The following is a 230,686-nucleotide window of genomic DNA, read 5'->3' as shown; positions in this document are numbered from 1 at the left end:
GGTGGGCTGGTAGGCGTCGTCCGCCATGTTCTCGTCGCTCATGCTCGCCTCCGGGGGTGTTCGACCGGTTGGTGGTCTCCGTGCGGAGTACCGAGTTCCGTGGGGTGTAACACCTCTGTGCCGCGACCGCCCTCTCGTCGGGGGCGCGACCGTCCCCTCGTCGGGGTCGCACGAGCCCCTTGTCACGACGGTCCGCGGCGCGCCAGTCATCGCTGCCCCGGAGAGGACGTCACCGTCGCGCTGCTGCGGGCCCTGGGGCCGCGGCTGGCCCGGCTGGAGTACGAGGTGCCCGCGCAGGACCTGCGGATCCCGCTGACCCGGATGCCGGCGCGGGTGCGCAGCGGCTTCGTCATGGAGTCCGTCCGGGTACCGGCGCGGCAACGCGCGTCGCGATAGGTCGCGCGGCGCCCGCCGAAGTGGAACCGCCGCACTGAAGTCCGCGTGGGTGCGGGCCGTTCACCCGCACCCACGTCCCGTCCGGTCAGCCGGGCCGAGCAGCCCGGTCGGGTCCGGTCAGGTGGTCAGCCCGTCGGTCAGTCCGGTCAGGCGGCCATCTCACGGCTGATCCGGCGTCCCGCGGCGGCCGCGCCCGCGCCCAGCACCGCGACGACCGCCGTCCGGCGCAGCGCCGTGCGGCGCCGACCGCCCCAGCCGCCGTGCACCGCTCCCTCGCCGGGGGCGGGGACGTGCAGCGTTCCGTGCGTGGTCGGTGCCGTCTCGTCGTGGGACAGATGGGTCCTGTCGGTCTGCTTGGCCATCACACGCTCCGCCGGCGCCGGGTTCTTCCGGGCCCTGCGCACCAGGGCCCGACCGGCCGGGCCGACCACCACTTCCCGGTGCGGATGCCGTACCAGGTCGACGACGGCCTTGGCGACCCGCTCGGGGCTGTAGACGGGCGGCATGGCGACGACCTTGCGCCCGGTGTAGTTGGCCGACTGTTCGAAGTGCGGGGTGTCGATGGTCGCGGGTATCACCGTGCACACCCGCACGCCCTTCACCCCTTCCACCCGCAGCTGCTGCCGCAGGCTGGATCCGAAGCCCTGCACGGCGTGTCTGGACATGCTGTACGGGTGGCTGTAGGGCTGGGCGACGGCTCCCACGATCGAGGAGATGTTGACGAGCGTCCCCCGCCCCTGCGCGCGCATCACCGGCAGAGCCGCGCGCGCCCCGTGGACGTAGCCCATCACGTTGACGTCCAGGACCCGCCGGAAGTCCTCCAGCGGTACGTCCTCGAACCGGCCGAAGGCGTTGACGGCCGCGTTGTTGACCCAGACGTCGATCCGGCCGAACTCCTCCACCGCGCGCCTCGCCAGGTCCTCGACCGCCTTGGCGTCGGTCATGTCGGTCGGCACGGCCAGCGTCCGCGCCCCGCGGTACGTCTCGCACTCCCGGGCGGTCGCCTCCAGCGCCTCCTCACGGCGGGCCGCCAGTACCACGGCACACCCCTTGCCGGCGAAGGCCTCGGCCGTGGCCCGGCCGATCCCGCTGGACGCTCCCGTCAGCACCACGACGTGGTCCCCCAGTCGCATCGCGTACCTCCTCAGGTCCGACGTCCCGGACGCGTCGGGTCCGGCTCCGGGCCCCGAGTACCCGAAACCGCCGATTCACCTCGGCGGTGGCGGAATACGACCTTCCGGTAGGCGCCCGGCCGCGGGGATGGCGCCGGAGCGGTCGCGCGGTGACGATGCTCCCCTCGCGCCACGCATCCCGCGGTGGGACGAAGGGGGCTGTCCAATGGGTTCGCACGCGGCACCGAAACGTCGTGGACGCGCGGTGTGGCCCTCCGTGGGTCTCCTGCTGCTGGTGGCGCTCGTCGGCGTTCCCCGTGCCGAGGGAGCGCCGGTGTCGGCCGACGCCTGCCGTGTCGCCGACACCGACCTGCCCCGGGGCGATTGCGGGCCGTTCTGGCAGGTCCTGGCGGAGGACTTCGACGGCGACCGGGTGCCGCTGGGCGGGTTCAGCGACTGCGAGCACCGGGTCGACACCTCCGCCGCCCACTGCGGGGGCCTCACCGGCGCATACCGCGACAACTGGTGGGCGTACCCCACGGGTTGGCGTGACACGGCCAACGACCGGGGCCGGGACGTCGTGGGTGTCTACCACCCGGAGGACACCGTGAGCGTGGGCCCTGCGGAGAACGGCGACGGCCGGATGTTCATCCGGATGTGGCGGCCCGCCGACGGGGGTCCCGTGCACGCTGCGGCGGTGGTACCCCGTGCGGTCATGCAGATGAAGTACGGCAAGTACAGCGCCCGTATCAAGGTGACGAAGCTCGCCCCGGGATACAAGTCGGCCTGGCTGCACTACGGCGGGGGCTGCGAGATGGACCATCCCGAAGGTGAGTGGACCGGCGACCTCACCGCTTTCCACCATCCCTGCGGCGGCGGTGAACAGGGGTACTTCCCGGGGAGCGACGACTGGACCCGGTGGCACACCGTGTCGACGGAGTGGACGCCGGGTCATGTGCGGTTCTTCGTGGACGGGCGGCAGGTGGGCCACGACACCCGGGACGTGCCGGACCGGCCGCTGTCGTGGGTGCTGCAGAACGAGAGCGCCCTGGAGGGACCGGGCGCGGCACCGGGCAGCAGTGCCCAGCTCGACATCACCTGGGTCGCGGCCTACGCGTACGGGTGGAAGTGATCGTCCCGGGTCGAGGAGCCCCCCGGCCCAGTTGCCCGGCCCGGGCGAGCTTGCCCGGGCGGAGCTTGCCCGGGCGGAGCTTGCCCAGGTCGCGTGCCCGGCGCACGCTGGTCGTATGGCTGCGCACGAAGGCCCCGGCCCCACCCTCATCACCTCCGTGCAGCGGGCCTTCCGCCTGCTGGAGGCGGTGAGCGCCCACGAGAACGGCGCGCCCGCGAAACAGCTGGCACGGGAGACCGGGCTGCCCCTGGCCACCGCATACCACCTGCTGCGGACCCTGGTCCACGACGGCTATCTGCGGAAACTGGCCGACGGCGGTTTCGTCCTGGGCGACAAGGTGACGGCCCTGCACAGCACCGGCCGGGGGCAGGCCCTGCTCAGCCGGGTCCGGCCGACGCTCGCCGCGCTGCGGGACGAGCTCACCACCGCCGCGTACCTCACCTTCTACGAGGACGGTGAGATCAGGGTCGCCGAGATCGTCGACAGCGCCCGGGCGCCCCGGGTGGACCTCTGGGTGGGGTTCGAGGACGCCGGGCACGCCACCGCGCTGGGCAAGTCGGTACTGCGTGAGCTGGACGAGGAGTCCCGCCGGGACTATCTCTCCCGGCACCACCTGGCGGACCTCACCCCGCGGACCATCACCGACGCCCCGGAACTGCTCCGCCGACTGGACTCCTCCCCCATCGCACCAGCCGTCACGGATCTGGAGGAGTACTCCCTCGGCACGGTCTGTGTCGCGGTGCCCGTGTACAGCGGGGACACGCTCGGTTCGCTCGGGGTCTCGCTGCGGGCGGACCGGCTCTCCCGGCTCGACGAGGTCCGGGCCAGGCTGCTCCCGACCGCGAGCCGGGTCACCAGGGGCCTGTCGCTCACTATCTGAAAATCGGCTCCTTGTGGCGCCCGCGCCCATCCTTTTTCCTGGATCAAACGGACAATTCTGGAGCGCATGCTCCACGCACAGGTGAGGACTGCGGGCGAAACATGAGTCACACCCGAGAGCTCGGCGGCAACCAGGAGCCCATCCGGCCGCCCCGGGGACGAGCGGCCGCCCCGGGGGCGGCGGCCCGGAACCGGGTCGCCGCGCAGCTCGCCTCCGGTACGCCCGTCCTGCCCGTCGTGCTCGTGCTGATCGTGTCCGTCATCGTGGTCGTCGGTCTGTTCGGCGGGGCCGGGCACACCTGGCTGCCGCTGCTTGCGGCCGGGCCGGCGCTGGCCGCCACTACCAGCGGGCCGGGCGGCGTCCTCTGTGTCGGGCTGCTCGCCGGAGTGCTGGGCACGATGCTCGGCGTCCGGGACGGCGCGCGGGGACACGAGCTGGCCGCGGTGCTGTCCGCGCTGGCGGCCGTCACCGTGGCGAGCGGACTGGCCGGTGCGCTGCGCGGGCACCGCGAGCGGGTCCTGGCGGCCGTCCGCTCGGTCGCCGAGGCCGCCCAGCACGCGCTGCTGCAGCCGGTGCCGGCGGTCGTCGGCCCGTTCCAGGTGGCCGTCCGGTACAGCGCGGCCGCCGCCGAGGCCCGTATCGGCGGGGACCTGTACGCGCTCGTGCCCACCCCCTACGGGGTGCGGCTGATCGTGGGCGACGTGCGCGGCAAGGGGCTGCCCGCGGTGGGGGTCGCCGCCCTGGTGGTCGGGGTGTTCCGGGAGGCGGCGTACGAGGAGCCCGACCTGCTCGCCGTGGTCGACCGGATCGAGCGGAGCCTGGCCCGCAATCTGCGCAGCGACGACTTCGTCACCGCCGTGGTCGCCGGGCACCCCGAGCCGGATCGGCTGGAGCTGGTCAACTGCGGACACGCGCCGCCGCTGCTGGTGCGCGGCGCCGACGTGGTCCCCGTGGAGCCGGCCCTGCCGGCGCCGCCCCTCGGGCTGCGCGCTCTCACCGGCGAGACCCCCGCGCTGCAGACGCTGCCCTTCGCCGACGGTGATCAGCTGCTGCTCTACACCGACGGCGTCACGGAGGCCCGGGACCGCGACCGCGAGTTCTACCCGCTCCCGGAGCGACTGGCGCACCATCTCTCCGAGGAGCCGGCCCACACCCTCACGGCCCTGCACGACGAACTGCTGAAACACGTGGGAGGCCGCCTGCACGACGACGCGGCCCTCCTGCTGCTCCGCAAACCGACGGCGGCTGCCCCGGGGCCGGGCCAACGCCTCCCGGGGGTTCCTGGTCACAGCGGTTCCGGCGAGAAGTCGTACCCGGCGAAGTCGCCGACCGGGACATGACCGAGCCGCAGGTGGAGCGCGTTGCTCGTGGCGTTGTCGAGGTTGGTGAACAGCAGGACCTGCCGGGCGCAGCCGGTCGCGATCATCACCGGCCCGGGCTCGCCCAGCAGTTCGCGCAACGCCTCGCGCGACTCCAGTTCGCCCCTCCCTCCCCGCGCGTGCTGGTCTCGATCGTGCGCGGCAAGGCCGACCCCAGGGTGTACGCCAGAAGACAGGTGCACCCCACGCGACGCCCGCGAGGCGTACGACGGAGGGCGCCCGGCGCCCCCTTCAGAACCGCACCGGCAGTTCGAGCAGACCGCGGGCCCGCATGGACGGCCGCCAACGCACCTCGTCCGGCGCGATGTCGAGGGCCAGACCGGGGAACCGGTCGAGGAGCGCGGCGAGGGCGATCTCGGTCTCCATCCGGGCCAGCGGCGCGCCGAGGCAGTAGTGGATGCCGTGGCCGAGGGCGAGATGCCCGGTGGCGTCGCGGCCGATGTCCAGCCGGTCGGGGTCGGTGAAGCGGTGCGGGTCCCGGTGCGCGGCGGCCAGGGACAGCAGGACGGTCTCACCGGCCGGGACGACCACTCCGCCGATGGTGAGGTCCTCGACGGGGAAGCGCCGGATGGCCAGGGGCACGGGACCGTCGTAGCGGGCCAACTCCTCGATCGCGCCGCTCAGTCGGCCGGGGTCGGCACGCACGGCGCGCAGTTGCCCGGGGTGGCGGAGCAGGGCCAGGGCGGAGTTGCCGATGAGGTGGACCGTGTTCTCGTATCCCGCGAACAGGATCAGGAAGGCGAGGGACATGAGTTCGTCCTCGCTGAGCCGGTCCTCGTCGTCGCGTACGGCGATCAGCGCGGAGAGCAGGTCGTCGGACGGCTCGGCGCGCTTGCCCGCGATGAGCAGGGTGAAGAAGCCCAGCATGTCGCGGACGGCCTCCTTCGCACGTTCCGGTCGTGTCGGGTCCGGGGCGATCAGGACGTCGGTCCAGGACCGGAAGTCGTGCCGGTCGTGCGGGGCCACGCCGAGCAGGTCGCAGATCACGCTGATCGGCAGGGGTGCGGCGTACGAGGCGATGAGGTCGGCCCGGCCGTGCGGTTCGACGGCGTCGAGCAGCGCGTCGGCGGTCCGCCTGATGGGGTCGCGCAGGCCGGCGACACGGCGCGGGGTGAACGCCTGGGACACCAGGCGCCGGATGCGGGTGTGGTCCGGCGGGTCCATGTTCAGCAGGTTCGCGTCCAGCGCCGGCGGAAGCGCGAGCCCGTGGTAGCCGCCGGGGGTCGCGTTGCGCTTGTCGAGGGAGAGCCGGGGGTCGGCGAGGGCCTGGCGCACGTCGTCGTACCGCGTGACAAGCCAGGCGGGAAGCCCGTCCGTCCCGGCGATCCGGTGCACCGGCCCGGCCTCCCGCAGCCGCGTGTACACCGCGTAGGGGTCCGCGACGAGTTCGGCGGGATCGACGAGGGGCGGCTGCTCGGGCGTTGTGGTCGGCATGGGGCTCCACCCTAGTCAAGATCGCCTCCCTGGACGGCGCTCCGACGGCAGAACGCGACGGCGGACAAGTCTGACGGATTGCTCGAAACCCGCCGAGCGCGGCCGTCCCGGCGAGCCCGGCCGCATGGAGTCCCGCACCCCAAACGAGCGACGCCACCACGGCGCCTCCCAGCCCAGCCCACAGCCATGCCTTGCCCTGGGACGTGCCAGGCACAGGCACAGGCCCCGACGGGACTTCGTCGCCTGCGGCGTCGGGAACCTCCGACTCGACGAAACCCGCGATGATCTCGGGCTCGCCGATGGCGTCCCGCTGGGAGCTCTGCATGGCTGTGAACCTATGCTGACCAGTGCATGCCCGCCGCCCCCTCCGGAGAGTTTCGACGGCGCGTCCCAGGCCGACCGAGAGTGCGGGTGGGGTCTTGCCGGCCGGCGGGACGACCCGTGATGCCGCCCGGGGAAGCCGGCACGACCGACCGTTCCGATCCGCTTTCAGTCAGAGAAACGTCGCCCTGCCGGGGCCCTCTTCGACGAAGCTGCGCATCCCCCGCTCGCGGTCCTCCGTCGCGAACAGGCCCGCGAACCAGTTGCGCTCGATGGTGAGACCGGTGTCGAGGTCGGTCTCCAGGCCCCGGTCGATCGACTCCTTGGCGGCCCGCAGCGCGAGTGCGGGGCCCTTCGCCAGCCGGGCGGCCCAGTCCCGCGCGTGCGCGTACACCTCGGCGGCCGGAACCACGAGGTCCACCAGGCCGATCCGAACGGCCTCGTCAGCCTTGATCGTCCGGCCGGTGAGGATGAGGTCCTTGGCCTTGGAGGGGCCCACGAGCCGGGACAGGCGCTGGGTACCGCCCGCGCCGGGGATCAGTCCGAGCAGGATCTCGGGCTGGCCGAGCTTGGCGTTGTCGGCAGCGATCCGATAGTCGGCGCAGAGGGCCAGCTCGCAGCCACCTCCGAGTGCGTAACCGGTGACCGCGGCGACGACCGGCTTGGGTATGCGAGCGACAGCGGTGAAGGCATCCTGGAGCGGCCGCGAGCGCCTGACCATTCCCGCGTGGTCGAGGAGCTTCATCTCCTTGATGTCCGCGCCGGCCGCGAACACTTTCTCGCCGCCGTAAAGGATCACCGCCCTGACGTCGTCTCGCTCGGTCACCTCCGCGGCGAGCTCGCCGAGCCGGTCCTGGGTGGCGATGTCGAGGGCGTTCATCGGTGGGCGGTCGAGGCGGATCGTGCCGACACCTTCGGCGACTTCCAGGTGGACGGACATGGGCTTCCTCAGCTGTCGAAGTCGACGGTCAGCGTCTCGGAGACGGGGAAGGTCTGGCAGGTCAGCACATAGCCGGCCTCGACCTCTGCGGCTTCGAGGGCGAAGTTGCGGCGCATGTCGCCCTCCCCTTCGGTGACCAGGGCGCGGCAGGTGCCGCACACGCCGCCCTTGCAGGCGAAGGGCAGGTCGGGGCGCGTCTTCTGGGCACCGTCCAGCACCGTCGCCGCGCGGGGCAGCGCGGCGGTGGTGGACCGGCCGTCGAGCGTGACGGTGACCAGGCTGACGGGGCCCTCGGCGACGGCTTCCTCGTGCCGTGTCTGCCGTACCGGTGCGTCGTCCGCGTGGAACAGCTCCTGGTGGATACGGGTGTCGGGCACCCCCAGGTCGGCCAGGACCCGTTGCGCGTCGCGGACCATGCCGTGGGGTCCGCACAGCCACCAGTGGTCCGCCGCGATGACGTCGACGAGGCCGCCGATGAGGGCGGAGAGGCGATCGGCGTCCAGGCGGCCGGAGAGCACCTCGGCCTCGCGCGGCTCGCGGGAGAGGACGTGGGCGAGCTGGAAGCGGGCCGGGTGGAGGTCCTTCAGGTCGGCGAGTTCGTCGGCGAACATGACCGATCCGGTGCGGCGGTTGCCGTAGAACAGCGTGACCCGCGAGCGGTCGTCGGCGGCGAGAACCGACTCGGCGATGGAGAGCATGGGTGTGATGCCGGACCCCGCCGCGACGAGGACGTGGTGGCCGGGCGCGGTGAGTTCGGGGGTGAAGGCACCGGTCGGGGCCATCACCTCCAGGGTGTCGCCGGGCCGTACGTCGTGGACCAGCCAGGAGGAGAACAGCCCGCCGGGCACTTCGCGCACCCCGATGCGCGGCCGTGCGCCCACCGGCGAACAGATCGAGTAGGAGCGACGCTCGTCCCGCCCGTCGACCTCGCGGCGCAGGGTGAGCGACTGGCCCGGGGCGAAGGCGAACTCCTCCGCCAGGTCGTCCGGGATGTCGAAGCCGACCGCGACGGCGTCCTCGCACAGCCGCTGCACGGCGGCCACGCGTAGGGGATGGAAGGCCGGGCGGCGTCGCCGCACGGGCGCGGGGGCGGAGGTGCCGGGTGGCAGTAGGTCCTCCATCAGATCTCCTTGACGTACTCGAAGGGTTCGCGGCAGGCGCGGCAGCGCCACAGTGCCTTGCAGGAAGTGGCGCCGAAGCGCGAGGCCTCCTGCGTGTCGGCCGAGCCGCACAAGGGGCACCGCACTGCCGGGCGGATGGGTGACAGCGTCAGCGGCACCGGGCCGGAGGAGGATCGCGGCGCCGGTCCGGGGGGCGCGATGCCGTGCTCGGCGAGGGTGCGGCGGCCGCTCGGCGTGATCCAGTCCGTGGTCCAGGGCGGATCGAGCACCGTGCGCACCTGGACGTGCGCGTATCCGGCGGCTGTGAGGCGCGCGGCCACGTCGGCGCGCATCTCGGCCATGGCCGGGCAGCCGGAGTAGGTCGGGGTGAGGCTGACGACGACCGTCCCGTCCTCACCGGCCTCGACGCCCCGCAGCACGCCGAGGTCGGCCAGGGTCAGCATCGGCAGCTCGGGGTCCGGCACGGACGCGGCGATGTGCCGGGCACGGCGCACATCCGTCAGTACGGTCACCATGTCGCGTCCGGGTGGGCGCGGGCCACGCTCTGCAACTCGGCCAGCAGCGGGGCGAGGTGCGCGCCGTGCTTGCCGTCGCGGCCGGCGCCGGACAGCGGCCGGTAGACCGGCATCGACAGTCCGGCCGCCTCCGTGACCTGCTTCAGCACCGCTCCGACTTCGTCCCGGACGTCATACGCGGTGAACAGCTCTTCCATGTACGGCGCGACCTGCTCCAGCGCGTCCCGCATCCGGTGACGCGACTCGGCGGTGCCGTCGCCGAGCCGTACGGCCCATTCGGCGGCGTACTGCCGGTGGTAGCTCAGCTCCTTGACACCCTTGGCGGCGATCGCGGCGAGCACCGGATCGTCGGAGGCGGTGAGCCGCTCGAAGTGCGCGAGGCGCCAGGCGGAGAGCACCAGCAGCCGGGCGATCGAGAACGCGAAGTCTCCGCAGGGGAGTTCGGCGAGGCGCACGTTGCGGAAGTCGTCGGGGCCGCGGAAGTAGGCGTAGGCGTCCTCCCCGCGTCCGGTGCCGTCGACCTGCCCGGCACGGGAGTACAGCAGACGGGCCTGGCCGAGCAGGTCGAGCCCGATGTTCGCCAGGGCCACCTCCTCCTCCAGCTCGGGCGCGCGCGTGGTCCATTCGGCGAGCCGCTGAGCACTGACGAGGGCGTCGTCGGCCAACGCGACACAGACAGCGGCCAGTTCGCCGCTGTCGACGCCGTCGGGCACCGTGGTGTCCACACCGTGCAGGGGGTCCTCGAAGCCGGTGCCGTACGCCCAGCGGGTGTCGTCCTCGTGTCCCTCGGCCAGGGTCAGGTAGACGTGGTCGTCACTCATACCCTGCTCCTCAGATGTGCGGGACGTCGTCGGGGATGTCGTAGAACGTGGGATGGCGGTACACCTTGTCGGCGCTCGGCTCGAAGAAGGGGTCCTTCTCGTCACGGGTGGAAGCGGCGATGTGCTCGGAGCGCACGACCCAGACCGACACGCCCTCGTTACGGCGGGTGTACAGGTCACGGGCGTGCGTGAGCGCCATCTGGTCGTCGGCGGCGTGCAACGAGCCCACGTGGACGTGGTTCAGACCGCGCTTGCCGCGCACGAACACCTCGTACAGCGGCCAGTCGTTCTTCTCGGTGATCATGCCACCGCTCCCTTCTGCGTACGGGCCGCCTGCTTGGCGGCGTGGGCGGTGGCCGCCTCCCTGACCCAGGCGCCCTCCTCATGGGCAGCCCGGCGCCGGGCGACGCGCTCGGCGTTGCAGGGCCCGTCGCCGGAGATCACCCTGGCCAACTCGGCCCAGTCGGGGGTGCCGAAGTCGTGGTGGCCGCGCTCGGCGTTCCAGCGCAACTCGGCGTCGGGCAGGGCGACGCCGAGCTTCTCCGCCTGCGGGACCGTCATGTCGACGAACCGCTGCCGCAACTCGTCGTTGGAGTGCCGCTTGATCTTCCACGCCATCGACTGCGCCGAGTTCGGCGAGGCGTCATCGGGTGGACCGAACATCATCAGCGACGGCCACCACCAGCGGTCCACCGCGTCCTGCACCATCGCCCGCTGCTCGCCGGTACCGCGCATCATCGTCAGCAACAGCTCATAGCCCTGCCGCTGGTGGAACGACTCCTCCTTGCAGATCCGCACCATGGCGCGCGCGTACGGCCCGTAGGAACTGCGGCACAGCGGCACCTGGTTGCAGATCGCGGCCCCGTCCACGAACCAGCCGATCACCCCCACGTCGGCGAAGCTCAGGGTCGGGTAGTTGAAGATCGACGAGTACTTCTGGCGGCCCTCGATGAGCCGGTTCGTCAGGTCGGCGCGATCGGCACCCAGCGTCTCCGCCGCCGAGTACAGATACAACCCGTGCCCCGCCTCGTCCTGCACCTTGGCGAAGAGGATCGCCTTGCGGCGCAGCGACGGCGCACGCGTGATCCACTCCCCCTCCGGCTGCATGCCGATGATCTCCGAATGCGCATGCTGCGCGATCTGCCGCACCAACGTCTTCCGATAACCGTCGGGCATCCAGTCACGCGGCTCGATCCGCTGGTCCCGCGCGATCGTCGCCTCGAAGTGCTGCTGGAGCTCCGGCTCTGCGCGGCCCGCCGACGCGTCGGCGTATGTCGCGGACATCTCCCCTACCTCCCCTACCGAACATTCATTCGGCCTGTGTCATGGTTGAGTTCTCCGTGCTACGGCAGGTGCCGCAGTCGGGTCAGCGTCCGGCGAAGGACGGCTGCCGGCCTTCGAGGAAGGCCCGTACGGCAGCCCGGTGGTCCTCGGTGGAACCCAGTCGCTCCTGGGCCGCCGCTTCGCGTTCCAGGACGACGGGCAAGGGCGCTCCGTCGGCCCGGAGGAGCGCCTTGACCTCGGCGTACGCGGCGGTGGGACCGGCGGCGAGGCGCTTGGCCAGAGCCAGGCCCTCCGCAGCGGCGCCGCCGTCCGGCACGACGCTGTGGATCAGGCCCCACCGCTGCGCCGCTTCCGCGTCGAAGCGGTCGCCGAGCAGCATCAGTGCGGCGGCCCGCGACGGACCGACCGTCTGCGCCAGGGCCCCGCTCAGACCGCTGTCGGCGGCCAGGCCGATCCCGGTGAATGCGGTCGCGAAGCGGGCGCCGGCTCCGGCGACCCGTAGGTCGGCACAGAGCGCGAGCCCCAGTCCCGCTCCGACGCAGGCACCCTCGACGGCCGCGACCACGGGCTGCGGCAGCGTGCGCAGTTCCTCGACGAGCGGGTTGTACTCGTCCCGGACGATGGCGAAGGCGGAGGCGGGTGCGCTTTCCAGCGCCCGTGCGTGCTCCTTGAGGTCCTGTCCGACGCAGAAGTGCCGGCCCTCGGCGGTGAGCAGCACCGCCCGGACGAGGTCGCCGTCCTGGCGCACCCGGCGTACCGCGGCGATCAGTCCGGCGCGCAACGACACGTCCAGGGCGTTTCCCGCGGAGGGCCTTCGGAGTTCGATGACGGCGACGCCGCCGTCCAGGGTGTAGCCGATGCCGTGCCCGGTCTCGTCGGCCGAAGGCCGGTTCGTGGCGCTCATTGCCATGTGTAGAACCCCTTTCCGGTCTTGCGGCCGAGCTCGCCAAGGGCGACCTTCTCCCGCAGCAGCCGGGGCGGGGCGAAGCGTTCGCCGAGCGTGGCGTGCAGGTGCTCGGCGATGGCGAGGCGTACGTCGAGTCCGACCAGGTCGGTCAGGCGCAGCGGCCCCATGGGGTGCTTGTAGCCGAGCCGCATGGCGTCGTCGATGGCGTCCGGTTCCGCGACGCCCTCTTCGACCATGCGGATCGCCTCCAGACCCAGGGCCAGGCCGAGGCGGCTGCTGGCGAAGCCGGGCGAGTCCCGGACGACGACGTCCTTCTTGCCGAGGCAGCGCGTCCAACCCAGGGCCGCCTCCACGGTGTCGGTCCCGGTGTCGGGCGTGACGACGATCTCGACCAGTTCCGAGGCGGGCACCGGATTGAAGAAGTGCATGCCCAGGAAGCGGTCGGGCCGGGTGAGGGCGGCGGCGAGATCGGTGACCGAGAGGGAACTGGTGTTGCTGGCCAGTACGGTGCCGGGGCTCACCGCCCGCTCGGCGGCGGCCAGGAGCCGGGCCTTGAGCGCTGCGTCCTCGGGGACGGCCTCGACGACCAGATCGGCGTGCGAGGGCAGGGCGTCGACGGACGGCACCGTCGTCACCCGGGCCAGCACCTCCTCCGCAGGCTCGTCCAGTGCGCCGCGTTCGGCTGCTCTCCTCAGTCCGGCGGCGACACGGTCCAGTGCCGCGGCCGCGGCCTGTTCGCCACTCTCCACGACGGTCACGGCCGAACCGGCCGTCGCGAAGGACTGTGCGATACCGGCGCCCATACGGCCGCCGCCGATGGCCCCGACGACTGCGGGTACTGAGATCATGCCCGGCTCCTCTTCTCCAGGAAGCGTGTCATGCGGTCCTTCTTGTCCTCTCCCTCGAACAGCACGGCCTGCGCCAGGTCGTCGACGACCGGATGGGCGCCGGGTGCGTCGACGACGAGCTTCGTCAGCCGCAGCGCGGTGGCGGAGGAGCAGGCCATCCGGTCGAGCAGGGCGTGCGCCCCGTCCAGCAGCTTCTCCGCCGGTACGACGTCGATGACCAGCCCCGCCGCCAGTGCCGCGGCCGCGTCGAGGTTCCGCCCCGCCAGCAGCATCTGTTTGGCGACGGACTCGCCGACCAGCTCGGGCAGCCACCGGCAGGCCCCGGCCGCGGCGAGGATGCCGAGCCCCGGCTCGGGATTGCCGAAGACGGCGTCCGGACCCGCGATGCGCAGGTCGCAGGCGTACGCCAGTTCGGCGCCGCCGCCCAGGGCCCAGCCGTCGACGGCCGCGAGCGTGGGCATGGGGAGTCGGCGCACGCGCTCGAACAGGCGGCTGTTGATGCCCTGGAGGGCTTCGTCGCGGCCGCGTCGCAGCAGTTCGGCGATGTCGGCGCCGCCCGCGAAGACACCGCCGTGCCCGGTGAGCAGCAGCAGCTTCGGATCGGCTTCCAGCAGAGCGCACACCTCGTGCAGTTCGGCGATCATGCGGCCGCTGATGGCGTTGCGGGCCTCGGGCCGGTGCAGGGTGACGACGACCCGGTCTTCTCGCTCCTTGACGAGCAGCGTCTCGTAGGCGGTGCTCACACCCGCTCCACGAGCATGGCGACGCCCTGGCCGACTCCCACGCACAGGGTCGCCAGGCCCCGGCGGGCGTCCTCGCGCTCCAGTCGGCCGAGCAGGGTCAGCATGATGCGGGCGCCGGAGCAGCCGAGGGGATGGCCGAGCGCGATGGCGCCGCCGTCGGCGTTGACCCTCTCCTCGTCGAGCCCGAGACGGCGCACGACGACCAGCGCCTGGGCGGCGAAGGCCTCGTTCAGCTCGACCGCGTCCACGTCGCCGGCCTGCCATCCGGCGCGGGCCAGTGCCTTCTGCGTGGCGGGCACCGGGCCGAGGCCCATGAGGTGGGGCTGGACGCCCGCCGACGCGGACGTGACGATCCGCGCCCGCGGGGTGAGCCCGTACCGCCGTACGGCTTCGGCGCTCGCGACCACCAGCGCGGCGGCGCCGTCCGACAGCGGCGAGGAGGAGCCGGCGGTGACGACGCCGTCCTCGCGGAAGACGGTCCGCAGCGCGCCGAGCTTCGCCAGCGTCGTGCCGGGGCGCGGCCCCTCGTCACGGGTGACCTCGCCGTCCTTCGTCGGGACCGGCACGATCTCACGGTCGAAGCGCCCCGCCTCCCGCGCCGCCACGGCCCGCTGGTGACTGCGCAGCGCGAACGCGTCGGACTCGGCTCGGGTGATGCCGTCGAGAGCCGCGACCTCCTCGGCGGTCTCCCCCATCGTGAGGGTCACCCTGACCGTGTCGGGACCTGCCCCCGCGGGCACGGCCCGGTCGGCGGCGGCGAAGCGCGGGTTGGTGAAGCGCCAGCCCAGTGAGGTGTCGTGCACCTCCCCCGGCTTGGCCCAGGGGGTGCCGGGTTTGGCCATCACCCAGGGGGCGCGGGTCATGGACTCCACCCCGCCCGCGACCACCAGGTCCGCTTCCCCGGAGCGGATCGCCTGGGCGGCGCTCGCGAGAGCGGTCAGCCCGGAGGCGCAGAGCCGGTTGACCGTGTAGCCGGGGACTGTGTGCGGCAGCCCCGCCAGCAGTACGGCCATGCGCGCCACGTCCCGGTTGTCCTCGCCCGCCTGGTTGGCGGCCCCCAGGACCACCTCGTCCACGGCCTCGGACGGGATCCCCGCGCGGCGCACGGCCTCACCCACCACCAGGGCGGCCAGGTCGTCGGGACGTACGTTGGCCAGTGCGCCGCCGTAGCGGCCCTGGGGGGTGCGCGCGCCGTCGATCAGGAAGACGTCGTCAGACATGGGCGGGCTCCTCGGCGGGGGCGTGGCGGCGGGACTGGACCACCGAGAAGCGGCCGGTGACGAAGGCCGGGTCGGTGAGGGCGGCGTTGGCGGCGGGGTTGGCCGCGGTGCCGTGGAAGTCACTGAAGGCGGCGGACTGGTTGACGAAGACGGCGCCGGTCAGGTTCTCCGACAGGTGCACGCCCGCGTCCAGCGCGGCCTCGCGGGCCCCCTCCAGCACCTCGGTGTCGGTGGTGTACACCGAGGCGGTCAGCGCGCCGTGGCGCCGGACGGTGTCGCGCAGAAGCCGCAGGCCGTGCGCGGTGGAGTCGGTACCGATGACGAACGAGACCGGTCCGAACCACTCGCTGGTGTACGTCTTCTCGTCGGCCCCGGCCCCGGCGTCGAGCCGGGCCACCAGCGGGGTGCGGACGACGGCTTCGGGGTGCTCGGGGTACACCAGCGTCCGGGAGGGGTGCGCGATACGGCCGTCGAGGACCGTCGCCGCCTCCTCCAGGCCGTTCAGGACGCCCTCGTTCACGATCGCGCCCAGGGTGCCCGCGGCGCGCGCGGGGTCGCCGAGCAGGTTGTCCAGCGCCGTGCCCAGGTCGCCGGCGAACTCGTCGGCCGTGCGCGGCCCCTGGTCGGTGGTGAAGCCCTCGCGCGGGACCAGGATGTTCTGCGGGGTGGTGCACATCTGACCGCTGTAGAGGGCGAGCGAGAAGGCCAGGTTGCGCAGCAGTCCGGCGTAGTCGTCGGTGGAGTCGACGAGGACGGTGTTCAGTCCGGCCTTCTCGGTGTGCACGGCGGCCTGGCGGGCGTTGGTCTCCAGCCAGTCGCCGAACTCGCTGGACCCGGTGAAGTCCACGATGCGCACGTCGGGGTGCGTGGCCAGGGCGGGGGCGGTGCGTTCGCCGGGGCGCTGGGCGGCGAGCAGCACCACGTCGGGGTCGAATCCGGCCTCCGCCAGGACCTCGCGGGCGATGCGCACCGTGATGGCCAGCGGCAGTACGGCCCGCCGGTGCGGCTTGACGATGACCGGGTTGCCGGTGACCAGGCTCGCGAACAGGCCCGGGTAGCCGTTCCAGGTGGGGAAGGTGTTGCAGGCGATCAGCACGGCGACGCCGCGTCCGACCGGGGTGTAGGTCTTGTCCATGGCGAGCGGGCCGCCCCGGCGCTGCGGCTTGCTCCAGCGGGTGGTGGCCGGGTGACGCTTCTGCTCGTACCAGGCGTACGCCACCGCTTCGAGCCCGCGGTCCTGGGCGTGCGGGCCGCCTGCCTGGAAGGCCATCACGAACGGCTGGCCGGTGGTGTGCTGGACGGCGTGCGCGATCTCGAAGCTCGCCGCGTTCAGCCGGGCAAGGATCTCGGCCGCGACCCCGGCCCGGGTGTCGGGGCTCGCGGCGCGCCATGCCGTGGCGGCGGCCTTGGCCGTGGTGACGGCCGTGTCGGGTGCGAGGTAGGGGTAGCTGACGCCGAGCGGGAAGCCGTAGGGCGAGAACTCGGTGGCGGGGACGGTGCCCGCGCCGGGGTGTCCTTCGAGGGGGAAGGGGTTGCCGAGGAGGGCGCGGAAGGCGGCCTCGCCCTGGTGGGGCGCCTCGGTTCCGTAGGCGGAGGTGCTGGGTGTCTCCGGGTACGGCGTCCAGTAGCCGCGGGCGGCGGCGTGCTCCGCGGCCTGCTGGAGCAGGTCCGCGTGGCGGGCGTGGAAATCGGTGGGCATCGAGTACTCCTGGCCGAACGTTCGGTAGGTCGGTGGGTGCGGTCCGCCAGGGGGCGGAGGCAGGGCGGGGCTGGGAGGAAGGGGCTGCGAGGCGACGGGCCCGGAGCCGGCGACGGACCGGGGTGGGCACCTACGGGTGAGGCCGGCGGATCAGACGTCCGCGAGCAGGATCGCCGGTCGCTCGACGCAGTCGGCCACGAAGCGCAGGAAGCCACCGGCCACGCCGCCGTCACAGACCCTGTGGTCGAAGCTGAAGGAGAGCTGTGTGACCCTGCGGACCGTCAACCGGCCGTCCACGACCCATGGTTTGTCGACGAGGCGGCCGACGCCGAGCAGGGCGGCCTCCGGGTGGTTGATGATCGGTGTGGATCCGTCGACGCCGAACACCCCGTAGTTGTTGAGGGTGAAGGTGCCTCCGGTCAGCGCGTACGGCGGCAGGTTCCCGCCGCGGGCGAGCTCGGTCAACCGGGCGAGTTCGGCGGCCAGTTGGACGGTCGTCATGAGGTGGGCGTCGCGGACGACCGGGACGACCAGCCCGCGTTCGGTCTGGGCGGCGAAACCCAGGTGCACCTGGTCGTGGCGGAGGATCTCCCGGCGCTCGGTGTCGACCGTGGAATTCAGCTCGGGAAAGCGGCGCAGCCCCGCGACACAGATGCGGGCGAACAGCGCCAGCAGCCCGATGCGCGTGCCGGAACCGGCGGATTCCAGCGCCTTCTTGGCCTCCAACAGCCCGGTCGCGTCCACGTCGACCCAGGTGGTGGCGTCGGGGATCTCGGTCCGGCTGCGGGAGAGCTTGTCGGCGACGGCGCGGCGGACTCCGCGCAGGGGGATGCGCTCGGGACCGGCCGCCGTGGTCGGCTCCTGCGGTGCGGGGACGGGGGCCGCGGCCTCGTGGGCCGGGCTCGGGCTCGTGGCCTGCCCGGCAGCCCGGGCGACGGCCTGCTCGACGTCCCTTCTGAGGACGACTCCCGCCGGCCCGGACGGTGACAAGCCGCCGAGGTCGACGCCGTGGTCCCGGGCCATCCTCCGCACGAGGGGCGAGATCACCCGGGGGGCATGCGCTGGGGCGGCGGTGGGGGTGGCTGTGGCTGTGGCTGTGGCCGAGGTGTCCGGTGCGACACTGTCGACCGCTCCGGATCGCTGCGCGGCACCGGCAGCACTCCCGGCGGCTCCGGCAGGCGCGGCGCCCACGGACGGGCCCGCCGCCGCGGCGGCGCGGCGACGGCGGCGCGAGGTCGTCGGGCCGTGGCCGGTGCCGTAGCCGATCAGCACATTGCCGGATCCGGCCTGTTCCTCCTCCCGGTAACGCTCGGCCGCCGCGTCGGCCGCCCTCAACGGCTCCGGTGCGCCACCCGCCTCCTCGGGCCGGGGCCCGCCCGCGGACCCGTCGGCCACGGCGGGGACTCCCTCCCCCACGGTGATCAGCGGCTCCCCCACCGGCAGCGCCGTACCCGCCTCCGCGTGCAGCCGGAGCACCGTGCCCGCGTACGGGACCGGCACCTCGACCGCGGCCTTGGCGGTCTCGACCTCGACCACGACCTGGTCGACGGTCACGGTGTCGCCGACGGCGACCTTCCACTCGACGATCTCCGCCTCGGTCAGCCCTTCGCCGAGGTCGGGCAGCCGGAACAGCTGCTCCGGACGCGTTGCGGTGGTCATGCGACCGCTCCCTTCACAAGATGCCGGGTGTCCGGTTCGTCGCCGAATTGAAGGCGGTCGACGGCGTCGAGGATCCGGTCGACGCCGGGCAGATGTGCGTGCTCCAGCTTCGGCGGCGGATAGGGGATGTCGAAGCCGGCCACGCGCAGGACGGGTGCGGCGAGCGAGTGGAAGCAGCGTTCCTGGACGCGCGCGGCGATCTCCGCCCCGACCCCGGCGAAACCCTGGGCCTCCTGCACGACCAGACAGCGCCCGGTCCGCCGTACGGAGGCCGTCACCGTCTCGTCGTCGAAGGGGACGATCGTGCGCAGGTCGACCACCTCCAGCTCGATGCCCTCGGCCGCCGCGGCCTCGGCCGCGGCCAGGGCCACCGGAACCGACGGCCCGTACGCGACGACCGTGGCGTCACGGCCCTCCCGTCGTACGGCCGCCCGCCCGAACGGCAGCGCGCCGCGCCGGGCCAGGTCGGTGTCCTCGCGCGACCAGTAGAGCTTCTTCGGCTCCAGGAAGACCACCGGGTCGGGGTCGGCGATGGCGTCCCTCAGCAGCCAGTACGCGTCCTCGGCCGTCGCCGGGGTGACGACCTTCAGGCCGGGGGTGTGGGCGTAGTACGCCTCGCTGGAGTCGCAGTGGTGCTCGACCCCGCCGATGCCGCCCGCGTACGGGATGCGGATCACCAGCGGCAGCGAGAGCCGTCCCCGGGTTCGGTTGCGCAGCTTGGCGACGTGGGAGGCTATCTGCTCGAACGCCGGGTAGGCGAAGGCGTCGAACTGCATCTCCACCACGGGCCGGAAGCCGCCCATCGCCATGCCGACGGCGAGCCCCACGATGCCGGCCTCGGCGAGCGGGGTGTCGAAACACCTCTCCTCGCCGAAGTCGCGGGTCAGTCCGTCGGTGATGCGGAAGACGCCGCCCAGCGGGCCGACGTCCTCGCCGAAGACGAGCACACGGTCGTCCTCGCGCAGGGCGTCGCGCAGGGCGGTGTTGAGCGCCTGCGCCATGGTGACCTTGGTGGGCTCGGTGGTGGCGGTGAGCCCGGTGGCCTCGGTGGTCTCGGTGGTCTCGGTGGTCTCGGCCATGGGTCAGTCCTCCTGGGTCAGGGCGGTCTCGGCGAGCTCGGCCGCCAACTGGGCGCGCTGCTCGCGCAGTTGCGGGGTGGGCTCGGCGTAGACGTGGTCGAACAGCTCCAGCGGGTCGGCGGTGGTGTCCGTGTTCATGCGGGTACGCAGGTCCGCGGCCAGGGCTTCCGCCTCCTCCCGTGCGGCCGTCGTGTCGGCGTCGGTGAGGGCGCCACGGGCCCGCAGGTGCGCCTCCAGTCGGCTGAGGGGGTCCGCGGCGCCCCAGCGCTCGACCTCCTCGGCGTCGCGGTAGCGGGTCGCGTCGTCGGCGTTGGTGTGCGCGTCCATGCGGTAGGTGTGCGCCTCGACCAGGACGGGGCCGTGCCCGGCGCGGGCGTGCGCGACGGCGTCGGTGAGCACCGCGAGCACGGCGACCAGGTCGTTGCCGTCGACCTGCTCGGAGCGCACCCCGTAGCCGATGCCCTTGTAGGCGAGGGCGGGTGCCGCGGTCTGCCGGGCCAGGGGGACGGAGATCGCGTACTTGTTGTTCTGGACGAAGAAGACGACCGGCGCGCGGAGGACGGCCGCGAAGTTCAGTGCCTCGTGGAAGTCGCCCTCGCTGGTGGCGCCGTCACCGATCAGGGCCATCGCCACGCCGTCCTCGCCCTTGCGGCGCTGCGCCTCGGCCATGCCGGTGGCGTGCAGCACCTGGGTGGCCAGCGGGGTGCACTGGGGGGCGACGCGGGTGGCGGCCGGGTCGTAGCCGCAGTGCCAGTCGCCGCGCAGCAGGGTGAGCACCTCGACCGGGTCGATGCCACGGGTGACCAGGGCGACGGAGTCCCGGTAGGTCGGGAACACCCAGTCGTCCGGGCGCAGCGCGAGCACGGCACCGACCTGGCAGGCCTCCTGGCCCCGGCTGGAGGGGTAGACGGCGAGGCGCCCCTGCTTGGTGAGCGCGGTGGCCTGGGTGTCGAAGCGGCGCCCCAGGACCATCCGCCGGTAGGCCTCGCGCAGGACCTCCACCGAGGGCTCGCTGTAGCCGGCCGGGGGCTTGGACACGGCGGTGCCGTCCTCGGCCACGAACCGCACCGGCGTGAGGGACGGCAGGAGACCCTGGACCGTCTGTCGGAGGCTCTTCACGGACATGGAGGGCACTCGCTTTCTCTGGACACTTGACAGGAGAATGGTGACGACGAGGGAATATGTGTTCAAGGTTTCGCGTGAACCGCAGATGAAGTGTCGAATCCTCAGGTCCTGGAGAGCAATGTGTCTGAGATGGACTCGCCGGCGGGGCCCGTGCCCGGACGAACTGCCGTCCCGCTCGACGACACCGACCGCCAGATCCTGGCCCGGCTGCTGAAGGACGCCCGCCAGTCGGTCCGCGCGCTGGCCGAACAGGTGCACATCTCGCGTGCCAACGCCTACACACGCATCGGCAGGCTGCTGTCCGAGGGGGTGATCACCGGCTTCACCGCGCAGCTGAACCCCAAGCGGGCCGGCCTCGGCACGAGCGCCTATGTCACCCTGAGCACCGAGCAGGCCGCCTGGCGGGACATCTCGCGTGAGCTGCGCGACATCCCGTACGTGGAGCATGTCTCCCTGGTCACGGGCGACTTCGACGTCCTGGTACTGGTGCGCGCACCGGACAACGAGGCGCTGCGCTCGGTCGTGCTGGAGAGGATCCAGGGGGTTCCCGGGGTGCGTTCGACGCGGACCTGGCTGGTGTTCGACGAAGTGCGGGGGCGCGGGGCGGACTGGACGGGCTGACCGGGGTACCGGCCGGCCCCGACCACACCGACCGGTACCCGGGCCGCCCCGACCGTGCCCCCAGGTGTCCCGACCGGGCCGACGGAGTGCGGTCGGCCCGTCAGGCGCCGACGAGTTGCCCGGGGTCGCGCCCGGGCGGGCCCACGGCGGCGGCGCTGCGGCCGCGCGAGCGCACCACCCGGAAGCGCCCGGTGACAAAGTGCGCCCCGCCGCCCGGCGGCTCGGGCGCGGCCGAGGAGGGATCGGCGGGCAGGTCGTCGGCGAGGTTCTCCACCAGGTGGACGCCGACGTCGAGCGCCGCCGCCTCGGCGGCCGCCAGGACCAGCGGATCGGTCGAGTGCACCACGGCGAACTACGCACCGTGGCGGCCGACCGTGCGGCGGAAGATCTCCAGGCTGTGCGAGGTCGAATCGGTGCCCACGAGGAAGGCAACCGGCCCGGGCCACTCCCGGGCGTAGACCCGCTCGTCCCGCGCCCCCAGCCGCACCACGAGCGGGCTGCGCAGGTCGGCGCCGGGATGGTCCGGGTGGTGCAGCGCCCCGGAGGCGTGCACCACCGCGCCGTACCGCGCGGCCTGTGCCAGTCCCGTGCGCACCTCATTGTCGACGATCGCGCCCAGCAGCCTGGCCACGCGGACCGGGTGCCCGAGCAGCCGGTCGACGGCGTCGCCGAGGTCGGCGCCGAGGTCGCGGAGGGTCTTGTGGCCCTCGTCGGTCGCGATACCCGCCGTCGGCACCAGGATGTTCTGCGGTGTCGTACGGACCGTTCCGCCGCACAGGCACAGGGAGAGCGCGAGGCCGCGCACCAGGCCGCGGTAGTCCTCGGTGGAGTCGACGACCACGGTGTTCAGTCCGGTCCGGTGGGCGAACACGGCGGCCTGTCGGGCGTGTTGCTCCAGCCAGTCGGCGAACCGGGCAGGACCGGTGAAGTCGACGATGCGCACCGCCGGGTCCGTGGCCAGCCGCTGCCACAGGGGTTCCCCGGGTGCCGCGACGGCCAGGGCGACGAGGTCGGGGTCGTGCCCGGCCTCCGCCAGCACCTGCCGCGCGACGCGCACGGTGATCGCCAGCGGCAGTACGGATCGGGGATGCGGGGCCACGATCACCGGGTTGCCGGTCACCAGGCTGGCGAACAGGGCCGGCCAGCCGTTCCAGGTGGGATGCTCGGGGCAGCCGACGAGGAGGGACACACCGCGCGGCGCCAGGGCGCAGGTGCCCGCCATCGCCAGCGGTTCCTTCCGGCCGCGCGGACTCTCCCAGCGCAGGTCCGCGGGAACGCGCTCCGACTCGGCGAACGCGCGGGCCACCACCTCCAGTGCGCGGTCCTGGGCGGGCGGCCCGGCGGCCCGGAACGCGGCCGAGAGGGACCGGCCCGTGGTGTGGTGCACCGCGAGCGCCAGCTCGTGGCTGCGGGTGTTCAGCCGGCGCAGTATCTCCACCGCCACCCCGGCCCGCTGGTACGGCCCGGCGGCCCGCCAGCCGGCCATCGCCCGGCCGGCCGCCGCCACCAGCGCCGCGGGGTCGCACCGCGGATAGCCGATGTCCATGACGACCCCGTACGGCGAGGACTCGCTGCACACCCGGCCGAGTTCACCGGGCTGGCCGAGTTCGAAGGCGCGGCCCGCCAGCGAGCCGAACACCTTCTCCGCGGTCCGTGCCGACCTCATGCCCGCGTCGGCGCCGCCCCGCCCCGCGCGCGTGAACGGTGCGCAGCACTCACCGGCCGCCACGGCCCGTACAGCCTGCTGCAGCAGCTCGCGATGCCGCTCGTAGGGCCCCACACGCACGGCCGTCAGCCTCTCCAGCTCGCGGCGAGCGCGAGCAGGGCGTCGTTCTCCGCCCGCAGCCCGATCGTGGCCCGGACGCCCTCGCCGACGAACGGGCGCACGACGACATCGCCGCCGAGGCAGTGCAGGGCGAAGTCCGCGCTGTCACCGGCGAGCGGCAGCCAGACGAAGTTGGACTGGGAGTCGGGGACTTCGAAGCCGAGGTCGCGCAACCGCAGTGTCACCCGCTGTCGTTCGGCGGTCGTGAGGGCGGCCCTCCGGACGACCTCGGCATGCTCGCCGAGGGCGACCACCGCCGCCTCCTGGGCGAGCGCGCTGACGCTGAACGGGATCTGGGTCTTGCGGACGTGCTCCGCGATGCCGGACGGGCCGACGCAGTAGCCGACCCGCAGCCCGGCCAGGCCGTACGCCTTGGAGAAGGTCCGCAGCACCACCACGTTCGGCCGGTCGCCGAGCAGCGCGAGCGCGTCGGGGACCAGCTCCGGGTCGGCGTACTCCCGGTACGCCTCGTCGACGACGATCAGTACGTCCTGCGGCACCCTGTCCGCGAAGTCGCGCAGCGCCTGCTCGCCGACCGCGGTGGAGGTGGGGTTGTTGGGGTTGCAGACGAACACCAGCCGGGTCCGGTCGCCGACCGCCTCGGCCATGGCGTCGAGGTCCAGCCCGTGCGCACGCAGGGGGACCCGCACCGCCGTGCCGCCCGCCACCGCCGTGAGGATCGGGTACGCCTCGAAGGACCGCCAGCCGAAGACGACCTCGTCGCCGGGCCCGACGACCGAGTGCAGCAGCTGTGCGCAGACCTCCGAGGAACCGGCGCCCACCGCGATCCGCTCGGGGTCGACGTCGTGGTGCTCGGCGAGGGCACGGACGAGCGCGGCGGCGCTCATGTCGGGATACCGCGACACCCCCCCGGCCAGTTCCGCGAGCCGCGCCGCGACACCGGGCAGCAGCCCGTACGGGGACTCGTTGCTCGCCAGCGCGACCGCGCCGGGCAATTTGCGGCCGGGGACGTAGGCGGGCAGTTGGGCCAGGGACGAACGGACGCGCACCATGCTCGACTCGCTTCTGCAGCGACGGGGCCGGAAGTCGTGCCTCCGGGCACTGGACAGGAGAATCGTGGACAGCGATCGACAACTGTTCAACCAAATGGGAAATCAGGCGACAAACTGCCGATCGGCCGCACCTGTACCAGCAAGTAGTCCCGCCGGACCCCCGCCAGAACCGCTCCCGCGAGACGGACGGCCCGGTCCCGCGAGAACCTGTTGATCACAAGTCGGCCACATGCCCCTTTCCGGCCCCCCGGCCCTCACCGCGCTCCGCGAAGACTGCCTCCACCGAGCGAGGCCGCCGGCGCCTCGCCCCCGCCGATCGAGGGAGACCATGTCCAGGCCCCAGCTCGCCCACGGGTCGTTGGCGTCACTGATGGCGGTTCTTACGCTGCTGACCACCGGCTGCGCAGAGAAGGCCGAAAAGGCCGACGGAGTACAGGCGGGCGCCGGCGCCTGCCGGGCGGCCGGCGGCTGGTCGGCCGAGAAGCGGGCGGAGTGGCTGCGGGTGTCGTTCCCCGACGAGGCGGCGGCCGAGGATGCGGCGGTGGTGATCGGTCCGCACGCCGGCGCGCCCCTGTGCGAACCGATCACGGTGCAGGTCCAGTTCTGGGAGGCCACCGCCACGACGGCGGGGACGAACCTGAGGTCCGTCCTGCGCTTCCGCCTGACCACCGACGGGAGCAGCCCCCGGACCATCGGCTTCCCCGCGGGCCTCGCACCGAGGGAACGCGACGACTGCACCGGCCTCCTCATGGCGGCGTACCCGGGGAGACCACTGACGCGGACCGAACTCCCGTCCACCACAAGTCGCTTGACGCCCGCCTCCACAACGGGGGACACGGCGTTCCGCACCACCCGAATCGCCGCCCAGCGCCTCCTCCCACCGAAGACCGCGTGCGGCACACCCGGGGACCCCACCCCGAACCCATGGGGCATCGACCATCCGTGACCGCCAGCACGGGCGATCACGCCGACGGCAGATTGCCGATCCGATGCGCAGACGCTCCGCGCTCATCGACGCATGGACGTGCGCACCCACCTACGCCGGTTCGGTGAACTGGTCGAACACCACCACCGCGGCCCGGGTCGCGAGGGACCAGCGGTCCCGTCCTTCCGGGTCCTCCAGATTGGGATGTCCGGCGATCCAGCGCATGTGGAAGCCGTCGAGCAGTGCGGCGATGGTGGTGGCGAGGTGTTCGATCTTGTAGGGCGCGCGCATGCGCAGCCCGTAGGCGTCCAGCAGCGCCTGGTACGCCTCGCAGGCGACCTCGGTGAACGACTCGCCGTAGTGCCCCAGGGCATCGCGGACGCGTGGGTTCGCGGCACTGGCGTAGAAGCCGAGCAGCACACGGTAGACCGGGTCCACGCGGTGGTTCTCGTGGTTGTCCGTCAGGACGTCGTTGAGAGCCTCCTGCCAGGTCGTACCGCTGTCGACCGCCTCCTTGAAACGCCGGATGCTCTCCGGCAGCCCCGGGACCAGTTCGGCCTGCCGACTGGTGAGGTGGAAGAGGAGATCCGCCTGGAAGTCGGCCTGGGCGGGCCAGATCTGGTAGATGGAGCCGGTCGTGATCGCCGGTGCCGTGTCGTCGCCCAGCCTCTCCCGCATGATGCGGGTGGCTTCCTCGGTGACCCGCTTGACGCGGATGTGCGCAAGGGCTGCGGAGACAGCCTCCTCGCTCGTGTCGGAGGCACCGGCGCAGACGAGCTTGGTGGCCGCTTCCAGCATGAGGGCCCGGGTCTCCTCGGGTGAGCGCCGAGGGAGCCTGCGTCTCACGGCGTGCTCCGTCATGTCCTTCCCCTCCCATTGCATGATCGTTAATTCGGTGTGAACCGGGGCGTTGACAGGGCGCCAGCGTACACCTAGATTCCCGATCCGTAAGAAAGTTACGGAACTCGAAAGCGCCGATCACCTGGCCTTTCGAAGTTCCTCGGGCTGGTCCGAGGCACTGGTCATCCCGGTGCACCCGCCTGCCTTCCTCTGCCTTCCTCTGCTTTCCCGCATGCCGTGCCGGGCAACGCCGCCCCGCCGTTTTCCGATCCAGGAGGATCCCGCATGCCCTCACTCTCACGCCCCCTGAGACTCGGCCTCGTCTCCGCCGCCATGGCGCCCCTGCTGGGCGTCGCCGCATGCAGCGGATCGGGCACCGACGCATCCTCGTCGTCCGGCGCCTCCGGAGGTGGCTCCTCCGCGACTTCGGACTCCCGCTCGGCAAGTGACGTCGTGACGGACTACCTCGACTACGTCGGCGGAAAGGCGGGCAAGGCCGACGCCGGCCTCGACCCGGTCACCCTGGGCTGGGTGAACGTCGAAGGCGGCCCCGGCGGCAACCCCGAAGCCACCCTGGGTGCCCGTACCGCCGTGAAGTACGTCAACGACGAGCTGGGCGGCATCGGCGGGCACCCGCTGAAGCTGAACGTCTGCACGGTGGTGTCCGCCGAGGAGGAGGGACAGAAGTGCGGCCAGCAACTGCTGGGCGACAAGGAGGTCTCCGCCATCGGCGTCGGCAATCTCTACCTCGGTGACGCGTCCTTCAACTCCGTGATCGCGGGGAAGAAGCCCGTGCTGGTCGGAGTGGCGACGGGCCCGACCATGCCCACCGCGAAGAACACCTTCAGCACGTTCGGCGACCTGCCGCACATCTTCGGCACCTGGGGCACGTACGCCCGTGACGTGCTGAAGGCGAAGACCGCGGCGGTGATCCACACGAGCACCCCCGGCGACAAGATCGCCTCCGGGGCGGCGGTGAAGGGCCTGAAGGCCGCTGGTCTGAAGGTGAAGTCCGTCGGATTCGACGCGCAGTCCACCGACCTGATCGGCCCGGTCACCGCGGCCGGGGCGAACACCGCGGATGTCGTGGTCCCCATCTCCATCGGTGGCGGATGCGTCGGAATCGCCAAGGCACTGAAGCAGCTCAATGTCACCAAGCCGGTGGTCTCCACGCCGCTGTGCATGTCCCCCGATGTCGCCCAAGGGCTCGGAGGGGACCTGCCCACCTGGACGTACGGCGTCGCCCAGACACTGCCGATGGACTCTTCGGCCGCCGACTCCAAGGCGTACCTGAAGGCCTCGGCGCAGGCCGGGCTGAGCAAGGACGACCAGTCCAAGGTCTTCGCGCCGCTGGGCTGGAGCACGATCCTGACGTACGCGAAGGTGCTCAACGCCATCGGCCCGGACAAGATCACCCCCGCGTCGGTGACCGAGCAGCTCAAGAAGTTCCCCGGGCCGGTCGTCATGGGCGCCGCAGAGGTCGAGTGCGGCAAGTACCCGGACGCCCTCGCCGTCTGCAACGACCAGGCGAGGTTCTACCAGTACGAGGGCAAGGGCCAGTTCAAGCCCCTGACCGACTGGATCCGCCCGCCCCAGTGAGACCCGCCCTCCCCCGCCACCGCTGAGGCTGCACGCCTCCCCGGACGCAGCCTCAGCGGTGGCCACTCGCGGACTCACGGACTCATGACAGGAGTCATGACTTGGAACAGATCCTGCTCTTCGCCGTGCTCGGCCTCGGCCAGGGGGCACTGATCGCCGGCATCGCGCTCGGCGTGGTGGTCACCTACCGGGGCTCGGGCATCATCAACCTGTCCACCGGCGCGGTCGCCATGGCCTCGGCCTATGCCTTCTGGGCCCTGACCACCGGTTTCTTCGGCCTCACGCTGCCCGTGGGACCCGCTCTCGCCGGGGCGCTCGCAGTCGCGCTGGCCGTCGGAGTCCTGACAGAGGTGGCGGTCTTCAAGCCGCTGCGCACCGTCTCGCCCCTGGCCAAGCTCGCGGCCTCCCTCGGAGTCCTGCTCACCCTGCAGGCCACCGTGCTCCTGGTCTTCGGGGTGCAGCCGCAACAGGCACCGAGCATCCTTCCGACCGGCACTGTCACCATGCTGGGCATCACCACACCCTCCGACCGCTTCGTCCTGGCCGGACTGGTCGTCGTGATCGCCCTGGCCCTCGGGGCCCTGTACCGGTGGAGCCGCTTGGGCCTCGCCACCCGCGCGGCCTCGGAGAACGAACAGGCCGCGCTGCTGGCAGGCCTGTCGCCCAACAGCGTCTCGATGGCCAACACCCTCCTGGCCGCCCTGGTCGCCGGGCTGCTCGGTGTCCTGGCCGCGCCCATCGTGCAGGTCGACTCCATGACGCTCCCCCTGCAGGTGGTCCCGGCCCTGGCCGCCGCCCTCTTCGCCGGGTTCACCTCGCTGTGGATCGCCTGCACCGCGGGGATCCTCATCGGAGTGCTCCAGTCGATCGTGTACTACCTGTCCACACAGAGCTGGTTCCCGACCGACAACGGCAACGCCATGCCCGGCCTTCAGCAGCTCCTCGTCTTCGCCCTGATGGTCGTCGCCCTGTACGTGCGGGGTGCCGGTCTGCCGCGCCGCGGTGAACTCGTCGAACAGCGACTGCCCGCGGTGCCCTTGCCGGAGCGGCTGCTGCGTCCCGCTCTGATATCCGCCACGGTCGCCGCCGCCGCACTGATAGTGCTCCCGTTCGACTTCCGCCAGGCACTCACGAACTCCTTGATCGGCATGGTCATCGTCCTGTCCTACGTCGTCATCACCGGCTACGTCGGACAGATCTCCGTGATGCAGCTCGCGCTCTCCGGAACCGCGGGCTTCGTCCTCTCCCACCTCTCGGTCGGGTGGGGGATCCCGTTCCCGTTCTCCGCCATCGGCGCGATGGTGCTGGCCACCCTGCTCGGAGTGGCCGCGGGCGTCTCCGCCCTGCGGGTGCGGGGTGTGAGCCTGGCCGTCGTCACCCTGGCCGCGGCCCTGGCCATGGAACAGGCGCTGTTCAACAACACCTCGTTCGGCGGAACGGCCGGAGTCTCCGTCCCCCCGCCGAGCCTGTTCGGGATCGACCTCGGTCCCAAAGCGGACTTCCGCGGCCTGGACGGCAACGAACCCAGCCCCATGTTCGGCTTCCTCGTCCTGGCCGTCACCGTAGCCCTCGGACTGTACGTCGCCCACCTCAGGCGCACCGGACTCGGCCGGCGGATGCTCGCCGTCCGCTCCAACGAGCGCGCCGCAGCGGCAGCCGGTGTCGACGTCCGGGCCGTGAAGATCGCCGCGTTCACCATCAGCTCCTTCATCGCCAGCGCCGCCGGCACCCTCTACGGCTACAACTTCGGCTCGGTCAGCGCCGCCCGGTTCACCGCGCTGGCCGCACTCGGCCTGATCGGTTTCGCCTACATCGGCGGCATCACCATGGTCTCCGGAGCCGTGATCGCGGGGCTGATGTCCACCGAGGCACTGTTGCCCCATGCGCTGGACAAGTGGTTCGGGATCAAGGGGACCTGGGCCCTGCTCTTCGGCGGCGTCTCCCTGATCGTGACGCTGATCGCCAACCCCGACGGCATCGCGGGCGCCGCCCACCGCCGGAGGGCGGCGAAGAGGGCGAGACGCGCGGCGGCCACGACGGGACCACCGGCCGACCACGCATCCGCCGTCGGCTCCCCGGAGATCCACCTCGGCCGTACCACTGCCGAGGCCAAGGAGGTCGCACCGTGAACGTGCTCTCTGTCCAGCAGTTGGGCGTCAGCTACGGCGGCGTCCACGCGCTCAGCGATGTCTCCCTGGAGGTCGGCGAGGGCCAACTCGTGGGGCTCATCGGCCCCAACGGGGCCGGCAAGACCACCTTCGTGGACGCGGTCACCGGTCTCGTCGCCGCCCGGGGAAGGGTGGAACTGGACGGCAAGGACCTGACCGGACGGCCGCCCCATGTACGGGCCCGACGAGGGCTCGCCCGCACCTTCCAGAGCAGCGAACTCTTCGAGGACCTCACGGTCGCGGAGAACCTCCAGGTCACGGCGGACCCTTCGACGTGGTGGACCACGCTCGGCGAGACCTTCGGGCGCCGCCCGTCCCCGAACCCCGCTGTCCCTCAGGCCCTCGCGGCCCTGGGACTCGAGGACCTGGCCGACGCCTCGGCACACGAGCTGTCCCAGGGCAGACGCAAACTCGTCGGTGTGGCACGGGCCTTGGCAGCCCGCCCCCACGTCATCTGTCTCGACGAACCCGCGGCCGGCCTGGACACCACGGAGAGCGCCGAACTCGGACGCAGACTGCGCGCGGTCGCCGACGCCGGTACCGCGCTGCTCCTCATCGACCACGACATGAGCCTCGTGATGGGCATCTGCGACCACGTCGTCGTCCTGGAGTTCGGCAAGGTGATCGCCTCCGGGACACCGGCACAGGTGCGGACCGACCCAGCCGTCATCGCCGCCTACCTCGGGGCGTCCGCCGCCCAGCCCGCCACCGCGTCCGCCGCTTCGGGCGACCGTTCCGCCTCCGCCACTTCGGGCGACGGCTCCGCCAAGGCCCTCACCAGCACACCGGAGACACCATGAGCACCCCAGTCCTGGAGGTGGCCGGCCTCACCGCCGGTTACGACGGAGCCGCCGTCATCCGCGGGATCGACCTCGAAGTGGGCGCGGGAGAGGTCGTCGCCCTCCTCGGGGCCAACGGAGCGGGGAAGACCACCACGCTCAAGACCGTCTCCGCGCTGCTGCGCCCCCTTGCCGGCACGATCACTTTCGACGGGACGGACCTCGCCAGGATCCCGGCAGCGACCCGCGCCCGCCTCGGCATCGCCCACGTTCCGGAAGGACGAGGCATCTTCTCCGGCCTCACGGTGGCGGAACACCTGCGCCTCGGGCACCGGGGCGAGCGCCTGGACCAGGCGGCCGCCCAGCGTTACTTCCCCGCCCTGTCCCGCCTCCAGGACCGCAAGGCAGGACTGCTCTCCGGCGGCGAGCAACAGATGCTCGCCATGGGGCGAGCGCTGGCCCGCGGCCCCAAGCTGCTCCTGCTCGACGAGCTCAGCCTGGGCCTTGCACCCATCATCGTCGAGGAGCTGCTGCCCATCGTCAGGCGCTACGCCGACGACACCGGCTGCGGGGTGCTGCTCGTCGAACAGCACGTCGGTCTCGCCCTCGACATAGCCGACCGCGGCTACGTCCTCTCCCACGGCGAGATCACCACGCACGCCTCGGCCCGGGAACTCCGCGCCGACCAGTCCCGCATCATCGCCGGCTACCTCGGCGAGCAGCACGCCTGAACCGGCCGGCGGCCACAACCGCCTACACCACACCCGCCGTGAGCCTGAACCACTCGGGCCGGCCCACCCTCTGCCACTCGGCCGGGCTCTCAGGGCTGCCCGCGTACCCAAGACAAGGAACCCGATGTTCACCTTCGAAAGCGAAGACGGCGTCCAGATCCACGTGCACGAATGGAAGCCGGACACGCCCCCGCGAGCCGTCGTCCAGATCGCCCACGGTATGGGAGAGCACGCCGGCCGTTACGCCCCCCTCGCGGCGGCACTGACCGCCCAGGGGTACGCCGTCTATGCCAACGATCACCGCGGACACGGGCTGAGCAGGCACGCCGAGCCCGGTCAGCTCGGGGACGACGGCTGGAACCGGCTCGTCGGTGACATGGTCACCCTGTCGCAGACCATCCGCGAGCAGCACCCCGGCCTGCCCCTGGTCCTGCTCGGACACAGCCTCGGTTCCTTCGCCTCGCAGCAGTACGTCCTGGACCACGCCCACCTGATCGACGCACTCGCCCTCGCCGGTACCACCGCGGTCGACGTCCTGCTCGCGTCGCAGGCGCAGGAGGCCGCGGAGGGAAGTGACCCGCTGCTCGCGCTCAACGGGGCGTTCGAGCCCAGCCGCACGCCGTTCGACTGGCTCAGCCGGGACGAACCGGCCGTCGACGCCTACCTCGCCGACCCCATGTGCGGCTTCAGCCTCGACGCCCAGGGCATGGCCGACATCACCGTCGCCTCGGCGTCACTCGCCCAGCCCAAGGGCATCCCGGCGGATCTGCCCATCTGCGTCCTGGTCGGGGATCACGACCCGCTGAACGCCGAGCTCTCACGCAGCAACCTGCTCGTCGAACGCTACGGCGAGGCCGGCGTCACCGACGTGACCTACCTCATCTATCCCGCAGCCCGCCACGAGCTGTTCCACGAGACCAACAAGAAGGAGATCGTCAGCGACCTGCTGGCCTGGCTGGACCGCGTCCTCGCCCGCTGATCCGGCGCCGGCAGCGAACCTCCCGGCGTCCCCGCCGTCGCGAGGAGACGCGTCCGCGCCCCCGAGGCCCACCGCGAGGCGATTCCGGAGGCGGCATGGGCCGCGTTCGCCGCTGTTCCTCGCGGCCGTGCCCGGCCCCCGCGACCTGCCCGAACTACGGCCCGGCCCGCCCGAGACCATGCCGAACCGGATCGCACGGGCCTTCGTCGAACGCATGGAACACGCCGACGGCAACGATCCGTCCCTCGCGCTGATCCGCAGCGCCGCTTCCGACGGGCAGGCCGCGACCGACCTGTACACGGCGATGCGGCGCAGCAGCATGGAGGCATATCGCACGGTGCCGTGCGGGCCCGACACGGACGAGCGCGTCGACCTGCTCGCCTCCCAGCTCATCGGCGTCGTCCTCAGCCGGTACGTGCTGCGCGGCGGCCCGGTGGCCGAGATGCCGCCGGACCGGCTCGTCGCGTACCTGACGCGCGCCCTCCGGTACCTTGTTTCCTCTGACCCTGCACTGGGTGACGCGGGACGCCCCAGCGAGGCCGTCGCGCGCTTGCGGCGCATCGCGGATCGGCCTGGCGTGGCACCCCTGTTCGCCCTCGGGGCCCGGCGCCAAGCGGCCTTCTCCACCGGGGAAGTCGGCCGGACACAACAGGCTGTTCGCATGTTCCGCAGCGTGGTCAGCGAGGCACAGGAGCCGTTGCCCGATGCGCACCCCGATCTGCTCGACGCACGCGGTCAGCTGGCGTACTGCACCGGGGAGACGGGCAGCTGATCGCAGCCAAGTAGCAGATCGTCGGGTTCCGCCAGCTGCACCCGCCGCTCGACCGTCCATGTCAGCGCTCCCACGATGAAGAACGGCACCGGACCCGCCGACCAACAAGAACCAGGATGGCGGAGCCTCCCTGACCGGACCGCGCCTGCACCAGGCCGGAGTCCCAACGCCGGGTCGGCAAGGGCGTGCGCCCCGTCTGCCCGCAGCCCGAACAGGACCAGGCGATTGATCACTGGCATGATTCATGTCGCCAATCAATTCTCGGCTGCCTGACAATTGAGTCGACTCATTTCCACAGAGGGCTCGGCACTTCGATCAAAGGCCGACGGGTCGCGTAATGGCTCTGTGACTGGTTACAACGCGACAACGTCCTTTGCATCGGGGTTGTGAGATATGCCACGCAGGACTGCCACTGCCGCTGCCGCCTCTGTCGGTGTGAGGTCAAGGTGGGGGTGGGCTCCACACGGCTTGCGGACGGGACCATGCTTGTTCACACGGTAGAAACCTGCCTCGTAAATCCTGGGCCTTCCAAGTTCTTCAATACGGCCAACCATGGGTCGACCGTAAGAAATTGGTAAGAATTCCAGGAAATTTTCGAACAAGGCACGGGGAGACGGGGAAAGCATGCCCAAGGTGATCGCGGAGTGTGGGAATCTGCCCGCGCCGTTCACGAGTTTTGTGGGTCGGCTGCAGGAGACCGCTGAGATCCGACGCCTTCTGTGCGTACGGCGGTTGGTGACGCTCACGGGCATGGGCGGTGCGGGTAAGACGCGGCTGGCGCTGGAGGTGGCCGCCGCGTCCCGGGAGGCGTTCGCGGACGGGGTGTGGCTGGTGGACCTGGCCCTGGTGTCCGACCCGTCGGCGGTGGCGGCCGCGGCGGCGGGCGCGCTGGGGGTGCCCGACCTCGGGGCGCTGCCCTTGCTGGACCAGCTCACGGGTTATCTGGCCGGGCGGCGCGCGCTGCTGGTGCTGGACAACTGCGAGCACCTGATCGACGCGTGCGCCGAACTGGCCGGAACCCTTCTGTCAGCCGCTCCCGAGCTGCGCATCCTCGCCACGAGCCGTCATACCCTGGGTGTCACGGGCGAGCAGGTCTTCGCCGTCGCGCCGCTCGTGCAGGACGATGCGGTGGAACTGCTGCGGGACCGGGCCGTCGCGGTGTGGGAGCGGTTCCACGGAGACGAGGCCGGCCACGCCGAGATCGCGCGCCTGTGCGCCGATCTGGACGGGCTCCCGCTGGCGATCGAGCTGGCCGCCTCCCGGCTGCGCACGCTCACCGTCGGCCAGCTGACGGACCGGCTGAAGAACCGCTTCGCGCTGCTCACCGGCGGCAGCCGGACGGCACCGGCCCATCAGCGCACCCTGCGCGGGATGATCGACTGGAGCTACGAGCTGTGCACCCCGGCCGAGCGGCTGCTGTGGAACCGCCTGACCGTCTTCGCCGGGGGGTTCAGCCTGGAGGCCGCCGAGGGTGTCTGCTCCGGGGAGGGGATCGACGAGGCCGAGGTGCTGGACCTCCTGGACCGGCTGGTCGCCCAGTCGGTCGTCCTGACCTGCGAGGCGGGTGGTCAGAGGCGTTACCGGCTGCTGGCGAGCATCCGGGAGTACGGCCGGGAGCGGCTCGCGGACTCCGGTGAGCAGGACGAACCGCGCCGACGCCACCGCGACTTCTACCTCGCGCTCGCTCACCGCATCGACCGGAACTGGTACGGCCCCGGCCAGGAGGAGAGCCTGGCCCTGCTGCGCGCGGAGCACGCCAACCTGCTGGCCGCCCTGGACTACGAGGGTGAGCCCCGGCCCCGTCTCGCGCTGGTCGCGGCGCTGTCCTGGCACTGGTGCGTAGGCGGTTTCCTCAGTGAGGGGCGCCGCCAGTTCGAGCGGGCGCTCGCCGCCGCGCCCGAGCCCAGCGCGGAGCGCGCCCGCGCACTGGTGGCCGCTGTCTGGGTGGCGCAGACCCAGGGCGACCTGACCACGGCCGACCGCTGGCTGGAGGAGGCCGAGTCGCTGGGCGAACGGCTGGGCGATGCGTGGGTGCGGATCCAGGCGGACGGCCTGCACGGGGTGTCGGCGCAGTACCGGGGGCGGCCGACTGAGGCCATTGGCCGTTACGAGGCGGCCCTGGCCGCCATGACCGCGCTGGGCGACGAGCGCACGGCGGCCTGCTGGCGGCTGTCGCTGGCCTGCGTCCAGGCGTACGCCGGCGATCCCCGGGCGGCAGACACCGGCAGCCGGTACGCCGCCGTCGCCGAGGCGAGCGGGGATCGGTGGGGTCGCGCTCAGGTGCTGATGGGCATGGGCCACTACGCCTGGGCCCGTGGTGACCGTGACACCACCGAGGCCCTGGTCAGGGCCGCGCTGGAAGGCATGCGCGGCTTCAACGACCACGCGATGGTCGCGAGGATGGTGGAACTGCTCGCCTGGGCCACCGCCGCCGGCGGCGCCCATGAACGGGCCACCCGGCTGCTGGGTCTGGCGGACGCCCTGTGGCACGACGCAGGCACCTCGGTCTGTGCGTTGGGACCGCAGATGGCCGAGTGGCACGCCCGCTGCGAGCAAGCCGCGATCGCCGCGCTGGGCGAGGCGTCGTACCGGCAGGCGTTCGCCGAAGGCGGTCGGCACCACACCCCCGGCGGAGCCGTCGACTTCGCCCTCGCCCTCGACACCGATTCCGATTCCGGTGCCGGGCCCGAATGCGGCAGGGACACCGCGTACGACACCGGCACCGAACGCGCCAGTGGCGCCGACGGTGACGGTAACGGTGACATCGACGTCAAGGAGACCGCGCCGAGCACTGTGCGCCGCCGACACGCGCCTGCCGCCACGGACACCGAGCCCGCGTCACCCGCCGAGGGACCCCGCGTATGCGACGTACTGCTGGTCGACGGCGACCCGACGGTCAGGGAGAGCGCCCGGCGCATCCTGGAGGCGAGCGGTCACCGGGTACACAGCGCCGCCGACGGCCTGAAGGGGCTCACCCTGTTCCGTCAGCAGACCCCGGACGTCGCCGTGCTCGCGGGCCGGCTGCCCGGCCTGGACGGGATGAGCCTGGCCAGGCGTATCCACGAGGAGTCCGCGGTGCCCGTTCTGCTCCTCGTGGACCGCGACGACCCGGCGGACGTGGTCAGGGGCCTGGAAGCGGGCGCCGACGACTGCCTCGCCAAGCCCTTCGACGGAACGGTCCTGCTCGCCCGCGTGCGCGCCCTGCTGCGACGCACGGCCCCCGCGGGCCGACGGCGCGACACTCGTACGAGCCGGTTCGGGGATCTGGTGTACTGCCCGGTGTCACTGGAGGTGTACAAGGACGGGGCACCCATCCACCTGACCACCACCGAGCTGAAGCTGCTGCGGGAGTTCGCGGCTTCGCCCGGCACGGTCCTCACCCGCGACATCCTCCTGGAGCGGGTCTGGGGCTGCACCTGGTCCGGCGACACACACGTCGTGGACGTCCAGGTGATGCGGCTGCGTACCAAGATCGGCCGCGACCGTATCGAAACGGTCCGCGGTTTCGGCTACAAGCTGCGCGCCTGAGCCGAGGGAGCGACCGTCATCACCCTGCTGCCGCCATGCGCCGGCCCAGGTGGGACAGCCGTACAGGCGTGTCGCCCAGGGCGAGCAGCAGGCGTGGTTCGTCGCCGCAGTCACCGGCGAAGTTGCCGAGGATGGACACGAGGGGGCCAGGGCGTTGTCCGGCTCGTCGGCGAGGAGGTCGCCGGCCTCCCGAACGATGACCGGTCCCTGGTGTACCGGTGTGGGGCGAACGGGCCGCCGAACTCGGCGTGAGGGACTTCGGCCGACGCCGCCCGCGCAATCTCGTCGGCCGGCAGCGTGGCGATGTTGCTGCCGGTGGCCACGACGACGGCGTGCAGCTTGGCGCGTTGGGGTGTTGGGAGACCTTGGGCAGTGGAGTGAGGCGTGCTCGGCGATACGGTTGGTGCCAAGTCGCACGTGGTGCTGTTCGTGGTCGCTCCCGTTCCTGGTACCCGGCTGAAGGCTGCCACCGACGGAGACCGGCGACCAAGGTCGCCGGCCTGTCCGACCCGGCACGACCGACCGGGTCGACGACGTCACACGTCGGTGTGTCTTCATGCGATCGAGGCATCCAGCTTGGTGGTACGCCGGGTGGCGGCTCGCGCGTTGGTCTCTGCCGACACCGCGCGCCGCAGCGGACGGTGGACTCCCCGACACCGTTGCCGCCGGCCATGTCGGCCAGGCGCTGGTCGTGACGCAGGACGGCGAGCACGATGACGGCCTGCTTACCGGGTTCGGCCTTGCGCCAGACAGAGCGCATCCGGTTGCGGCGCCGGCGTATCAGGCCGGCGACGAGATCGATGGTCCGCTTCGACAGCGGGAGGCGGACCTGGTAGACAACATCCTGAGCGCCCTCGGCGGGCTGGTCTTTCGTCACACATCAACCAACTCCCGCCGGGGGCCCTCGCGTTACGGCCGGAATCGGCCCGTCCGGCCGCCAACACCGCTGGTCAGCATGGCCGGTAGCGGCCCGATGCGGTGCGGACGAGCCAGCCCCGGTCGGAGAGTTTGCGCAGCTGACCCCGGACCGGCTCGATCTTCCCCGGCGTCGTCTCCCGGCCCAGTCCGACGGCAACGTCCTTGGCCATCACCGGACCGTCCGACCCGGCCACGATCTCCATGATCCGACGGTATTCCGAGGTCAGGGCCTGAAGCCCCATCCCCTCGACACGATCGGGGACCACCCGCATCCCGCCCGCACCCGGGCCCACCGTCACAGCGACCGGCTCCGGCTCCAGCTCCAGCTCCAGCTCCAGCTCCAGCTCCAGCTCCAGCTCCAGCTCCAGCTCCAGCTCCAGCTCCAGCTCCAGCTCCAGCGACACGATGCCCGACGGCCGCCGTCCACCGTCGGTGGCCTCGGCCCACTGCCCGAACACCACCTCGGCGGCCTCCAACCGGGCCACCTCCAGCTCGAGTTCGCCCAGCTCCTTACGCAGGAGCTCAGCACGTTTCGCCAGCTCAAGCCGCCGCCCGATCGTCCACGTCAGCACGTCTGTCATGAACATCCCTCCCGACGCGGAACCTACGCGGCAGCCCCGAACCTCACGCCAGAACCCGCGAGAACGCCCGCGCCGGACGATCTCGTGCTAACGATCACGCCACCTGTCAGCGTGAGGACCTCACCGCGCATCACACCAGCCCCACTGAACTGCGGAAACGAACTTGGCGGAGTCTCAGTGCGTGCCGCGTCAGACAGGAACGATGGGGATCGCATGTGAATGGGTGTCCCCATTCCTGCTCGGCGACTGGTTCGGGTGTTTCGCCCGGGGGCCGTTCGCCCCGCTGGCATCAAGAAACCGGTCGTGCATAGCAGTGGCCTCTCAGTCGGCTCACAGCTGTCCGACAGACGGAAATGACACCCGGCTGTGAGAAAGCCCCCCACGTGGCCACCGGTGAACGCACGGCCTGGACCGCTCCCTCTCTGCCAAAGTAGATCGAGCCAAGTCCGCGGCCAGGCTGACGTGCAGGTGGAGCACGGTGGCCAGGACCTGGTCAGGGAAGGCGAGCCGGGACGGGCGGCCGCGTCGGGTGTCTCCTTCTGAGGCCAGGGCCCGGACGAGGTGGTCCAGCTGATGGCGGGACATTCCGGTCAGCTCGGGGTCGGACAGCAGTGCCGGATCCCACTGAGGCACCGGTGACCTGCTGCTCCGGGGTGCCGGGGCGGCAGGGGCCGGCCGGGGATGCAGGGCATAGTTCCAGTCGCCGTGGAAGGTGTGGCGGGTCAGCGGCAGGGCCGCCATCTCGGCGTCGCCGACGTCGAGATGGCGGTGGGGTAGGTGTTGGTGTCGAGCTCGGCCTTCACGCGCAGTCCGGTGCGGGTGGTGGTCGCGGCGATCGCATCGAGGATGACTTCGTGGCTGGTCAGCGGGCAGCCACGCCAGTTCATCGTGATGTGGGAGAAGAGAATCTTGTTCCTCTTCGGCGAGCCCGTCGGCAGATGACAGACCGTGACGGCCAGGCCGGTTTCGGTGGCCAGGCGGGCGAGACGGAGTTTCCAGGCTTGAGTGCGGTAACCGTTGGATCCGCCCGCATCCGCTGTGATCAGCAGCCGGGAAGCCTGCGGGTAGGCGTCGTGGCCCTGGTCGTGCGACGAGCGGCGGATCGATTCCACCGCGAACGCGGCGGTGTCGTGGTCGGTGCCGATGTTCACCCAGCCGGTGTCCGCCGCCAGGTCGTGGATTCCCCGTCCGCTCGGTTCCAGTGGTCCCGGTGCCCACTTGAGGTTCGAAGACTCGATCTGGCACGGTCTTGAGCTCAGATCAGGTCTTTCCAGAATTCGACGGTGGCCTGCGGGTTCCAGGACGCTCCGTCCGGGGGCCGGTCGGCGCCGGCGAATTCGCGGTCGATGTAGTCGGCGATGTCGAGACCGTAGTAGATGATGTCGGTCTGCCATATGGACAGCACGGGATGGCCACAGGTTCCGGCGCCTGCCGGAAGGTACCGGTGCCGGTAGATCGGAATCATGGCCGGCGCCCGTGTCAGGGCCCGTCGCGCGATCTCGGTCGCCTGGTCGACTCGGTCGGGGCGTTTCCCCCACGACTCGACCCAGAATTGGTTCTTCTCCACGTCGAACAGGACGCCGTCGACCGGCCACTCGAGGCGGCGACGGAGTTCGTCGTGATCATGGTGCCGCCAGTCGGGCCAGGGCTGCGAGCCGGCGGCGGCGATGCCGGGTTCAGGGGGCGTGGCAGGGGAATTCACGGGCAGCCCGGCGGCCAGGAATGCTCGATGGTCGTCAGCGAAACGGAAGCCGAAGGTCTCCTCGATGCGAGCGAACTCATCGTCGCTGAGTCCGTCTTCGATGACGGCGGCCGACTTTCCGCGCAGCCTGCTCATCGCTTCCGCGCCGAGGCGGCGTCCGTCCCCGCCGAGGTGATTCGGTCGAAAGCTCACCTTCGGCACGCTATCCCACGAGGGCCGGGCGCGCCCAGGCGAACGAAGCAGGTGGTGAAGCCGTCTGGGCAGAAGGGCGCTTGCCCTGGCGTCGCTCTGCCTTGAGCCTGGCCGATCGGGCTCACGGCCATCCTCGCAAACGGGGAGGGACAGGCAGACGCGGGGCAGCGCGAAGGGGCCCCAGGGGAAACTGTGCTCCCCTGGGGCCCCGATCCGGTCGGCCGTGACGGGCCTGGCGGTGGTCGCTTCGCGGCCTTGCGGCTACTACGTGGTTCCGTAGTTGAAACCGGTGAATTGCCTGCAGATTTGGCTGGGGTCCCTGTGGAACCAGAGAGCCTGCTGCACAGGGAAGCTCATGCCCTGGCGGTAATTGTTTGCACGGTCATCATGGTAGTACCTCCGGTCGCCGGAGTGCCACCATTCCCAGTCCCGCATGTATTCTACGGACATTGCCTCCCCAGGAGTGTCGCCACCAATCTCGTAAGAGTACTGGCGTACCTGGTGGAGGACGATCCGCCTGTTGTTACCCTGCCAACTGGGGTTCTCGTAGCAGAACACGTGGTCGGGGAAATAGGCGGGGCCGTCGGTTCCCCAGTTGATCAGGGTGAAGTTGCCGTAGTGGTCGTCAGTGCGGAAGACGAGGCCGTATTCCACGTTGAGGATATATCGCATCGCACCCCGGTTGTCCCACGAGTTGTGCCTGGCCGCGGCGTCGTACTCCCGGAAATTCATTGCCCCCCAGTTGCCGGTCTCGTGCCCGATCCAGGTGCGCAGTTGCTGGTCGCGGTCCTGGTAGACCCCGCCCCCGTTGATGACATCCCCGTTGGGCGTGTGGTACATGGCGTTTTGGGGGCCGGTGGCGGGCCAGTGCGCCCTGTCCCGCCAGAAGGCGAGAGCCGCCACCGCGGCCGCGTTGCGGACCCAGCCGTATCGGTCGTCGACGGCAGCGTGGGCCTTGGGCGCGGCGGCGGTCTGGACGGCGGCCGACATCGGCACGGCTGCCAGGAAGGCGGCCAGGGCGAGGGCCATCATCCTGCGCGGGCTCCGCTTGGCCGCGACGGCGCCGATCTCGGGGGACGTGCGGCCCCGGCTCTGTGTGGATCCGAGACGGGAGCGAACCGCCTGGACCACGTTTCTTATTTGCATGCCTTCCCTTTCATTTCAGTGTTGCGGGCACGTCCGGTTGGACGGCCGCGAATGGTGCGCCGGGTAATTTGATCCGGCGAGAGAGAAACGCTCCCGAACGGCGGACTTCGCTTTGTTTTCGGCACTCAGGAGCGCACGACCCTGCTGGAGTCCAACGGGCCGCTCAGGTTCACGGATTGCTCCCGCGGGGGAAAGCCCACGGTGCGGGGCTGTCGGCGGTGGAAGTGCACTGGGTGCGGTGCGAAACCGTCCGGAGGGCAGGGCGCGGGCGGTGTTCAGCCTTCCGGCATCGGTGGCGGGGTGAAGCCTGCCGCCGTCATGCGCCGGGCCAGCTGGTCCAGGTCGTCGGCGGAGTCGTCCAGGAGGAGCAGGCCGAAGTCGCTGCCGCCCAGGATGTCCAGGAGGATGCCGAGTTGCCCCGGGTCCTCGTCCTCCAGGAGCAGGGCAGCGTTGCGGAGCACGAGCGTCACCGGGCCGGACTCGTCGGCCTCGGCCAGGGTGCGCAGGCAGTCCTCGAACGCGCTCCAGTCGCGGCCGAACCAGGTCGGGAAGCCGAACACCGAGGCCCACTCGGCGAACAGGTCGATGTTGGTGCGACAGCGGGTGCCGAGGATCTCCTTGGCACCCGCGGGGACCGTCTCCGACCCGGACAGGGGGCGGATGCAGTGCGCGGTGGTGTTCATGTCGTTCTTCCGGGCTGGGAGGAGGGGAGCGGAGGCGCGCGCCCGGCGGGCGCGCCCGCTGCTACCAGCGGCCGAGGTAGTGGAAGGTTTCGTAGTGGTCGGGGGAGCACTTCACGCTCGGGGTCTCCAACGCCTCGGTCGAGGACATGGTGGTCTTTTTGGGATGGTGTCGGTTTCATCTGCGTCTTTCCTGGGTGCTAGGTGGACCGGCAGAGGTGCCTGTGGTGGCACTGCTGGTGCCTCGGGCTGACTGAACAGTGCGTGCCGCGTCAGACAGGAACGATGGGGATCGCATGTGAATGGGTGTCCCCATTCCTGCTCGGCGACTGGTTCGGGTGTTTCGCCCGGGGGCCGTTCGCCCCGGTGGCATCAAGAAACCGGTCGTGCATAGCAGTGGCCTCTCAGTCGGCTCACAGCTGTCCGACAGACGGAAATGACACCCGGCTGTGAGAAAGCCCCCCACGTGGCCACCGGTGAACGCACGGATGACAGTCGAGGCATGTCGAATGTTTCGCGATGAACCTCCGCCGCCTTGGCCCCAGCGGGCCGAGAGTCGATCGACCAGCCGGAGGCGCCCACCCGCCCAGGGCCGTCCACCGGGGGATGGAGATCACCTCGGTGCCGGGTCGAACGCGGTCCAGCACGCAGAAGGTCTCGGCATAGTTCTCCAAGTAGCGTTGCGTGTCCGCCGCGCTGGCGAAGTGCAAACGGTTGGGCAGGTCCGCGAACTCGAAGATGCGGAGCGCGGACTGGTTGGCCAGCCCGTCGTAGCAGCCTCCTGATGACCAAACTCCGCCGACCTGCCGGTACTTGTCGAAGACCGTGACGTCGAAGCCGTTCTCCAGCAGTACCACGATCGACGCAGCCAGCTCACTCATCATCCCGGTCGCGGACCCCTGTGCCCAACGCATGACCAGGTGGACCACGACCCCATCACTCGGGGCTCGGGGTGCCGCGCCGGCTTCTGCAAGGCGGGGCGGGGCGGAAGTCGAAGATCCTCCGGTCCGGAGCCGCACGACCTACCGAGGAACCGATTGCCCGCGTCTCGCCGTAATCATCCCGGCCCGATGGATCTCACAGAAGCGGCACAGGAGCCGCGTGAAGTCGGTTTCGTGATTCTCCCTGGCTTCATTCCTCCGGACGAGTTGAAGCCTGCGGCCGACGAGCTGAACCTGCTCTTCCCGTCCGCCAAGGGCTTCCATGACGAGACCGATCCGCGGCGCGGGCGGTCGTCGAGCAGACCGACGCACTCAGGACAGGGCGCCACCGGACAGCGGCCGAACGGGCTCGCTCGACGAGAACCGAGCACGCCGACCAGACCAGTCTTCTCCGCCTCGATGAACGCGTACACCTCGCTCGTCGTTCGCTCTCCTTCGCGAAGAAGACCGCCGCTTTGCGCAGCGCCTGGTTCGTCTCCGCCTGCCCGGCGGCCGGCCTCCGCAGCCGGCGCAGCTCTTCCCGTTCGGCTGTCGGCAGCTCCCGGTGCCCCTGACTACGGTCGATCTCATCCTGTTGACCCAGTTCCGCAGGCCCTCGGCGCTGACCCCAGGCTGCCGGGCCACCTCGGTGACGGTCTTCCCGGAGGAGCGCTCGCGCACGACTGCGTCGAGTTTGCCAAGACCGTCGCTGCGCTCCCGTCCATGACAGCGGATCAGAACGCAGGCATGGGGTGGATGCCAGTGCGCCAATCCCGTCACTGAGCGAGCCCGAGAGCCCTCTTGCAGTCGGCGACGGCGAGCAGCTGTCGGGGCAGGGCAGATCGGCGTCCCCATCCACCTCCCCCTCGACGCGGGCAATCCGCTCACCAACCAGCGACGACGAACATCAGGAATCGAGTGGGCAACATCCCACTCGATCAACATGTGGCGTTACACACGCTGCACGCGAGGTTCCTGTCGACTGCCCGTACGGAAGCTGTCGATGTGCTTTCAGTCCAGTCATGTGACTTGTTTTCCCAGTGACGCAGCCCACGTTGAACGTTGAAGCTATTGGAGCCGCCACCGCACTCCGGTGTTGCGGCCCTGCACCTCCGCACGATGCTCGACATACCGACGCACGTCAGCGTTCAGTCGCCCGAGGCGTCTTCTCCCCACACAGCCAGGAGGTCTGTGAAGCATGCCCCTGAGCCATCTGTCCCTCCGAGACAGGGCCCTGTTCTGGCAGTTCGGCCAAGGTCCTGAAGTCCGCGTCCCCGACCCCCTCGTCCACCACGCCGTCGAACGGCGGGCCACCGCCGCGCCGCACGCAGTCGCCGCCGAGCACCAGGGCACGACGATCACGTACGGCGAGCTGAACCGTCGTGCCGACCGGCTCGCGGCCAGACTCGTACGGGAGGGCGTACGGCCCGGCGATCACGTCGGCCTCTTCGTACGCCGCTCCATCCCGATGCTCGTCGGACTGCTCGGCACGCTGAAGGCCGGCGCCGCGTACGTCCCGCAGGACATCGGCCTCACGCCCGCCGGTCAACTGCGGCACGTCATCCGCACCGCCGGAACCCGGGTCGTCCTCACTCAGTCGGAGCACATGCTGCGGGTGCCTCCGGCTGACGCCGGACACCGCCTGATCACGCTCGACGACGACGATCTCGCCAACCTCCCCGCGGAAGGGCCGGTCCGTCTCGAGCGGCCCGTGCGCCCCGATGACGGGTGCTATGTCCTGTTCACCTCCGGCACGACCGGCAAGCCCAACGGGGTGAAGGTCACCCACCGCAACGTCGCTAACATCCTCCTCACCGAGCCCGGTGACCTGGGCATCCGCCCCGGCGACCGGGTCGCCCAGCTCCTCAACATCGCCTTCGACATGGCCGCCTGGGAGATCCTCGGCTGTCTGGCCCACGGCGGCACGCTCGTCGTCCGCGGCAAGGACGTCGCGGCGGCGGCCCGTACGGCGGACGTGCTGATCGCGACGCCGACGGTGCTGTCCGGGATCGACCCGGCGGACTGCCCCCGTGTGCGGACGGTGGCGGTCGCGGGCGAACCGTGCCCGCGCCCGCTCGCGGACGCCTGGGCCCGGCGGTCCGCCTTCCACAACTCCTGCGGGCCCACGGAAACGACGATCGTCAACACGATGCGCCACCACCACGTGGACGACACACTGCTCACGATCGGCCGCCCCACCCCCAACAACACGGTGTACGTTCTCGATGAGCACCGGCGTGCGCTGCCCATCGGGGAGGTCGGCGAGATGTGGGCCGGAGGCGACTGCGTATCGGCGGGCTACTTGAACAACGAGGCGCTGAACGCCGAGCGGTACGCCCCCGACCCCTTCCTCGGCGGCGGGCACCGCATGTTCCGTACCCGCGACCTCGGCCGCTGGACGCCCGACGGCGAACTCGAACATCTGGGCCGTACCGACGACCAGGTCAAGGTCCGCGGCTTCCGCGTGGAACTCGACTCCGTCTCCTCGGTGCTGGAGTCGGTGGCGGGCTGCTCCCGCGCCGTCACGCTCAGGCGGGACGCCCGCAGCCTGATCTCCTTCGTCTGCCCGGCCGACGTCGACCCGGACGCGGCCCGGCGCGCGGTGGCCGATGTACTGCCGTACTACTGCGTGCCGGCCACGGTCCTCCCCGTGGCCGCTCTGCCGGAGACGGACCGGGGCAAGGTCGACCGGGCGGCACTGCTTCGGCTGGCGGCAGAGCGGGAGGAGGCCGCACGGCACTCCGCGCCGGCGGTGACGGTTCATGGCGAGGGAGCACCCCTGCTGCCGGTGCCGGCGGTGCGAGAGGGGGCAGCCTGATGACGTCGTCCGTTGAGACCTCGTCCGCTGAGGCCTCAACCGTGGAGGCGGGAGGCGCCACGCGCGCAGCGCCTCCCGCCCCTCCCGCGGCTCTCGCCGAACTCCCTCCGCTCACGTCCGCGCCCCGTCGCCTCCTCAAGCACCCCCGCCTGATGCACTACAACCGCCTGGCAGCCCTGGTGATACTGGCCAACATCGGCTTGCTGGCGACGAGTTGGACGCCGAACGCCGAATCCATCGGCTACGCGTCCCTCGTGAACCTCGCGCTCGCCGTGGTTGTACGGCAGCAGTACGTCATCAACCTCTTCTTCCGGCTCGCGACTTGGGCTCCGAACAGCTGGCCGCTGAAGGCGCGGTGGACGCTCGGGAAGGTGTACCACTTCGGCGGACTGCACGTGGGCGGGGCACTGGCCGGAGCCGTGTGGTTCCTCGCGGGGGCGGTCGTGGTGACCGTCGATGGCGCCCCCCTGCCACTCATCACGGTGAGTTGGGTCCTCGTCGTCCTGCTCGTCGTCATCGTCGTCACCGCGCTGCCACCCTTCCGCTCCCGCTTCCACGACCACTTCGAGAAGATCCACCGCTTCGGCGGCTGGAGCGCCCTCGCACTGTTCTGGACGCACACGCTGCTGGGCGCGCAGGGGCCGGTCGCCCTCGGGGTGCTGGCCGTGGTCACCTTCAGCGTCGCCCTGCCCTGGCTGCGGCTGCGCAAGGTGGACGTACGGATCGAACGGCCCTCCACGCACGTCGCGTTGGCCCGATTCGACCACGGCGTGACCCCCTTCGCGGGGTCCTCCACCGCCATCAGCCGCAGCCCGCTCACCGAGTGGCACTCCTTCGCCAACGTGCCCTCACCCGGCGAACCCGGCTTCCGGCTGACCATCTCCCGTGCGGGCGACTGGACGGGCTCGTTCATCGACGACGCGCCCCCGAAGGTCTGGGTCAAGGGCATCACCACGGCAGGGGTCGCCAATATCGAGACCCTGTTCAGCAAGGTGATCTACGTCGCCACCGGCAGCGGTATCGGTCCCTGCCTGCCGCATCTGCTGGCCGCCGAGGTGCCTTCACGGCTCGTGTGGGCGACGCGTGATCCCCGCAGGACCTATGGCGACGGCCTGGTCGACGAGATCCTCGCCGTCCAGCCGAACGCGCTGGTCTGGGACACCTCGCAGCACGGCAAACCGGACATGGTGCGGCTCGCGTACACCGCGTACCGCGACTTCGGTGCCGAAGCTGTCATCTGCATCTCCAACAAGAAGCTGACCTGGCAGGTCGTTCACGGTCTCGAGCAGCGCGGCATTCCCGCGTACGGCGCGATCTGGGATTCGTAACAGACCGTCAGGAGAGAAGGAGAGAGGGAGAGTCGATGAATACCCTCAAGGTCGAACGTCATGACCGCGTCGTCACGGTACGACTCCACCGGCCGCACGTCCTGAACGCCCTCAGCAGCGAGCTGCTGGCCGAACTCCTCGACGCACTGCGTCCGTTGGACCGCGACCCGGATGTCGGCTGCTTCGTCGTCACCGGTTCGGACAAGGTATTCGCGGCCGGTGCCGACATCAAGGAGATGGCCGGGAAGTCTGCCGTGGACATGGCCGCGGAGGACTACTTCGCGGGCTGGGAGGAGTTCGCCGGATTCCGGACGCCGAAGATCGCGGCGGTCAACGGCTACGCGCTGGGCGGCGGTTGCGAACTCGCGATGATGTGTGACCTGATCATCGCGGGCGAGTCAGCGGTCTTCGGCCAGCCGGAGATCAAGCTCGGCGTGATCCCCGGCATCGGCGGCACCCAGCGGCTCACCCGCCTGGTCGGCCGTGCCAAGGCCATGGACCTGATCCTCACAGGCCGCACGATGAACGCCCGCGAGGCGGAGGCCTCGGGCCTGGTGTCGCGGGTGGTCCCAGACGACCGCGTCCTCGCCGAGGGCACGGAAGCCGCCGCGACAGTTGCCTCCTACGGCAGCCACGCCGTCACGGCCGCCCGCGAGTCGGTCGACCGGGCCCTGGAGACCGGTCTGCGCGACGGGCTTCTTTTCGAACGGCGCGTGTTCCATGCGCTGTTCGCGACGGAGGACCAGAGGGAGGGGATGAGCGCGTTCATGGAGAAGAGGGCGCCTGTTTTCAAGGGGCACTGACGGGGTGAGTTGACCCGGTGAGCGGGGCGGCGGACGGGGTCCCGGTCCGCCGCCCCTCGTCATGTACGGGTTGTGAGTCCAGGTCCCGTAAGGGGAAGGCCGGGGTCGGATCAGGGCGGTGCCCGGATGTCCGGGGCGCCTTCGGACCGAGATCGTCGAGACATGATGAAATCGAGGACGAGCACGACAGGAGCGGCAGGAACGGTTCCCCTGGGGTACATCGCGGCCGCATGGAGCCGCCACATCCTCCGGCTCGGCCCCGAGAACGCTCACCTCGGCGATCAGCCGGATCACCCCCAGCGGCACGTGCCACCCGTCCACCTGCGGGCCTCCGACAGAGACAAGCCAGGAGGACCGCGACATCCTCATCGTCTTCGACGCCGGTTACGACGCCGAAGAGTTGCGGGTCACGCGGCCCGCCGGGGCGAATCGAGCCCGCGATCCGCACAACAGCGTCCGGCTTCAACTCCGGGGTCTCGACCGGCAGTACGGCTTGGTAGTCAGTTGTCGGCGGTTCGTTGATGACCACGCCGTCGATGGGCTTGGTGATCGCTGGGTAGCCCAGCGGCATCACCGCGCCGAGTCCGTCCCAGATCAGGACCTCATCCGGCGTCCGCGGAATCACCTTCCCGTTGGTCTCGTCGAGTACGTCGTCCGCGTGGCCTGCACTGTCGCGCCACACTTCCAGCTTGTCGTCGAGCATGCGGCTGACGACACGACGTACGCCGTCCACGTCAAACGCCCTCGTCCCGGAGGGCGGCAGTCCGGGCCCGCCTTCCTTCTCAGGGGTGCGCCGGCGCAGGTGTCCCGCGGCGTCACGGTGGTAGTTCTGCACCATGATCTGGCGCAGAGCCTGGACGCGAGGACCGGACGTGCGGTGAGCTCCGTGCCGGTAGAGGTGTTCCAGGAGCCGGACGGCGTCGTTTCCGGTGGCGAGGATTCTGGTCTTGGGCCTGGAGGTCGAGGAGGCGGTCGGCGCGGCCGTCCTCGGCGAGACGGTCCCGGAAGTCGGCCAGCACGCTGTGGTGGAAGCCGGGATCGTCCAGTTCCATGGCCATCGCATATGTGAAGTCGATGCGGCAGCGGACCGACTCGGCGGCCTGCCGGTCCGACAGGCCGAGCAGGAACTGCAGCACACAGACGGTGGCCAGCTGAGTAGGCGACAGACCCGGACGTCCGTCCCGCGGGTACCAGTCGGCGAAGTCTTCGTCGCGCCACAGCCCGTCCTGCCGGTCCCGCACCCATATCGCCGTCGTGCCGCCCGGGTTGCTCGCCCGCGCGACCCGCGCAGTCAGAGACGGGACCTGCTCACCGGAACGAGGGCGAAGAGACAACGGACACCTCGACAGCTTCATCGGCCTGAACTGTCCCGAGCATGCCCGTTGACCATGCCGTCGCACCGGGAAACTCCAAGATCCCCGACAGAGTCAAGCCTGTGTCGGAGATCGGACCCTCGTCCGGGGCCGTGAATCCGGGTACAGGTACTCGTCCGTGACGTGCCGGTCGTCACCGAGAGATTACGTGCTGTGAGCAGTGGACACCGATCACTTTGACGATCAGCCGGGCGCCGGGCCGGTGAGGTAGACCATCGGCGGGGTCGTGGTCCGGCCCGGGCAGCACACTCGCCCCGCACCACTACGAGCGATGTCTGCACGGGGTCCAAGTATGGACAGACCTGGCAAAGGATGGCGCCATCCGAAACTCCGCTTGGCATGTGAGCAGAGGCGATGGACCGACACGTCCCTGTCGTGTGCCTGCACGGCTCGTTGTCGAGCGAGAGGACGCGAGGCAACAGGAGCGGGCGCTGCCGGGGATGATGTTGCTGCGGAACGTCCTTTCGCTTCAGTCCCGGCTGACCGGTCTGGCTGCTTCACTGCGGGATGGTCATCGTCGGCCTGGGACGCACTGCCTGCCTAGTGTCCTGAGTCTTTATTTCGCTAAAGAAGTAGGCTGGGCTCATGGCGCGTATGGGTCGGCCGACGGTCGAAGTGGTCCTGACGGATGAGGAGCGAGAGACGCTGCTGCGCTGGTCGCGGCGAGCAACGTCCTCGCAGGCTCTGGCGTTGCGGTGCCGGATCGTGCTTGCGTGTGCTGAGGGTGGTTCGAACACCGCGGTGGGAGCGGAGCTTGGGGTCCACCCGGTCACGGTGGCCAAGTGGCGCAGGCGGTTCGCGGCCGACCGGCTCCAGGGCCTGTCCGACGAGCCGCGGCCCGGCCCGCCCCGCACGGTGAGCGACGAAAAGGTCGAGGAGGTGGTCGTGCGGACCCTGGAGACCACCCCGAAGAACGCCACGCACTGGTCGACGCGGGGAATGGCCGCGGCCAGCGGCCTGAGCCAGTCCACCATCTCGCGGATCTGGCGGACCTTCGGCCTCAAACCGCATCTGGTGGACACCTTCAAGCTGTCCAAGGACCCGCAGTTCATCGAGAAGGTCCGCGACGTCGTCGGCCTGTACCTGGACCCGCCCGAGCGGGCCATCGTCCTCTGTGTGGACGAGAAGTCGCAGATCCAGGCACTGGACCGGTCGGCACCGGTGCTGCCGATGATGCCGGGCATGCCCGAGCGCCGCACCCACGACTACCTGCGCGGCGGCGTGACGACCCTGTTCGCCGCCCTGAACGCGGCCACCGGCGAGGTCATCAGCTCGCTCCACCGCCGGCACCGCGCGGTGGAGTTCAAGAAGTTCCTGGCCAAGCTGGACAAGGAGGTCCCCGACCATCTCGACGTCCACCTGATCTGCGACAACTACGCCACCCACAAGACGCCCGCGATCCAGAAGTGGCTGCTGGCCCATCCGCGGTTCCACATGCACTTCACCCCGACCAGCGCCTCCTGGCTCAACCAAGTGGAGCGCTGGTTCGCCCTGCTGACGGACAAGCAGATACGGCGTGGCGTCCACAGGAACGTCCAAGCCCTGGAGAAGGACATCCGGACCTGGATCGCCGACTGGAACGACAACCCCAAGCCCTTCGTCTGGACGAAGACCGCTGACGAGATCTTCGAACGCCTCACCGGATATCTGAACCGAATCAAAGACTCAGGACACTAGGAGACCGCTGAAGATCTTGCTCTGGCCGCCCGACTCACCCTGGATTGCCGGTAAATGTCAATCGCCATCAAGTAGGGCAAGCCGGGCGCATTTTCAAGATCTTCAGGACGCTTCTAGGCCCTGTCGACCGGTTCACAGGTCATTGCCGGCGTAGGAGAGGTTGAAGCTTTTGTTGGTCAGCGGAAAGTCCGGGACGATCGTGTCGTTCAGGGCGACCGGCAGTGCGGGCCAGTTGAAGAAGGACGGGTCGACCGGCTTGACCCGCTTCAGGGTGCCGTCGGCGGCGAGTTCGGCGCGGGTGGCGATGGTGCCGCGCCAGCCCTCGACAAGGCCCACGCCGCTGCGCGGTCCCTGCCCGGGGACGGCCGTGGGCCCGAGGACCGCGCCGGTGGCGACACAGTCGGTCAGTTCTCGGATCAGTGCGAGGGAGGCGTCGATCTCCTCGGCGCGGACCAGGAAGCGGGCCAGGACGTCACAGGTGGTGTGGACGGGGACGTGGGTCGGCCGGCCGTGCGGGGCGAGGGGGTGGGCGATGCGGGCGTCCAGGTTCAGGCCGCTGGCGCGGGCGATGTAGCCGAGACAGCCGAGGTCACGGGCGGCCTCGGAGGGGAGAACCGCGGTGCCGGTGAAGCGGTCGTGGACGGTGGAGTGGCCCAGCGCCAGCCGTACGATCTCGCGGATGTCGGCGCCGACGGCGTCCATCTGATGACGGCTGGGCAGGTGGTGCAGGGCGCTGCCACCGAGAACGACGCCGCCGCGCAGCAGACGGTGCCCGGTCACCGTGTGGTTGAGGCGCAGGAGTTGTTCGCGCACGCGCTGGGCGTGAGCGTTGAGGATGCCGTATCCGACGTCGTTGCAGAGCATGCCGAGGTCGGCGACGTGGTTGTGGAGGCGCTCCAGTTCGAGCAGCAGGGCGCGGGCGCACTGGGCCTGTTCGGGGACGGATGTGCCGGTGGCCTCCTCCACGGCCAGGCAGTACGCGAGGGCGTGGCCGACGGCGGTGTCGCCGCTGATGCGCTCTGCCAGCGGCAGCCCAGCGGCCACCGAGCGGCCCTGGAAGAGCTTCTCGATGCCCTTGTGGACGAACCAGAGGCGTGCCTTGAGTTTGAGGATGGTCTCGCCTACGACGGAGAAGCGGAAGTGGCCGGGTTCGATGATCCCGGCGTGCACGGGGCCCACGGGGATCTCGTAGACGCCGTCACCCGTGACCTCCAGGAAGGGGTAGGGGCCTTCCTGCTCGCCGAAGGCGGGTGCCTCCCCGGCGTCGGGGTGCATCGGGTACCAGCCGCGCGGCCAGTGGAAGTGGCGGACCAGGCGGCGGGGCAGCGGGTGGTCGAGGGGCACGATGCCGTGCAGGTCGTGCATCTCGCGCTCGAACCGGCCGGCGGGGAAGGAGAGATGGGCCAGGCTGGGCACCTCGGGCCGGGCGGGGTCGAGGCGCATGTGCAGTTCGATGCGGGTGTCGGGCGGCCCGGAGACGAAGAGATACACGACCCGGACGGCGTCTGCGTCGTGGTGGGCGGCGACCAGGGCCAGGCGCCTCCCCTCGCGCAGCAGCGCCTCGGCCCGCTTGGGCAGTTCGGCGGCGGCGACGTCGTGCACGGTGCGCATCGGTCAGGGCCTTTCCAGGACGGCGGCGGCCTGAGTGAGCAGGTCGCCCAGCGGGCCGACGGCGATACCGAGGGCGGCGCAGGCCACCAGACCCAGGGTGAGCGGCCACAGAGCGGAGGGGTTTTCCCCGGTCGGCTCCCCGGGTCCGAGCAGCATGCGTGCGGTGCGGGTGGCCAGTGCCGCGAAGGCGATCAGGACCAGAGCCAAGGCGGTGGCCGTGGCCCAGCCCAGGCCCGCGCCGGCCGCGAATCCGGCGCGGGCGATGCCGAGTTCGGAGGCGAAGAGGCTGAACGGCGGGAAGCCCAGCAGTGCCACCACCGCGAGCCCGAACAGCGCGCCCAGCCAGGGTGATTGGGTGAGCAGTCCGCGCACCCGCCCGATCCGTGAGGTGCCGCGCAACTGCAGGATCTGCCCGGAGCCGCAGAACGCGGTGGCCTTGGCCAGCCCGTGCCCGGCGATGTGCAGCAGGGCGGCGGCCAGGGCGAGCGGGCTGCCGATCGCCGTGGCCAGGGCGACCAGGCTCATGTGTTCCATGCTGGAGTAGGCCAGCATCCGCTTGTAGTCCCGCTGGGCCAGCAGCAGGCCGGCCGCGAGGGCGAGGGTGAGCAGCGCGATGCCGGCAAGCAGGACGCGGGTGAAGTCCGGGCCGAGGGCGGCGTCGGCGATGACGCGGTAGCGCAGGATCGCGGCGAAGGCGACCGACAGCAGCACCCCGGACATCAGCGCCGAGACCGGGGCGGGGGCCTGGCTGTGGGCGTCGGGCAGCCAGGCGTGCAGCGGCACCAGGCCCGCCTTGGCGCCGTAGCCGAGGACGACGAGGGTGATGCCGAGCCGGGTGACCGCCGGGTCGAGGCGGTCGGCGCGGGCGAGCAGCGTGGGCCAGTCCAGGGCCCATGCCTCGGCGATGCCGGCCTGGCGGGCGGCGTAGTAGAGGAGCACGGTGCCGAGGAAGGCGAGCGCAATGCCGGCCGAGCAGATCACCACGTACTTCCACGCGGCCTCGACGGAGGTACGGGTACGGCGGTGGCCCACCAGGAACGCCGTAACGACGGTGGTCGCCTCGATCGCCACCCACAGCACGCCCAGGTTCGCGCTCACCACGGCCAGGCACATCGTGCCGAGGAACGCCTGTACCAGCATGTGGTAGCGCCACACGGTCCATGCCGTCGCGCTGCCGGCGGCCCGTTCCCCCGCCAGATGGGCGGGCGCCGAGGCGCAGGCGATGAGGGCGACGGCGCCGACGACCAGCAGCATCCAGACCGTCAGGGCGTCGGCACGCAGCAGCCCGGAGTACGCGGACACGGACCCGCCGCCGACGCGGTCCGCGGCCAGCAGCGCCGCGCAGGTGAGAATCACCGCCGGGGAGGCGAGTGCGGCCCAGTCGGCGGTGTGGCGTCTCGGTGCCGGGGACTCGACAAGCGGCTCCCCGGCATCTGCTGCTTTCCCCGTGGGCGACGGGCCCGTAGCCACCCCCACAGCGACAGCCTTCTTGGCAAGCCGCGGTTTCTCCACGAGCTGTGGCTGAGGCACTTCATGCCTGACGAACGCGGTCAGTCCGTACGCGGCGGACATCACCAGCGGTACGGCGGCGGGCGCGGTGAGCAGGAGCGCGGTCGTTGCAGGGGTCATCAGTCGTGCAGCTCCCGCAGGTCGTCGATGTCGGTGGTGCCGAACGCCTCCCGCACCCGCAGGGTGAGCACCTGCAGGACCAGGACGGCGAGCAGCACGTCGAAGGAGACGCCGAGTTCGACGATCAGCGGCACCCCCGAGGCGGCCAGGAACGCGGTCGCGGTGATGCCGTTGTCCAGCAGCAGGAACCCGACCACCTGGGCCAGCGCGCGGCGCCGGGTGACCAGGACGAAGAAACCGATCAGCACGACGGCCAGGCCGACCGGAAGGGCACGGGTGGCCGGGGTCGGATCGAGCTCGACGAGGGGGCTGGCGACGGCGTAGGCGAGCAGGGTCAGCGCGGCGGCGGTGAGCAAGGACGCGGCGACGTTGACCAGCGGCTGGGTCTCGCGCGCCTCCTCGCTCCCGCCGTGCCTGCCGAGCCCGCCATCCCCGCCGTTCTGCTCCGCGACGAACGCTCTCAGGGCACGGCGGATCAGGTACGGCAGCAGGCCGGCCCGCAGGGCGCCGATCCCCACGGCCACCACGATCAGGCCCCACCGGTCCTCGTGCAGCCCGAGCACCAGGGCGATGACCGCGAGCGCGACCCCTTGGAGGGCGAAGATCCGGACGATCGCGGCGAGTTCGCGCCGCCACAGCACCACCACCGCGGCCAGCAGAAACGCCCCGCAGGCCAGATCCAGCAACTGGGTGAACAGACCCTCGCTCATCACTGTCCCCCCTCTCCGCCCAGGAAGTACGAAACGGTCACCGCCAGCAGCGCCAGCAGGAAGGAGCCGGCCAGGAGTTCGGGTACGCGGAAGAGCCGCACCTTGGCCCAGAACACCTCCGCCGCCGCCAGCGCCATGCCCAGGACCATCACCTTGAGCACCACCAGCAGCAGGGCCAGCAGCACGGCCGTGAGGGAGGCGCCGGTGGCGATCCCCCACGGCGCGAACAACGAGGCCAACAGCCCCAGCAGCACGGTCAGCCGCAGCTGGGCACCGAACTCGACCAGCGCCAGGTCCGGGCCCGCGTACTCCAGCACCATGGCCTCGTGGACCATGGTCAGCTCCAGGTGGGTGGCGGGGTTGTCCACCGGCAGCCGGCCGCTCTCGGCCAGCACCGCCACGGCGAGCGCGGCGATCGCCAGCAGCCCGGCCGGGGAAGCCAGCCGGGCCGGCTGGCCCGCGGCCCCGGCGACGATGACCGGCAGGTTGGTCGACCCGGCCGGAATCGACAGCGCGAACACCGCCATCAAGATGGTCGGCTCCACCAGCGCGGCGATGGTCATCTCCCGGGAGGCGCCCATGCCGCCGAACGCGGTGCCGGTGTCCAGCCCCCCGAGCGCCAGCGCCAGCGTGCCCAGCGCCAGCAGCGCCACCACCACGATCAGATCCGCCCGTGCACGCACCGGCGTGTTGGTGGAGATCAGCGGCACCAGGACGGCCAGCACCAGCGAGGTGGCGACCAGGAGCAGCGGCGCCCAGCGGAAAGCGGGTCCGGTGCCGACGGGGGTGATCGGTTCCTTGCGCAGCAGCTTGCGCACGTCCCGCCACGGCTGCAGCACCCCGGCCCCGACCCGCCCCTCCAGGCGCGCCCTCGTCTGCCGCATCAATCCGGTCAGCAGGGGCGCACCGGCCACCACCGCGCCCACCTGCAGGGCGATCGCCGTGTATCCGACCGTGTTCACCAGCCCACCACCAACACCAGAAGCAGGGCGACCAGCACGAAGAAGCCGTAGCCGAGGTAGGCGTGCACACTGCCGCCCGCCAGCCGCCGCGCCCACTGCCCGGCCGCGGCCAGCAGGCCGAGGACCGGCCGGTACAGGCGGTGCTCGATGCGGTCGGGCACCCGGTTGCGGAACTTCACCCGTTCCACCAGGTACGCCGACTCGCGCACCGGAGTGACGTCCACGTCCTGCTCGGGGGCGAGCACATCGTCGAAGACCCGCTGCAGCGGCTCGGCGAACGAGGTGGCCGTATAAGCCATGCGTGGGGTCGGCGCCCCGCCCCCGCAGTCCCACAACCGGTCCTGCGTGCGCCGCTGCCGGCGCCGCGCCGCCCACCCCGCCGTCGCCATGACCGCGCCCAGCGCGACCACCAGCGCCGCCACCACCCACAGCGGGGAAAGCGTGGCGGACACCTCCTCCAGCCGCACCCGCAGCCCGCCACCGGACACCGGCCCCGTCCCCGCGAACCCGACCGCCGCGACCGCGCGGTGCAGGCCCTCGCCCAGCAGGCCCGGCACCAGGGCCAGCACCGCGCACAGGGCCGCGAGCAGCCCCATCCCGGCCAGCATCAGCACGGGCGATTCCTTGGCCGCGGCGGCTCCTTCGCCGCGCGGCCGGGCGAAAAAGCCCACGCCAAGCGCCTTGACGAACACCGACGCCGCAAGGCCCGCCGACAAGGCGATCACCGCCACCGCCAGCGGCATCACGATCGCCGTGGTCACCCCGGGCACGGCCAGCCCGTGGATCATCGACTGCAGCAGCAGCCACTCACTGATGAAGCCGTTGCCGGGCGGCAGCGCCACCGCGCCCAGCGCGCCGACCGTCAGCAGTCCGGCCGTCACGGGCATCTTGGCGCGCAGCCCGCCCAGGAGATCCAGGTTCCGCTGGCCGGTGGCCCGCAGCACCGACCCCGCGCCCGTGAACAGCAGGGCCTTGAACGCGGCGTGGTTGACGACATGCAGCAGCGCCGCCGCCAGCGCCAGCCCGGCCAGCGCCCTGTTCCCGGCGTGGGCGTACAGGCCGGCCGCGCCGACGCCGAGCACGACCAGCCCCATGTTCTCGCAGGTGGAGTAGGCCAGCAGCCGTTTGAGGTCGGAGGCCATGGCGGCCTGCAGGATTCCGTACACCGCCGAGAGGCCGCCCATGGCCATCACCAGCAGCCACCACCAGGCCGGTCCCCCGCCCAGCAGATCGAACCCGACGCGGACGAGGCCGTAGACCCCGAGGTTGACCATGGCCGCGCTCATCAACGCCGACACCGCGCTGGGCGCCTCGGGATGCGCCCGCGGCAGCCAGGCGTGCAGCGGCACCAGACCCGCCTTCGACGTGAATGCCACGGCGGTGAGCACGAACACCAGACCACGGACGGTCGGCGACATGCCGCCGGTCCCCAAGCGCAGGGCGGCGAAGGTCTCGCCGCCCGCCTGGGCGACGTACACCATGAAGCCCACCAGGAGCAGGACGAGCCCCAGGTGGGTCATGACCGCGTACCAGAGGGCCGCCTCCCGCACGGCGGGCCGGGCCCGGTGCTCGGCCAGGACAAGCAGCAGCGAGGTGAGCGCCATCAGCTCCCACAGCAGCAGGAACGTCGACACCGAGGCCGCCGCCGGCACCAGGACCAGGCTCAGTGAGAACAGCGGCAGCAGTGCCTGCGCGCCGCGTGAGCCGAGGCCGTGCGCGCCGTGCCCGGCCACATAGCCGACGCCGTAGACCGCCACCGCCGCCACCACGGCTCCGGCCACCGCCATGAACAGCCCGGACAGGGCGTCCACCGCGAAGTGCGCACCGGCCAGCGGCAGCAGCCCGGGTACCTGGTCCGACCAGCGGCTCCCGCCCAGTGCAGCCACACCCGACGCACCACCGGCCACCCCCACGCCCGCCGTCAGCACCCCCACCACTGCGCCGCGCACCCGCTGTGGCAGGACCGGCCCGGCCGCAGCGCCCGCCCCGCCCAGTGCGGTGGCCGTCGCGAGGGCGGCCGGGATCATGCTCACCGCCCGGTCACCCTCCGCAGCGCAGCGATGATCTTCTCCGGCTCCGGCGGGCAGCCAGGCACGGTCAGATCCACCGGTACGACGTCGCAGACGGCGCCCTCGACGCCGTACCCGCCCGCGAACTCCCCGCAGTTGATCGCGCAGTCGCCGACAGCGACCACCAGGCGCGGCTCGCCCATCGCGGCGACCGTGCGGCGCAGCGGCTCGGCCATGTTCTTGGTCACCGGCCCTGTCACCAGGGCCACGTCCGCGTGCCGGGGGGAGGCCACCAGCCGGGCGCCGTAGCGTTCGGCGTCGTAGACCGGGTTGAAGGCACCCACGATCTCGATCTCGCAGCCGTTGCAGGAGCCCGCGTCCACGCAGCGCACCTGCACCGAGCCGGCGAACTCCTCGGCCGCGGGCGGCCGTTCGCCCTCCGGCCTGGGCGGGGCGGGTTCGGCCACCCGCCCGGTATCGCGAATCTTGCGCAGCAGACTCATGACCGCCCCTCTCCCGTCGCTGGTGAGGACTTGCTTCGCAGGTGGCTAACAGGCTTTCCCCAAGCCGGAGTTACGTCACTTTTCTCACTTTTTGCCGATTTTGCGTCGTTTGCTCAAGCGAGAACGTATCCCATGGACCGGGATCCATGGGACGAAGGTGGCCGCCTCCCGCGCCACGGAGCGCTGTCAACTCCCAGAAGGCGGCCACCGATCGAGGGCCGTCGCTACGACGGCGGTTTCGCCTCCGTCTGGGCGGCCTGCAGGTCGGCCAGCAGTTCGGCCTGCCCCGTGAGCACGCCGGACAGGATCGTGCGGGCGACCCGAAGCAGTTCGGCGATGTGCGGGCTGGTCAGCGAGTAGTACACGGTCGAGCCCTCCTTGCGGGTCACCACCAGATTCGCCCGCCGCAGCACCGCGAGCTGCTGCGACAGGTGCGCCGGCTCGATCCCCACCACGGGCAGCATCTCCGCCACCGCGTGCTCGCGCTCGCTCAGCAGCTCCAGCACCCGGATGCGCGCCGGATGCCCCAGCGTCTTGAAGAACTCGGCCTTCAGTTGGTACAGCGGCGTGCTCATCGTGCCGTCGCCTCCCCGGTACAGCAGCACGGCCGCACCGGCCGGCCCTCGGTGCATCGCATCCACCTACAGGTCAAACACATGGACCCCATCCTCGCGTGCGGCGACGGCCACACCGAATCCGCGTACGAGAACGGAGCCGCCCGAAACCAGCGGTGACGACCTCAACAATTGCTAAGATTAGCAAGTCCATACGTTGCATGAGGAGGGTTGCGTGAGAATCATTCCGCTGCGCGGCGCGAGCGTCGCCTGGTACAAGTGCCCCGCATGCCGCCTCAAGTGCCGGCCCACCGCCGTCGGCCCGGACGGTTCCTGCCCCCGGTGCGGGCACTCCCACATGATGCGGCTGTCCTTCGGCGGCCGGTCCACCGCGTCCACGCCGGACGGCGACAACCGGAGCTGACCCGCGCACGGCACACGGATCCGCGAAAAGGGGAGGGGCATGGGTGACTGAGCCGTCCAGTCCGGCAACGGGACCCGCTTCGAGTGGGGACCTGCCGCAGCGGGCCGCCTCGCCCGGGAGGCCGCCTGCCTGGTCATCGTCGACGTACTGTCCTTCACCACGGCGGTGAGCGTCGCCGTCGCGCAGGGCAGCCAGGTCCTCCCGTTCTGGCTGCCGGAGGGTCCCGCCGCCCCGTCCGAGCGGACCGCTGCGCAGAAGGCCGCGGCCGTCTACGCCCGGCAGTCCGGTGCGCGGCCGGCCGTCGCGCGCAGCGCCGTCACGCCCGACACTCCCTGGTCTCTGTCTCCGGCCCAACTGCGCCGCGCCCCGTGCGTCGCGCGTCTGGTGCTGCCGTCCCCGAACGGCGCTGCCATCGCGGCCGCCGCACCACCGGCGGTGCAGGTGGTCGCCGCCTGTCTGCGCAACATCTCCGTGGTCGGCAGCCGACTCATCACCCGCGGCTACGGCACCCCCGAGCGTCCCGTTGCCGTGATCGCGGCGGGCGAGCGATGGCCGGACGGCAGCCTGCGCCCCGCGCTGGAAAACTCGGCGTCGGCGCCCTCATCTGCGACCTGCACTCCCAGGGCGCGGGACCGCTGTCCGCCGAGTCGGCCGCGGCGAAAGCGGCCTACGAGGGCACCGCCGACCTCACGCGCGCGGTCGCCGTCAGTACGTCCGGCCGGGAGCCGGCCGCGACGGGCTTCGCCGACGACGTGGCCATCGCCACGGAGTAGGACATCTGCACCGTCGTACCCGTACGGGGCGGCGACGGCGCCTTCGCCCCCGGCTGAACCCGGCGGGCTCACTCTGCCGCATGGTCTGCCGTCGGCCACCCGGTCGTGCGCCCCTCGTGCCGGCCCTGAAGCGGCTCACCGTGCCGGGTGCTGTGGGCCGCGTACGCGCCGGCCAGGTCGGCGTGCACGGGAATGGGCGGGCAGTCCCCCACGGGCACGAGAGAGCCGTCGGCGGGAATCGCGGTCAGTTCCAGGCTCCGGCCCGCCGCCGCGAGACGGCGCGCGGCCTCGGTGATCGCCACCTGCCCCTCGGCCGACCAGCTGCGGAGTTCGGTGAGGTCGACGATGACCGGACCACTCCCCCGTCCCACTACCCAGCCGATGGCACCGGCAAAGCGATGGACGGCGTCCGGGCCCAGGTATCCGGAGACGGACAGGACGCCGAGGTCCTCCTCGACGGTGTAGCGCCACTCGATGGTCATCGTCGTCAACTTCCTTGCGCGGTCAGCCTGTGTGCTTCAGAGGGGGAGGGTGATCCAGATGCTCTTGCCCTTGCCGTCGGCGTCGCCGCGGACGATCGCGGTGCCGCTCAGGCCGAGGGTGAGCTCCATGACGGTGGCCAGGCCGCCGCCACCACCGACATCGGTGACCGCCCCGTACAGTGCCGGCTGGTAGGGGTGGCGGTCGTGCACGGCGAAGGCAAGGCAGTCCTTGCCCGCCGCGTAGATGACGGTCACCTGCGGGGAGAGGACCGCGGCGTGCCGGACGCTGTTGGTGACCAGCTCGCTGAGGATCAGCAGAGCAGGGCCGATGGTGGGGTGGCGCGGGTTGACGCCCCACTCGACCAGGGCCTGCTCGGCGGTCTCACGGGCCGTGCGGACCGCGGACGGCATGGTCGGCAGGGTCAGCACGTGCCGGTGGGGCAGGGCTTCCAGCCGGGTGCTCATCACGTCTCCGCGCGGGCGAGGCGGAACCCGGTCACGGTCTTGGGGTGCAGGCGCAGCAGCGTGTCGTGCGGGCCGTGGCTCCAGCCGGCCAGGGTGCGCTGGTAGTGGGCGGCCTCGTCGGGGTCGGTGATCACGTCGACGGGTCCGGCGACGGTGACCGTCCAGCCGGTGCCGGTCGCCGTGCGGAGCTCGTCCACGTGGTACGTCGCGGTGGACGGCACCGCGGCGGCCGGCGCGGGCGTGCGCACCACCAGGCGGCCGTACTCCCAGGTGTGCCGACCCGGCCGGATGACCGTCTGGTCCCGCTGCGTGTACACCAGCCGCCCCAGCGTGCTGCCCTCCAGCAGCCACAGGGCCTCAGCCCCGGAGACCTCGACCATGCGCAACGATGCGGGCGCAGTGCTCATCCGACGGTTTCCTCGCTGACGGGCCGGGACTTCTGGGCGGGCAGCGGCGGCATCACACCGGCGCACTCCAGGTGGGTGCGGGCGCCCTGGATCGCGTCCGGCGTGGTGGCGAACTCGCGCCCCTCCAGGCGCAGCAGCTCCAGCGCGCCGACGGAATCCAGGACCTGGCGCTGGCCGGCCCGTATCCCGGAGGTCATCACGACGACGCCGCGCCGGTTCAGCTTCTCCACCACGTCCTTGAGGACCAGGGCGCCGGTGGCGTCGATGGTCGTCACCCTCGACATGCGCAGGATGATCACGCGGACGTCGGCCACCTCGGCCAGCTCCAGCAGGAAGCGGTGAGCGGCGGCGAAGAACAGCGGACCGTCGATCCGGTACGCCACGATGTGCTCGGCCAGCAGCGCGTGCTCCTCGGCGCTGTGGTCACCGCGGTCGAGGGGGACCTCTTCGAGGCGGGCCTGCTTGGCGACCGCGCGCAGGGCGAGGGCGCCCGCGACCACCAGGCCGATGATCACCGCGTACACGAGGTCGAGGGCGAGCGTCGCGACGGCGGTCAGCACGAGGATCAGCGCATCGGAACGGGTCGCCTTCGCCATCGCCTTGAGCGAGCCGACCTCGACCATGCGGATCGCGGTGGCCAGCAGCACGCCCGCCAGCGCCGCCAGCGGAATCCTGGAGACAAGCGGTGCCGCCGCGAAGACGATCACCGCGAGGACCGCGGCGTGGACGAGGGAGGCCAGCCGCGAGCTCCCGCCGGTGCGTACGTTGACCGCGGTCCGGGCGATCGCGCCGGTCGCGGGCACGCCTCCGAACAGCGGGGAGGCGATGTTGGCCAGCCCCTGGCCGAAGAGTTCCCGGTCCGGGTCGTGCTTCTGCCCGACCGTCATGCCATCGGCCACCGAGGCCGACAGCAGCGACTCCAGCGCGGCCAGCGCCGCCACCGCGACCGCCGGGGCCAGCAGCGAACCGAGCGAACCGAGGTCGAGGAAGGCCAGCGACGGGGCGGGCAGGCCGGACGGCAGGTCACCGATCGGCTTGGCCGCATCCAGGCCGGCGACCTGGGCCACGATCGTCGCCGCGATCACGGCGAGGATGGAGAAGGGGATTGTGGGCCGCAGGCGGGCCCCGATGAGCATGACGGCGGCGACCGCCAGGGCGAAGGCGGCGGCGGTCCAGTTCGGATTCTGCGCGGACTCCTCCAGCGCGTGCCAGGTCACCACGAGGACGCGGTCCCCCTCGGGCTTGGGTACACCGAGGGCGTTCGGGATCTGCTGCAGTCCGATGACGCAGGCGATGCCGAGCGTGAAACCCTCCACGACCGGGGCGGGCACGTACTGCATGTACTTGCCGGCCTTGAGCACCGCGAGCATGACGAGCATGACGCCGGCCATCAGCCCGACGGTCAGCACCCCGCCCGGCCCGTACGCGGCGACGATCGGTACCAGGACTACCGTCATCGCGCCGGTCGGCCCGGACACCTGCAGATTCGAACCGCCGAAGATCGCGGCGAGCGCACCGGCGACGACGGCGGTCGCCAGCCCCGCCTCGGCGCCGAGCCCGGAGGAGACGCCGAAGCCGAGCGCGAGCGGCAGCGCGACGATCGCCACAGTGAGGCCGGCCAGCAGGTCCCGGCGCGGATCCCGGCGTATCTCCGCCAGATCGGTGCGGCTGGGCAGCAGTGAAGTGAACCGGGCAGCGACCCGGCCAAAGGAGATCCTCATCGCGCGACGGCCTCGGTTTCCCGCAGCTCGGCCAGCAGTTCGTTCTGCCCGGTGAGCAACTCGGTCAGGATCCGGCGCGCGGCCCCCATCAGGTCCGCGACGTCCCCGCTCGCCAGCGCGTACACCACCGTCGAGCCGTCACGCTTGGAGCTGACGATGCCCGAGCGGCGCAACACCGCCAGCTGCTGCGAGAGGCTGGAGGGCTCCACCTCGATCTCCGCGAGCAGGTCCCGTACCGGCATCGGCCCGTCCTGCAGCAGCTCCAGCACCCGTATCCGTACGGGATGCCCCAGCATCCGGAAGAACTCTGCCTTGGCCTGATACAGCGGAACGGACACGGATTCCTCGACTTCCCGACAGCGCCACCCGAAGCAGACATAAAGGCTGTGCCCGCGGCTACCGGCGACGGACACAGCCATCACAGCATCTAATGAATTGCAGAATTTTGCAATTCAGCATCCTGTTACGGCCTGGGTGATTGCCCTATGGGCACACTGCATGCCAGGCGGCGGGGGCGGCTGTCGGTCGGCGAGTGGGGCCGACCCCCTCGCCAGTCAGAGTTCAGGCTTTCTTGACCACGCTGGACTTGAGCTGCATCGCGCCGAACCCGTCGATCTTGCAGTCGATGTCGTGGCCGTCGACCCCGTCGACCAGCCGGATGCTGCGCACCTTGGTGCCGGCCTTGATCCCCGAAGGACTCCCCTTGACCTTGAGCGCCTTGACGACGACCACGCTGTCGCCGTCCTGCAGCACATTGCCCACAGCGTCCTTCACGACCCGCACCCCGGCGGCGCCGTCCTCGATGCTGCCGTCGGCGGGATCCCATTCGTGGGCGCACTCCGGGCACACCACGAGGGCGTTCATCTCGTAGGTGTACTCGCAGGAGCACTTGGGGCAGGGAGGAAGATTCTCGATCACCCCGTCAGAATATCCGGCCCCGGCGTCTGTCCCGACGGTCGTCGCCGAGGCCGTTCGCCCGGCTCATCCAGCTCTTGTTCTGCCTCAGTGACCAGGTGCACACCCCCGCTGGAAGGCGCGGTCCCGCGTCGCCCGCTGGACGGGCCTGACGTGGCCCCGTGCGTCCACGCGGTGGCGCACGGGAGAGGTGGGACACGCGGATCCGATCACGTCCCACCCTGGACCTGCCGTCGGCCGAGCCGCCCGCGACAGGGGGAGCGGATCGCGCCTGGCCATGCGGTGGGCGCAGCCGGAGCGGGTAATGGGCTGCCCGTCGCGTTCGGACGGGCGCGGTGTGCCACAGCAGCCGAGTCGCCGCCGCAGGGCGACCATGCGGCGCCAGGAGAGCCGTCGAAGGCACGCGTCCACGGGTCCGCGATCGTGGCACCGCCGAGCGGTCCAAGTCGGCCCCGTGGGATTTCGTCCGGTCAAGCGGAGGTCAGGGCGGCCAGCGCGGATTCGACATCGCGACAGGTCCCGACGCAGGCCGCGCAGCCGGTCACCAGCGGGGCTTCGCGACCCCGCAGACCGAACACGGCGATCGAGGCACGCACGGCATGCGATGCTGCGGCCTCGCCCTCCTTGCTCCAGCCGAGCAAGCCGGACAGGTCCAGCACGATGGCGCCAGCCGCCTGGGAGCTGACCCAGTCCAGTGCGCCTTCGAAACGGTGAGCGCCCTCGCGGGCCAGGTAGCCGGTCAGACGCATCACGCTCACACCATCTCGCTCCGCGCGTTCCCACTGCGTGGTCACGACCGTCCCGACGCGCGCCCGGCACTCCAGCGCCGGGGTCGGCTGCGGGCACCGGGATGAAGAGGGCGTGGATGCCCGCAGCGCGAGCAGCACCCCTGACCGTCGAGCGCGGAGGGTCGGCACCGCAAGTGAAGTTTCCCCAAGGCCGGGTAGTTAGCGCGTTTCCGCTGGTGGCAAGGTGGTAAAGGCGTCGAGTCAGAACGCGGGCAACGAAGTTGCGTTGGTCAGGTAGTCCGCCAAGACTGCTGATCATCGAGGTGCTCCGTTGCCCGCACATCATTGTCCCCTGTCGCCGTTCCTTGAACCGTGGTTCTGGATCACTTTCCGTGCTGGAGCCACGGAGGGTTACCACGACCGCGATCATGGACGGCCTCACGCCGCGAGGAGGACGCGTTTGCGGAGCAGGTCGAAGTTGGCGCGGCCGAACATCTGCCGCTTGAGCATCTTGATCTTGTTGTTATGGCCTTCGACTGCGCCAGAGCTGTAGGGCAGGCTGAGCCCGGCGACGACGGCGTCGAGGTCCTGGCCGAGGCCGGTGACGAAGGCATGCAGGGCGGGCAGGTCATCGGCCTGGACACACTCGATCCATTGGTCCAGCTGCTTTCCTTGGCGGTTGTTCATCAACTCGGCGAAGGAACGTACGTGTTCGGCGGTGCGGCCGAGTTCGGGGCAGCGGGCGAGGATCGCCTTGAGCCGCTGGACCTGGTCGCTGTCGAGGCGGTCGGGGCGGCGGGTGATCCAGCTGGTCACGTCTCGCACGGACGGGTGCTTGCGGGGCGGATCGTCGTGCGGGAACGCTTCACGGAGCTGCTGCACGTACCTCTTCACGACGCTCTCGCCGCCGGGGTAGCCGCGCTCACGCAGTTCCTCGAACAGACGGCGGGCGACGGTGCAGCCCTCGGCCCACCGCTGATGCAGATAAGGCTTGTAGGGATCGAGGATGCTGCTGCGGCCGGTCCACTGTCCTACCAGCAGTTCGTCCGCGGTGGCCGCGCGGGCCAGGCGGCGCACGGTGTTGCGGGCCAGGCCGAGCCGGCGAGCGATCGGCCGGAGGCCGAGCCCGTCGTCGAGCAGGGCGTGGACGGCTGTGTGCTGTTCGCGGACCCGGTCCGACAGGCGGCCGGAGTGTCGCGGTTCGCCTGAGGGACGCGGCGGGAACCCCGTGGTGTTCACGGGTGTGTTGGTGCGGACCGGGCTGGTCTCCTCTGGCTCGCGCAGCAGGGCGCGGTGCTGGATGACCGTCTTCTCGACGGCCTCGACGAGGTTTTTCCAGATGTGCCACCGGTCCGCGACGTGGACCGCGTCCGGGGCGCCGAGCCGTCCGGCCTCGGCGTATGCGGTCGACCGGTCACGGCAGATCACCTCGACGCCGGGGTGGTCGGCGAGCCAGGCGGACACCGTGGCCGTGGTGCGGTCGGGCAGCAGATCAACCGGGCGGCGGGTGTCGATGTCCACCAGGATCGTGCCGTAATTGTGTCCCTTGCGCAGGGCGAACTCGTCCACTCCGAGCACCCGCGGCGTGTGCACCTCGGGCTCCGGGAGGCGGCGTATCAGCCGCAGGAGAGTCGACCGGCTCGCCCGGACCGCGAGTGTGTCCGCCAGGCGGGCGCCGGCCCGGCCCGCCAGCATCACGGCCACCCGTTGCAGCACCGTCTGCAGCCCGGTGCTTCGCCTCCCGTACCGGAAGGTCAGCCCTTCGACCTGCTCTGCGAACGTGGCCTGCGTGCAGGCGCGTTCACGGCAGCGGAACCGCCGGACCTGTAACTCGATCACCACAGGACGCCCGGCGACCGCGGTGTCGGTGAGGCGGCGTACGTATCGGCTGTGCACCCGGCCCGACGTCGTCCCGCAGGCATGACACGCGGCCTGCTCTGCCGACGCACGGGCCCGCACGAGCACCAACTCGCCATCCACTACTGCCTTTTCGATCACAACGCCTTCGGCCTTGTGGAACCACAGGCCCTGGAGGAACACATCACCCACGGCCGTCCATGATCGCGGTCGTGGTAACCCTCCGTGGCTCCAGCACGGAAAGTGATCCAGAACCTGAACCGTGACCCCCTATCGGTCGATGAAAAGTGACCCCTTCCGTGATCAAGTGATCAGTCTGGCTCCATGGGAGTCAGGTGGAAGAGGTGATCGGTGTGGAGGACTGGGCTGAGATCCGGCGGCTCCACCGTGCGGAGGGCATGTCGATCAAGGGGATCGCGCGGCATCTGGGGATCGCCCGGAACACCGTGCGACGGGCTGTGGCCAGCGACGATCCGCCGAAGTACCGGCGGGCGCCGAGGGGCTCGATCGTGGACGCGGTGGAGCCGGCGATCCGCGAACTGCTGGCGGAGTACCCGCGGATGCCCGCCACGGTGATCGCCGAGCGGATCGGCTGGGAACGGTCGTTGTCGGTGCTGAAGCGGCGGGTGCGGGAACTGCGGCCGGTCTACCTTCCGGCGGATCCGGTCTCCCGGACGGCGTATCAGCCCGGCGAGCTGGCCCAGTGTGACCTGTGGTTCCCTCCGGTGGACATCCCGCTGGGCTTCGGGCAGACCGGCCGCCCGCCGGTGCTGGTGATCGTGTCCGGGTACTCGCGGGTGATCACCGCGCGGATGCTGCCGTCGAGGCAGGCCGCCGATCTCGTGAGCGGGCACTGGGACCTGCTGTCCGGCTGGAGCGCGGTGCCGAGGGCGCTGGTCTGGGACAACGAGGCGGCCATCGGACGCCGCCGCGAGGGGCGGGTCGTGCTCGGTCATGAGTTCGCCGCCCTGGCCGGGCTGCTGGCCTGCAAGGTGATCCTGTGCCGGCCCCGCGACCCGGAGGCCAAGGGTCTGGTCGAGCGGGCCAACGGTTATCTGGAGACGTCGTTCCTGCCCGGCAGGGTGTTCACTTCCCCGGCCGACTTCAACACGCAGCTGAACGCGTGGCTTGAGGTCGCCAACCGGCGGGTGCACCGCACCCTGGATGCCCGTCCGGTGGAGCGGTGGGAGGCTGACCGGGCCGCGATGCTGCCGCTGCCGCCGACCGCGCCGCCGCGCTGGTGGCAGACCTCGGTACGGATCGGCCGGGACCACTACATCCGCCTGGACACCTGCGACTACTCCGTCCACCCGGCCGCGATCGGACGGATCGTGCGGATCGAGGCGGACACCGAAACGGTGCGGGCTCATCTGGACGGTCGGCTGGTCGCCGAGCACGCGCGCTGCTGGGCCCGCCACCAGACGCTCACCGACCCGGACCACGCCGATGCCGCCACGGCGATGCGCAGCCAGTACCGCCAGGCCGTGGCCGGTGCCGCGGCGGTGGAGGTCGCACAGCCGGATCTGCCGGCCTACGACCGCGTGTTCCAGCTGATCGAAGGCGGCGGAGGACAGGAGTGACGTCATGGCCACCCGCACCACCACGTCCCGGGACGTCGCCGCCGAACTGGCCTTTCTCAGCCGTGCGTTGAAGGCACCGGCCCTGCTGGATGCTGCCGACCGGCTCGCCGAACGCGCCAGGGCCGAGTCCTGGACACATCAGGAGTATCTGGCCGCCTGCCTGCAGCGCGAGGTGGCTGCCCGCGAGGCCCACGGCGGCGAAGGCCGCATCCGCGCGGCCCGTTTCCCCGCCCGCAAGACCTTGGAGGAGTTCGACTTCGCTCACCTGCGCGGGCTGAAACGGGAGGCGGTGGCACATCTGGGCACCCTGGACTTCATCACCGGCAAGGAGAACGTGGTCTTCCTCGGGCCGCCCGGCACCGGCAAGACCCACCTGGCCATCGCCCTGGGCATACGCGCCTGCCAGGCCGGACACCGCGTCGCGTTCGCCACCGCCTCGCAGTGGGTCGACCGCCTGGCCGCCGCCCACGCCACCGGCAAGCTCCAGGAGGAGCTCCTCCGGCTGGCGCGCGTCCCGGTTCTGGTGATCGATGAGGTCGGCTACACGTTCTTCCAGCTGATCTCGGGTCGCTACGAACGCGCCTCCGTGATCGTGACCAGCAACAAGCCGTTCGGACGCTGGGGAGAGGTCTTCGGGGACGACACCGTCGCCGCCGCCATGATCGACCGTCTCGTCCATCACGCCGATGTGCTCTCCTTGAAGGGAGACTCCTACCGGCTCAAAGACCGTGACATCGGCCGCACACCGAGCGCGGCAACCGGGTGAACAACTACACACGGGGTCAAAACTCACCGACCCCAAAGGGGTCCAGGTTCAGGTTCTGGATCACTTTCCGTGCTGGAGCCACGGAGGGTTACCACGACCGCGATCATGGACGGCCGTGGGTGATGTGTTCCTCCAGGGCCTGTGGTTCCACAAGGCCGAAGGCGTTGTGATCGAAAAGGCAGTAGTGGATGGCGAGTTGGTGCTCGTGCGGGCCCGTGCGTCGGCAGAGCAGGCCGCGTGTCATGCCTGCGGGACGACGTCGGGCCGGGTGCACAGCCGATACGTACGCCGCCTCACCGACACCGCGGTCGCCGGGCGTCCTGTGGTGATCGAGTTACAGGTCCGGCGGTTCCGCTGCCGTGAACGCGCCTGCACGCAGGCCACGTTCGCAGAGCAGGTCGAAGGGCTGACCTTCCGGTACGGGAGGCGAAGCACCGGGCTGCAGACGGTGCTGCAACGGGTGGCCGTGATGCTGGCGGGCCGGGCCGGCGCCCGCCTGGCGGACACACTCGCGGTCCGGGCGAGCCGGTCGACTCTCCTGCGGCTGATACGCCGCCTCCCGGAGCCCGAGGTGCACACGCCGCGGGTGCTCGGAGTGGACGAGTTCGCCCTGCGCAAGGGACACAATTACGGCACGATCCTGGTGGACATCGACACCCGCCGCCCGGTTGATCTGCTGCCCGACCGCACCACGGCCACGGTGTCCGCCTGGCTCGCCGACCACCCCGGCGTCGAGGTGATCTGCCGTGACCGGTCGACCGCATACGCCGAGGCCGGACGGCTCGGCGCCCCGGACGCGGTCCACGTCGCGGACCGGTGGCACATCTGGAAAAACCTCGTCGAGGCCGTCGAGAAGACGGTCATCCAGCACCGCGCCCTGCTGCGCGAGCCAGAGGAGACCAGCCCGGTCCGCACCAACACACCCGTGAACACCACGGGGTTCCCGCCGCGTCCCTCAGGCGAACCGCGACACTCCGGCCGCCTGTCGGACCGGGTCCGCGAACAGCACACAGCCGTCCACGCCCTGCTCGACGACGGGCTCGGCCTCCGGCCGATCGCTCGCCGGCTCGGCCTGGCCCGCAACACCGTGCGCCGCCTGGCCCGCGCGGCCACCGCGGACGAACTGCTGGTAGGACAGTGGACCGGCCGCAGCAGCATCCTCGATCCCTACAAGCCTTATCTGCATCAGCGGTGGGCCGAGGGCTGCACCGTCGCCCGCCGTCTGTTCGAGGAACTGCGTGAGCGCGGCTACCCCGGCGGCGAGAGCGTCGTGAAGAGGTACGTGCAGCAGCTCCGTGAAGCGTTCCCGCACGACGATCCGCCCCGCAAGCACCCGTCCGTGCGAGACGTGACCAGCTGGATCACCCGCCGCCCCGACCGCCTCGACAGCGACCAGGTCCAGCGGCTCAAGGCGATCCTCGCCCGCTGCCCCGAACTCGGCCGCACCGCCGAACACGTACGTTCCTTCGCCGAGTTGATGAACAACCGCCAAGGAAAGCAGCTGGACCAATGGATCGAGTGTGTCCAGGCCGATGACCTGCCCGCCCTGCATGCCTTCGTCACCGGCCTCGGCCAGGACCTCGACGCCGTCGTCGCCGGGCTCAGCCTGCCCTACAGCTCTGGCGCAGTCGAAGGCCATAACAACAAGATCAAGATGCTCAAGCGGCAGATGTTCGGCCGCGCCAACTTCGACCTGCTCCGCAAACGCGTCCTCCTCGCGGCGTGAGGCCGTCCATGATCGCGGTCGTGGTAACCCTCCGTGGCTCCAGCACGGAAAGTGATCCAGAACCCAGGTTCAGAGACCGCCGACAGTCCCCTGCCGCCTGGCCTGGTGACCGTCTCACGCGAGTTCACCGTGGCCTCGGGCCGCTTCGCTCCGGGCCATCTGGGCGAGTTGACCCAGGTCATACCGTTTGATCTCGTCGATGCTCTCCTGGACGAAACCCGCTGTGTTCAGCGCCGTTTACGGGATCTGCCTTCTCGGGTGGGGGTCTACTTCCTGCTCGCGATGTGCCTGTTCCCCGAGGTCGGCTACCGGCTGGTCTGGAGCAAGCTGACCGTGGCCCTGACGTGTGGCGGGCTCGAGGTCGCAGAGCCGACTGCGAAGGCCCTGCGCGACCTGCGTCGTCGCATTGGCACCGAACCGATGCGGCGCTTGTTCGGGGTCCTGGCCGGCCCGCTCGCCCGGCCGACGACTACCGGAGTGCGATTCGGGCCGTTCCGGATGGTTTCCTTCGACGGCTGCAGCTCGATCAAGATCCCCGACAGTGAGCGGAACGTCGAGTGGTTCGGAGCCGGCAGCCGCGGCGGCTACCCGATGCTGGAGCTGATGACCCTGGTGGAGACCGGCACCCGCGCCCTGATCGGCGCCGTGTTCGGCCCCACCAGCGACGGCGAGACCGCCTACGCAAGGCAGCTTCTGCACCATCTGGGCCCCGACATGCTGGTCCTGTGGGACAAGGGCTTCGACGCCAACGCCTTCCTCGCCGCCGTGGACGGCACCGGCGCCAAGTTCCTGGGCCGACTGCGTGCCAACCGCCGCACCCCGGTCCTGACCCGTCTCCACGACGGCTCCTACCTGTCCGTCATCGGCACCGTCCCGGTGCGTGTCGTGGAAGCACAGATCACCGTGAGCTGGGGCGATGAATCGTTCACCGGCTCCTACCGGCTAGTCACGACCCTGACCGACGCACGCCGCTACCCCGCTCCGACGCTCGTCGCCCTCTACCACCAAAGATGGGAGCACGAGTCGGCGTACTACGCACTCCGCCATACGCTCATGGACGGCCGAGTACTGCGCTCGGGCGACCCCACAGGAATCGAGCAGGAGATGTGGTCTCTGCTCGCCGTCTACCAGGCGTTGCGGACGGTGATGGTGGAAGCCGCCGAGTCCAGGCCCGGCACCGATCCAGACCGCTGCGGCTTCACCATCGCCATGGAGACCGCCCGTGACCTCGTCGTCCAGGCCGCCGGCATCATCACGCTCGCCAGCACCACCACCGACATCGTGGGTGTCATAGGCAACCGCGTCCTGGCCCAGCTCCTCCCGCCCAGGCGCCCCCGCATCAGCACCCGAAAAGTCAGGTCCCCGATCTCACGGTATGCCGAACGCCAAGACGACGGCCGTCCCAGTGCCAGCAGTTCGGTCACCCGCCTCGACGTCACCATCCTCGAACCCGAGCCCGACCTTCCCACCGTCTCCCACGACGACCGGTACGCCCCACCAGCCGACCGCCGCAGACAGCAGGTCCTGGACCTCCTCCACGCCGACCCCGGCCGCCACTGGCGCACCCGCGAACTCGCACGCCACCTCGGCAATATCACCCTCAGCACGATGTATCGCCAGCTCGACAGATGGGCCGCAAACGGACTCATCACCAAGACGGGACCCGCCACCTACGCCAGCCCGGAAACCGCATCAAGCACCTTGCCACCAGCGGAAACGCGCTAACTACCCGGCCTTGGAAGTTTCCCCGTGATCTTGGACACTGGATGGATATGCGGCGAGGGCGTGCTGTTGCCGCTGCCTGGTCTCGGTTGGGGTGAGGTAGCCGAAGATCCTGTGCTTGCGCAGGCGGCGGCGGTTGTAGAAGGTCTCCATGAAGTTGAAGACCTCGGCGCGGGCGGTGGCCCGGTCGGGCCAGGTCCGGGTGCCGGTCTCCTCCTTGAGCAGGGCCCAGAGGCTTTCAGCGGCGGCGTTGTCGAAGCATGATCCGGTGCGTCCGCAGCTCTGCCGCAGTCCCAACTCCCCTATTCGGTCCTGGAATTGGGTCGATGTGTACTCGCTTCCGCGATCACTGTGGATCACGCAGCCGGGCTGCAGGTGGCCCCGGCCGTGGGCCATGTCCAGGGCGTCGACGACGAGTTCGGCGCGGTGGTGGTCAGCCATGGCATAGCCGACTACCTCGCGGGTGGCCAGGTCCAGCCGGCAGGCGAGGTAGAGCCAGCCCTCGGCGGTGGGCAGGTAGGTGATGTCGCCGACCAGTTTGGGTTCCGGGCGTATCGGCGTGAAAGTCGCGGCCGATCAGGTCCGGGGCCGGCTTCGCCTTCTTGTCCGGCCGGGTCAGTGAGCGGTGCTTGCGGCGGGTGACGTCGCGGATGTCGCGCTCGCGCATCACCCGGGCTATGCGCTTGCGGTTCACCCGCCGCCCGAGGCGGCGCAGCTCGGCGTGGATGCACGGGACACCGTAGGTACGGCGGGAGGCGAGGTGCAGCACGGTGATCTCGTGCGCGAGTGCGTCGTCGGCGGCTTGGCGCCTGCGACGGGCAGCTTTGCCCTCGCACCAGGCGTAGCAGGAGGAGCGGGCCACACGCAGCACCCGGCACAGCAGGGCGATCGGGTAGTTCGCCTTCTCCGCATGGATCAACCGGGGCAACTCGCTCACCGGTCGTTCTCCTTCACGAAGAAGGCGGTCGCTCTTTTCAGGATCTCGATCGTCTGCTGCTGTTCGCGGTTCTCCTTGCGCAGCCGCCGCAGTTCCTCGCGCTCGGCGCCGGTCAGATCGCCGCTCCGACCCTCGCCCCGGTCGGCCTTGGCCTTGCGGTACCAGCCGCGCAGGGACTCCGAGCTGATGCCGAGTTCCCGGGCCACCGCGGTGACCGTCTTGCCCGAGGAGTCGACGAGCGCGATCGCGTCCCGCTTGAACTCCTCGGTGTACCGCTTCGTGTACTTGCTTCCCACCTGGTGCTACTTCCCCTCGAACCTCAGGTCCCAGTCTCCAGGTGTCCACGATCAAGGGGGGTGCGCCACGAGGCGTCGGGAGATCGAGCGGAGGTGAAAGGACTCCGCCGCCCGCCTGTCGTAGCAGGCGGGTGAAGCTGACGACAGCCTGACCTGGAGGAACGCCGGGAAGGGCGGCAAGCAGTCGTGACGAAGTCGGGTCGGCTCAGCACTGCCGGATGGGTCGGGCCCGGTGAGCGAGAGAGGAAGGTGCACGCGAGGAACCGGTGTTGTTACGCCTCTCGATAGCGTGCCAGCTCACTCAATCCGGTGGATATGGGCTGGTTGGCGGTGCGCAGCCGAGAGTCTTCCGCCCTGCCAGGGTGGTGACTGTCGGTGAACTCCTAGGCCGGTCTTCCCCTCCTGGGCCTGGGAGGCCACGGCGAAAGACTACGGCGTAACCGTGGCGATGCCGCAGGGGTATAGCCGGGCGCCTCACCTCTCGATCGATCAACGGTGAACGTGGGAACCGCCCGTGTGCCGTTCCTCCTCCAACGCCGCGTCCAGTGGCGGGAGTCGGGATAGACGCGTTGCCCGTCGAAGGGCGCGGGCGGGGCGGAGCCGCCGTAGTACTCCGAGGCCGGGAAAGCCGGTCGCACGGGGAAGGGCGGCAGCATGTCAGACAAGGAGAAGACTGCAATGACCGGAGATGCCCCGGTGAATACCGGGGCCGGGCCGACTGCGCCGTGGAGGCCAGGAGTCCCGGTACGGAGGATGCAGCTCAAGTTGCACCAGTGGGCGCAGGCGGATGCCCTGCACCGATTCGATGATCTGTACAACCTGGTCTTCGACCCGGCGTTCCTGATCGATGCCTGGCATCGAGTTGCGGGCAACGCCGGGGCGAAGACGGCCGGGATCGACGGGCTCACCGTGGCTGCGGTCGAAACCCGGCTGGGAGTGCAGCCGTTCCTGATGCAGATCCGGGACGAGCTCAAGGGGCGGACCTACCGCCCTGCACCGGTGCGGCGCACACAGATCCCCAAGTCCAACGGGAAGATGCGTGATCTTGGCATTCCGACCGTGAAGGACAGGGTCGTGCAGGCCGCGCTCAAGGCGGTGCTGGAGCCCGTCTTCGAGGCCGACTTCCTGCCGGTCTCCTACGGGTTCCGGCCCAACCGCCGGGCTCAGGACGCGATCGAGGAGATCATCTGCCTGACCCGCCGGGGCTACCACGTAGTCCTGGAGGCCGACATCGAGGCGTGTTTCGACAACATCGATCACGTTGCCCTGATGAACCGGCTGCGGACCAGGATCTCCGACAAGCACGTCCTGGCGTTGGTGAAAGCGTTCTTGAAGGCCGGGGTCATGCACCACGGCATCGCCAAGGACACCGCCACTGGCACTCCCCAGGGCGGGATTCTCACGCCCCCAACGCAATGGGCAACTTCTGCTTCGAGGTGACGCTCGGCTACCGCCGGCTGGAACTCCTTCCTCGCGCGGAGGGTAAGGGGCGTCACAATGGGTAGTAGGTTTGTGACATGGTGCGTGGTGATCGTGTCGATAGCGTCGAGTACGCCCGGCGGGTCAACGCCGCCGCGGATCTGGCCGGAGCGGGGGTGCCCGCGGCCGCAGCCGCCCGCACGTTGGCGAGTAGGTACGGGGTGTCGGTGCGTCAGGCACGCCGGTATCTGGAGCAGGCCATGGCTGCTGGCCGAGTCGAAGTCCCCGAGTCGAGCGTGGTGTTCACCGTCAAGCTGCCGGGGTCGCTGGCCGCGCAGATCCGCAGCCGTGCCCGCGAGAGTGACCAGGCGATCTCTGCGGTGGTGGCCCAGGCCCTGGCCGAGTTCCTTGAGCGGGGTGCCCCGGAGGGCCGGCCGCGGAGGTGAGCGGCCGGCGGGTTCAGGTGGAGGCGGTCTTCGACCGCCATGCGGCGGCGGACTTGGCCGCGGCCTACGCGGTGTTGGTTCCGCAGCGGCGGGTCCGGATGCAGGACCGCCTGGAGCAGGCAGGAGTGAGCGATGACAACCAGTGTGGCGATCTACGCCCGGGTGTCCTCGGCCCGGCAGAAGAAGGACCAGACGATCGGCTCGCAGACCGCGGCCCTGCGCGCGCACGCCGCCGAAAAGCGTCTTGAGCTGCCCGAGGAGTGGGTGTTCGAGGACGAGGGCCACTCCGGGGCGACCCTGGTGCGGCCCGCACTGGAGCGACTGCGCGATCTGGTCGCCCAGGTCGGCGTGGATGTGGTGCTGTGTTATGCACCCGACCGACTCGCCCGCAAGTTCGCCTACCAGGCTCTGCTGATCGAGGAGTTCGCCCGCGCCGGCACCCGGGTGGAGTTCGTACGCGGCCCGCGTGGTGACAGCCCCGAGGACCAGCTGATGGTCCAGTTCCAGGGCATGTTCGCCGAGTACGAGAAGGCCCAGCTGATGGAGCGCTACCGGCGCGGGAAGACCTACCGGGCCCGCTCGGGGTCCATCAACGTGCTGGGCGGTGCCCCGTTCGGCTACCGCTACCTGCGCAAAACCCCTGAGTGCGGGGCCACCTACGAGATCATCGAGTCCGAGGCGGTGCTGGTGGTGGAGCTGTTTCGCCGCTACACCGACGACGGGGCCTCCATCGCGGACCTGACCCGCTGGCTCACCAGCAGCAACATCCCCACCCGCACCGGCAAGACCCGCTGGGACCGCAGCGTGGTCTGGGGCATGCTCCGCAACCCCGCCTATAAAGGCCAGGCCGCCTTCGGCAAGACCCAGACCCTCCACGAGTCCCCGGGCCTCAACCGCCGGGCCCGTCTGGAGGGCCGCAGCACCCCCCGCGCAGTCAAGGCCGCCGACCGACCCCACGAGGAGTGGATCACCATTCCCGTTCCCGCGCTCATCACCCCGGCGACCTTCGAACGCGCCGCCCAGCGGCTCGCCGACAACAAACGCTTCGCCTCGCGCAACAGCAAGATCCCTTCCCTCCTTCAGGGCCTGTCGGCCTGTGTGAGCTGCGGATATGGCTACTACCGGACCTCGACCACCACATCGTCCGGCAAGAAGATCTACTACTACCGGTGCCTGGGCTCGGACGACTACCGCTACGAGGGTGGCCGGGTCTGCGCCAACAAGCCCGTCCGCGCCGACTACCTCGACACCGTCGTCTGGGACCACATCATCGGCATGATCGCCGACCCGCACCTGATCCGGACCGAGATCGACAAGCGGCTGGAACGCGCCCGCACCTCCGATCCCGCCACGCGGCAGCGCGGCCGGCTCGAACTGGCCCTGACCAAGGCCACCACAGCGATCACCCGCATGATCGAAGCGTTCCAGGAACAGCTGGTCACCCTCGACGAACTCCGCTCCCGGATGCCCGATCTGCGCGCCCGCGAGAGCAACCTGCGCGGCCAGCTCGCCGCTCTGGACGCATCGATCGCCGACCGGGACGCCTACCTCAAGCTCGCCGACGACCTCGAGGGCTTCCTCGCCCAGCTCCGCGACAACGCCGAAAGCGCCGAGGTCCCCGAACGTCAGCGCGTCCTGCGACTTCTCGTCAAGGACGTGCTCATCGGCCCCGAGAAGATCACCATCCGGCACCGCATCCCCGTCCCCGAACACGCCACCGACGACGGCCAACATCAAGATCAAGACGCTACGGAGGGTGACTCACGCCCGAGTTACCCATTGCGTTGGGGGCGTGCTCTCCCCGCTGCTGGCGAACATCGCCCTGACGGCACTGGACGAGCACTTTCACGGCCAGTGGAACTCCCGGATGGGCACCAGCTGGCAACGGGAGAAGCGCCGCAAGACCGGAGAAGGGAACTGGAGGCTGGTGCGCTACGCGGACGACTTTGTCGTCCTCGTCAGCGGTCCGGTCCACCGGGCCGAGGCCCTGCGCGAGCAGACAGCCAAGGTCCTGGCCCCGCTCGGACTGCGGTTGTCCGATGAGAAGACCCGCGTGGTTCACATCGACGACGGCTTCGACTTCCTCGGCCACCACATCCGCCGCCAGCGGAAACGTGGCACGAACAAGCAGGTCGTCTACACCCGGCCCTCGAAGAAGGCCATGCAGGCCATCGGAGACCGAGTGTCGGCGCGGACCTACAGACACACCCAGAACCAGAGCTTGGCAGCTCTCCTCACGAGCATGAACCGGGCCCTGGCCGGGTGGGCGACCTACTTCAGGCACGGTGCCTCGAAGAGGACCTTCAACGCGATCGACCACCACGCGTGGAACCGCATCGCCCGATGGCTCCTCCGAAAACACGGCATCCGCCGAAGCCAGCTGCGGCGCTTCTGCGACCACGGCTGGAGGTTCGCCGACGGAGAGGTGACGTTCACCGGCGCATCCAGCGTCGCGATCGTGCGCTACCGCTACCGCGGAGCACGTATCCCGACTCCGTGGACCATCGAACCCGCAGCCCGCAGAGGCTGACCACCGGGAAAGACATGTGGAGAGCCGGATGCGGTGAAAGTCGCACGTCCGGTTCGGGCCGGCGGCTCGGGGAAACGGAACAGCGGCAACGCAGTCACCGCGTCCCGAGCCGACCGCACAGGGACAGCGGTGGACGGTGCCCTGCAGGAGGCCAGGGAACAGTTCGAGGTCAACGTGTTCGGCGCAGCGCGCCTGACCCAGCTGGTCCTGCCGCACATGCGGGCGCAGCGCTCGGGAACCATCGTCAACATCACCTCGGTGGGTGGCCGCATGTGCACCTCACTGGGAGCCTGGTACCACGCCACGAAGTACGCGCTGGAAGCGCTCAGCGACTGCCTGCGCATGGAGCTCAAGCCCTTCGGGATCGACGTCGTGGTGATCGAACCGGGCGGGGTCAAGTCCGAGTGGGGCGGCATCGCCGCGCAGAAGGCCCGCGCCGTCTCCGGCACGGGCCCGTACACCCCGCAGGCATGACCAGATGGCAGTTGTCGCCAACATCTATCGCGCCGCCTCGGCGGTGCGGCAGCACCTGGAGAACTCCGTGCTGCGCGGAGTCGACCTGACCTGGACCGCCTTTGTGGTGCTCTCGATACTGCCGCTCGCCCGGCTGAGCAAGGCGAGACGCCGGCGCGCCACATAGCGGTCGGTGATGTCGAGGCTGGCCTCACAGACTCCGAGCGGCCGGCCGTCCTCGTCCTGAAGCCGGAAGTGGGAACACGACCAGACGCGTTCGTGAGCGGGGTCGAGGTGAGTGGGGCTGCGGTAGCGGACGTCGATCACGGGTGTGCCGGTGCGGGCCACGCGCTGGACGATCTCCTCGACGCTTGCTCCTCATCGCCGCCCCTGAGATGGGCGCAGGAGAGCTCCGGCTCATTCAATGCACCGGCCGCCCCCCTTGGTGACGTCTGCGCGCGATGGACCGCGAGGAGCCGGCGCAAGGCCTCGACACCCTCCGCGGTGCGGTTCGGTGCGCTGGACGTGACCTGGTGGAAGACCAGGCCGTCCAAGGCCGCGAAGACGATCTCCGTCATCTCCTGCGGCACGTCGAAGCAGGCCAGTGCCTCGCGGACGGCATCGCGGTAGGCGTCGTAGAGCAGGTCGACGTGGTGGCGCAGCTCCGGCCGCCGGCTGGATTCGAGCTTGAGCTCGAACTGGAAGGCCTGGAGGTCGGGGTCGGCCGCGATGAAGTCGGCCAGGGTGGCGGCGAAGTCCTCCAGCCTTCCGCTGGCGGGCACCAGCGAGGACGTCTCGATACTGCGGGTGACGCACCATCGCAGCGCCTCTTCGAGCAGCGTGTCGCGCGAGCCGAAGTGGTGGGCGACCAGTCCGTGCGTGACACCGGCCTCGGCTGCGACGGCACGATAGGTCAGTTTCCGCAGGCCGCCACGGGCCACCACCCTGACCGCCGCTTCCAGGAGAGCCCCCCGCCCTTCGCCGTAACCGGGCCGGGCCTCCTGGCCGACTTCTCCGTCTGTTTCCGCCTCGGCAGTCACTCGCCCTCCGCTCCCCCTGTCTGACCGTTCCCCGAGGGTCAATCTATCCTATTGACAAGTTATCCAGATGGATAGATTCTCGCTGCAGCGCACGTCTCCCCTCTCCACTGGAGTTCCCATGGCCATCCCCGAAGGACTGAGCACCACCCCGTTCGCTCCCCGCTACGCGGACCATGTCGAGGAGTGGATCGACGTCTATGGCAACGCCGTACCGCTGGCCATCGGTGATCCGGCTGAGGAGTACGAGGCCATCCGCACCGCTGTCGGGGCCTCCGAGTACTCGATGCTCTACAAGTGGCACGTCGAGGGAGAGGATGCGGTCGCCGCCGTCGACGCCGTCTTCTCGCGCAGCGTCAAGGGGTTGGGTGCCGGACGCATCGCCTACGGGGTCGTGGTGGATACCGACGGGATGATGCTGGACGACGTGACCGTGGCCGTCCTCGCGCCCGACCACGTCGTCGTCACCGGCGGCAACCCGGCCACCCAGCAGTCGCTGGCCGCGCACGCCCCCGCCGGGACCACGGTCACCGAGCGCCGCGACGAGTCCGCCGTCCTGACTCTGCAGGGCCCGCGCAGCCGCGACGTCCTACAAGGCCTCACCCCCGTGGATGTGTCCAACGCCGCGTTCCCCTACTACACCTTCCTGCACGACGCCCTCATCGCGGGCATTCCCGCACAGGTCAGCCGGCTCGGGTTCACCGCCGAGCTCGGCTACGAGATCCAGGTCCCGCGGGATCGCGCGCTGAAGCTGTGGGACGCGGTCTTCGAGGCCGGAGCGGACCTGGGGATCAAGGCCTTCGGCGCCATCGCCCTGCTGACCTGCCGCACCGAGGCCGGAATGATCATGGGAGAGCTGGAGTACGACCGCACGGTCACGCCGTTCGAGTGCCGGATGGGCTGGGCGCTGGACTTCGACAAGGGCCCCTTCCAGGGCCGGGACGCACTGCTGGCCAAGAAGGACAGCGCCAGCGGCCGTGTGGTCAGCGTCGTCGTGGACACCGCGCCGGAGGCCGCCGAGGGCGCCCGGCTGGAGCTGGACGGCCGGGACATCGGCTACGTGACGATGGCGCTGCCCTCCCCCGTCCTCGACAGCGCCACTCTCGGCCTGGCCCGGGTCCACCGCGACGCCGTGAAGTCCGGCACCGCGCTGACCGCCGTCGCCGCCGACGGCTCCAAGGCCGACGCCACGGTCCGGCCCACACCCGTGTACGACCCCGAGCGCGCCCGCGTGCAGGCCTGACCCGACGGAGATCCTGACGTGCAACGCTACATTCTCACCCTCCGCTGCCCCGACCAGCCGGGCATTGTCCACGCACTCGCCGCGGGCGTCGCGCAGGCCAAGGGCAACATCCTGGAGAGCGCCCAGTTCTCCGATCCCGGCACCGGCATCTTCACCATCCGTGTGAACCTGGAGACACCCGAGGCCGACACCGAGAGCCTGCGGGACGAACTCGCGCTGCGGCTGGCCCGCTTCGACCCGGTCCTGACGGTCCGGCCCGAGGAGCAGCGCCGCCGGGTGTTGCTGATGGTGTCGAAGTTCGACCACTGTCTGGTCGACCTGCTCTACCGCTGGGACCTGGGCGAACTGCCCGTCGACATCCCGTTGATCGTCTCCAACCACCCCGACCTGGAGCCCGTCGCGAAGCGGTACGGCATCCCCTTCGTCCACCTCCCCGTCACTCGCGACACCAAGCCGGAGGCGGAGGCCGAGCTGCTGCGGCTGGTGGCCGAACACCAGGTCGACTTCGTGGTGCTCGCCCGCTACATGCAGGTCCTCTCCGACGACCTGTGCCGCAAGCTGTCCGGGAGGGTCATCAACATCCACCACTCGTTCCTGCCGGGCTTCAAGGGCGCGAAGCCCTACCACCAGGCCCACGACCGGGGCGTCAAACTCATCGGCGCCACCGCCCACTTCGTCACCGCCGACCTGGACGAGGGCCCGATCATCGAGCAGGACGTCGCCCGCGTCGGACACCGTCACTCCGCGCCCGAACTCGTCGCGATCGGCAGGGACGTCGAGCGAATAGTGCTGGCCCGGGCGGTCCGGCTGCACGCGGAGGACCGCGTCGTCCTCACCGGCTCCCGCACCGTCGTCTTCTCCTGACAGCATCGAGAGGCTCGTACGACATGACCACCGCAACGCTGCTCGACGGGAAGGCCGCGGCAGCCGACACCAAACGTGAACTCGCCGAACGGGTGGAGATACTGAAGAGCCGGGGCATCGCTCCCGGCCTTGGCACCATCCTGGTCGGTGACGACCCCGCCAGCCACTCCTACGTCGGCGGCAAGCACCGCGACTGCGCCCAGGTCGGCATCGCGTCGATCCGGGTGGAGCTGCCCGGCACGGCGACCCAGGCAGACGTCGAGGCCGCCGTGCTCAAGCTCAACGCCGACCCGGCCTGCACCGGTTTCATCGTCCAACTGCCGCTGCCGGCCCACATCGACACCCACGCCGTGCTGGAGCTCATCGACCCGGCCAAGGACGCCGACGGGCTCCACCCCGCCAACCTGGGCCGACTCGTGCTGGGTGTGCCGGGGCCACTGCCCTGCACCCCACGCGGCATCATCGACCTGCTGCGGCGCAACCGGGTGCCCATCACCGGACAGCAGTTCTGTGTCATCGGCTGCGGGCTCACCGTGGGCCGCCCGCTCGGCCTGATGCTGACCCGCAGCACCGAGCACGCCACGGTGACCCTGTGCCACGAGGCCACTCAGGACATCGCTGCCCACACCCGCGTCGCCGACGTGGTCGTGGCCGCGGCCGGCGTGGCCCATCTGGTCAAGCCCGACTGGATCAAGCCGGGCGCCACCGTCCTGTCCGTGGGCATCACCCGGACCGTCGAAGGCATCCTCGGAGACGTCCACCCGGACGTCGACCAGATCGCCGGCTCCTTCGCGCCGCCGGTCGGCGGAGTGGGGCCGATGACCCGGGCCATGTTGCTGACCAACATCGTCGAGGCGGCGGAGCGCAGCGCCTGACGTCGGCACAGTGCGTGGGGGCAGGACCATGCGGTCCTGCCCCCACGCCGTCTGCGTCACCGTGCGGCCGGAGGGCCGCACGTACACCTACCCGCGACCGGAGTAGTCGGTGTAGCACTCCACCGGGTCCCCCTCGTAGTTCCAGGGCCACGGCGTCACCAGCCCGCCGACCGCGGAGAAGACCGGGTCCGCATCGCCGCTGCGGCCCGCGCGGACCAGGGCGTAGGCGAGCGTTCCCAGGTCCGCGACGGCGGCCGCGTGACGCAGGTGACCAGGTTGCAGCCAGTGGGCCATGCCGTGGTCCAGCAGTCGTGCGGTGTGCGGCTGCGACCAGTACCGGCTCACCCCCAGCGCCTGGACACCGCCGCTGCTTCTTTCGCGGTGGTACTGCCGCACAGCCGCCGTCAGGGGCAGGCATGCCGTCGGCGCGTCCCAGGGCATGACCGCGATGGCATCGTCGAGAAAGTCCCGCAGCGCGGCCTGGCTGCCCTGCTCCTCCGGGGAGAGGTAGTTCAGGATCTGCAGGTGCGCCTCCCGGTGCCATGGATCACGCGCGCGGATCTCCTCCCAGACGGGAGAAAGCTCAGCGCTCGGCCGGCCCAGAAGTCGCAGCGCCGCCAGCGCGGCCACCCACGGGGTCGGATCTGCCGGGGCGGCCTCGATGGCAACACGGCAGATCGCCAGGGCACCCCGCGGATCGGTCGCCAGTTCGGACCAGGTGGCCAGTACCAGGGCGTCCGGGTCGCGGGGCCGGCGTTCGCGCCAGGTCCGGGCCAGCGCGGGCGCGGCCTGCGCGAGGACCCCGACCCGGTGGCAGCGGCGGTCCCAGTCGTCACCGGTGTTCCGCAGGAGCCGCTCCATCTGGGCGACGGCGAGGTCCTGCGGTCCCGGTCCGCGGGCGGCGACGATGCCTCTCAGCACGCGGCCCAGCGGAACGTCGTCGAGTTCGGGGGCGAGGCGGGGTGCCTCTCGCTTGGGGCCGAAGAGAGCCATGTCCTTTGTCAGTGTCTGTGGTGGGCGGCGTCAACCAGTGCGTCGAACAGGGCCTGCTGGGCCGGGTCCCGGTCCGCGGTGTCCTCGGGGTGCCACTGCACCGCCGCGAACCACCCCGGGTGTCCGGGCAGTTCGAGTCCCTCCACCGTGCCGTCGGCGGCCCGCGCGGTGACCGTGAGCCCGACACCGAGGCGGTCGACGCGCTGGTGGTGGTAGCAGGAGGCCTCCGTCTTCTGGGCACCGGTGGCCTGTTCGAGCAGGGTGCCGCGCTCGATCGCGACCGGGTGCACGATGTGCCGGTGTTCGCGGTCCGCGCCGCCCATGTCCTGTTCCAGGCTGCCGCCGAGGGCGACGTTCACCACCTGCAGGCCGCGGCAGATCGCGAGCAGGGGCAGTCCCAGGTCCAGTGTCCGGCGGGCGACTTCGAGGTCGAACACGTCCTGGAGGTCGTCGACGTCGTAGACGCTGTCATGAGTGTCGATGGCGCCGTAGCGGTGCGGGGCCAGGTCTCCGCCGCCGGGGAGGAGCACGCCGTCGAAGCGGGCGAGCCGTTCGGCCACGTCGGCTGCGGCCGGGTCGGCGGGGTGGATGCTCACCGGCTCGCCCCCGGCCCGCCACACGGCCTCGACCAGCGCACGGGCGTTGACCTCGGCGGCGTAGCGGAGCGCGGACGTGGTGGCGGCGAACCGGGCCGGAATCGCGATCAGGGGTCGCGGGTGCGTACGGGTCACAGCTGGATCCAGGTGGTCTTCAGTTCGGTGTACTTCTCGATGGCGTGGGCGGACTTGTCGCGGCCGTTGCCCGACTGCTTCATGCCGCCGAAGGGGACGGTCAGGTCGCCCTCCTCGTAGCAGTTGACCCAGACCGTCCCGGCCTTGAGTGCGCACGCAACCTTGTGGGCGGTGGACAGGTCGGAGGTCCACAGGCCGGCGGCGAGGCCGTACTCGGTGGCGTTGGCGAGCCGTACTGCCTCGTCGAGGTCGTCGAAGGCGAGGACGGACAGGACGGGGCCGAAGATCTCCTCGCGGGCCAGCCGCATGCCGGGGTCGACCCGGTCGAACACGGTGGGCCGCAGGTAGCTGCCGCCGGTCTCGGCCAGGGCCCGGTCCCCGCCCACGCGCAGCCGGGCGCCCTCGTCCAGACCGGAGGCGACATGCTCCAGGACCCTGCCGAGGTGGCTGTCGCCGACCAGCGCGCCCATCTCGGTGGCCGGATCGAGCGGGTCGCCCACCCGCAGCTCGCGCGCCCGCGCCACGACGGCCTCGGTGACCTGTTCGGCGATGGAGGAGTGGACCAGCAGCCGGGAGGGGGCGGTGCACATCTCGCCCTGGTTGAAGAAGATCCCCCAGGCCGCGGTGGCGGCGGCCTTCTCCAGGTCGGGGGCGTCGGGCAGCAAGATGTTCGGTGATTTGCCGCCGAGTTCGAGCCAGACGCGCTTGAGGTTGGAGTCGGCGGCGTAGCGCAGGAAGTGGCGGCCGACGGCCGTGGATCCGGTGAACGCCAGGACATCGACGTCCGGGTGGAGGCCGAGCGCCCGGCCGGCCACCGGCCCGTCACCGGTCACGACGTTGAGGACACCCGGCGGCAGTCCGGCGTCGGTGGCGGCGCGGCCGAGCAGGAGGGCGGACAGCGGGGAGGACTCCGACGGCTTCAGGACGACCGTGCAGCCGGCGGCGAGCGCGGGCGCGACTTTCCAACTCGCCAACGTGAGCGGGAAGTTCCACGGCACGACGGCGCCGACGACACCGGTCGGCTCCCGGGTGACCAGGGCGAGCGCGTCCGGGGCGGTGTGGGGGGACTCGTCGGTGAGCTTGTCGGCGAGCTGCCCGTACCAGCGGAAGGTGTTGATCGCGGCGCGCAGCTCGATGGCGTAGGCGTCCGTGATGGGTTTGCCCATCTCCAGGCTCACGGTCAGTGCCAGTTCCTCGCGCCGCTCCTCCAGCAGCTCGGCGATCCGCAGCAGGACCCGGCCCCGCTCGGCGGGCGGCAGATGCGGCCACGGCCCGGTGTCGAAGGCGCGGCGCGCCGCCGCGACCGCGACATCGACCTCCGCCTCCCGTGCGTCGGCGACCTGGACCAGGCTCTGGCCGTCGCGCGGGGAGATCACGGCGAACGATCCACCGTCACCGGCTTCGCTCCTGCCGTCGATGTGGTGCTGCGTGGGCAGGTCGAGTTCCTTGGCGCGGCGCAGCAGTTCCTCGTGGGTGGCGTTCAGCACGCGCTCTCCCTCTCCGTCTCATCCGTTTCGTTTGGCGAAAACAACTCACGCGGTCCGGCAGAAGGCCGGATACGGCCGGGGCGCAGGCTCCGGCCGTATCGGTGAGGCAAAGCGGTGTTCAGTCGGCGGTCTGTGTCCGGGACCGCGTCAGCCGGGCGGCGACGACGCCGAGGATCAGCACCACCGGAACGGTGAGCTGGAGCCATATGGCCGTCGTCTGGTCACCGCCGATCAGCGTCGTGAAGTTGGCGATGATGAGCCAGATGGCACCCGCGATGCCGAGCGCGCCCAGGACGGGGGCGATCAGCGTGTTCCAGGGGCGGGTGTCGGCGCGTGAGCGGCGGAAGAACACGACGACCGAGACCGAGGTCAGGAAGTACAGCAGCATGATGCCGAGGACCGCGACCCCGCTGAACCAGGAGAAGAGGGTCAGCACCGGGTCCTTGCCCAGGATGGCGAAGGGCACCACGAGCAGCACCGCGATCGCGGTCTGCACGGCGCCAGCCACCCAGGGCGAGTGACGCCGGTTGACGGCGGTCAGTCCATGCGGCAGGAGCCCTTCGCGGCCGAGCGAGAACAGGTAGCGGTTGGCGGAGTTGTGGAAGGCCAGGAGGCCGGCGAACAGGGAAGTGGCCAGCAGGATCGGCAGCACGTCGCCCACCCAGCCGCCGAACAGGCCGGCGATCGGCGCGAAGACGAACGCCGCGCCGTCACCTCCCTCCAGCGCCTTGCCCGCCTCGGCCGCGGCCTGGGAGGCGCCGTGCGCGGAGACCAGCATCCATGAGGTGAAGGCGAAGAAGCCGGTGATCACCGCGACAGACACGTAGGTGGCCCGGGGGACGGTCTTGCGGGGTTCGCGGGCCTCCTCGCCATAGATGGCGGTGGCCTCGAAGCCGAACATCGACGCCACGGCGAACATCAGCGCCACGCCGGGAGCGCCCTGCAGCGCGGCGGACGGCGAGAAGCTCTCCGTGAGACCGAGCCCCTCGGGGCCGCCACCCGTGAAGAGGGTCACGAGGGCGAAGACGATCAGGATGCTGAACTCGGCGAGCACGAAGACGGCGAGGATCCTGGCGCCCATCTCGATGCCCGAGGCGCCGAGCACCTGCACGATCACCATGGTGACCAGCGCCCAGACCCACCACGCCACATGGGCCCCGGTGTACTGCTCGACAAGGCCGCTCATGATGCTTCCGTACAACCCGTACATGCACGCCTGGACGGCGCAGTAGGCGAAGAGCGCGACGGCGGCGCTGCCGGAGCCGGCCGAGCGGCCGAGCCCCTTGCCGATGTAGGTGTAGAAGGCTCCGGCGTCCACGACGTGGCGGCCCATGGCGACGAATCCGACGGAGAACAGCAGGATGATGACGCCGGCCGCGAGGTAGGCGGCCGGAGCGCCGGCGCCGTTGCCGATGGCGATGGCGATGGGCACGGCCCCGGCGATGCCGGTCAGCGGCGCCTGGGCGGAGAGAACGAAGAAGAGGATGCCGAGGACACCGAGAGAGTTGGGCTTGAGTCTGCCTGCTATGGATGCGTCATGAGCGGTCTGCGTGGCGACCGCGGTCTGACTGTCCACTCGAATCACCTGCCGGGGGACGGGGAGGGCGGATTTTTGTTTTAGGCCAAACGAGTTGCCTCATGGTGGGCTGGAACTATCCGTTTGGCAAGGGGTTGCGGTGAGATCCTTCTGCGGACGCGGAGGTCTTTACAGGACCGTGATTCAGGCGGCGGGCCGGTCGGCCGCGCCCCGGCGTACGAGTCGCACGACGACCGACTTCGAGGTCGGGGTGTTGCTGAGGTCGGCGGTGCTGTCCAGGGGTACCGGGACGTTGGTCTCGGGGAAGTACGCGGCGCAGCAGCCGCGGGCGGTCGGGTAGGACACGACCCGGAGGTCGGGTGCCACACGTTCGGCGCCGTCGGGGTACTCGCCGACCAGGTCGACCCGGTCGGCATCGGCCAGCTGGAGAGCGGCCAGGTCGTCGGGGTGGACGAAGACCACCCGGCGCCCTCCGTGGATGCCGCGGTAGCGGTCGTCGAGGCCGTAGAGGGTGGTGTTGTAGTGGTCGTGGGAGCGGATCGTCTGCAGAAGGAGCCGTCCCTCAGGCACGCGCATCACGGTCATCGGATTGACGGTGAAGCGGGCCTTGCCGGTCGCGGTCGGGAAGTGCCGGTCGTCCCGTGGCCCGTGCGGCAGGACGAACCCGCCCGGATGGCACGCGCCGGTTGAAGTCCTCGAAGCCGGGGACGACCCGGGCGATGCGGTCACGGATCAGGTCGTAGTCCTCCGCCATGGCTCGCCAGGGGACGCTTGGCGGCTCACCGCGAGCGGCGAGCACCCGCTGGCCAGTTCGCAGACGATCGCCGTCCCCGAGCGCAGCTCGGGCGAGGCGGGCGCCAGCGTGCCCCGGGAGGCGTGCACCGAGCTCATCGAGTCCTCGACGGTGACGCACTGCGGTCCGCCGCCGCGCAGGTCGGCCTCGGTGCAGCCGAGCGTGGGAAGGATCAGCGCCCGGCGGCCCGTGACCAGATGGGAGCGGTTGAGCTTGGTGGAGACCTGCACCGTCAGGGCCGTACGGCGCAGGGCCTGCTCGGTGACGGCGGTGTCCGGGGTGGCCGAGACGAAGTTGCCGCCCATGGCGAAGAAGACCTTCACCCTTCCGTCCCGCATGGCGCGGATGGTGTCGACCACGTCAAGCCCGTGGTGACGCGGCATGGGCAGGCCGAACTCCTTCTCCAGCGCGTCCAGGAAGTCGTCCGCGGGCTTCTCGTAGATCCCCATGGTGCGGTCGCCCTGGACGTTGGAGTGGCCGCGCACCGGGCAGACCCCGACACCGGGGCGGCCGATGTTGCCGCGCAGGAGGAGGAAGTTGACCACCTCGCGGATGGTCGGTACGGAGTGCTTGTGCTGGGTCAGGCCCATCGCCCAGCACACCACTATCTTCCGGGCCTTCAGCACGCGCTGGTGGATCCGCTCGATCTGCTCGCGCTCCAGGCCCGTGGCCTGAAGGACTTCCGCCCAGGGCGTGGCGCGCACGTCGGCCGCGAACTCCTCGAACCCGTCGGTGTGCTCCTCGACGAACGCACGGTCCACCACCGTACCCGGGGCCCGGTCCTCTGCCTCCAGTAGAAGCCGGTTCAGGGCCCGGAACAGAGCGAGGTCGCCGCCGAGGCGGATCTGTGCGAACTCGTCCGCCAGCGCGGTGCCCCGGCCGATCATCCCTGAGGGCCGCTGAGGGTTCCTGAAGCGCAGCAGGCCGGCCTCGGGCAGCGGGTTGACCGCCACGACGTGCCCCCCGCCCCGCTTCGTCCGCTCCAGGGCGGAGAGCATGCGGGGATGGTTCGTCCCCGGGTTCTGGCCCACGACAAGGACCAGGTCCGCCTGGTGCAGGTCGTCGAGCGAGACGCTTCCCTTGCCGATCCCGATGGTCTCGGACAGGGCCACGCCGGAGGACTCGTGGCACATGTTCGAGCAGTCGGGCAGGTTGTTGGTGCCCAGTGTGCGGACGAACAGCTGGTAGACGAACGCCGCCTCGTTGCTGGTGCGCCCCGAGGTGTAGAAGGACGCCTCGTCCGGTGAGTCCAGCGCGGCCAGTTCCCCTGCCACGATGTCGTACGCCTGCTCCCAGCTCACCGGCGTGTAGTGCCGCGCCCCGGGCGCCAGGTACATGGGGTGGGTGAGCCTGCCCTGCTGGCCCAGCCAGTAGTCGCTGCGCTCCAGCAGCTCCGCCACGCTGTGCTCGGCGAAGAAGGCCAGGATGACGCGGCGCAGTGTGGCCTCCTCGGCCACCGCCTTGGCGCCGTTCTCGCAGAACTCGGCGGCGTGCCGGTGGTCGCCCTCCGGCCAGGCGCAGCCGGGGCAGTCGAACCCGGTCTTCTGGTTGACGCTCAGCAGGGTCAGCAGGGTCCGCTTGGCGCCCATCTGGCGGCCGCCGTGTCGCAGCGACTGGACGACGGCCGGGATGCCTGCCGCGTACTCCTTGGGCGGACCGACGGTCAGACCGCTGTCGCCGGGGTCGTTCTCCGGTCGCCCGGACGCCATCGGTGACATGCCGCGTTCCCGTCTACTCGTGCACCGTGATGGCCTGGAGCGGACAGACCTCGGCGGCCTCGTACAGCTCCTCGGCGCTTGCCTCGTCCACGTCGGCCACGTAGACGTCCGTCGCCTGGGATCGCAGGGACAGGCGTCCCTCGTCGTCCAGCGCGAACAGGTCGGGGGCCGCGTACACGCACTGGCCGTGGTCCTGGCACTTCTTGAGATCGACTTCGATCTTCATGACGGCTCCTGTCTCTCGGAGGGGTCGGGGGATCAGAGGAAACGGACGGGGAGGTGGGTGATGGTGCGCAGGAACTCGGTGTGGGCGTAGGCGGGCTCTCCCGCCGGCTCGACACCGGAGAACCGGTCGACGATCGAGCTGAAGACGATGTCGGCCTCGGCGCGGGCCAGGACCTGGCCGGCGCAGCCGTGCATGCCGGAGCCGAAGGCCAGGTGCTGGCTGGCGGCGAGGGGGCGGGTGTGGTCGAAGGTGTCGGGGTCGGTGAAGACCTCGGGGTCGCGGTTGGCGGAGGCGATGAGCAGGGCCAGCGCCTCTCCGGCCGGGACGGTGGTGTCGCCGATGACGGTGTCCTGTGTGGTCAGGCGCACCACCATCGATTCGGGTGTGTCGATGCGCAGGATCTCGTTGATGATGCCGGGCCGGGCCTCGGGCTCGTCGCGGTAGGCGGCGAACAGCTCGGGGCGCTGCGTCATCAGCCAGATGCCGTGGTTGATCAGGTGCTTGACGTCGAGATGGCCCACGGCGAAGAACAGGAAGATGGTGTGGACGACCTCTTCCTCGGTCATCCTGCCCTCGTTCTGCGCGGCGATGAACGCGTCGATCAGTCCCTCGCCGGGGTGTGCCCGCTTGTCGGCGACGAGCCGGCGGATGTGCTCGGCGAACCAGGCGAACGCCTCCGCGGTGGCGCGGGCCTCCTCGTCGTTGCCGCCGGGGCCGAGGCTCAGTCCGATCTCGTAGGTCCTGCGCTGGATGGTGTCCATCTCGGCCGGCTCGATGCCGAAGATGTGGCAGGTGGTCTCGAAGGTGCACTTCAGCGAGAGGCCGTCGGCCGCGTCCAGGGTGCCGTCGCCCTTCTCGACCTCGTCGAGCACGGCCTCCACGGAGGCGCGCATCACCTTGGACCACTCCTCGACCGCCTTGGGCGTGAACCAGCGGTTGGTGATCCTCCGCAGCCGCGTGTGGTCGGGGGCGTCCTTGCCGAGCATGGTGTGGTGGATCGGGGCGGCCGGTCCGAAGTCGAGCTGCTCCACGCTCAGGGTGGGGTTGCGGATCAGCCGGGCGACGTCCTCGTAGCGGGAGACGACGTACAGGCCGACCGGATGCCGGTAGACAGGGTGCTCCTGCCGCAGCCGCGCGTAGTACGGGTACGGGTCCGCACGGAAGCCGGGGTCACGGAAGGGCAGCAGGTCCTCGGTGGAGGACGCGAGTCCGGCGGTGGTGACGGTCATGTCGTGGCACTCCTCGTATCGGGCGCGAGGCGGAGGGGGAGCTCGGGAGTGGAAGAAGGAGGGGCAAACCAAAGGGCCCCGTACGGCGAGAATTATCCACACGGATAATTTCGTCAATGCTTCGCGGGCATGTAATCAACTCTTTACGTCGCCAGAAGCAGCAGATGAGTCCCCGTCGCCGGCGACGGGGACTCATCCTGACCTGCTGTTATGGCAGAGATTGCCGCTAGGGCGACTACTTTGCGTCTCCAAGCGGCCGGGTCAGCAGTGACCGCAGCTCCTTCAGCGCAGCCTCGGTGACCTCCGGCTCGTCGAGCACCAGCTGGTGCAGCACGAGACCTTCCAGGGCGGCGAAGACGAGCCGGGTCAGGGCAGGGCTGGTGCCGTCGGGCAGGCTGCGGGACAGTTCCCTCTCCGTGGCCTGGAAGTACTCGTCGTACAGCGCGCGGATCTGCGGCAGCAGCTCGGGCCTGCGCCGGGATTCGAGCATGAGCTCGTACTGGAACGTCTGCAGGGCCGGCGCACGCGTGACCATGTCCGCAAGTCCCGCCGCGAAGTCGGCGATGTCGCCCGTGCCGGGCTCCAGGGAGCTCGTACTCGCACTGGTACGCACCGCGTGTTCCAGGGCTGCCTCGATCAGCGCGTCCCGCGAGCCGAAGTGGTGCACCACGAGCCCGTGCGTGACACCCGCCTCCTCCGCGACGGCGCGATAGGTGAGCTTGCGCAGCCCGCCCCGGGCCACCACCCGCACGGCCGCGTTGAGCAGGGCCTCACGGCCGGTCCCGTAGTCCACGCGCTTGCGGGGCCTGACGGCCGGCTTCTCGGCGGAATCGCTCATGAGCGCGACCCTACCCGTACGCCGGGACCGGCAGACCCTCGCAGGAGCGTCAGCGCTTCGGCGGGCGGATGCCGCGGAACTCCCAGTCGCCGCCGAGCGCGGTGGACAGCACCTCCTCGGACTCGGTGGGCTGCGCGCCGACGTCGGCGCGGACGGGAGTGGGGCCGGTGACGACGTGGTTGGTGAGCCGCCCGAGGCCCTCCACCTCGACCTCTACGACGTCACCGGGCCGTACGGGCCGGGAGTTGGCCGGTGTGCCCGACAGGAGGACGTCGCCCGGGTACAGGGTGATGGTGCGGGCGATGTCGGCGACGAGGTAGTGCATGTCCCATTGCATCTCGTCGGTCGAACCGTCCTGGACGACCTCGCCGTTGACATACGTCCGCAGGCTCTTGCCGTGGAAGTCCCAGTCGGTGACCAGCCCCGGACCGAGCGGGCACAGGGTGTCGGAGCCCTTGACCCGGAGCATCGAGCCGGCGTCGGTGTCACGGAAGTCGTGCAGGCCGTAGTCGTTGGCGATCGTGTAGCCGGCGATGTACTCGCCCGCTGCGGCCGGGGAGATGTTGCGCGCGGTCTTCCCGATGACGATGGCGACCTCGCCCTCGTAGTTGAGCCACTTGCAGCCCTCGGGCCGGACGATCGCGCCCTTGTGGGCGTTGAGGGCCGAGGTCGGCTTGTGGAAGTAGGTGGGCGTGGCCGGCAGCTCGATCCCGAACTCCTCGACGCGGCTACGGTGGTTGAGGTGGACGGCGATCACCTTGGAGGGGACGACCGGCGGCAGGTGGTGCGCCTCGTCGGTCTTGACGCGGCGGCCGTCCCCGGCGACCAGCTCGTCACCGTCGACGGTGACCTGGACGGCGGCGCCGTCGAGCACGCGCAGGAGACAGGAACAACGATACTTTCAGCCCGAATTCGCCCCGGATTCGACCCGAACGGCTGCAGCCACCAGCCCGTCGTAAGGACCCCTCTCATCGCGAAGCCACGGGCCCAGTTTCGGCCGGGTCATCGGGTCGGTAGCGCCCGACACCTCCCAGTCATCGGCCCAGCCGATGATGTGGCCCCCGACAGACGTGGCAGCGGTCAGCACGCCCTCCCGTTGCCCCTCCGGCGACGACGTCGCGAGCTTCATCCGCGACAGACGTCGCACGCCGAGCAGACACTTCCTGCATCCGCCGTAGGGGCGTTCGATCATGTTCAGGTCCGTACCGCGCAGGACATCTCCGTTTCGAACACGCGAGGTACGGAGATCTGGCGGCCACACCCAGGACGATCCTGCTCAAGCCAGCAATCTCACCCCAGGAAGCTCAGTCGAACCTGACGGTTGACATTGTCTTTATTGGTGTCCACCAAACTCCGTTAAGACAACCCCGATGGTACCGAGCCGCGCCACAGAGGATCGGGCATGGCTCGACGCAGTCGCGAAGGCTCGAAGGCAATCGGCTGACGCTGCCTGCCCCAAAGAGCGCCCCTGCGCTCCCGGAGGCTACGGTGACGCCGGGTCCGCGCATGAAACCTCCCGAGTGGGGCGGCCTGGCCGCCCCAGACCGTCTGGGGCGACCTGCTCCCCGCCCATGCCTCGCGCCCGGGGAGGTTGAGACGCTGGTGGACCAAGCGGGCGAAGTGGCTCAAGGCGCGCCCGGTGGCCAAGCCCTCCAAGGCGAGGCGGACGGCGAAAAGATCACGGGCGCTGACAGGTCTGCCGCCAGTTGACGGCACACGGCATCGCCACGTCCTCTCTCGGCCGCCGCCCCAGCACTCTCGTGCCGCACTCGCCCGTACCTCACAGTGCGGATATGCGGACCACCGCTTTCGGCACCGTCCACATCCTGGGGAATGGGCGGCTTCCGGCCGCCCACCGGACCGAGTGAAGGACTATGCTGCTGTGCAGGCGTCCCAGACCCCGGCGGCTTGTCGTTGCTCGACACACATGGCTGCGAGGAACGGACCTGTCGTCCGTCACCCGGCGCATCCCTGGAGGGAACTGGGTGGGGCCGCTGTCATGTCACACAGGCTGTGGGACCTACCGTTGTTCCACCTCCGCCGAACGTACGCCCCTCCCGACAGCACACCAAGAGGCCGGGAATCCCGGCGTCACGCGTGCGCTGCCGCATGGTCTTCCGAACCGAGGCGTCACATGCCCCTTCCGCAGCTCACCGTCTACCGCCGTGCCCGAAGGCACCGGGCACTGATCACCCTGGCCGGTGAGATCGACCTGGAATCGGCGCCACTGGTGCGCGCGGCACTGGCGCGGTGTCTGGACGACGGTATCCGCGTCATCGACGTCGACCTCACCCCCGTCACATTCTGCGACTGCAGTGGTCTCAACGTCTTCCTCCACGCCGCGCACAAGACCACCGAGGCCGGCGGGACCCTGGCACTGCACCACCCGCCACCAAGCCTGGGCCGGATACTCAACCTCACCGGCTACGGGTTCCTGCTCCTTGGCCTGCCGTTCGGGCCCCTGCCACCTCCTCTCGCGGGCGCGGGGTCCCCAGACCCGCCCGCCGAAGCTCCGCCGCACCGGCATGATCCGCCTGTGCCTGTCCTCTCGGGCGAGGGGCGGTGACGGCCCGGCCCATGCGGGGGCAGCCGTACGGGCCCAGTGGCGGCGAGTCGCCCGCACTGGACGCGGTGCGGTTGCGTCGGGTGAACCGCTGGCAAGCGCAGGGCCTCGGCGGGGAACTGGCGGATCTGTACGTGGCCTCCCGTGAGACGTCTCCCCTTGAGACCTACCGTGCTCCCGGCCGCGAGGACTTCCTGAACCGTCTCACCGGCGACATCCGCCGGCCGGGGTTCGCCATGGTGATCGCAGAAACGGATGGCCTGGTGGGATGCGCCTTGGGCTTCCCGGTGCGCGGCGACGGCCTCTGGTGGCTGGGGTTCGACGGGGCACTGCCGCGCAGCATCGAGCAACTCACCGCATCGGGCGGAGTCTTCGCGATCACCGACATCCTGGTCCGCCCGCACCCGCAGGACGAGCACGTGGCCCGCCGGTTGCAGGAGCGGCTGCTGACAGATCACCAGGCGTCGCTCGGCGCAACCTTGGTGGACCGGGCTGATCGCCCGACTCTCACTGCGCTCCGTTCCTGGGGATGGCTGGACGTGGGAGAGATCTGGAGGCCGGTCAGCACCACGCTGCTCAGGGTGCTGGTCCTTCCCGTCGGGGAACGTACCACGGCGAGGCTGGAGGGCCTGGCGCACGATGTCCGGACGCGGCGGCCCGCGTGAGGTCCGACAGCCGCTCGGCCCGTATCCAGGCGCTGGTCGCCGAGCAGGCGGCCCGACGCGGCGCCCGGGTCGGCGTGGTGGACGTGTGCACCGCGGCCGTGGCCGCGCTCCCAGTCGGCGGTGCCGGAGTATCCGCGATGTCCCGGACCACGACGAGCCATCCCCTGTGCAGCACCGACGACATCAGCGAGCAGTTGGAGGAGCTCCAGCTCACCCTGGGCGAGGGACCCTGCGTCGACGCCTTCACACAGGGTTCCGCCATCCTGACACCCGATCTGCTGACACACGCGATGCAGGACCGCTGGCCCGTGTTCGCCGATGCGGCGTTGGAAGCCGGGGCACGCGCAGTGTTCGCACTCCCCCTGCAGCTAGGGGCGATCAGCCCGGGAATCCTGGACCTGTACGCCAACGTGCCGACCGTGCTGGACGCGGAGGAGTTGGCCGACGCGCTGGCCTTCGCCGATCTCGCAACGCTGCTCCTGCTCGATGGCCGGATCGAGGAGACGGGCACGCCGACCGGCGGACCGTTGCCGGACCGTGGCTTCGAGGACCTGGGCGGATACCGCCCGGAGATCGACCAGGCCGCCGGCATCCTCACCGTCCAACTCGGCGTCGGCATCGACGAAGCCTTCGTCAGGCTCCGCGCCTACGCCTATACCCAGGGACGCCGACTCCCCGAGGTGGCCGCCGACGTGGTGGCCCACCGGCTTCGCTTCTCCCCCGACGCGGAACCGAGAGGGACCGACGATGAAACCTGACGCACCCGTGCCGACCTACGAACGTGCTGCACTTCCCGCCCCCTCCCGGCGGGACCAGTCTCCATCAAGGGTGTTCACGATGAATCAGCAGCTTCTGGCCAAGACCTTCGTCGAGCTGGCGGACAACCTGGTCGCCGACTTCGACCTGATCGACTTCCTGCGCCTGCTCACCGACCGCTGCGTGGGCATGCTCGGCGCCAGTGCGGCCGGGGTGCTGCTCGCGGACCGCGACGGCGAACTCCGCGTCATGGCCGCCTCCGACGAACAGGTACGCCTGCTGGAACTCTTCCAACTCCAGAACGACGAGGGCCCCTGCCTCGAGTGCTTCCGCGCCGGCACACAGGTGATCGTCCCCGACCTGACCCGGGAGGTCGACCGCTGGCCACGCTTCGTCGCGGCGGCCCACCGCAGCGGATTCGGGGCCGTCCAGGCCCTGCCCATGCGCCTGCGCGACGAGGTCGTCGGCGCCCTGAACCTCTTCCGCGCCGCCCCCGGCCCCTTCGACCCGTCCGCCACCCTCGTCGCCCAGGCCCTCGCCGACGTCGCCACCATCAGCCTCCTGCAACAACGCACAACCCACCGCAGCACCGTCCTCAACGAACAGCTGCAGACCGCACTCAACAGCCGGGTCCTGATCGAACAGGCCAAGGGGAAACTCGCCGAACGCCAGAGCATCGACATGGAGCAGGCCTTCACCGCACTGCGCGGCTACGCCCGCGCCCACAACCGACGCCTGTCCGACGTCGCCCGCGCCTTCATCGACGACTCCGAACCCCTCCCCGGCCTGGTGGTCTGACACCGTCGCCGAGACGGTGACCGCACACAGCCGGCCGAGCACGAACCACGCTCGGATCACGGGCCGTGCGTCTGGAGACGCGGTGCTGCTGGTGCGCCGCTGCCGGCTGACGCCCGCTGTGGTGCGCCGTCGGCTGCGGGGCTGATCCCGGGCTCCGGGCACTGGCCCTCGGCTGTCTCGCCGGACCACACCACCGTCCCCGCTGCTGTCGCTGTCCAAACGCGCAGTACAGCAGCCTGGCCATGAGGTTGATCCACAGCACGATGGCGACCGGCACGGCGAAGGCGCTGTACATGCTCTTCGCCGCAACGCCCTGCCCGGTCAGCAACCACTTGAGCAGTTCGAGGCCCGCCGCACCGGTCATCCCGGCGACTACGACCGCACGTCGGTCGGGATGCACCCGCGGCAGCCGGGTGAGCATGTAGACGAGCAGCATGAAGTCGACAACAGGACGATGGCCAGGCCGGCGAAGAACAGCAGGGCCCGTCCCGCCCGCGATACCCGGCCTTGTCGACGGCCCGGCCGACGGCACTGTTCGCGAGCATCGCACTATCGGTCGCGACCAGCCCGACCGCGCCGAGACCGACCAGCACAACGGAGTCCTGGAACTTGAGCAGGAACAGATTGCCCGGGTCCTGCTTATTTCTCCCCCACTGCACGTAGGCAGCCGCGCACGGCGCCGACCCAGTTGATGCCGATCACAAGCAGCAGCGCGCCCACGATCAGCCCGGCGGATCCGGCATGTGCAACGAGACCGTCCAGGTCCAGCAGGCCAGAGAGGCCTGGCGCCTGGGCGGCGATCTTGTCCTCGAGTTTCCCCAGCTGGTCGTCGCTCAGCAGCTTGGCACCGATCGCCGCGCCCACGGTGATCAGCGGAAAGAGCGCGACGAAGCTGGTGAAGGTGACGGCCGAGGCAAGCCGGGCCCAGTGGACGGCATCCAGCCGCTCGTACGCCCGCCAAGCGTGCGTACGCATCAGCTTTCCGAGCACAGGCAGCCCTCTCGCTGGAACAGGCACCAAGGCCATCAGCATGCCGCGCACCTGGTCGATCACCGAACCGCTCGCCAACGCACGGCCCAACTGCTCGTCCCTGGAACGTAGTTCGAAGATCTCGGTCAGTAGAGCCGTTTTCTCCGCCGAAGCCACGGCCGTCAACAGCCGCTGTTCTTCGCGGGGGCGTGGCCAGTTGGCGCATGGTGCGTATTTCACAGGGCAGTCGTTCTGTCCGTAGGTGGTCAGCGGCGCGCCAGTTGCCGTTCTCCGGCCGCACCGGGCGCGTAGGCCAGTCCGTAGTGCTTGAAGATCGCTTCCTCCTGCTCGGCGGGCAGCACGTCGTCGGTGCCGATCGAAGGCGCCTGCTTCACCAGCGTTCTGACATAGCCGACCCTGAGATAGCCCGGGCCGACGATCGCGTCCTCGATGGGAACGAAGAGCAGTCGGTGCCGGGTGGGCAGTCCGGTCCGTACCGTGGCCATGGCCGACTCGTCAGTGGTGGTGTCCACATACACCGCCTCAAGGACACCGATCTTGCGCGACTCGGCGTCGACAACATCGCGGTTGCGCCACTCGCGGACGTCGGCTGCGTGAATCATGGCCTTCCCTTTCCGGTCGGCTCGTCTGTCGGTCGTGAGTCGCGGCCCCGGTCTTCCGCGTAAAGCCGCAGCAGCGCATCCCGCAGCGCCCGCTGCATCAGCCGCGAGAGCGGCTCACCCTCCCGGGCGGCGACCACTGCCGCAGCCCACTTCCGGAAGTCTGGTGTCGCACTGCCGTGACATGTCCACCAGCAGGTTCCTGGCCGGCATGGCATCTGCCTCTCCACGATTTCCGCGCGTCCGGTGTGGCTGAAGCCGCCCTGGAATCTCCGGATGTCGGGCAACTTCAGCGCTCACCGCGGCGTTCATGGTCCCGACGGTCCTCGCGCCTCCAGCGCGCCCGGTGCCGGCGGCTGTATCGACGGTCCCAGCGGTCCTGACGATCCCGGCGGTGCTCGTAGTCCCGATAGTCCCCGAGATCGGAACCGTCGCCACGGATCCAGCCTCCCCCGCGATCGCGACCGTGGCGGGTGGCGCCGAAGACCAACACTGCTGCGGCCACCCACCAGATGGGGTCGAGAAAGCCGAAGCCGAACAAGACCACGATCAGGATGAGAAGCAGAACGAACACGGCGGGCCTCCCCAGAGCGGAACAAAGCATCACTGCCGGGGGCCGGGGCGTGTACGAACAGACTAGTCCTCCCCAGAGGTTGTGGACAGCGGCCCACGTCAGCGTCTTCCGCCGGGACCGGATGGCCACTTGACGTCTGTCCAGGGAGTGCGGCGAGGGCTAGCGTGTGCGCTACGGCCCGAGCCCCCGGCAGCGTCGATCACCCTTTTCGCGCTCCTTCGAGGGCGCACCTGGCGCATCAGTGCCGGTACCTGCCCCGTTCGCCAACGGGCCGCTCTCGCACTCGCCGTCGCTACGCGATCCCGGCGCAGCCTCGATGCGCCCCATTGCGGGCACCGTCCATCCGCTGCCCGCCATGTCGCACGTATCCACCGACAGGCGATACACATGTACGCACTGATCGTTCCCGCTTCGACCCCCTTCGTCCTGCTCGCCACCGTGATGGCCCTGTCCTGGTGGGAGGACCGCGTCCTGCCTGCGCCGCCGGCCGAGTCGCTCGACGCTCCTGCCGCGGCTCCGTTCACCCCGGCCGCCGCTGCCGAGCACGCAGAATTCCCCGTGCCGACACCGCGTTGGCAAGGTAGGTTGCCAGACGTTGACTGACAACACGGCGTAGGGCCATGCCACCCCACATCACTCGGGCGAAGCATTCCACCTTCCCGCTTCGCCCGGACCCGCGGAACCAGGAAATCCCCGCGATCTGGAGGCCCGGCCATGATGTTCTGGATTCTTCTCCTTCTGCTGATCGCGGCAGTGTTCGGGTTCGGCTTCACCATGCAGACCCTTTGGTGGGTCGCTGCCGTCCTGCTGGTCGTATGGATCGTTGGCTTCGCGATGCGCGGGCGCGGCGGTAGCAGCGCAGGTACAGCCTTGGGTAGTCCGTTCCGGAGCTCGATCCTGCCCGCGGGAACAGCCGCCTGTACGGCGATCACACGCGGGAACCCACTCACCGGACAAGCAGGCGGTCGACCATGAGCGTCGGACGGATAATCAAGCACAAGACACAGGCATTCACGGGCCGGATCACCGAACCGCATCGGCCGGACCACCCGCAACAGGCGACCGCATCGGCACGACAGGACCGACCAGGTCACCGGAAACCTGAAGCAGTCCGGCGACAAGGCCAAGGACGCCTCCAGTCTGTGGCCACGATCGCCCCGGGCCGTCTCCACGTTGCGTGGACACCGCCCGGAAGGCTCCAACACTCAATCGCCTGACAAAAATTGACGGCAATGAAGCAGACCGACCTGCGCACCGAGAGCCAAAGAAGGCAGCCATGTCACGCCCTCGACGCGGCCGAGCACCACGTCGACGACGAGCAGTACGGAGCCAGTGAGGGCCAGCATCAAGACGCTCATACCCTCCCCCGCGAGCCGTGAAGAGACGCATGACGCCCTCGGGCTTGGCCCCGCGCTGAAACAGAGTGCGATGCAAGACGGCCGGCGCGGTGAACAGAGCCGCCGCGAGCAGCACCGGCGTGACGTACATGGTGCGCTGCGTCGTATCGAGCAGGGGAAGCGGGCGGTGAAGGCCAGTGTCAGCAGAAACGCGAACGGGATCTGGGCCCCGGTCTGGATGATCCTCAGCTCCGCGAGCAGCTCGCCCGGCCGGGCGAGGTCCTCGTCGACAGCGACGACGGTGCGACGGCCCAACGCAACGGCCGCGCGCTGGAAGACGTGATCGAAGAAGAGTCACAGACCCTGGACGGAGTCTCGCGGGCTCCCGTGCGGCTGGCGGGCCGGCGTACTGCTCCGGTCGCACGAGTGCGACTGTGGCCGGAGCCTCACGGGGAACCAGAGCGGCCCCTGGGGTCGACCCAGCCGGGAAACGCTCGCACGCGCACGAGACTCGGCGGGCCTGGACCCTCTCCCGTCGAAGGTCCGCCTCCGGGAAGTCCGTCACGGCGCCCATCGCGTCGACCAGGAACCCTTCACCGCATACCAGGACGGAATCTCGCCGAACCCGCGGGGATGGTCCGCGTCCTGGCCGGGCGTGGCAGCCCTCGGGCATGCCACCGTCCGCTGTAGAGAGTGGGCATGATTCTCAAGCATCCGTCCGACCGCGGAGGCTCGCGGAGCAAGCCGTTTGAGACGCTGGCCGAGAATGCCTCACGGTTCACCAGTTCAGCAACGTTCTTCGGGATCTGCCTGATCCTGGTCGCCGTGGCTGTCACGCTGCACGTGATCGGCCTGCCGATCACGTGGCTCCTGTTCGTGGGCGAGGCAATGTCGGCGGTGACCCTGCTCCTGGTGGCGCAGCTGAAGAACTCCGAACTGCGGGCCGAACGCGCCGCCCAGCGCAAGCTGGACGCCATCGCAGCAGCCCTGCTGGAAGGGCAGGAGGGCGGCGGCCCTGGAGAAGCACACCAGAAACTACGGTCCGCCCTCGGCAGGGAAGCAAACTCCTGATGCGCCCGGCTGTCGCGCGCTTGCCCCGTTTCATGACCTGTCCGGTCCGGGTGATGCCGTGCCAGGGCACCGGGATGGGTCCGGCTTGCGAGGCACAGCTGGTGTCACCAGGAACCGCAGCTCACGCTCGGCGAAGGGCCGTGAGTGGACACCTTCATCCGCAGGGGGCGGGGCTGACGGCCGGCGAAGCGGCAGGGTCAGGCGATTCCGGTGCCGCGCAGCAGCAATGCCACGTCCACCACCGCCACGGCGACCGCTGCGGCGAACGCCGCCCGCTCCCGGCGGCGTCCCAGCACCGTCCCAGCCATCGCGACCAGGACGGCCACCGCGAGCGCCGCCACTCCCCACCTGCCGGGTGGTCCGGCGGGCCCCAGCGCCAGAACCGCGGACGCTGCCACCAGCGGCACCGGCAGGAGCAGCCGGGTGCCGTCCGGGCCCAGCCGGTGCGGCCATCCCCGTACGCCCGTCGCCAGATCTCCGCGGATGTCCGGCAGTACGTCTCCCAGATGGGCGCCGACCCCCAGTAGGGCCCCGGCGGTTACCGCCCACCAGGCCGGCCACGGCTGCCCCGGCAGCCCCAGCGCCACGAACGCCGGGAGCGCGGCGAAGCCCACCGCGTACGGTGCCCAGGACCATGCGGTCGCCTTGAGCCGCAGGTCGTAGGCCCACGCCGCCGCGACTCCGGTCAGGTGAACGGCGCCCGCCCACAGGCCACAGGCGAGCGAGAGCGGCACGCACAGCGCCAGCGCGGCATACGCGGCCACCCAGACCTCCGTCACACCGACCGCCCCGTCGGCGACCGGTTTGCCGCGGCGGTCGGCGGCGATGTCCCGGCGCGCGTCGAACGCGTCGTTGCACCAGCCGACGGACAGCTGCCCGGTCAGAACGGCGGCGGCGGTCAGGACACCACGCGCGGCGCTCTGGCCGGCGGTGACGGCCAGAGCGGCCATCAGGGCGGTGACCGCCACGACCGGCCCGGGGTGGCACGATCCGGCCAGGCCGCCCACCCGGACGGCCCAACTCACGGCCGGGCCGCCGGCCGTCGACTGTTCGGGAGTGCCCACCCGGCCGATCGTAGGCGGCCCCGGCCCCGTCCGGCTGGAGCACGCGCCCCAGGGAGGAACGGCCGGACGGGCGATTCATGGTGTCGAAGCCCCGGCCCGGGGAACACGTGGGGAGCGACTCACCCGAGTTGACAACCCGACGGGAACGATATGACGCGGATCGCCGCCGTTCACGGTGCCCTCGCACCGCACCGTCGCACCCAGTCCGAGATCACCGACATGGTGGCCCGCACCTGCCTGCCAGAGGGCGCCGACCGCCGGGTCCTGGACCGGCTGCACCGCAGCGCGAAGGTCCGCTCGCGCCACTTGACGCTGCCGCTCGAACGGTACGGGGAGCTGGACGGATTCGGCGCCTCCAACGACGTCTTCATCGCCTCGGCCACCGACCTCGGCGCCAAGGCCGTCCGAGACGCACTGCACCTGGCCGGGCTGTCCGCAGCCGACGTGGACCTGCTGATCTTCACCTCCGTCACCGGCATCGCCACCCCTTCGATCGACGCACGGCTGGTCGGCCGCCTCGGACTGCGGCCGGACGTCAAACGGCTGCCCCTGTTCGGCTTGGGCTGTGCCGGCGGCGCCGCCGGCCTGGCCCGTATGCACGACTACCTGCTGGGCCGGCCCGACCACGTCGCGGTGCTGCTGTCGGTCGAACTCTGCTCGCTCACCTTCCAGCGCGACGACGCCTCCATGGCCAACCTGGTCGCCACCGCACTGTTCGGCGACGGCGCCGCCGCGGTCGTCGCCTGCGGCGCGGACCGTCAGGAGGAGACATCCGGCCCGACGATCGTGGACACGCGCAGCCATCTGTATCCGGACACCGGGCGCGTCATGGGCTGGGACATCAAGGACTCCGGCTTCCAGGTCGTCCTCGACCCGCAGGTTCCCGATGTGGTGCGCGGCTACCTCGCCGATGACGTCGGGGGGTTCCTCGGCGACCACGGGATCAAGCCCAAGGACGTGACCGCCTGGGTCTGCCACCCGGGTGGCCCCAAGGTCCTGGAAGCCGTCACCGAGGCCCTCGGCCTGCCGGAGGAGGCGCTCGATGTGACCTGGCGTCACCTGGCCGACGTGGGCAACCTGTCCTCGTCGTCGGTGCTCCACGTACTGCGCGACACCCTGGCCGAACGCCGCCCGCCGCCGGGCACGCCGGGTGTGCTGCTGGCGTTGGGGCCCGGCTTCGCCTGCGAACTCGTCCTACTGCGCTGGTAGTTCGGACCGTTGAAGGACACGAAGGGCACGAAGGGCACATGATCTGGTACGGACTGTTGGTGGCCGCCGTCGCCGGTGAGCGCGTCGCCGAACTCGTCGTCGCCCGCCGCAACGAGCGGTGGAGTACCGCCCGCGGCGCGAGGGTGACCGGGCAGGGCCACTACCCGGCGATGGTCGCCCTCCACACAGGCCTGCTGATCGCCTGCCCGGCCGAGGTGTGGCTGGCCGACCGGCCCTTCGTACCCGCCCTGGCCTGGCCGATGCTGGCCGTGCTGGCGGCCTCCCAGGCACTGCGATGGTGGTGCATCAACGCACTGGGACCCCGCTGGAACACCCAGGTGATCGTCGTACCCGGCCTGCCGCTGGTGACGAGCGGCCCCTACCGGTGGCGGTGGCTGCGGCATCCGAACTACGTGGCCGTCGTCGCCGAGGGCGTGGCCCTGCCACTCGTCCACACCGCCTGGATCACCGCGGCCGTGTTCACCGTACTCAACGCCGTCCTGCTCACTGTGCGCATCCGCTGCGAGAACCGGACGCTGACCGCCGCGGCCAGACCGACCACACCCGCTCCGGCGTGATCGACGTACTGGTGGCCGGCGGTGGGCCGGCCGGTCTGGCCACTGCCATCCATGCCGCGCTCGCCGGCCTGGAGGCCGTCGTCGTCGAACCCCGGACCGGGCCCGTGGACAAGGCCTGTGGCGAAGGAGTCATGCCCGGCGGTGTCGCCGCGCTGCGGGCACTGGGCGTCGAGGCCGGTGGCCGCGAACTGCGCGGCATCCGCTACGTGGACGGCGCCGTCCGGGCCGAAGCGCCCTTCCGCGACCACAGCGGGCTGGGGATCCGCCGTACGACGCTCCACTCCGCCTTGTACGAGCGCGCTCTCGGCCTCGGCGTGCGCATGCTGCCGGGCAAAATCGGCGAGGTGCGCCAGAGCGCGTACACGGTCACCGCCGCCGGGATCACGGCCCGTTGGCTGATCGCCGCCGACGGCCTGCACTCCCGGGTGCGCCGCCGCCTGGGGCTGGAACTACCGGGCCGCCCCCACGGCCGCTACGGACTGCGCCGGCACTACCGCGTCGAACCGTGGACGGACTTCGTGGAGGTTCACTGGTCCCGGCACGGCGAGGCCTATGTGACACCGGTCGGCGACGACCTGGTGGGCGTCGCGGTCCTCAGCCGCAGGCGTCGCGGGTACGACGAGCACCTGGCCGCCTTCCCGGCTCTCACCGCGTCGCTGCGCGGCCCGGCCGCGACGGAGGTACGCGGCGCCGGACCACTGCGGCAGCGGGTGCGGCGCAGAACCGCCGGCCGTGTCCTGCTCGTCGGCGACGCCGCAGGGTATCTGGACGCCCTCACGGGCGAGGGCATCGCCCTCGCGCTGGCGACGGCCGGGGCAGCTGTCCGCTGCCTGGCCGCCGGGCGACCGGAGGAGTATGAGCGCGCTTGGGCCCGGTTGACCCGACGCCACCGACTGCTGACCGGAGCCCTGCTGACCGCGAGCCGCCGTCCTGGCACGGCCCGCCTCATCGTCCCCGCAGCGTCCCGCATGCCTCCGGTGTTCTCAGCCGCGGTCCACGCACTGCAGTAGTGGTCCGGCCTTGGACTCACGAGCAGCGGATTCCATCCTCTGAACCGAAGTTGGAGCTCCGACACCCCTCAAGGAACGTTTCCGTAGTTCAGGGCCCGTCTAGAGTGCGGCGGGTCGGACGCGAACCCACGGCCGACGGATTATGAGCCGCTGCCCTGCTCCACGCCGAAAGTCGCTCCCTCCAGGCTTCCCGGTCGTCGGCATGCAGCCAGCCGACCGTGAAGGCGCTGACAGACCTCCTGCAGGATTCAGCAGGCGCGCCAAGCCCAGGGGGAACAGTTCCCCAGCCCCGCTCCTTGCCCCATTCGGTGCGGCCGGACTTTTCCCCTACAGTCCCACCAGGGCACCTAACCGAGGAAGCTCAACCGAACCAGACGGTCGGGATTGTCCCGGTTCGTGTCCACCAGGCACACCGACTGCCAGGTCCCCAGTTCCAGCCTGCCGTCGATGACCGGCAGTGTCGCGTGGGGCGGGACGATGGCGGGGAGGACGTGGTCGCGGCCGTGGCCGGGGCTGCCGTGGCGGTGCTGCCAGCGGTCGTCGGCGGGCAGCAGGGTGCGCAGGGCGGCGAGGAGGTCGTCGTCGCTGCCGGCGCCCGTCTCGATGATGGCGATGCCGGCCGTGGCATGCGGGACGAAGACGTTGAGGAGGCCGTCCCGGCCGGCCGCGGCCTCGCGGAGGAACGCCTCGCAGTCTCGGGTGAGGTCGACGATCCGCTCGCGAGAGCCGGAGGCGACGTTCAGTACTCGGGTGGTGAGGGCATCGGACATGGTTCCATCCTCGCGCACCGAGTGGGTGTCGGCGGGGACACGCCGACGCGGGAGTGACCAGCCGCCGTGACCAGCCGCCCCGCAAACGGCCCACACCTTGAAACAAGGCGCCCACTTCGCGAGACCCCATTGACCGTGTGCGGACCGGCTGGCTGACTTCCCCGCATGTCGCGTTCAGCCCTGCTCACTTCGCGCGGTCACATCGACCTGCTGCGGGCGGCCTTCGCCGCGTGTCGTCGCGGCCGCTGACGCCTCTTCGTTTCGTTCCCGGCGCCCGGAAAACCTCCCGCGCACCCACGTACCTTCGCCGCGGCATTGCGCGCAGGGCGCCGCCCTCCGCCTCCCCCAGAGCTGGATTCCCGCCACAGGAGTCCCTCGGAAGGCTGCTGCCATGGCATCCGCGCGCCACGCCGTGCACGTAGAAGGGCTCACCCGTTCCTTCGACGGCCGAGCCGTCATCGGCGGGCACCGACTCCGCGTCCAGTACGGCGAGTTCGTGGCCCTGCTGGGCCGCGACGGCTGCGGCCGGTCCACTCTGCTCCGTGTCCTCGCCGGGCTCGACCGCGACATCTCCGGCACCGTCCTGGTGCCGCGCCGCAAGGCTGCCGTGCTCCAGGCACCGCGGTCGGCGCCGTGGAGACACGTGCGGCGCAAGGCCCTGCCCGGGCGGGCGGTGGCCCAGGAACCCGAACTGCTGCTCATCGCGAGCCGTTCGACGGGCTCGACGCCGCGGCCCGCGGCAGGGTGCGGCGTCAGGTGAGCGAGTTGTGGCAGCGGCACGGCTGAGCTGTGCTCCTCGCCACGCAGGACGTCGAGGACGCGTTACTGCTCGCCGACCGTGTCCTGGTGATGGACGCGGGCGTCACCGCGTACGAGACACCGGTCGGCCTGGGGCGCCCCCGTGACCTCGCCGACCCCCGTTTCGCCGAGCTGCGCGGACAGCTCCTGGAACGGCTGGCCACCACGGCGGCAGGACCCCTGGGAAGATCCGGCCCCCTCTCCCCGTTGGTAGAAGCATGAACGACATGCGTGAGGTCGAGGTGGTCGTCATAGGTGCCGGCCAGGGAGGTCTGGCCGGCGCCTATCACCTGCGCCGCACCGGCTTCGAGCCGGAGCGCGACTTCGTGGTGCTGGACCACTCCCCCGCGCCGGGCGGCGCCTGGCAGTTCCGCTGGCCGTCGCTGACGTACGGCAAGGTGCACGGGATGCACGCGCTGCCCGGTATGGAGCTGACGGGAGCCGATCCGGACCGGCCGTCCTCCGAGGTCGTCGGGGAGTACTTCGCCGCCTACGAACGCACCTTCGACCTGCGGGTACGGCGCCCCGTGGACGTCCGCGCGGTACGGGAGGGCGAGGGCGGGCGGCTGGTCGTCGAGACCTCGGACGGTTCGTGGTCGACACGGACGCTGATCAATGCAACGGGGACGTGGGACCGGCCGTTCTGGCCGCGCTACCCGGGACAGGAGACCTTCCGGGGACGGCAGTTGCACACCGCCCAGTACCCCGGACCTGAGGGGTTCGCAGGCCTTCGGGTGATCGTCGTCGGCGGAGGCGCATCCGGGACCCAGCACCTGCTGGAGATCGCGCCGTACGCCGCCGCGACGACCTGGGTGACGAGGCGTCCGCCCGTGTTCCGCGAGGGACCGTTCGACGAGGGTGCGGGACGGGCGGCGGTCGCCCTGGTGGAGGAGCGGGTGCGGCAGGGGCTGCCGCCGAGGAGTGTCGTGTCGGTGACGGGGCTGCCGCTCAACGACGCGATCCGGCAGGGCATCGCTGACGGCATCCTGGACCGGTTGCCGATGTTCGACCGGATCACCCCCGACGGCGTGGAGTGGGACGACGGCCGCCGGGTGGACGCCGACGCCGTCCTCTGGGCGACCGGCTTCCGAGCCGCCGTCGACCACCTGGCCCCGTTGCGGCTGCGCGAGCCCGGTGGCGGCATCCGCGTCGACAGCACCCGAGCGGTCGCCGACCCCCGTGTCCACCTGGTCGGCTACGGCCCCTCGGCGAGCACGATCGGCGCCAATCGGGCCGGCCGTGCGGCCGTACGGGACATCCGGCGGCTCCTGGCGAACGAACCGGCCGCCGCCTGACGTCCCGACCGACCGGCCGGGCTCTCAGCTCGGCCCCGCCCTCTCGGCTCGGCCGACCCCTCGGTTCAGCCGGTCGCGGGTGAAGTCGAGGCCGAGGGCGATCCGCTGACCGCCCCGGCCCCCGGTGACGCCGCCTTCCTGCGGTTCTGGTTGAACTCGGCGACGTTGCGCAGGTGTTCCTGGTAGTTCGCCGTGAAGCGGGTGTCGCCCGGCTTGACCGTGACGGAGTACAGCCAGTCGCCGGACGTCGGGTTGACGGCCGCACGCATCGCCGCCTCACCCGGGTTGGCGATCGGGGTGGGCGGCAGCCCCATGCGCCGGTACGAGTTGTAGGGGCTGTCGATCTTCGTGTCGTCGACGGTGGTGCTCAGCGTGGAGCGGTTCAGGGCGTAGTTGATGGTGGAGTCCATCTGCAGCGGCATACCGCGCTCCAGCCGGTTGAAGATGACCCGGGCCACCCGGCCCATGTCCTCCTCGGTGGCCGCCTCGGCCTGGATGATGCTCGCGATGGTGACCGCCTGGTAGACGTTCATCGCGTTGCGCTGGGCCCCGGCCGTGACCTGACCGCCGTTGAACTTCTTGTTCGCGGTCTCGACCATGACCGCCAGCAGGGACTCGGGGGTCGACTTCTCCCGAAGCGGATACGTCGCCGGGAAGAGATAGCCCTCGGGGTTGCCCTCGGCGTCGTCGGGCAGCATCAGGCTGGCCTTGGACAGCGACTTCCGGGTGGATCCGGCGGGCAGCGCGAGGGCCTTGTCGACGGCTTCGTAGACCTGGCCGGAGCGCCAGCCCTCCGGGATCACCAGGGACGTCGGGCGCTCGTCCGCGCCGCCCCCTCCCCCCACGCTCAGCAGCGGCACCGCCACGGCGGTGGCCGCCACGACGGCCCCGGCCGCGATGAGGGCGGTCCGGCCCCGACGCGTCAGTCGAATCGTGCTCCGTGGCGGAGTGTTCATCTGCATGCGGGCACGGTAACCCGTATATCACCTCAAAACCGGCATAAAACGGCATATCTTCATCTTGTCGGCTCCAGTTTCGGCATCTTGGCCACTTCCCGGGCGGGCTTCAGCCGCGCGTCCCGCCGGACCAGCGCCGCGTACCGCCCACCGCTCTCCAACAGTTCCTCGTGCGTACCGCGCTCGACGGCACGCCCCGAGTCGAGCACGACGATCTGGTCGGCACCGCGGACGGTGGAGAGCCGGTGCGCGATGGTGACGGTGGTGCGGTTGGCGGAAAGGGCGTCGATGGCCTCCTGCACCGCGTGCTCGGTACGGGTGTCCAGCGCGCTGGTCGCCTCGTCCAGGATGAGGACCGGCGGGTCGCGCAGGATGGTCCGGGCGATGGCGAGCCGCTGCTTCTCCCCGCCGGAGAAGCGGTGGCCGCGCTCACCGACGACGGTGTCGTACCTGTCGGGCAGGGCCGCGATGTGGTCGTGGATCTGGGCCGCCCGCGCGGCCGCGTACAGCTCCTCGTCGGTGGCGTCCGGCTTGGCGAAGCGCAGGTTGTCGGCGACCGAGGCATGGAAGAGGTACGTCTCCTGCGAGACGACGCCGATGCCCCGGGCCAGCGTGTCGAAGTCCAGGTCGCGGACATCGACGCCGTCGAGGGTGACCCGGCCGCCCGTGACGTCGTACAGCCTCGGCACCAGCGCGCCGAGCGTGGACTTGCCGGCACCGGTCGGCCCGACGACGGCGAGGCTGCCGCCTGCCGGAACGGTCAGGTCGATGCCGTCGAGGATGGGGCGCGGCTTCGCTTCGCCGCCGGGGCTGCCGTTCCTGCTGAGGCCACCGGGGCTGCCGGGGCCGCCAGGGCCGTCCGCGTCGTAGCGGAACTCGACGTTCTCGAAGCGGAGTTCGCCCTTGATCCGGTCGAGGTGGACCGGGTGCTCGGACTCGGTGATGTCGATCGGCAGGTCGAGGTACTCGAAGATCCGCTGGAAGAGGGCGAGCGAGGCCTGGATCTGGACACCCGTGGACAGCAGGCTGACGGTCGGCCGGAACAGGTTCTGCTGCAGCGAGACGAAGGCGACAAGCGTGCCTACGGAGACGGACGGGCCGCCGAGCTGGAGCGCGATGCCGGCGGTCCAGTAGATGACGGCCGGCATGGCGGCCATGACGACGGTGATGATGGCCATGCGCCAGCGCCCGGCCATGTTGGCCCTGACCTCCAGGTCGACGAGCCCCTCGGACTCCTCGGCGAAGGACTTGGTGAGCGAGTCGGCGCGGCCCATGGTGCGTCCGAGCAGGATGCCGCTGACGGAGAGCGACTCGGTGACCGTCGCGGCCATGGCGGCCATCTGGTTCTGCCGCTGAGTGGTGATCTTCTTGCGCTCGTCTCCGACCCGGCGACTTATCCACACGAAGAGCGGCAGCAGAAGCAGGGTGACCACCGTGAGCCGCCAGTCCAGGGCGACCATCGCGACTACGGTGGCGACCACGCTGGTGGTGTTGGACACCAGGGAGGTGGCCGTGGAGGTGACGGTCGCCTGCATACCGCCGATGTCGTTGGCGATGCGGGACTGGACCTCACCCGTCCGCGTCCGGGTGAAGAAGGCGAGCGACATCCGCTGCAGTCGGCCGTAGACGGCGGTGCGCAGATCGTGCATGACCCGCTGGCCGACGGTCGTGGAGATCAGCGTCTGCAGGACACCGAAGATGCTGGTCAGGACGGCACTCAGGATCATCCCGAGGGCCAGCAGGCTCAGCAGCCCGGTGCGGCCCTCGGGGATCGCGGTGTCGAGGATCTCCTTGAGGAGGAAGGGCGTGGCGACCGACGCGAGCGACGCGGCGCCGACGAGCAGTCCGACGATCGCGAGCCGACCCCGGTAGGGGCGGAAGAGCTTCAGGATGCGGCGTACCTGTCGGGGCTGGTCGCGTGTGTCGGCGGACGGTGCCCGGGTGGGTTCGTGGTCGGGATGCATGGGCTCCTACGGGAGGTGAGGCAGATGGGGAGGTGCGAGGTGAGTCGTGATGACGAGGACGACTTCCGAAGCCTTGCGGAGCTTAGCTCATTGTTACCTATACTCACAATGAACATCGTCCTGATATTGTTCCCGGTATGACCGACCCCGACGGCGACGGACCGCTCGCCGAGCAGCTGCTGCGGCTCACCCGCCGTGTGCACCGCATCCAGAAGCGCCATCTCCAGCAGAGCGGGTTGGAGATCACCCCGGCGCAGTCGCGACTGCTGCGCACCCTCGCCCACTACGACACGCCGCCGCGGATGGCCGATCTCGCCGAGCGGCTGGAGGTCGTGCCGCGGGCCGTGACGACCCTGGTCGACGCGCTGGAGGAGAGCGGGCGTGTGCGCCGGGCGCCCGATCCCACCAACCGGCGAGTCATCCGGATAGAGGTCACGGACGAGGGCCTCAAGGTCCTGCGGGAGCTGCACCACGCGCGCCGCTCGGCGGCGGAGGAGATCCTGGCGCCGCTGTCGGACGATCAGCGGGGGGTTCTCGAAGGCTTGCTCGACACGCTGGTCGACGGCGCGCCGACGGCGGAGCGGCGCTGCTGAGCGGCAGCGCTGAACAGGCGCACACGAAAGGGCCCGGCGCGGAGTTCTGCGCCGGGCCCTTTCTATGCGACGTGTGGGGAGTGCGGAGCAGGAGAGATCAAGCCTCCGCTTTGGAGAGAGCGGGAGCCTCCGGCTTCGCGGAAGTGGTCCCGGACGCGTCGTCGTCCTCCACGAACTCGATCTCTTCGTCGTCCTCCACGAACTCGATCTCGTCGTCGTCCTCCTCCACGAACTCGATCTCGCCGTCGAGCATCTTCTTGGCCCGGTCGGTGTCCAGCACGCCTTCCCACTTCGAGACCGCGAAGACGGCGACACAGTTGCCGAGCAGGTTGGTGGCGACGCGCATCGAGTCCATGATGCGGTCGACCCCCAGGAGGAGGGCGACGGCACCGGCCGGGATGGCGCCGAGCGAGGCGGCGGTCGCCGACAGCGCGAGGAAGGCCGAACCAGGGATGCCCGCCATGCCCTTGCTGGTCAGCATGAGGACCAGGATGACGGTGACCTGCTGGCTCAGACTGAGGTCCACTCCCACGGCCTGCGCGATGAACAGGGTGCCGATGGAGAGGTAGATGGACGCGCCGTCCAGGTTGAAGGAGTACCCGGTGGGCAGCACCAGTCCCACGGCGTCGTCACGGGCTCCGGCCTGCCTCAGCTTCTGCATCATGCGCGGCATGACGGACTCACTGGAGGCCGTACCGAGCGCGAGCAGCATCTCCGCCCGGGTGTAGCGGACGAACTTCCACAGGCTCAGCCCGGTCATCAGCTTCAGCGCGACGCCCAGCAGCACCAGAAACACCGCGGCGACGGCGTAGCAGAGGATGATCAGCTTGGCGTAGGTCTTCATCACGCCGAGGCCGTACTCACCGACCAGGTGCACCATCGCGCCGAACACGGCGAGCGGGGCCAGCTTCATGACGAAGCCGACGATCGCGAAGATGACCTCCTGAGCCTGCTCGATGGCGGGCAGGATCTTCGGCACCTTGGTGTGACCGAGGTGCAGCAGCGCGGCGCCGGTGAGGCAGGCGAGCACGAGCACCTGGAGCAGCGCGTTCTCGGCGAACGCACCGATCGCGCTCTGCGGCAGCGCGTTGAGGATGAACTCGCTCGTCGTGGGCAGCTCACCGCCGGCGGTCTTCGCGTCGACCGCCGAGGTGTCGAGCTTCGTGGGGTCGACGTTCATGCCCGAGCCGGGGCCGAACACGTTGGCGGCGATCAGGCCGATGAGCAGCGCGGCCGTCGAGGCGATCTCGAACCAGATCAGGGCCTTGAGCCCGATCCGCCCGAACGCCTTCAGATTGCCGGCCTTGGCGATACCGACGACGACCACACAGAACACCAGCGGCGAGATGACGGTCTTGATGAGCCGGATGAATCCGTCGCCGAGCGGTTGGAAGGTCGTGGCCGTGTCCGGCCACAACCTTCCGACGACGATTCCGAGCACAAGCGCGACTGCGACTTGCGCGAACAGTGAGGTACGCAGCATGCGTGCGACGCGTCGCGGCAGGGACGGTACGGACTGCGGCACGGGCACTCCTCCGAGGGATCTTTCTGACATGCGGAAAAGAACTTCCGCGTCGATCACTATCGGGGAGGCGTCGCTCGTGGGGAAGACCGCCGTGTTTCGCCGAGGTAAATCATCGAACAGCCGTCACATCGCACGCGTGGGGCATCAGCAGCCCGTACGGTTCACCGTCAGCACTCCCTGCACGGAGACCAGCGAGCGGTCGTAGCAGCCGTCCGACCCGTACGTCCGGTAGCGCTCGCTCGTCGTCCCGACGGCGTGCCGCTGGTCGCGCGGTACGTTCGCCGTGTACGTGGCATCACCGGTGTAGGTGTCGTCGAGCCGGGACCACGCCGTGCGCCGCCCGCCGTGCGTCTCGGTGACGGTGGCCCGGTCGCCGAGCGTGAGCACGGTCCGCAGCCGGTCTCCCGCCCCGAGCGTGGTCGTTCCGTCCATCGTGTACGACCGCTGGACACGCGTCGTCCGGTCCTGACCACGACCGCCTCGGACCCCGCGCCCACTCACGGTGACCGTCTCGTCGTCACTCCACCTCGCGTCGAGCGCGTCGGGGTTCTCGCCGTCCGACCAGGTGTGCGTGGAGGTGTTGAGGAGACTGCGGCGGACGGTGGTCGTGACCCGGCCGTGGGAGGTGTCGACGTACCCGGCGACGGTCAGCCGATGGCTCCCCTCGCTGTCGAGGCGGTGCTCCGCACCCGGCGTGTACGTGGACGCGTTGGCGAAGTCGCCCTCCCGCACCTTCGTGAGGGCACCGGTGACGCGCTCCTTCTTCTCGTCCTGCCAGACGAGGACGTTGACCGGGGCGCTCCAGCCGCTCTGCCCCTCGGGCACACCGGCGACGGACACCTCGATCCGGTGCGGGCGCCCGTCGTTGAGGAGTCCCGCGAAGGGGGTGAGGTCGTAGCGAAGAGGCTGGACGTCGAAGGCGCGGGGACCGGGGACGACGTACCAGAGGAAGGGGTTGGACCAGCCGCCGGTCCACACGTTCGGGAACGGCGCGGCGATTCCGGCCAGTTGCCCGTCCACCGAGATCCGCACCTCACGGTAGGGTCCCTCGTCGGCCTTGCAGGAGTACGGCGCCTCATCGGGCACCGTCAGATACCAGTACTCCTCGCAGCCGCCGCCGGACCCGGTCGCGTACACCTCGGCGATGACGCGCTCGCTGTTGCGCGGGGTGGTGAGGGCGGTGCCGTCCTGAAGCGTGAGGACGCGGTCGGGGACGGTGCCCGCATTCCCAGCATCGGGCCTGCCGACGTAGAAGGTGAGCGTGACCTCGACGTCGAGGACGCCGGTGTACGTGTCGTCGACGACGTTGCCGATGAGCATCTCGACCGGCTGCTCCGTGCGCAGGGTGTCGCTGTAGCGCGTGACGTCCTTCTCCACGGACCACGCGATGCCGTCGGGCGAGGGTTGCGGGGTGGACGTCCTGAACACCTCGACGCCGCCGATGTGCAGATGCCCGAGGCGGTCGAACTGGCGGCCCTTCACCTTGCCGTCGAGCCGCAGGACGACCTTGCTCCATCTCTTCCCGCACTCCGCCGGCGGCGTGTAGGCCCCCCGGTACGGCGTGAAGTCCCTGAACTGCGCCTCGGCGACCGTCACTTCGCACGACCTCGTGTTCTCGGGTCGGGAGACGGGCGGCGCGGCGGTCATCGGATCGTGCCAGTCGGTCCCGAACTCGGCGGGGACGGTGGTGGATCCATCGGTCTGGTAGGGGGCGGCGCCGGGAGTGGCGGCGGAGTGGGCGGGGGTGGCCCCGAGGAGGGTGCTCGCCAGGAGGGTCGCCCCGGCGAGCATGGACATGATGATCCGGCTTCTCATGGCCGGAGTTCTACGGGGAGTCGACACCCCGCCGCAATGGCATCTCCGGCCACAAGCGCTCACGTGCGTACCGGGCGCCTCAGGCCTCCAGCTCCGCCTTGTCCCCCATGACGATCACCGGGTGCTGGGCCGGGTCGAGGGTGCGCAGCAGGTGCTCCATGCCGGACTTGGACAGACTGACACAGGCTGAGGTGCCGCTGCCGTGGTCCATGTGCAGCCAGATGCTGCCCCCCTTGGACTGACCCTCGGGACGCGTCGGGTCGATCGGCGAGGTGCCCTTGACCCGGTTGTAGTCGATCGCGATGACGTAGTCGAAGTCGTGCCAGTGCGACTCGGCCCAGTAGTGCGGCGCCTGGAACGCCGCCGACCTGCTGTACGGCAGCTTGGATCCCGGGTCCGCCAGGACCCCTCCCGCGTCGCTCAGCGTGAACACGCCGACCGGACTGCGCTTGTCACCCTCCCGATGGTCGGTGGCCCACCCCTTCTTTCCGTTGTGACCCTCCCAACTGCGGGTCTTCTTCCAGGTGGAGCCGCTCTTCGTGTACAGCACGACCGTGGCGTCGGCGTCGTCCCTGCCCTCTCCGTAGACGGCCACGACCTGGCGGGACTCCGCGGGGATCTGCTTCTGCAGACGGTCGCCGACACCCGGGACACGGGTCGGGTCCGCGGCCTCGGCCGCCGCGCGATCCCTGCCGCTCCCGAACGCCGTGGCGTTCCTGTCGGCCTTGGCGCCGCCGCTCGTGTCACCCGAACCGCCGCACGCCGCAGCCGACATCACCAGGGCGCCACAGACCACCACGGCGAGCCCGACACGAGCCGCGCCCCTCCTCGCGCCCGCGTCGTCCGCACCACCCGCGCCGCCCATACCTTCTTCGTCCACCGTGCCGGTTCGTCCCCGCCTGGTACCGCCTATTCGCATGCGATCCATCGTCGCACCGCTCATCGGACACGAGCGCCCGCCTCCGCGCGCGTCGGGCCTCCCAAGGGCGGTCCAGGCCGAAACTTTGCCCGGCACCGGAAAACCGTTTGCCTCCGACCGCGACGCGACGCGAACCTTTCACAGCCGGTCACTGGACCTCGCCGCCCCTTTTCTCCCCACTTCTCCCCCACTTCCCCCACCCCTGACTCGAGCCTCTGGGACGTCATGCAGATTCAAGACCTTCCGTACCAAGACCCGGGCGTACCGGACGCTCGCTCGGGCCCACGATTCCTGTGGTGGCTCGGCCGGAATCAACTGGGCGGACAGTTCAAGGCGCTGGCGTGGGGGTTGTTGCACTTCACCTCCGTGGCCGGACTTCCGTTCTGCGTCGGCTTCGCCGTCCAGGCCGTCGTCGACCGCTCCGGCTCCCGACTCGCCCTCGCGGGCGTGGTGCTGCTGGCATGCGGGTTCACCATCGCGCTGGGCGACACCTTCCTGCACCGGTCGGCGGTCACCAACTGGATCACGGCCGCCGCCCGCGTCCAGCAGTTGCTGGCCCGCAAGACGGCCCAGCTCGGCTCGGCGCTGACCCGCCGGGTCGCGGCCGGAGAGGTGGTCGCGGTCTCCACCGGCGACGTCGAGAAGATCGGCTGGTTCGTCGAAGCCGTCTCCCGCTTCACCGCCGCCGCGCTCACCGTGGTGCTGGTCTGCGTCGGCCTGGTCGTGTACCAGCCCGCCCTGGGCGTCGTCGTCGCCGTGGGAGTGCCCGTCCTCGCCCTGGCCGTGCTTCCGCTGCTGCCCCGCGCGACCCGCCGCGCCGACTTCCAGCGCGAGAAGGCGGGCCGTGCCACCGAGCTGGCCTCCGACACCGTCGCGGGCCTGCGCGTGCTGCGCGGCATCGGCGGCGAGGAGCTCTTCCTGGACCGCTACCGCAGCGCCTCCCAGGAGGTCCGGCACGCCGCCGTTCGCAGCGCCCGTATGTGGGCCCTCATCTCAGGCATCCAGGTGCTGCTGCCAGGGCTGCTGATGATCGCGGTCGTCTGGCACGGCGTGGGTCTCGCCCGTGAGGGCCGGATCACGGTCGGCGAACTGGTCACCGTGTACAGCGCGGTCATGCTGCTGACGTATCCGCTCAGACACTTCGAGGAGATCGCGATGGCGTACTCCTTCTCCCGTCCGTCCGCGAAACGGGCGGCCGGGGTGCTGTCGCTGGAGCGGAGCACGGACACCGAGGGGTCCCGCGAGGCCACGGTGCCCACCGGGGACCTGTACGACCCGGCCACCGGGCTGCTCGCGCCCGCCGGGTGTCTCACGGCGGTGGTGTGCGGTGACCCCGACGCGGCCGGACGACTGGCGGAACGGCTGGGCGGCCACGCCCCCGAGGAGGGCACCTCCGTGCTCCTCGACGGTGTACCGCTCGACGAACTGCCCCTCGACTCCGCCCGCACGGCCGTCCTCGTCCAGGACAAGGACCCGGTGCTGCTCTCCGGCACTCTCCGCGAACTCCTCGACGTCCCCGCCTCGGGCCACGTCACCGCCGAGGAGGCGCTGACCGCCGCCCAGTGCGGTGACGTGCTGGAAGCCCTGGTCCAGGGGTCACTGGGCGCCGAGGACCCGCTGGACGCGCGGATCACCGAGCGCGGACGGTCCCTGTCCGGCGGCCAGCGCCAGCGACTTGCCCTGGCCCGCTCCCTGATCACGGACCCGAACGTGCTGGTCCTCGACGAGCCGACCTCCGCCGTCGACTCGCACACCGAGGCGAGGATCGCCGCCGGCGTCCACTCGCTGCGGGCGGGCGGCACGACGATCGTGTTGACCTCCTCGCCCCTCCTGCTCGACCTCGCCGACCGCGTCGTCCTCGTCCATGACGGCGAGGTGGCGGCAGTCGGCCTGCACCGCGACCTGATCCACAAGGAACCCCGGTACCGGGCCGTCGTCACCCGCGAGACCGACGAGGAGACCCGCGAGGAGACCCGCGAGAAGAACGGCGAGAAAACCGCCTTCACCGCACGGCCGCAGAACCGCAGGACCGCTCTCAGCGAAGTGCTGGACGAACTGGAAGACATCGAGGAGACCGCATGATCGGCGTGGCGCCCCCGGCCTACGACCCGGCCGCCCCGACGACGGCGAACACCCTGCCCGTCGGCGCCCCCGCGACCGTACGCGCCTACGTGGCAGAACTGTTCCGCCGGCACCGCCGGGCCTTCGTCCTGCTCATCACCGTCAACACGGTCGCGGTCGTGGCCTCGATGGCGGGCCCCTACCTGCTCGGCGCACTCGTCGAGCGGGTCTCCGACGGGGCGCGTGAACTCCATCTGGAAGTCACCGCGGCGGTGTTCGTCGTCGCCCTCGTCGTCCAGGCCGTCTTCGTACGGGAGGTACGGCTGCGCGGCGCCATGCTCGGCGAGCGGATGCTGGCCGACCTGCGCGAGGACTTCCTCGTCCGGTCGGTCGGCCTGCCGCCGGGTGTCCTGGAACGCGCCGGCACGGGTGACCTGCTCTCCCGCATCACCACGGACATCGACCGGCTGGCCAACGCCATGCGCGAGGCGGTGCCCCAGCTGGCCATCGGGGTGGTGTGGGTCGTCCTGCTCGTCGGCGGCCTCGCCGTGACCGCGCCCCCGCTGGCCCTCGCCGTCCTGCTGGCCCTGCCCGTGCTGGTCGTCGGCTGCCGCTGGTACTTCAAGCGTGCCCCTTCCGCCTACCGCTCGGAGTCCGCCGGGTACGCCGCCGTCGCCGCCGTCCTCGCGGAGACGGTGGACGCCGGGCGCACCGTCGAGGCCCACCGCCTCGGCACCCGCCGCATCGACCTCTCCGACCAGCGGGTCCGCGAATGGACCGCCTGGGAGCGGTACACCCTGTGGCTGCGGTCGGTGCTCTTCCCCGTCATCAATTTCACGCACACCACGGTCCTCGGGTCCGTCCTGATCATCGGCGGGGTGTTCGTCCTCCAGGGCTGGATCGGCCTCGGGCAGCTGACCACGGGCGCGCTCATCGCCCAGATGCTCGTCGACCCGATCAACCTGATCCTCCGCTGGTACGACGAGCTGCAGGTCGCCGAGGTGTCGCTGGCCCGCCTGGTCGGGGTACGGGACATCGAGCCCGACGCGGGCGACCCGGCCGTGACCCCCGAGGGGCGACATGTCCACGCCGACCGGGTGCGCTTCGGATACCGCGAAGGCGTCGACGTCCTGCGCAAGGTCTCCCTGGAGGTCGCGCCCGGCACCCGGCTCGCCCTCGTCGGCCCGTCCGGCGCGGGCAAGTCGACCCTGGGCCGACTGCTCGCGGGGATCTACGCGCCCCGCGACGGCCGTGTCACCCTCGGCGGTGCCGAGCTGTCCCGGATGCCCGCCGAGGACGTCCGCTCCCACGTCGCCCTGGTCAACCAGGAGCACCACGTGTTCGTCGGCTCCCTCCGCGACAACCTGCTCCTGGCCCGCACGGGCGCCGGGGACGCCGAGCTGTGGGCGGCGCTGGGCGCGGTCGACGCCGACGCCTGGGCGCGGGCGCTGGACGAGGGACTGGACACCGAGGTCGGTTCCGGCGGGTTCACGCTCACCCCGGCGCAGGCCCAGCAGATCGCGCTGGCCCGGCTGGTCCTCGCCGACCCGCACACGCTGGTCCTGGACGAGGCGACCTCGCTCCTCGACCCGCGGGCGGCCCGCCACCTGGAACGCTCGCTCGCCCGCGTCCTCGACGGCCGTACCGTCGTCGCCATCGCCCACCGCCTGCACACCGCCCACGACGCCGACGTCATCGCCGTCGTCGAGAACGGCCGCATCAGCGAGCTGGGCAGCCACGACCAGCTCGTCGCCGCGGACGGCGCGTACGCCGCGCTGTGGAGGTCGTGGCACGGCTGACCGATGCGCGGGCCCCGGCAGCGGGGGCCGACTCCGGCGGGGTCCGACGGCTGCCGTCGCCCTGCCGTTGCGCGGTGCCGAACGCGAGTGGAAGGCTGGTGGTGGGCACTGATTCGGGGGACGCCCGTGAACCGCCCGGTTCGCGGGGTTCGGGCCGTGGCCCAGCGGCCCGTGCGCCCACCGTCGCCGGACGGTGGCACCGGGCCCGCCCCACCACTGGAGGTACCCGTGGACAGAGCCGGCGGATGGGGAGACGACGTCTACCAGCCAGACGGATCCGAGATCCAGGACGACGCGGGGCTGCTGGACGCCGAGGACACCCTGGTCGCCGACGGTGTGGCCGACCCCCTCGACCGGGGCTGGTCCCCACCGGAGCGGCCATGGGCGGTGGAGCACACCGGTGTCACGGCGGCGGAGCGACTGCGCGGGGAGACGCTGGAGCAGCGCCTCGCCGAAGAGCTCCCGGACATCGCCTACCCCGACGGGGACGGCATCGGCGACACCCAGGACACCGACGGCGAGCCGCTGGACAACGAGGTGGGCGACCTTCGCTCCGGCCGTCTGGTCGCCCCCGACGAGGGCGCGCACGAGGACGAGGAGAGCAGGTTGATCGCCACCGACGTGGGAATCGACGGAGCTGCCGCCTCCGCCGAGGAGGCCGCCATGCACATCGTGGACGAGGACTCCCTGCCGGGCTGACCACCGCGCGAGCACGTCACCCAGGGCTGGGCGGCCGTAGCGTCGGCGGGAGTGCCCGCGCCCGGTCAGATGACGTTCAGCGCCGCCGCCGCGCCCACTCCCCCGAGCACCATGAACACCGGCATCAGCACCCTCAGCTCGACCCAGCTGCCGGCCCGGAACCGCATCGCCTTCGGCGGGCCCACGGGGTACCAGCGCTTGCGCCCGATCGGTATCGGCCACAGGATCGGGCAACCCGAGACGGTCAGCGAGTCCCCGATGTCGTGCACCAGCGCCCCCAGCACGATCGGCAGCCCGAGCCACAGATACTCCTGGCCCGGCTGTGTGAACAGCCAGTCGGCCCCGTTGCCCGGCTTGTCCAGGACCCCGGCGAGGATCCAGGCGCTCGTCGCCGCCAGCAGCCACACCAGCACATCGCTGCTCGAACCCCGGGCCGCCCGCCACAGCAGGCCCTCGATGGCCAGGACCAGGTGCACGAAGAGAATGGCAAGCACCGCCCAGCGCCCCCCGGTGATGGCGGCGACGGAGGCACCGGCGCCGAGCAGCGCTGCCCACAGCCAGGTGTGCGTGAGCGTGCGGTGCCCACCCGAGCGACGCGGGTCGCCCTGCTTCTTCGTCGCCTTGTAGACGGCGTAGGACAGCTTGTCGACGATCTCGCACACCCAGCGTGACAGCGGACCGAAGGAACGGGAGATCGTCGCCGCCTTGTGGTCCAGGTCGGGGGCGAGCGCGGCACCCGCGCAGATCAGCGCACCGACCAGGAGCACCGGCCAGGGCATCGTGTGCCCGGTGGCGGCCGCCGCGGCTCCCACGCCGAGCCAGGCGGCGGCTCCCGACAGTGAGTGTGCTGGTCCCATCATGGCCGTGCCCCGTCCCGTTCTGTTCGTGCCGCTGTCCAGGCGCCTTGTGCCGCTGTCCAGTTGTCCAGGTGTGCTGACGTTCCGTCGGCGCCACAGCGTAGCGTTCGCGATCTTCGGTCCGGCAGCCGATTCCCCCATCGGGTCCGCGGGCAGGCAAGATGGGGGCGTGACCCTCATCGATCAGCTGCCGCGGACCGCCGACCCCGACGCCCTCTACGAAGCCTTCGAGTCGTGGGCCCAGGAACGCGGTCTCACCCTCTATCCGCACCAGGAGGAGGCGCTCATCGAGGTGGTCTCCGGCGCGAACGTGATCGTGTCGACGCCCACCGGCTCCGGCAAGAGCATGATCGCGGCGGGTGCCCACTTCGCGGCGCTCGCCCGCGACGAGGTCACCTTCTACACGGCTCCGATCAAGGCGCTCGTCTCGGAGAAGTTCTTCGAGCTGTGCAAGATCTTCGGTACCGAGAACGTCGGCATGCTCACCGGCGACGCCTCCGTGAACGCCGACGCCCCCGTCATCTGCTGCACCGCCGAGGTGCTGGCCTCGATCGCGCTGCGCGACGGCAAGCACGCCGACGTCGGCCAGGTCGTGATGGACGAGTTCCACTTCTACGCGGAGGGCGATCGGGGCTGGGCCTGGCAGATCCCGATCCTCGAGCTGCCGCAGGCCCAGTTCATCCTGATGTCGGCGACCCTCGGCGACGTCTCGATGTTCGAAAAGGACCTCACCCGGCGCACCGGTCGCCCGACCGCCGTGGTCCGCTCGGCGACGCGTCCGGTGCCCCTGTCCTACGAGTACGTCCTGACCCCGCTGACGGAGACGCTCACCGAGCTGCTCGCCACCCGGCAGGCTCCGGTCTACATCGTGCACTTCACGCAGGCGCAGGCCGTTGAACGGGCGCAGGCGCTGATGAGCATCAACATGTGCACGCGGGAGGAGAAGGACCAGATCGCCGAGCTGATCGGCAGCTTCCGCTTCACCACCAAGTTCGGCCGCAACCTCTCCCGTTACGTGCGGCACGGCATCGGCGTCCACCACGCCGGCATGCTGCCCAAGTACCGACGCCTGGTGGAGAAGCTCGCCCAGGCCGGTCTGCTGAAGGTCATCTGCGGCACGGACACGCTCGGTGTCGGCGTCAACGTCCCCATCCGCACCGTGTTGTTCACCGCCCTCACCAAGTACGACGGCAATCGTGTGCGGACCCTGCGGGCCCGTGAGTTCCACCAGATCGCGGGCCGCGCGGGCCGGGCGGGCTTCGACACGGCGGGCTTCGTGGTGGCGCAGGCGCCCGAGCACGTCATCGAGAACGAGAAGGCCCTCGCCAAGGCCGGCGACGATCCGAAGAAGCGTCGCAAGGTGGTCCGCAAGAAGGCTCCCGAGGGGTTCGTCGGCTGGACCGACAACACCTTCGAGAAGCTCATCGCCTCCGATCCGGAACCGCTGACCTCCCGCTTCCGTGTCACTCACACCATGCTGCTGTCGGTGATCGCGCGGCCGGGCAATGCCTTCGAGGCGATGCGCCATCTGCTGGAGGACAACCATGAGCCCCGCAAGCAGCAGTTGCGGCACATCCGCCGTGCGATCGCGATCTACCGCTCGCTCCTCGACGGCGGCATCGTCGAGAAGCTCGACCAGCCGGACGCCGAGGGCCGTATCGTCCGGCTGACGGTCGATCTCCAGCAGGACTTCGCGCTCAACCAGCCGCTGTCCACCTTCGCGCTGGCCGCGTTCGAACTTCTGGACCCCGAATCCCCTTCGTACGCCCTCGACATGGTGTCTGTCGTCGAGTCGACGCTGGACGACCCGCGGCAGATCCTCGCCGCCCAGCAGAACAAGGCGCGCGGCGAGGCCGTGGCCGCGATGAAGGCCGACGGCGTCGAGTACGAGGAGCGCATGGAGCGGCTGCAGGACGTCAGCTACCCCAAGCCGCTGGAGGAGCTGCTCTTCCACGCGTACAACACCTACCGCAAGAGCCACCCCTGGGTCGGCGACCATCCACTGTCGCCGAAGTCCGTGATCCGTGACATGTACGAACGGGCCATGTCCTTCACGGAGTTGGTGTCCCACTACGAACTGGCCCGCACCGAGGGCATCGTGCTGCGCTACCTCGCCGGCGCCTACAAGGCACTCGACCACACCGTCCCCGACGATCTGAAGTCCGACGATCTGGAGGATCTGATCGCCTGGCTCGGAGAGATGGTGCGCCAGGTCGACTCCAGTCTCCTCGACGAGTGGGAGCAGCTGGCCAACCCCGAGGAGATGACGGCCGAGGAGGCCCAGGAGCGGGCCGACCAGGTCAAGCCGGTCACCTCCAACGCGCGTGCCTTCCGGGTGCTCGTCCGCAACGCCATGTTCCGTCGCGTCGAACTGGCCGCGCTCGACCAGGTGGACGAGTTGGGCGAGATGGACGCCGAGGCCGGCTGGGACGCCGAGCGGTGGGGCGAGGCGATGGACAAGTACTGGGACGAGTACGAGGAACTCGGCACCGGTCCCGATGCCCGTGGCCCGCGGCTGTTGATGATCGAGGAGGAGCCGCAGAACGGGCTGTGGCGGGTCCGGCAGACCTTCGCCGACCCGAACGGCGATCATGACTGGGGGATCAGCGCGGAGATCGATCTCGCGGCCTCCGACGCCGAGGGACGCGCAGTCGTCAAGGTCACCGACGTCGGTCAGCTGTGAGCACAGGAGAGGCCAGCACATGACGACCAACCCCGCCGAGCGGCTCGTCGACCTGCTCGACCTGGAGCAGATCGAGGTCAACATCTTCCGCGGGCGCAGCCCGCAGGAGTCCCTGCAGCGGGTCTTCGGCGGGCAGGTCGCCGGCCAGGCGCTGGTCGCCGCCGGACGCACCACCGAGGGCGACCGGCCCGTGCATTCATTGCACGCGTACTTCCTGCGCCCCGGCCGTCCCGGGGTGCCGATCGTGTACCAGGTGGAGCGGGTGCGGGACGGGCGGTCGTTCACCACGCGCCGGGTCACCGCCGTGCAGCAGGGCCGCACGATCTTCAATCTGACCGCTTCCTTTCACAAGCCTGAAGAGGGGAGCTTCGAGCACCAGTTGCCGCCGGGCCGCAAGGTGCCCGACCCCGAGTCGCTGCCGACGGTGACGCAGGAGATCAGCGAGCATCTGGGCACGCTTCCCGAGCAGTTGGAGCGCATGGCCCGGCGGCAGCCCTTCGACATCCGGTATGTCGACCGGCTGCGCTGGACGGCCGAGGAGGTCGAGCACGCCGAGCCGCGCAGCGCGGTATGGATGCGCGCGGTGGGTCCCCTCGGCGACGACCCGCTCGTGCACACGTGCGCGCTGACGTACGCCAGCGACATGACGCTTCTCGACGCCGTCCGCATTCCGGTGGAGCCCCTCTGGGGACCCCGTGGCTTCGACATGGCGTCGCTGGACCACGCGATGTGGTTCCACCGGCCGTTCCGCGCGGACGAGTGGTTCCTGTACGACCAGGAGTCCCCGATCGCGGTGGGCGGCCGCGGACTGGCCCGCGGCCGTATCTACGACCTGGAGGGACGTCTGCTCGTATCGGTCGTGCAGGAAGGACTGTTCCGCAAGCTCGAGGCGTGACCGGCGGGTCAGTGGTGTCTGCGGCGGAGCCAGCCCAGCAGACCGCGTCGCCCTTCGGGAGCCGTGCCGGCGCCGGGCGCGTGGTGCCCGGGGCGTCGTCGGCCCCGGGGTGGCCGCGCTGTGGGTCGGGCCGCCGCGCCGGGTGTCTCGTCCCAGGCCGGCGACCACGGCACCTTCCGGCGGGGCCTCGGGGCGAGTCGGTGTGCCCGGGCCTCGCCGAGGGACCGCTGGAGGTCCGCCCGCAGCCAGGCGATCTCATCGGGGTCGTCCGCGGTCATGATCCGCGCGGTGATCCGTGCGGCGGGCGAGTCGGGCGTCCCGTGCTCGGCTCGTACGGGCCGGTGGAAATGCAGGTGGGCGCGCTCGTAGGGGTCGTGGACGATCTCGGCGACCTGGACGGGGTCGAGCAGGGAGGCCATGGCGGCCGCGCGGCTCCAGGGGTCGTCCGCCTGCCTCAGCAGGGCTCCGAGGTGGCGCCCACGCCAGTTCCGGGGGCGCAGGTCCAGTCCCGCTTCCAGTCGGCGCCTGAGATCCTCCGGGACACGCTCCGTCAGCCAGGGGGCGTTCCTCCCGTCGGCCGCGAACTGCCGCAGTTCGGCCGACGGATAGAGCCAGAGCACGGCGCGGTAGCGGTTGAGAGAGAACTTGACCGGTGTGACCAGTCCCAGGCGCGCGAGGCGCGTGAACCGGGTGGGCGGCACGCCCAGGATCTCGGCGGCCGCTTTGGTCCCCACGGCCTCGACCCGTTCCCGCAGAGTCTCGGGGAAGCCCTTCTCGGCCCGGAGCCGCTCGACCTCCGCCCGTGTGACGCGACGGCCTCCGCCTCCGTCGTCGACGACCGTTCGCAGGCAGCCCAGTTGTACGGCGAGGTCGATTTCGCTGCGTTTCAGGCCCAGTTCGCGTGCGGCTCGGCTCAGTGCCAGGGTGCCGCCGGCCGCCCCGGCGGTCCTGACTGCCCTGGCCGCCCTTTTCGATGCCGGGGCGGCGCGTCGTGTGGCGGGCGTGCTGGGCTCGGTGGTCGTGGTGTGGGTGTCGGTGGTGGTGTGCGTGGCCGACTGTGTGACGGTGTCGCCGGACATGACGGTTCTCCCCCGTGCGGTGTGGTGCTCGCGCTGGTCTCGCGCTCGCTCGGGAAAAACCGTAGCCCGTTCGCGGAAAGCCGTGGCGGGCCTGTGGATAACTCTGCCGCCACAGAGAGAACCGCAGGTCAGCGATCCATCGCGGCCGAGCGTTCGGGGTGCCTGGCGTCCACACGGAGATGTTCGCCGACCCGGTTCACCAACAGCGTCATCTCGTACCCGATCTGCCCGATGTCCGCCTCCGCCGCGCTGAGGACGCACAGGCAGCTGCCGGGCCCGGCGGCGGTCACGAAAAGCACCGCGTCGTCGAACTCGATCATCGTCTGCCGTACGTCACCGGCGCCGAAGTGGCGGCCCGAGCCCTTGGCGAGGCTGTGCAGACCCGACGAGACCGCGGCCAGGTGTTCGGAGTCCTCGCGCCGCAGGCCGGTGCTGGCCGCGGTGACCAGTCCGTCGTTGGACAGCACCAGGGCGTGTCGTATGGGTTCCACGCGCTCGGTCAGGTCGTCCAGCAGCCAACCGAGCCCCGCGTTCTGCGACATCGTTCGCACTCCCCGTTTCGTCGTTCCCCCGGACACGGAGGATCCGACGATTCAGCCTTCCCCACGGCCGCTGTCGGAGCAAGCAGGATGCGAACATGGCAGGGAAGATGACCGACAAGGCATGCCGGTCCTTCCGCGCGAACAGCGACAACAGGTGCTTCCCCACCCGAAACAGCGGTGTCAAGGGACAGTATCCGGCCAGGAACAGGCGTGTTGGCGCCGGTTCAGCCCACGGAGTCGAGCAGCCGGGCGGTGTGCATCCGCCCGGCGTATTCGACGAGGCGTATCAGCACTTCCTTGCCGGAGTCGCGGTCCCTGGCGTCGCAGAGGACCACGGGGGTTCCCTGGTCGAGGTCGAGGGCGCGTGAGACGTCCTGGGCACCATGGGCGCGTGCTTCCGAGAAGCAGTTGACGGCGACCACGAAGGGGATGTGCCGGTGCTCGAAGTAGTCCACGGCGGGGAAGCAGTCCTGCAGTCGCCGCGTGTCCGCGAGGACGACGGCGCCCAACGCCCCTTGCGCCAACTCGTCCCACATGAACCAGAACCGGTCCTGCCCCGGGGTGCCGAACAGGTAGAGCGAGAGCCCCGACCTGATCGTGATGCGGCCGAAGTCCATGGCGACGGTGGTGGTGACCTTCTGGTCCACCCCGTCGGTGTCGTCGACCGACTGGCCCACCTCGCTCAGGAGTTCCTCGGTGCGCAGCGGCTTGATCTCGCTGACCGCGCCGACCAGCGTGGTCTTGCCCACGCCGAATCCGCCGGCGACGAGGATCTTCAGTGCCAGGGCGCCCGTGTCGCCGTCTGTCTCATCGGAATGCTCGGAGACCATCGATCACTTCTCTCGGGAGTGTCGACCGTAATCGACATCGGTACGGCCGTGAGGAGTCAGCATCTTGACAACTACCACTCGTTCGTGGGGCGTTGGACCGGTATTTCTTCTCACCGACCGCTTGTGCCCGTTCGGAGCCGGGTTGGATGCGCAAGTCGGTACGGGTCACAACCGGGTGCGTGTTCATCTACAGCGCCCTCAGCCCCTCGATCACCTCCCGCAGGATCCGTTCGTCCGGCAGTCGCGCGGGCGGCACGGGGCGACTGACGGTGACTCGGCTCGCGTCCACTAGGTCCCCGAGCAGTACCCGTACGACGCCGACGGGCAGGTCGGCGCCCGCGGCGAGTTCGGCGACCGACTGGGTCTCGGTCCGGCACAGTTCCAGGAGCGCGTGGTGTTCCGGACCGAGCAACGAGTCGTCGGCGCCGGGTGCGCCGGGGTCGAGCGAGACCAGGGCGATCAGGTCGAAGCGCGGTCCGCCGTGACCCGGTCTGGTGCGGCCGCCCGTCACGGCGTAGGGGCGGACGAGCGGCCCGGCCTCGTGGTCGTACCAGCGACCGCCCGCCGGTTCGTGCGGGGCGCCGGTGTCACTGCCTTCGGTCATGAGCACGGCCTGTCCCTGGTTCATCCGGCCGTGGGCGGGCGTGCGCCGGCGCGGGTCGGTGTCCGCAGGTGCTCTCCGACGCGCTTCACCAGCCGTGCCATTTCGTACGCCACCAGCCCGATGTCGGCCGTGACGGAGGTGAGGAGGGCGAGGCAGGAGCCGTCTCCGGCGGCGGCGACGAAGAGGAAGCCGTCGTCCATCTCGACCATCGTCTGGCGTACGCCCCCTGCGCCGAAGTGACGGCCCGCGCCCTTGGCGAGACTGTGGAAGCCGGAGGCGACCGCGGCGAGGTGCTCGGCGTCCTCGCGCCTGAGGTCGCTGGAGGCGCCGACCGCCAGGCCGTCGTTGGACAGGACCACGGCGTGCCGCACCTCGTGCACGCGCAGGACCAAGTCGTCCAGCAGCCAGTCGAGTTCACCGGAGCGTTCGGTGGCCCTGGTGCTCGGGTCCTGGATCATGCGGGGTCTCCTTCGCTGCTGTCGCGGGCCGTCGTGGGGCCCTGTGCGACTCCTCTGCCGGGTGCCCTGCCGCCGCCTCGTGCCCAGCCGTCGCGGTAGGCCGCCATGCGGTCCCTGACAAGTTCCGGCGTGCGCTCGTCGTCCGCTCCGGGCGCCGCCGCCGACGCGGGCTGCCCGGTGTGTCGCTCGCGCAGTTGGGGCGCGAGGTGCGCCTGTCGTACGCGGCGCGGCAGTCCGTCCGTGTCCTGAGGTTCCGGCGCCCTGCGGTTCGGCCGCAGGGTGGTCACACCGGGCGGCGCCTCGGGCGGGCGCTGCTCCTCCGCGTTGCGCCCGGCGGAGGCCATGGGAGCCGTCAGGGCGTGGCGGTTCGCGGACTGCTCCACGGGTTCCTGACGCGGGGCCGCGGTCACGCGCGCGTACTCGCGTTCCTCGGGCTCCGGGGGTGCTTCGGCGGACGCTTCGGGGGAACGTTCCGGCGCGCCACTGTGGAGCAGTGCGGTGGGCAGGAGCACCACGGCCGTGGTGCCGCCGTAGGGGGAGGTCCGCAGGTGGACCTTGATGCCGTGGCGGGCGGCGAGGCGGCTCACGACGAACAAGCCGAGCCGGTCGCTGTCGAACAGGTCGAGGGCCTCGGACTGTTCGATGCGGCGATTGGCCTCGGCGAGCGTCTCCTTGCCCATGCCGAGGCCCCGGTCCTCGACCTCCAGGGCGTAGCCGTTGCCGACTGGTTCGCCGGTGACCCGTACGCGTGTGTGGGGTGGTGAGAACTGGGCGGCGTTCTCCACGAGTTCGGCGAGGAGGTGGGTGAGGTCGGCGACCCCGGTGCCGACGATCTTCGCCTCGGGAAGTTGCCGCAGTTCCACGCGCGCGTAGTCCTCGATCTCGGAGACTGCCGCCCGGACCACGTTCGTCAGGGACACGGGCATGCGCCAGGCACGGCCCGGGGCGGCGCCGGAGAGGATGATCAGGCTCTCCGCGTGGCGTCGCATGCGCGTGGTGAGGTGGTCGAGGCGGAAGAGGTCGCTGAGTTCGTCGGGATCGTCGGAGCGGCGTTCCATGCTGTCGAGGAGACCGAGCTGGCGGTGCACGAGGATCTGGCTGCGGCGGGCGAGATTGACGAACACCCCGGAGATGCCGCTGGCGAGTTCGGCCCGCTCGACCGCCGCGCGCAGGGCCGCGCGGTGCACCGTGCCAAGGGCCTCGGCGACCTGACCGGTCTCGTCCTCAGCGGGCGAGCCGGGCGGGGCCTCGGCGTCGACGTCGATCTCCTCGCCGGAGCGCAGTCTGCGCATGGCGTGCGGCAGTTTGCGGCGGGCGATCTCCAGGGCGCCGTTGCGCAGGCTCACCAACTCCACGACCAGACCGCGTCCGATGCGTACGGAGATGACGAGGGAGGCCGCGACCGCGGCGAGGCCGAGGAGCACGGCGGCTCCCGCCGGGGTGAGCAGTGCGCGGGTGAACGGGTCGGCCCGGTCGGCGACCCCGTGGCCGGCGTCCGTCTCGATACCGCGCATGTCGTCCCGCACGCGCGCGTGGGCAGACGTCCAGGCCGCTTCGGGGACGGCGTGGAGCACCTGCGCTCCGGGGTGGCTCGCGACCACCTCGTCCTCGAGGGCGCGCAGGTCGGCGTAGGCGTTCCCTCCGGCGAGTTCCTGCCAGGCCGCGTTCTCCGGGCCGCGCAGGTCCGCTCCGGCGGCTTCGGTCAGCGTGCGGCGTGTGTCGACGGCGCCGATGAACAGGCGCAGCCGTTCGCGGTCGAGGGTCTTGGCGAGGTGGGCGCCGGACAGGAGTGCGTCCTCCTGCGCCAGCGCCTCGGCCGCGCGGGAGAACTCCATCAGCACGCGCGCGTCGGAGCCGAGTTCGGCGTCCTGGATGCCGGTGAGCGCGCCTCCCACGCCGAAGGCCGTGGAGATGGTCGCCGTGTATCGCTCGTACGTCTCCGCCCAGCCGCTGCGGCGGTCGAGAACCGACGTCCGCAGCGCACGCAGGTCTTCGGCCCCGGTCACGAAGCCGGCGAGGCGTTCGGCGACCCCTGCGGGCAGGTCGGTGCCGTCGGCGACGGTGTGGCGGTCACCTAGGCGCAGGGCGCCCACCGTCCGGTCGGTGCGGCGCGCGAGTCCGCGGAGCGTCTTCTCCCGCTCCGTGGAGGGTGCAGTGGCGAACCGTACGGCGGCCGCGCGTTCGGACTGGAGGGCCGCGACGGCGTCGGCGACCGGGCCGCGTACGGAGGCCTCGACGCGTTGCAGCTGACGGTGGCGGGCGACGTCCTGGGCGGTGGTGACGGTGGCGTAGGCCCACAGTGCGAGCAGGGAGACGACCGGCACCATCAGCAGACAGACGATCTTGGCGCGGACGGTGCGGGGGCGCAGCCGGCGGCGTCCCGCGCGCGGGGGTGGGTCGGTCGTCGGGGCGCCGGTGCCGTCGGTCGCGAGGTGCTCGTCGGCCGGTGGTCCGGCGTGGGCGCGGCGCCCGCGTATCGCGGGGCGGGGCGGCGCCTCGGCGTCGGCTGTCGGGGTCCTGCGGGGTGTACGCATGGCCTCCTCGATCAGGGTTCAGGGGCGGGCTTCGAAGGCCGTAGCGCGGCTAGTGGGCGGTGGCGTTCTCGACCGGCCGCTGGGCCGACGCGGATGCCTCGCGCTCCCCGGCCGTCGGCGACAGTGCGACGAACGCCGAGGTGAGGAAGAGGTAGGACCCGAGGCCGACGGCGAGGGGGAAGATGAACTGCATCGCCGTGGCCCCGGGCAGGACCGCCGCGGACGGAGTGACCTCCACGCGCACCGCCCACATCGCGGTGTAGTGCATGCTGCTCACCGCACCGCCCATGACGAGGGATGCGACGGTCACCGCGACGGGCGACTCGATGTTGAGGGCCGCCCAGAGGGCGGCGGTGGCCGCGACCACGGCGATCACGACGGAGAGGGCGACGAGTGCGGGATCGTAGGTCACGTCGCCGTGCAGCCGTACGGCCGCCATGCCCAGGTAGTGCATGCTCGCGACACCCAGGCCGGTGGTGAGTCCGCCCACCAGGAGCGCCCGGGCGCGGTCGCGGCCGTAGCCGACGGCGAAGACGCCGCCGCAGACCACGAGCATGGCGACCAGGAGGCTCAGAACGGTCAGGGGCACGTCGTAACGGATCTCGGTGCCGCTGACACCGAAGCCGAGCATCGCCACGAAGTGCATGGTCCAGATGCCGGTGCCGATCGCCGAAGCCGCGGTGACGAGCCAGTTGCGACGGGACCTCCCGGTGGTGGCGAGGGCGCGGACCGTGCAGCGCAGTCCGAGGGCGGCGCCGATGCAGGCCATGGCGTACGACAGCGCGGGGGTCAGCCAGCCGAAGGTGGCGTGGTCCATGTGTCCCATGGCCCCGGGACGCTAGTGGGGGCACGGGAGCACTGAGGGGACGTATTCCGAAAGCTGCCGCAATGTGCCGCATATATGCACAGGAACGACCGCCTCTCGCTCGAACGTGCGCGTCGTCTCCTCCGTCGTCCTGGTGAGGGATCATGCGGAGCATGAGCGAAGACCACACACACGTCCAGGAGTTCTTCACGGCACGGGCGGCCCGCTGGGACGCCCGCTTTCCCGACGACGGGCCCGCCTACGCCGCCGCGGTCGCCGAGCTCGGACTGCGCGAGGGTGAGCGGGTGCTCGACGCGGGGTGCGGCACGGGACGGGCCCTGACACCGTTGCGTGCCGCCGTGGGGGCCTCGGGAGTGGTCCTCGGGGCCGATCTGACGCCCGCCATGCTGGAGGCCGCCGTACGGGCGGGGCGGGACCGAGACGGGCGGTTGGTGCTGGCCGACGTCGGCCGGCTGCCGCTGCGTACGGCGTCGCTGGACGCGGTGTTCGCCGCCGGGCTCGTCGCACACCTTTCGAACCCCGCGGAGAATCTGCGGGAACTGGCCCGGGTGGTCAGGCCGGGCGGCACGCTGGCCCTGTTCCACCCCATCGGCCGGGCGGCGCTCGCCGCGCGCCAGGGGCGGCAGATCACCCCGGAGGACCTGCGTGCCGAGGCGACCCTGAGGCCGCTGCTGGCCGGTTCGGGCTGGCGCATGACGTCGTACGCCGACGAGGACGCCCGTTTCCTGGCGCTCGCCACGCGTGCGGGCTGACCCCTGCCCTCGCGCGGTGAATCGCGCGGAGGAGGGTCCGGAACGCGCCGTTCGCCGCTCTTCATCCCGCCGTCCCCCTTCTGTGGCCGCGAGTCCGTCTCTACGTTGAGTAGGACGAGCTGTGATACCGACGCGGGGGGGTAGGTAGCCCATATGTTCGGCAGCGTTCGCAAGTCCTTCAGCAGATTCCTCGACTCGCTGCGCGCGGAGCCCACCGCGCGGGAGACGAAACGCACGCACAACCTGTTCGAGTCTGCCGCCGTCTACATCGCGGCGTGTGCCGAGGACGATCAGGACCAGATCGACGAGGCCGCGACCTGGGTGTCGCCCGAGGCCCTGTCGTTCGGAGTCAGCGAGCTGGCGTGCCGGGCGGTGATCGCCCTCGCGCGGGAGCGCGACGAGTCGCCGCTGACGGTCGCGCGGTCACTTCTGGGGCTGCCCGCCACCTGAACGAGTGAGGGTGTCCGGTCGTTTCGCCCCTGTCCACCCGGATACCTGCAGCTCGCCCGGGATATCCGCAGCTCCGCACGGGGTTCCCGCTCGTGACAAGGGCCCGCCGGGCGCATTAGGGTGCGCCGACGGACGAGCGAGAGCGATGGGAGGCCGGCATGGCCGGGACGGACGAGGACGCCGTCACCGCCGGGGACGACGACGCACTGTATGTGCTGACGGCGGTACTGCTCACGCCCGCGAACTTCCCCAGTGTGCTGGGCGACGACTACCCGGAGGCGTGCGCGGCTCTGGACCTCGCGCCGCTCGCCGACGGCTACGGGATCGTCCTGGGCCAGGACGGCGAGGGAGCGAGGTGGACGGTGGCGGTCGACGACGTGTCGCTGGTCGCCGTGGCCATCGCGTCGTGGGACTGCGGTATGGAGTACGACCTGTCGCCCGACGAGGACTCCGTGGTGGCCGCGCTGCCGGGCTGGCCCCTCGCGGTCGCCGTGTCGGCTCCGGGGGTGCCCGCTCCGCACGACCCAGATCCCGAGGTGTCGGACCGGCCGCCGCTGAGCCCGCCGGACACCGCCGTCTGGGGTCCCGCCCAGCGGCGTCTGGGGGCCGACGAGATCGCTCTGCAGTGGTCCATGTGGCGGGAGCAGATCGACGACGCCTCGTTCACCGGGCAGGGCGGCTCGGACGGGGCGGCGACGTCGGCGACAGGAGGCACGACGGAAGCCGGGCCGGGTGCCGGGAAGGACGACGGCGCTCCGCGCACGGGCATCCGCCGCGTGCTCGCGGAGGCGCGCGCGTACGTGGAGTCCCCTCCGCCGCTGGGGCGGGTGCGCTCCTCGTTCGCACCGGGCGACGCCCGCACCCTTCGCGCCGACGGTCCCGGCTGGTCGATGGTGGCCAGAACCGACGACATCGCGTTCGTCCTCCTCGACGAAGAACCCGGCGAGGTACTGCCGGTGGGCAGGGGCCCGGAACTGCCCGGTCTCCTGGAGTCCCTCGACAAGATCGCCGTACGTCCGAACTGATTCCGTCCGCCGCACCGGCCCGCTCGCGCGGGCCGGTGGCATTTCAGCGGCCGAGCTCCTTGCGTCCGGTGCGGCGCAGCCTGCGCCGCTGTGAGGGGTCCAGCGCCAGGTACACGGCCGTGGGGATCCCCAGGACTATCAGGAGATTGGCCCAGAAGGGGAAGGGCAGCAGGATCAGCAGGACGATCCCGATTGCCGCACCCCCTGCGACGATCTTCGTGCTCTTCGACATCTCCGTCGCCTCCTTCGCGGCCACTGCCGCTCTCTGTCCTGAAAACGGGATCGGACTCCCTGCGGTTCCGGACCACGACCCTGACACGTCCCTGAGTCGAACCCCCGTACAACCCTGTGATGCCCTCGCCACCCAACGGGAAAAGTGACCCACATCACCCCCTCCAGCGCCAGGCGAAGGTTTGAAGTGAGGTATGGTCGGCGATCCTGGCTAGGTAGTCAAATTTGAGGAGTCCAGCATCTCTGTGCCGCCGACCCCCGTGGCAACCCTTCCCGAAGTGTCCGAACTGGCCCGTTGCAGCGCCGTCTTCGTGGCCCCGGACCCCGCCCGCACCGGCCTCGTCGCCTTCTGGCGGCCGGACGGCGCGACACCACCCCGGGTCGCCCACGGCTCCGAAGGGAAGCTGCCGCTCGTCCGGCCCGGCGGCCCCGGAGTCCGACGGGTCACGGTGCCCGTCGTGTCGCTGCCGGTGCACGCCGCGCTGCCGGTGCTCACGCGCGCGCGTGGCACCATCGGTGTCCACCGGTCGACGGCCTTCTGGGGCGCCGCCGCCCTGCTGGCGCTCCAGTTCGCCGCGCGAGGCCTGCTGTTGCCCGGCGTCACCTCGAACGGGCACGACGCCTGGCGGGCGGGGCCGCTGCGGGCGGAGGACCTGGACCGGGTCAGGGACCTGGCCGCGGCGATGCCGCCCGAGGCGTACGCCCTGCCCGTGGACCACGGCGAGCCGGCCCGGCTGCCCGATCCGGAGCGGCTGCTGCGCGCGTTCCTCGACGCCGTCGTGGACTCTCTGCCCCGCTCCCCCGCCGCGAGCCTCGCGGCGGGCGGCTCTGCCTTCGCCGCCCGTGAGCCTCGATCCGTTCCCGAACTGCGCGCCTGGGCGACGGACGTGGCCGCCGGGCACGACGCCGGGGTCCGCGTGTCGCTGCGCGTCGAGATTCCCGGGCTCGACTCGCTCCGCGCCGACGATCCGGCCGGGACGCAGCCGGTGTTCCGTGTCGTCCCCCAGCTGCACAGCGTGAGCGATCCGGCGCTCGTCGCGGACGCCTCCGCGGTGTGGGCCGACGCCACCGCCTTCGGCCCGCGCGCGCGGACGGACGCCCTGCTGGCACTGCGCCGGGCCGCCCGCGCCTGGGCTCCGCTCGGTCCACTGCTGTCGGCGGCGGTACCGGACGCGGTGGAGATCGCCGACGAGGAGATCACCGAACTGCTCGGCAAGGGAGCCCGGCTGCTGGCGACGGCCGGTGTCGAGGTGCATTGGCCCAGGGAACTGGCCCGCGGTTTGACCGCCCGCGCGGTCATCGGCCCACCGGCCGACGAGCAGGGCCCTGCCCGCAACGCGTCGGACACCCCGTCGTACCTGTCCGCCGACGCACTGCTCGCCTTCGACTGGCGGTTCACACTCGGCGATGAGCAGCTCAGCCGCCAGGAACTCGACGTTCTCGCTGAGGCGAACCGCCCCATGGTGCGACTGCGCGACAAGTGGGTCCTGGTGGATCCGGCGGAGATCCGCCACGCCCGCGCGCGGCAGGACCGCAAGGTGGCGCCCGTCGACGCGCTCGGTGCCGCCCTGACGGGCTCGACGGAGGTCGAAGGCCGGATGGTCGACGTCCTGCCCACCGGGTGGCTGGCGACACTGCGGGAAAGACTGTCGGACCCCGAGGGACAGGCCTCGGTCGGACAGCCGTCCGCGCTCGCCGCGACGCTCCGGGACTACCAATTGCGAGGGCTCGACTGGCTGGCCCGGATGACCTCCCTCGGGCTCGGCGGCTGTCTCGCCGACGACATGGGCCTTGGCAAGACGATCACCCTCATCGCTCTGCATCTGCACCGGCAGTCCGACGCCTCGTCCGCCGGCCCCACCCTCGTGGTCTGTCCGGCCTCTTTGATGGGCAACTGGCAGCGCGAGATCGAGAAGTTCGCGCCAGGCGTGCCGGTGCGCCGCTTCCACGGATCCCGGCGCGGTCTCGACGGACTCGCCGACGGGGAGTTCGTCCTCACCACATACGGCACCATGCGGCTGGACGCGACCCGACTCGGCCACGTGCCCTGGGGCCTGGTCGTGGCGGACGAGGCGCAACACCTGAAGAACCCCTACTCGGCCACGGCACGGGAACTGCGCACCATCGGGGCACGCGCACGCGTGGCGCTCACCGGCACCCCGGTGGAGAACAACCTGTCCGAGCTGTGGGCGATCCTCGACTGGACCGCTCCTGGTCTCCTGGGCCGCCTCGGCACCTTCCGCACCAGGTACGCGCAGGCCGTCGAAGGCGCCCGGAATCCCGCCGCCGCGGAGCGGCTCTCCCGGCTCGTACGGCCCTTCCTGCTGCGCCGCCGCAAGTCGGACCCGGGCATCGCGCCGGAACTGCCGCCGAAGACCGAGACCGACCGTGCCGTGTCGCTCACCAGGGAACAGGTGGGCCTGTACGAGGCGTTGGTGCGCGAGACCATGGCGGAGATCGCCGCCGCCGACGGCATGGAACGGCGCGGTCTGATCGTGAAGCTGCTGACCGGGCTCAAACAGATCTGCAACCACCCCGCCCAGTTCCTCAAGGAAGACAGGCCGCGGATCCCGGGCAGGTCGGGAAAGTTGGAGCTGCTGGACGAACTGTTGGACACCATACTGTCCGAAGGGGCGAGCGTTCTGGTCTTCACTCAGTACGTCCGGATGGCCCGGCTGCTGGAACGTCATCTGGCGGCGCGCGGGGTGCCCACCCGCTTCCTGCACGGCGGGACACCGGTACCCGAGCGCGAGGAGATGGTGGAGCGCTTCCAGGAGGGCGAGGTGCCCGTCTTCCTGCTGTCGTTGAAGGCGGCCGGCACGGGTCTGAACCTGACACGGGCCGAGCACGTCGTGCACTACGACCGCTGGTGGAACCCCGCCGTCGAGGCGCAGGCCACGGACCGGGCGTACCGCATCGGACAGACGCGGCCGGTGCAGGTGCACCGGTTGATCGCGGAGGGCACGATCGAGGACCGCATCGCGGACATGCTGCTGCGCAAGCGGGAGTTGGCCGACGCGGTGCTGGGCGCGGGCGACACGGCGCCGACCGAGCTGTCCGACGCCGAACTGGCCGATCTGGTGGAGCTCCGAGGGGACGCGCGATGACGGAACGCACGGGACATGACGAGGAGCGCACCTTCGCCGCACTGGCTCCCGCACGGGGCGCCGGTTTCGCACGGACGTGGTGGGGCCGGGCCTGGTTGCGGGCGCTCGAGGACGCGGCGCTGGACGGGGAGCAGGTGAAGGCGGGGCGCCGGCTGGCTCGGGCGGGGGCCGTGGGCGCGGTGTCGGTGCGCGCCGGGCGCGTCACCGCGGTCGTCCAAGACCGCGACGGCAGCGGCCACCGTGCCGACGTCCTGCTGCAGGAGCTTTCCGGGGAGCACTGGGACCGCTTTCTGGACATGGCGGTCGAGCAGGCCGGGCACGTGGCCGCCCTGCTCGACCGTGAGATGCCGCCGCATCTGGTCGAGGACGCCGCGACGGCCGGTGTCGAACTGCTGCCCGGACTCGGCGATCTGGAGGCCGCGTGCGACTGCGGTGCCTGGGACCACTGCGGACACACCGCAGCGCTCTGCTACCAGGTGGCCCGCCTGCTGGATCAGGACCCGTTCGTCCTGCTGTTGATGCGCGGCCGTGCCGAACGTGCGCTGCTGGACGAAATCCACCTGCGCGGAACCGCGACCGCCGCGGACGGTGAGAAGGTGTCCAGCGACCTCGGGAGCAGCCTCGCGGACGATCACGGGGACGACGTGGACGCCGCCGAGGCCTTCGCGGCGGGTGACATCCTGCCTCCGCTCCCCGAGCCGCCCCGGCCGCCGGTGGAGCCCGGCCTGCCGCCCTCCCTGGACACCGAGATCGGGCCCGCGCCGGAACTGGACCCGGCGGCGCTCGAGTTCCTGGCGGCGCAGACGGCCCGGGAGGCACACCGGTTGCTGACCGAGGCCTTCCGTCCCGGTCACGAGCGGCAGCCCCTGGACGACGAGTTGACGTTCGACCAGGACGTGGTGCGGCTGGCCGCCGACGGCCCGGGGCCAGGCATCGAAGCACGGCTCGGCGACGGTTCGGGGCGCGGCCGGGAAGGACTGGCGCTCGCCGTCCGCGCCTGGCGGTACGGCGGGGCGGCGGGTCTCGCCGTACTGGACGAGGAGTGGCACGTACCGGCGGAGCCGCTCGCACGCGCGCGTGCCGCCCTGGAGACGGCGTGGGACGAGGGCGAGCGGCCGTCGCTGCGGTCCGCGCACAACCGTTGGACCGTCGTGGGCGGGTCCGCCCAGCTGCGCCTCGGGCGGGACGGCCGTTGGTGGCCCTACCGCAAGGAGCGGGGCTGCTGGGCACCGGCGGGCCCGGCGGCCCATGATCCGGCGACGGCTCTGGCGTCGGTCGTCGGCGAACCCCCCGGCTGATGCCCGAGAGCGACCCGTCAGCCGGTGTGGCCGACCGGGTCCGGGAAAAGTGAGTCCAGGTCGCTGGGCAGCCCCGTCGGGAACCCGCTGGGCAGATCGCTGGGGAAGCCCGAGGGCAGCGTCGGAAGATCACTGGGCAGCCCTGTCGGAAGATCACTGGGCAGCCCTGACGGGAGGCTCAGCGACGGGGTCGGCGAGGGGGTGGTACCGCCACCGGTACCGCCCGACGGCTCGTCGTTCGCCGGTCCCCCGCCCCTGGCGGCCACCAGCACCACGGCGAGGACGGCGCCGAGGGTGATGATCACGGCCAGCGCGACGAGCACGAGCCTGCGGCGCCCGTCGGACGAGGGTCCACCGGGCGGATCGGATGACTGCCAGCCCCCGCCCTGACTCGGGGGCTGCCAGCCACCTCCGCCTCCGGTCGGATCGCCCGGCGGCGGACCGTAGCCCCCTGGCGGGGGCCCGAATCCTCCGCCGTTCGACGGCGGTGTGCCATCCGGCGGTCGCGGCGGCTGGGACGGTGGGGTAGGCAGGCCCATACCGTCCAGAGTCGCCGCGAAACGGCCAAGGCGCGAGCCCCGCGCGGGAGTTGCTACGGACTCATGCCATGGACCGCATGATTCCGAAGAATTCCGCGCAGAGACCGGCCGGAGGAGGCGCAGAGCCGGCCGAAACAGGTCCGGCCGGATCGAGCGACACGATCAGCCGCGCGCACCCAGCAGGTGGTCCATCGCCAGCTGGTCGAGCTGCTCGAAGGCCATGCCGCGCGCGGCGGCGGCCTCGGCGTCGAACTCCTCGAAGGCCGTCCGGTCCGCGAGCAGCGCCTGCAGTCCGTCGGCGGCCGTGGGCTGGGCCAGCTGGTCCAGGCGCGCGGCACGCAGCGCCTCCTGGACCGCCGGGTCGGCGCGGAAGGCGGCCGCACGCTCCTTGAGGATGAGGTAGTTGCGCATGCAGCCCGCGGCCGACGCCCACACACCGTCGAAGTCCTCGGTGCGCGGCGGCTTGAAGTCGAAGTGCTTCGGCCCCGCGTAACCTGCGCTCTCCAGCAGGTCGACCAGCCAGAACGCGGAGCGCAGGTCGCCCGCGCCGAAGCGGAGGTCCTGGTCGTACTTGATACCGGACTGGCCGTTGAGGTCGATGTGGAAGAGCTTGCCGGCCCACAGGGCCTGTGCGATGCCGTGCGGGAAGTTCAGCCCGGCCATCTGCTCATGGCCGACCTCGGGGTTGACGCCGTAGAGCTCCGGGCGCTCCAGGCGCTCGATGAAGGCCAGGGCGTGGCCGACGGTGGGGAGCAGGATGTCGCCGCGCGGCTCGTTCGGCTTGGGCTCGATCGCGAACTTCAGGTCGTAGCCCTGGGACGTGACGTACTCGCCGAGGAGGTCGAACGCCTCCTTCATGCGGTCGAGCGCGTCCCGGACGTCCTTGGCGGCGCCGGACTCGGCGCCCTCGCGGCCGCCCCAGGCGACGTAGATCTTGGCGCCGAGCTCGACCGCCAGGTCGATGTTGCGGATCGTCTTGCGCAGCGCGTAGCGGCGGACGTCGCGGTCGTTGGCGGTGAACGCGCCGTCCTTGAAGACGGGGTGCGTGAAGAGGTTGGTGGTGGCCATGGGCACGGTCAGGCCAGTGGTGTCCAGGGCCGCGCGGAAGCGCTTGACGTGCTCCTCGCGCTCACTGTCCGAGGACCCGAAGGGGATCAGGTCGTCGTCGTGGAAGGTCACACCGTAGGCGCCGAGCTCCGCCAGACGCTGCACCGACTCGACCGGGTCGAGGGCGCGCCGCGTGGCGTCGCCGAACGGGTCCCTGCCCTGCCATCCGACGGTCCACAGGCCGAAGGTGAACCTGTCGTCGGGAGTGGGTTGGTAGTTCATGCCGCGGCTCCTTGCGCTCCGACTATTTCGTCATGGCGATTTACAAATTAGTATGCGGACGCGTCTCCGGGAAGACAAGGTGTCGCCGGACGGAGACGTCAGCCGCGTCAGCGGCGGTCATGAGCCGCGTGAGAAGGAGAGCCCGATGTCAGCTGCCGAGGGTCCGCTCGTCGTCGGTGTGGACTCGTCCACACAGTCCACCAAGGCCCTGGTCGTCGACGCGGCGACCGGCCGGGTCGTGGCGAGCGGGCAGGCGCCGCACACCGTGTCCTCCGGTGCCGGCCGGGAGAGCGACCCCCGCCAGTGGTGGGACGCGCTGTGCGAGGCGCTGCGCCAGTGCGGGGAGGCGGCGCACGAGGCCTCGGCGGTGTCCGTCGGCGGTCAGCAGCACGGCCTCGTCACCCTCGACGCCCGGGGCGAGCCGGTGCGTCCGGCGCTGCTGTGGAACGACGTGCGCTCCGCGCCGCAGGCGGCCCGTCTGGTCGAGGAACTGGGCGGCGCGAAGGCATGGGCGGAGCGCGCCGGCAGTGTGCCGGGGCCGTCCTTCACCGTGACGAAGTGGGCCTGGCTGGCGGAGAACGAGCCCGAAGCCGTCCGTGCGACCGCCGCCGTGCGCCTGCCGCACGACTATCTCACCGAGCGTCTCACCGGCCAGGGCACGACCGATCGCGGCGACGCCTCCGGTACGGGGTGGTGGGCGTCGGCGACGGAGCAGTACGACGCCGAGGTGCTCGCCCATGTCGGGCTGGACCCGGCACTGCTGCCCCGTGTGGTCCGGCCGGGCGAGGTCGCCGGGACCGTACGGGACGCCCATGAGCTGCCGTTCGCCAAGGGGACGCTGGTCGCCGCCGGTACGGGGGACAACGCGGCCGCCGCGCTGGGGCTCGGGCTGCGCCCCGGCACCCCGGTGCTGAGCCTCGGCACCTCCGGCACGGTGTACGCCGTCTCCAGGCACCGCCCGGCGGATCCCACCGGCACGGTGGCTGGCTTCGCCGACGCGCACGGGGACTGGCTGCCGCTGGCCTGCACCCTGAACTGCACCCAGGCGGTCGACCGGGTCGCCACCCTGCTGGGCCTCGACCGCGATGCCGTGGAGCCCGGCACGAACGTCACCCTCCTGCCCTACCTGGACGGCGAACGCACCCCGGCGCTGCCGCACGCCTCGGGTCTGTTGCACGGGCTGCGCCACGACACGACCGGCGGGCAGCTGCTGCAGGCCGCGTACGACGGAGCCGTCCACTCCCTGCTCGGCGCCCTGGACCTGGTGCTCGACTCCGACGCGGACACCTCCGCACCGCTGCTGCTCATCGGCGGGGGCGCGCGGGGCACCGCCTGGCAGCAGACCGTGCGGCGCCTGTCGGGGCGTGCCGTGCAGGTCCCCGAGGCGAAGGAACTGGTCGCCCTGGGCGCCGCCGCACAGGCCGCCGGGCTGCTCACCGGCGAGGACCCGGCCGCGGTGGCCGGCCGCTGGGACACCACCCGGGGGCCGGTGCTGGAGGCCGTGGAGCGGGACGAGGAGACGCTCGCCAGGATCTCCCGGGTGCTGTCCGACGCGGCGCCGCTGCTGAATCACGGACCGGACAGCGACTGACCGGCGAGGGGGTGTCCCGAGTGGGAAAATCTGATTCCGGCATGATCTACGGAGCACGGACAGGAAGGCGCACAGGGACATCCACCGGGACGCACCGACGGGAGCCGAGGGAGGCATGACCGCACCACTGCACGAAACCCGCCCGAGCGGCCCCGGCCGCCGCCTGCCCGACAACCAGCAGGGCATGCGGCGCCGCAATCTCTCCCGCGTCATGCACACCGTCAACGCCGAGGGGCCGCTGTCCCGGGCCGCCGTCGCCTCTCACATCGGACTGACCCGGGCCGCCGTGTCGACGCTGGTGGACGAGCTGATCCGTGCGGGACTCCTGGAGGAACTGGGCCCTGAGCGTCCGGGACGGGTCGGACGGCCCGGCTCGGCGCTCGCCCTCAGCGGACGCGGCCCCGCAGGTATCGGCGCGGAGATCGGTGTCGACCACCTGGCGGTCTGCGCCGTGGATCTGCGGGGCGAGGTGCGGGTTCGGGCGGTGCGGCACGGCACCAACCGCGGCCGGGCGCCCGAGCCGGTCATCGACGAGCTGACCGAGCTGGTGCGAGGGGTCGTCGCCGAGGCGGAGGGCGAGGGCCTGTGGCCCGCGGGGCTGGCGGTCGCCGTGCCCGGGCTGGTGGCGAGCGACGCCCGCACGGTGGTCCGTGCCCCCAACCTCGACTGGCACGACACGGATCTGGGCGCCCTGTTGCCCGCCGGTCTGCCGGTGACCGTGGACAACGAGGCCAACTTCGGTGGACTCGCGGAACTCTGGCTCGGGGACGGCACACCGTCCGACTTCCTGCACGTCTCCGCGGAGATCGGCATCGGCGGCGCGGTCGTCGTGGACGGCCGGCTGCTTCGCGGGACACGAGGATTCGCGGGCGAGTTGGGGCACGTCCCCGTCCGGCCGGAGGGCCCCGACTGCGCGTGCGGTGGACGCGGCTGCCTGGAGCAGTATGCCGGTGAGGAGGCCGTGCTTCGGGCGGCCGGGCTGGAACCGGGCGAACACCGCGTCGAGTTCCTCGCCGAGCGGGCGGCGGCCGGCGACAAGGATGTGCACCGGGCTCTGCGTGGCGCCGGCGCCGCGCTCGGTGTGGCGCTGACCGGCGCGGTGAATCTGCTGGACCCGCGGACCGTGGTGCTGGGAGGCGCCCTGGCCGCCCTCGCACCCTGGCTGCTGCCCTCGCTGGAACGGGAGTTGGCTCGGCGCACGGCCGGTCCGGCGTGTTCCGTGACCGTGTCCCGGCTGGGCCCGGAAGGCCCACTGCTGGGTGCGGCCCACTCGGTGGTGCGTGGGGTGCTGGACGATCCGGCGACGGCCGGGGTGCGGTCGTAGGACGGCCGGGATGCGCCCGTAGCGCGGCGCCACTCGTTCCCTCTGTCGGGTGATGGAGTTATCCACAACTCGCCGGTTTTCCACCGGTATCCACCCGCTCGATCGGCCCGACCGGGATTCGCCGTACCGTGATCCACGTGAGGCGCAGCCGTTCGACGTGCGACTGCGTCTTCGAGTACGGATGCGAGTCGACCAGCAAAGCACAAGCACAAGGACCACCCACCGACCGGAGAGGCAGAGCCACATGGAGCGAGCCAGGCCGTTGCCGAGCAGGCGGCGGCTGCTGCGGGGCGCCGCCCTCGCCGCGATCCCCTATGCGCTGCTCCCCAGCCCGCGGGCCGGCGCCCAGTCGCCCCACCTCGACCACACGCCCGCCCTGTGGGAGCCGGCGAGCGCGGCCAACTACACCGTGGCCGACCGACCGTCCGGCCGCTCCATCGACTTGGTGATCATCCATGTCACGCAGACCACGTACAAGAACACGGTGCCCGTCTTCTGGAACCCGGCGAAGCAGGTCTCCGCGCACTACCTGCTCCGGTCGGCCGACGGACGGGTCACCCAGTGCGTCCGGGAACGCGACATCGCCTGGCACGCCGGCAACTGGGACTACAACGCGCGGAGCATAGGCATCGAGCACGAGGGCTGGATCGACCGCCCCGAGTACTTCACCTCCGCCATGTACGAGCAGTCCGCGGCGCTCACCGCCGCGATCTGCGACAGGCACGGCGTCCCGAAGGACCGCGCCCACATCATCGGCCACTACGAGGTCCCGGGCACCGACCACACCGATCCGGGGCCGAACTGGGACTGGGACCGCTACATACGCCTGGTCGTCGCCGCCTGACATTGCCGAAGCGCGCGGCTTGTCGGGGTGCGGGTCCGGCGGTGACGATGGGTTGCAGCCGTGCGCACGTGTCCGGGAGGCCGAGTTGACCGATCCTTGGGTGGCTCTGGAGCCGGGAGCCGATCCCGTCCAGCGGGTGCGGGTGCTGCGTCGCGCGCATGAGGCGTTCACGCAGCGGGGCACGGTGGCTCTGCCGGTGCGTGCTGTGGTGGCTGACTCGTGGCGGCGTTCGGCGAAGGCGGGTGTCGGACCGGAGGGCACCGCCCGGGTGGAACTGACGGACGGCGACCTCGGTTCCTATCGCGCCGAGCATCCGCTGTCCCGGGTGATGCCGTTGGTGCGCGAGCTGCTGGGCACGTTCGCGTCGGACGGCGAGCATCTGCTGGCCGTCTGCGACGCGCAGGGCAGGCTGCTGTGGGTCGAGGGGGACGCGGCGACCAGACGACGGGCCGACCGGATGAACTTCGTACCGGGTGCGCGCTGGGCGGAGTCCGCCGTCGGGACGAACGCTCCGGGCACCGCGGTGGCCGTGGACCGGCCCGTGCAGGTGTTCGCGGCCGAGCACTTCATACGGCGGGTGCAGCCGTGGACGTGCGCGGCGGCGCCGGTGCACGATCCACGAACCGGACGGGTGCTCGGTGCGGTCGACATCACCGGCGGTGACGGCCTCGCGCATCCGCACAGCCTGGGGTTCGTGCAGGCGGTCGCGCGGGCCGCCGAGTCCCAGCTCGCCCTGCTCACCCCGCCCCGGGCGTCGGCGGACGCGCTCGAACTGGCCGCGCTGGGCCGGGACGAGGCCCAACTCCTGGTCCGAGGGCGGAAGATCAGGCTCAGCCGTCGGCACAGCGAGATCCTGGTGCTGCTCGCCCGCCATCCGGAGGGCCTGTCCGGCGACGAGCTGCTCTGCGCACTGTACGAGGACGAGTCTGTGACGCCGGTGACGTTGCGGGCCGAGCTGGCGCGGCTGCGCCGTCTCCTCGGGCCGGGGTTGCTGGGGTCACGGCCGTACCGGCTGATGGTCCCCCTCGAGTCCGACGTGGCGGTGGTGGAACGGAGACTGGAGACGGGTGCGGTGACGGCGGCCGCGTCGGCGTACGCGGGCCCGCTGCTGCCGGGCTCGCAGGCGCCGGCCGTCGTCCGGCTGCGGCGCAGGCTCGCCGACGGGCTGCGCACGGCGCTCATAGCCGGGCATGACCCCGACCTTCTGGCGGACTGGGCGCACGCCCCCTGGGGCGAGGACGACCTGGAGGTGTGGCGGGTGCTGGCAGCCGTACGCCCCACACCGGCCGTACGGTCCCGGCTGCGCGAGTTGGAGTCGGAGCTGTCGGTGCCGACGTCGTGGGCGCGCCCTCGGCCCCGGCCTCGGCGGCAGTAGGGGACGTTCGGGCCGGCGGGGCGGGGCGGGGCGGGGCGGGGCGGGGGCGCAACGTCGTTGCAACATTCCGGTTTCTAGCCTCCTCGCGAGAGCCGCCCCAACGGCGGGTGGCGCTTCTCGGGAGGCAGGTATTCATGACCCGTTTCGCAGCACCCGGTACGGATGGCGCGGTCGTCTCCTATGAGGCGCGCTACGACCACTTCATCGGGGGTGAGTACGTGCCGCCGGCGCGCGGTCAGTACTTCGAGAACCCGAGTCCGGTGAACGGGCTGCCGTTCACCGAGGTCGCGCGGGGTACGAGCGAGGACGTGGAGCGCGCGTTGGACGCGGCGCACGCGGCCGCGCCCGGCTGGGGGCGCACGTCCGTGACCGAGCGTTCGGACGTCCTGCGGAAGATCGCCGACCGGATGGAGGCGAACCTGGAGCAGCTGGCGGTCGCGGAGAGCTGGGAGAACGGCAAGCCGGTGCGGGAGACGCTGGCCGCGGACATCCCCCTCGCCATCGACCACTTCCGGTACTTCGCGGGGGCGATCCGCACGCAGGAGGGTTCGCTGTCGGAGCTCGATGATGACACGGTGGCGTACCACTTCCATGAGCCGCTGGGTGTGGTCGCCCAGATCATCCCGTGGAACTTCCCGATCCTCATGGCGACCTGGAAGCTCGCGCCCGCCCTGGCGGCGGGCAACGCGGTCGTGCTCAAGCCGGCCGAGCAGACCCCGGCGTCCATTCACGTCTGGATGAGCCTGGTGGCTGATCTGCTGCCGCCGGGTGTGGTGAACATCGTCAACGGGTTCGGGGTGGAGGCGGGCAAGCCGCTGGCGTCGAGTCCGCGGGTGGCGAAGGTGGCGTTCACGGGTGAGACGACGACGGGGCGTCTGATCATGCAGTACGCCTCGGAGAACATCACGCCGGTGACGCTCGAACTCGGTGGCAAGTCGCCGAACATCTTCTTCGACGACGTGTGGTCGGCGAATGACGACTTCCGCGACAAGGCGCTCGAAGGCTTCACGATGTTCGCGCTCAACCAGGGTGAGGTGTGCACCTGTCCGTCGCGGGCGCTGGTGCAGCGCGGCAACTACGCCGAGTTCATGGAGGCGGCCGTCGCCCGCACCGAGCAGATCAAGACCGGGCACCCGCTGGACACCGACACCATGATCGGCGCTCAGGCCTCCAACGACCAGTTGGAGAAGATCCTCTCCTATCTGGACATCGGGCGGCAGGAGGGTGCCAAGGTTCTGACCGGCGGGGAACGCATCGAGCACGACGGCGAGTTGCAGGGCGGTTTCTACGTCCAGCCGACGATCTTCGAGGGTGACAACCGTATGCGGATCTTCCAGGAAGAGATCTTCGGTCCAGTCGTCTCCGTGACCTCGTTCGACGACTTCGACGACGCCATCAAGATCGCCAACGACACGCTGTACGGGCTGGGCGCGGGAGTCTGGACGCGGGACACCAACACGGCCTATCGCGCGGGCCGTTCCATCCAGGCGGGCCGCGTCTGGACGAACTGCTACCACGCCTACCCGGCGCACGCCGCGTTCGGCGGCTACAAGGGGTCGGGCATCGGTCGCGAAACGCACAAGATGATGCTGGATCACTACCAGCAGACCAAGAACCTCCTCGTCTCGTACTCGCCGAAGAAGCTGGGCTTCTTCTAGAGGCACGAAAAAAGGCGCCTGAACTGGGCTTTTGCCCGCCAGGCGCCTTACCCTCGGTCGCCCCAGAGCAAGGAACGACCTACGTCACAACTCCCAGGTCCTCCCACCGCTGTCCCGCTCCTGACCAGTACTTCCGGACCAGTCACGGACCAAACCCCGACTCACCCTTCAGGCTCCGCGCTCTGGCTGACGCGGTCCCACTCCTGCATGGACTGCTCGATGAGGCGGTTGGCCTGCTCGCGGACGCCGTCCAGGAACTTGGCGTAGTGGCGGAAGAGGACCTCAATGCTCTGGCCCGCGCGGCGAGCGCACTCGGCCGGGTCCACACCGGAGTACAGCCAGAACGAGATCCCGGCATGCCGGAGATCGTAGGGCCGCTTGGCCAGCTTGGAGGCGAGTTCTGTACGGGTCAGGACGTACTTCCGCGCCCGCGCCCACGTTGTGCCATATGCAGCTGCGTCCACGTAGTTGCCGGCCTGGTTCCGGAACAGTCGGCCGTCCGGCGTCACGCCGAAGCGTTCGATGTGCGCATGGAGCATGCGTACGAACTGCGGCGGGATGGGCACAGGCCGGGTCGCGGTAGCCGCGCGGCGCTTGAGGGAGTGCACCTCGCGCACCGAGCCACTGTCCGCATGAGCCGGCACAGCCAGACCGGCCAGGGCTTCGGCTACGTCGAAGTGATGGCCCTCGAACTCGATCGCCTCGCTTCCTCCTTCGCACGGGTCGTCGTGGGCGTGGCGATCCACCAGAACAGCGGCCCCAAGACCTTCGGTGACCTATCGAACGCCGGAGTGCTGGTTGTCGAGGGGTACACGGAACTACTGAAGGATGACTTCGCGCAGGTCTCCGAATCCACCGCGGCAACGGTTGCGGAGTTCACCCGGCACGCCTCCGGAGTGTGGGAGTTCCACGAGACGGTCCGCGGGTTCGACAGCGACCCCGTGGGCTTCACCGCTGAGATGGGCAGCGCCCCACAGCCCTGACCGCGGACCAGTGCAGAGATGTACAGCCGCCCGCAGTCGTCCTCCGCTCATTCCGGCGCTGCTCGTCCGACTCGGTGGCTGGTCGTAGGCTCTCAAGAGCCCTTCGATGCGCTGGTTGTTGATGGACTGCCGGTCGTAGAGGCACTTCGCGTACCGGGACAACAGGACCCCGACGCTGTTACCGGCCCGCTGGGCGACCTCAACCGGGTCGGCCCCCGCGCACAGCCAGGTGGACAGGGCCTCGGATTGTGCCCGCGTCGGCCTGTGTGCTCGGTCAGGGGGTACGTGAGGTCGCACTACCCCGGGACTTGTGCTGTCCTGGAACCAAGCCGCAGGAGTACATGCCGATGCGTCACAGCCGGACTTCCGCGTTCGTATCCGCCCGGTCGCCCGCGCCGACCGGAGCGGGCGGCGGCCTGCTGCCGAAGCGGGACCTCGCGGCCGCCTGGTTCCTGGTCGTCCTGATCGCGGCGCCCGCCTGGACGCTTACAGTCGGGCAGGCCCGGGAGATGGGGGTCGAGCCCGGCACGATGGGGATGGCGCTGCCGCTGTTCCTGCTGCTGTGGGTGACGATGATGGCGGCGATGATGCTGCCGTCCATGGCGCCGGTGGCCATCACATGGGTGCGCGGGATCGGCCGGCAGTCCTCCGGCTGGACGCGGACCATACGTACAGTCGAGTTCGCGGGCGGGTATCTGCTGGTCTGGACCACCTTCGGACTACTCGCCTACGCGGCCCTGGCCCTCACCGGCAGCCTGGTCGACGACCATCCGACCGCCGGACGCTGGATCGGCGCGGTGGCCTTCCTGCTCGCGGGCCTGTACCAGCTCGGCCCCCTCAAGCATGTCTGCCTACGGCACTGTCGCGACCCCATGAGCCACCTGGTGCGCTACGCCGGTTTCCGGCAGCCGGCCCGCGACCTGCGAGTGGGCGTCCATCACGGCGCCTACTGTGTCGGCTGCTGCGCGGGACTGATGGTCGTCCTCGTTCCGCTCGGCGTGATGAACGTGGCAGCCATGGCCGGACTGGCCGTGGTGATCTTCGTCGAGAAGCTGTGGTCCCGTGGCCCGCTGCTCGCCCGGGTGGTGGGTGTTGCGTTTCTCGTGCTGGCCGCGCTCGCGCCGTTCCAGGACGGGCTGCTGCCCGGACTTGAGGGGTCGATGCCGGAAATGGGCGGCATGTGACCTCTCTGGCGCCCGAAGACGTGCCGTACACGTCATTGTCACGAGCAGGACGGCGATCGGTGCCACGAGTCGTGGTGCCTCGCCGACGCTCATGTGTGTGATCGCTCAGACCCGCCGCTGCCGACCTCTTTTCGGTCTCCTCACTGCCGAACACGTACGTGGCCGAACACGTACGTGGCGATCTCACCGTACGACGCCTCGTAGCTCAGCTCGAGGGCGCTGGACCGGCCGACGGCCGTGCCGACTTCGGATTCGGGCGCATCCGAACATGGGCGTTCTTGATCCTCATCGAGCCGCCGTCGGGTCGGTGAGCGGCTGGCAAGAGAGTACCGTCCCACCCTCGTCAGCAAGGCCAGCACCCATCCGGCCGCAGGTGCCAGATATCGCCCACGACATGACCGGTCCCCTTCTCCGACGGGACGCCGGTCGAGTTCGCCGTCGCCGGGATGGGACTGAATGCCCGACAATGCCGATGCCACGATTTTGCCCGCATGATTCTGGCGTCGCCGGTAGCCGGCCACGCCGCGGACAATGGGTGGCTCACTGAGCAGGCACGGGCGCTCCGCGGGCAACGGCTCCCCTCCAAACTCGAGCCCAGTCGGAATCTAGTCGGGACCGCTCCAGTCGAACGGGAAGTGTTTGCTCGACTTCCCCGTGCGTTCCCAGGAGAAGCCGAATGCGTCGGCGCGGTCGGCGGTGGCCCGTCCCCAGGTGGCGACCTGGCCGGGCCCGACCTCGGCGCCCGGGGCGTTGTGGACCTGGACGCGTGCGCCATCCGGCGTCGTCGGACCCGTGAGCGCCTCGGCGGTGGCCGTGACCTTGCCGGGAACCTCGGCCCGCCAGGTGGCGAGATCCTCGTCTATCTCGACGTGGACGGGGGCGACGTCCATGCCGCGCATCTCGGGGTGGAACATCGCCCCGAACTGCGCAGGCCATCCGCCGGCCTCACCGCCGAAGATGGCCCCGAGTGCACTGCGCTGCCGCTCGTCGGCCCGTTCGTCAAGGAAAATCGCGGCGTACGGGTCGGTGTGGGTGCCGGCCCAGGGGTTACCGGTGAAGGAGCCGAGCATCAGGACGTTGAGATCGTCGAGCCGCACGTCGCCGAAGCCGCCTTCCCGGATGTGCCAGACCAGCACCCCTTCGCAGTCGCCGTAGGTCGGGGGCTGTGCAAACGTACAGGGGCACGGTATGGCGCACTTGCACACATCGAACCAATCACCGGCCAGGCGCCAACGTGTACCGGTGCTGACTTGCTCTGTCATCTCGCTTCCCTCCTGCCGGGCCGGAAGGAGCCCACTCGGAGTGGCGGAGCCGCTGTGCCGAGCCTGCTCCCAGGACGGCCAGGCGGTCTCTCTTCCAGCTTGCACCTCACAGCCCCGGCAGGGAAACCTGCTCATGGCTGTTCTGTCGTCCACCGAGGCCGGCGGCGTGGTCATGGGTGCATGGCCGGAGGGTCCGCGTCAGGGGTGCCGTGCTGGGGCCGTTGGCCCCTGGTCAGCCGGTGAAACCTCAGGCGTCACCGGAACCAGTCGCCGGCCTCGCCGACCACGACCGGGAACGCGGACGAAGCAGCACACTGCCGGAGCATGGCTGGCCGGTCGAACACCGTACCCACGAGCCACAGGGCGACGGCGATCATTTTCCACAAGAGGTGAGCGACAGGGCGCCGCGGCACAGGCGCCGCCGACCGGTCACGAGGTGGCCTCTTCGCAGCACAGGGCAAGACCCGTGTACGTGCAGCCTGCTGCGGCGATACCCGCGGTTGCCGTGGCCATCAGAGTGATCACAGGCGGCACCTCGGTCAGGCGGAGGACGGCGTTGAGGGGGCCGCAGCGTAGAGCGCGAGCAGAGCCAAACCGCACGAGCCCATGGGCGCGAACCGGTGCCACAGCCGGCGGGGTATCGGGCCGCTGACCATGGCCAGTCCGGCCGGAAGCACGGTGAGGGAGAAGAAGACAAGGCCGGTCCAGTGCCAGATCATGGAGGGGAGGACTCACGTTGAGTACGGCTATGTCTGAGTCGGTAGGTGGCGCCCGGGAAAGCGACGTGGTCGGCGCTGAGCGGCCGGCAAGGGCTGGCAGCGATCTGGACGGGACGTGCGTCGGCGCTACGCCGATGGCGGCCAGGATGGCCCCGTCCTGCTCTCCGATAGCGAGCGATCATGGTCGGCGCCTGGCTCGATGACCGAGGTATGCGGTGAGCTGTCGGCGGTCTCTGAACCTGGGTTCTGGATCACTTTCCGTGCTGGAGCCACGGAGGGTTACCACGACCGCGATCATGGACGGCCGTGGGTGATGTGTTCCTCCAGGGCCTGTGGTTCCACAAGGCCGAAGGCGTTGTGATCGAAAAGGCAGTAGTGGATGGCGAGTTGGTGCTCGTGCGGGCCCGTGCGTCGGCAGAGCAGGCCGCGTGTCATGCCTGCGGGACGACGTCGGGCCGGGTGCACAGCCGATACGTACGCCGCCTCACCGACACCGCGGTCGCCGGGCGTCCTGTGGTGATCGAGTTACAGGTCCGGCGGTTCCGCTGCCGTGAACGCGCCTGCACGCAGGCCACGTTCGCAGAGCAGGTCGAAGGGCTGACCTTCCGGTACGGGAGGCGAAGCACCGGGCTGCAGACGGTGCTGCAACGGGTGGCCGTGATGCTGGCGGGCCGGGCCGGCGCCCGCCTGGCGGACACACTCGCGGTCCGGGCGAGCCGGTCGACTCTCCTGCGGCTGATACGCCGCCTCCCGGAGCCCGAGGTGCACACGCCGCGGGTGCTCGGAGTGGACGAGTTCGCCCTGCGCAAGGGACACAATTACGGCACGATCCTGGTGGACATCGACACCCGCCGCCCGGTTGATCTGCTGCCCGACCGCACCACGGCCACGGTGTCCGCCTGGCTCGCCGACCACCCCGGCGTCGAGGTGATCTGCCGTGACCGGTCGACCGCATACGCCGAGGCCGGACGGCTCGGCGCCCCGGACGCGGTCCACGTCGCGGACCGGTGGCACATCTGGAAAAACCTCGTCGAGGCCGTCGAGAAGACGGTCATCCAGCACCGCGCCCTGCTGCGCGAGCCAGAGGAGACCAGCCCGGTCCGCACCAACACACCCGTGAACACCACGGGGTTCCCGCCGCGTCCCTCAGGCGAACCGCGACACTCCGGCCGCCTGTCGGACCGGGTCCGCGAACAGCACACAGCCGTCCACGCCCTGCTCGACGACGGGCTCGGCCTCCGGCCGATCGCTCGCCGGCTCGGCCTGGCCCGCAACACCGTGCGCCGCCTGGCCCGCGCGGCCACCGCGGACGAACTGCTGGTAGGACAGTGGACCGGCCGCAGCAGCATCCTCGATCCCTACAAGCCTTATCTGCATCAGCGGTGGGCCGAGGGCTGCACCGTCGCCCGCCGTCTGTTCGAGGAACTGCGTGAGCGCGGCTACCCCGGCGGCGAGAGCGTCGTGAAGAGGTACGTGCAGCAGCTCCGTGAAGCGTTCCCGCACGACGATCCGCCCCGCAAGCACCCGTCCGTGCGAGACGTGACCAGCTGGATCACCCGCCGCCCCGACCGCCTCGACAGCGACCAGGTCCAGCGGCTCAAGGCGATCCTCGCCCGCTGCCCCGAACTCGGCCGCACCGCCGAACACGTACGTTCCTTCGCCGAGTTGATGAACAACCGCCAAGGAAAGCAGCTGGACCAATGGATCGAGTGTGTCCAGGCCGATGACCTGCCCGCCCTGCATGCCTTCGTCACCGGCCTCGGCCAGGACCTCGACGCCGTCGTCGCCGGGCTCAGCCTGCCCTACAGCTCTGGCGCAGTCGAAGGCCATAACAACAAGATCAAGATGCTCAAGCGGCAGATGTTCGGCCGCGCCAACTTCGACCTGCTCCGCAAACGCGTCCTCCTCGCGGCGTGAGGCCGTCCATGATCGCGGTCGTGGTAACCCTCCGTGGCTCCAGCACGGAAAGTGATCCAGAACCTGAACCTGGACCCCTTTGGGGTCGGTGAGTTTTGACCCCGTGTGTAGTTGTTCACCCGGTTGCCGCGCTCGGTGTGCGGCCGATGTCACGGTCTTTGAGCCGGTAGGAGTCTCCCTTCAAGGAGAGCACATCGGCGTGATGGACGAGACGGTCGATCATGGCGGCGGCGACGGTGTCGTCCCCGAAGACCTCTCCCCAGCGTCCGAACGGCTTGTTGCTGGTCACGATCACGGAGGCGCGTTCGTAGCGACCCGAGATCAGCTGGAAGAACAGGTTCGCTGCTTCCGGTTCGAACGGGATGTAGCCGACCTCATCGATCACCAGAACCGGGACGCGCGCCAGCCGGAGGAGCTCCTCCTGGAGCTTGCCGGTGGCGTGGGCGGCGGCCAGGCGGTCGACCCACTGCGAGGCGGTGGCGAACGCGACGCGGTGTCCGGCCTGGCAGGCGCGTATGCCCAGGGCGATGGCCAGGTGGGTCTTGCCGGTGCCGGGCGGCCCGAGGAAGACCACGTTCTCCTTGCCGGTGATGAAGTCCAGGGTGCCCAGATGTGCCACCGCCTCCCGTTTCAGCCCGCGCAGGTGAGCGAAGTCGAACTCCTCCAAGGTCTTGCGGGCGGGGAAACGGGCCGCGCGGATGCGGCCTTCGCCGCCGTGGGCCTCGCGGGCAGCCACCTCGCGCTGCAGGCAGGCGGCCAGATACTCCTGATGTGTCCAGGACTCGGCCCTGGCGCGTTCGGCGAGCCGGTCGGCAGCATCCAGCAGGGCCGGTGCCTTCAACGCACGGCTGAGAAAGGCCAGTTCGGCGGCGACGTCCCGGGACGTGGTGGTGCGGGTGGCCATGACGTCACTCCTGTCCTCCGCCGCCTTCGATCAGCTGGAACACGCGGTCGTAGGCCGGCAGATCCGGCTGTGCGACCTCCACCGCCGCGGCACCGGCCACGGCCTGGCGGTACTGGCTGCGCATCGCCGTGGCGGCATCGGCGTGGTCCGGGTCGGTGAGCGTCTGGTGGCGGGCCCAGCAGCGCGCGTGCTCGGCGACCAGCCGACCGTCCAGATGAGCCCGCACCGTTTCGGTGTCCGCCTCGATCCGCACGATCCGTCCGATCGCGGCCGGGTGGACGGAGTAGTCGCAGGTGTCCAGGCGGATGTAGTGGTCCCGGCCGATCCGTACCGAGGTCTGCCACCAGCGCGGCGGCGCGGTCGGCGGCAGCGGCAGCATCGCGGCCCGGTCAGCCTCCCACCGCTCCACCGGACGGGCATCCAGGGTGCGGTGCACCCGCCGGTTGGCGACCTCAAGCCACGCGTTCAGCTGCGTGTTGAAGTCGGCCGGGGAAGTGAACACCCTGCCGGGCAGGAACGACGTCTCCAGATAACCGTTGGCCCGCTCGACCAGACCCTTGGCCTCCGGGTCGCGGGGCCGGCACAGGATCACCTTGCAGGCCAGCAGCCCGGCCAGGGCGGCGAACTCATGACCGAGCACGACCCGCCCCTCGCGGCGGCGTCCGATGGCCGCCTCGTTGTCCCAGACCAGCGCCCTCGGCACCGCGCTCCAGCCGGACAGCAGGTCCCAGTGCCCGCTCACGAGATCGGCGGCCTGCCTCGACGGCAGCATCCGCGCGGTGATCACCCGCGAGTACCCGGACACGATCACCAGCACCGGCGGGCGGCCGGTCTGCCCGAAGCCCAGCGGGATGTCCACCGGAGGGAACCACAGGTCACACTGGGCCAGCTCGCCGGGCTGATACGCCGTCCGGGAGACCGGATCCGCCGGAAGGTAGACCGGCCGCAGTTCCCGCACCCGCCGCTTCAGCACCGACAACGACCGTTCCCAGCCGATCCGCTCGGCGATCACCGTGGCGGGCATCCGCGGGTACTCCGCCAGCAGTTCGCGGATCGCCGGCTCCACCGCGTCCACGATCGAGCCCCTCGGCGCCCGCCGGTACTTCGGCGGATCGTCGCTGGCCACAGCCCGTCGCACGGTGTTCCGGGCGATCCCCAGATGCCGCGCGATCCCCTTGATCGACATGCCCTCCGCACGGTGGAGCCGCCGGATCTCAGCCCAGTCCTCCACACCGATCACCTCTTCCACCTGACTCCCATGGAGCCAGACTGATCACTTGATCACGGAAGGGGTCACTTTTCATCGACCGATAGGGGGTCACGGTTCAGGTTCTGGATCACTTTCCGTGCTGGAGCCACGGAGGGTTACCACGACCGCGATCATGGACGGCCTCACGCCGCGAGGAGGACGCGTTTGCGGAGCAGGTCGAAGTTGGCGCGGCCGAACATCTGCCGCTTGAGCATCTTGATCTTGTTGTTATGGCCTTCGACTGCGCCAGAGCTGTAGGGCAGGCTGAGCCCGGCGACGACGGCGTCGAGGTCCTGGCCGAGGCCGGTGACGAAGGCATGCAGGGCGGGCAGGTCATCGGCCTGGACACACTCGATCCATTGGTCCAGCTGCTTTCCTTGGCGGTTGTTCATCAACTCGGCGAAGGAACGTACGTGTTCGGCGGTGCGGCCGAGTTCGGGGCAGCGGGCGAGGATCGCCTTGAGCCGCTGGACCTGGTCGCTGTCGAGGCGGTCGGGGCGGCGGGTGATCCAGCTGGTCACGTCTCGCACGGACGGGTGCTTGCGGGGCGGATCGTCGTGCGGGAACGCTTCACGGAGCTGCTGCACGTACCTCTTCACGACGCTCTCGCCGCCGGGGTAGCCGCGCTCACGCAGTTCCTCGAACAGACGGCGGGCGACGGTGCAGCCCTCGGCCCACCGCTGATGCAGATAAGGCTTGTAGGGATCGAGGATGCTGCTGCGGCCGGTCCACTGTCCTACCAGCAGTTCGTCCGCGGTGGCCGCGCGGGCCAGGCGGCGCACGGTGTTGCGGGCCAGGCCGAGCCGGCGAGCGATCGGCCGGAGGCCGAGCCCGTCGTCGAGCAGGGCGTGGACGGCTGTGTGCTGTTCGCGGACCCGGTCCGACAGGCGGCCGGAGTGTCGCGGTTCGCCTGAGGGACGCGGCGGGAACCCCGTGGTGTTCACGGGTGTGTTGGTGCGGACCGGGCTGGTCTCCTCTGGCTCGCGCAGCAGGGCGCGGTGCTGGATGACCGTCTTCTCGACGGCCTCGACGAGGTTTTTCCAGATGTGCCACCGGTCCGCGACGTGGACCGCGTCCGGGGCGCCGAGCCGTCCGGCCTCGGCGTATGCGGTCGACCGGTCACGGCAGATCACCTCGACGCCGGGGTGGTCGGCGAGCCAGGCGGACACCGTGGCCGTGGTGCGGTCGGGCAGCAGATCAACCGGGCGGCGGGTGTCGATGTCCACCAGGATCGTGCCGTAATTGTGTCCCTTGCGCAGGGCGAACTCGTCCACTCCGAGCACCCGCGGCGTGTGCACCTCGGGCTCCGGGAGGCGGCGTATCAGCCGCAGGAGAGTCGACCGGCTCGCCCGGACCGCGAGTGTGTCCGCCAGGCGGGCGCCGGCCCGGCCCGCCAGCATCACGGCCACCCGTTGCAGCACCGTCTGCAGCCCGGTGCTTCGCCTCCCGTACCGGAAGGTCAGCCCTTCGACCTGCTCTGCGAACGTGGCCTGCGTGCAGGCGCGTTCACGGCAGCGGAACCGCCGGACCTGTAACTCGATCACCACAGGACGCCCGGCGACCGCGGTGTCGGTGAGGCGGCGTACGTATCGGCTGTGCACCCGGCCCGACGTCGTCCCGCAGGCATGACACGCGGCCTGCTCTGCCGACGCACGGGCCCGCACGAGCACCAACTCGCCATCCACTACTGCCTTTTCGATCACAACGCCTTCGGCCTTGTGGAACCACAGGCCCTGGAGGAACACATCACCCACGGCCGTCCATGATCGCGGTCGTGGTAACCCTCCGTGGCTCCAGCACGGAAAGTGATCCAGAACCACGGTTCAAGGAACGGCGACAGTGAGCACCCCGATGAGCAATGCCCAGGCGGCAAGCGCTGGGCCCGCCTGTTGCCAGCCGAGCAGGACATGGCCGCTGCCGTTTCGCTCCGGCTGCCACAGTGCGACGGTCGGTGGTAAGCGCCCATTGTTCGCGGGCGGTTCCTCGGTGCCGGACTTCGCCGAGTGCCGTTCTGAACACCAGGGCGACGACGACGATCGCGGGTGCCAGTAGTGAGGAGTCCGTGGCCATCAGCAGGACACCCGGTCAAGCCGGTCCACCATCACGGCGTCGAGCGCGCCGTGGGCAGATTCCGTCGCATCCGCTGCCCGGGCCCTGGGACAGTCCCTCAGGAGACGGTAGGCCGTGGCCTCGCAAGCGCGTCTCCGGCGGATCGTCCACAGCCGAGCCCCCTCGCAGACCCGAAAGGAGGAGTTCGCAGCCACGCTGCGTGAGCGTCATCCGTGAACGCCGCAACAGCCCGCATCCCATGGCCGGTCGAATCGCCGCGCCGGAACGGGACGAAGACCTGGTCGAGGCGGGCCGCGGGACCTGCATGGCCCCTGCAGGAGTTGCTGAGGGCAAAGGGATCCCACGCCCGCGGGAGGACCTGAGCTCCACTGGCGCATTTATTTGTCTTATGCAAAGATTGACCAGGTGGAGGGGCAGCCCGCCTGGAGTGCCGGGAAGTCTGGTCGGCGTACGGAGACCGCTCCAGCCGGGAGACGCGCGATGACACCGCCCCAGTCCAACCCCGAGGACGAGCCAACAGCGGCCAAGCCGGTGAGTAGTGGCGTTCCGACTCACCACGGGGAGGATCTGCTGGAGGTCGGGATCTCAAGGCTATCGATCCAGCCCATTGCCGGTGGTCAATCCCCTCCCGTACTGGAGCTACATCTCGCAGGGGAGCTCGACATCGATACCTCCACCAGCTTGCGCGAGTACCTGGCTGCACTTGCCGCCCGTTCACCTGGCGACCTACTGGTACTGAACCTGTCCGGTATCACCTTCTGCGATTCCGCAAGCCTGTACACGCTGCTGGGTATCCGACAGGCACTGTCCGTGGCAGGCATCGAGGTACAGGTCGCCGAACTCAGTGCCGCTATGCGGGCTGCTGCAGAAAGAGCCGGTCCGCCCGTCCTCCGCGAGGCTCTGGACGCCCGTGGCCCGGTTCCACCTGATCGCCGACGTCTCTCCTGACATCTCCGGCCGCGCCCGGCTGGACCTTGCGCGCGACACCTCGCGGCACCAATGAATGGAGTCGGCACCGCAGATCAGGTCTCCACAGGCGGCGGCCGAAAGTCCGCGGGCCGCGCTGCACGCGCTCACCCCTCCCAAGACCCGGTGCCGACGACACATCCGCACCTGCAAGCCGGTGTGAGGCCGTGGCCGTCGGCGCCCATGACGCCCCCTCATGGGCGTCGGAGTTCAAGTGACGGAGGCACCGACCCTCCACCTTTCCCCCAGGTCAGGGCGATGAGCGCCCCAGCACCCGAGATACCGTTTCAATCACACTGCAAAATTTACCCAGCGCAATGATTCATTCGCCTGTTCCATCCGTACCCCCTGGCGACCCATCCGTACGGCGGATCCGGTGCCAAGCATCGGATCCGCGGGTGCGGCCACCCGCTGCCAGGAGCTGCCATGCCCCGCGCTTGGAACATCGGAACGATCTTCGTCAGCGGCGGTCTGCTGTTGACCGTCGCTGCGCTCGCCTACCCAGCAATACTGGGAGTCGAGAAGACGGCCACGGGAACAGAGCGGATCATCGCCAACACCCCCTACGGGCCGCTCACAGAAGCCGACCGTGACTTCGTCATCAAGGTACGCTCCGCAGGACTCTGGGAGTACCCCCTTGGTGAAATGGCCATGGAGCGCGGTACGACGCCGGAGATGAAGGAGGCCGGCGAGCATCTGGTCGTCGGCCACGCCGGCCTCGACGAGATGTGCCGGAAGATCGCCCCCGAGCTGAACATCACGCTCAACAACCAGGCGAGCCCGCAACAGCAGCAGTTCGTGGCGACTGTGGACGCGGCCAAGGGCAAGGAGTTCGACTCGACCGCGGTCCAGATCATGCGTGTCACGCACGGTCAGATCTTCCCGGCCATCGCCAAGATCAGGGCCAGCACCCGCAATACCCTGGTGCGTCAGTTGGCGGACCTGGCCAACGACACCGTGCTCGACCACATCACCGTGCTGGAGAAGACCGGACTGGTCAACCACGAACAGGTCAACTACCAGCAGACCAACCCGCCGAAGCTCCCCAGCGAACAGGTCACCCCGCCGGTGCCCCAACAGGGTGCCCCCATGGTCGTCCTGACCCCGCGCCCGGATCTGGATGTGCAGACCGCCGCCCCGACGGCAGGCCCGACTCCCAAGCCCTCACCCTCGTCCGAGTGACGCGACCACCGACCGCCACGCCGCCCTCGTCCTCAAGCGAGGGCGGGACGAGGCCGGGTCCGGGCCGCCGCATGAAAGGAGCACCCTCGGGAGGGGCGCACGACCGCTACCGCACCGACGACCAGCGCACCAGGCCAGAGCGACGATGTAGAACCTCGGCACATGGGGGACATCATCCGCCCTCCGGCCCGCGGTCCCTGACGCATTGCGGACCGCCCCGCCTACAAGTCGTTCGCTGTCGCGTGCCGCGGCTGCCCCGATACGGCGCGCAGATCAAGAGCCCTCGCCCCCTACCCGCCCATCACGGCTTCCCTGACTAGCGCGATACCGGTCAGCGGGCAGGTCGGATCGGCCGACCAGCGCGCACGACGGCAACGGCCGCGTGCCCGGGGCATGCCCTCAGGCGCCGTACCCCACCGTCGCGTCCACCCAGCCCAGGGGATACAGCTCCGGGTCGTCCGTCACCGGGGCCAGCGGCTCCATGCCCGCCTCGTTGAACGCGGTGAGCGCGTCCACGAGCGCCGTCCGCTGGTCCGGCGCGAGCCGTTCGACGATCGTGGCGATCTCCGTGCGACGCCGGGCGGTGACGTCAGCGACCGTTCGCCGCCCCTCGTCCGTCAGCTGGAGCATGGTCTCGCGGCGATTGTCCGGGTTGATCCGGCGGTCGGCGAGCCCGGCAGCGATCAGTCTGTCGACCATGCGCATAGCGGTGGACGGCGCGACCTGGAGCAGGTCCGCGAGCACGACGAGCTTGGTGGCGCCGCGAGTCGACAGCACCACCAGCATGCGGAACTGTGGCAGCGTCACCCGCTCCTCGACCTCGGCCAGGGATCTGGCCGACACCGCCACCAACAGCCGTGACGCGGTCAGCACCGCACGGGTGACCGCGTCGACATCGTCCATGCCCCTTGAAGGGGTCCTACGTTCCGCCATGCCCCCCTTTCTACGCGCTGAGGCACCCGCGTGCTCAATCGGCAGGAGCAGATTTTCCCATTCCATGACCGTGGTAGCGCAGCAGAAGCATGGCGGCGTCGTCGTGCGGCGGACCAGCGGCATGCCGCACCACGTCCTCACGCAGCGCGATCAACGCACTGTGCGGGTCAGGGTCTTTCAGCAGATGCGCCCGGTCGGCGAGCGGATAGAAGGCTCCCTGATCGTCGCGTGCCTCGGTGACGCCGTCGGTGTACAGAAGTAACTGCTCACCGGGTGCGAAGGACACCGGGTATGGTTTCGGGCCGTCGCTCCCGGGAGCGCCCAACCCGAGCGGCAGAGCATAGGAAGGAGGCTGCGGGAAGTCGGCGGTGCCGTCCCGGCGCACCCGCATCGGATCCGGGTGACCGTAGTTGACGAACACCACTTCGTGATCGGAGCCGAACTCGGCAAGGATCGCCGTGACGAACTTCTCCCCCTCCAGTTCCCGGGCGACACTCCGCTCCAGCCGCTCGCCGAGCCCCACCAGGTCGGGTTCGTCGTGCGCTGCCTCCCGGAAGGCACCGAGCACCACGGCGGCCGTCTCGACGGCGGCCAGCCCCTTGCCCTGCACATCACCGACGATCACCCGCACGCCGTGCGGCGAGGCGACCACCTCGTACAGATCGCCCCCGATCCGCGCCTCGGCCACGGCGGAGGTGTACGACACCGCCACCCGCAGCGGGCCCGCCGTCAGCGGCACAGGTCGCAGCAGGACCCGCTGGGCGACCTCGGCGATCGAGCGGACACCGGCCAACTCCGTTTCCCGGCGCGAGCGCATCACGGCGGCGGCGATACCCACCCCGGTGACCCCGGCCACCGACCCCAGGGCCGCGAAGCCCCGGCTCTCCTCGAACAGGCCGTTGTACAGGCCGAGTCCCACGCACAGCAGCAGCGCCACCACACCGATGACGGCGGTACGCCGCCACCCCCCGACCAGCCCGGAGAAGGCCGGCCCGAGGGAGACCAGCGGGAGCAGTCCCACCCCGGGCCCCGCCACGACGTCCACCCCTGTCACCACGGCCATCACCGCGACCGGCATGCAGGACAGCAGCGTGCCGTGGGACGGTGGCTCTTTCATGGTCATGGCGCTCTCCAGCGGTGTCGCGGCACTGGAGAGCCGCCCTGCGCAGACACCCCTCCTCAACACTTAGACTATGCAAGGATTGCTGCGACGGCACGGCTCTCGCTCCGGCCCTTTACCCAATCGATGCCGAGATCCGACATTCCACCGGCTCATGGAGACCCAATGCGGCGACCGGAAGGCGACGCCCCGCACCGCCCCCGACTCCCCTCCGGATGGAGACGCTTCGCCCTGCGGCTGCCGATCCTGTTGTTCCGTGCGGGATTGGGGCCCCTCTTCGGCGGACGGTTCCTGCTGCTTCACCACATCGGCCGCGTCACCGGAGCCGACCGCCATGTGGTTCTGGAGGTGGTGGCGCGCGATCCGGCAGGTGGCAGTTGGACGGTTGCATCCGGCTTCGGTCCAACGGCGGACTGGTACCGCAACCTGCGCAGCCGACCGCAGACCGTCGTCCAGATAGGGAATCGCCACTACGCGGTCGACGCACAATTCCTCACCCCGGAAGAAGGGGCAGAGACCATGGTCCAGTTCGCGGCGCGACATCCACGGACCGCCCTCCGACTGTGCGCCTTCATGGGTCTGACCGTGGACGGCACCACGGCATCGTTCCGAGAGGCGGGCAGAGCCATCCCGTTCGTACGGATCCACGCGGCCGAACAGCATCTGCGCTGAGCAGCCCGTCCGCCATCCCCTCGGCTTGGCCGGGAGTGACGATCACGGGCTGCTTCAACCGCATTCCTGGATTCCCGGCGAACGGTGGTCCTCACCCGGCCCTCCGTTCCGGCCCTCTGAAAGAAGGTTTCAACGACGCGCTGTGATCTGGCCGGAGCGGCCTGGCGCCCTGGGTCAACTCCGGGGCGCCGCACCGCGGTGACCGTTTTCCCGTCACACCGCGACGATGCCCTCCATTCCGGATTCGGCGAAGGCGGGCAGTCCTGTGGCGGTCGTGACCTTCGTGAGCGAGCCGTTCCTGCCCACACGGAAGCCGTCGACCGTACCGGAGACGGCGTTCTGCACATACAGGAACTTCTCGTCCTCGGTGACGGCCAGGTCGATGACGCCCTGGGACCGGGCCGACGGGGGCGTGGCCACCCCCACGTCGTTCGTGAGCGTCAGACGCCCGCGCTTGTCCATGCGATAGCCGCTGACCGTGGAGTTGCCGGTATTGCCCCCGTAGAAGAAGTCACCGGCGCGCTCCAGCCAGCACAGGGTCTCCTGCCCGTTGGCCAGCGGGCCCTGAACGACCTTCAGGGTGCCGTCGCGACGCACCTTGTAGGTGCTGACCGTCGACTTCTCCGCCTCGGCCACCAGCATCCGGCCGCCCCGGTCGAAGGTGATCGCGAAAGGCACTCCGCCTGCGGACTCGTTGACGACCGGTTCCTGCGCGGGGCGCCCGTCGCGTCCCATGGGGAAGACCTCGACGGTGTTCGCGGACTTGGTGGTGACGACGAGCGCGCGACCGCCCGGGGTGAACGCGACCTGTCCCGGCGAACTGCTGAACAGCGGCACCTCCTCGTTGTCCAGTCCCAGGGAGCGCTGCGAACCGCGCACGGGCTGCAGCCCGTCGGAGGTGATCCGGAAGCCCTGGACGCTCCCCTCCCCACCCGCGTTCATGACGTACGCCAGCCGGCCGGAGACCGTGATCGACGCCGGGAAGTCGCCCCCGGAGGCCACTGTCTGCCTATCCGTCAGCTTCTGCCCCTGGACCAGGAACGAGGTCACCGTACCGCTTCCGGCGTTGACCGCCAGCAGCCGCCCCGACCGGTCGTCGTAGACGAGCGAGCCCTGCGAGGCGAGGGAGTCGGTCGGTGCGTCGATCTGGTCGCCGCCCCTGCCGCCTGTGGCGTAGCGGCCCGCTGCGGTCAGCGTGCCGTCGTCCCCCCGCTTGAAGACGTGGATGGTGTTGCCGTCGAGTTCGTTGCCCTGCACGAACACCGCGTGGTCGGCGCCGACCTGCCCGGAACCCGGGTACCGGCGGGTGGTCTCCCCCGCCGAGGCCACGGTCACCGTCACCGCGGCCGCCGCCGTGGCCAGGGCCACGGCTCCGGCGACTGTCAGCCGGACCTGTAACGGGGACCTGCGCCAGGTGTGCCTGCTCATAACTCACTCCTCGAACCCGTCTGCCACCCTCGAACAGTGGCGGGTTGAACCAGAGTCACCGATGAGGCGCCTGCGCCTGAAGGGGTTCAGCCTCCGTGTCAGGTTCTCGTAATAACCCTGACGTCGGTATGACGACCACCACGGGCCCCCAGATCGCCGTCGGCGCTTCACGACGGTCCCCCTGCTGGCGCTCCCGCTTTGCACTGTGCAATCATCAGATGGGGCCCGCCCGGCGGCGGACCGCCGGACGCCCGGGAGTGACGACGGCGGAATACCGAGGTGAACATCGACGCGTCGGTCGCCGGAGGCCCCGCCAACCGGTCCGCGCTCAACACGGCCCCCAAGGCCGTGGCAGACCACAGGAGACCACGGGGCGTCAGCTCCTGCCAGGAGTCCGGCGCGCAACGGGGTCGCCGGCCAGAAGTGGGGAACGGAAGGTGCGGCGTGACCGCTCGCATGCCGGACGGAGACCAGACACCGGACGGCGATGGCCTCAGACCACCCGCCGCGGATGAGGTCTGGCACAGATTCCTGACCGACAGCGAACACGCGATACGGGAAACCGCGCCCAAGGAGCTCTCCGCCGCGGAACGTGGGACGGCGTCTCGGACGGCCAGCCCGCCCTCCCGTCCCCAGGGGGGAGGACATACACGAAGGCGTCCTACAAGCCCTCTCCGGCAAAGGCCCGCCTCGCTCGACGGGACGGGAGCCGTCGGTGAGCTGTGGCAGCCCACCGAGCCCCGCCCCCGCTCGCCCTGGCGGGAGCTGGACGGCCTAGCAAAGTGCCGCCGCATCGTCCGTGCACTGGGAACGGCCACCGCGATCACTCTCGCCCTCGGTCTCTGCTCCCAGCTGGCGGCCCCCGGCGACCCACACGACGGAGAGGACGACACCGTCTCACAGCAGTCGGAGCAGGCTCCCTCCGCATGGCCCGCAGACACACCCCACATCACGGCTCCGCCATCCGGCTGAGGGCCGTCGACGGCTGTGTGTCGATGCTCGGCAGGACGGCGGCCGTCGGCGCTGCCCGCCACCCGCCGCCAACGCCGCCGGAACCCCGGCCCCGCAGGATGGCGTACCCGAATGTCCGACGTACGTCGCCGAAATCGCCAGTGACCGTCGCGGTCACAGCGAGGCTCGCACGCCCACAACGGTCCGTCCCCAGGCGCCAGCCCGGCGGGGCGCCAGCGCCAGGCTCATCCACGAAGACGACCGCCGACGTCCCGCCTGCCGAAAGGAGCTCCGTCACACGGACGCCTCCTCAACCACCCAACTGCTCACCGGCTCCCTGATCGCCGTGCCGGTCGTACCGGGGGCGGCACCTGGTGGCTGGTCAGGCGTCGGGCGTCCTCCGGTACGGGGTGCCTTCGCGTGCCGCCCCCGCGGCCGGAGACACCCCGCCCTCGAACGACACGGTGCCGGACACCTGCACAGGCGTGCAGCACGCTCGCCAGATCCAAGAACCGCTCCGGAGACATGAAGTGGAACGACAACAGACGCAACACACACAGCGCATGGGCAAGGCACTGCTGGTGGTGGTTGTGCTGCTGGCCGGTACCCTCCTCGCCGGCGTGGCACCCGCCTCCGCTCACGCGGTGCTGACCGGCAGCGACCCGCGCGAGGGCACGGTGCTGAAGACCGCGCCGGAACACGTCACGGTCTCCTTCAGCGAGTCCGTCGCGCTCACCGAGGACTCGGTGCGCGTCCTCGACCCTGACAGCCGACCGGTGACCGCCGGCGACCCCGTGCGTGCGGACGGTAGGGCCGACACCGCGCGCGTGCCCCTGACCGACGGTCTGCAGCAGGGCACGTACACGGTCTCCTGGCGGGTGCTTTCCGAGGACAGCCACGCCGTCTCCGGTGCCTTCACCTTCTCCGTCGGCACGCCTTCGCAGACCCGCGCCGCATCCGCCGCCGAGCCTGCCGTGGCCCCGTCGATCGACGTGCTGTACGGCATCGGCCGCTACGTCGCCTACGGGGGCCTGGCCCTGCTGATCGGCACCGCCGTGTTCGTGCAGGTCTGCCGTCCCGGTGCCGGGGCCACGCAGGCGTTGCGCGGCCCGTTCCTGGCCGGCTGGTGGGCCCTGACACTGGCGACGACCGCGCTGCTGCTGATGCGCGGTCCGTACGCGAGCGGAGACGGACCGGCTGGTGTGCTCGACCCTCGACTTCTGCGCGACACGGTGGGCAGCCGACCGGGCATCGCACTGCTGGTCCGTCTCGCTCTACTCCTGCTGGTCGCCATGCTCCTGAGGCACGGCAGGTCCGAAGAGCGACACGACCGGCGCACGGTCACGGTGGGCATCGCCCTCACCCTCGCTCTGGCCACGACCTGGGCAGCGGCCGAGCACGCCTCGACGGGCATCCAGGTGCCGGCCGCGATGACGTCCGCCGCACTGCACCTCCTGGCCATGTCCGTTTGGCTCGGCGGGCTGACCGCACTGCTGGTCACGCTGTACCGGGCACCGGCCGCCGTCCCGCTCCGGCCCGCCGTCGTCGGTCGCTTCTCCCGGCTCGCCCTCGGTGCCGTGGGCGTACTGGCGGCCACCGGCATCTACCAGTCCTGGCGCGGCCTCGGTTCCTGGGACGCGTTCACCACCCCCTACGGCAGGGTGCTCGCGCTGAAGACCGGGACCGTGATCCTCATGCTGACGGCGGCGTCGTACTCCCGGAGCTGGACTGGGCGGCTACTGCGCGTGCCCCCGGTACAACCCGTGCTCGTCACCGCGGGCAGCGGCCAAGGCACACCTCCCGACCCGCCGACGAAGGACGGCCCCGGTGCCGTGCCTGAAGCAGCCGGCATCGGCTCTGAGGGCGGCCGGCGCGGGCTGCGCAGGTCCGTGCTCGCGGAGGCCGTCATCGGTGTGGCAGTGCTCGCGCTCACGACCGTGCTGACGGGCAGCCAACCGGGGCGGGCCACAGTCGAGGCGGCGCGAGCCTCCACGGTGTCCGGACAGCCGGACGTGAACCTGACCGTGGTCCCGTTCGACACGGGCGCTCCGGCCGGGAGCGGCAGGGTGCAGATCACCCTGGAACCGGGCCGGGTCGGCCGGAACGTGGTCGAGGCCGTCGTATTCGGTGCCGACGGCGGCCTCATCGCCATCCCCGAACTACGCCTCACCTTCACCCAGACCGACAAACGCGTCGGCCCGCTCGATGCCGAACTCGTCGACCAGAGCGGCTACTGGGGCAGTGACACCCTCGACCTCCCCCTCGCCGGAACATGGATGATGCGGGCCACCGTCCGCGTCTCGGACATCGACCAGGTCACCGTCTCCAAGACCGTCGAGATCGCCTCGTGAGGACGGGCCGGGACCATCGTCCTGAGGACGTGCGGCCCGCAGAACCCGGACGGGCCACCGACTGCGGCCACGACGCCCGCGGCAGCCGATCGCCCGAAGTGACGAAGGAAGAGCCTCGGCCAGAGGCGGAACCGGATTGAGTCGCGTCGGGTGGAGGGCGCGAGGACTCAGCAACCCGGCGCCATGGGCGGCACGAGCCGGTTCCGCGGTCGGTGCAGCTCCCGGCCGCTGAGCAGGGCCGACCCGGCGATGTGGCGAACCCCAGGCCGCTCGCGGCGGGCCTGCGTCAGCTGTCCCGGCCGGCGTCAGCCACCCGTCACGGGCCTGGAGCCGATGGCCGCGCAGGCCGCCTTCTCGGTGGTGTAGCCGTCCGCAGGGTAGATCACCGGGTGATGTCCGGTCGGGGCGGAACTCTTACAGCGTGCGGAGGATCCGAGGTCGGCCCGTCTCGGCAAGCGTGACACCGGCAAGGCACCACCGATCCGAAGGCCCTGGTTCCAGACGCTCCGTCAATACTGCTGCGCTGCGCAAGCCCCCCACGCCGAGCCCGCAGGGATGATCTCGAATTCTGGGCACCGCAGTCGGCCGCGGAGTCCGTGCACCGCGACCAGGCTGACGGTACGTCACCGAACCCTGTGCCCATGGAGCTCGGACGGGCCGTTGACCTGTGGCCCCTCACCAGTTGTGGGGGTGTGGTCGGGCGGCGCGACGTGCCCGTCCCGGGCCGCGTCCGGCTCCTGGCGCTCCGACGTGGGGCGGTGGAGTTCCAGGAAGGAGCGCCTGTCGACGCTCCATCGGCCGGTGAGGATCCAGCCGGTGGAGTCGGCCGCGCGCAGCAGGGCGGTCGTGCCGACGCGAGCCCAGGGGAAGGGGAGGCCGTGGCGGCCGTGGGCGTCCTCCACTCGGACGGTGAGACGCTGGTCCACGTCTTCGCCCGCCGCCTCGGCCAGGAGGCGGCCACCGGGGCGGAGGAGGTCGCGCAGGCGGGTGAGGAGGGCGGCCGGGTCGCCCCCGATGCCGACGTTGCCGTCCATCAGCAGGACCGTGCCCCAGCGGCCCTCTCTCGGCAGGCGGTCGAAGACGGAGCGCCGTAGGGCGGCTCCGCCGTGGCGCCGGGTCCGGGCGACGGCGGCCGGGCTGACGTCCACACCGAGGGCTGTGACACCACGTGCGGCCAGGGCGGCCACCAGCCGCCCCGGACCGCAGCCGACGTCCAGGACGGGGCCGGTGCAACGGCCCAGCACTTCGGTGTCGGCGGCGTCGGGGGCGGCGCACCAGCGCTCCACCTCCAGTGGAAGCAGCTCGGCCTCCCCCGGGGTGAGGGGCCCCAGGCTGCGCAGGTACAGCGGGCCCCGGCCGGCACGCAGGGCCTGGGCGTAAGGGTCGTCCGTCCAGGGCTCGCCCGGCGCCACGGACGTCACGAAGCGGTCGGCGCAAGGCGCGGGCACGATGAGCCGCTCGGGCAGCTGAACGCCCGTCTGCGGCCGGGACGCCGTGTCGCTTCGTTCCGCCGGCTGGACGACGGATTCCGTACCGACAGCCGACCCGGTCACCGGGTCACCTCCGCGAGCGAGTCCAGGACGGTGGCGAAGTTCGAGCCGGGTGGACACAGACCGGCGACCGAGGCGGCATCGGACGCGGTGTCGACGTCCCGCAGCAGTGGGAGGTCGCGGACCGTCAGCCCGGCCTCGACGAGTCTGCGCCGTTGGATCGCGCCGGTGTGGTCGGTGGACATCGGTACGCCCCGGACGAGAGCCCCGGCGTGGGAGGGGTCGGCGAGACCGAGAGCCCAGAAGCCGCCGTCGGCGGCCGGGCCGAACCAGGCGTCGTGGCCGTCCGTGCCGACATCGGCCAGCAGGCCGGCAGTGAGCTGCGGGGTGTCCATGCCGACCAGCAGTGCCGGCCCGTCGTCGCAGAGGGCGAAGGCGCCCGCGATCCGCTCGTCCAGCCCTCCTGACACCTGCGGGACGATGTCGAAACCTGGCGGCAGCCAAGGGCCCGGCGTTCCGTCGAGGACGAGCACCCGGCGCCGGGCCGGGACCCGGAGCAGGGTGTGGAGGGTGTCGGTGAGTGCGGCCTCGGCCAGGGCCGCCGCCTCGTATGGCGTGTAGGGCGGCGTGAGCCGGGTCTTGACGCGGCCGGGGACCGGTTCCTTGGCGATGATCAGCAGTGTGGCCGCTGCCGTGACGGTGTTCACCGCGCGCCTCCTGCAATCGGTACGTCCGGGCCGGTTGAGGTGTGACCGGTACCGGCCGGCTGCTCGGCGAGAACGGCACGCATGTCACGGACCGCCTGCCAGGTGCCCCGCCAGGTACCGGTGACCTTCGAACGGCCCGTACGCGGGTGGTACGGCACGTCCGTCTCCTGAATGCGCCAGCCGGCGTCGGCGGCCCGGACCACCATCTGCAGCGGGTAGCCGGAGCGGCGATCGCTCAGGCCCAGGCCCAGCAGCGCTTCGCGGCGAGCCGCCCGCATCGGGCCCAGGTCGCGCAGGCGCAGGCCGGTACGACGGCGGATCAGCCGTGCCAGTTCGAGATTGGCGAGCCGAGCGTGCAGGGGCCAGGCCCCGAGAGCGGTGGGCCGGCGTCGCCCCAGCGCCAGGTCGATGGAGCCGTCGAGGACGGGTCCGGCGACAGCCGGCAGCAGGCGGGGGTCGAGGGAGGCGTCGCAGCCGCAGAAGCAGACCACGTCGGCCGTCGCGGCGGTCAGCCCCGCGTGGCAGGCGGCGCCGAAGCCGCGGCGCGGCTCGTGGACCACATGCGCCCCGAGGTCGCGGGCGATGTCGGGGGATCCGTCGGTGGAGCCGTTGTCGACCACGATCGCGCGCCAGCCGGGCGGGATACGGTGCAGCACCCAGGGCAGGGCTTCGGCCTCGTCGAGGCAGGGCAGCACGACGTCCACGGAGGGAGGTGTTGTCTCGATCACCCCACTGAGCCTACGAATGCAAGGCGGACATATGGGATGTGACATCCTTACGGATCGCTGACGTCCGCCGCCGCCCCGCTAGGAGGGCGGAACGCCGGTGCGAGACTCACTCGTGTGAAACGCGTACTTGTCGTGGACGACGATCCGACCGTCTCCGAGGTCGTCGCGGGGTACCTGCACCGGGCGGGCTTCTCGGTCGACGTCGCCGCCGACGGTCCCGCCGCCGTGTCAACGGCAGCCTCCCGACCACCCGACCTGGTGGTACTGGACCTGATGCTGCCCGGAATGGACGGGCTGGAGGTGTGCCGCCGGATCCGCGAGCAAGGGCCGCTGCCGGTGATCATGCTGACCGCGCGGGGAGACGAGGAGGACCGCATTCTCGGCCTGGAGGTCGGAGCGGACGACTACGTCACCAAGCCCTTCAGCCCGCGCGAGCTGGTGCTGCGTGTGGAGTCCGTACTCCGCCGCGCCGGAACCCTGGCCGCCACGCGAACCGAGCCCGCGGAGCCCTGGCTGCGCAGCGGCCCGCTCGCCCTGGATCCCACCGCACGACGCGCCACCCGCAGCGGCGCCGAACTGGCCCTTACGACAAGGGAGTTCGATCTACTGGAGTTCTTTCTCCGCAACCCCGGCCGGGCAACGAGCCGCGAGGAACTCATGCGCCAGGTCTGGGGCTGGGACTTCGGCGACCTGTCGACGGTGACGGTCCACGTCCGGCGCCTGCGGGAGAAGGTCGAGGACGACCCCGCCAAACCTCATCTGATCAGCACCGTCTGGGGCGTCGGATACCGCTTCGACCCTCCCTCGTCGGACGTCACCCACGGGAGAGGAGCCGGCGATGGTCGGTGACACGCTTCTCATCGCCCTCTACGCCGCCGTCGGCGCGGCAGCCGCAGGGCTGACCGGTGCGGCGGCCCTGCGGCTGCTCCGCGACCGGTCGGTCGCACTGTCCCTGTCCGTCGTCGCGGCCGTCACGGTCGCCGCGATGCTCGCCGGCACGATGCTGGTGTCCTGGGCGATGCTCCTCTCGGAGCACGACCTGTGGGTGGTCACGATGGTGTGCCTCATGGCCGCCGTCGCCTCCTTCGCCGTCGCCCTGCTGCTGGGCCGCCGTGTCGTCCGGGGAAGCCGGGCCCTCGCCGAGGCCACCCGTGCCCTCGGCGACGACGGCAACTTCGTCCCGCCCACCACCGCGCTCACCGCCGAACTCGCCCAGCTGAGCCGTCAGCTGGCCACGACCAGCGCCAGACTGGCCGCCTCCCGGGAGCGGGAGCAGGCGCTGGAAGCGTCCCGCCGCGAGCTGGTGGCCTGGATCTCCCACGACCTGCGCACGCCGCTGGCCGGACTCCAGGCGATGACCGAGGCCCTGGAGGACGGCATGGTCGACGACCCGCACGTCTACCACAGCCGCATCCGCACCGAGGTCGGGCGGATGAGCGAGATGGTCAGCGACCTCTTCGAACTGTCACGCATCCAGGCCGGCGTCCTCGCCCTGACCCCGACCCGCATGTCGGTCTACGACCTGATCGGCGACGCCATCGCCGGTGCCGACGCCCTGGCCAGGGAGCACGGGGTACGTCTGGTGGGCGCCGGGGTGGAGCAGGTGCCCGTCGAGGTCGACGGTCGGGAGATGTCCCGTGTCCTGGTCAACCTGCTCGTCAACGCCATCCGCCGCACTCCGGCCGACGGCACCGTAGCGATCTCCGCACGCCGGGAGGCCGACCGTGTCGTGCTGGCGGTGACCGACGGCTGCGGCGGCATTGCCCCCGAGGACCTGCCCCGCGTCTTCGACACCGGATGGCGCGGCACCCACGCCCGGACCCCGCCCGCCGGAGCTGGACTGGGCCTGGCCATCGTGCGCGGCATCGTCGAGGCCCACCAAGGACACGCGGCCGTGTCCAACGTGCCGGGCGGCTGCCGGTTCGAGGTCCATCTGCCCGCAGCGGTCTGAGGTCGGGGCAGGAACGATCCGTGATCGTCCGGAAGGAGCGGACCGGCCGGAGGAAACCCGGCCGGTCCCTTGGTCACTCCCCTTGGGCGACTCGGCGCCCGGCCGGGCTCATCCGGCTCGTAGGGGTGCCGCCGCGAACTCCGCCATTCCTTCCGCGAAGGTGACTTGCGGCTTCCACCCCAGTTCCTCGCGGAGACGTCGCGAGGAGGCCGTGATGTGGCGGACGTCGCCGAGCCGGAACTCCCCGGTGACGACCGGTACCCGGTCGCCGTACGCCGCGGCCAGCGCGGTGGCCATCTCCCCCACGGTGTGCGGCTCCCCGCTGCCGACGTTGTACGCCCGCACCCCGCCCTCCGGGAGGCCCCGCACGCCGTCGAGCGCGGCGAGGTTGGCCCCGGCCACGTCCCGGACGTGCACGAAGTCCCGCCGCTGCCCGCCGTCCTCGAACACGCGCGGGACCTCCCCGCGCGCCAGCGCGGACCGGAACAGGGACGCGACCCCGGCGTACGGCGTGTCGCGCGGCATGCCCGGGCCGTAGACGTTGTGGTAGCGCAGGGCGGACACCCTGCCGCCCGTCGCCCGCGCCCACGCGGCGGCCAGGTATTCCTGGGCGAGCTTCGTGGCGGCGTACACGTTGCGCGGGTCCGCGGGCGCGTCCTCGTCCACCAGCCCGCCGGTGAGCGGCTCACCGCAGTGCGGACACGGTGGTTCGAAGCGCCCCGCCTCCAGGTCCGCCACCAGGCGCGGCCCCGGCCGGACCACGCCGTGCCGGGAGCATGTGTAGCGTCCCTCGCCGTACACCACCATCGAACTCGCCAGCGCCAGGTGCCTCACCCCGGCCTCCGCCATGCCCGCCAGCAGCACCGCGGTACCGAGATCGTTGCAGCCTACGTAGTCGGGCGCGTCGGCGAAGTCCTTGCCGAGGCCCACCATCGCGGCCTGATGGCAGACGGCGTCCACGCCCCGCAAGGCGTCGGTGACGGCCGCCCTGTCGCGGACGTCCGCGTGCCGCCAGTCCACCCCGGGAGGGATCTGCGGCGCGGTGCGGTGGGCGGCGGGCAGCAGTGCGTCGAGGACGCGCACCGCGTGCCCGGCGCCGACGAGGGCGGTGACGACGTGCGAGCCGATGAAGCCCGCACCTCCGGTGACCAGGATCAACATGCTCCGACCGTAGGGCCGTCCATGCGCCCGCGGGCCGATCGGCTCGGGAACGTCAGCGGTTCGTAAGCCTTTCAGCGGTTCGCAGGCGTTTCGGTCCGTGCCGTGTCCTTCGCCGGCCGGTACGTCGCCACCGTCAGCAGGGTGAAGGCGACGGCGAAGCCGAGCATGGTGAACACGCCTCGCGGCCAGAAGATGTGGCTGTCGACGAAGAACCAGCAGGCGGCGAGGAGCACCACGGACCCCGGCAGGACCCGTACCCCGTGCCGGCGCCACAGCACCGCGCACGTGGCGAGGCAGGCCACCGCCAGCGCGTACACCCCCGTCCGGCCCAGCTCGCCGCCGACCGCGAACAGCCGCCCGGCCGCACCGCGGATGCCGTGATCCACCACGGTGCCGGCGGAGATCCCCGCCACCGCGTCGAGCCCGGAGTAGTACGCCGCATAGACCAGGCACCCGGACCAGGCGAGCACCGTCAGGGCACCCTCGGCATCCCGGCCGGGCCTGCCCCACAACGGGACGATCAGGCCGAGCGCCAGAAGGGGGAACACCGGCAGCAGGGCGATGTGCAGCCCCGCCCAGTCACCTGCCGTCGCCGCCGTCAGATGCCGCGGATGCAGCAGACCCGCGACGGCCAGTATCAGTGGTGCGGCCGTCACCAGAGCCGTCGTACGAAGAACACGGAGGGATCGCATCCGGTCACCGTAGGAGGCCCTCGACTCAGCGACACCGTCCGGCGGGAAGGCGTAAGACACCCGTAAGACGGCGCGGCGCGGCCGCCGCCGTCCTTATGTCGGCGGCCACCGACGGCGGATGAGTCCCCGCGCGGCCAGGACGAGCACCGTCACAGCGGCCACAGCCACCAGCGCGATCATCCAGTTGCGCGGGTAGTCCAACGGCAGTACGGAGGAGTTGGCCGTTCGTCCCGGGCGGAGCAGCGCGGGCAACGCGACCACCGTCAAGGCGCCCGCGACGACCAGTGCCCCGCGCACGGGACCACGCGCACGACCGCGCACCGCCACCAGTCCGGCCAGCAGCACCAGCGGGGCGATCACCACGTCATGGAGGACAACTGCCCCTGCCAGCCAGACCAGAGCGCCGGTCAGGTCACGGACTTCCAGCAACAGCGACAGGCCGAAGCCCATGAGTGCCGCACCGGCCACGCCCGCGAGGACCCGTGTCACCCTCATGACAGCACCTCCAGTCGACCGACCCACTTGGTCTGCAGCACACCGGGCCGGTTCGGGGCGATGAGCCGCACCGGGTAGCCGTGGTCGGGGTCGAGTTCCCCTCCGTTCAGGCGCAGGGCGAGCAGAGTCAGCGGATCCCGGGCGTGCTCGTGCCCCATCTCCGACACCCGGTAGCCACCGCGCAGCTGCAAGGACACCACCCGCACCCGCGCATCCGGCCGCGCGCCCGCCCGCTCCAGTAGATCCACGACCCGCACACCCGACCAGTGTGCCGACTTGCTCCAGCCCTCCACGCACGCGATCGGCAGCTCCACCTCGTGCTGCGGCAGTGCGCGCAGCTCGTCCAACGTCAGGGTGTACCGCCGCGGGCCGTCCACGACCAGGCGGTACTCCTCGTCGGCGATCCGGCCCACCCCGGCCGCAGCGGCCGTCCGGTTGACGGGCAGGCCCTGCGGACCCCGATCGGGGTGACGGGGCGCGAACAGGATCAAGCCCTTCAGCGGGGTGAAGGACTGGCCCACCGTGGTGAGGGTGACAGCCCCGACAGCTGCCCCCACCGCGGCCAGCAGCGACCGCCGGTCGGCCGCGTCCTGCGCCGGCAGTGCGAGCGTCCCGGGCGACCGCCGACTCCAGTGCGCCCGGATCTCCGGCGCCCTGACCGCGATGTGCAGCAGCAGCGCCCCCGTCACCAGCCACGCCACCGCGTAGTGCACCGGTACGAACGAGAACGGCCACGGGTACCACTGAGCCGTGTTCAACAGCCCGGTCGCCAGCTCGAAGACGGCGCCGGCCACCAGCAGCGCGATCGACAGACGCTCCAGCGCGTGCCGGAACGACCGTGTCGGCGGCCACGCGAACAACCGAGGGTAGACCGTCCACAGCTTGGCCAGCAGCAGGGGGATCGCCGCGATGCCGGAGGCGACGTGCAGGCCCTGGGTGAACCGGTAACCCCACGCCGGGCGACTGGGGATGCCGGGGGCCAGCCAGCCCGGCGGGTGTTGCATGAAGTGGCTGACCAGACCCGTGACGAAGCAGACGACGAACGCCGGCCCCAGCAGTCGGCCGATGGAGGTCGCCGTGCGGGCGTCATGCAGGCCGCCCTTGAACACCGGCGAAGAGACACGCAGTTTCATGTCTTCATCCCACCCGGCGCCAGGCCGCCGGGGAACGTGCGCGCTCCTTACGAAGTCGGAACGTCCCCGGCGCCGTGGGAGGGATCGAGCGAGCAGCGGCTGACCAGGTGTGCCGCGGGCACGGACAGCGCCGGCTCCGGAGCGGTGCCGGTGCCTGCGGAAGCGGCACGGTGGTCACCACGCCCTGCGCCGCGCATCCCTTCCTCCGGCGGTCGGCGGCCACGCCGGTTCGAAAGGTAAGCACGGATCCGGTCGACGCAGCCGACGCCGGAGTCGAGTGGCATGGAGCACCGGGAACGAGCGCGGGTCCTGACCGCGGCATGCGTCAGCCGCGGACAGGCCCGTGCGGTGGCTCAGCCCGTCGGGGTCACTGGCACTTCTGGCCGGTGTTGATGCACTCGACCATCCGGTTCATCAACTTCTCGTCGAAGACGTTGACGAAGTCGCCGTGATCGGGACCGGCTTGTGCAACTGCTCCGGGAAGCCGTCCACGGAGAACAACGGACGCGACCGGCCTCCGTCGTTCAGGCTCGGCGCGTCCACGTCGTACACCAGGCGCTGGACCAGCTGCGGAATAGCCCGGAAGCCGCTCGGGCAGGCACCGGTACGCGGGTCGGCGAACGCGACGTGGTCGCGGTGGTTGGCACTGTCGATGTTCTGGCCGTCCCAGCAGCTCTGGAACTTGGACGTACGGACCACGCTGCTGCCCTGGGGCAGATCGGGTACTTGTCCGTCAGCTGCCGGTCCTCGAAGCCGGTGCAGCTCCACGCCGCGTTGGCGTTGGCGGTTCCGTTGGTGAACGCCTTCGCGTCTCCGGTGATGATGCGCAGGAACTTCGGCATCGCCACGACCTTGCCGCTCGGGTTCCCCACGTAGTCGAGGGTCACCTGCGACGCGGTGAGGATCCTGCCCACGTTGCCCTCGGCGCCACCGCCCTGCTGGCCGACGTCGAACTCCTGAGTGCCGTCCTGCAGGCGGAGGACCGGCCAGTGGTACGAGGACTTGTCCCCCTGGTTCCGGCAGGTGGTGTCGCCCGCCGCGAAGTCCTCGTTGTCGGCAAAGGCGTCGTTCGCCTGGTTGCCGACGTGGTCGTGCGTGTGGTGCGCACCGTTGTCCACGCCGGGAGCGACGATGATGTTGTCGGTGTTGTACAGCTTGTTCCCGTTCACACCGCAGTCGGTGGTGAATTTGCCGAGTGAGGCGTTCTGTTGCCGCTGAGGGCTGGGGACGTTGGGCTGGACGGTGGTGATGTCCACGAAGTCCGCGGCGACCGGACCATTACCGGCCTGTCCGCCGTTACCGGCGGGCTTCCCCTGCCCGTTCCCCTGGTTCTGTTCCTGGCCCTTCTGCCCATCGCCGCCTTGGCCGTTACCTCCTGGTTGCCGGAGGCGCGGAGCGTGCAGGCGGCGAGGGACCGGAGCCTCTGCGGCCGGTCGGCCACACGACCGATGGCGATCTCGATGCGGTCGATGGCCGCGGTGCGCTTGCTCTTCAGCGGCCCCATGACCGCGTTGTCGACGAAGGCGCTGTCCTGCTGCATGGCGCGGACCGAGCTTTGCAACCGCTGGCATGCCTCCGCGACCTGCTGGTCCAGCAGCGCGAGTTCCCTGTCGACCTCGGCCCGGGCCTGGTCGGACATCTGCCGCAATCGGGAGCCGACGTCGGGGCAGTCGATGGTGGCGGCCCCCGCCGCCATGGCCTGATCGATCCGGTCCTGAGGGGAACTCCTGGTCGTATTGCCGGCTCCGCTCTCACCAGCCGAGGCATACACGTTGGCCACCACCAACCCCCCTGCTCCCATCACCACCGCGGCCAGTGCGGCTACCGGCGGGTCCTCTTCGATCGCTTGCGCGTGTTGCGTCGCATGAGACTCCTTCGAGAACTCTGGTCAGGTGGGTTCAGATGTCGCTGTGGTGCCGCTTGGGGCCGCTCTGCGGTGCGCATGAGGTGTCGGATGCGGCCGGAGCCGCAGCCGTTGAGCGAGCCGCAGTGACGTATCGGAACCGCCCGGGGCCGCCCTGCTCCGTGACGGCCCGACGCGACCCGCCACCGTCGTTCGTACAGGAGGCGGCCGATGTCTGTCCGTACGGCAGAAGGCCACCTGCAGAGCCCGGAGCCCAAGCCGGCCACGCGGACGCGGACTTGAGAGCTCGTGCGGTGTGTTGCGTGATCACCGTCGGCTCCTCACATTCCTCTCGGCGTCGCTCTGCTGCGACGTCGTGACCAGAGTTACGTGTGGGACTGGCGCGATGAGCAAGATCGGGTACCTCGTCAGGGTCTCGTAAGGATTCGAGGAACTCAGGCCCGCCGCTTCCTGGCAGCAGAAACGCACGCCGGAGACACGCGTACCGCAGGACCCCCGCTCGGTCTCCATACGATCTGCGCCCCGCTCACCGAGCGGCGCGCCAGCCACTGGACCCTCGCCGCCGGCGCAAGCAGGCACGGCATGACCGCCCAGCTCATGCCTCTCAAGGAGAAGGCGTACGCCCGGCCCCGCGAACGGTCAGGTTGCAACGGGGCTGCGCTGTGGGCGGCACGACACCGCGTCCGTGAACCATGACGAAATGCTGACGTCCGCGTCTGACACGGGCCCGGCCGCCGCCGTCCGGCTTAACGTTCCAGCGTGAACCGTGATCTCCGCAGTGACCTGCGTGGCGATACCGGCCCCGGCCTTCGCCGCGATCTCCGCCGCGACCTGTACGCCGTCGCCGGCGCCGCACTGCTCGTCCTGACGGCCGCGCTGGTGGGTGTCGCCATCAAGCGGTCGAAGGACGTCCTCCACGTCGGCTGGCCGCCCCTGTACGCCAACTGGCTTCCCCACGTCGGCCCCGGCACCCCGGCAGCGCTCACCGTCGCAGTGGTCGTCGTGGCGTACGGCCCCACCGTCGCCGCACGCCTGCCCTGGCGCAGCCTGCTGCTCGCCTCCTGGGCCACCGCCACGGCGTGGACGTTCTCCCTCGCTCTCATCGACGGCTGGCACCGGGGCATCGCCCGGCGGCTGACCACCCGGTACGAGTACCTCCAGGTCATCGACCGCTTCCACGACATCCCCGCGACCCTGCGGGACTTCACGAACCACATCCTGCTCGACTCTCCCGACCACTGGCCCCCGCACGTCGCCGGACATCCCCCGGGCGCCACCCTCACCTTCGTCCTACTGGACCGGATCGGGCTGGGCGGAGGCGCCTGGGCCGGGGTATGGGCCATCACCGTCGGGGCCACCACGGCGGTCGCCGTCCTCGTCACCGCGAGGAGCCTGGCCGATGAGTCCCTGGCCCGCCGGGCGGCGCCCTTCCTGGCACTCGCGCCCGCCGCCGTGTGGATGGGGACGTCGGCCGACGGCTACTTCGCGGCCGTCGCCGCATGGTTCGTAGCCCTCGTCGCACTCGCGGCCACGGCAAGGACGGCACGCCGCTCGTGCACCGCCGCGTTCGGCGCGGGCCTGCTGTTCGGCCTGATCTGCTACCTCTCGTACGGGCTCACGCTGTTCGCGGTGATCGGGGCGGGGGTGCTGGTCCTCGGGCGAAGGAGGCTCAGGGCACTGCCCTTCCTGTTCGCGGGAACCGCCGTCGTACCGCTGGCCTTCACACTCGTGGGCTTCGACTGGTGGGAGGCGTACCACCTGCTCGTCGAACGCTACTACCAGGGAGCGGGCGGGTTCAGACCCTACAGCTACTGGGTGTGGGCGAACCTCGCCTGCACCGCGCTGGTGGTGGGCCCGGCCACGGTGGCGGGGCTGCGGCGGATCGCCGCCGTACTCGTCCGGGAGCGCGAGCGGCTCTGGCCGGTCCGGGCACGCGCACGCTCCTTGGCCGTCGACACGACGCTCCGCCACACTCCCGAAGTCCGCCTGGCCCTGCTGGTACTCCTCGCTCTTGCCGCACTCCTCGTCGCCGACCTGTCGGGTATGAGCAAGGCGGAGACCGAACGGATCTGGCTGCCCTTCGCCGTGTGGCTGCTCGCGGCGGGCGCCCTGCTCCCCAGGCCCCGCGCCTGGCTGGCCGCCCAGGCCGCACTCGCGCTGCTCCTCAACCACCTGCTGCTCACCGGCTGGTGAAGATCCGGACCGGCACGGGGGACACGGCCCACCGGGCGGACGCCGCTTCGAGAAGCGCGCACGCACTGGTTCGTCGCGGGGATTTCCCTGTCGCGTCCTGCGAATCACCTGTGGGCAGGACGTCCCAGGACGGTCCGCACCCTGCCTCAGGGGACCGCCATGGCACAGCAGGGGTGGATCCGGTCGGAGGCCACGGCCCAACCACACCTTGCTCGGGGCCGACGGTGACCGCCCCGTGTGTGTCACCGACGCGACGAAGCGAGCCCGAGGCAGCCAAGCATCGACCGGCATCAGAGGTCGCCGAAGGCACAAGTGGGGTTGCCAACGGGATGCGCGTGACACCGGCGAGACAGCGGGAAATTCTCGTTACTCGTTCTTCGGTGCCCAGCCGGTCCTGCACACCCGTCCGCCTCGGGGGCTGGGGCAGGTCGCCACCCGCATCGTCCCAACACTGGCTTGTCGTGCGGGCCCCGAGCCGCGACGGAGTGTCGTGAGGCCGAAGTCCTGGCGCACCTTTCGCCGGTCCCCGCCGCAGCCCGCACCGCCTGCCGTCGATCTCCGCCGCCGCCCTCGCCCTGGAGCGGCAGCCCGAAAAGCCCCGGCACCGCACCAGAGGGCCGGCCCAAGTCCACTGGGCCGGCCTGCTGGGTCATCATCGTGTGTAAGATCCGCGCCATGCGATGGCGGTCTCCGTGGGCCGGGGCAGGAACAGGCCCGGACCGCCGTGCTCAGACGGCCGGGTCCGGACGAAACGTCCCGAGGAACGTCTCCAGGGCCTGGCGGTTGGCAGCCTTGTCCCAGTCGGCGGACGCCGTCGTCCAGCGCAGCGAGAAACTGCGGTGTCCGCCGAGGAGGAAGCCCCGCCCGAAGGTGCGGACCCGTCGGCCGTCGGTGTCCGAGAACCACTCCATGTCGGCGGCCTCGTACCCCTGGTACGTCGTTGCCTCGATCGCGCCGATCCGCCGGAAACCCGCCTGCCGGCGCAGCGCGGGCTCAACGTCGTCGCGCCAGACTGCGACCGGGTCCGAACCGGCCCGCGTGCTGTACGTCACCGCGAGTGTGCGCGGGTCGCCGTCCGACCCGAACGTGACCCGGTACGCCACATCGCCCTGCTTCCGGGTGGTCAGCCGCTTCCAGCCGTCGGGCAGGGCCACGGAGAACCCCTCGGGCGCACGGTACACCCGGTACCCCGCCGGGAGCACGTCGACGGACGCGGCGGGAGGGGACGGAGCGGCGGTGGCCGTCGGAGCGGGGGAGGAAGGGGTGCCCGAGGACGCGTCGGACGGGCGGGGGGTCGCGTCGACCGGCTCGCCGGCGTCCTCGGCCGCGGGTGCCGTGGACACCGGCGGCCGGGTCTGCGCGCCCCCGCCCGCAGTCTCCTCGGTGTGGGGCGGCTGGTGGGTCAAAGCCAGGGCTGCGACCGCCACCGTGACCACGGCCAGCGCCGTCCCTGCGGCCATGGCACGTCCGCTCCGCCGTGGTCCGAGGCGCCGCGCCGCGGCACAGGCCCGCCGCAGCCGGGATGCCGCCACGACGGCGTGCGGATCCTGCTCCAGCACGCGGTTCAGGCTCTGGCGCACCGTGGTCCGCGTCGGCCGCTCCCAGGAGTCCTTGCGCAGCAGCCCCTGGACGGTGGCTGCGAGCGGGCCCGCCCGCAGCGTGCTCCCGAGCGTCGGCCGGGCCGCGCCACGCGGGGTGCTCGCCGACCAGTCCGGGTCCGGGTACGGCGGCCTTCCCTCGAGCATCGTGTACAGGATGGCGCCCAGGGCCCACAGGTCGGCCGCCGGACCGATGCGCTCGTCCCGGGCCTGCTCGGGAGAGGCGTACGACGGTGCCGCCAGCCTGGGCACGAGGGTTGCCCCCGCCAGTCCGAAGCCGGTGACGACCACGTGGCCCTGCGCCCGGAGGAACACCTGACCCGGGCTGAGTTCGCCGTGCGTGATGCCCTCGCCGTGCGCGGCCTCCAGCACGTCGAGCAACTGCAGTGCGACTGCGGCCGTCGTGGTCGGGTCGAACGGACCTTCCTGATCTACGAGCTGACCGAGCGGCAGTCCGTCGACCCACTCGGTGACGGTCCACAAGGAACCGGCCTCCGTCAGCGCGTCGAGGACCGTGGCCACCCGGCCTGGGCTGACCCGCGCCATCGTCTCCGACATACGCATCACCCGCTCCGCGGCCTGCACCGTCTCCTCCTCGCCCAGGTGGGCGGGGAGACCGATCCGGGTGACCAGGCACGGACGCCCCTCTTGCACGTCCTCACCGTGCCAACTGACCCGGTTGGTCTCACGGTGCACGACGTCGATGAGCCGGTACCTTCCGGCAATCAACTCGTGCGTGGACACATGCGCCTCGACCATGGTCGTCCTTCGCTGAGACACCGGGCTTCCTTCCTTTCCCGGGAGTACGGGGGACGCGTCGGGATCCGTTCAACTGGCCACGACTCCGACGTGATTCCTGTCTTCCATCCAAAGGCGTTCGACCATATGCACAAGGGAAAGGACACTTCCCACAGCCATCCGGCCGTTCAACCAGCGGTGAACACGGCGGGTCGCGCGGTCCTGCGAAGGTGAAAGGCGGTCTCGGAGTGAGCTTCGCCCGAAACGCGGAAGATACGGACTGAGGTCAGATGGGCTTTTGATGAGAGTTCACGCTCCAGTCGCACATGGTTACGCGCCTGGGGCCTGGCGCTGTCTGCCGCTGGTGATGAAACGCAGGTGGGCTCGGTGCCCTTGCCGGGCAAGGTCGGGATGCGTGCCTCCGGCGGTCATGCAAGATCGCGATGCCGGGTGCCGCACGTGTAAGGCCAACTCCCGAGGCGCGTGTGTCGAAAGCCCCATGATCACGCTCGGGAGCCGGTGCGCTGACGTGTGCGCCTGTAGCGCCGGATCAGCAGTGCCGCGAGGAGCAGGAGGGCGAAGAGTACGGCGATCACGGCCGGACCGGCGGTGTCCAGGGTGTCGGCAACGGCTCGCTGGACGGTGGCCGCCGTGTCGATGACGGGGTCGTTGGTGGTGGGGTTGTGCAGGGCGCGGATCTCGTACCAGCCGTAGTAGGCGACGTAGGCGCCGACCAGGAGGAGCAGACCGCCGCCGAGCCGGGGGGCGATCGCGCCGAGGCGGCGCAGCCGGGTGACGGCGGTGGTGCGGGTGAGGGCGACGGTCAGGGAGGCTACGCCGACGATCAGGCCCATCCCGGCGGCGTAGGCAGCGAAGAGGAGGATGCCTTCCGTGGTGGAGCCGCTGCGAAAGGCGGAGACGACGATGGCGAGGAACGGGGCGATGGTGCAGCCGAGGGAGGCGGTGGCATACGCCGTACCGAACAGTGCCATCGAGGGCACGGATCGCGTGACGGTGGGGGCACGGCGGAGTTTCGGGGCGAAGGTGGACAGTTGGCGGCCTGCGAGGAGCCATGCTCCGGCCGTGGCGATGAGCAGGCCGAGGACGATGGTGAACCAGGGCAGGTGCTGCTGGATCTGGCCGGCGACGGGCTGGATGAGGAGTCCGAAGACGCCGAAGAAGGTGGCGAAGCCCGCGGTCATCGCGGCGGTGGCGGCGAGCGCCCGGCCGACGGCGACGGTACGGCTGGGGCTGTCGTCGCCGAGGACGAGCAGGGAGAGGTAGGCGGGGAGCAGGGCGAAGCCGCACGGGTTGACGGCGGCGAGCATCCCGGCGCCGAGGGCGAGGGCGAGGGGCAGGTCGGCCATGGCGGGGTCAGCCGGTGAGGGCGGCGACCTTCTCCGCCAGGCCCTTGCCGCCGGGGAGCACGCCCTCGTAGACGGTCTTTCCGGTCTGGTCGAGGATCACGTAGTAGCTCTGCTGGGTGATCTTGAACCGCTTCCACACTTCGCCTTTCTCGTCGGAGAGGTGGGGGAAGGAGTCGGTGCCGGTGTCGGAGACGAAGGCGCGCATGGCGGCGTTCTTGTCCAGGCCTGCCACGCCGACGACGTTCGCCTTGCCGTGCTGGTTGGCGGCGACCTTGGCCGTCTCGGCGGCCTGGCCCTTGCAGGTGGGGCACCAGGGTGCCCAGAACCACAGCACGGTGGGCTTGCCCGCGAGCGTCTTCGCGTCGAACGGCTTGCCGTCCACTGTGGTAGCGGCGAAGTTCAGCGCTGCGGGGGCCTTCACGTCGGGCGACCCGCTGCCGCCGCCGTAGGAGTCGGTGGGTGACTGGGCGGGGGAAGAAGGCTTCGAGGGGGAGGTCCCCTCGTCGCCGGCCGGCGCGGAGCCACCGCCCGAGCCGCATGCGGTCAGGGTGAGAAGAGCGGCGGTGAGGGCAGCCGGGAGGAGGGTGCGGGCGCGCAAGGAGGACTCCTGAAGGGTCGGGACCGGTGGCGAGCGTAGTTCGTCGCGGCTCGAGCGGGCAGGGGGCCGGGGCCTTACGGATTGGTGACATCGGCCAGCGGCGTCATTGAGTCGTTCGAGGTCGAGGACGCTGATGTGTCCGCGGGCCAGGCGGAGCAGGCCGTCGGCGTAGTCGCGCATGACCCCGTGCCCCGCCCGGCCGGCGGGCCCTCACGGTAGCCGCCGACGACGAAGATCTTCTTCGCGGGCTCGACGGAGACGGGGTCCTTGGAGACGAACGTCTTGTGGTTCTGCTTGCCGGTGAACAGCGTCCCGGCGGGCAGCGTGACCGTTCTATCGGGGTCCTCGTTGTGGACGATCATCAGCCCGTCGGCCTCGGCGACATCGCCCCTGAGCCTCTCGTGGCGCTTGGTGCCGTCCGCGAACAGCAGCCTGCCGTCGGCCAGGTGGATGTGGCCTTCAGAAGAGGTCGGCCAGGGTCCTCACCTCGTGGAAGGTGTTCTCGACCGGGTCCCAGACCGCCGAGCGGAAGTTCTTGCCGCCGAAGTTGTCGAGGTTGTTGCCGGACTCGGCGACCAGCAGGATCTTGCCGGTGTACAGCAGGGCCGCGTGGATGGTGTTCTGCCGGAACTCCTTGGGGACGTCGCCCACGTCCCCATGCCAGTTCCCCGCCTTGTACTCGGGTCTGTTGATCTCGTAGTGGTGGTACTTCGCGCTCCCGACGCGGTACAGCCACGGCCCGTTCAGACCGCCAGCGCCATCACCACCACGGTGCCGACCGGCAGACGACGGGTGCGACGGCACCCGGCATTGCCCTCCATGTCGCGGATCCCCCCGGAACAGCTGGATGGTCGGTCGGGCCGCCGCCTCCCCTGTGTGCCGCGGCCCGACCGAGCCTGCACTGCGGCGTCCACCGGGTTCCCGCTCCACTTGCACAGTGTCGGCGGCCGTCTGACGCCCCATGCTATTTTGCATCATGCAAAGTTGGACACAAGAAGTACGAACGCCGCAAGCAACAGGGGGTCGGCACTGACACCTTTCGCCGCGCCTTGAACGGCTGGAGGGAGAAGCCGCGTGGCCGGTTCGGACGCATCGCGGCGCACTGCGCGGTCTGTGACTGTTCCTGCGGTGCCTTCCAGCGGCGCCGACCGTCTGCTCGCCGACAACGGTGGCGGGATGTGCGCTGTCCCCGGCGCGCGCGTCCGGACGACGCCGGAATCCGTCCTCGGCTCAGGTCGCGCGCGTGACGCGGGTCGGTTTTCCGCTCAGGGCCTCGATACCGCTCTGATCCACAAAGAGACCGAAAGACTTTCGACACTTTGATGTCCATGACGCCCGCCAATGGGCACCGAATAGCCGGAGGCTTCACCTCATGCTGATTGCCCAACGTCCCTCGTTGGCCGAAGAGGTCGTCGACGAGTTCCGTTCCCGGTTCGTGATCGAGCCGCTGGAGCCGGGCTTCGGTTACGCCCTCGGCAACTCCCTCCGCCGTACCCTCCTGTCGTCGATCCCCGGTGCTGCTGTCACCAGCATCCGTATCGACGGCGTGCTGCACGAGTTCACCGCCGTGCCGGGCGTGCGGGAGGACGTCACCGACCTGGTCCTGAACATCAAGCAACTGGTCTTCTCCTCGGAGGACGACGAGCCGGTCGTGATGTACCTGCGCAAGCAGGGCCCGGGTCTGGTCACCGCCGCCGACATCGCTCTGCGGGGCAGCGTCGAGGTGCACAACCCCGACCTGGTCCTGGCCACGCTGAACGACAAGGGCAAGCTGGAGATGGAGTTCACGGTCGAGCGTGGCCGCGGTTACGTCTCCGCCGCACAGAACAAGCAGGTGGGCCAGGAGATCGGCCGTATCCCGGTCGACTCCATCTACAGCCCTGTACTCAACGTCACGTACAAGGTCGAGGCTACCCGTGTCGAGCAACGCACCGACTTCGACAAGCTGATCGTCGATGTCGAGACCAAGCAGGCCATGCGTCCCCGTGACGCCATGGCGTCCGCCGGTAAGACCCTGGTCGAGCTGTTCGGCCTGGTCCGCGAGCTCAACATCGACGCCGAAGGCATCGACATGGGCCCGTCCCCCACGGACGCCGCCCTCACCGCCGACCTGGCTCTGCCGATCGAGGAACTGGAGCTCACCGTCCGCTCCTACAACTGTCTCAAGCGCGAGGGCATCCACTCCGTGGAAGAACTCGTCGCCCGCTCCGAGGCCGACCTGCTCGACATCCGCAACTTCGGTACGAAGTCCATCGACGAGGTCAAGGCGAAACTGGCCGACCTGGGCCTGGCCTTCAAGGACAGCCCCGGTGCCGAACCTCTCACTACCTTCGGGAGCACTGCCTGAAGTCCCGCCGCCATGCGGCAGCGAGCTCACTGGAGAGCAAGCAGCACGCAAAGAGAGCGCTCTGTCACCTTGGCAGCGCCTGACGGATCAGCAGGTGAGAGTGCGCTGAGACGAGAATGCCGGGTGTGGTTGGAGTGTCGGGTGTTGTCGGACGTCGACCCGTTTCACGGCCGACCGGACTGCCTGGAACACCCACAGTCGACGAGAATTGCCATTCGCCAGCAGCACCAATGATCTGTCGTGCTCGACTGACAGCAACCGAAGAGCCTGCTTCGTGCCCTGAGCCTCATCCACGACTGCGCCCAGGAGGCCCTCTCCGTCGGCAGGCCACATCCGCTGCCTGCCCTGCGCGGCTGATGGCGTCCCTTGGCGTGACCGTGGAGTGGTGTAACGGATCTTGGCTGGGAAGTGCGCCGTATCCGTGCCCTCGTGTGCATCGACTGCCGGTGAACGCTCCCTGAGAACGGGGCAGGCCACCGTGCAACTGTCCTTGGTGAACTGCCAGTTCGGTCCAAGGGGGTGCCCGGTGGCCTTGTCCCAGCATGACCTGCTTCGCCTGCTTGAGTCACTACGTTCGGCGGATTGGTCTTGAACTCGTCCGCGAGGTCGCCGAGCGGCTGCTGCCTCGGGGTCCCAGCCTTCGACACGGGCCGCGTCGGTGCCGGCCGGCTCCGGGGTGATCATGACGCCGACCGGGAGGTACGTGGCCCAACGATTCCGGGTCGTACGGTTCTTGCGGACCCAGGCGGCTGCGGTCGGCGACGGGCCATCTGGCGATCGCGGCCGGGTGGCTGTCCTACGATTCCGGCCGCCCCGCCGACGCCCGCAGCCTCTACAACGAGGCGTTGGCCGCCGCCCGGATCGCCCACGACCCGGGCCTTGCGGGGCACGCCTTCGGCTGCGTCTCGCTCCTGGCCAAGGCATCAGGCCGTCCCCGTGAGGTGATCTCCGCAGCCCAGGGCACGCAGACAGCGGTGAGTCGTACGGCTCGGCGCGGATGCTCTCGTTGTTCGCGATGCGGGAGGCCGGTGGCTTGGCGCTGCTGGGCGACCCGAGCACCACAGATCAAGCGATCGTGCGTGCTCACCGGCTCTACGCCAAGGGGCCGAGCGACGCCGATCCTCACTGGCCGGAGTTCCAAACGCCCGCCGAACCGGCCGGGCTCGAAGCCCTCGCGCGGGCAGACCGCGACCAGCACGAAAGGGCCGCGGCCGGGGCTGAGCAGGCCGTCTTGCTGCACGGCGATCAGTTCGCACGCAATCGGGCCTTGTGCCAGGCCCGACGTGGCCATCCCACATGCGGCGCGGAGTCGCTCATGGGGTGCGGGGCCTTGGGACGGCTGGTACGTCATCGCTCCGGTGGACGCGTGTCACAGCTTGCGCGTGCGACGGGCGTGGACCGTTCCGGGGCGATGACGCGATCTTCCGCTGCATTCGGAATCAGGTCTCCGGGGCCAGGCAGGCCGGGACGAGGTTGGCGGAGGGCGCCGGGTCGGCGAGGTAGGCGGCGGCGCGTTCCGGGCCGAGGAAGGGGGCCAGTACGGAGAAGGCCAGGCCGGGCAGCAGGCCGGGCAGCTCGGCGGTTCGGTCGGCGGCGATCCGCCGGTAGATCGCGGAGTACACCCCGCCGATCACCATGTCGACCAACTCCTCGGTCGGGATGGGAAGTTCGGCCTTGGGCAGGTCGGTGAAGAAGTCCCGGAAGCGGGCCAGCAGCTCCTCGCGTGCCTTCCGCCCGGCTGGGCCGACCGCGTCGATCTCCACGATGGCCATGGCGGCGAAGTCGGGCGCGTTGGCGAGGATGCCGAGCAGCGCGCCGAGCCCGGCGCGCACCCGGCCCGGCCAGTCGGAGGCCTGGGCGTGGGCCTCCTCCATGGCGTTGAAGACCAGGGAGGTGCCGTACTGGTGGGCAGCTAGGAAGGCATCCTCCTTGCCCTTGAACAGCTCGTAGAAGACCGGCCTGGTCACGCCTGCCGCCTGGCAGATGTCGCTGACCCGGGTGCGGGCGTAGCCGACCTGGGCGACGGTGCGGACGAAGCCGTCCAGGAGCCGGTCGCGCTGGTTGGCGGCGACCACCTCGGGCGGGGTGCGGCGCGGTCCACGCCGCAGGGAACGCTCCGGATCGCGTCCCGCGCGGGTACCGGGCAGCACCAGTGGAGGCCGTGCCGACGAGCCTGCCGCCATTCCGCATCCTTCCTCGAACTTGGGCGCGCGCCTTCTTGTACGCGCGCCTTGACTTGAATACCCGTCAGGTTTACAACTCTCACAGGTTTTCTTCTCGTGCAGCCCGCGGTCGTAGAGCGGCCGGGGCCGTCAGTGTCACGCACCCTGCAAGGCCGCAACAAGTGCACCGAATCTCTGACGCCACGTCAGGGACCGGGCCGGTCGGCCGTTCCATCTCACTCGGGAACGGCAATGCGCGATCCGCTGCCCCACTCCCCGGGGCAGCGGCCCGACCCTGCTCGTCACCCATGCAAGTGGAAGAGGAACCCGCATGCGCAGATACGCCGTCTCCACCCTGGTCGCCACAGCCGCCTCGACGGCCCTGGCCATCCTCCCGGCCACCGCCGCCCCGGCGGACACCGCCGTGCTCACCTACGGCAGTGCCGACGGCAACGCCGTCTCCGTCGGCGACGTACTCACCGCATCGTTGGCGAGCGGCACCAACGCCACCCTCGCCACCAGCAGCAACGGCACCTCCGGCATCACCTGCACCGAATCGACACTCTCCGCCACGGTGACGGCGAACCCCGCCGCCCCGGGCACCGCCACCGAGTCCGCGACCTCACAGACCTTCAACGGCTGCACCAGCAACGTCTTCGGCGTCTTCGGGGTACAGAGCATCACCGTCGATGACCTGCCCTACAACACAGCCGCCTCCTCCGACGGCACCGTCACGGTGACCGCGGCCCCGGGCAGGGCGATCCAGACCACGGTGGCGCTCTCCACTCTGCTGGGCTCCATCACCTGTGTCTACCAGGCGCCCAGCCTCTCCGCGGTGAGCTCCAACAGCGACAACGGTCTGACCTTCACCAACCAGAAGTTCACCAAGGTCTCCGGCTCGGCGCTGTGCACGGCCAACGGCTACTTCACCGCCACCTACGCCCCCGTGGTCGACAGCAGCGTCAGCGACTCTCCCGCCGTCTACACCAACTGACAGCCTGTCCGAGAGGAACCCCGTGAAACTGGTCCCGTTCCGAGCGCTCACGGCGATCATCGCGGTCGTCATGGCGACCGCCCTCGCCACCCCGGCTCAGGCTGATTCCCAGAACCCCTACGAGCGCGGCCCGGTCCCGACCCTGGAGAGCATCACCGCCGAAACCGGTCCCTTCGCCATCGGCTCGGTCACCGTGCCGGCAGGCAGCGGCCAAGGCTTCAACAGCGGCACCGTCTACTACCCCACCGACACCAGCGAGGGCACCTTCGGTGCCATCGTCATCATGCCCGGCTTCCTCGCCTCGCAGTCGGACATCGCCTGGTACGGACCCCGGCTGGCTTCCCAGGGCTTCGTGGTGATGACCCTGAACACCAATGCGCTGTGGGACTTCCCCACCGACCGCAGTAGGCAGCAACTCGCCGCACTCACCTATCTGACGGCCCAGAGCACGGTGAAGAACCGGATCGACCCCGACCGGCTGGCCGTGATGGGCTGGTCGATGGGCGGCGGCGGCTCGCTGCAGAGCGCGGCGAGCCGCCCGTCGCTCAAGGCGGCCATCCCGCTGGCACCGTGGGACCTCAGCAACGTCTCCAGCCGGATCACGGTCCCCACCATGATCTTCGGCGCCGACGGTGACACCGTCGCCTCCGTCGACGACTTCGCCCTGCCCTTCTACAACGGGCTGGCCAACGCCCCCGACAAGTCACTCATCGTGCTCAAGGACACCGACCACTTCACCTTCACCGACCCGAACACCACGATCGCCCAGTACAGCGTTTCCTGGCTGAAGCGCTTCGTCGACAACGACACCCGCTACGACCAGTTCCTCTGCCCCACCCCCAACGACCCCAACACGGTCGTCCTCCAGATCACCTGCCCGCTGTAATCCCAGCGGATGCAACCCAGCGCAAGTGCGGCAGGCACGGGCCCCCACGGTCATCCGTGCCTGCCGCGAACGCGACCAGGACGGCGGCGGGCAGGGGCGAATCGGACACGGCCCCGGAAGGGGTCCGTGGTCTCTCGCGGGTGTTCTCCCGATCTGTGACATGGAACCTTTACGTCCCATCGTCCAAGGTCAGCGACCCAGGGCGGCTTCACCGCCCGCGGTGGGGCGGGTAAGGGGGCAGGGCGAACGCCCCGTAGCCCTTGATCAACACCGCGCCGCGGGAGGCAACGCAGGAGGCGAGGTCAGCTACGAGAGGCCGCGCGGACAGGCGTGCGGTCACGGCCGGCGGTCATGCCGATTTCCGACATCAACGACATGGCCGAGCTCTGCGGCGACCGGGTCCGACTCATTGCGGCTCCTGTTCACCGATCGATGTCGGGGGTGCAGCCAGATAACTGACTACCCATTAGTATCTGACGGGTCATCAGCTCCAGAGCGCGCGGCGTGCGCCGAATCCGCTCGTCCCGATCGCACACCCCCCTCGATCGCACAGAGGAGCCTCCCCCCATGACGCACACCGTTATCGGCGTCAGCCCGTTGGGTGCACCGGACCCCCGCCTCGCCGCCGCCGTCTGCCGGGCCGGTGGGTCCGGTGTCCTCGACCTCGGCCCGGGCGCCCGCGCCGCCCGCGAGGCCCTGACCCTCTTGCGGCAGTGGGCCCCCGGCCGCCACGGCGTGCGGGTCCCCGCCGACTGTGCGCTGCGCCCCGAAGAGCTGTGGGCCCCGGCGCCCGCCGAAACGCGGCGCACCGCGGACCCGGCCGCCGGACCGTGCACCGTGCTCCTCGCCCCCGACGCGCCCTGGACCGTCGCCGAGGTCCGGGCCGCCGCCCGCGCCGCCGCCGCGGACCCCGCCGTGCTCGCCGAGGTCCGCGGCCCCGGCGAGGCCGTCCGGGCCGTGGCCGACGGTGTCACCGGGCTCGTCGTGCGCGGCGAGGAGTCCGGCGGCCCCTGCGGCGAACACTCCACCTTCGTGCTGCTCCAGCGTGTCCTCGGCGCCGTACCGGCCGACCTGCCGGTGTGGGCCTGCGGCGGCATCGGGCCGCACACCGCGGCCGCCGCCGTGCTCGCGGGCGCCCGCGGAGTCGTACTGGACATCCAGCTCGCACTGCTCGACGAGGCCGGTACGGCCCCTGCGGCCGCCGGTCTGCTGCGCGCCGCCGACGGCACCGAGACCGTCGTCGTCGACGGCTGCCGGGTGCTCGACCGGAGCCGCCCCGGCCTCCCGGCCGTCCTGCGCGACCGGCCCCTGCCGCTGGGCCAGGATGCCTTTCTCGCCGCCCGGTTCGCCGAGCGGTACGGCACCGTGGACCGCGCCCTCGCCGCCGTCACGGAGGGCATCGACGCCGCCGTGGCGGACGACGGCGCCGTGCTGCGCGGCGGCTCGCCGATGTGCCGGGCGCTCGGCACCGCGCTGCCGGTCGTCCAGGGCCCGATGACCCGGGTCAGCGACCAGGCGCGGTTCGCGGCGGCCGTCGCGGACGGCGGCGGACTGCCGGTCGTCGCGCTCGCCCTGGCCGGGCCCGAGCAGACCCGCACCCTGCTAGAGCAGACCAGGTCCGCGCTCGGCGGCCGCTCCTGGGGTGTCGGCATCCTCGGCTTCGTTCCGGAAGAGATACGCACCGCCCAACTGGAGGCCATCCGTGAGCTGCGCCCCAGCCACGCCGTCATCGCGGGCGGCCGTCCCTCCCAGGCGGCCGCTCTGGAGGCCGAGGGCATCCGTACCTTTCTGCACGTGCCGTCACCCGGGCTGCTCGGCCAGTTCCTGGCGGCCGGCGTCCGGCGCTTCGTCTTCGAGGGCGCCGAGTGCGGCGGGCACATCGGGCCGCGCAACAGCTTCCCTCTCTGGGAGGCGCAACTGGCCGTCCTGGAGGACTTCCTCGACGCGGCGGCCGACGACGGGCACACCGATGGCGGTGACGCCGCCGACCCACAGGACGTACAGGTGCTGTTCGCGGGCGGCATCCACGACGAGCGCTCTGCCGCCATGGTCTCCGCGCTCGCCGCCCCGCTCACCACCCGCGGTGCCGTCGTCGGCGTTCTGATGGGCACCGGCTACCTCTTCACCGAGGAGGCCGTCGAGTGCGGCGCCATCCGGCCGCTGTTCCAGCGCGCGGTCTTGGACGCCACGTCGACCACGCTCCTGCACACCGCGCCCGGCCACACCACCCGCTGCCTGCCCAGCGCGTTCAGCGACACGTACCAGGAGGTCAAGGACGAGCTGCGGACTCAGGGGATACCCGAGCGGCAGGTCTGGCAGGAGCTGGAGCGGCTCAACGTCGGCCGCCTGCGCATCGCCAGCAAGGGCGTCGAGCGGGTCGGCCACGAGCTGCTCGACGTCGACGAGGAGCGCCAGCGCGAAGCGGGCATGTTCATGGCCGGCGAGGTCGCCGTGCTCCGCTCCGCCGTCACCACCGTCGACGCCCTGCACCACGCGGTCACCGACGGGGCCGCCGACTTCTACGGGCGCCGCACCGCCGAACTCGCCGCTGACGTCCGCCACGCGGGCGGTACGGTACCCGAGCGGAACCCGGCCCCCGCTCCCGAACCGCTCGACATCGCCGTCGTCGGCATGGCCAGCATGTTCCCCGGCGCCGCCGACCTGCCCGCCTACTGGGCCCAGGTGCTCGCCGGCGCCGACGCGATCACCGAGGTCCCGGACACCCGCTGGGATCCCGCGCTGCACTTCGGCGCGGACGCCGAGGCGGACGACGTGTCCGCGTCCAAGTGGGGCGGTTTTCTGCCTCCGATCCCCTTCGACCCGCTGGCCTACGGAATCCCGCCCGCCTCCCTGGCCGCCATCGAACCCGTCCAGCTCCTCGCCCTGGAGGCGGCCAGGCGGGCGCTCGCCGACGCCGGGCTCGACCGCCGGGCCTTCCCGCGCGAGCGGACCTGCGTCGTCTTCGGTGCCGAGGCGGGCAGCGACATCTCCGGCGCCGCGACGCTGCGCGGCGTCCTGCCCTCGTACATCGGCCGTCTTCCCGAGGACCTGGAGGAGCAGCTCCCGAAGCTCACCGAGGACTCCTTCCCCGGCATGCTCGCCAACGTCATCGCCGGCCGGATCGCCAACCGGCTCGACCTCGGCGGCGCCAACTACACCGTCGACGCCGCCTGCGCCTCCTCCCTGGCCGCCGTCGACGCCGCCTGCAAGGAACTGGCCTTCGGTGCCGCCGACGTGGCCCTGTGCGGCGGCGCCGACCTGCACAACGGCATCAACGACTACCTGCTCTTCTCCTCCGCGCACGCGCTGTCGCCCACCGGCCGCTGCCGTACGTTCGACGCGGCCGCCGACGGCATCGCACTCGGCGAGGGCGTCGCCTGTCTCGTACTCAAGCGCCGCGCCGACGCCGAGCGGGACGGCGACCGGATCTACGCCGTCATCGAGGGCGTCGGCAGCGCCAGCGACGGCCGCTCCCTCGGCCTGACCGCGCCCCGCCCCGAGGGCCAGCGCGCCGCCCTGGAACGCGCCTACGCGCAGGCCCGCGTCTCGCCCGCCGAGGTCGGCCTGATCGAGGCCCACGGCACCGGGACCGTCGTCGGCGACCGCACCGAACTCAGCACGCTCACCCGGCTGTTCGAGGAGGCCGGGGCCGCGCCCGGCAACTGCGTCGTGGGCTCCGTCAAGTCCCAGATCGGGCACACCAAGTGCGCCGCCGGTCTCGCCGGACTGATCAAGACCGCGCTCGCCCTGCATACCGGCGTGCGCCCGCCCACCCTGCATATCGACGTGCCCAACCCCGTCTGGACCGGCCCCGACAGCCCATTCGTCTTCCACAGCGAGGCCCGGCCCTGGGCCGAGCCCGCCGCCCGCCGCGTCGCCGGGGTGAGCGCCTTCGGATTCGGCGGCACCAACTTCCACGTGGTGCTGCGGGCCCACGCCGACGCCGGAGCGCCGCCGCGCCAGAGCCACGACGTCTGGCCCGCCGAGCTGTTCGTCTTCCGCACCCGCGCGGCGGCCGAGGAACTCGCCGGCCTCGCGGCGAGCGGCCACTGGCGGCTGCGGGACCTGGCGCGTACCGCCGCACAGCGCGCGGAGACCGGCCCGGGCCCGCTCCTCGGTGCCGTGGTCGCCGAGTCCGTCACCGAACTCCCGCACCTGATACGGGACCTCCTCGACGGCACGCCCGGGAGAAGCGGAGTGTTCCCGGCCACAGGCGCCCCCGCCGGGGCGGCCGACGGCGACGGCGAAAGCAACGACGGTGGCAAGGTGGCGTTCCTCTTCCCCGGCCAGGGCAGCCAGCGCCCCGGCATGTTCGCCGAGCTGTTCACCGCCTTCCCCGAACTCGGCCGCCACCTGTACCACGCCCCGGCCGCCGCCCTCTTCCCGCCCGCCGCCTTCGACGCCGCCGAACGCGCCGCACAGGTCGCCCGGCTCACCGACACCCGCCACGCCCAGCCCGCGCTCGGGGCGGTCGGCCTCGCCGCGTACGACACCCTCACCGCGGTCGGTGTCCGCCCCGACATGGCCGCAGGGCACTCCTACGGCGAACTCGTCGCGCTCTGCGCCGCGGGCGCCCTCGACCCCGACACGCTCGGTGACCTCAGCCGGGAGCGGGCCGAGGCGATCCTCGCCGCGACCGGCGCACAGGGGCCCGATCCCGGCACCATGGCCGCCGCCGCGGCCTCCTCCGAGCAGGTGACCCGGGTGCTCGCCGGGGCAGGCCTGGCCGAGCGGGTCGTCGTCGCCAACCACAACGCGCCCGCGCAGAGCGTGCTCTCGGGCCCGAGGGACGCCGTCGCCGAAGCCGTCGACGCGCTCACCGACGCCGGGTTCGCCGTCCGCCCGCTGCCCGTCGCCTGCGCCTTCCACAGCCCGCTGGTCGCCGGGGCCGTGTCCCGTTTCGCCGAGATCCTGACGGCGTACACCGTGCGCGGCCCGGAGTTCCCGGTCTGGGCCAATCTCACCGGCACCCGCTATGCCGGGGACCCCGCCCGGATACGGACCGACCTCGCCGAGCAGATCGCCGCCCCCGTCCGTTTCGCCGAGCAGATCGAGGCGATGTACGACGCCGGGGCGCGGATCTTCGTCGAGTGCGGGCCCGGCACCGTGCTCACCGGTCTGGTCGGCCAGATCCTCGGCGACCGGCCGCACGTCGCCGTCCCGTTCGAACCCCGCCCCGACTCGGGCCTGCGCGGCCACCTGGAAGCCCTGGCCCGGCTCGCCGCGGCCGGTGTCCCGGTGGCGCCCGCACGGCTCTTCAGCGGACGCGACACGGCACTCGCCGACCCGGCCGCCGTGCCGGAGCGGCCCGGCTGGACGGTCGACGGTCACCTTGTACGCACGGCGGACGGCCGGCCGGTGCCGGGAGCGCTGCGCCCGGCCCGGCGCATCTCGGGCATCCCGCGGGCCGGAGAGCGGACCAGTGATGCGACGACGACGGGCGAACGGGAAGAACTGCTCCGGGAGTTCCTGCGCAACAGCCGGGAGATGCTGGCCGCACAACGGGACGTGCTCCTCGGCTACCTCGGGGCTCCGCCCGCGCCGCAGGCGGCTTTGCCGACCCCCGAACCCCTTCCGGCCCCGGCTCCGGCCGCTCTCGCTGCGGCTCCGGCCCCCGCTCCCGCTCCGGTGGGGGTGGATGTGCTGGCCGAGGTGCTGGCGGTGATCGCGGAACGTACGGGATATCCGGTGGAGATGGTGGGGGCGGAGTCGGATCTGGAGGCGGATCTGAGTGTGGATTCGATCAAGCGGACGGAGATCGCCGGGGAGCTGGGACGGCGGCTGCTGGGCTCGGGTGCGGATCTGCGGTCGTTGCCGGACGCGGACCTGGAGGAGCTGACCCGGGAGCGCACCGCCGCCGGGATCGCCGACTGGCTGCGGGCCCGCGCGAAGGCGCTCGCCGACCCGGACCCGGCACCCGCCCTCGCCACCTCGGCCCCCGTCGCCGAGGAGTCCCCCGCCCCGCTCACCGGCCAGGCTCCCCACCGCTATCTGCTGCGGCCCGCCCCGCTCGACCCGGCGCCCGTGCCCGGCGCCGAAGGCGCGGCACAGCTGCGCGGGAAGCGGTTCCTGATCGTCGCGGACGACACGCCACTCGCACGGGCACTCGTCACCCGGCTCACCGCACTCGGCGCGCTCGCCGCCCGTGGCGGCCCGGACACGGCACAGCTCGCCGGGCACACCGGCCCGGTCGACGGAGTGCTGCACCTGGGCGCTCTCACGGGTACGGAACAACAACTGCTGCCCGCCAAGCTCACCGTGCTCCAGGAACTGCTGCTGCGCGGCCCGCTCCGGCTGCTCTGCCCCCGCCTCCCCGACGACACCAGCGGCCTCGACGGCTTCGTGCGCACCGTGGCCCGCGAATACCCCGGCACCGTGGTCCGCGCCGTGGAGCTCGACCCCGACGAGCCCGCCACCGAGCAGGCCGAGGCACTCGTCGGGGAACTGCTGGCGCCCGACCAGGAGCCCGTCGTGCTGCGCACCTGCGGCGTCCGCCGCGCCCCCGTACCGTACGAGAGCCCTCTGGGCCCGCCCGTCTCCTCCGGCGCCGCCGCAGTCGCGGCACTCGGGCTCGGCCCGGAGTCGGTCGTCGTCCTCGCGGGCGGCGCGCGCGGCATCACAGCCCGGTTCACCCTCGCCCTTGCCGCCGCCGCACGCTGCCGGGTCGAACTGCTCGGGCGTACGCCGCTCGACGACGGCACGGGCGGGCACCACGAGCTGGCGCACGCCACCGACCTGCCCGCGCTGCGTGCGGCGCTCGCCGCCCGGGGCGGTCTGAGCACCGCCGAGATCGAGCGCGAAGCGGGCCGGGTCCTGGCCCGCCGCGAGATCGCCGCGACCCTGGCCGAGGTACACGACGCGGGCGGCCGGGCCAGGTACCGGGCACTCGACCTGCGGGACGCGGAGGCCGTGCAGCAGGCGGTCAAGGAGACGTACGCGACGTACGGCCGGATCGACGGGGTCGTACACGCCGCCGGAGTGATCGAGGACCGGCTGCTCGCCGAGAAGGACCCCGTCTCCTTCGAACGGGTCTACGGCACCAAGGTGGACGGCGCCCGCGCACTGCTCTCGGCTCTCCGGCGACTTCCCCAACTGCCCGCCTTCACCGTCATGTTCGGCTCCGTCTCGGCGGTGTACGGCAACCGCGGCCAGGCCGACTACGCCGCAGCCAACGACGCACTCGCCCGCCTCGGCCGCCTCTGGCGCGCCGGCACCGGCAGCCGTACCGTCACCGTGCACTGGGGCCCGTGGGCGCCGGCCGGGGCGCACGGCGGCATGGTCGGCCCTGAGCTGGGCCGGGAGTACGCGCGCCGCGGCATCGAGCTGATCGACCCGGAGGAGGGCGTGCTCGCGCTGCTGCGGGAGCTGGCCTGGGGCGAGCCGGAGACCGACGAGGTCGTCCTGACGGCGTCGGGCCGGTGAGCCCCACGATGCGACCGACCGCCCCGCAGCAGCGGCAGCCCGTCGCCATCGTCGGCATGGCGGTGACCCTGCCCGGCGCCTGTGACCTGGCCGCGTTCTGGCACAACCTCGTCACCGGCGCTGACGCCATATCCGAGGTGCCCAAGGCCCGCTGGGACGCGGACACCTACTACGACCCGGACGGACGGCGCGGCCTCGATGGCGTCTACTGCCGCCGCGGCGGCTTCGTCGACGGGCTCGACGCGCTCGCCGCCTTCGACCCGACCGTCTTCGGACTCATGCCGGACTCCGTCCCCGGCACCGAACCCGACCAGCTGATCGCACTGCGCACCGCCGCGGCCGCGCTCGCCGACGCGGGGGAGGCCGCACTGCCCGAAGACCGCTCCCGGGTCGGTGTCGTGCTCGGCCGCGGCGGTTATCTGAGCGACGGGCTCGCCCGACTCGACCAGCAGGTGCGTACGTCCGCCCAACTGGTGCGCACCCTGCACGAGTTACTGCCGGAGCTGGACGGCGAGCGGCTAGACGCGGTACGGATGGCGTTCACGGCAGCGCTCGGCGGGGAGCAGAGCCCCGAGTCGGTGATCGGCCTCGTGCCCAACTTCGCGGCGTCCCGGGTCGCCAACCGGCTCGATCTGCGTGGCCCCGCCTACACCGTGGACGCGGCCTGCGCCTCCTCGCTCGTCGCACTCGACCAGGCCGTCGGCGCGCTCGCCGCGGGCAGCTGCGACGTGATGCTCGCGGGGGGCGTACACCACTGCCACGACATCACGCTCTGGTCCGTCTTCAGCCGGCTGCGGGCGCTGTCGCCGTCCCAGCGGATCCGCCCGTTCCACCGGGACGCGGACGGCGTGCTGATGGGCGAGGGCACCGGCGTGGTCGTACTGAAACGGCTCGCGGACGCGCGGCGCGACGGCGACCGGATCTACGCCGTGGTCCGCGGCGTCGGCGTGGCCGGCGACGGCCGGGCCGGCTCCCTGGTCAACCCGGACCCCGGCGGCCAGGCCCGCGCCGTCCGGCTCGCCTGGGCGGAGGCGGGGCTCGACCCGGCGGCACCGGGGTCGCTCGGCCTCCTGGAGGCGCACGGCACCGGAACCCCCGGCGGCGACCGGGCCGAACTGGCCGCGCTGGCCGAGGTGTTCGGGCCGCCGGACCCGGACGCCGGGCCCGACGCCGTGATCGGCTCCGTGAAGTCGATGATCGGCCACACGATGCCGGCGGCGGGTGTGGCGGGCCTCGTCAAGGCGGCCCTGGCGGTGCACCACGGCATGCTCCTGCCGACCCTGCACTGCGACGACCCGCACCCGGCGCTCCGCGTCACCCGCTTCGCTCCGGCCCAGCAGGCCCGGACCTGGCACGGGGACGTCCGACGTGCCGCCGTCAGCGCCTTCGGCTTCGGCGGGATCAACGCCCACGTCGTCCTGGAGTCGGTACCGGAGCCCGTACCTGCCCCCGCATGGGCGCCTGCCCCGGCGTCGTCTCCCGCACCGGCATCGGCTCCGGCCGTCGCGCCTGCGGCCCCGGCACCCGGCCGCCCGGGCGCTGGGCCTGCTGCCTCCGCGGACCGTGCCGAAGTGGCCGAGCCGCCCCGGCTGTTGCGGCTCGCCGCCGCGACCCCGCAGGACCTCGCCGAACTGCTCGACGCCGACGACACCGAGCTGCGCGCGGCCGCCGCCGAGGGCGGAGCGAGGGGAGCCGGGGGCGCCCGCGTCGCCGTCCTGGACCCCACCGACCGCCGCCTCGCCCTGGCCCGCAAGGCAGTCGCCCGCGCCCGGACATGGGGCGGCCGGAGCGACGTCTGGTGCGCGCCCCGGCCGGTACTCGGCATGGGCGGCGGGAAGATCGCCTTCCTCTGCCCAGGGCTGGAGGCCGAGTTCGAGCCGCGGGCCGAGGACGTCGCCCGCCACTTCGACCTGCCGGCGCCGCACTGGCCGGACGCCCACGTGGGCGACGTCGCCCGGCACGGCGCGGCCGTCGTCGGCCTCGGCCGGCTGCTCGCCGGAGCGCTCGCCCGGATCGGCGTCCGGCCGGACGCGCTGGCCGGGCACAGTGTGGGGGAATGGACGGCGATGGCGGTCGGCGGGATGTACGCGGACGCCGAGGTCGACGCCTTCCTGCGGGACTTCGACCCGGCCACGCTGCGCGTCCCCGGGCTCGCCTTCGCCGCGTTCGGCACCGGTGCGGACCAGGTGGATGCCGAGCTCGCGGCGTACCCGGACGTCGTCGTCTCGCACGACAACGCACCCCACCAGACCGTCGTCTGCGGGCCTCACGACCAGGTCGAGGCGCTCATCGGGCGGCTGCGCGGCGCGGGAGTGCTCGGTCGGCTGCTGCCCTTCGAGTCCGGCTTCCACACGCCGATGCTCGCCCCGTACCTCACCTCCATCGAGAAGGCCGCGCGCGGCTTCACGCTGCACCCGCCCCGGGTGCCCGTCTGGTCCGCCACGACCGCCGCGCCCTTCCCGGCCGACGAGGCCGCGGCGCGCGCGCTCTTCCTGCGCCACCTGCTCGAACCGGTCCGCTTCCGGCAGCTCACCACGGCCCTGTACGACGCCGGGTTCCGGGCCTTCGTACAGCTGGGCCAGGGCCAGCTGCCGGCTCTCGTGGACGACACCCTCACCAGCCGCGCGTGCCTGACGCTCAGCGCCGACACACCCCGGTACAGAGGGCTTTCGCAGCTGTACCGGGTGGCGGCCGGACTCTGGTCGCACGGTGCCGAGCCGGACTTCGCGGCGCTGCGGGCGGGGGCCACGCCTCGGTCGACGGCGGCGCCTGCCCGTACGGCGGAGACCGTCCGTACGGCCGCGGAGAGCCCGCGAGCCGTCCCCGCCCCCGTCACCGTCCCCCTCACCCTCGGCTCCGGGCTCGTCTCGCTCGACGCCGCCACCCGGGACCGGCTCCGCAGCACCCTGCGCGCGGCACCCGCACCCGGGATGGACCGGCTCGCGGCCGTGGCCGCGCGGAGCCCCGTGGCGGCCGAACTGCGCTCGCTGCTCGGCGAGACGGCGGACACGGCGGCGGAACTGGCGGAGCTGTTCGCCGCGGCAGCGGCCCCGCGCCGCACCGCGCCCGCGGCGCCGCCCCCCGAGCCCTCGGCGACCGGGGCGGTGCCGCCTGCCGCCACCCCCCGCGCCATCACCCTGCGCATCGCACTCGACACCATGCCGTACCTCGCCGACCACTGTTTCTTCCGGCAGCCCGCGCACTGGCCCGAGATCGCCGACCGCTGGCCCGTGGTGCCCGCCACCACCCTGGTGCAGCACATGATCGACGCCGTGCCCGGCCCAGGGAGGGCCGTGGCCGTGCACGACGCCCGGTTCCTGCAGTGGACCGTCGCCGCCCCGCCCACCGAGGCCACGGTCACGGTCCGGCCCGAGGGACAGGGGCGGTACGCCGTGGAGTTCGGGCGCCACGCCCGCGCCACGGTCGAGACCGCCCACGGGCACGACACCGCGCCCCGCCCACGGCCGTGGCGGACGGACGCCCCGGAGAGCCGTCCGGCCGTGTCCGCGCGGCAGATGTACGACGACCGCTGGATGTTCCACGGGCCGCGGTTCCGCGGCGTCACCGAGATCGGCGCGCTCGGCGAACGGCACGTCCGCGGTGTCCTGACCACCCCGTCCGCGCCCGGCGCGCTCCTCGACAACGTCGGTCAGCTGCTGGGCTACTGGCTGATGGCCACGCACCCCGACCGCACCGTCGTCTTCCCGACGGGCGTCGAGGAGATCCGTTTCCACGGCCCGCCACCGGAACAGGGCACCGCACTCGACTGCCACATCAGGGTCACCACCGTGACGGACACCGCCCTGGTGGCTGACGCGCAACTCGCCCGCGACGGCGAGGTCTGGGCCGAGATCCGCGGCTGGCGGGACCGGCGCTTCGACTCGCCGCCCGAGGTCGATCCGGTCAAACGATGGCCCGAGCACAACACTCTGTCGGTCACCCAGGAGGGCGGTTGGCAGCTGGTCTTCGAACGCTGGCCCGACCCCGCATCCCGCGAGATATACATGCGCAGCCAGCTCGCGGGCCCTGAGCGCGAGCAGTACGCCGGACACCCCCCGCGCGGCCGGCGCCAGTGGCTGCTCGGCCGTATCGCCGCCAAGGACGCCGTACGCCGCCACCTGTGGGCGCACGGCGCCGGCCCCGTCTTCCCTGCCGAGATACGGGTCGCCAACGACCCTGGCGGCAGACCGCGCCCCGAGGGCGCACACGGCAGAGAACTCCCGCCTCTGGAACTGTCGCTGGCGCACTGCCGGGAGGCCGCCGTCGCACTCGTCCACCCCGCCGCCGACAGCCCTGGCACCGGCACCGGCACCGGCATCGACATCGAGGAGATCGTCGAGCGCCCCGAAACGGCCTACGACGCCATCCTCGCCCCGGACGAGCGGGCGCTCTTCACCGGGCTCGGCGGCGGCCCCGGCCCGCTGACCCGGTTCTGGGCCGCCAAGGAAGCCGCGGCCAAGGCCGAGGGCACCGGACTGGGCGGACGACCGCGGGACTTCACGGCGGTCGAGGTCGAAGACGGCGCCCGTGCCCTCACGGTCCGGGCGCCCTCCGGCCGGCTGCGGCGCATCCGGCTCACCGATGTGACCAACCCGCCGGGGCTGCCCACCCGTACCTACACCGTCGCTTGGACCGAGGAGAGCCCATCATGACCAGCCCCGCCACCACCGGCCCAGCGTACGCCGCCGTCCTCTCCGATATCACCGACGCGCTGCACACGGTCCTCGACGACCTCGAACTGGACGACACCCCGATCACCTCCGACACCCGCTTCGTGGAGGACCTCGACCTGGAGTCCATCGACCTGGTCACGCTCACCGCCGAGCTGGGCGGGCGCTACGGCGACCGGGTCGACTTCCCCGCCTGGTTCGCCTCGCTCGAACTCTCCGACATCATCGGACTGACCGTCGGACAACTCGTCCAGTACATCGCGGGGTGCCTGCGGTGACCACGATCGAGGCGGGCGGGATCCGGCTGAACGTGGAGCGGCTGAGCGGCGCACCCACCCCGGCACCGGGCCCGCCCCAGACGGTCGTCCTCGTGCACGGCATCGCCACCGACAACCTGACCAGCTACTACTTCACCATCGCGCCCGCGCTCGCCGCAGCCGGACACGACGTCCTGATGTACGACCAGCGCGGCCACGGCCGCAGCTCCCGACCGCCGCGCGGCTACGGTGTCGAGGACTTCAGCAGCGACCTGGACGCGCTGCTCGACGCCCTCGCCCTGAAAGAACCCGTCCACCTGATCGGCAACTCCTTCGGCGGCACCGTCGCCCTCGCCTACGCGCTGCGCCGCCCGGAGCGGGTCGCCGGCATCCTGATGCTCGAGTCCGAGCCGCCGACCGCCGCCTGGGCCAAGAAGATGAGCGGCATCCTGGCCGGCTCCGCCCACCAGCTCCACGACGAGCGCACCCTGCCGTGGATCGAGGAGACCTACGGCCGCCACGAGGCCCGCCTGGTGCGCTGGGCCACCCGGCTGCTGCACGGCACCTCCATCGCCGAGGACATCGCGTCCTGCCCCGTCCCCGCCGAGGAGTCCTGGCAGAGCCTGCACGTGCCGGTCTGCGCGGTATACGGCGCTGCCTCCGACCTGGCCGACACGGCGCCCTGGCTGGAATCGCTGCTGCCCCGCTGCCGCACCGTGACGGTGCCCGGGCACGGGCACTCCGTGCTCGTCGGCACCCCCGAGACGGTCGTCCCGCTGCTGCTCGACTGGCTACGGGACGGCCACCGGGAGCTGGTCGCGCCGTGAGCCGCTTTCTGTTCGTCGTGCCGCCCCTGGTCGGGCACGTCAACCCGGCGGTCAGCGTGGCCGCCGAGCTGACCGGATGCGGGCACCGGGCCGCCTGGGCCGGACTGCCCGGGTTCGTCGGGGAACTGGCCGGGCCCGACGCCGAGGTGTACCCGTGCGACGTGCCCACGCTCCCGGAACGTCCTGCCGCCCTGCGCGGTGCCGCAGCCTTGCGCTTCCTGTGGGAGGAGTTCCTCGTGCCGCTCGCCGGGGCGATGGCGCCCGGTGTGCGCCGCGCGGTCGAGGGGTTCCGGCCCGATGTCGTCGTCGCCGACCAGCAGACCCTCGCCGGTGCCCTCGTCGCCGAGCGCCTCGGGGTGCCGTACGCCACCGCGTCGACCACCCCGGCGGAGTTCAGCGACGCCCTGGACGGCATGCCGAAGGTGGCTCGGTGGACCGCCGGGCTCGTCGCGGATCTGCGCGCCCGCCTCGGCGACCCGGGGCGCACCCACGATCCGCGCTTCTCCCCCGACCTGGTGCTCTCCTTCACCACCCCCGAACTCGCGGGCCCGGGCCCTCAGCTGCCGCAGCTGCGGTACGTCGGTCCGGCCTTCACCCGGCGCCCGGCCGCCGACTTCCCCTGGGAGTGGCTCGACGAGCACCGGGCCACCGTCCTGGTCTCACTCGGCACCGCCAACACCGGCCTGGGGGCGCGTTTCCTCGCCGAGTGCGCGGCCGCCGCGCGGGAGCGCGGGCGGCGGCTGCAGGCGGTGGTCGCCGACCCCGGGGGTGTCCTCGACCAAAAGTCCGACGCCGACCTCCTGGTGCTGCCCCGAATCCCCCAACTGCCGCTCCTGCGCCGGGCGTCCGCGATGGTCAGCCACGCCGGGCAGAACACCGTCGCCGAGTGCCTGTGGCACGGCGTACCGCTGGTGGTCGCGCCCATCCGGGACGACCAGCCACTGATCGCCGGCCAGGTCACCGGCGCCGGCGCCGGAGTGCGGGTGCGCTTCGGGCACGCCGACCGCCGGCGGATCGGTGCCGCCCTCGACGCCGTACTCGACGGGCCCGCCTACCGCGCGGCGGCCCGGCGCGTCGGGGACTCCTTCCGTGCGGCGGGCGGGGCGGCTGCTGCTGCGGCGTACCTGGAGAAGTTCGCGGCACAGAAGCCACGGGAGCCGCAGGAGTCACGGGAGCGGTGAGCGACCGACCGGCACGGCGACCGCTGTGCCGAAGAGTGGAACGAGAGGAGACCACGGACATGGCCACCACGAACCGGCCCCCTGACACCCCCGACACACCCGCCCCACCGCCCCCGGCTTCCGACGCCGAACGCGTCGCCCGCCTGCGCCCTGCGTACCAGGCAGAGCTGGCCGACGGCATCGCCCGGTTCTTCGAGCCACGCCGCACCGACTGCCCCTGGTGCGGCGCGCGGCAGCTGCGTCGCCGCCTGCGCACCAAGGACCACCTGCAGCGAAAGCCCGGCACCTTCACCCTGGACCAGTGCCGCGACTGCGGACACACCTTCCAGAACCCGCAGCTCAGCGCGGCCGGACTGGACTTCTACTACCGGGACTTCTACGACGGCCTGTACGCCGAGAAGATCGGCGGCGCCCTGGACAGCGACGCCGCGAGGAAACGCAACCACGACCGGGCCGCGGCCATGCGGCGGCACGCCCGGCCGAAGCGCTGGCTGGACGTCGGCACGGCGGGCGGTGACTTCTGCCTGGCGGCCAAGGAAGCACTGCCCGGCACCTCCTTCGACGGGCTCGACATCGGCGCCCATGTGCTCGGGGCGCAGCGGTCGGGGCGCATCGAGCGGGCCTACCAGGGCTTTCTGCCCGACCTCGCGGACGAACTCGCCGGCCAGTACGACGCGGTGAGCATGTTCCACTGCCTGGAGCACACCACGGACCCGCAGGCCCAACTGGCCGCGGTTCACACCGTGCTCCGCCCCGGCGGCCACCTGATCATCGAGGTACCCAACCCGGAGTCGCCCTTCGGCCGCCTCTTCGGCCGGTACTGGCTGCCGTGGTTCCAGCCTCAGCACCAGCACTTCGTGACCATGGGGAACCTGCGCCGGGCCCTCACCGAGCTGGGCTTCACGGTGGTGGCGACGGACCGCGAGGAGTCCCATATCCCCGTGGACTTCACCGCGCTCGTAGGGCTGTGCGTGCTGCGGCTGCTGCCGTTCCGCGACGAGCCCTGGCTGCCCGAGCCCCCGGGCCGTCTCGGCGCCGCGGTCACGAAGACGGTCTTCTGGGCGGGCATACCGTTCTGCTTCCCGATGTACGCCCTGGACCGGCTCCTCGCCCCGCTGATCCGCCGCAGCCGCTTCTCCAACGCCTTCCGGGTGATCGCCCGCCGCGAGGAGTGACCAGCCCAGCACGAGCTGGGGCTGGAGAAGATGAAAGACGCCGTGTGGAAGGTGGACCCTTCCTACGGAAGTCCGCCGCCGCGACCCCAGGGACACCCAACAGCAGATGCTGAACCTCGTATTCGAACCCGATACGGGTCCGCTGCGACGCATCCTGCGCGACTTCATCTCCGAAGCTCCCGACGGGCGAGCCATCCCAGAACTCAAGCGATACGCCCTCTTGGAAACCGTCTACCGACCCGGCAAGGTGATCGATGCCGTCCGACAGCTACGCAACTGCCGTAACGACGGAACCTCGTGCCATCAGCACCAAGACGCGTGTGCACCTGGCCGCGACACCTCCGACGCCCAGTCCGTCAGCCGAGCAGGGCGCCCGCTGGTGAGCGGGCCCCAAGAGCACATCAGGGAATGCGAGCCAGGAAACGGCATCGATCGGCACGAGCTGCACAGACTGGTCCTGCCGGGGCGCCTTGTCCAACTGCACGACGGGCATCGCCGGAGCAGCCCCGCGATGCCCGTCGCATCAGGTCCCCGTCCACGCAGACTCCCCGTCGGTGCACGGCGGCAGAAGCACCTCAGATGTCACGCCGGTGTCACCAACCCCGTAGAACGCTCCCGGATCTCAAAGATTCCGCCCACGCAACCGCACCGTTTCGTACCACGTGGACGCCAGAAGACGGTTCTGACTACCTGTGCCATGTCGTACCGCAGGACTCGCACGCCAACACCACAGATCACGGACCAAGACCCGGACCAGGTGCGGACCAAGTCGGCTCAGCAGCAGACGATTCCACCGTTTGTCACAGGGCCGCGATCCAGCGCACCTTCGGTGCGCGCCGGGGGCGTGGTAAATGCCGTGGCGCGCGCCGGGGGTGCTTCTGTCTGCCCTGACGTGGGCTGATGGGGGTACGGGACGCTGAGCTGGTTCGTTCCGGCCGAAACCGAAGCCTCTGTGATGCCGGTGAGCTCGCAGGTCAGCATGGTGCTGGGGACCGCCCACGGGAACCGTGGAGTGCTGCTGCGAAGCACGTGCGTCAGAATTCCTGATTCGCCCTGGTCCTCCCGGAACGGCGCACCCGGCGGCCGCGACGACCACCGGGCACCCAGCCCTGCCCACACCCACCCTGACCTGGACCTATTTACGCGTCAGAGGCGACGGTGAGCGTGTACCACCAGCAGACCAAGAACCTGCTGGTGTCGTACTCGCCGAAGAAACTCGGCTTCTTCCAGGCGCAGAGAAATGGGCGCCTGACTTGGGCAGATGCCCGTCAGGCGCCCTTGAGGGGGCACACTTGAACTGTGAGCCGAAATATGACCTTGCCCCGATATGCCCCATCGCTGCCCCACGTCTGACCAGCTGTTCCGGGGTATGCCCGGGCCAGAACCGGACTGGCCCGCCTTCAATGCCGTTGCCCGCCCGCTTCCCCCTGCGGGAGCGGTGAGCGGGATTCACAGGTGGGCCGGGGACGACCGCCCCCGGGCGGTCAGTACGGCCAACGGGTCGAGGACCGGCACCACCCCGTCGCGCCATGCACTGGTCCGGGTTCAGGAGGGGGTGACGGCTAGGACACGGCCCAGTGCGCTGTCGGGGCGGGTGGTGAGTTCGTCCCAGGTGCCTTCCTCCGTGATGCGGCCGGCTTCGAGGACGGCGATGCGGTCGGCGCGGCGGATGGTGGCGGGGCGGTGGGCGATGACGATCGTGGTGCGGCTCTCCTTGCCGAGCGCGGTGGCGAGTTGGGCGTCGCCTGCGTTGTCGAGGTGGGCGGTGGTCTCGTCGAGGACGAGGACTCGGGGCTGCGCGAGCAGCGCGCGGGCGAGGGCGATCCGGGCGCGCTGGCCGCCGGAGAGGGTGGAGCCGCGCTCGCCGACGAGGGTGTCCATGGTGGCGATGCGGTCGACGCCGCACAGCCGGGCGGTTGCGGCGAGGAGGCCGTCGTCCGCCTCTGGTACGGCGAGCCGCAGGTTGTCGGCGAGGGTTCCGTGGAAGAGGGGGGTGTCCTGGCCCACCACGGCGACGGCTCGTCGGAGTTCGGCATCGCTCAGGTCCCGTACGTCGACAGGCTCGCCGTCGCCGGGTATCAGGTGGACGGCGCCCTTGGACGGGTCCCAGAAGCGGGCCAGCAGGTGGGCGCAGGTCGACTTGCCTGCCCCCGAGACACCGACCAGGGCGAGTGTCTGTCCTGCGTGGACTGTCAGCTCGACTCCGTTGAGCACGGGTTGACCGCCGTAGTCGAAGCTCACCTGGTGCAGCCGGACGCCCAGCGGGCCGGAGGGAAGGGGGCGGGGTGAGGCGGGCGGGGGGGCGAGGGCGGGGGCCCGCACGGCCGCGCCGACGCGGGCGGCCGCGGCGCGCAGTCCCACTGCCTGGCTCAGTGCCCTGGCCGACTCGGCGACGGGGCCCAGCACCGACAGGGCCAGCGCCATCGCCGCCGGGGCCCACGCGCCGTGCAGCCGCCCGGAGGTCACGGACTGTGCCGCGGTGGCCACCACGCCGAGGACCGCGAGCACGATGAGGAGGTCGCGGACCGCGGCGGCCATGGCCTCCCAAGTGGCCTCGGCCCTCTGGGCCTCCCCCACCTGTCGGCCCTGTTCGGCGAGTCGGCGGCGCCGCTCGGTCAGCCCTCCGAAGGCGAGCAGCTCACGCAGCCCGTCGACGGTCTCCACGGTGTCGGCCGACAGCTTGGCGGCGGCCGCCCGGGTGCGGGCTCCGCGCGCCGCGCGTCCGGGCATGTCGGCGAAGGGCGCCACGGCGAGCAGCGCGGCGACCGGCAGCACCGCCGCCAGCAGCCATGCCTCCAGCGTGGCCAGAACAACGGCGCCGCCGGTGAACACCGCCCCGGAGGCGAGAAGTTGGGCCGTGGTGTGGGCGTAGAAGAACTCCAGTGCCTCCACGTCGGCCATGGCGGTGGCGGCAAGGTCCCCGCTGCGCCGGCCGGCGACGCGGGCGGGCGCGCTGCGGGCGAGCCCGTCGAAGACCCGCACGCGCAGTTCGGCCAGCACCCGGTAGGCCAGGTCGTGGCTGAGGTCCATCTCGCGCCAGGTCATCAAGGCGCGTACGAGGACGAGGACGATGAGCGCGGTGACCGTACCGGCTGAGGGGGCGCGGTCCTCGATGACGGCGGTTCCGACGGTGTGAGCGGCCAGCGTCAGCAACGTGACGAGTGTGCCCTGTTCGATGAGTGCGGCGCCGCACGTGCGGGCCATCATGAGCCGGTGCCCGGCGAGGGCGGGGAGCAGGGCGCGCAGTGAGCCGCGTGCGGGGGTGTCGGCGCTACCGCGGTCGGTGGTGGTGCTCATGCGGCGAGCCCTTCCTGGTGAGCGTCGCCCGCCGTGACGAGCTTGGCGTAGACGCCCCCGGCTTCGACGAGGGTGGTGTGCTCGCCGAGGGCGTCCACGCGTCCGCCGTCCAGCACCACGATGCGGTCGGCGTGCCGGACGGCGGCGAGCCGGTGGGCGACCACCAGGATGGTCCGGCCGCCTGCGGCGTCGAGCAGGTCGCGGATGATGTCCGCCTCGCGGCGTTCGTCGACCGCGCTGGTGGCCTCGTCGAGGACGAGCACCGGAGCGTCGGCCAGGAGGGCGCGGGCGAGGGCGAGCCGTTGGCGCTGGCCGCCGGACAGGGTGGCGCCCCGTTCGCCTAGGACGGTGGCGTAGCCGTCGGGGAGGGCGGTGATCTCGTCGTGGATGCCGGCGGTTCGTGTGGCGTGTGTCAGCTCGTCGTCCGTGGCGTCCGGCCGGGCCAGGCGCAGGTTGTCGGCGATGGTGGCGTGGAAGAGGTAGGTCTCCTGGGAGACGACGGCGATGCCCTGCCGCAGTGAGTCGAGCGCGTACGCGGTCACGTCGTGGCCGTCGAGGGTGATCCGGCCGTCCTGCGGGTCGTGGTGGCGCAGGAGCAGGGCGAGGAGCGTGGACTTGCCGGCGCCGGACGGGCCGACGATCGCGGTCGTGCGTCCCGCCTCGGCGGTGAAGGTGACGCCGCGGAGCGCGGGTGTCTCGGCGCTGTCGTAGGTGAACTGGACGTTCTCGAAGCGCAGTTCGGGCGGGTCCGACCGGTGGGCAGGTGCCGTTCCCGTGTCGGGGACGGCGGGTTCGGCGTTGCGCAGCGCCGCGAGCCCGTCGGCGGCCGATACGCCCAGGTAGCCGGCGTGCCATTCGCGGGACAGGTCGCGGACCGGTCGGAAGCACTCGGAGGCCAGGAGCAGCACCAGGTAGGTGCCGGTCGCCGTGGTGGATCCGGTGATGGCCGACCAGCAGGCCAGCAGCGCGGCTGCCGCGGTGCCGCCCTGGATCGCCAGGTCGGTGAGGCCGGTGTCGACGAGGGACACGCGCAGCTTGGCGACGGTGGCCCGGTGCAGCGCCGCCGACCGCTTCTCCAGCCTCTCCCGGGTGCGCCCGACGGCACCTGAGGCCCGCAGGGCGGGCATGCCCTGCAGTGCTTCGAGGTAGTCGGCGCCCAGTTCCTCGTAGGTGTCCCAGTGTTCCTTGCCACGCTGGGCCAGGAGCCGGTCCCAGGCGCGGGGTCCGAAGAGGGCTAGCAGGAGGGCGGGTACGAGGCCGAGGAGGGCGGCCGGTTCGATGACCACCAGGGCTGCGAGCAGCAGGGGCGGCACGGTGAGGGTGAGCAGGAGCTGGGGCAGGTAGCGGGAGACGTAGGCGTCGACGCCCTCCACGCCGTCGACGAGGGTGGTGCGGACGGCTCCGGCGCGGGCGGTGGTCAGGTGCGCGGGGCCCAGCCGTCCGAGGCGGGTGAGGAGTTCGTCCCGCAGAGCGATCCTGACTCCGGCCCCGGCTCGGGTGGCGGTGCGCCGTTGCCAGTTGCCGAGCCCGGCGCGTACGGCGACGACGCCGAGCGCCGCGCCGAGGAGTATCGGGAGCCGGTCCGTTTCGCCACGGGCCAGGTCGGCGAGGGTCACTGCCAGCAGTACGGCCTGCGCGAGGTGGGTGAGGGTGACGGCCGCCTGCAGGAGGGTGGCCGCGAGCAGGGGGCGCCGTGCGTGCCGTGCGGCACGGCGCAGCTCGGGGTGGACGATCACGAGGGCTTCTCCTCGTCGGGGTGGGTGGTGCCGAGGGCCAGGCCGTGGACGATCCAGTCCCGGCCCGGTGGGGCGCCGAGGGCGGCGCCCAGGTCTGCCTGCTGCCAGGAGCCGACGGGGCGGGCGTCCAGCCCACGCCGTACGGCGGTCAGGTGGGCGAGGTGGACGGCGAAGCCGGCTCGTAGGTGCGTTCGGCGGATCAGCGCGGCGTCGGCGTCTGCCGGGCAGCCGTAGGCGAGGAGGACGGCGCCCGCGTCCGCGATCCACGCCTGGCCTGCGGCCCATACGGCGAGTGTCGGTCGGGCCTCGCCCGCTGCGAGCCGCCGAAGGGTGCCGTCGGGGGCCGGCTCGACCAGTTCGGGCTGCGGTTCGCCGACGGCCGCGCACCAGGCGAACTCACCGGCGCTCGCCTGGACGGCGGTGGCGAGCACCGCACGCAGAACGTCCCGCGACGGGGTGCCGGTGAGCGGTGGCGCTGCGCTGCGGCGGGCCAGCAGCTCGCCGGGGGCGGGCACGTCCATGGGCGGGCTCGCCCCCTCGGGCCGAGAAACCCGGCCTGCTCTCTGAGGCAGGAGGAAGTGCAGTGCGGCCATTGGGTTCTCGTTCAGCCCGTCCAAGCGGAGTGCGGGCTCCGCCATGTCCAGCGCACGGGCCGCGAGCCACAGCGCAGCGGCGACGTGTCCGGTGTCCAGCAGCATCAGCGGCCAGGCGCGGTGGCCGTAGTGGGACACCGTGCGCCGTGGGGTGACGGACAGTTCGACGGTCGCCCCGGGCAGCGTGCCGCCGACTTCGGAACCTTCGGAACCGACGCGGTGCACCCGGTGGCGCAGCGGGTCGTAGCCGTAGCGCCCGGGTGGCAGCGGGCAGCCGGTGCCCACGACGAGTTCGGCGTCCACCGGGTGCAGCCCGCCGGCGGAGGGGGCGGGCCGCAGCCGCCCGGAGCCGTCCGATGCGGCCAGGGAGAGGCGGAGCAGCCGGTCCAGGTCCAGCTGCCCGGGGGCGGCCTGCGGCAGGGCGTGCGGCGGTCCCGGCCAGGCGCGGACGACGGGACCGGGGGACGTGTCCGGGCCAGGCGGCTCGGGCGAACGGGCGCGGGCGAGGGCGGTGACGAGGTCCACGCGCTCGGGAAGGAGGTCCACGGGGAGGAGGCCCTTCACATGTGCGGCGGAGGAGCCAGCGTGAAGTCCTCCGGTGCGCTCGGTGGGGTCGTCCGCCAGCCGCGGGCGACGGCGGCGTCGGCCAGGCGCGGGCAGCCGAAGTAGCCGAAGGCGGCGGGGGCGTTGGGCAGGAGCCCGGAGACGAGGACCCGGGCGACGCGCAGGGACGTCTCGGCCACGTCCTCGGTGGTGAGGTCGAACGTCATGACGCGGTGGCCGCCCTCGTGGAGCACGCGTTCCAGCCGGTCCCGGCTGCCGGGCTCGACCGCGTCGATGGAGACGGTCCCGAGCGCGGGGTCGGTGAACCGCCGGGCCTCGGGCGCCATCCGTTCGTCCAGCCACACCTGGACGTGCGCGCCCAGGTCCCGTACGTGCTCGAACTGTTCGCCGCACACGTCGAGGTAGCGGCCGTCCTCGCGGTGGTCCAGGTACAGCCCGCGCGCGAGCAGCCCGGCCTCGACGGCCTGGAACACCCAGCCGTCGGGGTCGGTGAGACCTCGGGTGAACACCCAGGTGTGGGCGGCTTCGAGGACGGCCTTGCGGGCGGCCTCGGCCGGGTCGTACTTGCAGGCGAAACCGGAGGCGTACAGGCCGAGCCGGGGGTCGTGCACGAGCGCGGCCATGCAGGGGGCGAACTCGGAAGGCATCTCGACGAGGTGGACGTCGAGCGCGGATCCGGCGAGGTCGTCGGTGAGGCCTGGCACGGTACCCGGGTCGATGCCGCGGGCAGGGCCGTCGAGGTGCCACCACAGTTCGAGCGCGTCGCGTTCGACGATCTCCAGCAGGCCGCGCTCGGCCGCGTCGTCGAAGCCCTGCCCGGTGGCGATGCCCGCGTAGTTGAGGTGGTGGGTGCGCGGCAGCGAGCGCAGCTCTCCCTGACGCCAGTTGAGGTGGGTGAGGGCGACGGGCGCCCAGACCTCGGCGGTCCGGCCCTCGGGCAGCCGCTCGGTGCCACGCGCCCACAACGACGGCGTGTCGGCGGTGAGCCGGCGGTAGGGGAACCTCTCCCGGGCGTACTGCCAGTCGGCGTAGGCCGGCAGTTCGTCCGGCCCGTACAGCCGCAGCCCCTTCTCGGCCAGTTCGGCGGCCGTGGCACGCAGGGGGGCGTCGGGGTGGCCGGGCGGCGGCACCCGGTTGCCGCAGTATCTCTCTATCCCTTCCGCTATCGCGGCTGTGCGCGCGCCTTCGGGGTCGCCGAAGGTGGTGCCCAGCGACACCCGGTCGGCGGGCCACAGGCCGAGTCTGCGGGCGTCGGCGATCTCGGCGGTGAGCGCGGTGTAGCGGGGCGGTGCGCCCACGGGGTGCTCGACGGGCTTGACGTCGCGGACTATGCCGCAGACGGGGTCGACGAGAGCTTCCAGCGGCAGCGCTGTCATCGCGGGATCTCCTCTGCGGGAAGGGCGGGCGTGGGACGGGAACGGAGCACGGGCAGCCGGAGCGCCACGCTCCCGGCGTCGATCTCGCGCCGGGAGGGGAGCAGCCGGGTGGCCGTGACCGGGTTGTCGCCGGTGTGGGGGTTGCGGGCGTGGGCCGGGAAGTGGTGCCCGGCGATCTCCAGGCGGAGCCGGGTGCCCGCCGGCAGCCGCCGTGCGAGCCGGCCGAGTCCTACGGTGAACTCGGCCTGACTTCCTGGTGGTTCCTCGCGCCGGACGACGCCGACGGCGAGCCGCTGGGCCACCCCCTCGGGGGTGAGTGCGACGAGCCGGACGGCCCAGTCGGCGGACGGCGTGTGCGCGGTGGCACGCAGCCGCACCTCCGCGGGGCCGACCACGTCCAGCGGACGCGGCAGCGGCGGAGTCACCAGCAGACAGCGGTCGGGCGGACCGTTCTCGGGGACGGCCAGGTTCTCGGACGACACGGGGTGTTCGGGATCGGCCGTGAAGGAGGAGCCGTGCAGCAGACGTACGTTGTGCGTGCGCGGCTCTCCCTCTGCGTCGGCGGGCACCCACAGAGGGCTGCCGCCCAGGCCGACCACGCCACCGGTCCCGGGAGCGAGATCCCCGGCGAGAGCGCGGCGGGACCATCGCACGTAAAGCTCACCGAGACTCACCCCGTGCGCCGGATCGGCGTCGGGTCCGGGCTCGGCGACGAGGCCGTGCCCCCAGGGTCCCAGCAACAGCCGGGCCGACGAACCGCCCCAGCGGCGCCACAGCGCCACGGTGTCCTCGGTGAAGTGGTCGTGGTGGCCGCCCACCGCGAGCAGGGGCATCCCGGCGTGCTCCGCTCCCGAGAGAAGCCGGCCGCGTTCGCGGTGGCTCCACAGGCCGGGCCACGACGGCAGGCTCCGGCCGAGCCGCTCGGGGAGGCCGGTCAGCGGCAGATGGGTGAGCAGGCCGGGGTCCGCGGCGAGGGCCTTGTCCAGGGCGTTGTCGTCGGAGTCCGGCCGGTCGCCGTGGGCCGCCCACCATCCGGCGCGGGCCAGCAGCCGTTCCACGCCGGCGGGCTCGCGGGCCGTCTCGGCGGTGCCCAGCGCGGGCACGGCTGCGATGACGGCGTCGGGCCGGGCGTCCACGGGCGCGTCGAGCGCGAGCGCGAGCGCGCAGTGGGCGGCGTAGGAGGCGCCGACGGCGACCAACCGCCCGTCGCTCCATGGCTGTCGGCGGATCCAGCGGACGGTCGCCGCTCCGTCGGCGGCCTCGTTCTCGTACGGGTGCCACTCCCCCGGCGACGCGTGTCGGCCCCGTACGTCCTGGACCAGTGCGGCGAACCCGCGGCGGGCCCAGCCGCGCAGCTCGGCGCGGTGTCGTGTCCGGTCGTAGGGCGTGCGGATGAGGACGGCCGGAAAGGGGCCGTCGCCGTCCGGGAGGTGGGTGTCGGTGGCGAGCCCTTCGACGGCCGTCGTGGACGGCGTCATCCGGCCTGCTTCGGCATGCGGGCGACGTCGGGGACGGGCAGCACGGGGTGCTCGGTGACGGTCAGCGTGCGCAGGTCGACGCGCCGGAGCCGGCGCCGGGCGGGGAGGGCGTCCGTGTCGGTCGCGCCGGTGATCCACCGGCTGAGGTCGTCGGCGAGCAGGGCGGCCAGCAGCCCGGCGGCGGGCGCGGTGAGGTGAACCGGCGCACCGGACGTACGAGGTCCGCTCCAGTAGGCGGCCAGCTCCCGGTGCGCGGGGGTGGCGGCGAGCCGACGGGCCCGGACGTGTGCCGAGGTGACGTCCCCGGCAGCGGCCGCGAGGGGCTCGATGTATGCCTGCCAGCCCTCCCGGTGGCAGCGCAGCCAGGCGATGCCGCGCTCGGGCAGCCGGTCGGCTGTGTCCCACAGCCCTTCGGGCACGGGCCCGTCGAGACACCACACGACGGCGGCGGGATCTCCGGTGGACAGGTCGTCAGGTGACGGTGACGTGCTGCCGTGCGCGGCCGTGCGCGGCTCGGCGCCCAGCGCACGCAGGAGTGCGGCCAGTGGTTCGGTCAGGACCGTGTCCCCCAGCAGCCGGATGTCACGGCGATCGGCGGGCCAGCGCGGGCGCCGCGCTTCACCCGCGAGGTACCCCGCGCCCTCGAAGGCTCGGACGATGCGGTCGAGTTCGTCGTCCGGCTCGTCCGCGGCCGTACCGGAGAGGCGGGACAGCAGGGCCTCCACGTCCGCGTCGCCCGTCCTGACGCTGAGGAACTCACCCTGGACCGTGCGGACGGCGAGACCCCGCCCGGGTACGGCGACGACCTCGACACCGGGCACGAGCTGGCTGCGGGACACGTCGATCCTCCTGGAGAAAGGGGGCCTTGGAAGGGCGTGGGCCCGCCCGCAAGGTGACGGGCGGGCCCACTCACGAGGGCGCTGGGCCTCGTCTACTCCTCGGTGTCCTCGAAGGGGTTCTCGACGAGGGCGTTGGAGTGCGTGGCCGAGGCGTGAGCCAGCTGACCGGGGTCGGCGATCGGTGCGAAGACCTTCTCGGTGTTCATGAACTCTCCTTCTTCATCAGGGAGATACGGCGTTCTGGTGAGCGCCGCACCAGGAACTCTAATGAATATGATTTTCATATTCTAGAGCCGGGAGAGGGTGATCTGGGTAACACACGGGCCAGCCGCCTTCGGGATCCCGGCCGACCCGGCCGGCCACCCGGAGGACCTCTGCGAGCAGTCCCGGGGTGACGACCTCCTTCGGCGTGCCGTCGGCCACCACCCGGCCGTCGCGCAGCGCGACGATCCGCTCGGCGAACCGGGCGGCGTGGGCCAGGTCGTGCAGCACCATCACCACGGTGAGGCCGCGTTCCTCACGCAGCCGGACCACCGTCTGCAGCACGTCGAGCTGGTGGTGCAGGTCCAGGTAGGTGGTCGGCTCGTCCAGCAACAGGACCCGGGTGCCCTGGGCGAGCGCCATCGCGAGCCGCACCCGCTGCCGCTCGCCCCCGGACAGCGCGTCGACATCACGCTCGGCCCACTGCTCCACACCTACGTCGCGCAGTACGCGGCGTACGACGGGGTCGTCGCCCTCGCGCAGCATGCCGAGCGGGCCGCGCGCCGCGTAGCGCCCCTGCCGGACGAGCTGACGTACGGTCATGCCCGGGACGGCCGGAGCCGACTGGTGCAGCAGCGCGACCCGTCGGGCGGTGGCACGCCGGGACAGCCGGGCGAGGTCGTCCCCGGCGAGCAGCACACGCCCCTCGTCCGGCCGCAGCAGCCCGGCGGCGAGCCGCAACAGGGTTGACTTCCCACAGCCGTTGAGGCCGATGAGGGCGGTCAGCTCACCCGGTTCGACGGTCATGTCGACGCCGCGCAACACGGGTTGGCCGGGGTAGCCGAAGTGGACCCCCTCGGCGCGGATCCCCACGGACTCGGTCATGCTCTGTCCTTCAGTCGACATCAGAACGTACGGCTCGGCGCGCGGCGCACGACGAGCAGCAGCAGGGCGGCCCCGAGGCAAGCGGTGAGGGCCCCGACCGGCAGCGTGAGCCGCCCGGAGTCCAGCGCGGCCGCCAGCAGCCGCGAGGACAACTGCGCCGTCGCGTCCGCCCCGCACACCACGGCCGCGCCCACGAGGGCGACCCCGGGCAGGGTCACCCTCAGGTCGGCGCCGAAGGCGGCCAGGGCGAGGTGCGGCACGAGCAGCCCGACGAATCCCAGCGCCCCCACGGCGGCCACCGCACCCGCTGTCAGCGCCACCGCGCACAGCAGGGCGAGTGCCCGGGCGCGGGCGGCGGACAGCCCGGCGGCGCGGGCGATGTCGTCCCCGCAGCGCAGCAGGGTCAGCGGCCCGGCCAGCAACCAGGCCGCGGCACCCCAGCCGAGCGCCCACGGCCACAACAGGTGCCAGTGCTGCCACACCCGGCCCTCCGTGGTGCCGACGAGCCACTGCACGACGCTGCCGAGTTCGCCCGGTGCGACGAGCAGCACCATGGCGGTGAGTCCGCCGAGCACCGCCGACACCAGCACCCCGTGCACGGCTGTCTGCGCGGGATCACCGCTGCCGCGTCCGGCGAGCAGCCACAGCAGCGCGGCACCGGCGCAGCCGCCCACGCACGCGGCGACGACCACGGCGAGGGGCGATTGCCACCCCGCGAGTCCGAGACCGGTCGCGGCGACGGCACCGAGCACGGCGCCCGGCGTCACACCCGTCACCTCGGGTCCGGCCAGCGGGTTGCGCAGCGCCGACTGCAGCACCAGGCCCGCCACACCGAGGCACGCCCCCGCGCCGAGGGCCACCAGGAGGCGGGGCAGCCGGAGTTGGAGCAGAATGTGCCGTTCCGTCGCATCACCGCCCCCGCCGAGGACGTCCCAGACCACGGCCGGGGAGATGCCGCGCCCGGCCACCAGTTCGACGCCGGCGCACACGACGGTGACTGCGCCGAGTACCGCGAAACGTCGGCTCACCGGACCTCCTCGGCCCCGGTCGCCTCACCGCGTGCGGCGGAAACACCGGAAGGGCTGTCGCTCCCCGGATCTCCTCGACGGACACATTCCCGGGCCCCCATGGAAGGCTCCTCCTCCGAAGGACTGGACGGCATGGCGTGAGCGCCCTGCGGCGCCGAGCCCGCGGCAGCGGTGCCCGCCGCCCGGCTCCGGGCCGTCGGCCTGCGGCTGCCCGACCGGAGCAGGGCGACCCCGGCGGGCACCCCGACCAGAGCCGTCCACGCGCCGACCGGCGTCTCCACGGGCGCCAGCGCAAGGCGGGCCGGGACATCGGCGACGACCACGACGACAGCGCCCCACGCGGCAGACCAGGGCAGCCAGCGCACCGCGTCCGCCGCGGGATGGAACCACCGCGCCAGGTGCGGAGCGAGGAACCCGACCCACGCCACCGGCCCGCACACGGCCGTCACGGGTGCGATCAGCACGACGGCGATGGCCAGCGCGGCCAACCGGGCCCGCTGGGCGCGCACACCCAGCGCCTCGGCGTCCTCGTCCCCGAGCCGCAACACCGAGAGCACCGGTGCGCACAGCACGAGCGCGGGGACCGCGACGAGCAGCCACGGCCACAGCCCGGTGACGTCGTCCCAGGTGCGGGCGGAGAGCGAGCCGAGCAGGTAGCGGTAGATCAGCTGGAGGTCGAGCTGGTCGGCCATCACCATCAGCACGAGCAGCGCGGCCTGCAACGCGGCGGCGACCGCGGCGCCGGTGAGCAGCACGGCGGACGGACTGCGCCCCAGCCCCGCGGCGAGCAGCGTGATCCCGCCGCCGAGCGCGGCACCGCCGATGGCCGGCAAGGGCTGGACAGCGGCAGGGAGGGACACCGACAGCACCAGTGGCGCGGCCACCCCGAGCGCGGCACCGGACGACACACCCAGCATCTCGGGAACGGCCAAGGGGTTGCGCAGCGCCTCCTGCAGCACGAGCCCCGCCGCACCCAGACAGGCCCCGGCGACAAGCGCCAGCACCAGCCGGGGCACCCGCAGCTCGGTGACGACGATCCCGGCGAGCGTGCTGTCCGCGTCCATCAGCGCACCGGGCAGCCGGTGCAGCGGGACATAGGGCGTGCCCAGGCTCAACGCGCAGGCCGAGGCGGCGACCAACAGGGTCACCACCACGGGCGGTTGCCATCCCCTTGCGAAGCGCACCGACCACCGAGGGCCCGATGTCGCGTCGCCTTCCGCGGTGTGCGTCGTGACGGGCGCTCTCACCGCAGTGCGGCCGTGGCCTCATCGAGGATGATGCCCAGCGAACGAGTACCGCGCCCCTTGGCCCACACCTCGGAGTTCACCTCGTGGACGTCGCCGTTCTTCACCGCCGGGATCTTGCCCCACAAGGGGTTCTTCGCCAGCTTCTCCGACAGCTTGCCGTCCGCCTCGCCGAAGCTCAGTGTCTCGACGAACAGCACGCCCACGTCCGCCGCGAGGATCTCTTCGAGGCTGTAACTGCCCTCCACTCCCCGGGACTTCCAAGGGTAGTCGGCGAGCTTCGGGAAGAGGCTGGCGCCCACGTCGGTCTCCGGGGTGGCGACGCCGAAGTTCTCGTCGCTGCCGTAGATGATGAGCGCGGTCTTGTCGCTCCTGGTCTTCTCGGCTTCGGCGAGCTTGGTGCGGAAGGCCTTCTCGGCCTTCTCGCCCTCGGCGGCACGGCCGGTCAGTGCGGCCACATCACGCAGGTAACCCACGCTGTCCTCCCACGTCTCGGGCTGCATGGGCCAGAACGTGGTGGCGTCCTTCAGGGCCGGGGCGAGCTTGCCGTGGGTGTCCTCCAGGCCGATCACGAGGTCGGGCTTGTGGGAGAGGATCACCTCCACCTCGGGCGCGATGAACCCACCGGGGATGACGTCGACCTTCTTCGCCTTCTCCTCCCCCAGGAAGTCGGGCTGGGCGAGGAGTGCGCTGTTGGTGGCCGTGGGGACGATGCCCAGCTCGGTCAGGATGTCGTCGCAGAGCGCGAACAGGCAGACGATGCGCTCGGGCTCCTTCTCGAGAGAGATCTTGACGCCGCCCGCGTCGGTCAACGCCCGTGTGGCCTTGATGGGTTCGACGGTGACGTCGGTCTTCGGACCGGCCGCGGCGGCCTTCTCACTCGCCGGTTCGGCGGACGATCCACACCCGACCAGCGCCGAGCCCACTAGCGCTGCGGTGATCCAGCTTCGGACGAATCTCGACGGTGAGCGCAGCATCGATGCCCTCGCTTCTTCTCATGGACCCGGGAACGCACCGAAGATACATGATAATCGTTTTCAATAGATCCGCTTTTCATGGAGGCCCCGATGACAGCCACGCTTGCCCTACTGCTCGTCTCCGACCACGTACAGGGATCCATTCACGTGCTGACCGTGCCGGACGGCACCGAGACGGGCCGCCTCACCGGCCGTCACCTCTCGGAACATGCCGGGTTCCTGGCACTGCCGGGCGGGCGAGCGGCCTGCGTCGACGACCGCAGGGGCGAGTTGCTGGTGCTCGATCCCTTCGGCGACGAGCTGGTGGAGACCGCGATCCCGGTCGCCGTGCCGGCCGAACACCTGGCCTGCGACCCGTCGGGCCGGTGGGTCGCCGTGACAACGGGCCTGGGCGAGAACGGCGAGCCGTGGTCGGACCTGCTGACGGTCGTCGACCTCACGACGGGAGACGCCGCGCGGGTACGCACGCGTGTCGGCGAACCGGGTGTGACGGTTCTGGGCCACGGTGATCCGCTGGTCGTCCTACGGCACCGGGAGCCCGGCACGGTGGCCGTCCACCGGTTCGCCGACCTGCTCGCGGCCCCGCCCGGCTGCCCTCCGGTCACGCCCCACGCGCACCTTCCGCTGCCGGACGACGGACACGGGGACGCTCAAGACCCGTACCTCGGGCACGTGTTCGCGGCCACGGGTGACGGCGTGCACAGGGCACGCCGCGAGGGCGACGCACTTGTCCCCGAGCAGACGATCCCCTGGGATTCACCTGCCCGGGGCTGGTACCTGCGACTCGACCCTCGACGACGGGCGCTGTGGTCGACGCTGCGGGGCGGCCTCGCGGACCCCCTGCGGTGGCCGGAATGGACCAACCAGGCATGGCTCCACGACCTGGAGACGAACCGCACCACTCTGACAGAACTCGGCCCCGGCCTGGTCTTCCGGCTGGCCCTCGCCCGACAGCACACCGCGTTCACCCGCATTCACCCGGACGGCGACGAACTGGTCCTCCTGGACGCCGACGACACCACCCGCCGCGTCCCACTTCCCGCCATGGACGGCGCACCCCGCCGCGGCGGCACCCCCTGGGAGGGCGTCCAGCGGCGCGCGGTGGCCGCCTCGCCGGGTTCCGACTGGGTCGCCGTCACTCGCGGCGGTCACGGTGAAGTCCACGTCTTCGACGCCCGAACCGGCAGTGAAACAGCCCGATTGAAACTGGACACCCCCCTGGGCCACGGCGGCCACATGATCCTTCGCACGCAGACCGACGGCGCCGAAGGCGATCCCGTGGGCCGCTGACAGCCAAGCTGCGCCTCGCGGCCGGCACGGGGCCGGCGAGCTCACGAGTCCATACCCTCACAATGGAATCCATTTTCATATAGCGTCGAAGGCTCCCACAGGAGAGGGAGCAGCCATGACAGAGCGCACCGCGCGCCTGGGCACGGTCCAGGAGACGCTTCTCATCCCCCTGTACGGGCGGGCCGTGGAGAGTCGCAAGCGCGACGCGGCCCTGCGCGGCCCTCGGGCCGAGGAGATCACGGCGTCGATCGACTACGACTTCACCCGCTTCGACAACCTGCCCAGCCTGATCGGCACCGTCCTGCGTACGAGCCTGTTCGACCGATGGGTGGCGGACTTCCTCGCCACCCATCACACCGGCACCGTGGTGGAGATCGGCACCGGGCTCAACACCCGCCACGAACGCGTCGACAACGGCCAGGCGCACTGGTTCGACCTCGACCTGCACGACGTGATCGAGCTGCGCCGCGCCTTCTTCGTGAACACCCCGCGCCGGACGATGATCGCCGCGTCGGTCACGGACGGGGCATGAACCTCGGCAGTGGCCTCACAGGCCGGCGGCCCGCACTTCTTCGCCGCCGAGGCCGTTCTGCCCTTCCTGACGGACGCAGAGGTACGGCACGTCGTGGACCTGCCGCCGGGCCCGCCGGGGCGGCTGGATGCGGAGCAGATGAGTCGCCGACCTCATCACAAAGGCAAGCCATGGCTTAAGTACACATGTAACGGGAAATGATGATCCCCGAACGGTCGTCCGAGCGGTTGCCGGTGCCCCCACTGCTGCGTCGCTCAACCGCCGGGAGCCGCAGCCGCCGGTGGACGGGGAGGGGCCTGTCGTGCGTGTGCCCTTGTATCTGCAACCACGATTGGAACCGCCGCTCAGCTCGTTACTGGACGACGTGCCCTTCCTCCACTCCCTCGTCGACGCGCTCGGCTCCCCGCTCGATGTGCTGCTGCCCGACCGCATCGCCAAGAACGCGGGCGATTTCCACAGTGTCTACCGCAAGCACCACCTCACCGGGCGGGTGTACTTCGCACACAAGGCAAACCAGTCCAGCTCCCTGGTACGCAGGTTGGCCGCGGCCGAACCCTCGGCGGTCGGCGTCGACGTCGCCTCCCTGGGTGAGCTGCGACACGTCCTGGGATGCGGCGTCACCCCGGACCGGATCATGGCCACCGGGCCCAAGGACCCGGAGTTCCTGTGGCTCGCCGCCCGTACCGGCGTCACCGTGAACATCGACTCGCCTGGCGAGCTCGAACAACTGGCCAGGCTCATACGAGATTTCTCCCTGCCCCGGGCCGATGTCCTACTGCGGCTGTCCGAGTTCGAGGCAGCCACCGGCCCCGGTGCCTCCGGGGTGAAGACGCTCTCGCGCCGCAGCCGCTTCGGCACACCGTTGCGGGAGGTGGGCCCTCTCCTCGACACGGTTGAACGGCACCAGGACACCGTCCGGCTGACCGGTGTCGCCTACCACCTGGACACGACCGGCCTGGCGGAGAAGGCGACCGCGCTGGAGCAATGTGTCGCCGTCATGGACGAGTGCCGCGCCCGCGGACTGGACCCGCGCGTCATCGACATCGGCGGCGGCTTCGGGGTCGGCTATCTCGCGGACGCCGGCCAGTGGGAGCGCTACACCACCGAGCTGGCGGGCGCGGTGCTGGGCACCCGCCCCGCCCTGACCTGGCGCGGACACGGCTACGGTCTGCGCAACGAAGGCGGCACGCTGCGCGGGGCGCCGGCGCTCTATCCGGCCCATCGCCCCACGGCCGGCCCCGGCTATCTCGACGAGCTCCTCTCCCACCCCGCCCCCTCCTCGGGCCGCCCACTCGGCGCCCTCCTCCTGGAACACCTCTACGACCTGTACTGCGAGCCGGGGCGGGCGCTCGTCGACCAGTGCGGGCTCTCGCTGGCGCGGGTGCTCGACGTGCGCCCTGCCGGCCCGGACTCCGGTGACCTCCTGGTGCGCCTCGGCATGAACGCCGGCGACGTGAGCCTGGAGGAGCACGGCGTCCTCGTCGATCCCGTCCTTCTCCCCCGCACCGGAACGGCCGCAACGGAAGACGTCGGCGCCGACGGGCCGGTGGGGGTCTACCTGGTCGGCAATCTGTGCCTGGAGGCCGACCTGATCACACGCAGAAAGGTGTTCCTGCCCCGGCTGCCACACGCCGGCGACCTGCTGGCGTTCGCCAACACCGCGGGCTACGCCATGGACTTCCACGCTCACCGAGCGCAGCGGCAGCCGACCGCCCGGACGGTCGCCGTCGTACGCGACGGGGACTCCTGGCGCTGGTGTCCGGACGAGGGGTACTGGCCGACCACACGGCCGAGAGGACCGGTGTCATGAGGTACGACAGCATCACGGAGGCAATCGGCAACACGCCGCTGGTACGCATCGATCCGGCCGTGCACGGCCTGCGCCGCATCGACCTGTACGCCAAACTGGAGATGCTCAACCCCTTCGGCTCGGTCAAGGACCGAGCCGCGTGGAACATGGCACGCCCCGGTCTGGCCGAGGCAGCGGAGCGCGGGGCGACCGTCGTGGAACTGTCGAGCGGCAACACCGCAAAGGCCCTGGCTCTGCTCGCGGGGATGCACGGGCTGCGCTTCAAGAGCGTCACCAACCGGATGCGGGTACCGGAGATCAAGGACCTGCTTCTGCTGCTGGGCGCGGAGATCGAGGAGTTGCCCGGGCAGAGCGAGTGCCTCGACCCGACCGACACCGAGGACCCGCTGACCCGCTTCCACCAGGCCCTCGCCGAGGACGGCAGCGCATATCTGCACACCGACCAGTACTTCAACCCGCGCAACACCGAAGCGCACGCGGCGGGCACCGGACCGGAGATCGTCAAGGACCTGGACGGACGGGCACCTGACTGGTTCATCGCGTGCGTGGGCACCGCCGGCTCGTCGACCGGGGTGGCCCGGGCGCTGCGCGAGCATGACCCCGGGGTACGCGTGGTAGGACTGGTCGCCCACAAGTCGGACTTCATCCCCGGCATCCGCACCATCGACGAGGTCCACCAGGTCGGACTCTTCGACCCGGCGACGTACGACACGATGGAGTCGGTGACCGCCGACCAGGCCATCGACGGCATGCTGACCCTGATCCGCCACTGCGGGCTGCTGGCCGGACCCACCGGAGGCGCCGCCTATCACGGCGCGGTACGACATCTGCGTGCCATGGACGCGGAGTTGGAAGAGTCCGGAACGGCCGATCGCCGGACGGCGGTCTTCATCGTCTGCGACCGGGCGGAAAGCTATCTGAGCTACGTACGGCAGCGCCGCCCCGAACTCCTGGGCCGGCCGCCCCAGAAGAACTCGGCGAGAGCGCTCACCGAAGCCGAGGTACAGGCGCGGGCACAGGTCGTCGACACCGACGACGCCTTGCGCTGGATCGCGGACGGGCGGCCCCGGCCGCTGGTGATCGACCTGCGCGGGCCGCGGGCGTTTGCCGCGCTGCACATCGACGGATCGGTCAACATCGTGGACGAACTGTTCGACGAACTCGTACGGGGCGGTCTACCGTTCAGCAAGCGACAGCCGGTGCTGCTGGCCTGCCCGGTCGGCGAGAAGTCCGCCCGCTACGCCGCGCTGCTGACCCGCATGGGCCATCCGGACGTGCGCAGCCTGTCCGGCGGCATCGTCGCCTGGCGGGACGCGGGCGCCCCACTGGTGCGGGACTGACCTCATGCTCCACGACGGACTCACCCATGAACTGCGGGAACTGGCAGACTGGCAGCGGGAACTGCGGGAACAGTTCCCCATCATCACTGGCCATCCGGAGCTGGTGTATCTGGACAGCGCGGCCACCTCGCAGAAGCCACGCGCCGTCCTCGCCGCCGCGCAGACGTATCTGACGACGGCCAACGCCAATGCCGGGCGAGGAACCTACCCGTGGGCCAACGGGACGACGGCGATGGTCGAACGCACCCGACAGCGCGTCAAGGTTTTCCTCGGCGACCCCGCCCCCGAGCGCTCCGGCGTCCACTTCACCAGCGGTACCACGGAGGGGCTGCGGGCTGTCGCCCGCGACTGGCTTGCCGACCAGCTGACCGACGGCGACGAGATCATCGTCCCCTTCGCCGACCACCAGGCGAACCTGGAACCCTGGCTGGAGACCCAGCGGCTGCTCGAACAGCGCGGCATCACCGTGCGCCTGCGCGCTCTGCCGTACCAGACGGCCTCCGGAGACTACGACCACCGGGCCCTGACCGGGATGGTCAACCCGCGCACCCGCTTCGTCGCCGCCACGCACATCCACCACGTCTACGGCGGCGACATGAACGTCCACCGCATCAGGGAGGCCGTCGGCCCCGACGTGCCGATCTGTCTCGACGCCGCCCAGAGCGTCGGTCATCGGCCCGTGTCCGTGGGCGAACTCGACGTGGACTTCGTGGTCTTCTCCGGGCACAAGGCACTGGCTCTGCCCGGCTCCGGATCCGTCTGGGCCCGCAACGCACGCGGGCCGCAGTTCCGGCCCGGCGGCTGGCACGGCACCCCCAACACCGTCGGCATCGCCACCCTTGAAGCCGCGCTCGACTGGTTGGACGCCGCGGGTACGGGCCGGATCGCGCGCTGGACCACCGCCCTCACCGCCCGGTTCACCGACCGGCTCCGCCACCTGACCTCCTACGAGATCCTGGGCTGCCAGGCAGGTCTGGCAGCCGACTCACCCGTGCAGCGGCGCCACGGCATCGTCACCTTCAGGCACCACGACATCCCCTCCGACGATCTCGGGTTCATCCTGTTCAGCCATGGATTCATGGTGCGGGCGGACAGCCTGTGCCAGGCCGGCGCGGACCCCCGGGACGGTGCGGTGCGCATCAGCCTCCACGTCTACAACACGGCGAAGGAGGTCGACTGCCTGCTGTCCGTCCTCGGATCGTTGGACTGAAACACAAATGGAAACCGTTTCCATCTGTAGATTGGGGAACAGCACTGATAGGTGAGAAACGGAAGAGGCGCACGAACCGATGGGCGTAAGAAGCTGTTGTCGTTCCGAATCTGAGGGCGATGTTTTCGCTGGTCAGGCATAGGGTCGGCGATTCGGTGGGAGTGGTGGCGTGTCGTGTCGTCGCTCCCCGGGAGGTCGCGGATGCCGTCGGTGGCCGGACTGCTGGAACAGCACGAGCTCGCTGCTCGTCGTCGTGTCGAGGGGTTGCGTGAGGAAGCCGATCGCATCCAGGCCGAGCTGGCCGCGGCCGAGGAGGAATGGCAGGAGTGGGCGATCGCCCGCAGGCGAGTGGGCACGGTCCTGGCTCCGGACGGCGGCAGCATCGCCGTAGAGGAGGTCGTCCCCGGCCCGGTCGCGGGCTCGACGTCCCGGCAGGCGGCGAGGGCGAGGTCGCAGGTGCCGGTGTGGCGTGAGGGGCTGGCCTGGTCGGTGCTGTCGGTGAACTACCAGCGCATCCTTGGGGCGCTCGCCGACCGGGACCGGCTCCATCAAGGGCCGCTGACCTGCCAGGAGTTGGCCGTGTTGGTCGATCAGCTCACAGTGCCGGCCAAGGTGGAGGCGTTGCGGTCGAAGGCGAAGCGTCTGGTCGCGCGCGGCTGGCTGGCCGAGCTGCAGCCAGGCCAGTCGGGGCCTCCGCACAACTGCACCAGCTCTTCGAGGGCCGTCGCAGTGGGACAGACTGAGTGGGACAGACGTCGACGGGGTGGAGCCAGGTTCATCCTGGCTCCACCCCATGGTGCGGGCGTGTCACTGGAACTGTGCGAAGAACCTCCAGATCTCTGCCTTGGTCCAGGTGGTGACGCCGCTTTCGTTGGTGGAACCGTCGACCGGACCGGGTATGTGGCCTCCGTCGAACGCGGCCCATTGGACCGGGTATCCGGCACGGCAGCCCGAGTAGGTGGTGGTGATGTGCGTTCGGCTGCCCGGCGCGGGCTCGCGCGGGCTCTGGGAGGTGCAGCCGTTGTTCCTGACGAACGTGTCGCGCAGGGACCGTCCTTGCCCGATGTTGAGGACGGAGTCGCTGATGCCGTGGATTCCGAAGTAGGCGATGGGCTGGGTGCCGCCGCTGCACCCGCTGATCTGGGCGCCGGAGATGACCGCGACAGCCCTGAAGACGTTCGCCCGGCTGCATGCGAGTGCGTAGCTCATGCCGCCGCCCCAGCTGAATCCCGTGGCGAAGCGCTGTGCCGGGTTGACACAGAGGCCGCCCTCGATCCGCCGGATCATGTCGTCGACGAAGGTGATGTCCTCACCGCCGGAATTGGCCCAGCCGTTGCCGAGGCCCTGGGGGGCGACGAGGATCGCGCCGTTGTTGGACTGTTCCTGTTGGCCGTAGTAGGACCAGGCGCTCCCGCTCGTGCCGCCCGAGGCGACGTCGCCGGCGGTTCCGCCCCGCCAGTGGAACGCGAAGATCAGCCGGTAGGGGCGGCTGTTGTCGTAGTTGGCGGGAACCCTGAGGATGAAGCTGCGGCTCTTGCCGCCGCTCTGAATCGTGTGCGTACCGCTCGTCAGAGTCGGGGCGCTGCCGCATCCGCCGCCACCACCGCCGCCACCACCGGACGACAGCTTGACCATCTGCCATTGCTGGTTGGCGCCGCCCCAGTCGGTGTACTGGACGACGTTGCCGCCGTCTGCGGTGGAGGCGCCCTGCACCTCCACCGCCTTGCTGCTGGTGCGGTTGATCAGCCGGACATGGCCCCCGTCGGAGTCGGCCAGGCGGAACTGCTGGTTGGCCCCGTTGTGGTCGGCCCACTGCTGGATCGCGGCGCCGTCCGCGGTCGAGGCGCCGGCCACGTCGAGAACCTTGCCCGAATGCCGGGCCTTGAGGCGGTAGAAGCCGCCGCCGGAGTCCACGAACTGCCACTGCTGGTTGGCGGCTGCGTCGTTACGCGTCCACTGGGTGACCCGCGCGCCGTCGGCGGTGGACGTGCCGGAGACGTCCAGCGCCTTGCCGCTGTTGCGATTGACCAGGGCGTACCAGGCATTGGGGTCCACCGTCGCCGCCTCGGCGGGCGCCGGATTCACCGCGGCCAGCATGCCGATCGCGAGGGTCGCCGCCACCACGGCCGCGACCCGGGACCACCAACGATGTCTGTGTGGAGGGGCGGGGGAAGCCGCACCGGAGGTCTTCATCGAATCGCCCTTTCGTCCGTGGCAGGCCCCATCAGGTGCGGGTCCAGCGTTGGTTGCCGCTGTTCGAGCAGGAGTTGAGCTGGATCTGGGTGCCGTTGGCGGTGCCGCCCGAGGCGGCCTCGAGGCACAGCCCGGACTGGACGCCGACGATGGTCCCGTCGGAGTTCAGGCGCCACTTCTGGTTGTCGCCACCCCAGCAGGAGTAGATCTGCACTTTGGTGCCGTTGCCGGTACCGGCGGCGTCCAGGCACTTGTTGCCGTAGACCCGCAGTTCGCCGGAGCTGCTGGGCGCCCACTGCTGGTTGGTGCCGCTGTGGCAGTCCCAGAGCTGGAGCTGGGTGCCGTCGGCAGTGGAGGCGCCGGGCACGTCGAGGCAGCGGCCGGAGCTCACGCCCTTGACTTGACCGGAACCCGGAGCGGGCGTGTTGGAGCCGCCGTTGAGAGCGTTGAGGACCGAGGTGTAGGCGGGCTTCTTGCTGCCGTCGGAGTTGAACAGCAGCGGCGTGTGCTGCGGCCGCCAGGAGTCGGAGTCGCGCACACCCCAGACGGTGATGCCGAGGCAACGCGGCACGGCCAGGCAGTCGTTGGTCACGTTGGCGTAGGTCGTTCCCGAGGCGCCCTGGATGTCGAGTTCGGTGATGGCCACGTCGACGCCGAGAGCCGCGAAACTCTGCAGGGTGGTGCGGAAGTTGCTGTTGTAGGGGCTGTCGTTGTTGAAGTGCGCCTGGAAGCCGACGCAGTCGATCGGCACGCCGCGCTGCTTGAAGTCCCGGACCATGTTGTACATGGCCTGGGTCTTGGCCCAGGTCCAGTTCTCGACGTTGTAGTCGTTGTAGCAGAGCTTGGCTGCCGGGTCGGCGGCGCGCGCGGTGCGGAAGGCGACCTCGATCCAGTCGTTGCCGGTCCGTTGGAGGTTGGAGTCGCGCCGGGCTCCCGAATTGCCGTCGGCGAAGGCCTCGTTCACGACGTCCCACTGGGCGATCTTGCCCTTGTAGTGGCCCATCACGCCGTTGATGTGGCCGATCATCGCCTGGCGCAGGTTGCTGCCGCTGAGGCTCTGCATCCAGCCGGGCTGCTGGGAGTGCCAGGCCAGGGTGTGCCCGCGCACCTGCTTGCCGTTCTGCACAGCCCAGTTGTAGACGCGGTCACCGGCGGTGAAGTTGAACTGGCCCCGCTGTGGTTCGGTGGCGTCGATCTTCATCTCGTTCTCGGCCGTCACCGAGTTGAACTCGCGGTTCGCGATCGACGTGTACGTCGAGTCACCCAGTCTGCCGGAGGCGATGGCGGTGCCGAAGTAGCGGCCGCTCTGCGCCGCCGCGGCGCCCAGCGTGCTCTCGGCGGCGTGTGCGGGCGGCGGGACCAGCGCGGCGACCGTACCGAGGACGCCGGCGACGAACGCCAGCTGCAGGCCGCGGATCTTCCGGCGGACCTGGTGTCTGGGAAGGGCGTACAAGCCCATGGCTCTCCTCCAAAGCGGCTGTCACGGATATGCGCGGATAGGGCGGGAGCTCGGGGAAGCGGCGGTCGTGCCTTCGCGGCGGACCTGTGGGGCGGGCCGGAACCCGCGCAGCACGGACCTCACCGGCAGCCGCGGTGCCGGGACGGCGCCCGGTCCGCCGTCGGGTGGGGCACGGCGGGGCAGCGCTGTGGCGCGGGCACTTCATCGCGGTTCAGCGGTGGGTGTCACGTATGAAGGGCCCGGATGCCCTGGTGCGAGCCTCGCCGGGACGGAACGGGGTGGTGCGGGTGGCGCCATGCGCTGATCTGTGGGGGGTGTGGTTCTTGCGTGCGGCCACTGGTGAGCCCGGGGTCGAGACGGTTCGGCATCTCGAACTGCGTCCGGTCGCCCAGAGAGGGATGATTGAGGGATTGACGGTGGATCGTCAATACTCGGTAACGAGAAAGTTTCCGCTCATTGTCCGCAACTTTCGGTTGCGATCACCGGGCCAGTCGGCCCTTCGCCGCTCAGTGCGGCCTTCGCCAGGGCGAGCGGTGCCGTGGACATCCGGGGCGATCCCTTTCGGAGCGTCGACCCGTGCCGCCCGAAACAGAGGATCGGTTTGTGGTCAGATCGGCGACAGGGGTTGACCGGAGGGCTTTGCATTCCTAGCTTGTGCCGACAAGGTTCGGGAATAGCTTCGAATGTTTCGAAACTCTCTTGCCTTCGATACGGCCGCTCCGCGGTTCATCGGCGTCACCTCACCCCGCCCCTAAGGAGGCCCCCCTGATGCGGTTTCGCCGCCCCTCCCCGGTCCCTGTGAGACGCTTATTCGCTGCTCTCGCGCCTCTGCTGCTGGTGGTCACCTTCCTCGGCGCCCAGCCCGCGAGCGCGGCGACCGTCGACCCCAACGCCTCGTACGTGCTGGTCAACCGCAACAGTGGCAAGGCCCTGGACGTATACAACATGGCGACCAGTGACGGCGCCCGCATCACCCAGTGGACCAGAAACGATCAGAGCCAGCAGCAGTGGCAGTTCGTCGATGCCGGGAGCGGCTACTACCGCATCAAGTCCCGCCACTCGGGCAAGGTGCTGGACCTCTACAACTGGTCCACTTCCAACGGCGGCTCGATCGTCCAGTGGACCGACCTGAACGCCGC

Annotated in this window: 194 protein-coding genes and 13 pseudogenes (2 of these 207 cut by a window edge); 85 read left to right on the top strand and 122 right to left on the bottom strand. The window is 71.0% G+C overall.

Annotation, left to right across the window (positions count from 1 at the left end; all coding sequences use genetic code 11):
• A protein-coding gene (locus P8T65_RS42640; protein WP_316730813.1) for a DUF5709 domain-containing protein crosses the window boundary here: on the bottom strand, positions 1–42 show its start. 447 nt of this gene lie to the left of the window's left edge; 42 of the gene's 489 nt are visible here — the first part of the coding sequence; the start codon lies at positions 40–42; its stop codon lies off the left edge, out of view.
• A 156-nt stretch (positions 43–198) separates the two neighbouring features.
• Between P8T65_RS42640 and P8T65_RS42635 the strand changes: the two are divergent.
• Positions 199–396: pseudogene (locus tag P8T65_RS42635) on the top strand (cytochrome P450); the annotation flags it as partial.
• Positions 397–542: 146 nt separating this feature from the next.
• On the opposite strand, the gene P8T65_RS42630 reads toward P8T65_RS42635, so the two are convergent.
• Positions 543–1,529 carry an SDR family oxidoreductase gene (locus tag P8T65_RS42630; RefSeq protein WP_316730812.1) on the bottom strand — a complete coding sequence of 329 codons (987 nt, stop codon included), beginning with the start codon at positions 1,527–1,529 and terminating at the stop codon, positions 543–545.
• Between the two features lie 256 nt (positions 1,530–1,785).
• On the opposite strand from P8T65_RS42630, the gene P8T65_RS42625 reads away from it, so the two are divergent.
• The 3 genes from P8T65_RS42625 (at position 1,786) to P8T65_RS42615 (ending at position 4,860) form a co-directional block, all read left to right on the top strand.
• Entirely contained in the window at positions 1,786–2,640 is an 855-nt protein-coding gene (locus tag P8T65_RS42625) for a glycoside hydrolase family 16 protein (RefSeq protein ID WP_316730811.1), read from the top strand.
• 115 nt (positions 2,641–2,755) lie between these two features.
• Positions 2,756–3,520, top strand: a complete 765-nt coding sequence (locus tag P8T65_RS42620; protein WP_184897535.1) for an IclR family transcriptional regulator — start codon at positions 2,756–2,758, stop codon at positions 3,518–3,520.
• A 101-nt stretch (positions 3,521–3,621) separates the two neighbouring features.
• Positions 3,622–4,860, top strand: coding sequence for a PP2C family protein-serine/threonine phosphatase (locus P8T65_RS42615; RefSeq protein WP_316730810.1), 1,239 nt, complete (start codon positions 3,622–3,624; stop codon positions 4,858–4,860).
• Here the strand turns inward: P8T65_RS42615 and P8T65_RS42610 are convergent.
• The 16 genes from P8T65_RS42610 to pdhA all read right to left on the bottom strand — a co-directional run bounded on the left by P8T65_RS42610 (position 4,806) and on the right by pdhA (position 20,615).
• On the bottom strand, positions 4,806–4,979 hold the full coding sequence (locus tag P8T65_RS42610; protein WP_316730809.1) for a hypothetical protein: 174 nt from the start codon (positions 4,977–4,979) through the stop codon (positions 4,806–4,808). The two genes, P8T65_RS42615 and P8T65_RS42610, sit on opposite strands and share 55 nt — an antisense overlap.
• Positions 4,980–5,130: 151 nt before the next feature.
• The gene (locus P8T65_RS42605) at positions 5,131–6,333 is read right to left on the bottom strand and encodes a cytochrome P450 (RefSeq protein ID WP_316730808.1); all 1,203 of its coding nucleotides are present in this window, start codon (positions 6,331–6,333) and stop codon (positions 5,131–5,133) included.
• Between the two features lie 493 nt (positions 6,334–6,826).
• Positions 6,827–7,594 (bottom strand): enoyl-CoA hydratase/isomerase family protein, encoded by a 768-nt coding sequence (locus P8T65_RS42600; protein ID WP_230216465.1) that lies wholly within the window; start codon positions 7,592–7,594, stop codon positions 6,827–6,829.
• 8 nt (positions 7,595–7,602) lie between these two features.
• A complete protein-coding gene (gene paaE / locus P8T65_RS42595) occupies positions 7,603–8,715 on the bottom strand; it encodes a 1,2-phenylacetyl-CoA epoxidase subunit PaaE (RefSeq protein WP_230216463.1) in 1,113 nt (370 codons plus the stop codon).
• Positions 8,715–9,230 carry a 1,2-phenylacetyl-CoA epoxidase subunit PaaD gene (paaD, locus tag P8T65_RS42590; protein ID WP_316730807.1) on the bottom strand — a complete coding sequence of 172 codons (516 nt, stop codon included), beginning with the start codon at positions 9,228–9,230 and terminating at the stop codon, positions 8,715–8,717. Before paaD ends, paaE begins: the two co-directional genes overlap by 1 nt.
• Positions 9,224–10,051 (bottom strand): 1,2-phenylacetyl-CoA epoxidase subunit PaaC, encoded by an 828-nt coding sequence (paaC, locus tag P8T65_RS42585; RefSeq protein WP_316730806.1) that lies wholly within the window; start codon positions 10,049–10,051, stop codon positions 9,224–9,226. Before paaC ends, paaD begins: the two co-directional genes overlap by 7 nt.
• Before the next feature lie 10 nt (positions 10,052–10,061).
• Positions 10,062–10,355: a 1,2-phenylacetyl-CoA epoxidase subunit PaaB gene (gene paaB / locus P8T65_RS42580; protein WP_316730805.1), complete on the bottom strand. Its 294-nt coding sequence runs from the start codon at positions 10,353–10,355 to the stop codon at positions 10,062–10,064.
• Positions 10,352–11,335, bottom strand: a complete 984-nt coding sequence (paaA, locus tag P8T65_RS42575) for a 1,2-phenylacetyl-CoA epoxidase subunit PaaA (RefSeq protein WP_316730804.1) — start codon at positions 11,333–11,335, stop codon at positions 10,352–10,354. Before paaA ends, paaB begins: the two co-directional genes overlap by 4 nt.
• Before the next feature lie 82 nt (positions 11,336–11,417).
• The gene (locus tag P8T65_RS42570) at positions 11,418–12,245 is read right to left on the bottom strand and encodes an enoyl-CoA hydratase-related protein (protein ID WP_316730803.1); all 828 of its coding nucleotides are present in this window, start codon (positions 12,243–12,245) and stop codon (positions 11,418–11,420) included.
• The gene (locus tag P8T65_RS42565) at positions 12,236–13,090 is read right to left on the bottom strand and encodes a 3-hydroxyacyl-CoA dehydrogenase family protein (protein WP_316730802.1); all 855 of its coding nucleotides are present in this window, start codon (positions 13,088–13,090) and stop codon (positions 12,236–12,238) included. Before P8T65_RS42565 ends, P8T65_RS42570 begins: the two co-directional genes overlap by 10 nt.
• Positions 13,087–13,833 (bottom strand): enoyl-CoA hydratase/isomerase family protein, encoded by a 747-nt coding sequence (locus tag P8T65_RS42560; RefSeq protein WP_316730801.1) that lies wholly within the window; start codon positions 13,831–13,833, stop codon positions 13,087–13,089. Before P8T65_RS42560 ends, P8T65_RS42565 begins: the two co-directional genes overlap by 4 nt.
• Positions 13,830–15,053, bottom strand: coding sequence for a thiolase family protein (locus tag P8T65_RS42555; RefSeq protein ID WP_316730800.1), 1,224 nt, complete (start codon positions 15,051–15,053; stop codon positions 13,830–13,832). Before P8T65_RS42555 ends, P8T65_RS42560 begins: the two co-directional genes overlap by 4 nt.
• Positions 15,046–16,752 (bottom strand): phenylacetic acid degradation protein PaaN, encoded by a 1,707-nt coding sequence (gene paaN / locus P8T65_RS42550; protein ID WP_316730799.1) that lies wholly within the window; start codon positions 16,750–16,752, stop codon positions 15,046–15,048. The genes P8T65_RS42555 and paaN overlap by 8 nt, the downstream gene beginning before the upstream one ends.
• 150 nt (positions 16,753–16,902) lie before the next feature.
• Positions 16,903–18,411: a dihydrolipoamide acetyltransferase family protein gene (locus tag P8T65_RS42545; protein ID WP_316730798.1), complete on the bottom strand. Its 1,509-nt coding sequence runs from the start codon at positions 18,409–18,411 to the stop codon at positions 16,903–16,905.
• Positions 18,408–19,490, bottom strand: a complete 1,083-nt coding sequence (locus P8T65_RS42540) for an alpha-ketoacid dehydrogenase subunit beta (protein WP_399102470.1) — start codon at positions 19,488–19,490, stop codon at positions 18,408–18,410. The genes P8T65_RS42545 and P8T65_RS42540 overlap by 4 nt, the downstream gene beginning before the upstream one ends.
• Before the next feature lie 3 nt (positions 19,491–19,493).
• Positions 19,494–20,615 (bottom strand): pyruvate dehydrogenase (acetyl-transferring) E1 component subunit alpha, encoded by a 1,122-nt coding sequence (gene pdhA, locus P8T65_RS42535; RefSeq protein WP_316730797.1) that lies wholly within the window; start codon positions 20,613–20,615, stop codon positions 19,494–19,496.
• Between the two features lie 129 nt (positions 20,616–20,744).
• On the opposite strand from pdhA, the gene P8T65_RS42530 reads away from it, so the two are divergent.
• Positions 20,745–21,236 (top strand): Lrp/AsnC family transcriptional regulator, encoded by a 492-nt coding sequence (locus P8T65_RS42530; RefSeq protein ID WP_399103386.1) that lies wholly within the window; start codon positions 20,745–20,747, stop codon positions 21,234–21,236.
• 100 nt (positions 21,237–21,336) lie between these two features.
• Here the strand turns inward: P8T65_RS42530 and P8T65_RS42525 are convergent, their stop codons facing one another.
• From P8T65_RS42525 to P8T65_RS42515, 3 genes are read right to left on the bottom strand one after another with little or no spacing between them, the layout of a single operon-like run.
• Positions 21,337–21,582 carry a hypothetical protein gene (locus tag P8T65_RS42525; RefSeq protein WP_316730795.1) on the bottom strand — a complete coding sequence of 82 codons (246 nt, stop codon included), beginning with the start codon at positions 21,580–21,582 and terminating at the stop codon, positions 21,337–21,339.
• Between the two features lie 6 nt (positions 21,583–21,588).
• Complete coding sequence (locus tag P8T65_RS42520) at positions 21,589–23,022, bottom strand: aldehyde dehydrogenase family protein (protein WP_316730794.1); 1,434 nt, start codon at positions 23,020–23,022, stop codon at positions 21,589–21,591.
• Positions 23,023–23,027: 5 nt separating this feature from the next.
• Positions 23,028–24,074, bottom strand: a complete 1,047-nt coding sequence (locus P8T65_RS42515; protein WP_316730793.1) for a histidinol-phosphate transaminase — start codon at positions 24,072–24,074, stop codon at positions 23,028–23,030.
• A gap of 328 nt (positions 24,075–24,402) precedes the next feature.
• Between P8T65_RS42515 and P8T65_RS42510 the strand changes: the two genes are divergently transcribed.
• Complete coding sequence (locus tag P8T65_RS42510; RefSeq protein ID WP_316730792.1) at positions 24,403–25,020, top strand: hypothetical protein; 618 nt, start codon at positions 24,403–24,405, stop codon at positions 25,018–25,020.
• A 90-nt stretch (positions 25,021–25,110) separates the two neighbouring features.
• Here P8T65_RS42510 and P8T65_RS42505 read toward each other — a convergent pair whose 3' ends face one another.
• Positions 25,111–25,845 carry a hypothetical protein gene (locus tag P8T65_RS42505; RefSeq protein ID WP_316730791.1) on the bottom strand — a complete coding sequence of 245 codons (735 nt, stop codon included), beginning with the start codon at positions 25,843–25,845 and terminating at the stop codon, positions 25,111–25,113.
• Between the two features lie 279 nt (positions 25,846–26,124).
• Between P8T65_RS42505 and P8T65_RS42500 the strand changes: the two genes are divergently transcribed.
• From P8T65_RS42500 to P8T65_RS42470, 7 genes are all read left to right on the top strand, one after another.
• A complete protein-coding gene (locus P8T65_RS42500) occupies positions 26,125–27,438 on the top strand; it encodes an ABC transporter substrate-binding protein (protein ID WP_316730790.1) in 1,314 nt (437 codons plus the stop codon).
• 101 nt (positions 27,439–27,539) lie between these two features.
• On the top strand, positions 27,540–29,567 hold the full coding sequence (locus P8T65_RS42495) for an ABC transporter permease (RefSeq protein ID WP_316730789.1): 2,028 nt from the start codon (positions 27,540–27,542) through the stop codon (positions 29,565–29,567).
• On the top strand, positions 29,564–30,406 hold the full coding sequence (locus P8T65_RS42490) for an ABC transporter ATP-binding protein (RefSeq protein WP_316730788.1): 843 nt from the start codon (positions 29,564–29,566) through the stop codon (positions 30,404–30,406). Before P8T65_RS42495 ends, P8T65_RS42490 begins: the two co-directional genes overlap by 4 nt.
• Positions 30,403–31,116 (top strand): ABC transporter ATP-binding protein, encoded by a 714-nt coding sequence (locus P8T65_RS42485; protein ID WP_316730787.1) that lies wholly within the window; start codon positions 30,403–30,405, stop codon positions 31,114–31,116. Before P8T65_RS42490 ends, P8T65_RS42485 begins: the two co-directional genes overlap by 4 nt.
• 124 nt (positions 31,117–31,240) lie before the next feature.
• Entirely contained in the window at positions 31,241–32,095 is an 855-nt protein-coding gene (locus P8T65_RS42480; protein ID WP_316730786.1) for an alpha/beta hydrolase, read from the top strand.
• A 127-nt stretch (positions 32,096–32,222) separates the two neighbouring features.
• Positions 32,223–32,867 carry a hypothetical protein gene (locus tag P8T65_RS42475; RefSeq protein ID WP_316730785.1) on the top strand — a complete coding sequence of 215 codons (645 nt, stop codon included), beginning with the start codon at positions 32,223–32,225 and terminating at the stop codon, positions 32,865–32,867.
• A gap of 624 nt (positions 32,868–33,491) precedes the next feature.
• Positions 33,492–36,395 (top strand): response regulator, encoded by a 2,904-nt coding sequence (locus P8T65_RS42470; protein WP_316730784.1) that lies wholly within the window; start codon positions 33,492–33,494, stop codon positions 36,393–36,395.
• 950 nt (positions 36,396–37,345) lie between these two features.
• On the opposite strand, the gene P8T65_RS42465 is transcribed toward P8T65_RS42470, so the two are convergent.
• The 6 genes and pseudogenes from P8T65_RS42465 to P8T65_RS42440 all read right to left on the bottom strand — a co-directional run bounded on the left by P8T65_RS42465 (position 37,346) and on the right by P8T65_RS42440 (position 42,498).
• Entirely contained in the window at positions 37,346–37,894 is a 549-nt protein-coding gene (locus tag P8T65_RS42465; RefSeq protein WP_316730783.1) for a hypothetical protein, read from the bottom strand.
• Positions 37,895–38,338: 444 nt separating this feature from the next.
• Positions 38,339–39,078 (bottom strand): annotated as a pseudogene (locus P8T65_RS42460) (ISAzo13 family transposase); the annotation flags it as partial.
• Between the two features lie 71 nt (positions 39,079–39,149).
• Positions 39,150–39,797: a hypothetical protein gene (locus P8T65_RS42455; protein WP_316730782.1), complete on the bottom strand. Its 648-nt coding sequence runs from the start codon at positions 39,795–39,797 to the stop codon at positions 39,150–39,152.
• A gap of 255 nt (positions 39,798–40,052) precedes the next feature.
• Entirely contained in the window at positions 40,053–40,820 is a 768-nt protein-coding gene (locus P8T65_RS42450; RefSeq protein ID WP_316730781.1) for a hypothetical protein, read from the bottom strand.
• A gap of 389 nt (positions 40,821–41,209) precedes the next feature.
• A complete protein-coding gene (locus tag P8T65_RS42445; protein ID WP_316730780.1) occupies positions 41,210–41,617 on the bottom strand; it encodes a barstar family protein in 408 nt (135 codons plus the stop codon).
• A 410-nt stretch (positions 41,618–42,027) separates the two neighbouring features.
• Positions 42,028–42,498 (bottom strand): hypothetical protein, encoded by a 471-nt coding sequence (locus tag P8T65_RS42440; protein ID WP_316730779.1) that lies wholly within the window; start codon positions 42,496–42,498, stop codon positions 42,028–42,030.
• A 1,234-nt stretch (positions 42,499–43,732) separates the two neighbouring features.
• On the opposite strand from P8T65_RS42440, the gene P8T65_RS42435 reads away from it, so the two are divergent.
• From P8T65_RS42435 to P8T65_RS42425, 3 genes are all read left to right on the top strand, one after another.
• The gene (locus P8T65_RS42435) at positions 43,733–45,352 is read left to right on the top strand and encodes an amino acid adenylation domain-containing protein (RefSeq protein ID WP_316730778.1); all 1,620 of its coding nucleotides are present in this window, start codon (positions 43,733–43,735) and stop codon (positions 45,350–45,352) included.
• Between the two features lie 152 nt (positions 45,353–45,504).
• Positions 45,505–46,680: a hypothetical protein gene (locus P8T65_RS42430; RefSeq protein WP_399102457.1), complete on the top strand. Its 1,176-nt coding sequence runs from the start codon at positions 45,505–45,507 to the stop codon at positions 46,678–46,680.
• Between the two features lie 35 nt (positions 46,681–46,715).
• Positions 46,716–47,483, top strand: a complete 768-nt coding sequence (locus P8T65_RS42425) for an enoyl-CoA hydratase-related protein (RefSeq protein ID WP_316730776.1) — start codon at positions 46,716–46,718, stop codon at positions 47,481–47,483.
• Here P8T65_RS42425 and P8T65_RS47545 read toward each other — a convergent pair.
• Complete coding sequence (locus P8T65_RS47545) at positions 47,470–48,321, bottom strand: DUF6093 family protein (RefSeq protein ID WP_399102454.1); 852 nt, start codon at positions 48,319–48,321, stop codon at positions 47,470–47,472. The two genes, P8T65_RS42425 and P8T65_RS47545, sit on opposite strands and share 14 nt — an antisense overlap.
• Positions 48,299–48,817, bottom strand: a complete 519-nt coding sequence (locus P8T65_RS42420) for a transposase (RefSeq protein WP_316730775.1) — start codon at positions 48,815–48,817, stop codon at positions 48,299–48,301. The genes P8T65_RS47545 and P8T65_RS42420 overlap by 23 nt, the downstream gene beginning before the upstream one ends.
• A gap of 624 nt (positions 48,818–49,441) precedes the next feature.
• Here P8T65_RS42420 and P8T65_RS42415 point away from each other — a divergent pair.
• Complete coding sequence (locus P8T65_RS42415) at positions 49,442–50,533, top strand: IS630 family transposase (RefSeq protein ID WP_316724587.1); 1,092 nt, start codon at positions 49,442–49,444, stop codon at positions 50,531–50,533.
• Between the two features lie 132 nt (positions 50,534–50,665).
• On the opposite strand, the gene P8T65_RS42410 is transcribed toward P8T65_RS42415, so the two are convergent.
• From P8T65_RS42410 to P8T65_RS42380, 7 genes are all read right to left on the bottom strand, one after another.
• Positions 50,666–52,144 (bottom strand): NADH-quinone oxidoreductase subunit C, encoded by a 1,479-nt coding sequence (locus P8T65_RS42410; protein ID WP_316730774.1) that lies wholly within the window; start codon positions 52,142–52,144, stop codon positions 50,666–50,668.
• Positions 52,145–52,147: 3 nt separating this feature from the next.
• Positions 52,148–53,773 carry a proton-conducting transporter membrane subunit gene (locus P8T65_RS42405; RefSeq protein WP_316730773.1) on the bottom strand — a complete coding sequence of 542 codons (1,626 nt, stop codon included), beginning with the start codon at positions 53,771–53,773 and terminating at the stop codon, positions 52,148–52,150.
• The gene (locus P8T65_RS42400) at positions 53,773–54,483 is read right to left on the bottom strand and encodes a hypothetical protein (RefSeq protein WP_316730772.1); all 711 of its coding nucleotides are present in this window, start codon (positions 54,481–54,483) and stop codon (positions 53,773–53,775) included. The genes P8T65_RS42405 and P8T65_RS42400 overlap by 1 nt, the downstream gene beginning before the upstream one ends.
• Entirely contained in the window at positions 54,483–55,445 is a 963-nt protein-coding gene (locus tag P8T65_RS42395; protein WP_230217033.1) for a respiratory chain complex I subunit 1 family protein, read from the bottom strand. The genes P8T65_RS42400 and P8T65_RS42395 overlap by 1 nt, the downstream gene beginning before the upstream one ends.
• Positions 55,442–57,472 (bottom strand): proton-conducting transporter membrane subunit, encoded by a 2,031-nt coding sequence (locus tag P8T65_RS42390; RefSeq protein WP_316731895.1) that lies wholly within the window; start codon positions 57,470–57,472, stop codon positions 55,442–55,444. The genes P8T65_RS42395 and P8T65_RS42390 overlap by 4 nt, the downstream gene beginning before the upstream one ends.
• A 2-nt stretch (positions 57,473–57,474) precedes the next feature.
• Positions 57,475–57,957, bottom strand: a complete 483-nt coding sequence (locus P8T65_RS42385; RefSeq protein WP_230216402.1) for an NADH-quinone oxidoreductase subunit B family protein — start codon at positions 57,955–57,957, stop codon at positions 57,475–57,477.
• A gap of 224 nt (positions 57,958–58,181) precedes the next feature.
• Entirely contained in the window at positions 58,182–58,532 is a 351-nt protein-coding gene (locus P8T65_RS42380; RefSeq protein ID WP_316731894.1) for a metalloregulator ArsR/SmtB family transcription factor, read from the bottom strand.
• Between the two features lie 214 nt (positions 58,533–58,746).
• On the opposite strand from P8T65_RS42380, the gene P8T65_RS42375 reads away from it, so the two are divergent.
• Complete coding sequence (locus P8T65_RS42375; RefSeq protein WP_316730771.1) at positions 58,747–58,935, top strand: hypothetical protein; 189 nt, start codon at positions 58,747–58,749, stop codon at positions 58,933–58,935.
• A 548-nt stretch (positions 58,936–59,483) separates the two neighbouring features.
• Positions 59,484–59,708, top strand: coding sequence for a hypothetical protein (locus P8T65_RS42370; RefSeq protein ID WP_316730770.1), 225 nt, complete (start codon positions 59,484–59,486; stop codon positions 59,706–59,708).
• A 68-nt stretch (positions 59,709–59,776) separates the two neighbouring features.
• On the opposite strand, the gene P8T65_RS42365 is transcribed toward P8T65_RS42370, so the two are convergent.
• From P8T65_RS42365 to P8T65_RS42330, 8 genes are all read right to left on the bottom strand, one after another.
• Positions 59,777–60,190, bottom strand: a complete 414-nt coding sequence (locus P8T65_RS42365; RefSeq protein WP_316730769.1) for an anti-sigma factor antagonist — start codon at positions 60,188–60,190, stop codon at positions 59,777–59,779.
• A 36-nt stretch (positions 60,191–60,226) separates the two neighbouring features.
• Complete coding sequence (locus P8T65_RS42360; RefSeq protein ID WP_316730768.1) at positions 60,227–60,655, bottom strand: ATP-binding protein; 429 nt, start codon at positions 60,653–60,655, stop codon at positions 60,227–60,229.
• Positions 60,655–61,062: a pyridoxamine 5'-phosphate oxidase family protein gene (locus P8T65_RS42355; RefSeq protein WP_230216392.1), complete on the bottom strand. Its 408-nt coding sequence runs from the start codon at positions 61,060–61,062 to the stop codon at positions 60,655–60,657. Before P8T65_RS42355 ends, P8T65_RS42360 begins: the two co-directional genes overlap by 1 nt.
• On the bottom strand, positions 61,059–62,783 hold the full coding sequence (locus P8T65_RS42350) for a SulP family inorganic anion transporter (protein ID WP_316730767.1): 1,725 nt from the start codon (positions 62,781–62,783) through the stop codon (positions 61,059–61,061). The genes P8T65_RS42355 and P8T65_RS42350 overlap by 4 nt, the downstream gene beginning before the upstream one ends.
• Positions 62,780–63,121, bottom strand: a complete 342-nt coding sequence (locus P8T65_RS42345; RefSeq protein ID WP_316730766.1) for a metalloregulator ArsR/SmtB family transcription factor — start codon at positions 63,119–63,121, stop codon at positions 62,780–62,782. The genes P8T65_RS42350 and P8T65_RS42345 overlap by 4 nt, the downstream gene beginning before the upstream one ends.
• Before the next feature lie 223 nt (positions 63,122–63,344).
• On the bottom strand, positions 63,345–63,701 hold the full coding sequence (locus P8T65_RS42340; protein WP_316730765.1) for a zinc ribbon domain-containing protein YjdM: 357 nt from the start codon (positions 63,699–63,701) through the stop codon (positions 63,345–63,347).
• A gap of 467 nt (positions 63,702–64,168) precedes the next feature.
• Entirely contained in the window at positions 64,169–64,447 is a 279-nt protein-coding gene (locus tag P8T65_RS42335) for a hypothetical protein (protein ID WP_399103381.1), read from the bottom strand.
• Positions 64,448–64,864: 417 nt separating this feature from the next.
• Positions 64,865–66,475: an ISL3 family transposase gene (locus P8T65_RS42330; protein WP_316727264.1), complete on the bottom strand. Its 1,611-nt coding sequence runs from the start codon at positions 66,473–66,475 to the stop codon at positions 64,865–64,867.
• A 152-nt stretch (positions 66,476–66,627) separates the two neighbouring features.
• Here P8T65_RS42330 and istA (P8T65_RS42325) point away from each other — a divergent pair, with 152 nt between their 5' ends.
• From istA (P8T65_RS42325) to P8T65_RS42310, 4 genes are all read left to right on the top strand, one after another.
• A complete protein-coding gene (gene istA, locus P8T65_RS42325; protein WP_237313453.1) occupies positions 66,628–67,863 on the top strand; it encodes an IS21 family transposase in 1,236 nt (411 codons plus the stop codon).
• Between the two features lie 4 nt (positions 67,864–67,867).
• Positions 67,868–68,629, top strand: coding sequence for an IS21-like element helper ATPase IstB (istB, locus tag P8T65_RS42320; protein WP_316730763.1), 762 nt, complete (start codon positions 67,868–67,870; stop codon positions 68,627–68,629).
• A gap of 115 nt (positions 68,630–68,744) precedes the next feature.
• Positions 68,745–70,355 (top strand): ISL3 family transposase, encoded by a 1,611-nt coding sequence (locus P8T65_RS42315; RefSeq protein ID WP_316727264.1) that lies wholly within the window; start codon positions 68,745–68,747, stop codon positions 70,353–70,355.
• A gap of 105 nt (positions 70,356–70,460) precedes the next feature.
• Entirely contained in the window at positions 70,461–72,080 is a 1,620-nt protein-coding gene (locus P8T65_RS42310) for an IS4 family transposase (protein ID WP_316730762.1), read from the top strand.
• Here P8T65_RS42310 and P8T65_RS42305 read toward each other — a convergent pair whose 3' ends face one another.
• Genes P8T65_RS42305 through P8T65_RS42295 form a run of 3 tightly spaced genes read right to left on the bottom strand, consistent with a single transcriptional unit; the run spans position 72,081 to position 73,310 of the window.
• On the bottom strand, positions 72,081–72,593 hold the full coding sequence (locus P8T65_RS42305; RefSeq protein WP_316731893.1) for a DDE-type integrase/transposase/recombinase: 513 nt from the start codon (positions 72,591–72,593) through the stop codon (positions 72,081–72,083).
• Complete coding sequence (locus P8T65_RS42300; RefSeq protein ID WP_316730761.1) at positions 72,511–73,014, bottom strand: IS3 family transposase; 504 nt, start codon at positions 73,012–73,014, stop codon at positions 72,511–72,513. Before P8T65_RS42300 ends, P8T65_RS42305 begins: the two co-directional genes overlap by 83 nt.
• Complete coding sequence (locus P8T65_RS42295; RefSeq protein WP_316730760.1) at positions 73,011–73,310, bottom strand: transposase; 300 nt, start codon at positions 73,308–73,310, stop codon at positions 73,011–73,013. Before P8T65_RS42295 ends, P8T65_RS42300 begins: the two co-directional genes overlap by 4 nt.
• A 654-nt stretch (positions 73,311–73,964) precedes the next feature.
• Here P8T65_RS42295 and P8T65_RS42290 point away from each other — a divergent pair.
• The 7 genes and pseudogenes from P8T65_RS42290 to P8T65_RS42265 all read left to right on the top strand — a co-directional run.
• Positions 73,965–74,750, top strand: a complete 786-nt coding sequence (locus P8T65_RS42290) for a reverse transcriptase domain-containing protein (protein WP_316730759.1) — start codon at positions 73,965–73,967, stop codon at positions 74,748–74,750.
• A 77-nt stretch (positions 74,751–74,827) separates the two neighbouring features.
• Positions 74,828–75,175: a hypothetical protein gene (locus tag P8T65_RS42285; protein WP_316730758.1), complete on the top strand. Its 348-nt coding sequence runs from the start codon at positions 74,828–74,830 to the stop codon at positions 75,173–75,175.
• A gap of 132 nt (positions 75,176–75,307) precedes the next feature.
• Positions 75,308–76,432, top strand: a pseudogene (locus P8T65_RS47540) (recombinase family protein); the annotation flags it as partial.
• A 499-nt stretch (positions 76,433–76,931) separates the two neighbouring features.
• Positions 76,932–77,213, top strand: a pseudogene (locus tag P8T65_RS47535) (reverse transcriptase domain-containing protein); the annotation flags it as partial.
• 15 nt (positions 77,214–77,228) lie between these two features.
• Positions 77,229–77,705: a group II intron maturase-specific domain-containing protein gene (locus P8T65_RS42275; RefSeq protein WP_316730756.1), complete on the top strand. Its 477-nt coding sequence runs from the start codon at positions 77,229–77,231 to the stop codon at positions 77,703–77,705.
• A gap of 33 nt (positions 77,706–77,738) precedes the next feature.
• Entirely contained in the window at positions 77,739–78,179 is a 441-nt protein-coding gene (locus P8T65_RS42270) for an SDR family NAD(P)-dependent oxidoreductase (RefSeq protein ID WP_399102438.1), read from the top strand.
• Positions 78,180–78,183: 4 nt separating this feature from the next.
• Positions 78,184–78,300, top strand: a pseudogene (locus tag P8T65_RS42265) (MarR family transcriptional regulator); the annotation flags it as partial.
• A gap of 101 nt (positions 78,301–78,401) precedes the next feature.
• Here P8T65_RS42265 and P8T65_RS47530 read toward each other — a convergent pair.
• Both P8T65_RS47530 and P8T65_RS42260 read right to left on the bottom strand, forming a co-directional pair.
• Positions 78,402–78,485: pseudogene (locus P8T65_RS47530) on the bottom strand (hypothetical protein); the annotation flags it as partial.
• A complete protein-coding gene (locus tag P8T65_RS42260; protein ID WP_316730755.1) occupies positions 78,482–79,198 on the bottom strand; it encodes a TetR family transcriptional regulator in 717 nt (238 codons plus the stop codon). The gene P8T65_RS42260 and the pseudogene P8T65_RS47530, both read right to left, overlap by 4 nt.
• Positions 79,199–79,316: 118 nt before the next feature.
• On the opposite strand from P8T65_RS42260, the gene P8T65_RS42255 reads away from it, so the two are divergent.
• From P8T65_RS42255 to P8T65_RS42245, 3 genes are read left to right on the top strand one after another with little or no spacing between them, the layout of a single operon-like run.
• The gene (locus P8T65_RS42255; protein WP_316730754.1) at positions 79,317–80,438 is read left to right on the top strand and encodes an aminomethyltransferase family protein; all 1,122 of its coding nucleotides are present in this window, start codon (positions 79,317–79,319) and stop codon (positions 80,436–80,438) included.
• Positions 80,439–80,456: 18 nt separating this feature from the next.
• Positions 80,457–81,302, top strand: a complete 846-nt coding sequence (gene purU / locus P8T65_RS42250; protein ID WP_316730753.1) for a formyltetrahydrofolate deformylase — start codon at positions 80,457–80,459, stop codon at positions 81,300–81,302.
• 23 nt (positions 81,303–81,325) lie between these two features.
• Entirely contained in the window at positions 81,326–82,177 is an 852-nt protein-coding gene (locus P8T65_RS42245) for a bifunctional methylenetetrahydrofolate dehydrogenase/methenyltetrahydrofolate cyclohydrolase (RefSeq protein ID WP_316730752.1), read from the top strand.
• Positions 82,178–82,264: 87 nt separating this feature from the next.
• Here P8T65_RS42245 and P8T65_RS42240 read toward each other — a convergent pair whose 3' ends face one another.
• From P8T65_RS42240 to P8T65_RS42195, 11 genes are all read right to left on the bottom strand, one after another.
• Positions 82,265–83,170 (bottom strand): hypothetical protein, encoded by a 906-nt coding sequence (locus P8T65_RS42240; protein ID WP_316730751.1) that lies wholly within the window; start codon positions 83,168–83,170, stop codon positions 82,265–82,267.
• 8 nt (positions 83,171–83,178) lie between these two features.
• A complete protein-coding gene (locus P8T65_RS42235; protein ID WP_316730750.1) occupies positions 83,179–83,901 on the bottom strand; it encodes a gamma-glutamyl-gamma-aminobutyrate hydrolase family protein in 723 nt (240 codons plus the stop codon).
• Complete coding sequence (locus P8T65_RS42230) at positions 83,898–85,388, bottom strand: aldehyde dehydrogenase (RefSeq protein ID WP_316730749.1); 1,491 nt, start codon at positions 85,386–85,388, stop codon at positions 83,898–83,900. The genes P8T65_RS42235 and P8T65_RS42230 overlap by 4 nt, the downstream gene beginning before the upstream one ends.
• A 118-nt stretch (positions 85,389–85,506) precedes the next feature.
• Complete coding sequence (locus P8T65_RS42225) at positions 85,507–86,964, bottom strand: APC family permease (protein ID WP_316730748.1); 1,458 nt, start codon at positions 86,962–86,964, stop codon at positions 85,507–85,509.
• A 144-nt stretch (positions 86,965–87,108) separates the two neighbouring features.
• Positions 87,109–87,654, bottom strand: coding sequence for a molybdopterin dinucleotide binding domain-containing protein (locus P8T65_RS47525; protein ID WP_399102431.1), 546 nt, complete (start codon positions 87,652–87,654; stop codon positions 87,109–87,111).
• A gap of 3 nt (positions 87,655–87,657) precedes the next feature.
• Positions 87,658–89,436, bottom strand: coding sequence for an FdhF/YdeP family oxidoreductase (locus P8T65_RS42220; protein ID WP_399102428.1), 1,779 nt, complete (start codon positions 89,434–89,436; stop codon positions 87,658–87,660).
• 13 nt (positions 89,437–89,449) lie between these two features.
• Positions 89,450–89,662 carry a ferredoxin gene (locus tag P8T65_RS42215; protein ID WP_316730747.1) on the bottom strand — a complete coding sequence of 71 codons (213 nt, stop codon included), beginning with the start codon at positions 89,660–89,662 and terminating at the stop codon, positions 89,450–89,452.
• Positions 89,663–89,694: 32 nt separating this feature from the next.
• On the bottom strand, positions 89,695–90,891 hold the full coding sequence (locus P8T65_RS42210) for a cytochrome P450 (RefSeq protein ID WP_316730746.1): 1,197 nt from the start codon (positions 90,889–90,891) through the stop codon (positions 89,695–89,697).
• Positions 90,892–91,126: 235 nt separating this feature from the next.
• Positions 91,127–91,729: a TetR family transcriptional regulator gene (locus P8T65_RS42205; protein ID WP_316730745.1), complete on the bottom strand. Its 603-nt coding sequence runs from the start codon at positions 91,727–91,729 to the stop codon at positions 91,127–91,129.
• A 49-nt stretch (positions 91,730–91,778) separates the two neighbouring features.
• Positions 91,779–92,609, bottom strand: coding sequence for a fumarylacetoacetate hydrolase family protein (locus P8T65_RS42200; protein ID WP_316731892.1), 831 nt, complete (start codon positions 92,607–92,609; stop codon positions 91,779–91,781).
• Positions 92,610–92,630: 21 nt separating this feature from the next.
• Positions 92,631–92,921, bottom strand: a complete 291-nt coding sequence (locus tag P8T65_RS42195; RefSeq protein WP_316730744.1) for an integrase — start codon at positions 92,919–92,921, stop codon at positions 92,631–92,633.
• Positions 92,922–93,863: 942 nt separating this feature from the next.
• Between P8T65_RS42195 and P8T65_RS42190 the strand changes: the two genes are divergently transcribed.
• The 4 genes from P8T65_RS42190 to P8T65_RS42175 all read left to right on the top strand — a co-directional run bounded on the left by P8T65_RS42190 (position 93,864) and on the right by P8T65_RS42175 (position 96,511).
• Positions 93,864–94,295: an STAS domain-containing protein gene (locus tag P8T65_RS42190; RefSeq protein ID WP_316730743.1), complete on the top strand. Its 432-nt coding sequence runs from the start codon at positions 93,864–93,866 to the stop codon at positions 94,293–94,295.
• Between the two features lie 11 nt (positions 94,296–94,306).
• Positions 94,307–94,957: a hypothetical protein gene (locus tag P8T65_RS42185; RefSeq protein ID WP_316730742.1), complete on the top strand. Its 651-nt coding sequence runs from the start codon at positions 94,307–94,309 to the stop codon at positions 94,955–94,957.
• Positions 94,954–95,715: a GAF and ANTAR domain-containing protein gene (locus P8T65_RS42180; protein WP_316730741.1), complete on the top strand. Its 762-nt coding sequence runs from the start codon at positions 94,954–94,956 to the stop codon at positions 95,713–95,715. Before P8T65_RS42185 ends, P8T65_RS42180 begins: the two co-directional genes overlap by 4 nt.
• A gap of 79 nt (positions 95,716–95,794) precedes the next feature.
• Entirely contained in the window at positions 95,795–96,511 is a 717-nt protein-coding gene (locus P8T65_RS42175; protein ID WP_316730740.1) for a GAF and ANTAR domain-containing protein, read from the top strand.
• A 639-nt stretch (positions 96,512–97,150) separates the two neighbouring features.
• Here the strand turns inward: P8T65_RS42175 and P8T65_RS42165 are convergent.
• The 4 genes and pseudogenes from P8T65_RS42165 to P8T65_RS42150 all read right to left on the bottom strand — a co-directional run.
• Positions 97,151–97,657: a YhjD/YihY/BrkB family envelope integrity protein gene (locus P8T65_RS42165; RefSeq protein WP_316731890.1), complete on the bottom strand. Its 507-nt coding sequence runs from the start codon at positions 97,655–97,657 to the stop codon at positions 97,151–97,153.
• Between the two features lie 89 nt (positions 97,658–97,746).
• Complete coding sequence (locus tag P8T65_RS42160) at positions 97,747–98,103, bottom strand: PRC-barrel domain-containing protein (protein ID WP_316730739.1); 357 nt, start codon at positions 98,101–98,103, stop codon at positions 97,747–97,749.
• 286 nt (positions 98,104–98,389) lie between these two features.
• Complete coding sequence (locus P8T65_RS42155) at positions 98,390–98,674, bottom strand: hypothetical protein (RefSeq protein WP_230216373.1); 285 nt, start codon at positions 98,672–98,674, stop codon at positions 98,390–98,392.
• A gap of 1,280 nt (positions 98,675–99,954) precedes the next feature.
• Positions 99,955–100,326: pseudogene (locus P8T65_RS42150) on the bottom strand (DUF6328 family protein); the annotation flags it as partial.
• A gap of 384 nt (positions 100,327–100,710) precedes the next feature.
• Between P8T65_RS42150 and P8T65_RS42145 the strand changes: the two are divergent.
• The gene (locus P8T65_RS42145; protein ID WP_316730738.1) at positions 100,711–101,082 is read left to right on the top strand and encodes a hypothetical protein; all 372 of its coding nucleotides are present in this window, start codon (positions 100,711–100,713) and stop codon (positions 101,080–101,082) included.
• A gap of 197 nt (positions 101,083–101,279) precedes the next feature.
• Here P8T65_RS42145 and P8T65_RS42140 read toward each other — a convergent pair whose 3' ends face one another.
• Positions 101,280–102,146, bottom strand: coding sequence for a UbiA family prenyltransferase (locus P8T65_RS42140; protein WP_316730737.1), 867 nt, complete (start codon positions 102,144–102,146; stop codon positions 101,280–101,282).
• Between the two features lie 150 nt (positions 102,147–102,296).
• Here P8T65_RS42140 and P8T65_RS42135 point away from each other — a divergent pair, with 150 nt between their 5' ends.
• From P8T65_RS42135 to P8T65_RS42125, 3 genes are read left to right on the top strand one after another with little or no spacing between them, the layout of a single operon-like run.
• Complete coding sequence (locus tag P8T65_RS42135) at positions 102,297–103,355, top strand: 3-oxoacyl-[acyl-carrier-protein] synthase III C-terminal domain-containing protein (RefSeq protein ID WP_316730736.1); 1,059 nt, start codon at positions 102,297–102,299, stop codon at positions 103,353–103,355.
• Positions 103,356–103,393: 38 nt separating this feature from the next.
• On the top strand, positions 103,394–103,933 hold the full coding sequence (locus P8T65_RS42130) for an isoprenylcysteine carboxyl methyltransferase family protein (protein WP_230216365.1): 540 nt from the start codon (positions 103,394–103,396) through the stop codon (positions 103,931–103,933).
• Positions 103,930–104,943 (top strand): NAD(P)/FAD-dependent oxidoreductase, encoded by a 1,014-nt coding sequence (locus P8T65_RS42125; RefSeq protein ID WP_230216363.1) that lies wholly within the window; start codon positions 103,930–103,932, stop codon positions 104,941–104,943. The genes P8T65_RS42130 and P8T65_RS42125 overlap by 4 nt, the downstream gene beginning before the upstream one ends.
• A 347-nt stretch (positions 104,944–105,290) precedes the next feature.
• On the opposite strand, the gene P8T65_RS42120 is transcribed toward P8T65_RS42125, so the two are convergent.
• Positions 105,291–105,713, bottom strand: a complete 423-nt coding sequence (locus P8T65_RS42120) for a secondary thiamine-phosphate synthase enzyme YjbQ (RefSeq protein WP_316730735.1) — start codon at positions 105,711–105,713, stop codon at positions 105,291–105,293.
• Positions 105,714–106,104: 391 nt separating this feature from the next.
• On the opposite strand from P8T65_RS42120, the pseudogene P8T65_RS42115 reads away from it, so the two are divergent.
• Both P8T65_RS42115 and P8T65_RS42110 read left to right on the top strand, forming a co-directional pair.
• Positions 106,105–106,733 (top strand): annotated as a pseudogene (locus tag P8T65_RS42115) (ATP-binding cassette domain-containing protein).
• Positions 106,730–107,806: an NAD(P)-binding domain-containing protein gene (locus P8T65_RS42110; protein ID WP_316730734.1), complete on the top strand. Its 1,077-nt coding sequence runs from the start codon at positions 106,730–106,732 to the stop codon at positions 107,804–107,806. The pseudogene P8T65_RS42115 and the gene P8T65_RS42110 overlap by 4 nt, the downstream one beginning before the upstream one ends.
• Before the next feature lie 65 nt (positions 107,807–107,871).
• Here P8T65_RS42110 and mltG read toward each other — a convergent pair whose 3' ends face one another.
• Together mltG and P8T65_RS42100 are read right to left on the bottom strand one after the other, a co-directional pair.
• Positions 107,872–108,768 (bottom strand): endolytic transglycosylase MltG, encoded by an 897-nt coding sequence (gene mltG, locus P8T65_RS42105; protein ID WP_316730732.1) that lies wholly within the window; start codon positions 108,766–108,768, stop codon positions 107,872–107,874.
• A gap of 53 nt (positions 108,769–108,821) precedes the next feature.
• Entirely contained in the window at positions 108,822–110,726 is a 1,905-nt protein-coding gene (locus P8T65_RS42100) for an ABC transporter ATP-binding protein (protein WP_316730731.1), read from the bottom strand.
• A 137-nt stretch (positions 110,727–110,863) separates the two neighbouring features.
• Here P8T65_RS42100 and P8T65_RS42095 point away from each other — a divergent pair, with 137 nt between their 5' ends.
• Positions 110,864–111,319, top strand: coding sequence for a MarR family transcriptional regulator (locus P8T65_RS42095; RefSeq protein ID WP_316730730.1), 456 nt, complete (start codon positions 110,864–110,866; stop codon positions 111,317–111,319).
• Positions 111,320–111,416: 97 nt separating this feature from the next.
• Here P8T65_RS42095 and P8T65_RS42090 read toward each other — a convergent pair whose 3' ends face one another.
• From P8T65_RS42090 to P8T65_RS42080, 3 genes are all read right to left on the bottom strand, one after another.
• The gene (locus P8T65_RS42090; protein ID WP_316730728.1) at positions 111,417–112,844 is read right to left on the bottom strand and encodes a cation:dicarboxylate symporter family transporter; all 1,428 of its coding nucleotides are present in this window, start codon (positions 112,842–112,844) and stop codon (positions 111,417–111,419) included.
• Positions 112,845–112,988: 144 nt separating this feature from the next.
• Positions 112,989–114,659: a peptide-N4-asparagine amidase gene (locus P8T65_RS42085; protein WP_316730726.1), complete on the bottom strand. Its 1,671-nt coding sequence runs from the start codon at positions 114,657–114,659 to the stop codon at positions 112,989–112,991.
• 79 nt (positions 114,660–114,738) lie between these two features.
• Entirely contained in the window at positions 114,739–115,434 is a 696-nt protein-coding gene (locus P8T65_RS42080; protein WP_316731889.1) for a hypothetical protein, read from the bottom strand.
• A gap of 369 nt (positions 115,435–115,803) precedes the next feature.
• Between P8T65_RS42080 and P8T65_RS42075 the strand changes: the two genes are divergently transcribed.
• The 3 genes from P8T65_RS42075 to P8T65_RS42065 all read left to right on the top strand — a co-directional run bounded on the left by P8T65_RS42075 (position 115,804) and on the right by P8T65_RS42065 (position 120,137).
• Positions 115,804–117,660, top strand: coding sequence for an ABC transporter ATP-binding protein (locus P8T65_RS42075; RefSeq protein WP_316730725.1), 1,857 nt, complete (start codon positions 115,804–115,806; stop codon positions 117,658–117,660).
• Positions 117,657–119,438, top strand: a complete 1,782-nt coding sequence (locus tag P8T65_RS42070; protein ID WP_316730724.1) for an ABC transporter ATP-binding protein — start codon at positions 117,657–117,659, stop codon at positions 119,436–119,438. The genes P8T65_RS42075 and P8T65_RS42070 overlap by 4 nt, the downstream gene beginning before the upstream one ends.
• Before the next feature lie 228 nt (positions 119,439–119,666).
• Positions 119,667–120,137 carry a DUF5709 domain-containing protein gene (locus tag P8T65_RS42065; protein ID WP_184897400.1) on the top strand — a complete coding sequence of 157 codons (471 nt, stop codon included), beginning with the start codon at positions 119,667–119,669 and terminating at the stop codon, positions 120,135–120,137.
• A gap of 65 nt (positions 120,138–120,202) precedes the next feature.
• On the opposite strand, the gene P8T65_RS42060 is transcribed toward P8T65_RS42065, so the two are convergent.
• On the bottom strand, positions 120,203–120,997 hold the full coding sequence (locus P8T65_RS42060; RefSeq protein ID WP_230224779.1) for a metal-dependent hydrolase: 795 nt from the start codon (positions 120,995–120,997) through the stop codon (positions 120,203–120,205).
• Between the two features lie 166 nt (positions 120,998–121,163).
• On the opposite strand from P8T65_RS42060, the gene P8T65_RS42055 reads away from it, so the two are divergent.
• Together P8T65_RS42055 and P8T65_RS42050 are read left to right on the top strand one after the other, a co-directional pair.
• On the top strand, positions 121,164–123,677 hold the full coding sequence (locus P8T65_RS42055; RefSeq protein ID WP_316730721.1) for a DUF3516 domain-containing protein: 2,514 nt from the start codon (positions 121,164–121,166) through the stop codon (positions 123,675–123,677).
• A 19-nt stretch (positions 123,678–123,696) separates the two neighbouring features.
• Positions 123,697–124,572, top strand: coding sequence for an acyl-CoA thioesterase II (locus P8T65_RS42050; protein WP_316730720.1), 876 nt, complete (start codon positions 123,697–123,699; stop codon positions 124,570–124,572).
• Between the two features lie 8 nt (positions 124,573–124,580).
• Here the strand turns inward: P8T65_RS42050 and P8T65_RS42045 are convergent, their stop codons facing one another.
• The 7 genes from P8T65_RS42045 to P8T65_RS42015 all read right to left on the bottom strand — a co-directional run bounded on the left by P8T65_RS42045 (position 124,581) and on the right by P8T65_RS42015 (position 131,445).
• Positions 124,581–125,651, bottom strand: coding sequence for a DUF6397 family protein (locus tag P8T65_RS42045; RefSeq protein ID WP_316730718.1), 1,071 nt, complete (start codon positions 125,649–125,651; stop codon positions 124,581–124,583).
• Between the two features lie 128 nt (positions 125,652–125,779).
• On the bottom strand, positions 125,780–126,193 hold the full coding sequence (locus P8T65_RS42040) for a roadblock/LC7 domain-containing protein (RefSeq protein ID WP_086803279.1): 414 nt from the start codon (positions 126,191–126,193) through the stop codon (positions 125,780–125,782).
• A 224-nt stretch (positions 126,194–126,417) separates the two neighbouring features.
• Positions 126,418–127,023, bottom strand: coding sequence for an ATP/GTP-binding protein (locus P8T65_RS42035; RefSeq protein ID WP_230224770.1), 606 nt, complete (start codon positions 127,021–127,023; stop codon positions 126,418–126,420).
• A gap of 187 nt (positions 127,024–127,210) precedes the next feature.
• Complete coding sequence (locus tag P8T65_RS42030; RefSeq protein ID WP_316730717.1) at positions 127,211–127,627, bottom strand: DUF742 domain-containing protein; 417 nt, start codon at positions 127,625–127,627, stop codon at positions 127,211–127,213.
• Positions 127,628–127,647: 20 nt separating this feature from the next.
• Positions 127,648–128,085, bottom strand: a complete 438-nt coding sequence (locus P8T65_RS42025; RefSeq protein WP_230224768.1) for a roadblock/LC7 domain-containing protein — start codon at positions 128,083–128,085, stop codon at positions 127,648–127,650.
• The gene (locus P8T65_RS42020; RefSeq protein ID WP_316730716.1) at positions 128,082–130,619 is read right to left on the bottom strand and encodes a nitrate- and nitrite sensing domain-containing protein; all 2,538 of its coding nucleotides are present in this window, start codon (positions 130,617–130,619) and stop codon (positions 128,082–128,084) included. Before P8T65_RS42020 ends, P8T65_RS42025 begins: the two co-directional genes overlap by 4 nt.
• Before the next feature lie 49 nt (positions 130,620–130,668).
• Positions 130,669–131,445, bottom strand: a complete 777-nt coding sequence (locus tag P8T65_RS42015; RefSeq protein ID WP_316730714.1) for an MHYT domain-containing protein — start codon at positions 131,443–131,445, stop codon at positions 130,669–130,671.
• A 152-nt stretch (positions 131,446–131,597) separates the two neighbouring features.
• Here P8T65_RS42015 and P8T65_RS42010 point away from each other — a divergent pair, with 152 nt between their 5' ends.
• The 3 genes from P8T65_RS42010 (at position 131,598) to P8T65_RS42000 (ending at position 133,672) form a co-directional block, all read left to right on the top strand.
• The gene (locus P8T65_RS42010; protein ID WP_316730712.1) at positions 131,598–132,197 is read left to right on the top strand and encodes a class I SAM-dependent methyltransferase; all 600 of its coding nucleotides are present in this window, start codon (positions 131,598–131,600) and stop codon (positions 132,195–132,197) included.
• A 153-nt stretch (positions 132,198–132,350) separates the two neighbouring features.
• Positions 132,351–132,647, top strand: coding sequence for a hypothetical protein (locus P8T65_RS42005; protein ID WP_316730710.1), 297 nt, complete (start codon positions 132,351–132,353; stop codon positions 132,645–132,647).
• Between the two features lie 158 nt (positions 132,648–132,805).
• Complete coding sequence (locus tag P8T65_RS42000) at positions 132,806–133,672, top strand: hypothetical protein (RefSeq protein WP_316730709.1); 867 nt, start codon at positions 132,806–132,808, stop codon at positions 133,670–133,672.
• A gap of 43 nt (positions 133,673–133,715) precedes the next feature.
• Here the strand turns inward: P8T65_RS42000 and P8T65_RS41995 are convergent, their stop codons facing one another.
• A complete protein-coding gene (locus P8T65_RS41995; RefSeq protein WP_316730708.1) occupies positions 133,716–133,928 on the bottom strand; it encodes a hypothetical protein in 213 nt (70 codons plus the stop codon).
• A gap of 220 nt (positions 133,929–134,148) precedes the next feature.
• Here P8T65_RS41995 and P8T65_RS41990 point away from each other — a divergent pair, with 220 nt between their 5' ends.
• Positions 134,149–137,010, top strand: a complete 2,862-nt coding sequence (locus P8T65_RS41990; RefSeq protein WP_316730707.1) for a DEAD/DEAH box helicase — start codon at positions 134,149–134,151, stop codon at positions 137,008–137,010.
• Positions 137,007–138,308, top strand: coding sequence for an SWF or SNF family helicase (locus tag P8T65_RS41985; RefSeq protein WP_316730706.1), 1,302 nt, complete (start codon positions 137,007–137,009; stop codon positions 138,306–138,308). Before P8T65_RS41990 ends, P8T65_RS41985 begins: the two co-directional genes overlap by 4 nt.
• 17 nt (positions 138,309–138,325) lie before the next feature.
• On the opposite strand, the gene P8T65_RS41980 is transcribed toward P8T65_RS41985, so the two are convergent.
• Both P8T65_RS41980 and xylA read right to left on the bottom strand, forming a co-directional pair.
• Positions 138,326–138,631, bottom strand: coding sequence for a hypothetical protein (locus tag P8T65_RS41980; protein WP_316730704.1), 306 nt, complete (start codon positions 138,629–138,631; stop codon positions 138,326–138,328).
• Between the two features lie 378 nt (positions 138,632–139,009).
• Positions 139,010–140,176, bottom strand: coding sequence for a xylose isomerase (gene xylA, locus P8T65_RS41975; RefSeq protein ID WP_316730702.1), 1,167 nt, complete (start codon positions 140,174–140,176; stop codon positions 139,010–139,012).
• 145 nt (positions 140,177–140,321) lie between these two features.
• Here xylA and xylB point away from each other — a divergent pair, with 145 nt between their 5' ends.
• The 5 genes from xylB to P8T65_RS41950 all read left to right on the top strand — a co-directional run bounded on the left by xylB (position 140,322) and on the right by P8T65_RS41950 (position 146,968).
• Positions 140,322–141,767, top strand: coding sequence for a xylulokinase (xylB, locus tag P8T65_RS41970; RefSeq protein WP_316730700.1), 1,446 nt, complete (start codon positions 140,322–140,324; stop codon positions 141,765–141,767).
• Between the two features lie 115 nt (positions 141,768–141,882).
• Positions 141,883–143,091 carry an ROK family transcriptional regulator gene (locus tag P8T65_RS41965; RefSeq protein WP_316730698.1) on the top strand — a complete coding sequence of 403 codons (1,209 nt, stop codon included), beginning with the start codon at positions 141,883–141,885 and terminating at the stop codon, positions 143,089–143,091.
• 244 nt (positions 143,092–143,335) lie between these two features.
• Entirely contained in the window at positions 143,336–143,935 is a 600-nt protein-coding gene (locus P8T65_RS41960) for an N-acetylmuramoyl-L-alanine amidase (RefSeq protein ID WP_316730696.1), read from the top strand.
• Between the two features lie 85 nt (positions 143,936–144,020).
• The gene (locus P8T65_RS41955) at positions 144,021–145,310 is read left to right on the top strand and encodes a GAF domain-containing protein (protein ID WP_316730695.1); all 1,290 of its coding nucleotides are present in this window, start codon (positions 144,021–144,023) and stop codon (positions 145,308–145,310) included.
• Between the two features lie 134 nt (positions 145,311–145,444).
• On the top strand, positions 145,445–146,968 hold the full coding sequence (locus P8T65_RS41950; RefSeq protein WP_316730693.1) for an aldehyde dehydrogenase family protein: 1,524 nt from the start codon (positions 145,445–145,447) through the stop codon (positions 146,966–146,968).
• Between the two features lie 161 nt (positions 146,969–147,129).
• Here the strand turns inward: P8T65_RS41950 and P8T65_RS41945 are convergent, their stop codons facing one another.
• Positions 147,130–147,585: a hypothetical protein gene (locus tag P8T65_RS41945; RefSeq protein WP_316731975.1), complete on the bottom strand. Its 456-nt coding sequence runs from the start codon at positions 147,583–147,585 to the stop codon at positions 147,130–147,132.
• Between the two features lie 6 nt (positions 147,586–147,591).
• Here P8T65_RS41945 and P8T65_RS41940 point away from each other — a divergent pair.
• Positions 147,592–147,951 (top strand): annotated as a pseudogene (locus tag P8T65_RS41940) (TerD family protein); the annotation flags it as partial.
• 81 nt (positions 147,952–148,032) lie between these two features.
• On the opposite strand, the pseudogene P8T65_RS41935 reads toward P8T65_RS41940, so the two are convergent.
• A pseudogene (locus P8T65_RS41935) lies at positions 148,033–148,194 on the bottom strand (site-specific integrase); the annotation flags it as partial.
• A gap of 104 nt (positions 148,195–148,298) precedes the next feature.
• Between P8T65_RS41935 and P8T65_RS41930 the strand changes: the two are divergent.
• Complete coding sequence (locus tag P8T65_RS41930) at positions 148,299–149,135, top strand: DUF2182 domain-containing protein (RefSeq protein WP_316730692.1); 837 nt, start codon at positions 148,299–148,301, stop codon at positions 149,133–149,135.
• Positions 149,136–149,275: 140 nt separating this feature from the next.
• On the opposite strand, the gene P8T65_RS41925 is transcribed toward P8T65_RS41930, so the two are convergent.
• From P8T65_RS41925 to P8T65_RS41915, 3 genes are all read right to left on the bottom strand, one after another.
• Positions 149,276–149,656 (bottom strand): hypothetical protein, encoded by a 381-nt coding sequence (locus P8T65_RS41925; protein WP_316730690.1) that lies wholly within the window; start codon positions 149,654–149,656, stop codon positions 149,276–149,278.
• A gap of 84 nt (positions 149,657–149,740) precedes the next feature.
• Complete coding sequence (locus P8T65_RS41920; protein WP_316730688.1) at positions 149,741–150,397, bottom strand: DUF1326 domain-containing protein; 657 nt, start codon at positions 150,395–150,397, stop codon at positions 149,741–149,743.
• A 539-nt stretch (positions 150,398–150,936) separates the two neighbouring features.
• Positions 150,937–151,116 (bottom strand): hypothetical protein, encoded by a 180-nt coding sequence (locus P8T65_RS41915; protein WP_316730687.1) that lies wholly within the window; start codon positions 151,114–151,116, stop codon positions 150,937–150,939.
• A 306-nt stretch (positions 151,117–151,422) separates the two neighbouring features.
• Between P8T65_RS41915 and P8T65_RS41910 the strand changes: the two genes are divergently transcribed.
• Positions 151,423–153,033, top strand: a complete 1,611-nt coding sequence (locus P8T65_RS41910; RefSeq protein WP_316727264.1) for an ISL3 family transposase — start codon at positions 151,423–151,425, stop codon at positions 153,031–153,033.
• 115 nt (positions 153,034–153,148) lie between these two features.
• Here the strand turns inward: P8T65_RS41910 and istB (P8T65_RS41905) are convergent, their stop codons facing one another.
• The 3 genes from istB (P8T65_RS41905) to P8T65_RS41895 all read right to left on the bottom strand — a co-directional run bounded on the left by istB (P8T65_RS41905) (position 153,149) and on the right by P8T65_RS41895 (position 156,940).
• On the bottom strand, positions 153,149–153,937 hold the full coding sequence (gene istB, locus P8T65_RS41905; protein ID WP_316730685.1) for an IS21-like element helper ATPase IstB: 789 nt from the start codon (positions 153,935–153,937) through the stop codon (positions 153,149–153,151).
• Between the two features lie 4 nt (positions 153,938–153,941).
• Positions 153,942–155,177 (bottom strand): IS21 family transposase, encoded by a 1,236-nt coding sequence (gene istA / locus P8T65_RS41900; RefSeq protein WP_237313453.1) that lies wholly within the window; start codon positions 155,175–155,177, stop codon positions 153,942–153,944.
• A gap of 152 nt (positions 155,178–155,329) precedes the next feature.
• Positions 155,330–156,940, bottom strand: a complete 1,611-nt coding sequence (locus tag P8T65_RS41895; RefSeq protein ID WP_316727264.1) for an ISL3 family transposase — start codon at positions 156,938–156,940, stop codon at positions 155,330–155,332.
• 796 nt (positions 156,941–157,736) lie between these two features.
• Between P8T65_RS41895 and P8T65_RS41890 the strand changes: the two genes are divergently transcribed.
• Together P8T65_RS41890 and P8T65_RS41885 are read left to right on the top strand one after the other, a co-directional pair.
• A complete protein-coding gene (locus tag P8T65_RS41890) occupies positions 157,737–158,204 on the top strand; it encodes an STAS domain-containing protein (RefSeq protein ID WP_316730684.1) in 468 nt (155 codons plus the stop codon).
• A 444-nt stretch (positions 158,205–158,648) separates the two neighbouring features.
• Positions 158,649–159,404 (top strand): DUF4142 domain-containing protein, encoded by a 756-nt coding sequence (locus P8T65_RS41885; RefSeq protein WP_316730683.1) that lies wholly within the window; start codon positions 158,649–158,651, stop codon positions 159,402–159,404.
• A gap of 399 nt (positions 159,405–159,803) precedes the next feature.
• On the opposite strand, the gene P8T65_RS41880 is transcribed toward P8T65_RS41885, so the two are convergent.
• Both P8T65_RS41880 and P8T65_RS41875 read right to left on the bottom strand, forming a co-directional pair.
• Positions 159,804–160,337, bottom strand: coding sequence for a MarR family transcriptional regulator (locus P8T65_RS41880; protein ID WP_316730682.1), 534 nt, complete (start codon positions 160,335–160,337; stop codon positions 159,804–159,806).
• Positions 160,338–160,371: 34 nt separating this feature from the next.
• Complete coding sequence (locus P8T65_RS41875) at positions 160,372–161,460, bottom strand: PP2C family protein-serine/threonine phosphatase (RefSeq protein WP_316730681.1); 1,089 nt, start codon at positions 161,458–161,460, stop codon at positions 160,372–160,374.
• A 162-nt stretch (positions 161,461–161,622) separates the two neighbouring features.
• Here P8T65_RS41875 and P8T65_RS41870 point away from each other — a divergent pair, with 162 nt between their 5' ends.
• Positions 161,623–162,129 (top strand): nitroreductase family deazaflavin-dependent oxidoreductase, encoded by a 507-nt coding sequence (locus tag P8T65_RS41870; protein WP_316730680.1) that lies wholly within the window; start codon positions 161,623–161,625, stop codon positions 162,127–162,129.
• Positions 162,130–162,342: 213 nt separating this feature from the next.
• Here the strand turns inward: P8T65_RS41870 and P8T65_RS41865 are convergent, their stop codons facing one another.
• Entirely contained in the window at positions 162,343–163,557 is a 1,215-nt protein-coding gene (locus P8T65_RS41865) for a beta-propeller fold lactonase family protein (RefSeq protein ID WP_316730678.1), read from the bottom strand.
• Positions 163,558–165,071: 1,514 nt separating this feature from the next.
• Between P8T65_RS41865 and P8T65_RS41860 the strand changes: the two genes are divergently transcribed.
• Complete coding sequence (locus P8T65_RS41860; RefSeq protein WP_316730677.1) at positions 165,072–166,859, top strand: copper resistance protein CopC; 1,788 nt, start codon at positions 165,072–165,074, stop codon at positions 166,857–166,859.
• A 623-nt stretch (positions 166,860–167,482) separates the two neighbouring features.
• On the opposite strand, the gene P8T65_RS41855 is transcribed toward P8T65_RS41860, so the two are convergent.
• Genes P8T65_RS41855 through P8T65_RS41845 form a run of 3 tightly spaced genes read right to left on the bottom strand, consistent with a single transcriptional unit; the run spans position 167,483 to position 169,829 of the window.
• On the bottom strand, positions 167,483–168,412 hold the full coding sequence (locus P8T65_RS41855; protein ID WP_399102389.1) for a class I SAM-dependent methyltransferase: 930 nt from the start codon (positions 168,410–168,412) through the stop codon (positions 167,483–167,485).
• Positions 168,409–169,056 (bottom strand): DUF2064 domain-containing protein, encoded by a 648-nt coding sequence (locus tag P8T65_RS41850; protein ID WP_316730676.1) that lies wholly within the window; start codon positions 169,054–169,056, stop codon positions 168,409–168,411. The genes P8T65_RS41855 and P8T65_RS41850 overlap by 4 nt, the downstream gene beginning before the upstream one ends.
• Entirely contained in the window at positions 169,053–169,829 is a 777-nt protein-coding gene (locus P8T65_RS41845) for a glycosyltransferase family 2 protein (protein WP_399102385.1), read from the bottom strand. Before P8T65_RS41845 ends, P8T65_RS41850 begins: the two co-directional genes overlap by 4 nt.
• 69 nt (positions 169,830–169,898) lie before the next feature.
• Between P8T65_RS41845 and P8T65_RS41840 the strand changes: the two genes are divergently transcribed.
• Complete coding sequence (locus P8T65_RS41840; RefSeq protein ID WP_316730673.1) at positions 169,899–170,633, top strand: response regulator transcription factor; 735 nt, start codon at positions 169,899–169,901, stop codon at positions 170,631–170,633.
• Complete coding sequence (locus P8T65_RS41835; RefSeq protein ID WP_316730672.1) at positions 170,623–171,735, top strand: HAMP domain-containing sensor histidine kinase; 1,113 nt, start codon at positions 170,623–170,625, stop codon at positions 171,733–171,735. Before P8T65_RS41840 ends, P8T65_RS41835 begins: the two co-directional genes overlap by 11 nt.
• A gap of 108 nt (positions 171,736–171,843) precedes the next feature.
• On the opposite strand, the gene P8T65_RS41830 is transcribed toward P8T65_RS41835, so the two are convergent.
• The 6 genes and pseudogenes from P8T65_RS41830 to P8T65_RS47515 all read right to left on the bottom strand — a co-directional run bounded on the left by P8T65_RS41830 (position 171,844) and on the right by P8T65_RS47515 (position 176,999).
• The gene (locus tag P8T65_RS41830) at positions 171,844–172,896 is read right to left on the bottom strand and encodes an NAD-dependent epimerase/dehydratase family protein (RefSeq protein WP_316730671.1); all 1,053 of its coding nucleotides are present in this window, start codon (positions 172,894–172,896) and stop codon (positions 171,844–171,846) included.
• Between the two features lie 71 nt (positions 172,897–172,967).
• The gene (locus P8T65_RS41825) at positions 172,968–173,588 is read right to left on the bottom strand and encodes a hypothetical protein (RefSeq protein ID WP_316730670.1); all 621 of its coding nucleotides are present in this window, start codon (positions 173,586–173,588) and stop codon (positions 172,968–172,970) included.
• A 93-nt stretch (positions 173,589–173,681) separates the two neighbouring features.
• Positions 173,682–174,083, bottom strand: coding sequence for a hypothetical protein (locus P8T65_RS41820; RefSeq protein ID WP_316730669.1), 402 nt, complete (start codon positions 174,081–174,083; stop codon positions 173,682–173,684).
• Positions 174,080–175,216 carry a molybdopterin-dependent oxidoreductase gene (locus P8T65_RS41815; protein ID WP_316730668.1) on the bottom strand — a complete coding sequence of 379 codons (1,137 nt, stop codon included), beginning with the start codon at positions 175,214–175,216 and terminating at the stop codon, positions 174,080–174,082. Before P8T65_RS41815 ends, P8T65_RS41820 begins: the two co-directional genes overlap by 4 nt.
• 414 nt (positions 175,217–175,630) lie before the next feature.
• Positions 175,631–176,334: pseudogene (locus tag P8T65_RS47520) on the bottom strand (DUF1996 domain-containing protein).
• 47 nt (positions 176,335–176,381) lie between these two features.
• Positions 176,382–176,999 (bottom strand): hypothetical protein, encoded by a 618-nt coding sequence (locus P8T65_RS47515; protein ID WP_399102379.1) that lies wholly within the window; start codon positions 176,997–176,999, stop codon positions 176,382–176,384.
• A gap of 840 nt (positions 177,000–177,839) precedes the next feature.
• Here P8T65_RS47515 and P8T65_RS41805 point away from each other — a divergent pair.
• Complete coding sequence (locus P8T65_RS41805) at positions 177,840–179,273, top strand: hypothetical protein (RefSeq protein WP_316730667.1); 1,434 nt, start codon at positions 177,840–177,842, stop codon at positions 179,271–179,273.
• Positions 179,274–180,001: 728 nt separating this feature from the next.
• Here the strand turns inward: P8T65_RS41805 and P8T65_RS41800 are convergent.
• The 4 genes and pseudogenes from P8T65_RS41800 to P8T65_RS41785 form a co-directional block, all read right to left on the bottom strand.
• A complete protein-coding gene (locus P8T65_RS41800; RefSeq protein ID WP_316731887.1) occupies positions 180,002–181,630 on the bottom strand; it encodes a serine/threonine-protein kinase in 1,629 nt (542 codons plus the stop codon).
• 482 nt (positions 181,631–182,112) lie between these two features.
• Positions 182,113–182,976, bottom strand: coding sequence for a cytochrome c biogenesis protein CcdA (locus tag P8T65_RS41795; protein ID WP_316730664.1), 864 nt, complete (start codon positions 182,974–182,976; stop codon positions 182,113–182,115).
• Between the two features lie 7 nt (positions 182,977–182,983).
• Complete coding sequence (locus P8T65_RS41790) at positions 182,984–183,574, bottom strand: redoxin domain-containing protein (RefSeq protein WP_316730663.1); 591 nt, start codon at positions 183,572–183,574, stop codon at positions 182,984–182,986.
• A gap of 230 nt (positions 183,575–183,804) precedes the next feature.
• Positions 183,805–184,395 (bottom strand): annotated as a pseudogene (locus tag P8T65_RS41785) (galactose oxidase); the annotation flags it as partial.
• 551 nt (positions 184,396–184,946) lie between these two features.
• On the opposite strand from P8T65_RS41785, the gene P8T65_RS41780 reads away from it, so the two are divergent.
• On the top strand, positions 184,947–185,921 hold the full coding sequence (locus P8T65_RS41780; RefSeq protein ID WP_316730662.1) for a DNA-directed RNA polymerase subunit alpha: 975 nt from the start codon (positions 184,947–184,949) through the stop codon (positions 185,919–185,921).
• A gap of 1,439 nt (positions 185,922–187,360) precedes the next feature.
• Here the strand turns inward: P8T65_RS41780 and P8T65_RS41775 are convergent.
• Positions 187,361–188,104 (bottom strand): helix-turn-helix domain-containing protein, encoded by a 744-nt coding sequence (locus P8T65_RS41775; protein ID WP_316730661.1) that lies wholly within the window; start codon positions 188,102–188,104, stop codon positions 187,361–187,363.
• Between the two features lie 310 nt (positions 188,105–188,414).
• Here P8T65_RS41775 and P8T65_RS41770 point away from each other — a divergent pair, with 310 nt between their 5' ends.
• The 8 genes from P8T65_RS41770 (at position 188,415) to P8T65_RS41735 (ending at position 205,495) form a co-directional block, all read left to right on the top strand.
• Positions 188,415–189,077, top strand: a complete 663-nt coding sequence (locus P8T65_RS41770; protein WP_316730660.1) for a Tat pathway signal sequence domain protein — start codon at positions 188,415–188,417, stop codon at positions 189,075–189,077.
• Positions 189,078–189,099: 22 nt separating this feature from the next.
• Entirely contained in the window at positions 189,100–189,963 is an 864-nt protein-coding gene (locus P8T65_RS41765; protein ID WP_316730659.1) for a dienelactone hydrolase family protein, read from the top strand.
• Between the two features lie 567 nt (positions 189,964–190,530).
• On the top strand, positions 190,531–197,385 hold the full coding sequence (locus P8T65_RS41760; protein WP_316730658.1) for an SDR family NAD(P)-dependent oxidoreductase: 6,855 nt from the start codon (positions 190,531–190,533) through the stop codon (positions 197,383–197,385).
• Between the two features lie 8 nt (positions 197,386–197,393).
• Positions 197,394–202,037 carry a polyketide synthase gene (locus tag P8T65_RS41755; protein WP_316730656.1) on the top strand — a complete coding sequence of 1,548 codons (4,644 nt, stop codon included), beginning with the start codon at positions 197,394–197,396 and terminating at the stop codon, positions 202,035–202,037.
• Positions 202,034–202,333 (top strand): phosphopantetheine-binding protein, encoded by a 300-nt coding sequence (locus P8T65_RS41750; RefSeq protein WP_316730655.1) that lies wholly within the window; start codon positions 202,034–202,036, stop codon positions 202,331–202,333. Before P8T65_RS41755 ends, P8T65_RS41750 begins: the two co-directional genes overlap by 4 nt.
• Positions 202,330–203,139: an alpha/beta fold hydrolase gene (locus tag P8T65_RS41745; protein ID WP_316730654.1), complete on the top strand. Its 810-nt coding sequence runs from the start codon at positions 202,330–202,332 to the stop codon at positions 203,137–203,139. The genes P8T65_RS41750 and P8T65_RS41745 overlap by 4 nt, the downstream gene beginning before the upstream one ends.
• On the top strand, positions 203,136–204,320 hold the full coding sequence (locus P8T65_RS41740; protein ID WP_316730653.1) for a glycosyltransferase: 1,185 nt from the start codon (positions 203,136–203,138) through the stop codon (positions 204,318–204,320). The genes P8T65_RS41745 and P8T65_RS41740 overlap by 4 nt, the downstream gene beginning before the upstream one ends.
• Positions 204,321–204,379: 59 nt before the next feature.
• Positions 204,380–205,495 carry a class I SAM-dependent methyltransferase gene (locus tag P8T65_RS41735; RefSeq protein WP_316730652.1) on the top strand — a complete coding sequence of 372 codons (1,116 nt, stop codon included), beginning with the start codon at positions 204,380–204,382 and terminating at the stop codon, positions 205,493–205,495.
• Between the two features lie 1,545 nt (positions 205,496–207,040).
• Here P8T65_RS41735 and P8T65_RS41730 read toward each other — a convergent pair.
• From P8T65_RS41730 to P8T65_RS41680, 11 genes are all read right to left on the bottom strand, one after another.
• Positions 207,041–208,792: an ABC transporter ATP-binding protein gene (locus P8T65_RS41730; protein WP_316730651.1), complete on the bottom strand. Its 1,752-nt coding sequence runs from the start codon at positions 208,790–208,792 to the stop codon at positions 207,041–207,043.
• Positions 208,789–210,528: an ATP-binding cassette domain-containing protein gene (locus P8T65_RS41725; protein WP_316730649.1), complete on the bottom strand. Its 1,740-nt coding sequence runs from the start codon at positions 210,526–210,528 to the stop codon at positions 208,789–208,791. Before P8T65_RS41725 ends, P8T65_RS41730 begins: the two co-directional genes overlap by 4 nt.
• Entirely contained in the window at positions 210,525–211,667 is a 1,143-nt protein-coding gene (locus P8T65_RS41720) for a SagB/ThcOx family dehydrogenase (protein ID WP_316730648.1), read from the bottom strand. The genes P8T65_RS41725 and P8T65_RS41720 overlap by 4 nt, the downstream gene beginning before the upstream one ends.
• 14 nt (positions 211,668–211,681) lie before the next feature.
• Entirely contained in the window at positions 211,682–213,061 is a 1,380-nt protein-coding gene (locus P8T65_RS41715) for a YcaO-like family protein (protein ID WP_316730647.1), read from the bottom strand.
• Positions 213,058–214,539 carry a CocE/NonD family hydrolase gene (locus tag P8T65_RS41710; protein WP_316730646.1) on the bottom strand — a complete coding sequence of 494 codons (1,482 nt, stop codon included), beginning with the start codon at positions 214,537–214,539 and terminating at the stop codon, positions 213,058–213,060. The genes P8T65_RS41715 and P8T65_RS41710 overlap by 4 nt, the downstream gene beginning before the upstream one ends.
• Entirely contained in the window at positions 214,536–215,378 is an 843-nt protein-coding gene (locus P8T65_RS41705) for a hypothetical protein (RefSeq protein ID WP_316730645.1), read from the bottom strand. The genes P8T65_RS41710 and P8T65_RS41705 overlap by 4 nt, the downstream gene beginning before the upstream one ends.
• Positions 215,379–215,470: 92 nt before the next feature.
• Positions 215,471–215,584 (bottom strand): streptamidine family RiPP, encoded by a 114-nt coding sequence (gene amiA, locus P8T65_RS41700; RefSeq protein ID WP_316730643.1) that lies wholly within the window; start codon positions 215,582–215,584, stop codon positions 215,471–215,473.
• A 58-nt stretch (positions 215,585–215,642) separates the two neighbouring features.
• Positions 215,643–216,464, bottom strand: coding sequence for an ABC transporter ATP-binding protein (locus tag P8T65_RS41695; protein WP_316730641.1), 822 nt, complete (start codon positions 216,462–216,464; stop codon positions 215,643–215,645).
• A gap of 20 nt (positions 216,465–216,484) precedes the next feature.
• Complete coding sequence (locus P8T65_RS41690; RefSeq protein ID WP_316730640.1) at positions 216,485–217,492, bottom strand: iron chelate uptake ABC transporter family permease subunit; 1,008 nt, start codon at positions 217,490–217,492, stop codon at positions 216,485–216,487.
• Positions 217,489–218,631 carry a FecCD family ABC transporter permease gene (locus tag P8T65_RS41685; RefSeq protein WP_399103374.1) on the bottom strand — a complete coding sequence of 381 codons (1,143 nt, stop codon included), beginning with the start codon at positions 218,629–218,631 and terminating at the stop codon, positions 217,489–217,491. Before P8T65_RS41685 ends, P8T65_RS41690 begins: the two co-directional genes overlap by 4 nt.
• 104 nt (positions 218,632–218,735) lie before the next feature.
• Positions 218,736–219,713, bottom strand: coding sequence for an ABC transporter substrate-binding protein (locus P8T65_RS41680; RefSeq protein ID WP_316730639.1), 978 nt, complete (start codon positions 219,711–219,713; stop codon positions 218,736–218,738).
• A gap of 90 nt (positions 219,714–219,803) precedes the next feature.
• On the opposite strand from P8T65_RS41680, the gene P8T65_RS41675 reads away from it, so the two are divergent.
• Together P8T65_RS41675 and P8T65_RS41670 are read left to right on the top strand one after the other, a co-directional pair.
• A complete protein-coding gene (locus P8T65_RS41675) occupies positions 219,804–221,003 on the top strand; it encodes a hypothetical protein (RefSeq protein WP_316730638.1) in 1,200 nt (399 codons plus the stop codon).
• A gap of 115 nt (positions 221,004–221,118) precedes the next feature.
• Positions 221,119–221,535 carry a class I SAM-dependent methyltransferase gene (locus P8T65_RS41670; RefSeq protein ID WP_316730637.1) on the top strand — a complete coding sequence of 139 codons (417 nt, stop codon included), beginning with the start codon at positions 221,119–221,121 and terminating at the stop codon, positions 221,533–221,535.
• Between the two features lie 15 nt (positions 221,536–221,550).
• On the opposite strand, the gene P8T65_RS41665 is transcribed toward P8T65_RS41670, so the two are convergent.
• Positions 221,551–221,691, bottom strand: coding sequence for a hypothetical protein (locus tag P8T65_RS41665; RefSeq protein ID WP_316730636.1), 141 nt, complete (start codon positions 221,689–221,691; stop codon positions 221,551–221,553).
• A 145-nt stretch (positions 221,692–221,836) separates the two neighbouring features.
• Here P8T65_RS41665 and P8T65_RS41660 point away from each other — a divergent pair, with 145 nt between their 5' ends.
• From P8T65_RS41660 to P8T65_RS41645, 4 genes and pseudogenes are all read left to right on the top strand, one after another.
• Positions 221,837–223,345, top strand: coding sequence for a Y4yA family PLP-dependent enzyme (locus tag P8T65_RS41660; protein WP_316730635.1), 1,509 nt, complete (start codon positions 221,837–221,839; stop codon positions 223,343–223,345).
• Positions 223,342–224,685, top strand: a complete 1,344-nt coding sequence (locus tag P8T65_RS41655; protein ID WP_316730634.1) for a pyridoxal-phosphate dependent enzyme — start codon at positions 223,342–223,344, stop codon at positions 224,683–224,685. The genes P8T65_RS41660 and P8T65_RS41655 overlap by 4 nt, the downstream gene beginning before the upstream one ends.
• A gap of 4 nt (positions 224,686–224,689) precedes the next feature.
• Positions 224,690–225,895: an aminotransferase class V-fold PLP-dependent enzyme gene (locus tag P8T65_RS41650; RefSeq protein WP_316730633.1), complete on the top strand. Its 1,206-nt coding sequence runs from the start codon at positions 224,690–224,692 to the stop codon at positions 225,893–225,895.
• 201 nt (positions 225,896–226,096) lie between these two features.
• Positions 226,097–226,588: pseudogene (locus P8T65_RS41645) on the top strand (hypothetical protein); the annotation flags it as partial.
• Positions 226,589–226,702: 114 nt separating this feature from the next.
• Here P8T65_RS41645 and P8T65_RS41640 read toward each other — a convergent pair.
• Both P8T65_RS41640 and P8T65_RS41635 read right to left on the bottom strand, forming a co-directional pair.
• Positions 226,703–228,019: an RICIN domain-containing protein gene (locus P8T65_RS41640; RefSeq protein WP_316730632.1), complete on the bottom strand. Its 1,317-nt coding sequence runs from the start codon at positions 228,017–228,019 to the stop codon at positions 226,703–226,705.
• Positions 228,020–228,119: 100 nt separating this feature from the next.
• Positions 228,120–229,547, bottom strand: coding sequence for an endo-1,4-beta-xylanase (locus P8T65_RS41635; RefSeq protein WP_316730631.1), 1,428 nt, complete (start codon positions 229,545–229,547; stop codon positions 228,120–228,122).
• Positions 229,548–230,315: 768 nt separating this feature from the next.
• Between P8T65_RS41635 and P8T65_RS41630 the strand changes: the two genes are divergently transcribed.
• Positions 230,316–230,686, top strand: the 5' portion of a protein-coding gene (locus P8T65_RS41630; protein WP_316730629.1) for a non-reducing end alpha-L-arabinofuranosidase family hydrolase. It continues 1,105 nt past the right edge of the window; only the first 371 of its 1,476 coding nucleotides appear in the window; its start codon is at positions 230,316–230,318; its stop codon lies beyond the right edge, outside the window.

The organism is Streptomyces sp. 11x1 (genome assembly GCF_032598905.1).
In the GTDB taxonomy this organism is placed as follows: Bacteria; Actinomycetota; Actinomycetes; order Streptomycetales; family Streptomycetaceae; genus Streptomyces.
Note: the sequence above shows the minus strand (reverse complement) of the source record. Positions and strands in the feature narration are given on the sequence as shown.

Bases quoted from the DNA above. Each gene is read 5' to 3' on its own strand.
- P8T65_RS42630 (WP_316730812.1), bottom strand. From the start codon at position 1,529: ATGCGACTGGGGGACCACGTCGTGGTGCTGACGGGAGCGTCCAGCGGG.
- P8T65_RS42620 (WP_184897535.1), top strand. From the start codon at position 2,756: ATGGCTGCGCACGAAGGCCCCGGCCCCACCCTCATCACCTCCGTGCAG.
- P8T65_RS42615 (WP_316730810.1), top strand. From the start codon at position 3,622: ATGAGTCACACCCGAGAGCTCGGCGGCAACCAGGAGCCCATCCGGCCG.
- P8T65_RS42605 (WP_316730808.1), bottom strand. From the start codon at position 6,333: ATGCCGACCACAACGCCCGAGCAGCCGCCCCTCGTCGATCCCGCCGAA.
- P8T65_RS42600 (WP_230216465.1), bottom strand. From the start codon at position 7,594: ATGTCCGTCCACCTGGAAGTCGCCGAAGGTGTCGGCACGATCCGCCTC.
- paaE (WP_230216463.1), bottom strand. From the start codon at position 8,715: ATGGAGGACCTACTGCCACCCGGCACCTCCGCCCCCGCGCCCGTGCGG.
- paaD (WP_316730807.1), bottom strand. From the start codon at position 9,230: ATGGTGACCGTACTGACGGATGTGCGCCGTGCCCGGCACATCGCCGCG.
- paaC (WP_316730806.1), bottom strand. From the start codon at position 10,051: ATGAGTGACGACCACGTCTACCTGACCCTGGCCGAGGGACACGAGGAC.
- paaB (WP_316730805.1), bottom strand. From the start codon at position 10,355: ATGATCACCGAGAAGAACGACTGGCCGCTGTACGAGGTGTTCGTGCGC.
- paaA (WP_316730804.1), bottom strand. From the start codon at position 11,335: ATGTCCGCGACATACGCCGACGCGTCGGCGGGCCGCGCAGAGCCGGAG.
- P8T65_RS42570 (WP_316730803.1), bottom strand. From the start codon at position 12,245: ATGGCAATGAGCGCCACGAACCGGCCTTCGGCCGACGAGACCGGGCAC.
- P8T65_RS42565 (WP_316730802.1), bottom strand. From the start codon at position 13,090: ATGATCTCAGTACCCGCAGTCGTCGGGGCCATCGGCGGCGGCCGTATG.
- P8T65_RS42555 (WP_316730800.1), bottom strand. From the start codon at position 15,053: ATGTCTGACGACGTCTTCCTGATCGACGGCGCGCGCACCCCCCAGGGC.
- paaN (WP_316730799.1), bottom strand. From the start codon at position 16,752: ATGCCCACCGATTTCCACGCCCGCCACGCGGACCTGCTCCAGCAGGCC.
- P8T65_RS42545 (WP_316730798.1), bottom strand. From the start codon at position 18,411: ATGACCACCGCAACGCGTCCGGAGCAGCTGTTCCGGCTGCCCGACCTC.
- P8T65_RS42540 (WP_399102470.1), bottom strand. From the start codon at position 19,490: ATGGCCGAGACCACCGAGACCACCGAGACCACCGAGGCCACCGGGCTC.
- pdhA (WP_316730797.1), bottom strand. From the start codon at position 20,615: ATGTCCGTGAAGAGCCTCCGACAGACGGTCCAGGGTCTCCTGCCGTCC.
- P8T65_RS42530 (WP_399103386.1), top strand. From the start codon at position 20,745: ATGGACTCGCCGGCGGGGCCCGTGCCCGGACGAACTGCCGTCCCGCTC.
- P8T65_RS42515 (WP_316730793.1), bottom strand. From the start codon at position 24,074: ATGGTGCGCGTCCGTTCGTCCCTGGCCCAACTGCCCGCCTACGTCCCC.
- P8T65_RS42510 (WP_316730792.1), top strand. From the start codon at position 24,403: ATGTCCAGGCCCCAGCTCGCCCACGGGTCGTTGGCGTCACTGATGGCG.
- P8T65_RS42500 (WP_316730790.1), top strand. From the start codon at position 26,125: ATGCCCTCACTCTCACGCCCCCTGAGACTCGGCCTCGTCTCCGCCGCC.
- P8T65_RS42485 (WP_316730787.1), top strand. From the start codon at position 30,403: ATGAGCACCCCAGTCCTGGAGGTGGCCGGCCTCACCGCCGGTTACGAC.
- P8T65_RS42480 (WP_316730786.1), top strand. From the start codon at position 31,241: ATGTTCACCTTCGAAAGCGAAGACGGCGTCCAGATCCACGTGCACGAA.
- P8T65_RS42470 (WP_316730784.1), top strand. From the start codon at position 33,492: ATGCCCAAGGTGATCGCGGAGTGTGGGAATCTGCCCGCGCCGTTCACG.
- P8T65_RS42465 (WP_316730783.1), bottom strand. From the start codon at position 37,894: ATGACAGACGTGCTGACGTGGACGATCGGGCGGCGGCTTGAGCTGGCG.
- P8T65_RS42450 (WP_316730781.1), bottom strand. From the start codon at position 40,820: ATGATGGCCCTCGCCCTGGCCGCCTTCCTGGCAGCCGTGCCGATGTCG.
- P8T65_RS42445 (WP_316730780.1), bottom strand. From the start codon at position 41,617: ATGAACACCACCGCGCACTGCATCCGCCCCCTGTCCGGGTCGGAGACG.
- P8T65_RS42440 (WP_316730779.1), bottom strand. From the start codon at position 42,498: ATGATGAGTGAGCTGGCTGCGTCGATCGTGGTACTGCTGGAGAACGGC.
- P8T65_RS42435 (WP_316730778.1), top strand. From the start codon at position 43,733: ATGCCCCTGAGCCATCTGTCCCTCCGAGACAGGGCCCTGTTCTGGCAG.
- P8T65_RS42430 (WP_399102457.1), top strand. From the start codon at position 45,505: ATGCACTACAACCGCCTGGCAGCCCTGGTGATACTGGCCAACATCGGC.
- P8T65_RS42425 (WP_316730776.1), top strand. From the start codon at position 46,716: ATGAATACCCTCAAGGTCGAACGTCATGACCGCGTCGTCACGGTACGA.
- P8T65_RS47545 (WP_399102454.1), bottom strand. From the start codon at position 48,321: ATGGTGCAGAACTACCACCGTGACGCCGCGGGACACCTGCGCCGGCGC.
- P8T65_RS42415 (WP_316724587.1), top strand. From the start codon at position 49,442: ATGGCGCGTATGGGTCGGCCGACGGTCGAAGTGGTCCTGACGGATGAG.
- P8T65_RS42410 (WP_316730774.1), bottom strand. From the start codon at position 52,144: ATGCGCACCGTGCACGACGTCGCCGCCGCCGAACTGCCCAAGCGGGCC.
- P8T65_RS42405 (WP_316730773.1), bottom strand. From the start codon at position 53,773: ATGACCCCTGCAACGACCGCGCTCCTGCTCACCGCGCCCGCCGCCGTA.
- P8T65_RS42400 (WP_316730772.1), bottom strand. From the start codon at position 54,483: ATGAGCGAGGGTCTGTTCACCCAGTTGCTGGATCTGGCCTGCGGGGCG.
- P8T65_RS42390 (WP_316731895.1), bottom strand. From the start codon at position 57,472: ATGATCCCGGCCGCCCTCGCGACGGCCACCGCACTGGGCGGGGCGGGC.
- P8T65_RS42385 (WP_230216402.1), bottom strand. From the start codon at position 57,957: ATGAGTCTGCTGCGCAAGATTCGCGATACCGGGCGGGTGGCCGAACCC.
- P8T65_RS42380 (WP_316731894.1), bottom strand. From the start codon at position 58,532: ATGAGCACGCCGCTGTACCAACTGAAGGCCGAGTTCTTCAAGACGCTG.
- P8T65_RS42370 (WP_316730770.1), top strand. From the start codon at position 59,484: ATGGCCGGACGGCAGCCTGCGCCCCGCGCTGGAAAACTCGGCGTCGGC.
- P8T65_RS42365 (WP_316730769.1), bottom strand. From the start codon at position 60,190: ATGACCATCGAGTGGCGCTACACCGTCGAGGAGGACCTCGGCGTCCTG.
- P8T65_RS42360 (WP_316730768.1), bottom strand. From the start codon at position 60,655: ATGAGCACCCGGCTGGAAGCCCTGCCCCACCGGCACGTGCTGACCCTG.
- P8T65_RS42355 (WP_230216392.1), bottom strand. From the start codon at position 61,062: ATGAGCACTGCGCCCGCATCGTTGCGCATGGTCGAGGTCTCCGGGGCT.
- P8T65_RS42350 (WP_316730767.1), bottom strand. From the start codon at position 62,783: ATGAGGATCTCCTTTGGCCGGGTCGCTGCCCGGTTCACTTCACTGCTG.
- P8T65_RS42335 (WP_399103381.1), bottom strand. From the start codon at position 64,447: ATGCGTCTGACCGGCTACCTGGCCCGCGAGGGCGCTCACCGTTTCGAA.
- istB (WP_316730763.1), top strand. From the start codon at position 67,868: ATGGCCACCCGCACCACCACGTCCCGGGACGTCGCCGCCGAACTGGCC.
- P8T65_RS42290 (WP_316730759.1), top strand. From the start codon at position 73,965: ATGTCAGACAAGGAGAAGACTGCAATGACCGGAGATGCCCCGGTGAAT.
- P8T65_RS42285 (WP_316730758.1), top strand. From the start codon at position 74,828: ATGGTGCGTGGTGATCGTGTCGATAGCGTCGAGTACGCCCGGCGGGTC.
- P8T65_RS42255 (WP_316730754.1), top strand. From the start codon at position 79,317: ATGGCCATCCCCGAAGGACTGAGCACCACCCCGTTCGCTCCCCGCTAC.
- P8T65_RS42245 (WP_316730752.1), top strand. From the start codon at position 81,326: ATGACCACCGCAACGCTGCTCGACGGGAAGGCCGCGGCAGCCGACACC.
- P8T65_RS42240 (WP_316730751.1), bottom strand. From the start codon at position 83,170: ATGGCTCTCTTCGGCCCCAAGCGAGAGGCACCCCGCCTCGCCCCCGAA.
- P8T65_RS42220 (WP_399102428.1), bottom strand. From the start codon at position 89,436: ATGTCACCGATGGCGTCCGGGCGACCGGAGAACGACCCCGGCGACAGC.
- P8T65_RS42215 (WP_316730747.1), bottom strand. From the start codon at position 89,662: ATGAAGATCGAAGTCGATCTCAAGAAGTGCCAGGACCACGGCCAGTGC.
- P8T65_RS42210 (WP_316730746.1), bottom strand. From the start codon at position 90,891: ATGACCGTCACCACCGCCGGACTCGCGTCCTCCACCGAGGACCTGCTG.
- P8T65_RS42205 (WP_316730745.1), bottom strand. From the start codon at position 91,729: ATGAGCGATTCCGCCGAGAAGCCGGCCGTCAGGCCCCGCAAGCGCGTG.
- P8T65_RS42195 (WP_316730744.1), bottom strand. From the start codon at position 92,921: ATGATCGAACGCCCCTACGGCGGATGCAGGAAGTGTCTGCTCGGCGTG.
- P8T65_RS42190 (WP_316730743.1), top strand. From the start codon at position 93,864: ATGCCCCTTCCGCAGCTCACCGTCTACCGCCGTGCCCGAAGGCACCGG.
- P8T65_RS42185 (WP_316730742.1), top strand. From the start codon at position 94,307: ATGCGGGGGCAGCCGTACGGGCCCAGTGGCGGCGAGTCGCCCGCACTG.
- P8T65_RS42175 (WP_316730740.1), top strand. From the start codon at position 95,795: ATGAATCAGCAGCTTCTGGCCAAGACCTTCGTCGAGCTGGCGGACAAC.
- P8T65_RS42160 (WP_316730739.1), bottom strand. From the start codon at position 98,103: ATGATTCACGCAGCCGACGTCCGCGAGTGGCGCAACCGCGATGTTGTC.
- P8T65_RS42145 (WP_316730738.1), top strand. From the start codon at position 100,711: ATGATTCTCAAGCATCCGTCCGACCGCGGAGGCTCGCGGAGCAAGCCG.
- P8T65_RS42135 (WP_316730736.1), top strand. From the start codon at position 102,297: ATGACGCGGATCGCCGCCGTTCACGGTGCCCTCGCACCGCACCGTCGC.
- P8T65_RS42130 (WP_230216365.1), top strand. From the start codon at position 103,394: ATGATCTGGTACGGACTGTTGGTGGCCGCCGTCGCCGGTGAGCGCGTC.
- P8T65_RS42120 (WP_316730735.1), bottom strand. From the start codon at position 105,713: ATGTCCGATGCCCTCACCACCCGAGTACTGAACGTCGCCTCCGGCTCT.
- P8T65_RS42110 (WP_316730734.1), top strand. From the start codon at position 106,730: ATGAACGACATGCGTGAGGTCGAGGTGGTCGTCATAGGTGCCGGCCAG.
- mltG (WP_316730732.1), bottom strand. From the start codon at position 108,768: ATGCAGATGAACACTCCGCCACGGAGCACGATTCGACTGACGCGTCGG.
- P8T65_RS42100 (WP_316730731.1), bottom strand. From the start codon at position 110,726: ATGCATCCCGACCACGAACCCACCCGGGCACCGTCCGCCGACACACGC.
- P8T65_RS42095 (WP_316730730.1), top strand. From the start codon at position 110,864: ATGACCGACCCCGACGGCGACGGACCGCTCGCCGAGCAGCTGCTGCGG.
- P8T65_RS42085 (WP_316730726.1), bottom strand. From the start codon at position 114,659: ATGAGAAGCCGGATCATCATGTCCATGCTCGCCGGGGCGACCCTCCTG.
- P8T65_RS42080 (WP_316731889.1), bottom strand. From the start codon at position 115,434: ATGTCGGCTGCGGCGTGCGGCGGTTCGGGTGACACGAGCGGCGGCGCC.
- P8T65_RS42075 (WP_316730725.1), top strand. From the start codon at position 115,804: ATGCAGATTCAAGACCTTCCGTACCAAGACCCGGGCGTACCGGACGCT.
- P8T65_RS42070 (WP_316730724.1), top strand. From the start codon at position 117,657: ATGATCGGCGTGGCGCCCCCGGCCTACGACCCGGCCGCCCCGACGACG.
- P8T65_RS42060 (WP_230224779.1), bottom strand. From the start codon at position 120,997: ATGATGGGACCAGCACACTCACTGTCGGGAGCCGCCGCCTGGCTCGGC.
- P8T65_RS42050 (WP_316730720.1), top strand. From the start codon at position 123,697: ATGACGACCAACCCCGCCGAGCGGCTCGTCGACCTGCTCGACCTGGAG.
- P8T65_RS42045 (WP_316730718.1), bottom strand. From the start codon at position 125,651: ATGTCCGGCGACACCGTCACACAGTCGGCCACGCACACCACCACCGAC.
- P8T65_RS42040 (WP_086803279.1), bottom strand. From the start codon at position 126,193: ATGTCGCAGAACGCGGGGCTCGGTTGGCTGCTGGACGACCTGACCGAG.
- P8T65_RS42035 (WP_230224770.1), bottom strand. From the start codon at position 127,023: ATGGTCTCCGAGCATTCCGATGAGACAGACGGCGACACGGGCGCCCTG.
- P8T65_RS42030 (WP_316730717.1), bottom strand. From the start codon at position 127,627: ATGACCGAAGGCAGTGACACCGGCGCCCCGCACGAACCGGCGGGCGGT.
- P8T65_RS42025 (WP_230224768.1), bottom strand. From the start codon at position 128,085: ATGATCCAGGACCCGAGCACCAGGGCCACCGAACGCTCCGGTGAACTC.
- P8T65_RS42020 (WP_316730716.1), bottom strand. From the start codon at position 130,619: ATGCGTACACCCCGCAGGACCCCGACAGCCGACGCCGAGGCGCCGCCC.
- P8T65_RS42015 (WP_316730714.1), bottom strand. From the start codon at position 131,445: ATGGGACACATGGACCACGCCACCTTCGGCTGGCTGACCCCCGCGCTG.
- P8T65_RS42010 (WP_316730712.1), top strand. From the start codon at position 131,598: ATGAGCGAAGACCACACACACGTCCAGGAGTTCTTCACGGCACGGGCG.
- P8T65_RS42005 (WP_316730710.1), top strand. From the start codon at position 132,351: ATGTTCGGCAGCGTTCGCAAGTCCTTCAGCAGATTCCTCGACTCGCTG.
- P8T65_RS42000 (WP_316730709.1), top strand. From the start codon at position 132,806: ATGGCCGGGACGGACGAGGACGCCGTCACCGCCGGGGACGACGACGCA.
- P8T65_RS41985 (WP_316730706.1), top strand. From the start codon at position 137,007: ATGACGGAACGCACGGGACATGACGAGGAGCGCACCTTCGCCGCACTG.
- xylA (WP_316730702.1), bottom strand. From the start codon at position 140,176: ATGAACTACCAACCCACTCCCGACGACAGGTTCACCTTCGGCCTGTGG.
- xylB (WP_316730700.1), top strand. From the start codon at position 140,322: ATGTCAGCTGCCGAGGGTCCGCTCGTCGTCGGTGTGGACTCGTCCACA.
- P8T65_RS41965 (WP_316730698.1), top strand. From the start codon at position 141,883: ATGACCGCACCACTGCACGAAACCCGCCCGAGCGGCCCCGGCCGCCGC.
- P8T65_RS41960 (WP_316730696.1), top strand. From the start codon at position 143,336: ATGGAGCGAGCCAGGCCGTTGCCGAGCAGGCGGCGGCTGCTGCGGGGC.
- P8T65_RS41950 (WP_316730693.1), top strand. From the start codon at position 145,445: ATGACCCGTTTCGCAGCACCCGGTACGGATGGCGCGGTCGTCTCCTAT.
- P8T65_RS41930 (WP_316730692.1), top strand. From the start codon at position 148,299: ATGCGTCACAGCCGGACTTCCGCGTTCGTATCCGCCCGGTCGCCCGCG.
- P8T65_RS41920 (WP_316730688.1), bottom strand. From the start codon at position 150,397: ATGACAGAGCAAGTCAGCACCGGTACACGTTGGCGCCTGGCCGGTGAT.
- P8T65_RS41915 (WP_316730687.1), bottom strand. From the start codon at position 151,116: ATGATCTGGCACTGGACCGGCCTTGTCTTCTTCTCCCTCACCGTGCTT.
- istB (WP_316730685.1), bottom strand. From the start codon at position 153,937: ATGGCCACCCGCACCACCACGTCCCGGGACGTCGCCGCCGAACTGGCC.
- P8T65_RS41890 (WP_316730684.1), top strand. From the start codon at position 157,737: ATGACACCGCCCCAGTCCAACCCCGAGGACGAGCCAACAGCGGCCAAG.
- P8T65_RS41885 (WP_316730683.1), top strand. From the start codon at position 158,649: ATGCCCCGCGCTTGGAACATCGGAACGATCTTCGTCAGCGGCGGTCTG.
- P8T65_RS41880 (WP_316730682.1), bottom strand. From the start codon at position 160,337: ATGGCGGAACGTAGGACCCCTTCAAGGGGCATGGACGATGTCGACGCG.
- P8T65_RS41875 (WP_316730681.1), bottom strand. From the start codon at position 161,460: ATGACCATGAAAGAGCCACCGTCCCACGGCACGCTGCTGTCCTGCATG.
- P8T65_RS41870 (WP_316730680.1), top strand. From the start codon at position 161,623: ATGCGGCGACCGGAAGGCGACGCCCCGCACCGCCCCCGACTCCCCTCC.
- P8T65_RS41865 (WP_316730678.1), bottom strand. From the start codon at position 163,557: ATGAGCAGGCACACCTGGCGCAGGTCCCCGTTACAGGTCCGGCTGACA.
- P8T65_RS41860 (WP_316730677.1), top strand. From the start codon at position 165,072: ATGGGCAAGGCACTGCTGGTGGTGGTTGTGCTGCTGGCCGGTACCCTC.
- P8T65_RS41845 (WP_399102385.1), bottom strand. From the start codon at position 169,829: ATGTCACATCCCATATGTCCGCCTTGCATTCGTAGGCTCAGTGGGGTG.
- P8T65_RS41835 (WP_316730672.1), top strand. From the start codon at position 170,623: ATGGTCGGTGACACGCTTCTCATCGCCCTCTACGCCGCCGTCGGCGCG.
- P8T65_RS41830 (WP_316730671.1), bottom strand. From the start codon at position 172,896: ATGTTGATCCTGGTCACCGGAGGTGCGGGCTTCATCGGCTCGCACGTC.
- P8T65_RS41825 (WP_316730670.1), bottom strand. From the start codon at position 173,588: ATGCGATCCCTCCGTGTTCTTCGTACGACGGCTCTGGTGACGGCCGCA.
- P8T65_RS41820 (WP_316730669.1), bottom strand. From the start codon at position 174,083: ATGAGGGTGACACGGGTCCTCGCGGGCGTGGCCGGTGCGGCACTCATG.
- P8T65_RS41815 (WP_316730668.1), bottom strand. From the start codon at position 175,216: ATGAAACTGCGTGTCTCTTCGCCGGTGTTCAAGGGCGGCCTGCATGAC.
- P8T65_RS41800 (WP_316731887.1), bottom strand. From the start codon at position 181,630: ATGGTCGAGGCGCATGTGTCCACGCACGAGTTGATTGCCGGAAGGTAC.
- P8T65_RS41795 (WP_316730664.1), bottom strand. From the start codon at position 182,976: ATGGCCGACCTGCCCCTCGCCCTCGCCCTCGGCGCCGGGATGCTCGCC.
- P8T65_RS41780 (WP_316730662.1), top strand. From the start codon at position 184,947: ATGCTGATTGCCCAACGTCCCTCGTTGGCCGAAGAGGTCGTCGACGAG.
- P8T65_RS41775 (WP_316730661.1), bottom strand. From the start codon at position 188,104: ATGGCGGCAGGCTCGTCGGCACGGCCTCCACTGGTGCTGCCCGGTACC.
- P8T65_RS41770 (WP_316730660.1), top strand. From the start codon at position 188,415: ATGCGCAGATACGCCGTCTCCACCCTGGTCGCCACAGCCGCCTCGACG.
- P8T65_RS41760 (WP_316730658.1), top strand. From the start codon at position 190,531: ATGACGCACACCGTTATCGGCGTCAGCCCGTTGGGTGCACCGGACCCC.
- P8T65_RS41755 (WP_316730656.1), top strand. From the start codon at position 197,394: ATGCGACCGACCGCCCCGCAGCAGCGGCAGCCCGTCGCCATCGTCGGC.
- P8T65_RS41750 (WP_316730655.1), top strand. From the start codon at position 202,034: ATGACCAGCCCCGCCACCACCGGCCCAGCGTACGCCGCCGTCCTCTCC.
- P8T65_RS41735 (WP_316730652.1), top strand. From the start codon at position 204,380: ATGGCCACCACGAACCGGCCCCCTGACACCCCCGACACACCCGCCCCA.
- P8T65_RS41730 (WP_316730651.1), bottom strand. From the start codon at position 208,792: ATGAGCACCACCACCGACCGCGGTAGCGCCGACACCCCCGCACGCGGC.
- P8T65_RS41715 (WP_316730647.1), bottom strand. From the start codon at position 213,061: ATGACAGCGCTGCCGCTGGAAGCTCTCGTCGACCCCGTCTGCGGCATA.
- P8T65_RS41710 (WP_316730646.1), bottom strand. From the start codon at position 214,539: ATGACGCCGTCCACGACGGCCGTCGAAGGGCTCGCCACCGACACCCAC.
- amiA (WP_316730643.1), bottom strand. From the start codon at position 215,584: ATGAACACCGAGAAGGTCTTCGCACCGATCGCCGACCCCGGTCAGCTG.
- P8T65_RS41695 (WP_316730641.1), bottom strand. From the start codon at position 216,464: ATGACCGAGTCCGTGGGGATCCGCGCCGAGGGGGTCCACTTCGGCTAC.
- P8T65_RS41680 (WP_316730639.1), bottom strand. From the start codon at position 219,713: ATGCTGCGCTCACCGTCGAGATTCGTCCGAAGCTGGATCACCGCAGCG.
- P8T65_RS41675 (WP_316730638.1), top strand. From the start codon at position 219,804: ATGACAGCCACGCTTGCCCTACTGCTCGTCTCCGACCACGTACAGGGA.
- P8T65_RS41670 (WP_316730637.1), top strand. From the start codon at position 221,119: ATGACAGAGCGCACCGCGCGCCTGGGCACGGTCCAGGAGACGCTTCTC.
- P8T65_RS41665 (WP_316730636.1), bottom strand. From the start codon at position 221,691: ATGAGGTCGGCGACTCATCTGCTCCGCATCCAGCCGCCCCGGCGGGCC.
- P8T65_RS41655 (WP_316730634.1), top strand. From the start codon at position 223,342: ATGAGGTACGACAGCATCACGGAGGCAATCGGCAACACGCCGCTGGTA.
- P8T65_RS41650 (WP_316730633.1), top strand. From the start codon at position 224,690: ATGCTCCACGACGGACTCACCCATGAACTGCGGGAACTGGCAGACTGG.
- P8T65_RS41635 (WP_316730631.1), bottom strand. From the start codon at position 229,547: ATGGGCTTGTACGCCCTTCCCAGACACCAGGTCCGCCGGAAGATCCGC.